The sequence below is a fragment of the Sphingomonas taxi genome (assembly GCF_000764535.1).
Taxonomy (GTDB): Bacteria; Pseudomonadota; Alphaproteobacteria; order Sphingomonadales; family Sphingomonadaceae; genus Sphingomonas; species Sphingomonas taxi.
In genome coordinates, this window is sequence record NZ_CP009571.1 from 1,911,915 (window position 1) to 2,139,502 (window position 227,588).

Genomic DNA, 227,588 nt, shown 5'->3' on the forward strand with positions numbered 1-227,588 from the left:
ACCGACGTCATCGCAAGCCGAAACTGATGCTGCTTGGCCGAGAAGAAGCGATAGCCTACGCCGAGATGTATCTTGTAGATGCCGGCGTCGAAGTAACAATACTGAACGTCGGATATTTCGACGAGTCTGGCGCCAAGGAACTTGTCCACGCGTACGCGACTGCATCCGCTAAGCAAGATTCGCAGTATACAATTCATAAGAAACCTGCAGACGATCTGGTCGAAACTTATTTTCGAAAAATAGCGGACGCGCTCAGCATACCGCACGACCAACTTTGGGATAACCCATCCGGGAAAAGCTTTGCAGGATACGCTCCGGTGCTTGCAGCGATCGGAGCGCTGCTGCCCGAAGTCGAAAATTTTGCGGAAGCACAGAACAAACTAGAAGATGTGCGCCTCAATAGTGCTTGGAGCGTAATCGAGAACGTCCTCGATTCGATAATTAATCGGGAACAGGGCAAGGTTTCGACGCAACTTTCCAACGCGGGCGTCATCGACCCCCAAGGTTTGCTGTACTCTCCCCAAGAACAAGCCGCGCTGTTACTTCAACATGTACAAGGCCTCGCGCTGACCGGCACCTCGAAAATCAGGCTAAACGCATCCGATACGGTAAAGTATTCGGATCAGGTGAAGCGATTTCTGCCGGAACATCCGTTTGTTAAAGATGGCCGCTTTAGTAACGAGGTTATCGCCTCTTACGTTGTTGCGAGGGCAATAGACGCGGGCTGGAAGATTCAAGACCACAATATCCTTCGGCAGCTTGCACGCCAACCGTTTTTGTGGCGTTCACTTCGGGGGACTTTAGCAGGCGATGCTATCTTAGAAGGGGAGTACTTGGGATACGTCCTGACCTCGTTCTGGAATGACCCCTTGACTAAGGACGAGCGCGTAGAGATCACCGATAAGGAAGATGACGCGGATGCTTTCGTTACGATAGACGTTCTCGAGGATTCGCTAACTTTCAAGGCAACTACGCCCGTTTATTTTTTTGGCCAAATACGGAATGTCACCGTAAACACAGATGAGCCATTTACCATGGTCGGCATCGGTGAAGGCTCTTCCCAAGCCTTTTCATTTAGCGGGAACAATAACGTAACCGGAAGCATGGTAGATTTGCGCGCTACCGAGATCCATTTACGCAATGGACGTACATGGCTCGATGCGGATATCGTTCCTGCGGCTGGCCAATTATCACTGATCATAGCCGACGGTGTCGAGTATGGTTGGAGTGCACAACTATCAAATGTTTACCCGTTCAGCATATTCCCCAGTACGATTAATGCGGACGAAGTAGAGAATCGTGATCGGCTTGCCGGACTTCTTTCCGACCTAGCTGCTCGCTCTCCCGTCGGCACATCGTTAATGCTACACGCCGATTACTCTGTTCCCGAGAACGATTATCTTCGAACTATATTTTCGGAGTATGGCCACGATTTCAAGACTTTGATGACGACTTTGGTCGGGGAAGGTTGGGCCAATAGCGCACCGATGCAAGTAAAAGGACCTCCGAAAGTTAGAGTCCGATTTAAAGCGTCGTTCGGCCAGCTACGCGATGCAGCGCTGAAGCCGGCCCAAGATGGCGAGCTGAACACTTTGATTGCTTTGCTGCGACAAAGGATAGTTTGATTCGGAGCGCCGGGTAGCGTCCGGCGCTCTTACTTAGTATTTGATATTTAGTCAGCCATGTGCGGGGATGACGTACGTGCTCGAGGAGTTGACAGCGGGTAGATAGCCCCCCTCTGCTACACCGCTGACGCTATTTCGCATCGTGACCCGCATCATCACCAAAACGGAAACGATCAGGCCGGATCGTTTCCGTTCAAGTGTCCATCTTGTCCACGTTGCCCCAATCCCGCCACAATTAGATGGCGGCTCCCTCCCCGCTTGCCCCCACCCGCCCTGCGCGCTAACCGGCGCGCTTGATGAACCGTTCGGACCACCGCCCCGCTGCCCTGATCCAGGGTGGCGCCGTCTTCCCGCACCGGCACCTCACCGGCATCGACGGGCTCCAGCCGCATGAGATCGCCTTTCTGCTCGACGAGGCGGAAAGCTGGGTCGCGGCGAACCGCAGCCATGCCGCGCCCGACAAGCGGCTCGCCGGCCTCACCCAGATCAACGCGTTCTTCGAGAACAGCACGCGCACGCTGCTGAGCTTCGAGATCGCCGGCAAGCGGCTCGGCGCCGACGTGGTCAACATGCACGCGGCGCAGTCGAGCGTGAAGAAGGGCGAGACGCTGATCGACACCGCGCAGACGCTCAACGCGATGCGCGCCGACGTCATCGTCATTCGCCATATGGCGAGCGGCGCGGTGCGGCTGATCGCCGACAAGGTCGATTGCCCGGTGCTCAACGCCGGCGACGGCCGCCACGAACATCCGACGCAGGCGTTGCTCGACGCGCTCACCATCCGCCGCCGCAAGGGCTCGATCGCCGGCCAGCGCGTGGTGATCTGCGGCGACGTGCTTCACAGCCGGGTCGCGCGCTCGAACATCCTCGCGCTCACCGCGCTCGCCGCCGAGGTGCGCGTCTGCGCGCCATCGACGCTGATGCCCGCCGGGATCGAGCGGATGGGGGTGACGCCGTTCACCGATTTCGACGCGGCGCTGGTCGGCGCGGACGTGGTGATGATGCTGCGCGTCCAGAACGAGCGGATGGCGGGCGGCTATATCCCGTCGAGCCGCGAATATCGGCTGCGCTACGGGCTGACGCCGGAACGGCTGGCGAAATTGCCCGACGCGCTGGTGATGCATCCGGGGCCGATGAACCGGGGGGTGGAGATCGATTCGGTGGTGGCGGACGGGCCGCAATCGGCGATCACCGAGCAAGTGGAGATGGGCGTGGCGGTACGGATGGCGTGTCTCGACGTGCTCACCCGGCGCGCGCGCGGCGTGGAGGGCTGGGCATGAGCGTGATCGCCTTCCTCGATGCACGGCTCGCCTGCCCCGTCGCCGGCGTCGCGCCGGGCGGGCTGCTGGTCCGCGACGGCGTGATCGTCGCGCGCGGCCCGTTCGAGCTGCCCGGCGATGCGGTGACGGTCGATTGCGGCGGCAAGCTGCTGGCGCCGGGGATCGTCGACCTCGGCGTGTTCAAGGTCGATCGCGACGCCTGCCGCGCCGGCGGCATCGTCCGCGTCGCGCTGATGCCCGACGGCAATCCGGTGCTCGACGATCCCGGCGTCGTCCAGCGCGCGGCGCTGATCGGCAAGCCCGATCTGTGGATCCACCCGATCGCCGCGGCGACGCAGGGCCTCGCCGGCACCGACATGGCGGAGATGGCGATCTGCATCTCGGCCGGCGCGCGCGCGGTGGGGACGGGGCGCGGCTGGATCGCCGACAGCGGCGTGATGCTGCGCGTCCTGTCCTATGCCCGCGACCTCGACATCGCGGTGGTCGCGCATGGCGAGGACGGCGCGCTGACCGCAGGCGCGGTGGCGACCGATGGCGAGACGGCGACGCGGCACGGCCTGCCCGCCGCGCCGGCGGTGGCCGAGGCGCTGGCGGTGGCGCGCGACCTGATGCTCGCTGAGGAAAGCGGCGCGCGTCTCCACATCCGCCAGGCGACGACCGCGGCGGCCTTCGACCTGATCCGCGCCGCCAAGCGCCGCGGCGTGCGCGTCACCTGCGGCATCACGCCCGCGCACCTCCATCTGTCCGACATCGCGATGAGCGACTTCCGCACCTACGCCCATCTCTCGCCGCCGCTGCGCAGCGAGGGCGACCGGCAGGCGGCGCGCGCCGCGGTGGCGGACGGGACGATCGACGTCCTGTCCTCGGGCCACGACCCGCACGGGCCGGAGGCGAAGCGCCTGCCCTTCGTCGATTCGGCGGCGGGCATGGCGGGGGCCGAGACGCTGCTGCCGCTCGGGCTGCTGCTGGTGCGCGACGGCGTGCTGACGCTCGAGCGATTGCTGGCGATGCTGGCGGTCAATCCGGCGCAGGTGCTCGGGCTCGACACGGGGACGCTGGAGGTCGGTAAGCCCGCCGACCTGATGCTGTTCGACCCAGACACGCCGTGGCAGGTCGACGGCGAGGCCTTCGCCTCGGCGGGCAATACGCCCTTCGACGGCCTGCCCGTCCAGGGCCGTGTGCTCAGGCTGTGGAAGGCCGGGCGCGAGGTCTGATCAGCGCGCCGCCACCTGCACCGGCGCGCGCAGCCATTGCGCGATCCGGTCGCCGGCCTCGCGGCGGACGAAGCAGGCGCCGCCCTCGGCGCGATAGCGGCCGCACAGCCGGTCCGCCTCGGCGCGGCTGAACCCGCCCACCGACACGCGGTAGAGCGACCCCTGCGCCGCCGCGACCATCGTCCCGGTCGGCCGCTGCCCGGTCAGCGCGGCGAAGCGTCGCGTCGCCTCGGTCCACCCGGACTTGGCGACCGCGACATTGCTGTACGCGCCGATCTGCACATACCAGTCGCCTGCAACCGCCGCGGGTACCTTCAGCGCCACCGCCTGCCGTACCGGTGCGACGGCGGCGCGCAGCATCGTCGGCAGCGGCTGCGCCACCTCCTGCGGCGGCGCGAACACGACGCGGGTGAACGGCGAGGCCGGCGCCGGCGTCTCGACCGCGGCGGTGCGTACGGGCGCCTCCTGCGTCGGCATCACCGGCACCGGCGCGTTGAGCGCCAGCGCGACCGGTCGCCCGCCGTCGGCGCCGACGGTCACGCCGAGCAGGCTCGCCACCTGATCCGACGCCGCCCGCGGCTGCGCGAACGCCGCCCATTGCTCCAGCCGCGCATCGACATCGGCAGGCGACATATCCGCCGCCGCGGCGACCCGCGCCATCGCCCATTGACCGGCGAGCGCATAGCTCAGCGCCAGATTCTGCCGCAGCTTGGCGTCGGCACCCGGTTCGCGCGCCGCCGCGTTGAGCGTCGCGATCGCCGCGGCCGGATTGCCGGCGAGCGCGGTGGCGAGGCCGAGGTCGCCGACCGGAATGATCGCCGCGTTGCGCGCCAGCGTCGCCTGCGCCGCCGACCAGTCGCCGGTGGCGATCTCCGCCAGCGCGAGGCTCAGCGCCGCCTTGCCGTTGCCCGGCGTCAGTTCCAGCACCTCGGCGAAGGTATCGCGCGCCGACGCGAAGCGCCCCGCCTGCTGATACGCCTGCCCCAGCACCAGCCGATAATCCGCATTGCGCGGCGCCAGCGCCACCGCCGCTTCGGCGCGTTCGATCGCGCTGACGGGATCGCGTTTGGCCAGCGCCCGCGCGGCGCCGTCGGCGTGCCGCTCCGCGGTCCGCGCGACGATCCGGTCGTTGCGATCGCTCGCCGCGGCGATCCGCCCGCTGCCGCCGGTACATCCGACCACCGAGCCGCCGAGCACCAGCGCCGACAGGCCGAAGGTCAGGACCAGCCGCGGGGTGGAAGAGATCACGGCGCTCATGCTCCGACCACCCGGCGGCCGAAGCCGCCCGTCGCCGGGCGCGGCCCGAAGCCGCCGCCATGCACCGTCGGCACGCTGAACACGGTACGGCGGAAATTGGTCTCGAGCCGCCCGGAAATGTAGCTCCACAGCTGCGCGATCTCGGCCGCCGACCGGCCGCCGGGATCGACCTCCATCACCGTACGGCCGTCGGTCATCGCCGTGGCGTAATCGAGGCGCTGGTGGACGATCACCGGCGCGACGCTGCCATGTTGCGCCAGCGCCACCGCGGCGTCGGCGTTGATCGGCGCGTCGGGCGTCGCGGCATTGAGGACGAAGATCAGCGGCTTGCCCGCGCGCTGGCACAGGTCGACGGTCGCGCCCACCGCGCGCAGATCGTGCGGCGACGGCCGCGTCGGCACGACGACCAGCTCGGCGACGGCGATGACGCTCTGGATCGCGAGCATGTTCGCCGGCGGCGTGTCGATCATCACCAGCTTGACCCCCTGCTGGCGCAGCATCTCAAGATCCGCCTGGAGCCGCGCGACGACGGTCTGCGCGAAGGCGGGATAGGCCGTGGTACGATCGCCCCACCAGTCGGCCAGCGTACCGTGCGGATCGATGTCGATGAGGACCACCGGGCCATGCCCGGCGAGCTGTGCCTGCACCGCGAGATGTCCGGACAATGTCGTCTTGCCCGAACCACCCTTTTGCGATGCCATCGCGAGAACGCGCATAGGCCCCCTTCAAACTGTGCCGTCAAATCGTAAGCGAACCTGACAGGACAGCGCTAACAGGCGGTTAATGTAGCGCTTTGCGCGATGTGGCTTTGCCTGCGCGCGCGTCCGGGGCATGATGCGGCCGATATGGTGAAGAGGGTGACGAGGATGCGGAGTACCGGTTGGATGGCGGTTGCGCTGGTGGCTTGCATCGCCGTTGCCGCGCCGGCCGGGGCGCAGGCGGTCAAGGCGGGCGTCGACGCCTGGACCCGCGGTGACTTCGCCGGCGCGGTGGCGCAATGGCGCGGCCCGGCGGTCGCGGGCGACGCCGATGCGCAGTTCAACCTCGGCCAGGCATACAAGCTCGGCCGCGGCGTGCCGCTCGATCCGGCGCTGGCGGAAAGCTGGTTCCGCAAGGCGGCGCTGCAAGGCCATCCGCAGGCCGAGGACAATTACGGCTTCGCGCTGTTCCAGGCCGGTCGCAAGGCGGAGGCCGCGCCGTGGCTGGAGAAGTCGGTGCGGCGCGGCGAGCCGCGCGGCCAGCTGGTGCTCGGCACGATGCTGTTCAACGGCGACGGCGTGCCCCGCGACTATCCCCGCGCCTATGCGCTGATGACGATGGCGTCACAGGCGGGGCTGAAGTCGGCTTCGGAGACGCTGGCGCAGATGGACCAATATATCACGCCCGCCGACCGTCAGCGCGGCACGGCGCTGGCGCAGCGCTACGCGACCGACCTGCGCGCCGGTCCGCCCGCCGCCGACCGCGGCGGCATGATGGCGGCAGAGGCGACCGCCCCGCGTCGCGGCACCGTTCCGATCGCCACCCCGTCGAAGGCACCGCCGCGCCAGAAACCGGCCCCCGCCGATCTGTCGCCCGACCGCCCGGTCGCCGATCGCATCGTGGCGCATGAGAAACGCCCCGCCCCGCCCCGCCCCGCGGCGGCGCCCGCCGGCGGCGCGTGGAAGATCCAGCTCGGTGCATTCAGCACGCAGGCGAACGCGCAGACGCAATGGTCGCGGGTGCGCGGCAAGCTCGCCGGCGCGCAGCCGGTCTATGCCAAGGCCGGCAATGTGATCCGCCTGCAAACCAGCGGCTTCGCATCGAAGGCAGCGGCACAGAAAGCATGCGCGGCGACGGGCGTCGCCTGCGTAATCGTCGCCCCCTGACCCGCCTGCATCCCGCGCGATGCGGCGGGCGCTATCCCTCGACCCAGTCGGCGCGCGCATACCCCTGCGCATAAAGCAATGCCGACAGGTCGCCGTGATCGACGCGCGCGCTGGCTGCCGCGGCGACGATCGGCTTGGCGTGATAGGCGACCCCGAGCCCCGCCCGCTTGATCATCGCAAGGTCGTTGGCGCCGTCGCCCACCGCGAGCGACAGCGCGGGATCGATGCCGCGCTCGGCAATCCAGGCGAGCAGCGTGTCCTCCTTGGTCGCCGATCCGACGATCGGTTTGGCGACCATGCCGGTCAGCCGGCCGCCCTCGATCAGCAGCACGTTGGCGATCGCGCGATCGAAGCCGATTTCGGCGGCGACGGGGTCGGCGAAGCGGGTGAAGCCGCCCGACACCAGCACCGCCACCGCGCCGTTCGCCCGCATCGTCCGCACCAGCGCCTTCGCGCCCGGCATGATCCGCACCCGCTCGGCGAGACATTGCGCGATGACCGCCTCGTCCAGTCCCGCGAGCAGCGCGACGCGCGCGTCGAGCGCCCCCTCGAAATCCAGTTCGCCGCGCATCGCCGCCTCGGTCACCGCGGCGACGTCCGCCTTGATGCCGGCATAATCCGCGAGCTCGTCGATGCACTCGACGGTGATCATCGTCGAATCCATGTCGGCGACGATCAGCGCCTTGCGCCGCGTCGCGGTCGGCTGGACGATGACGTCGGTGCGGGGCAAGGCGCCCTCCAGCGCCGTGCGCGCGGCCGCCGGATCGGCCGAGAAGACCACGTCCGCCGCCACGCCTTCGTCCAGCCATGCGACGTCGCCGGGGGCGCAACCGGCCGCGGCGAGGCGGTCCATCGCCGCCGACAGGTCGCCTGACCCGAGCGTTTCGCCTATGAGCGTCGCGGTGAACATCGCAGCCTCCAACCCCAAACCAAGGGTCGCGCTCATCGCAGGGCCGACCGCCAGCGGCAAGTCCGCCGCCGCGATCGCGCTCGCGCAGTCGCACGACGGCGTCGTCATCAACGCCGATGCGAGCCAGGTCTATGCCGATCTCGCCGTCCTGACCGCACGCCCGAGCGCCGAAGAGGCCGCCGCGGTGCCGCACCGCCTGTTCGGCCATATCGACGCCGCCGACGCCGGCTATTCCGCGGCACGCTGGGCCGCCGAGGCGCGGAGGGAGATCGCCGCGGCGCATGGCGCGGGCAGATTGCCGATCCTCGTCGGCGGCACGGGCCTGTATCTGCGCACCTTGCTCGACGGCATCGCGCCGGTGCCGGAGATCGATCCCGCGATCCGCGCCGCCGTGCGCGCGCTGCCGGTCGCCGACGCGCATCGGCTGCTGACGATAGAGGATGCCGAGGCCGCCGCGCGCCTCGCCCCTGCCGATACGACGCGGGTCGCGCGCGCGCTCGAAGTGGTCCGGTCCACCGGCCGGCCGCTCGCTGCGTGGCAGCGGGAGTGCGTCGGCGGGATCGGCGATGCGATCGACCTCGCCGCGGCCATTCTGCTGCCCGATCGCGAGACGCTGTTCGCCCGGATCGACGCGCGTTGCGTCGCGATGTTCGATCAGGGCGCCATCGACGAGGTCGCCGCGCTGCTTGCCCGCGCGGATCTGCCCGACGATGCGCCGATTTGCCGTGCGATCGGGGTGCCGCCGATATCGGCGCTGCTGGCGGGAACCGCCGACCGCGATACGGCGCTTGCCCGCTTACAGCTCGACACCCGGCGCTATGCCAAGCGGCAATATACCTGGTTCCGTAATCAACCGCCGGACAAGTGGTTACGCGAGACACTTTCTAACGGTTTGATTGATTCGCTAGCAAGTTTGTTGCGCAAAGAGGGTTGACCCCATCCTGCAGCACCGCTAACCGCACCGCAACATTTTCCGTATACCAACATTTGGAGACAGACCGTGGGCGAAAAGAGCGGAGCAGACATCCTGGTCGAGGCGCTGTGCGATCTCGGCGTGGAGGTCGTGTTCGGCTACCCCGGTGGGGCGGTCTTGCCGATCTATGACGCGATGTTCCGCGCCAATGCGAACGGCGCGCGGCTCAAGCACATCCTCGTCCGCCACGAGCAGGCGGCGACGCATGCCGCGGAGGGTTATGCGCGCTCGACGGGCAAGCCCGGCGTCGTGCTCGTCACCTCGGGGCCGGGCGCGACCAATGCGGTCACCGGCATCACCGACGCGTTGCTCGACTCGATCCCGATGGTCGTCATCACCGGGCAGGTGCCGACCGCGCTGATCGGCACCGACGCCTTTCAGGAGGCGGACACGGTCGGCATCACGCGCCACTGTTCCAAGCACAATTATCTGGTGAAGGACCCGGCGACGCTCGGCGCGACGATCCACGAGGCGTTCCATATCGCGACCTCGGGCCGCCCCGGCCCGGTCGTCGTCGACATTCCCAAGGACGTCCAGGTCGCGACTGCGCGCTACAGCAAGCCCGGCCCGATCCAGCACAAGACCTATCGCCCGCAGGTGAAGGCATCGCAGCCGCAGATCGAGCAGCTCGTCGACATGCTGGCCGCGGCAGAGCGGCCGATCCTCTACACCGGCGGCGGGATCATCAATTCGGGTCCGGCGGCGTCGCAATTGCTGCGCGAGCTGGCGCGGATCACCGGTGCGCCGGTGACCTCGACGTTGATGGGCCTCGGCTGCTTCCCCGCCTCGTCCGACCAGTTCCTCGGCATGCTCGGCATGCACGGGACCTATGAGGCGAACATGGCGATGAACCAGGCCGACCTGATCGTCGCGATCGGCAGCCGCTTCGACGATCGCGTCACCGGCCGGCTCGACGCGTTCAGCCCGAACAGCCGCAAGGTCCATATCGATATCGACCGGTCGAGCGTGAACAAGAACGTTCGCGTCGATCTCGCGATCATCGCCGATGCCGGCCATGCGATGGAGGACATGGTCCGCATCTGGAAGGCGCGCCAGCATCCCAAGCCGGACACGCGCGAATGGTGGAACCGGATCGCCGGCTGGCGTGCGGTGAAGAGCCTGAGCTTCCCCGAAACGGGCGAGGCGATCATGCCTCAGCGCGCCGTCCGCGCCTTGTGGGAGGCGACGCATCGCCGCGACCCGATCATCACCACCGAGGTCGGCCAGCACCAGATGTGGGCCGCGCAGCATTTCGGCTTCGAAAAGCCCAACAAATGGCTGACCAGCGGCGGTCTCGGGACGATGGGCTACGGCCTGCCCGCGGCGATCGGCGCGCAGCTCGGCAATCCCAATGCGCTGGTCATCGACATCGCCGGCGAAGCCTCGATCCAGATGAACATCCAGGAGCTCGCCACCGCCTCGCAATACCGGCTTCCGGTCAAGATCTTCATCCTCAACAACGAATATATGGGGATGGTGCGTCAGTGGCAGGAGCTGACCTACGAGAGCCGTTATGCCGAAAGCTATTCGGATTCGCTGCCCGATTTCGTCAGGCTCGGCGAGGCCTATGGCTGGAAGGGCATCCGCATCGAGACGATGGGCGAACTGGACGACGGCATCCAGGCGATGCTCGACCATGACGGGCCGGTGATCGTCGACTGCCGCGTCGCCAAGCTGGCGAACTGCTTTCCGATGATCCCGTCGGGTGCCGCGCATACCGACATGATCCTGCAGGCCAACGAGGTCTCCGGCACCATGGACGACGAGGCCAAGGCGCTGGTCTGACCCGACCAGACCGTCACCCTGGCGAAAGCCGGGGTCTCGCGCTGCAAGCGCGCGCTCATATCATAGGGAGACCCCAGCGGTCGCTGGGGTGACGATGCGGATGCACATCAAGACCGAAGCTGCCGAACGCCACACGCTGGCGGTGATCGTCGACAACGAGCCGGGCATCCTCGCCCGGATCGCCGGCCTGTTCACCGCGCGCGGCTACAATATCGAGAGCCTGACCGTCAGCGAGATCACCGCCGACAAGACGGTCAGCCGCATCACGATCGTCACCAGCGCCTCGCCGGCGACGATGGAGCAGATCATCGCGCAGCTCGACCGGCTGGTGCCCGTCCACAAGGTCACCGACCTCACCGCGCAGGGCGCGCACGTCGAACGCGAGCTGGCGCTGGTCAAGGTCGCCGGCACCGGCGACCACCGGATCGAGGCGCTGCGCCTCGCCGATGTCTATCGCGCCCGCGTGGTCGATGCGACGACGACCAGCTTCGTCTTCGAGGTGACCGGCGCGATCGAGAAGATCGACAAGTTCGTCGAGCTGATGGGCGAGGTCGGCCTGATCGAGGTCGCCCGCACCGGCATCGTCGCCATCGCCCGCGGCCGCGAGGCGGCCTGAGTTTTACCCCCCACCCGTCACCCGCGGTGACGAAAGGAAGAAGCATGAAAGTCTATTACGATCGCGACGCCGATCTGAACCTGATCACCGACAAGAAGATCGCCATCATCGGCTATGGCTCGCAGGGCCATGCGCATGCTCAGAACCTGCGCGACAGCGGCATCAAGGACGTGGCGATCGCACTGCGCGAGGGCTCGGCGACCGCCAAGAAGGCGATCGACGCCGGCTTCGCGGTCAAGTCCAACAAGGAAGCGGCGCAATGGGCGGACATCGTCATGATCCTCGCGCCCGACGAGCATCAGGCGGCGATCTGGGACGCGGACCTCAAGGGCAATATGAAGCCCGGCGCGGCGCTCGCCTTCGCGCACGGCCTCAACGTGCATTTCGGCCTGATCGAGCCGCCCGCGGACATCGACGTCATCATGATCGCGCCCAAGGGGCCGGGCCACACCGTCCGCAGCGAATATGTCCGCGGTGGCGGCGTGCCCTGCCTGATCGCGATCCATCAGGACGCCAGCGGCAACGCGCATGACGTCGCGCTCGCTTATGCCAGCGGCGTCGGCGGCGGCCGTTCGGGCATCATTGAGACCAACTTCCGCGAGGAATGCGAGACCGACTTGTTCGGCGAGCAGGCGGTGCTGTGCGGCGGCATCACCCATCTGATCCAGGCGGGCTTCGAGACGCTCACCGAGGCGGGCTACGCGCCCGAGATGGCCTATTTCGAGTGCCTGCACGAGACCAAGCTGATCGTCGACCTGCTGTATGAGGGCGGCATCGCCAACATGCGCTATTCGATCAGCAACACCGCCGAATACGGCGACATCACCACCGGCCCGCGGATCATCACCGACGAGACCAAGAAGGAGATGAAGCGCGTGCTCGCTGACATCCAGTCGGGCCGCTTCGTCAAGAACTTCGTCCTCGACAACCGCGCCGGCCAGCCCGAGCTGAAGGCGGCGCGCAAGCAGGCCGCGGCGCATCCGATCGAGAAGGTCGGCACCGAGCTGCGCGCGATGATGCCGTGGATCGGCGCCAACAAGCTGGTCGACAAGGACAAGAATTAACCCATGATCGTCATCCCGGCGAAAGCCGGGACCCATGGTTACGGCGCGGTCGAGGTTTCGCACAACCCCGACACCATCGTGACCATGGGTCCCGGCCTTCGCCGGGGTGACGAAAGTTTGCGTCGATCAGATCACCAACGATCCGTTTCGGCTTTGCCTCTTCCGATTGTCACAAACCCATGGTTTAACCTCCGAAACAACCTTCGGAGCTTCCCCCATGCGTCTCATCCTCGCCGCCGTGCTCGCAACGGCCGCCGTCCCCGCCGTCGCCCAGATCATCCCGACCGCGCCGGGCCAGCCCGGCCAGCCGAGCGCGAAGGTCCCCGCCGGTACCTATCAGGTCGATCCCGACCACACGCAGGTGTCGTGGGAGGTCAACCATATGGGCTTCTCGATGCTGCAGGGCATGTTCGGCGCCTCGACCGGTTCGATCACGATCGATCCCGCCAAGCCCGCCGCCGCCAAGGTCGACGTGACCTTCCAGATCGCCGAGCTCGCCGTTACCGCAGCGCCCTTCGCCAAGCACCTCCAGTCGCCCGACTTCTTCGACGCCGCCAAATATCCGACCGCGCGCTTCGTCTCGACCGGCGTGACGCCGCGTGGTGGCAACAAGGCGACGATCACCGGCAATCTGACGATCAAGGACCAGACCAAGCCGGTGACGATCGACGCGACCTTCGTCGGCGCGGGCGCCAACCCGATGAGCAAGAAGCTCAACTTCGGCTTCAACGGCACCGCGACGATCAAGCGCAGCGACTTCGGCGTCGGCGCCTATGCCCCGGTCGTGTCGGACGAGGTCAAGCTCCACATCCACGCCGCCTTCGCCGCGCAATAACCGGTCAGGCCGCGCGCCGCACCTTGGCGAACCCCGCGAACGTCGCCCGCACCGCCGGGTCGGCGTTCGCGGTGAGCCTGCCGATCCGCTCCAGCGGATCGCCGCCGTCCTCGCCCGGCGCCTGATAGGCCATCGCCCATTCGCCGAACTCGCGCTGCTCGATGCTGCGGTTCGACAGCACCACCAGCGCGTGATGCCGGCCGTCCGCCTGGATACGCGCGAACGTGGCGTCGACCGTGGCGTCGTCGCCTTCCAGCGCCTGAAGGAAGCGCTTGCCGTCGAAGAATAGCAGGCCCGTCACCCGCGCCCGCGCATTGTTGCGCCGCGACTGGGCGAGGATCACCGCCGGATCGACCTCCGCCGGTTTCCGCACGCTGCTGATATAGACGAGCTGACGCATTCCAAGCCCTTCAAAACATATGTTAATGTGAGACTTTTCCGCCTCTCTGCCGGCTAGACCGGTGAGGCTTAACGGAGCGTCAACGCCAATTTGGCGCCGCTCGGCGGTGGACAAGTCCTGCCGCCTCGGCCATGACCCGCATCGACATGGACCGCACGACCCTTCTTCTGCGACTTATCCGCCCTTAGGGCGGCGGTTGCTCGTGCACGCCTCCCTAAGGGCCGGATAACGCTTCAGCGCCACCCAGCCGCGTCCGACGATCAGCGTCCGCGGCGCCACAGACGGGACCGATACATGCTCCGCGATCCTTCGACCAAATACCGCCCCTTCCCGACCATCGACCTGCCCGACCGGCAATGGCCGTCGCGCGTCATCACCCAGGCGCCGCGCTGGCTGTCGACCGACCTGCGCGACGGCAATCAGGCGCTGATCGACCCGATGGACGCCGAGAAGAAGACGCGGTTGTTCGACCTGCTCGTCAAGGTCGGTTTGAAGGAGATCGAGGTCGGCTTTCCATCGGCCGGGGCGACCGAATTCGATTTCATCAGCGGGCTGGTGAAGACGGGGCGCATCCCCGACGACGTGTTCGTCCAGGTGCTCACCCAATCGCGCCGCGACCTGATCGAGACGAGTTTCGCCAGCCTCGACGGCGCGAAACAGGCGATCGTCCACCTCTACAATGCGGTGTCGCCGGCGTGGCGCAAGATCGTGTTCGGCATGACGCGCGACGAGGTGAAGCGGATCGCGATCGAGGGCGTCAAGGTGCTGCGCGACGAGGCGGCCAAGCATCCCGATACCGACTGGCGGTTCGAATACAGCCCCGAGACTTTCTCGACCGCCGAGCTCGATTTCTCGCTCGAGGTGTGCGCGGCGGTGATGGACGTGCTCCAGCCGACCGCCGACAAGCCGATCATCTTCAACCTGCCCGCGACGGTCGAGTGCGCGACGCCCAACGTCTATGCCGACCAGATCGAATGGTTCGGCCGCAACATCCCCAATCGCGACGCCGTGGTGATCTCGCTCCACACCCACAACGATCGCGGCACCGGCGTCGCCGCGGCGGAGCTGGGGCTGATGGCGGGCGCCGATCGCGTCGAAGGCTGCCTGCTCGGCAATGGCGAGCGGACCGGCAATTGCGACCTCGTGACCGTCGCGCTCAACATGTACACGCAGGGCGTGTCGCCGGGCCTCGACCTCTCGGACATCGACGGCATCGTCAACACGATCAATTATTGCACCAATATCCCGGTGCATCCGCGCACGCCCTATGCCGGCGATCTGGTGTTCACCGCTTTCTCGGGCAGCCATCAGGACGCGATCAAGAAGGGCTTCGCGGCGCAATCGGCGCGCAACGACGAATTGTGGGAAGTCCCCTATCTGCCGATCGATCCGGCCGACCTCGGCCGCAGCTACGAGGCGGTGATCCGCGTCAATTCGCAGTCGGGCAAGGGCGGCGTCGCCTGGGTGATCGAGCAGGACAAGGGGCTGAAGCTGCCCAAGCGCCTGCAGGCGGATTTCAGCCGTCACGTCCAGGCGCTCGCCGACGAGACGAGCCGCGAACTCGGTGCCGCCGACATCTGGGGCCGGTTCGAGGCGACCTATCTGCCGCGCGACGGTGACCGGTTCGTGTTGCGCGATTACGAGGAAAGCGGCAGCGCGGGCGACCGGCTGTTCGTCGGTCGCGTCGCGGTCGACGGCGAGGAACGGTCGATTTCGGGCCGCGGCAACGGGCTGATCTCGGGGGTGATCGCCGCGCTCGGCGAGACGGGGCCGGACCTCGACGTGGTCGATTACAGCGAACATGCGATCGGCCATGGCGCCGATGCGCAGGCCGCCGCCTATGTCGAATGCCGCACTGCGGACGGGCGCACCGTGTTTGGCGTCGGCATGGACACCGACATCGCGACAGCGAGCGTGCGTGCGGTGCTGAGCGCCGCCAACCGGGCCTGATCGCGACCCCGCCCGCGTGGAGCCAGCGCGGGCGGTGTTGGACGACATGGACAAGATGGACACCTTAACGGAAACGATCCAGCCCGATCGTTTCCGTTTCTGCACCCATCGCATCGCCGAGTCGCAAGTCGATTGCGGCGGAGGATTGCCTGCCGCCGGAAATATATCGTTCGACATCAAGCCGATGAGAAAGAGCCGGGGAGGATATTAGCCGCGGCGCGGCCTGTAGGACAGGCCTTGATTGCTTGTTTCGCACGGTGCGTTAGTCTGGCGCGGGTCCGAAGGTCTTGCTGCTGGAGAAGCACATCATGCCGATGATCGTCGCACTGGCGCTCGCTACGCCGCAGGTCTGTACCGATGTGGCGAAGGCCTGCCGCGCGTGCACCGCCAAGGACGGCAAGACGGTGTGTTCGGACATCGGCATCGCCTGCCAGCCGAAGCTGCGCATTTGCCGGCCGCACAAGGTGCCGGAGACGCGGGCCACGCCCCGGCCCGCGCGTTGAGGGAGAGCGGATATGCGCGCCCTGCCGCTGATCCTCTCCATTCTTCTGCTAGGCGCCGCGCCGGCGGACGTGCCGATCGGCCAGTTCCGCGAGTGGCTGTCTTTCAAGAAGCAGCCGCTCGACTTCGCCTCGGGCGGCGTGACCGTGCACGTCGCGGCCTTGCCCTGCCCTGCGAAGCCCGTCGGCGATACCTCATGTCGATGGGACGGATTCAACAATCAGGGGTCGGTAACGGTGAGTGCGCCGGGGATCCGCCCGCTGACGGTGACGACCGATCGGCAGAGTGAATATGCACGCATCGCAATCGTGCGCTTCGAGCCGCACGACCCGCGCCCCGGCGTGATCGTCGAGAGCCAATACGGCGGCTCCGGGGGCGTGCTGACCGTCCAGTTGTTGCTGCCGGTCGGCGATGGCTATCGCGCCGTGCCGATGGTGCGACGGGGTGGCGGCATTCTGGAAGGGCAGATCGCAGATTACCCGATTGATCGGTCGGGAGATGGCCGGATCGATCTGATCCTGGAAGACGCAGCGTTCGATACGACGTTCGGCTGCAACGCCTGCACGCCGCGGCCGCCGCGGATATTCACGGTGATCGGGGGCGTGTCGACGGACGTGAGCGACGATCCGGCGCTGCGCAGCGTCTTCGCGACGGACATGAAGCGATTGGCACCGAGGTGCTTTTCCGGCGAGCCGGATCGCAACGGTAGCTGCGCCGCCTATGTCGCGGATGCCGCGCGCGCCGGGCAGTTCGCGGCGGCCTGGGCGGCGATGCTGCGTCACTACGAACATGGGAAGGACGTTCGGCAATTCTGCGACTCACACAGCTCGGCGGAACAGCATTACGCCTGCAAGCCCGGGCATGAGACGCGATATCGGGACTTTCCGGAGTCGCTACGGGCGTTCCTGATCCGTGCCGGTTATCTCCAGCGGCGTGGCGCGACGGTCACCGCATCGTGATGACGATGGTGCTGGCTTTGAGGCTCGGCGGATCGCCCCGGACTTGTTGGAGACCTTTGCAAAGACCTCGGTCGCCGGTGAATCAATGCAGTGCTCCTGCGAACGCAGGAGCCCAGAGCCAAGCAAAACAACGCCTCATGGCGTTCGGGACTCCTGGGCTTCTGCTTTCGCAGGAGCACTGCTGATATATCATGGGATATCCAGCAACCGAAAATCTTTCATCCAGCCCTGCTCACCCGTAATTTCCTCTCGCGACAGTCCGGAGCATGACATGACCCGCGCGTTTCTCGTCATCGATATCCAGAACGACTATTTCCCCGGGGGCGTCCTGCCGTTGTGGGAGGCGGAGGCGGTCGAGGCGCGGATCGTCGCGGCGATCGGGCGGGCAAAGGCGCAGGGGGATCGCGTGATCCTGGTCCGGCACGAGTCGCCGGCTGACGCCGGGCCGTTCGTGCGGGGCAGCGCCGGGGCCGAGATCCGTCCTGCGATCCTCGCCGCCGCGGGGGACGCGCCGGTCGTCGTGAAGCGGCATGCCGATGCGTTTCAGGATACCGATCTCGCGGCGCATCTGACGGGGATCGATGAGCTGATCGTCGGCGGCATGATGACGCAGAATTGCGTCGTGTTCACCGCATTGTCGCGGGCGGCCGACGGATGGCGGGTGCAGGTGGTCGGCGACCTCTGCACCGCGCCGATCGAGGTCGTGCACCGGATCGCGCTCAACGCGCTCGGCTCGAAGACCGTCGTCAGCGCGGCGGCGGACGTCTGGCGCTGAGGCTGTCGCGGGAGCGACCCGCGTCTGCCGGGGCGGATCACATCGGCGTTGCTCGAAATACCGCCCCCCTGCCCCCTCCTTCCAAGGGAGATGCAGGGCCTAGCGGGTGCGGACGATCTCGCAGCCGACCGCGGCGTCCGGATAGACGTCGGGCTTGAGCGAGCGGACGCGGACCTGCCGGACGCGCGGGTCGGCGAGGCAGAGCGCGGCGATCGCCTCGACCAGCGTCTCCTGCAAGGCGAAGCCGGGGCCGGCGGCCATCGCGAGGATGCCGTCGCGCAGGAAGTCGTAGTCGAGCACCTCGTCGATCGCGTCGGCGCTCGGCGGGTCGGCATAATCGACCGTCATCCACACCGACAGGCGGACGCGCTGCGGTGCCGCCTCGTGCGGGTGGATGCCGAGCCGCATCGCCACCTCGAGCCCGTCGAGGATCGTGGTGTAATCAGCCATTGCGTCCCTCGAACATCACGTCGCCGTCGCGGCGCAGGAAACGCTGGCCGCAGTCGACGTAGAGCGTCTGGCCGGTGACGCTGCGCGCGCCGAGCAGATAGACCACCGCCTCGGCGACCGCCGCCGCGCCGACCGGGCGGCGCAACAGATTGTCGGCGGCGACCGCGGCGAATTCCGCCTCGCTCTGGTCGCCGCTCGGCAAAGTGATGCCCGGCGCGACGGCATTGACGCGGACCTTCGGGGCCAGCGCCTGCGCGAGCATCTCGGTCGCGCCGGCCAGCGCGTATTTGCTGAGCGAATAACTGAAGAAATCGGGGTTGGGATTGGCGAGCTTCTGGTCGAGCAGGTTGACCACCGCGCCGTCGGCTAGATCGTCCTGCGCGGCAAGCGCGGCGGCGAGCATCGCCGGGGTCACTGCGTTGATCGCATGGAGCCGCGCCGCCAGCGCGGGGTCGAGCGCCTCGGGCCGGTCGTAGGCGAAGAGCGAGGCGCTGTTGACCAGCGCCGCGATCGGCCCGCCGGCGGCGTCGCGGGCGCGGGCGAATAACGCAGCGACGCCAGCGGGATCGGAGAGGTCGCCGTGCACGGCCGCGCCGCCCAGTTCCGCCGCCAACGCCTGCGCTTCGTCGGCGGAGGCACCGTAATGCACCACTACGCGCCAGCCGGCGGCGGCGCAGGCACGCGCGATTGTCGCGCCGAGCCGCTTCGCACCGCCGGTGACGAGGACGGTGCGAGTCAACATCCCATCAGCGCCAGCACTTCCTTGCGGCTGCGGTCGTCCTCGCGGAACACGCCCATCATCCGGCTGGTCACCATCGACACGCCCGGCGTGCGCACGCCGCGCGCGGTCATGCAGGCGTGGCTCGCCTCGATCACCACCGCAACGCCCTGCGGCTTGAGATTGTCCCAGATGCAGTCGGCGACCTCGGCAGTGAGCCGCTCCTGCACCTGCAACCGGCGGGCGAAGCCGTGCAGCACGCGGGCGAGCTTGCTGATCCCGACGACGTGATCGCGCGGCAGATAGGCGATGTGCGCCTTGCCGATGATCGGCGCCATGTGATGCTCGCAATGCGACTGGAAGGGGATGTCCTTGAGCAGCACGATCTCGTCATAGCCGCCGACCTCCTCGAACACGCGCGACAGGTGGCGGGCGGGATCGTCGGCATAGCCGGCGCAATATTCCTTCCACGCCTTGGCGACGCGGCGCGGCGTGTCGATCAGCCCTTCGCGGCCGGGATCGTCGCCGGCCCAGCGGATCAGGGTGCGGATCGCCTCGGCGACCTCAATGGGGACGACCGGCGCGTCGCCGGTTGCGGCGGTGGCGCCCTCGTCCGGCGCGTGGTGCTGATCGGTCATGCTGCGTTCCTTGGTCCTGCCGCCGGTGGCGGTGCCGGCCTGTCATAAGTTCGTTTCGGCAACGCGTCCAACCGCCCCGCCGCACTGCGTGCAACCCTTTGCCGTATCCGCGCTTTGTTGTGGGCGTAACGAACGGAGAGAGACGATGGCGGACCTCAAGAAGGGCGACGAAGTGACCTGGAAGAGCCACGGCGGCACCGCGCACGGCACGGTCGAGAAGAAGCAGACGAGCGACACCGCGATCAAGGGCCATACCGTCCGCGCATCGAAGGACGACCCCCAATATATCGTAGAGAGTGACAATGGTGGAAAGGCAGCGCACAAGGCGACCGCGCTGAAGAAAGCGTAACGTTTAGAGCACCCGGGATCGACCGGGTGCGAGCAGGAAGGAATGCGATGGCTACGACTACCAAGACCGGCGGCATCCACGCGCCCGTGCAGCCCTCCCCGGAGCTCGGCGCGATCGTCGGCAACGAGAAGCTGCCGCGCAGCCAGGTGATCAGCAAGGTGTGGGAATATATCAAGTCCAACAACCTGCAGAACCCGGAAAACAAGCGCGAAATCCTTGCAGACGACAAACTGCAGAAGGTGTTCGGCCGCGACAAGTGCACGATGTTCGAGATGAACAAGTACATTTCGCAGCACGTGAAGGCCTGAACCCTACACGGCTTTCGATCGGGAGCATCGCGCCACTTGCGGCCGGCGATGCTCCCGACGTCAATAGTCTCGATCGATCGGGATGCGCCGCGGTGCGCCGCGGCGCCGGTTCAACGTGAGCGGGCCGGCAGGAACGGCAATGCGATCGCCGAGGCGATGATCATCACCACGCCGACCAGCACATAGAGCCAGAAGGCGAGTGGCTTGATTCGCGATCCGCCGAGGGCGGGCGAATCGGAGTCGACCGGCGCGCTGATCGTCTGGCTGAACATAGTCGCCCCCAAATGGCTGGTCCTGCTGCCCATTTAGCAGCGGATTGTTGCCGGCATTTTGCAGTCCGGCAGACCGCCCCCCGGCGGTCATGAAGGCGCGCTATGCGCGGCGCGACGGAAAGTTGCAAGCCGGACCGATCCGGACCGATGACCCGGCAGGCGACGGGATCGGCGTGAGACCAGTGATGGTGACCCCGGCGCGATTCGAACGCGCGACCTACAGATTAGGAATCTGGCGCTCTATCCGGCTGAGCTACGGGGCCACTGCGCTCCTGATACCGGGCGGCGCCGGGCGGGTCCAGCGGGTCAATTGGTCTTTTCGGGCGGCACCACCGGGCAGAGCAGCGGCGCCACCGGCACGCCGTCGGCGACCAGCGCCTTCGCCTCGGCGAGGCTGGCCTGACCATGGATCGGGCGGACGACCTCGTCGCCGTCGTGCATCGCGCGCGCGCGCGTCGCAAAGTCGCTGCCGACCCACGACGAGGTGGCGAGCGTCCTGGCCTGGTCGGCGGCGATCTCGCGCAGCGCCGCCTTGATCGCCGCGGCGGGCGGCGGATCGGCGCGGCGATTGCTTTTGGCCGGGATGCTCGGCGCCATCAGCGCCTTGGCGATCGCGGTGTCGCCGCACATCGGGCAGGCGAGCAGCCCCGCCGCCGCCTGCGCGTCATAGGCCGCGCTCGACGCGAACCACGCCTCGAAGACGTGATCCAGCCCGCAGCGCAGGTCGAAGACGATCACGCGCGGGTGACCGGCGGGATCGCGCGGGCGTGGTCGAGCACCGGGATGCGGGCGCGGACGTCGGCGACGCGCGCCGGGTCGATCTCGGCGAGCCCCAGCCCGCGCGCCTCGCCCATGTCGAGCAGCACGTCGCCCCACGGATCGATGACCAGCGAATGGCCGTAGGTGGTGCGGCCATCGGCATGCGCGCCGGCCTGCGCGGCGGCGACGACGAAACAGCCGGTCTCGATCGCGCGGGCGCGCATCAGCGCGTGCCAGTGCGCCGCGCCGGTCGGGCGGGTAAAGGCGGCAGGGATCGCGAGCACCTCCGCCCCCGCCACGGCGAGCGCGGCATAGAGCGCGGGAAAGCGCAGATCGTAGCAGATCGACAGACCGAGCGGCCCGACCGGCGCATCGACGACCACCGCCGCGTCGCCGGGGGCATAAGCGGCGGATTCGCGCCAGCTTTCGCCGGTCGGCAGATCGACGTCGAACAGATGGAGCTTGTCGTAGCGCGCGCGGATTGCGCCGGCGGCGTCGATGACGAAACTGCGATTGGCGTAGCGGCCATCGGCACGCCGCACCGCCAGCGAGCCGACATGCACCCACAGGCCGGCGACCGCTGCGGTCTCGCGGACGCTGGCAAGCACCGGATCGTCGGCCTCGGCGTGGATCGATGCGGCGGCGCGGGCGCGGTCGCGATCGATCAGCCCCGCCATCTCGGGCAGGAACACCATGCCGGCGCCGTTGGCGGCCGCGGCGGTGATACCGTGGCGCATGTCCGCGGCATTGACGGCAGGATCGATCCCGCTCGTCATCTGCAGCAGCGCGATCCTCATGCCGCGAGCAGCGGGTCCAATCCTCCGCGCGCGTTGAGCGCGGCGAGATCGTCCGAGCCACCGATATGCGTGCCGTCGATGAATACCTGCGGCACGGTGGTGCGGCCGTTGGCGCGCTGGATCATCTCCTGCCGCTGCGGCCCGCCAAGCGAGATGTCATATTCCTGCGGCGACACGCCCTTGGCTGCCAGCAACGCCATCGCGCGCGTGCAATAGGGACAATATGCCTTGGTGTAGATTTCGACCTTTGCCATAGGCTTGAGGTGTGGGCTGAGGACCGGCTTGTCAATCGCCCGCCGCCCCCGACCCGACCACCCGTGCCCAGCACAGCACCACCACTGCGGCGGCCCCGGCGCGCAGCAACACCTGCGTACAGGCGGCGGCGGTGGCGCCGCTGGTATAGACGTCGTCGACCAGCGCGATCGTCCTGCCCGCCACCCGCGCGGGATCGGGCACCGCGAACGCGCCGGCGACCGCCTGCCGCCGCCGACCGCGGCCAAGCGCGCGCAGCGGCACGGTGGCGCGGCGGCGGACCAAGGCGAACGGATCGTGTGCGATGCCGGTACGACGGCGGACTGCGGCGGCGATCAGCGCCGCCTGGTTGAACCCGCGGCTCCACAGCCGCCAGCGGTGCAGCGGCACCGGCACGAGCAGGTCGATGCCGGGTGGCAGCGTCGGCGCCATCCGCTCCGCCATCGTCGCGGCGATCCCGATCCGGCCGCCATATTTCAGCTTGAGCGCCAGCCGCCGCGCCACCGGTCCGTAGGCGACGGCGGCGCGGATGCCGGCATGGCGCGGCGGATCGGCGAGGCAGGCGGCGCAGCGTGCGTCGGCGCCGCGGTCATGCGCGAACGGCCGGTTGCACGCGGCGCACCACGGCGGGGTCAGCCAGCGCAGCCCGCCCCAGCATGGCGCGCAGAAGCGGTGATCGGCCGCCACCGGCGTCCCGCAGCCGGGGCAGCGCGGCGGCAGCGCCGCGGCGGCGATCGGGCCGAATAGCGACGCCAGCGCACGGCGACCGTGCGCCGCGATCGCTGCCAGCCCGCCCACGCCGATCGTCCGCATGGCCGCTTGTCGCGCACCGCCGCAACAGGCACAAGCCTGGCGGTGAACGCCAACGCCATCTTCGACCGCCCTGCCCGCCGCCTGCGCCGCGACCGCGCCGCCGACGGCTATTCCGACCACGCTTTCCTGCGCGACGTCATGGTCGAGGGGCTGCTCGAACGGCTCGACGCGGTGAAGCGCACGTTCACCGACGTGCTCGACATCGGCGTGCCCGATCGCAGCCTCGTCGTGCCCGGCGCCCGGATCGCACGGGTGGATCCCGGCTTCCGCTTCGCGCAGGCCGCGGGCGGCGTACAGGGCGACGAGGAGCGGCTGCCGTTCGCCGACGGCAGTTTCGATGCGGTGCTGAGCGCCGGCGTGCTCGATCAGGTCAACGACCTGCCCGGTGCGCTGACGCTGATCCGGCGGGTGCTGCGACCCGACGGGCTGTTCCTCGGCGCGTTCCTCGGCGGCGGCAGCCTGCCCGCGCTGCGCGCGGCGCTGCGCGTCGCCGAGGGTGAACGGCCGGCGGCGCGGCTGCACCCGCAGATCGACGTACGATCGGCGGGCGACCTGCTGATGCGCGCCGGCTTCGCGCTGCCGGTCGCCGACATCGAGACGTTCGATGTCCGCTATGCGAGCTTCGGGCGGCTGCTCGACGATCTGCGCGGCATGGCGGCGAGCAACATCCTGATCGGCCGCTCGGCGATGACGCGCGGCACGCTGGCCCGGACCGCCGCGGCGTTCGCCGCGGCGGCGGGGCCGGACGGCCGGACCACGGAGCGCTTCTCGATCGTGTTCCTCACCGGCTGGGCGCCCGACGCCTCGCAACCAAAACCGGCGCGGCGCGGCAGCGCCACCTCGTCGCTCGCCGCCGCGCTGCGCGTACCGTCTTCGCCGCCGCCGAAAGCAGATTAGGAAGAGTAGTGTTCACGCGGAGGCGCGGAGGCGCGGAGATGTTACGCTTGCCGCGCCAGCGGCTCTTCCCATCGGCGATGCGATGACAAGGCCACGCAGCCCCACGCGATCCATCTCCGCGCCTCCGCGCGAACATCATCCTTTCTTCTACATTCGTTTAGCTGGCGGGCGTCATCGACCTTTTGGTGTCAACGTCGTCGAAGCACCGTGAGAGTCGACAGGCTCAGGGCGAACGCTGGGGAAGCTAACGATCTTGTTCGCAGGCAGTCTCTACGGCCTGTACCGACATGCCGCTTGTCAGACCCTTCCCGCCTCGCGGGCGTGGATCAGCCCGGCTTCGAGACCGCGTAGCTCGGCGAGGCCGCGCAGGCGGCCGATCAGCGAATAGCCGGGGTTGGTGCGCTTATGCAGGTCGTCGACCATCTGGTGACCGTGGTCGGGGCGCATCGGCAGCGCGCGCCCGGTCCGCCGTTGCAGATCGACCACCGCCGCGACGATTGCCGCCATGTCGGCGTCGCCGCGCAGATGCTCGGCCTCGTGGAACGCGCCGTCCGCCTCGCGCTGCACCGAGCGGAGATGGAGGAAGCCGATCCGCTCGCCGAGGCGACGGACCATGCCGGGCAAATCGTTGTCGGCGCGCACGCCCAGCGAGCCGCTGCAGAAGCACAGGCCGTTGGCGGGCGACGGCACCGCGGCGAACAGCGCCGCAACCTCCGCCTCGGTGCTGACGACGCGGGGCAGGCCGAAGATCGGGAAAGGCGGATCGTCCGGGTGGACGACGAGCCGGATCCCCTCGGCCTCGGCGATCGGACAGACTGCGGCGAGAAAGGCGATATGGTTGGCGCGCAGCTGGTCGGCGTCGATCGCGGCATAGCTGCCGATCCGGCGCAGCAGTTCGGCCGAGGTGAAACTCTCCTCGCTGCCCGGCAGACCGGCGATGATCGTCCGCTCCAGCCGGTGACGGCCCGCCTCGTCGAGCGCGGCGAAGCGCTGCGCCGCCGCAGCGACGACGGCGGGGGAATAGTCCGCCGCCGCATCGGGCCGGCGGAGGAGATGGATGTCGTAGGCGGCGAGCGCATGCAGCTCGAAGCGCAACGCGCGGGCGCCATCGGGCAATTCCCAAGCAAGGTCGGTCCGCGTCCAGTCGAGCAGCGGCATGAAATTGTAGGTCACGACGGTGATGCCGTGCGCGGCGAGGCGGCGAAGGCTGACCGCATAGGCCTCGATCAGGCGATCCCAGTCCGCGGAGCGGGTCTTGATCCCCTCGGCGACGGGCAGGCTCTCGACCACCGTCCAGGCGAGGCCGGCATTCTCGATCAGCCGCTTGCGGGCGGCGATCGCATCGTCGGGCCAGGCGTCGCCGTTCGGGATCTCATGCAGTGCGGTCACCACTTCGGTCGCGCCGGCCTGCCGGATCGCGGCGAGCGGCACCGGATCGCTCGGGCCAAACCACCGCATGGTCTGGGTCATCATCATCTCGCCGCCATCCCCCTCCTGGTAGGGCGTGACTAGCAGCGCAATGATTGGTCTGACAACCTAGAAGCGTGCGGTATGCCGCTTTGCGTCAGGCGACGGGCGATACGCCATAGCGCTGACGGGTGCTGGCGAGCGAACGACGCACCTCCTCGACCGCGAGTTCCTCGGTACGGAACAGCAGATGATCCATCACTGCCGACAGATGCGCGCGCATCGCAGCGCGGGCGGCATTGGCGTCGCGCGCGCGGAGCGCGTCGATGATCGCGGCATGTTCCTCGACCACCGGCCGGACCTTGGCATTGCGCGCCTTGGCGTGGAGCAACGCACATTCGGGCGAGGTCGAGCGCAGATGCCACAGATCCTCGATCGTGCGCAGCACGCCGGCGTTGCGGGTGGCGGCGGCGATGGTCAGGTGGAAATCGCGATCGGCCTCCTCGGTCACCTCGGGCAGCAGGTTCTCGGTCGCCATCGCGGCGACCAGCGCGTCGAGCCGGTCGATCTGGTCGTCGGTGACGTGCAGTGCCGCCAGCGCCGCCGCCTCGCCTTCGAACATCAGCCGCACCTCGGTGAGTTCGAAGGCGGTGATCGCGAAGCCGGGCTCCTCGCCCTGCCCCGGCAGGCGGCAGACATAGGCCCCGGAGCCGACGCGGACCTCGATGAACCCCTGCACCTCAAGCGCGATCAACGCCTCGCGCACCGCCGGGCGGCTGGCGCCATATTCGATCGCGAGCTCGCGTTCGGCGGGCAGGCGGTCACCGATCGCGAACGCACCCGAGGCGAGCTGGTCGAACAGCTTGCGGGCGAGGCGCTGGTACAGGCGATCGCTGGTAGCGCTCTCTTTGCCGAGATCGACCTTCGAAGGGCGGCGGATGGTCGGCTTGGGCATCGGACTTACCAATTAAAGCGGGCGGGACGAGATCGATACTACGAGAGGCACGGGCATGGGAAGGCCGCGTCGTGCGAGATCGCAACCGGTATCGGTCAGACGAGCATCCCGCCATCGGCATCGCGCGCGAGGATACGGCCCATCGCCTCGAACAGGGCGTCCATCGCGACCGGCTTGAACAACACCTCGTCCGCCCCCGCGGCGATGCACCGCTCGCGCAGGTCGAGCGCGGTGTCGGCGGTGATGACGATGATCGGTACCGCCGCCTTGCCGTCGGCGCGCGCGCGGACGTGGCCGATCGCGGTGATGCCGTCCATGCCGGGCATGCGCAGGTCGATCAGCAGCATGTCGAAATCCTGCGCGTCGATCGCCTGTAACCCGTCTTCCGCGCTCTCCGCCTCCATCATCGTGACCCCGGCGACATCGAGCATGTCCCTGACGACGCGGCGGTTCATCCGATCGTCTTCGATGAACAGGACGTTCATCGGGAGGGCTGCGGGGTCGGTGGGATTGGCGATGGCATGCTATTGCGTCTACGCTTCATGCCGCCTGCGACACAAGCGCCACATGGCGCGCAGGATAGAGTATTGCGACCAATGTCGAACCACTGACCGGTTTGATAACGCTACGGAACGATCCGTCCGTTGCGGATGCGATACGATCGGCGTCGGCGGCGCTCGGCAGCAGGATCGTCACGTCCGCCGCAGCCGCGACGGCGGCCAACTTTCGCAGCGCGTCAGCGGCGTCCTCGACCGCGCCCAACGCGGCCGCATCGATCAGCAGGCGGTCGAATCGCGTGGTGGCGAGCGCGGCGACGGCTTCGTCCAGTGTCGCGGTGGCCACTACCACGCCGGCGTGCGGCGTCATCAGCGTCCGCAGCATGCTGCGCGTGATCGGGTTGCGATCGAGTACCAGCATCCCCGCAGTGCCGGGCGTGGCCTCGGCCGGCGCCGTCGCGGCCTCGGCGCGCACCAGCGGCAGGTCGACGATGAACCGCGACCCCTCCCCCACGACGCTGGTCACGGTCACGTCGCCACCCATCGCCCGCGCGAGGTTGCGGCAGATCGACAGGCCGAGTCCGGTGCCGCCGAACCGGCGGGTGGTGCTGGTGTCGGCCTGACGGAAGGATTCGAAGATCGCGTCGCACGTCTCGGGCAGGATGCCGATGCCGGTATCGGCGACGACGATGCGGAGCCGGTCGTCGCCATAAGCAGCGGCGTGCAACGTCACGCTGCCCTCGGCGGTGAATTTGAGCGCGTTCGACATGAGATTGAACACGATCTGCCGTACCCGCGCGGCATCGCCCAGGATCATCGCCGGGCACTCCGCGATGTCGCGATGGAACGCGATACCCTTCGCCTCGGCCTGGTCCTGCCACAACCGGGTCGATTCGGTGATCATCGCGCGCAGGTCGAACGGCGCCTCCTCGACGGTGAGATTGCCGGTCTCCATCTTGGCGACGTCGAGGATATCGTCGACCAAGGTGCGCATCGTCACGCCCGCGCTATACACGACGCTGAGCCGGTCGCGCGTGCTGCCGCCAATCCGCGCGTCGGCAAGCATCACCTGCGTCATGCCGAGGATGCCGTTGAGCGGCGTGCGGATCTCATGGCTGGTGGTGGCGAGGAATTCCGTCTTGGCAGCCAGTGCCTTGCCGAGCGCGGTATTGGTGACGGCGAGGTCGTCGTTGGCGGCACGGACTTCGTTGCGGCTCCGACGTAGCGTGATCAGCCCCATACCGAGCAGGCCGATCGCGAGGATCGTCGAGGCGACGACGCCGAGGAAGATGTTGCGCTGCGTGCGGGTGCGTGCCTGTTCATAAGCGACGTTGCGGCGGGCTTCGTCGCGCTGGAGGCTGGCGATCTTGAGTTCCTGATTGGCGAAGTCGAACCGCGCCGCCATCAGCGCCGCGCTAGTCGAACGGGCGAGCGCGGTCGATTCGTCATCAAGCCGCTTCAACGCGACGAGGTGCCGCAAGGCCAATTCGGGGCGGCCGGCGGCGCGATAGATGGTATAAGCGGTGCGATGCGCCTCGCGATCGATCAGCGTGGTGTGATCGATATCCTCGCCGTCGAACCGTTCGGCGATCAGCGTCAGCGCCGTGGCGATGTTGCCGCGCTGATAGGCGGCCTGCGCGTCGAGGCCGATCAACGTCTTGCGAAACCCCGCCGCCTCGCCACGCGTCGATAGCCGTAGCCCCTGATCGATCGCACGCTGCGCCCCGACGACATCCTTGTCCATCAGCCGCGCTTCGGCGATGTTGCCGAGGATCAGCACGCGCAGCAACGGGCTGTTGATCCGTTCGGTGAGCGCAAGACCATTGCGGAACTGCTGCGACGCCTCGCGGTAACGACCGAGATTTTTCAGCGAGATGCCACGATTGTTGTAGAGCGCGAGCGCGAGCATCGGGTCCGCGCGGTATAGCGACAACGCCTGATCGTAATAGCGTAACGCATTGGTGTGGTCGTTCGCTTCGCCGTAGAGCGAGCCGATCGATTGCAGCGCCTTGGCCTGACTGCGTGTGTTGCCGAGCGACCGGAAGATGTTGTGCGCCCGCTGATAGTCGCTCAACGCCCGGGCCACGTCGGCGTGAACGGCGGCGATCCAGCCACTGGCGAGCAGCGCGTCGCCCTGCAATTCCGAGCCCGGCGCCAGTCGTGACGACAGCGTCACCGCCTTGTTGATCAACGGTTCGGCCGCGCCGACATCGTTGAGCCGCATCAACGCCTCGCCGCGCAGCCAGTTGGCAGTTGCCTGCCGAATAGCACGCTGACGCGACGGCGGCTGTCGGTCGGCCACGCGTTCCGCAGCGAGCGCGCGGTCGGCGGTACGGTGTGGATCGCTGAGCATCGCGGTCTTGGCGTCAGCGACGAGCCTGTCGAAGACATCCGCCGTTGCCGAAACCGGGGCCAGCGCGAGAAGGCTGGCCGCCAGCCACGACCGCCAGGGCCAGCGGCGCATCGTCAGACGACGCGTCGGGTCGCGGCGAAGCCACCGAAGCCCGCGAGCGGATTGGGTGCGGGCGCGCGGTGGCGTCCTTCGTCGAGATATTGGATCAACGATTCGAGCACGACGGGGCGGCTGATCAGGAAACCCTGGACCATGTCGCAGCCCATGACGGTGAGCAGCGCCAGTGCGGCATGCGTCTCCACCCCCTCGGCGACCACTTCCATCTCCAGGGCGTGCGCGAGATCGATCGTCGAACGAACGATCAGCGGATCGCGGTTGGAGCTAGTGAGCTGGGTGACGAACAGCTTGTCGATCTTAAGCTCGCGAGCCGGCAATTGCTTGAGATAGGCGAGCGAGGAAAGGCCGGCGCCATAATCGTCGATCGCGATGGTGATGCCGAAGTCCGCGAAGATCTGCAGATTGGCGATCGCGCTGGCGGGATCGCGGATCACCGAGGTTTCGGTGATCTCGAACCCGAGCTTGGCGTCGCTGCCGCCGACGAGGTCGCATGCGGCGCGGACGAAAGCGCTGTCGGCGAGCAACTGGCCGGCGATGTTGATGAATAGGCGGAGATCATGGCCGCGGGCGGCGAGGTTGCGCTGGTCCTCTATGGCGCGGCGGATCGTCCACAAGGTCATGCGGTCGATCAGCATGCATTCTTCGGCGACCGAGATAAAATCGTTGGGCATCACCAGCCCGCGTTCGGGATGATGCCAGCGCACCAGCGCTTCGGCGCTGCGGATCTCCTGATGACGGACGTGCACCTTGGGCTGATAGTGCAGCACCAGCTCTTCGCGATCGATCGCCTGGTCGAGCTCGCGCGCCACCTGCAGCACGTCGAGCGTCGCACGCGGCGCGACCGCGTGGGTCACGGTGTGATAGGCGGTGCGAGCCTCGGCAAGGGCATTTTCCGCCTCCTCGACCAATGCCACCTCATCGAGATTGGCGGTGGCCGCCGCGGCGGCACCGAAGGTCAGGCGGATGGTGACTTGCTGATCGTCGAGGGTGAACGCCTGTTCGAACGCTTTCTCGATCGCGACGATGGCGCGATCGACGGCGGCGCGATCGGCGTCGCGGAACCCGCTGGCGATCTGGGTCCGGCCCAGCACGGCGACGCTGGCGGTCGGCAGCACGCGCGCGACTCGGTCGGCGACGAGGCCGACGAGCAGCTCGGCGCGGGCACAGCCGAGACGTCGGCGCAATTCGGTGAAATTGGCGATTTCCGCGATCAGCTGAAAGCGGAACGCCGGGTCGGTCGTCCGCTGCGCCCCCGTCATGACGCGGGAAGCCAGCATTTCCACGGTTTCCGAGCGATGCGCGACGGTCATGGGCTCGGCGTAGAGCATCAGGTTTGAAGATAAGATTAATCGCACATGAGCCATCTAAGCCGCTGCGAGACGGATTGTTAAATGCTTAACATGAGGTTAAGGATGTCGGGCATCCTGGAGATGCCACGATAAGGGAGATTAGCATGTCGGTAGTTTTCGCACTCGTCCTCGCGGTCGTTTCGGTTTACATCAAGCCCTGGTAACCGCCGTCGCGGCTCGGGCCGTGACGATCTTCGCCGCTGGTCGGTAAGGTCGAACAGGTCCGGGCCGCATTCCGTTTGGAGGGCATTACCCTCCCCTCGAATGCCGCCGTCGAACGATCAGGCGGCGTCGCGCCGGCCCGGGACCGGATTGTCGAAGACCATGTCGTCATCGACCGACCCGAACCGCAGCGCGACCACATCCAGCACATAATTCTGGTTGAGCTTCCACGGCTTGCGCGCGCCCTGTTGTGGCAGAAGATGCGACGCGCGCTGGATATAGCCCGAGGTGAAATCGACGAAGGGCTCGGTCGCCATCGCCGGATCGCGTAGCCGCGGCGTCGACTGGCGCAGGCCGCGCTGGCGCATCGTATTGAGCAACCGGCAGACGTAGGTCGCCACCAGCTCCGCCTTCAGCGTCCACGACGCATTGGTATAGCCGAAGGTGTATGCCAGATTGGGCACATCCGAGAACATCATCCCCTTATATTGAAGGGCTGCGTTGAACGCGATCGGCGCACCGTCGCGGCTGAAGCGGATGTCGCTCAGCCATTGCAGCCGCAAGCCAGTCGCGGTGACGATCACGTCGGCGGGAAGGTCCTCGCCGGAATCCAGGCGGATGCCGGTCTCGGTAAAACGGTCGATCGTCCCGGTTACCACCGAAGCGTCGCCACGTTTGAGGCTGGCGAACAGATCGGCGTCGGGTACGAGGCAGAGCCGCTGGTCCCACGGATCGTACCGCGGCGTGAAATGCCGCTCGATATCGTAATCGGGGCCGAGATGGTCGCGGACCATCGCCAGCAGACGGCTGCGGAATTGGGCCGGACGCGATTTGGCGAGCCGGTAATAGACCATGCTGGTCAGCACGTTCTTCCACCGGGTGAGGCGATAGGCGGCCCTGCCGGGCAGCCGCGCGCGCAGCCAGTTGGCGAGGCGATCCTCCGCCGGCCGCGACACCACATAGGTCGGCGAGCGCTGCAGCATGGTGACGTGCGCCGCCTGCCGGGCGAGTGCGGGCACCAGCGTCATCGCGGTCGCGCCGCTGCCGATCACCACGATCCGCTTGCCCGCGTAATGGAGATCCTCCGGCCAGAATTGCGGGTGGACGATCGTCCCGCCGAACCGTTCGGCATCGACGAACTCGGGCGTGAAGCCGCGGGCGTAATCATAATAGCCCGAACACATGCATAGAAAATTGCACGTGAAGACCAGCGGCGCGCCGTCGGGGCCGGTCGCCTCGATCGTCCAGCGTGCCTCATCTGTCGACCAGGCGGCGGTGGTGACGCGGTGGCCGAAGCGGATGTGGCGGTCGATACCATGGGTGCGCGCCGCCTCCTCGACATAGCCGCGGATCGTCGCGCCGCCAGCGATCGACCGGTCGTCCGTCCAGGGATGGAAGGAGAAGCCGAGCGTGTGCATGTCGCTGTCCGAGCGGATGCCGGGATAGCGGAACAGGTCCCAGGTGCCGCCGAGCGTCGGCCGGGCTTCGAGGATCAGATAGCTACGGTCGGGGCAACGGCGTTGCAGGTGATAGCCCTGGCCGATGCCAGATATTCCGGCACCGACCAAAAGGACATCGACATGCTCGGCCATCGCCCCCTCAATAATCCTTCGAATATTTGAGGCGGGCGTCCGAGCCGCCGGCCGAGCCGGTCGAGGTGAGCAGGCTCAACGCCTTGGTGAGCGCGATCTCGAGCTGCGTCGCGGTATAGCCGCGCGCGTCGGTGACGATCTCGACGTAGATGTTGTCGGTCAGGTATTTGCCCGCCGCCAGGCTGGTACCGCGACCGCTCGCCTCGTCGGCACCGAGCACGCGCAGCCGGTCGAATCCGGTCGCCGAGCGCAGCTTGCCGAGCGGGTTGAGCCCGCCGCCACCCGAGCCGCGCAACGAGTTGAGCGCGCTGGCCAATTGCAGTGCCTCGGTCGCCGAGAGGTTCTCGGGGTTGGTGCCGAACAGCAGGCGGCTGAGCACTTCGTCCTGCGGCAGCGCCGGGGTCGAGGTGAAGGCGATCTGCGGCCGCTGGCCGGTGCCGGTGATCGCGATCACCGCGGTGATGCCGTTGACCGTGGTCGACGCCTGGATGTTGATGTCCGGATCGGTGAGCTGGCCGCCACGGAAGCGGATCGTGCCGCGCGTGACGTCGAAGCGCTTGCCGGCGAAGGAATAGGTGCCGCGCACCAGATCCAGCCCGCCGGTGATGACCGGCGCCACCGAGGTCCCGCCGACCTTCAGGTTCATCTCCCACTCGGATTCGAGACCCATGCCCGACACGAACAGCTGGTTGGCGGCGCGGACGGTGAGGTCGAGCTTGATCAGGCTGACCGGCGCCGGCTTGGGCCGGTCGGTCGGCCGCGGCGTCACGATCTGGCTCTTGCGGCGGATGCCGGTGAGTTCGGGAACCTCGGCCGAGCCCTGACGGATGATCTCGTAGCGCGCCTCGGGGATGTTGAGGTTGCCCTGCAACAGGCCACCGTCACGACCGTAAGTGAAGCGGATGTCGCCCGAGGTGGTCGCCGACAGGGCATCGCTCTTGGCGAGCTGCGCATTGTCAAGCTTGGCACGCAGGTCGATCGGGAAGCCGCTCGCCGCGGCGAGGCCGACGCTGCCTTGGGCCTGGACGGTGCCGTTGCCGGCTCGCGCCGACATGCTGGTCAGTTCGAGGCGATCGTTGGTGAAGCGGGCGGCGATCTTCATCTGCGACAGGCGGGTCCCATAGGTCTCGTTGTCATAGGTGAGATTGTCGGCGCGGATCAGGCCGTTGAGCTGCGGCGCGGCGACCCGGCCGGAGAAGTCGGCGGCGACCGCGATCGGCCCGCTGAGCTGCTGGTTGGGCAGCGCGGCGAGGCTGAACAGCACGCCCGACGGGCCGTTGTAGCGGATGCCGCCGGACAGCGGCGCCTGCATCAGCCGCGTCATCCACGAGCCCGCCCCTGGCGGCAGCGGCCGCAGCGTGGCGAGCAAGCGGCCGACGGTGGTCGGTCCCCGCTTGACCAGCGCGCGCGCCTCGCCGCCGTCGGGTACGAGCCGGCCGACGAACTGGACGTCGACGGGCTCGGATACCGCGGCGAGGCCGGTGCGCTGGAAACCGGCGATGGTGACGCGGGCGTCCGCCTGCGGAATCGACGCGCCCTGCTGGCGATAGTCGAGGCTGCCGGTGACCGCGCCGGACACGCCGAGATTGGGGACGAACGCCGACAGCATCGACAGATTGAGCCGGTCGAGCCGTGCCTGCGCCGCGGTGACGCCGCCGCCGAACGACCCGGCGATGCGCGTCGAGCCGGCGGTCGCGCCCTGGCCGAAGTCGATCCGCGTTGCGGCGAGGCGATAGCTGCCGCCCGCCTTGGTGACGTGCGCCGGATTGACGGTGCGGAACGGGATGTTGTTCGCCTGCCCCTGTGCGGCGATCAGATAATCGTCGGGCGACAGGCGGGCGTTGAGCGCGACACGGAGCGGCACGCCGCTGGAACCGGTGAGCAGTGCCTGCGCGGTGCCGCGACCGCCGACATAGTTCACCTTGGCGCGCATCGCCTGGATGACGAAGGCATTGTAGCGCGTGTCGGCGACCTGGACGTCGGCGACCACCTGCGGCGCCTTCGGCGTCATCACGACGCTGGCGTTGACGATCGCGCGGCCGATGGTGAAGTCGGCATAGCCGGGAATGGTGGCGTTATAGGCGCGCGCGGCGACGTCGGCACGCTGATTGCCGCCCTGATCGGCGAGACGGACGTTGCCGGTGATGCCGCGGCCGGCGAATTGCAGCGCGCCGGCGAACGGACCAGCCGGGGTGGCAGCGACACGGCCGCTGCCGACGATGCCGGCGAAGACGAGGCGATTGACGTCGACGGTAAGGCGCGGGCTCGGCCGGACCAGCACGTCGGCGGTGAACGGCCCGTAATTGGTGCCGCCGCTCGCGGTGACCGCATAGGCGCCGCCGCGGCCGACGACGCGGGCGTTGAGATCGACGAGACCGACGCCGACGCCCGGCTTCGACGCGCGCAGCACGACGACGGGTGCATCGGCGCTGCCGGTGACACGCGCGGTGAGCGGACCATATTGCGTCGAATAGGCATCGGCGGATACCGCCACCGCACCGCTTGCCGGATCGAACCGGCCCTCGCCGCGGGTGATGCGGAATTGCGGCGCGTTCATCCGCAGATTGGCGAAGGTGACGATGCCTTCGGGGCTGTAGCCGATGTCGCTGCGCACCACCGCATTGCCGCCGAGGAAGTCGCGCACGCCGCTGTTGAACAGCTGTCTGGTCTGCGCGACGACGCGGCCGGTGATGCCGAAGCCGCCGCGCGCGCCGGGGACGAGCTTGGCGTCGGTCGACAGATCGAGGATGCCGATGCTCTCGAGCCGGTAATTGTTGACGCGGCCCTTGAGCGCGCCGGTGTAGCGGCCGGTCGCGGTATTGGCGACGACGATCGCGGTGGCGTCGATATTGTCTGAGCGGATGCGCAGATTGTCGGACAGGATATTGGGCATCGAAATGGCGAAATCGCCCTGGATGCGGACGTTGTTCGTCAACCCGCCGACCGCGGCATTGAGCCCGGTGACGCGGCGCGCGCGGGCATTGACCGGCACGAGGATGCGGTCGCTGTTCACCCGCGCCAGCCCCTCGGCATAGACGTTCTCGACCGTCGTCGTGCCGAAGCCCAGAGCGGCGGCGTTGATCTTGTAGTTCACCGTCGGCGTCGCGAAGGCGCCGTCGAGCACGACGCGCGCCATCACGTCGCGGCCGCGGACGTTGGGGGCAATCGCGCCTGGGGTGAGCAGTCGCGCATCGACCGCGAAATTGCCGAACCTGCTGTTGGCGAGGTCGATCAAGCCGCCGGCGTCGACCGCCAGCGCGGCCGACTTCAGCCGCAGCCGGGTATCGGCCTTGCGATCGTTGAGCGTGGTGTCGATCGCCAGATCGAGCCGCGGGGCGGTCAGTCGCTCGACCGGGCCCTGCATGTAGAGACCGGGGGTGGCGAAGCCGCGCAGCTCGATATGGCCGTTGCGCGCGTTGACGTTGATATCGGCGAGTTGCCCGCCACCAAGCGTGGCGAGCGCACGGCCCTGCCACGCCTTCCAGCTGCCACGGCCATCGACCGTCGCGGTGAGCGGCGCCTTGAGCGAGCCCATCGTCGCGACGACGCCGCCGACCGGCGCGTCGAGCTTCAGGTTGACGTCGAGCTTGTTCTGGTCGGGAACGGCGTCGAGCTTGAGGTGCAGCGTGTCGCCGCCGGCGACCCCTGCCCCCTTGAGCGCGGCGGCGTCGGTGACGAGCTGCGCGCGGCGGTCGGCGATGTGCACCGCGCCGTCGAGGCGGACGATATGCGTCTGACCGGTCACCGGCTTGGCGATCACCAGCCGGCCGACGTGCAGCCGGTTGACGTCGATGTCGAGATCGGGGAGGAGCGGCGCGTTGGGGTCGCTCGGCGTCTGCTTGAGTTCGGGCTTGCGCGCGAGGGTGACGAGGTCGGTCGAGAGACTGCGCACGTCGACATGGTTGCTGGCGAAGGCGAACGGCCGCCAGTCGACGCTGAGCTTCGGGCTGGTCAGGAAGACGCCCTTGGGGTCTGCGACGCGGACGTCGGACAGCACCATCTGGCCATAGAGCGAACCGTCGATCCGCCCGACCTTGATGTTGAGGCCCGAGGCGGTGGTGTAGCCGCCGATCCGGTTGGCGACGAAGCGGCGGCCCGGATCGGTGTTGATGCCGAGCACCACCACGCCGACGAGCACGACGAGGCCGAGCACGGCGATCAGCAGCCATTTCAGGATGCTCTGCCACAGCGGACGCTTGGTCACGGCCGGAGCGTCGGTCGTTTCGTAATCGGGCTGCGCCATCAGAATGCCTGCCCGATTGAGATGTAGAGCGCGACCTTGCCGTCGCCCGGCCGTGGATTGAGCGGTGTCGCCACGTCGATCCGCATCGGCCCGAAATTGGTGTAGAAGCGGCCGCCGATACCGGCGCCGAACTTCAGATCCGAGCCTTTGGGCAGGCTCGATTCATAGCTGTTGCCGGCATCGAGGAACGGCACGATGCCGAAATTGCCGAAGCGATAGCGCGCTTCCAGTGCGAATTCGTTGAGGCTGCGTCCGCCGACCGGATTGCCCTGCGGATCGAGCGGCCCGAGCCGCTGATAGCCGTAACCGCGCACCGAACCGCCGCCGCCGCCATAATAGCGGCGCGACGGCGCCAGATCGTCGCGATCGATGCCCTGGATCGAACCGACCTTGGCGCGGCCGGCGATCACGAGGCTGGACGAGATCGGATAATAGACCGTGCCTTCGATCATCGTGCGCACGTACGGCCGCACCCCGCCGTTGACCGAGCCCTCCGGGCTGAGGTTGAGGCGCAGGCGATAGCCGCGCGTCGGGTTGAGCAGGCTGTCCGACGTGTCCCATTCGACCTGGCCGGGCAGAGCGACGATGCCGTAGGTCCGGCGGACGGTGTCGCCGCGTGCGAAGTCGTAGACGCTCTCGTTCGTGCCGACGAGCTCGCCGCCGTAATAATAAGTGAAGCGCTTCTGCCAGATCGGCGTCGAGACGCGGCTCCAGCGCGCCGACAGCGTGCCGGTGAAGGCATCGAATGCGTCGTAGCTCTGGTGGACCGCACTGGCGATGGCGGTGAAGGTCTTGTCGCGCTGGCCCGCGTTGGAGCGGCGGAAGGTGCCCGACAGGCCCTGTTCCTGCGTACCGGCGACGACGGTGCCGATCAGCGCGCCCTCCGGCGGGAACAGGTTGCGGTGCGTCCAGCTGCCCTCGGCCTTGAAGCCCTGCCCGGTCGAATAACCGGCGCTGCCGGCGAGGCTGCGCGGCGGCCCTTCGGTCTGGCGGACGAGCAGGTCGATCGCCTCGGTGCCGTCGGCATTGGTGCGGCCGGTGCGCTGCGGCTCGACCGCGACGCTGCGGAACAGGCCGGTGGCGACCAGCGCGTCGCGCAGATCGTCGGTCTTGCGGCTGTCGTAGAGGTCGCCGCTCTTGAAGCGCGGGAAGACGTTGAGATGATCGACGCCGAACACCGGATCGCCGGTGGTGACGAGCTGGCCGAAACTGGATCGCGGACCGGTATCGACCGGCAGCGTATAGGCACCGGTCGCCTGTTCGGCCTGGTCGTCGAGCAGGATGTCGCGCTCGCCGACCTTGACGAAGGGATAGCCCTGTTGCGGCAGGACGAGACTGACGTTCGCCTCGGCGCCCTGGATGCGCGCCGCCTCGATCGGATCGCCGACGCGCAACGGCAGGTTGCGGGTGACGAGGTCCGCCGGGACGACCGGCTGCGTGTCGACCTTGACCGACGACAGGCGATAGAGGCGACCGGGCGTGCCGGTGACCGTCGCCTTCAGACGGCCGGGCTTGTTCGGGTCGGTGCTGGCCGGCGTCTCGATCAGCGAGATCGCGGTCGCGTCATAATAGCCGAGCGACTTCATCAGCCGCACCGCGAGCGCCTCGTCCTCGCGGGCGCGGGCGGCCACCTGCGTCGCGTTGGCGGCCTTGCCCTTGCCTTCCTTGAGGGCGGACAGGCTATTGAACTGGCCGGCGAGATCGAGCTTTTCGAGCCCCTTGAGTTCCGTATCGTACCGGATCTCGGGCGCGTCCTTGTCCTTGATGTCGGCGGCGGTCTGCAACGGCGCGGTATCGAAGGTGTTGAGCGGCTGGAGCGGCTGCGCGAGTTCGGGGTTCTCGGCGGCGGCGGGGGGCAACGTGCCGTCGGCGGCGACGAGCGGTTGCGTCGTCGCGGGGACCGCCGGCGTGCTCGCGGTCGGCGTGCCGGCCTGCTGCGCCGGCATCGGTTCAAGCGGGGCGTTGATGTCGCCGGTCAGTGGCGGCAGGCTGGCGTTGAATTCGCTGTCGGGGACGATCGGCGCATTGGCGTCGGTCGGGGAACCGACGGTCTGCGGATCGGTCTTCGGGGCATCGGGACCGCGCGCAGGAGCGGTGCCTTGCTGCTGGTTGAGTTGCGCCGCCGTCGGCGCCGCAGCGACCAAGGCGATGGCCAGCCAATACTGTCGTCCGGTCAGAACTCGCACGCGTTTCCCGTTCCCCTTTGCGAGAGCGTTCGCGTTCGAATCCACCCCCAAGCTTACCGACAACGTTCCGTAATCGCGTCGGTTGCACCGCAACAGGAAAATAGGTGGCGACGGATCGGGCTTCGACTTCCGTTACAGGGGGTTGGCGTCTGCCGCGTGCCCCCCGCCCCGTCACCCCAGCCTTGCGCCGGGGTGACGATCGCTCCGCCTCAGTCGCGCAGCAGGTCGTTGATGCTGGTCTTGCTGCGGGTCTGCGCGTCGACGCGCTTGACGATCACCGCACAATAGAGGCCGGGCTTGCCGTCGCTGCCGCCGGTCGTGCCGGGGACGACGACCGCATAAGGCGGCACTTCGCCCTTGAAGATTTCGCCGGTGGCGCGGTCGATGATCTTGGTCGAGGCGCCGAGATAGACGCCCATCGACAGGACCGCGCCCTCGCCGACGCGGACCCCTTCCGCCACTTCGGAGCGGGCGCCGATGAACGCGCCGTCGCCGATGATGACGGGGTCGGCCTGCAACGGCTCGAGCACGCCGCCGATGCCGGCGCCGCCCGAAAGGTGGACGTTCCTGCCGATCTGCGCGCAGCTGCCGACGGTCGCCCAGGTGTCGACCATCGTCCCCTCGCCGACGTGCGCGCCGATGTTGACGAAGCTTGGCATCAGGATCGCGCCGGGGGCGACATAGGCGCCGCGGCGTACGACGCTGCCCGGCACCGCGCGGAAGCCGGCAGCACGGAATTCGGCCTCGCTCCAGCCGCTGAACTTGGACGGCACCTTGTCGAACCAATGGCCGGCGCCCGGACCGTTGTCGATCAGCGTGTTGTCGTTGAGGCGGAAGCTGAGCAGTACCGCCTTCTTGAGCCACTGATTGACGCGCCAGCCACCGGCACCGTCGGGCTCGGCGACGCGCGCCTCACCCGCATCGAGCAGCGCCAGCGCGCGATCGACCGCAAGCCGGACCTCGCCGGTGGTGGCGAAGCCGAGCGACGCGCGATCCTCCCACGCGGAATCAATGACGGTGGACAGGTCCTGGCTCATGATGCCTCCATGATATGCTGCAGCCACGACGCGAGATCGTGGACGGTGAAGTCGATGAAATCGCGGCCCTGCTCGGGTCCCTGCTCGGAGCCGTTGTCGATCCAGACGGTGGTCATGCCGATCGCCTTGGCGGGCGCGAGGTTGCGCGCCATGTCCTCGAAGAACACCGCGCGGGTCGGCTCGATCGCCAGTCGCGCACACAGGTTCGCATAGGCCGAGGGATGCGGCTTGGGGACGAGGTCCATCGCGTGGATGTCGTGGATCGCCTCGAACGCCTCGCCGAGGCCGAGCCGGTCGAGCACCTTCAACGCATAGGGTTTGTCGCCGTTGGTGAAGACGAGCTTGCGCCCCGGCAGGCTGGCGATCGCCGCGGCGAGCGGCGCATCCCGTTCGAGCACGTCCATCTCGATATCGTGGACCTCGGCGAGGAAGTCGTGCGGATCGACGTCGTGATCCGCCATCAGCCCGGTCAGCGTCGTGCCGTGGCGGTGGAAATAGTCCTTCTGCACCACCCGCGCCGCATCCCACGGCAGATCGAGCAGCCGCGCGACATAGTCGGTCATGCGTTGATCGATCCGCGCGAACAGGTTGGCGCGCGCCGGATACAGCGTGTTGTCGAGATCGAAGATCCACGTGTCGATCGGGGCGAGCCGGGGGTGCATGGCCGCGGCGTCTAGGCGGCGGCGGCAACGGGTACAAGCAAGCCAAACATTTTCGTTTAACTTTCGCCGCTTATGTCCGTTATAGACACAAAGCGAATCAGGGCGGGCAGGTAATGACGACAAAGACTTGGTTGACGGGCGGCGCCGCCGTGGCGGCGCCGCTGTTTCTCGCTGCCTGCGGTGGCGGCGGTGGCGGCGGGGTGAACAGCGTTCCGGCACCGCCGACCGCGCAGACGCCGGCGCCGACACCGACGCCGATCGTGACGCCGACTCCCGCGCCAGCCCCGACGCCGTCGCCGACCCCGGCACCGACCCCGGCGCCCACGTCGTCCCCGCCGTCCGCCTCCGCGATGACCAGCAACGACACGCCCGAATATCGTGCCGCGGTCGGCGCGGTGTCGATGAACGCGCTGGCCGCCTACAACAAGGGCGCGACCGGGGCCGGCATCAACCTTGCGGTAATCGACAGCGGCATCGACCTGCAAAGCCAGGAATTCAGCGGGCGGCTGTCGAGCGCGTCGCAGGATGTCGCCGGCAATGCGTCGATCGCCGACGAAGGCGGCCATGGGACCGCGGTCGCCTTCGCCGCGGCGGGCCGGCGCAACGGCACGGGATCGCAGGGCGTCGCCTTCGATGCGACGCTCACCGTGCTACGCGCCGACCGTCCGGGCTCTTGCGCGTCGAGCGGCGACGCCGGCGGCGATACCGGCTGCAAGTTCGGCACCGATGCGATCACCAAGGGCGTCGACGCGGCACGGGCCGCCGGCGCGCGCGTCATCAACTTGTCGCTCGGCGGCACGACGATGCCGCAATCGCTGATCGACGCGATCGGCCGCGCCACCGCACGCGGCATCATCGTCGTCATCGCCGCGGGCAACGACGGCAGCGACAATCCCGACGCCTTCACCTCGGTCGCCAGCAGTGCCGCGGCACGCAATCTGGTGATCGTCGCCGGCTCGGTCGGCACCAACGACGTCATCTCCTCCTTCAGCGACAAGGCCGGGACGGGCGCCGCGCATTATCTGACCGCCGTCGGCGAAAAGGTCCGCGCGCCCAACCAGAGCGGCGCGGCCTATCTCTGGTCGGGCACCTCCTTCGCCGCGCCGCAGATCTCCGGCGCGATCGCGCTACTCGCGCAGGCGTTTCCGAACCTCAGCGGCGCGCAGATCGTCGACCTGCTGTTCCGCACCGCGCGCGACGTCGGCGCGGCGGGGGTCGACAGCGTCTACGGCAATGGCGTGCTCGACCTCACCAAGGCGTTCCAGCCGGTCGGCACCACCAGCGTCGCCGGTTCGCACATCGGCGTATCGCTCGCCAGCAACGCGACGCTGTCGGCGCCGATGGGCGATGCGACCGTCGGATCGCTCGGCGCCGTCATCCTCGACAGCTACAACCGCGCCTTCGCGATCGATCTCGCCGGTACGATCGACCGCGCCGGGCCGCAGCCGGTGCTTGCCGGCGTATTGCAGAACCGCCAGCGCAACCTCGCGATGGCGACCGGCGACATGACCGTCTCGCTGACGCTGGCGCCGCGGGCGAACGGCGATATCGCGCTCCAGCGCAGCATGATGACCGACACGCAGGCGACGACGGCGCGCGCCATCGCTGGCGCGGTGACGCAGCGGCTCGGCGAGAAGACGCGCTTCGGCTTCGCCTTTTCACAGGCCAGCGGCATGATCGGCGCGCAGATCGCCGGGCAGACGCAGCCCGCCTTCCTCGTCGCGGGACAGACCGGCCTCGGCTTCGACGGCATTGCCCGCTCCGCCGGCGCGCTGCGCCAGGAGGTCGGCGGCGTCGGCCTGACCGCCACGATCGAGACCGGCGACGTCACCGCGCGACGCGACGCGCTGCTCGCCGGGCTGAGCCCGTATCGCCGCTCCGGCTACGACCGGGTAACGGTGATGGCGGACAAACGCTGGGGCGGGCTGGCGACGACACTGTCGCTGAGCAACCTGCGCGAGGCGGACACGTTACTTGGCGCCCGGTTCGACGGCGGGCTCGGCGCGGCACGGGCGCGGAGCTGGTTCGTCGATATGGATGCCCGCTGGACGATGGGTGCGGGCTGGACGCTGGGCGGATCGTGGCGGCACGGCTGGACCGATGCGGCGCTGCGCGGCGGCATGGCCGGCAGCGGGCGGCTGACCACCGCCGCCTTCGCCGCGGATGTCGGCAAGAACGGCGTGTTCGGCCGCGACAGTTTCGGCCTGCGGATCGCGCAGCCGCTGCGCGTCGCACGCGGCGGCATCGATTATCGCCTGCCGACCAATTACGATTATGCGACGCTGACCGTCACCGACTGGACGATGCAGCGGCTCAACCTGGCACCGCAGGGCCGCGAGATCGACGTCGAGGCGCGCTATCGCGTGCTGCTCGGCCGCGGCGATCTCCAGACAAATCTATTCTGGCGGCGCGACCCGGGCAATTACGCCGCCCTGCCCGCGGACGTCGGCGGAGCGCTGCGCTACACGATCGGCTTCTAATTGCAGCAACGGGGGCGCGTCCCCATCTGCTGTGGCATGACACGCTTCTCCCTGCTCGATCTGGTGCCCGTCGTCGAAGGCGGCACCGTGGCGCAATCGCTGGCCAATGCCGCCGACCTCGCGCGGCACGCCGAGACGCTGGGCTACCAGCGCTATTGGGTGGCCGAGCATCATGGCATGCGGGGCATCGCCAGCGCCGCCACCGCGGTGGTGATCGGCTATATCGCCGCCGCGACCAGCCGCATCCGCGTCGGTGCCGGCGGCATCATGCTGCCCAACCACGCCCCGCTGGTGATAGCCGAGCAGTTCGGCACGCTCGACGCGCTGTTCCCCGGCCGGATCGACCTCGGGCTCGGCCGGGCGCCGGGATCGGACCAGCGCGTCGCGCGCGCGATGCGGCGGACGCTGGAGACCGATCCCAACGCCTTCCCGCAGGACGTGATGGAGCTGCAGAGCTATTTCGCCGACGACGGCCGGACGGGCATCGCCGCGACGCCGGGCGCGGGCGCGAACGTGCCGCTGTGGATCCTGGGATCGAGCACCTTCGGCGCGCAGCTCGCCGCGGCGCTGGGCCTGCCCTATGCCTTCGCGTCGCATTTCGCGCCGGATGCGCTCGATGCGGCGCTGGCGATCTACCGCCGCGACTTCCGCCCCTCGGCGCAGCTCGCCAAGCCGCATGCGATGGCGGGCTTCAACGTCTTCGCCGCCGAGACCGACGAGGAGGCCGAATTGCTCGCGAGTTCGCAGCAGCAGTCGTTCGTCGCGCTGCGCACCGGCAACCCGCGCCAGCTGCCGCCGCCGGTCGCCGGCTATCGTGCCGGGCTCGGCGCGCAGGGAGCGTCGATCCTCGACCATGTGCTGCAATGTTCCGCGGTGGGCTCGCCCGCAACGGTGGCACGGCAGACCGCGGCGTTCATCGAGCGGACCGGGGTGGACGAGGTGATGGTCGCCAGCGCGATCTACGACCACGAGGCGCGCAAGCGCAGTCTGGCGATCACCGCCGAGGTGATGAGCGGGCTGACCGTTCCCGCCTGAGCGCGGCGTGGCGCGCCGCCGCGTCGAGCAGCGCGTCGAGGTCTTCGCGCGCGATGTCGAAGCTCTCGTGCATGTCGGCGAGCGCGGCGTCGATGTCCGCCGCCGCGAACGGCGAGGGTGTCGGCACCGGCGCGGCGGGTCGATGCGGATAGACATGACGCGACAGGCGATGGAAGAGCATGCCGGCGAGGACGAGCAGCGCCGAGTCCAGCCCGACCGGCAGCCAGGGGTACAGCCAGCCGTCGGGCAGATGGCCGGCGGCGAGCACGACACCGAGTGCGACCGCGCCGCCCGGCGGATGCAGGCAGCGCAGCAGCGACATCACCACGATCGCGCCGCCGACCGCGAGGGCCGCCGCGGCGACGGGCGTGGCCACGCATTGCGCGACCAGCAGGCCCCATAGCGCCGACAGCAGATTGCCGCCGATCACCGGCCAGGGCTGCGCGAGTGGGCTCGCCGGTACGGCGAAGACCAGCACGGCACTCGCTCCGATCGGCGCCACCAGCAGCGGCAACGATCCCTCTCCGGCGAGGACGGCGGCAAGGACGCCGGTCAGCGCGATGCCGAACGTCGCCCCGACGCCGGCGAGCAGCCGGTCGCGCAGCACCGCGCCGGCGAGGATCGGACGGAAGATCATGCGCCGCGCGGTAGCGACTGCGGCGACCGTGGCAAGACCGCCGCTTTATCCTGTTGAGGAAGAACGAACCCGGATCGGCTCGGACTGGCTTCGGCGTGTTTCAGGCCGTTCTCCTCGCCGCGGCGTGGACCTTGGAACCAGTCGAGCCCTCTGTGAAAACCGGTTCGTGACCTACCAAGCGTGCACCCCGGCGAAGGCCGGGGCCCAGTTGGGAAGCCGTCGTAAGTTATAACAGACCTTCACCCAGCTGGACCCCGGCCTTCGCCGGGGTACATTAAGTGTTTTGCAGAGGTCACGCCCCAGTCCGGGGGGGGGACGAACCAACCGCGTCCTCTCAACCCGCCGCGGGCAGGCGCAGCCGGACCATCAGGCCGCCGAGATCCTCGCTCTCCTCGAGACTGACCGTGCCGCCGTAGATCTCCGCGACGTCGCGGACGATCGCGAGGCCGAGCCCGGTCCCCGGCTTGCCGGTGTCCAGCCGCACGCCGCGGTCGAAGATGCGCACCCGGTCTTCCTCGGGGATGCCCAAGCCGTCGTCCTCGATCAGCAGTTCGACGAAACCGGCCTCGGCGCCAACGGTGACGAAGACGCTGCCGCCGCCGTATTTGGCGGCATTCTCGATCAGATTGCCGAGCATCTCGTCTAGGTCCTGGCGCTCGACATGGACCTGCAGGTCGCGGGGTCCGGCGACGTCGATGCGGACGTGCCGATAGAGACGGCCGACCGCACGCTCGACCGATTCGAGGCTCGGCCACACCTCGGCGCGGCTGTGCGCGGAGCCGCGGCGGCCGACGGCGCGGGCGCGGGCGAGGTGATGGTCGACCTGCCGCCGCATCGTCCGCGCCTCGCGGATCACCGTATCGGCGAGATCGTCCGATTGCGCGGTGGCGGCGTTCATGATGACGGTGAGCGGCGTCTTGAGCGCGTGAGCGAGGTTGCCGGCGTGGCGCCGCGCCTCCTCCGCCTGCCGTTCGTTATGCTCGATCAGCGCGTTCAATTCCTCGACCATCGGCGCGACCTCGTCGGGCATCGCGGTGGAGATGCGGTTCGACTGGCCGGCGCGCATCCGCGCGATCTCATCGCGCACCCGGCGCAGCGGCCAGAGGCCGTAGAAGGTCTGCAGCCAGACGAGCACGATTAGCCCGAGCCCGAGCAGCGCGAAGCTGCGGATCAGCGTCCGGCGCAGAACGGCGATCTGGGCATCCAGCGCGCGTCGGTCCTGAGCGACCTGAAACCGCCAGTGGATCCTCGACTTGGGCAGCTGCGCGTCCCGCTCGACGATCCGCAAGGTGCCATCGGCGAATTGATCGCTGTCATAGATGTGAACGCCGCGATCGACGTGTCCGCTGCCGAACTTCAGCCGTCTGTCCCAAAGCGATCTCGAGCTGAAGAACGTATCCTTGCCGGCGCTGCCCGGTGCCGACACCTGCCAGTACAATCCGGAATAGGGCTCCAGAAAACGGGGATCGGCTGCCGCCTCCCGGCTGAAGATCACCTCGCCTTCGGGGCCGATCTCGGATGAGGCGATCAGCGACCGGAGCACATATTGCATCTGGTCATCGAAGTTCTTCGTCACCGCATTGGCGAGCACGCGGTCGAGCGCGAAGCCGCCGCCGAAAAGCAGGAGGCCGATCCATGCCGCGGCGATCAGGATGATCCGCCGCGACAGCGATCCCGTCGTCGCCGCACGTTGGCGCGGCGGAGCTTCGGCGAGCGGCGGAGTGTCCATCGGTCGGGCGATCAGGCGTCGGGATCTTCGAGGCTGTAGCCGAGACCGCGGATCGTGGTGATGACGTCCTGTCCAAGCTTCTTGCGGATGCGCGTCACGAACACCTCGATCGTGTTCGAATCGCGATCGAAATCCTGATCGTAGATATGTTCGATCAGCTCGGTGCGGCTGACCACCTTGCCCTTGTGGTGGAGCAGGTAGCTGAGCAGCTTGTATTCCTGCGCGGTGAGCTTGACCGGCTCGCCGGCCTTGGTGACCTTGCCCGAGCGGGTGTCGAGGCGGACGTCGCCCGCGGTCAGTTCCGACGAGGCATTGCCCGAGGCGCGGCGGATCAGCGCGCGCAGACGGGCGATCAGCTCCTCGGTCTGGAACGGCTTGGCGACGTAATCATCGGCGCCGGCGTCGAGCCCCGCCACTTTGTCCGACCAACTGTCGCGCGCGGTGAGGACGAGGACGGGCATTGTCTTGCCCTCCTTGCGCCAGCGGTCGAGCACGGTCAGCCCGTCGATCTCCGGCAGGCCGAGGTCGAGCACGATCGCGTCGTAATTCTCGGTCGAGCCGAGGAAATGCCCTTCCTCGCCGTCGGTGGCGAGATCGATGGCATAGCCCGCGCCTTCGAGGGTGTTCTTGAGCTGCTGGCCGAGATTCGGCTCGTCCTCGACGATCAGAACGCGCATGTGATCCCCTTAATTTCCGGTGCGGCCGATGATCTGGCCCGAGCGGCCATCGACATCGACCCAGACGACGACGCCATCGCGCATGAATTTCAGCGTGTAAACCGCGGTGCTGAAATCGAGGTCGAAGCCGAGATATTCATAGCCTTTCATCGTCGGGATGACGCGGGCCTCGATCGCGCGCGGCGAGAGCACCTCGCCCTTGCGGCGGGCGTCATAGGCGCGCGCCTGATCGCTGCGACGCTGGTCCGGTGCCTGCGCGACGGCGGGAGACATTGCGGCGACCATCGCGAATAACATGAGGGGCACGACCATCTTCATGAGGACTGGCATAGGCGGAAGGCATTGAACAGCCTGTGAATGGAGCAGTCGCAAAGCATTGGGAGCGATGCTGGTTCCCGGTGACGGGCGCGGGCGCGCTTGCCGCGGGCGCTCCGGCCCCCTACCTGCGCCGGCCATGGCTGCCCCAATCCTTGCGTACGAAGACCTTGGCGTGATCCAGGGCCATGGCTGGCTGTTCCGCCACCTCGACATCCACATCGGCGCGCGCGACCGGCTGGCGCTGATCGGGCGCAACGGCGCGGGCAAGACGACCCTGCTCAAACTGATCGGCGGGCTGATCGACAGCGACGAAGGCCGGCGCGTCATCGTGCCCGGCACCCGCGTCGTGCTGCTCGAACAGGAGCCGAGCCTCGCCGGCTGCGCAACGCTCGCCGATTACGTGCTCGGCGGCACCGATGCGCCCGAGCGGCACGAGGCCGATGCGATCGCCGACCAGCTCGGCATCGACCTGTCACGCGAATCCACCTCGGCTTCGGGCGGCGAGCGGCGGCGCGCGGCGATCGTCCGCGCGCTGGCGCAGGACCCCGACGTGCTGCTGCTCGACGAGCCGACCAACCATCTCGACATCGCCGCGATCGACTGGCTGGAGGACTGGCTGGGCCGCTTCCGCGGCGCGTTCGTCGTCATCAGCCACGATCGTACCTTCCTCACCCGGCTGACCAAGCAGACCCTGTGGATGGACCGCGGCTCGATCCGCCGCGCCGAGATCGGTTTCGGCGGCTTCGAGGCATGGACCGAACAGGTCTATGCCGAGGAGGAGCGCAACGCGCAGCGGCTCGACGCCAAGCTCAAGATCGAGGAGCATTGGTTGCAGCGCGGCGTCACCGGCCGGCGGCGGCGCAATCAGGGGCGGCTCGCCAAGCTCAAGGACATGCGCGCCGAGCGCGCCGCGATGATGGGGCCGCAGGGCTCGGCGAACCTCGTCACGGCGTCCGACGACAGCAAGACCAAGGTGGTCATCGACGTCAAGCACGCCACCAAGAGCTATGGTGACCGCACCATCATCCGCGACCTCAACCTGCGCGTGACGCGCGGCGACCGGATCGGCATCGTCGGGCGCAACGGCGCGGGCAAGACGACGCTGCTCAAGCTGCTGACCGGCGAGTTGCAGCCCGACCAGGGCGAGGTGAAGCTCGCCAAGACGCTGGACGGCGTCATCATCGACCAGCAGCGCAGCCTGATGGCACCGACCAAGACGGTGCGCGAGGTGCTGGCGGACGGCGGCGACTGGATCGACGTGCTGGGCGTGCGCAAGCATATCCACGGCTATCTCAAGGAGTTCCTGTTCGATCCCAGCCTTGCGGAGGCGAAGGTTGGCACGCTGTCGGGCGGCGAGCGCTCGCGGCTGCTGCTGGCGCGCGAGTTCGCACGCGAATCGAACCTGCTGGTGCTCGACGAGCCGACCAACGACCTCGATCTCGAGACGCTCGACCTGTTGCAGGAGGTGATCGCCGATTACGGCGGCACGGTGCTGATCGTCAGCCACGATCGCGACTTCCTCGACCGGACGGTGACGGTGACGTTGGGGCTCGACGGTTCCGGGACGGTCGATGTCGTCGCCGGCGGCTATGAGGATTGGGAGCGGCAGCGCAAGAAGCCCGCCGAGGCGAGGAAAGCCGCCGCACCCAAGGCCGCCCCCCCTCCCCCGGCGCAGCCGAAGACCAAGCTGACCTACAAGGACCAGCGCGACTACGACCAACTGCCGGCGCGGATCGAGGCGATCGATGCGGCGATCGCGCGCGACGAGGCGCTGCTCGCCGATCCCGCGCTATACGTGCGCGATCCCAAGCGCTTCGCCGCGCTGACCGCGGCGATCGATGCGGCGCGGGAGGAGAAGGACGCCGCCGAGATGCGCTGGCTGGAACTCGCCGAACAGGTCGAGGGGCTCGGCTAGGCCGGCAGGTCCATCGTCACCGTGGTGCCGTCCGGGCCACTCTCGGTGGCGAGCGTGCCGCCCGCCTGGCGCGCGAACGCGGGGATGAGGCGCGAGCCCAGGCCGTGGTCGATGCCGGTCGGCGCGGCGGCGGCGGGCATGCCGACGCCGTCGTCGCTGACGATCAGCGTGCAGCCGCCGGGCCGCTGCCGGAAGCCGACGGTGATCGTGCCGCCGGCCCGGCCGCCGAAGGCATGTTTGGCGGCGTTGGTGACCAGCTCGTTGACGACGAGGCCGATCGACACCGCGCGGTCGCGCGGCACTTCGACCTCGTCGCTCGAACAGACCAGCGAGATGCCGCCGCGCAGCAGCAGCGCGTCCGACAGCGCCGAGCAGAGATCGCCGAGATAGCCGCGCATCTGCACCGCATCGCCCTGCCCGGCGCCGCGGTACAGGTGGCGGTGGGCCCGTGCGATGCTCTCGACGCGGTTGAGCGCGGCGCCGAGCGCCTCCGCCGCATCGCCGTCGGACCGGCGACGCTGGATGTCGAGGATCGACGTGACGATCGCGAAATTGTTCTTCATGCGATGGTCGATCTCCTGCAGCAGCAGGTCGCGATCGGCGATCTCCTGATCCCGCTCCATCGTCGCGCGCCGAACCGCACGGCGGAACAGTTCGGCGGTGGCGACCGTGATCACCGCCGCGACGACGATGAAGCCGAGCGTCACCGCGGCATTGCGATCTGGGATGCGGAACCCCGCGGTGGCGGGAAACGCATAGGCCCAGGCGTAGAAGATGCCGACCAATCCGGAGAGCGCGCCGGCTGGCCAGCGCGCGAACAAGGTCGCGAGCATCATCGCCGGAAAGCACAAGGCGAAGGGCGCGCCATCCCCGACGGTCAATCGATCGAGCGCGGTGTAGAACAAGATCGCGGTCGCCGCGGTGAACAGCCCGACCGACACCTGCGTCACGGCCCGCGGCACCGCAGGCGCGAGGCGTATAGTCAGATCGAGTTCACTCAGCCGCGACACACGCGGACTGAGCCGTTACGGCTCTATGCTGTCAAGCACTTTGCCCCATGATTGACAAAGCTTTTACCTGATCTCGCGCAAGCTTCGCCCTGCCCGGCCGGCAAGCTCGGTAACATATTGCCACGCGACCCGGCCCGACCGGCTGCCGCGACGCGTCGCCCAGTTGATCGCTTCCGCCGCGTCGAACGGCAATTCGTATCGCGCCGCATAAGCCGCGACGATCGCGCAATAATCGTCCTGATCGAGCGCGTGGAAGCCGAGGCTGAGGCCGAACCGGTCGGCAAGGGCGAGCTGGTCGTCGATACTGTCGCGCGGGTTGATCGCACCATCTTGTTCCGCGATGTCACGCACCACGAGATGGCGGCGGTTGGCGGTGACCAGCAGCCGCACGTTGTCCGGACGCGCCTCCGCACCGCCTTCCAGCAGGGAGCGCAACATGCGCGCCTCGGCGGGCAAATCGATGCCGAGGTCGTCGAGGAACAAGGCGAACGCACGCGGGATCGGCGCGAGCAGCGTGAACAGCTGCGGCAGCGTGTCGAGCGCGGCGACCTCGACCAGCGCGATCCCGCCGCCCTCGCCCTGCACCGCGCCGATCGCGGCCTTGACCAGCGCCGACTTGCCGGTGCCGCGCGCGCCCCACAGCAGCACGTCCTGCGCCGCGGCACCGGCGGCGAGGCGGCGCAGATTCTCGACCAAAGCGTCGCGCTGGCGGTCGACGCGGATCAGCAGGTCGAGCGGCAGCGGCGTGAAGGCACGCGCGGCGACCAGCGCGCCGTCGCGCCAGACGTAAGCGGGGTGCGCCTGCGGATCGTCGCTGGCGGGCGGCGGCGGAGCGAGGCGGTCGAGCGCCGCGGCGATACGGTCCAGGGGATCGGTCATGCCGCGGTGATGACCGCGCCACTCCGTCGGCGCAAGCGATCAAGGGACCGATCAGGCGGCGATCCGGCGGGCATGCGTGGCGATCACCGGGTCGCCGGGGGCGAGCGCGACCGCCTTGGCGGCGAGCTGCCGTGCCTCCGCCAGATCGCCCGCCGCGGCGAGCGCCACCGCATAAGCGTCGCATACGCCGGCGTTCATCGGCGCGAGCCGATAGGCGGCACGGCCATAGCTGCGCGCCACCGCCGCGTCCGCATCCGCGCCGCCGCCGGCATAGGCCAAAGCAAGATCGGCGAGCAGCATGGCGTCGCGATTGCCGGCCATGCGGCGGACGCTCTCCAGCGTCTCGATCGCCGCGTCCGTCTCGCCGTTGCGGACCTGCCAATGGCCGAGGATGCGGCGGCCGGACAGGCTCTGCGGGTTTTGTCCAAGGTAGAGCGACAGCGCCGCCGCCGCCTCGCGCGGGCGACCGGCCCGACCCCAGGCATCGACCAGCCGCAGCATCGTCGGTTCGTCGAAGGCGAGGCTGGCGGCGCGCGCATAGACCTGCGCCGCCTCGGCGAAGCGGCCGCCGATCGCGAGCGCGTCGCCCAGGACGGTCTGCGCGGCGGGCGCGCCCGGGCTGGCGGCGGCGAGGCCGCGCGCGCGCGCGATCGCACCGGCGGTATCGCCGCGACCGAGCTGCGCGCGGATGACGCCGAGCAGGTAATTGGGATCGGTCGGGTCCTCGCGCGCATCGGCGAGCAGCGCGGCGGGGTCGTCGTCGCTGGCGAAGGCAACGGGGCCGCCATGCGCACCGGCCGCGGCACGATCGAGATAACGCGCCGCGGCGACGCGGTCCCCGGTCGCCTCGAAGGCGCGGGCGACGAGGGTCAGCGTATAGCCGTCGGCATCGTCGCGCAGCGCGATCGGCTGCAACTGGTCGAGGGCACCCTGCGCATCGCCCGACCGTAGCAGCGCCGCACCGAGCAGCCGACGGGCCGCGACGTTCATCGGTTGATCCGCCGCGAGCTGGCGCCAGGTGCCGATCGCGCGTTCGGTCTGGCCGCGCGCGAAATCGAGACCGCCACCGAGCAGTGCCGCACCGGGCAAAGCGCCGATGCCGTCGCCGGCGCGCTGGAGCAGATCGCGCGCCAGCTCGCCGCGCCCGGCACGCGCGGCAAGCACCGCCTGAAGGTAGAAGGCCTGCGGACTGCCCGGCCGCGCGGCGAGCGCGCGGCGGGTGGCATCGAGCATATCGGCGTTGCGCCCGACCTCGCCGAGCGTCGCGGCATATTCGATCAGCGCCGGGTGATAATAAGCGTCGCGCTCCAGCGCGGCCTCGAACCAGGGCAGCGCGGCGATCGGGCCATAGCGGGTGCGAACGATCTCGGCCTGCAAGGCGAGCGCGACCGGATCGCCCGGGGCAAGCCGCTGCGCTCGCGTCGCGGCATCGGCGGCCGCGGCGATCTCGCCGGCGTCGAGGCGGATGCGACCGAGATCGGTCCAGGCGGCGGCGTCGCGCGGCGTACGTTGGAGCAGACCGGCGAGCGCCTGTGCGGCGGTGCCGCTGTCGCCCTGCATCGCCAGCGCGCGGGCGCGGGCGCGGATCGCCTCGCCGTCGCCGGCCGGCGCGCGCGCGGCGGTGTCGATCGCCCCTTGCCAGTCGGACTGGAGGAAGCGGGCCTGCGCGCGCAGGCCGGCGATGTCGGCGGGCGCGATGCGCAGCGCGCGGGCACGGCTCAACGCCCCCTCCGCCGCGACGCCATCGCCGAGCCGTAGATAGGTGCGGGCGAGCAGCAGCATCGCCGGTCGCGATCCGGGCGCGCCCGCGAGCGCGGCGAGCGCATGGTTGCGGGCGGCGCTGTAATTGCCGATGCGATAGGCGGTGCCGGCGTCACGCAGCGCCACGGCGGGGTCGATCCGCGGCGCGGGACGCAGCACCAGTAGCGCGACAAGCGCCGCGACCAGTGCGAGCACGACGAGCGCGATCACCTGCCGACGGCGCGGGCGCGGCCAGACGATCCGCCGGCGGCGCTTGCCGGGCAGCAGGGGATAGCGGCGGTCAGCCATGCAGATCGTAGCTCTTGAGCAGATCGTACAGCGTCGGCCGACTGACCCCGAGCAGCCGCGACGCGCCGGAGATATTGCCGTCGGCCTGCGCCAGCGCCTGCCGGATCGCCTTGCGGTCCGCCGTCTCGCGCGCGCTGCGCAGGTTGAGCGGCAGCGCATCGGCCGCGGTCGCGTCGAGATCGAGATCGGCGGCGGTCACCGATTTGCCGTCGGCCATGATGACCGCGCGCTTGATCCGGTTCTCCAGTTCGCGGACGTTGCCCGGCCAGCCCCAGGCGTCGATCGCCGCCAGCGCATCGGGCGCGAGGCCGGTGACGGCGGGGTTCATCGCCGCGGCGTGGCGCCGGACGAAGGCGCGGGCGAGCAGGCTGGCGTCGCCCGGCCGCTCGGCGAGGCCGGGGATACGCACGACGATCTCGGCGAGGCGGTAATACAAATCGTCGCGGAAGCGTCCGTCGGCGACCATCGTGCCGAGGTCCTGATGCGTCGCGCAGACAATGCGGGTGTCGACCGGGATCGGCTTGCGCCCGCCGATCCGCTCGATGACGCGCTCCTGCAGGAAGCGCAGCAGCTTGACCTGCAACGGCAGCGGCACGTCGCCGATCTCGTCGAGGAACAGGGTGCCGCCCGCCGCCTGTTCGATCTTGCCCGGCGTCGTCTTGACCGCGCCGGTGAACGCGCCCTTTTCGTGGCCGAACAATTCGCTTTCGAGCAACGTCTCGGGAATGGCGGCGCAGTTGATCGCGACGAATTCGCCACGGCGGCGCGGCGAATGATCGTGGATGCCGCGGGCGAGCAGTTCCTTGCCCGTGCCGCTCGCACCGAGCAGCATCACCGAGACATCGGCGGGCGCGACGCGCTCGATCGTGCGCACTACCTTCGCCATCTCGTCCGAGGCGTAGATCAATCCGCCGAATCCGGCCGCGGCCGTCTCGCGCGCGGCGAGGCGGCGGTTCTCCGCCTCCAGCGCATGGACGTGGAAGGCGCGGGCGACGATCAGGCCCAGCGCGTCGATGTCGATCGGCTTGGCGTAGAAATCCCAGGCGCCGAGTGCGATCGCGCGCAACGCGCTGTCGCGGGCGCCGTGGCCCGAGGCGACGATGATCTTGGTCGCGGGCTTGAGCGCCAGCATCTCGGCGAGCGTCGCGAACCCTTCGCTGGTACCGTCCGGATCGGGCGGCAGGCCGAGGTCGAGCGTCACGACCGCGGGCTCGCGGCTGCGCAGTGCCTCGATCGCTTCGGCGCGGGTGGCGGCGCCGACGATCTCATAGCCCTCATAGGCCCAGCGGAGCTGGCGCTGGAGCGCGAGATCGTCCTCGACGATCAGCAGGACGGGCTTGTCGGTCATGCCGCATGCTCCAGCGCGGGCGCGGCGGGGAGGGTCAGGCGGAAGCGGCTCCCCTCGCCTTCGCGGCTGGTCACGTCGAGCCGGCCGCCCATCTCCTCGGCGAGCTGCCGCGCCTCATAGGCACCGATGCCGAAGCCGGCGGGCTTGGACGAGGCGAAGGGCCGGAACAATTGGTCGCGGACGAAGGCGGCGCTCATCCCGCAGCCGGCGTCGATCACGTCGATAAACGCGCCGTCGCCGGTCGTGCCGGCGACAAGGTCGATGGTTGCGGTGGCCGGGCTCGCCTCGATCGCATTCTGAAGCAGGTGGCCGAGCAGTTGCTCGAGCCGGCCAGGCTGGGCGAGCGCCGTCCCCTGCCCCGCGACGCGCACCGGATGCTGGGCGCGGCGTCCGGCGGCGAGGCGCAGTGCGAGGCCGGCGAGGTCGACCGGCTGGAGCGGTTCGGGTGTCGCGCGATGGTGTTGCGACAGTCGGGCGAGCAAGGCGTTCATGCGGGCGGCGGAGTCCTTCAACGTCTCGACCATGTCGGCGCGGAATGCGGGATTGTCGGCGTGCCGCTCGGCGTTGCGCGCGACGAGGCTGAGGCCGCTGACCAGATTCTTGATGTCGTGGATGATGAAGGCGAAGCGGCGGTTGAACTCGTCGAAGCGCGCGGCGTCGGCGAGCGCGGCATGCGCGCGATCCTCGGCGAGATAGCTCGCCGCCTGCCGCCCGGCGACGCGGAGCAGGTCGAGGTCCTCCCAGTCGAGCGGCCGTTCGTACGGCGGGCGGGCGAGCAGGATGACGCCGATCAGGCTGGTGCCGTGGATCAGCGGCACCAGCGCCCACGCTTCGGCATGGTCGCCTATCCACTGCGGGATCGCCGCCGCCTCCTCGGCCGGCGCCGCGCCGCGGCGGACCTGATCGAGCTCGACGATGCGCGCGCTGGCGGCGAGATGGTCGCGCAGCGCCGCATCGGTGGTCCCCGCCTCGCGCCAGTGCCATGCGGCGCCGGGGGCGAGGCCGCTACCGTCGGGCTCCAGCAGCACGCCCGCCGGCGAGCCGGTCAGGTCGGCGATCGCGCGGACGATGCGCAGGTCGAGCGGATCGGCGCCCGCCCCCGGTGTGCCCAGCGTTGCGGTGAACCGCTGCCATTCGGCGCGATAATCGTAGCGATGGCGGAAGAAATGCTTGGCGACCTTTACCTTGAGCCAGGCGCGCAGCCACGGCGTCGACAGCAACGTCATCAGCGCGGTGGTCGCGCCGAGCACGATCGCGGTCTGCACGATGCGCACCGTACTGCCGGCATAATGGTCGGCGATCCGGGTCAGCAGGATGGTGAAGGCTGCATAGAGCAGCACCGCCGCCACCGAGACGAAGCGCAGCACGATGCCGTGCGACACCGCGAGGCTGCGCGCGCTGCGGCGGGTGACGAGGACCAGCGCGACACCGGTGACGACGAAGCCGCGCAGGGCGAGCGCGGCGGGCGGCACGGCATCGAAGCCGTAGCCCAGCATCGCGACGAGCAGGTCGACACCCCACATCCCGCCGAGCGCGATGGCGACCGGTATCGCCGGCGCGGTGGCGCGCGACGCGCTGCCGGCGGCGACCTGATGCGCGAGCATCAGACCGGCGACCGCCGCAAGCATCGCCGCGATCAGCCGCAGCGCCTCGATCGCCGCCAGCGCATCGCGGGCGAGCGGCAGCGTGTCGAGGATCGCGAGCAGCCCGGCCGCGGCGGTGATCGTCGCGGCGACCAGATAGACGGCGTAGAGCGCGACGCTGCCGCTCCGCCCCCGCCGCACGAGTGCGAGCAGCACCGCCAGCCAGACGAGGTTGCGCAGCGTTTCGCCGAGCCGCGCGGCGACATCGTCCGCACCGATCCCCGCCACCGCCAGCGCCCATAGAGCAGTCAGGATGCAGGCGAGCGTCAGCCCGTTGCGCGCCGCCCCCACGCCAGCCCCCAGGCCCTGCCGGCGCAGCGCGCCGAGCGCGAGCAGGCCGAATGCCAGTGCCGCCAGCGCATGGCCCCAGAGGATCAGTGCCGCCATCGGCTCAGCGCGCCCCCGCCGGCCACAGCACCACCCGCAGCGTCTGCAGCAGGATCAACATGTCGAGGAACGGCGAATAGTTCTTCGCGTAATACAGGTCGTATTCCAGCTTGTGGCGGGCATCCTCGATCGACGCGCCGTAAGGATAATTGATCTGCGCCCAGCCGGTGATCCCCGGCTTCACCATGTGCCGTTCGGCGTAGAAGGGCAGCTGCTGTTCGAGCTGGTCGACGAACTGCGGCCGTTCGGGCCGCGGCCCGACGAAACTCATCTCGCCCTTCAGCACCGCCCAGGTCTGCGGCAGCTCGTCGATCCGGACGAGGCGGATGATGCGGCCGATGCGGGTGATGCGCGGGTCGTCCTTCTCCGCCCACACCGCCTTGCCGGCGACCTCAGCATCCTGCCGCATCGAGCGCAGCTTCACGATGTCGAACCCCTGATTGTAGAGGCCGATGCGGCGCTGGCGATAGAAAGCCGGCCCACGCGATTCGAGCTTGATCGCCAGCGCGGTGAGCAGGATCAGCGGCAGCGTCAGGATCAGCAGCAGCAGGCTGGCGACGATGTCGAAGGCGCGCTTGAACACGCTCGACAGCATCCGACCCGAGGCGAAGCCGTCGGAGAAGATCAGCCACGACGGATTGACCGAATTGAGGTCGATCCGCCCGGTCTCGCGTTCGAGGAAGGTCGAGATCTCGCTGACCGCGACGCCGGTGGTGCGGACGCGCAGCAGGTCCTTGAGCGGCAAGGCGTTGCGGCGTTCCTCCAGCGCCAGCACCACCTCCCCGGCGCCATGGTCGACGACATGCGCGGCGAGGTTGGGGATGGTGTCGCGCGGCACGGCACCCGCGACCACCGGATCGGCCTCGCCCATCGCGACATAGCCCGCGACGATGACGTTGGCGCCGGGCTGGTCCGCCAGCGCGCCGATCCGCGCCGCGCGATGGCCGGCGCCGAGCACGATGATCCGCCGCTTGAACGTATCGCCGCCGAGCGTGCGGTTGAGCATCGCGCGGACCACGACCAGCAGCACCGCGGCGATCAGCGTCGCATAGGCGAGATTGGAGCGCCACAGCGCCACCGGCGGGATCAGGAAGAACAGGATCGACAGGAAGACGACGCCGATCAGGATCGCCACCGCCAGCCGCGCTGCGGCGAAACGCAGCGACAGGAACGAGCCGACGCCATAGGCCCCCACCGCGATCAACGCGATCTGCAACGCCGCGGCGAAGGCGAACAATTGCGGCAGCCGGGTGGTCACCGGCAGGACCAGCATGCCGATCTGATGCGCGCGGATCACCCAGCCAAGCTCCGCCGCAGTCATCAGCAACAGCGCATCGACCACGCCGAGCAGCAGCACGGCATAGGGCACATAATGCTTGAACAGGCGGATCATGCGGGCACCCTCCCATGCCGGTCTGTAAGCTTTTCCGACAGCTATCCCGCAGGTCGCAGAAAAAAGAAAAGAAAACTTGAAGAAGGCGCCCTTAAGGATCGTTTCGCGCGCGCTTCATTTCGGCTAGGGGTGCGCGTCCCAAGGAGTTTATCACGCATCATGACGATCGTTCCTGTGATCCTTTCCGGAGGGTCCGGCACCCGCTTGTGGCCGATGTCGCGTCCCGAGATGCCCAAGCAGCTGCTGGCGCTGACCGCCGAGGAAACCATGCTGCAGCTGACCGCCAAGCGCGCGCACGGCGAAGCCTTCGCGGCGCCGATCGTGGTCGCCAATGCGCGGCATGCCGATCACATCGACGAGCAGCTCCATGCGGTCGGCGCGGCGCCGCAGGCGGTGATCCTCGAACCGGTGGCGCGCAACACCGCGCCCGCGATCGCGCTCGCGGCGCTCGCCGCCAAGGGTGAAGAGGCGTTGCTGGTGATGCCGTCCGATCACGTCATCGCCGACGTCGCCGCCTTCCACGCCGCGATCGAGGCGGCGATGCCGCTGGTCGCCGACGGCTGGCTGGTCACCTTCGGCATCACCCCCGATGCGCCCGAGACCGGTTATGGCTGGATCAAGGTCGGCGAGCCGCTCGCCAACGGCGTCCACCGCGTCGCGCGCTTCGTCGAGAAGCCGATCCGCGAGCGCGCCGAAGAGATGCTGGCCTCCGGCGATCACGCCTGGAACGGCGGCATCTTCCTGTTCCGCGCCGACATCTTCCTCGGCGCCCTCGCTGCACATGCCCCCGGCATGCTCACCGCGACGCAGGAGGCGATGACCAAGGCACGGCGTGACGGCGTGCGCATCTACCCCGATGCCGAGGCGTTCGGCGCATCGCCCGACGATTCGATCGATTATGCGGTGATGGAGCGCGCCGAGCGGGTCGCGGTGGTGCCGGTCGCGATGGGCTGGAGCGACGTCGGCAGCTGGGACGCGTTGCACGCGATCAGCGAGCGTGACGAGAGCGGCAACGCGCATCGTGGCGAGGTCCTGGCGATCGACACGCAGGACTGCCTGATCCGCTCGGACGGGATCCGCATCTCGGCGGTCGGGATCAGCGACCTGATCGTGGTGGCGAGCGGCAACGACGTGATGATCCTGCCGCGCGGCCGCAGCCAGGAGGTCAAGAAGCTGATCGCGGCGATGAAGAACGACTGATGCGGGACCGGACGGTCGCGCTCAGGCGGCGACCGTCCACGCCCACAATCCGGCGAGCCCCGCGGCGCCGATCAGCAACTGGCGGGGCCGCAACGTCGCGAAATAGGCGGGCGCATTGCCGGCGAGCGCCGCCCGGCGATCGAGCAACGCGGCGAGCACATAGCCGACGATCAGCGGCAGCAGCGCACCCGACGGGCGACCGATCACCAGCGCGAGACCGGCGAGCGTGAAATAGGCGATGCTGGTCGCGATCTCGACCGGCTTCGACGCGCGCGGATAGCCGAAACCGAATCCGCGGCGCACACCGGCGATGAAGGCGAGCACGAGTGCGCCCCAGATGATGCCGAGCTGCACCGCCCAGAACGGCCACGGCGTCGGCAGCAACCATGCCCCCAAGGCAGCGGCAACCAGCGGCACCATCGGCCCATAGCCGAGCAGCACACCATCGGCGGGAACGTCGGGACGATCGGCATCATGGTTCATGCCGCGAGCAACGAGCGGAACGCCGCCGGGTTGCCTGGCGACTTTCGTTGTGGTGCCACGACGCCCGCCTCGTCGCGCATGTGCGGCATGCAAAAAGGGACCGGCGGTGGCCCGCGCGGTCCCTTTTCGTGTTCGGTACTTGGAGCAGACGTTCCGGCATGACGCCGTGACGTCGATCGGGGCAGGCCGCGCCTGCCCCGATGCCGGATCAGAAGTCCATGCCGCCCATGCCGCCCATGCCGCCACCGCCGGGCATGGCCGGAGCCTTGTCCTCGGGCAGTTCGGACACGGTCGCTTCCGTGGTGATGAGCAGGCCGGCCACCGAAGCGGCGTTCTGCAACGCGGTGCGGACGACCTTGGTCGGGTCGATCACGCCGGCGGTCACCAGGTTCTCATACGTGTCGGTCGACGCGTTGAAGCCGAACGACGTGTCGTTCTGGTCGAGCAGCTTGCCCGACACGACGGCACCGTCGTGACCGGCATTCTGCGCGATCTGGCGGACCAGAGCCGTCAGCGACTTGCGGACGATGTCGATACCGCGGGTCTGGTCCTCGTTGACGCCCTTCAGGCCATCGAGCGACTTGGTGGCGTACAGCAGCGCCGTGCCGCCGCCGGGGACGATGCCTTCTTCAACGGCCGCGCGGGTCGCGTGCAGCGCGTCGTCGACGCGGTCCTTGCGCTCCTTGACCTCGACCTCGGTCGAACCACCGACCTTGATCACGGCAACGCCGCCGGCGAGCTTGGCGAGACGCTCCTGGAGCTTCTCACGGTCGTAGTCGCTGGTGGTGTTCTCGATCTGCGCACGGATCGCCTCGGTGCGGCCCTTGATCGCATCGGCTTCACCCGCACCGTCGATGATGGTGGTGTTGTCCTTGTCGATCGTGACGCGCTTGGCGGTGCCGAGCATGCCGACGGTGACGTTCTCGAGCTTGATGCCAAGGTCTTCCGAGATCATCTCGCCCTTGGTCAGGATCGCGATGTCCTCGAGCATCGCCTTGCGGCGATCGCCGAAGCCCGGTGCCTTGACCGCTGCGACCTTGAGGCCGCCACGCAGCTTGTTGACGACGAGCGTGGCGAGCGCCTCGCCCTCGATGTCCTCGGCGATGATGAGCAGCGGGCGACCCGACTGGACGACGGCTTCCAGGATCGGGAGCATCGCCTGCAGGTTGCTGAGCTTCTTCTCGTGGATCAGGATGTACGGATCGTTGAGTTCGACCGTCATCTTCTCCGGGTTGGTGATGAAGTAGGGCGACAGATAGCCGCGGTCGAACTGCATGCCCTCGACGACGTCGAGCTCGAAATCGAGACCCTTCGCTTCCTCGACGGTGATCACGCCTTCCTTGCCGACCTTCTCCATCGCTTCCGCGATCTTCTCGCCGACTTCACGGTCGCCGTTGGCCGAGATGATGCCGACCTGAGCGACTTCCGACGAACCCGAGACGGGCTTCGAGCGCGCCTTGATGTCCTCGACGACCTTCAGGACGGCGATGTCGATGCCGCGCTTGAGGTCCATCGGGTTCATGCCGGCGGCCACCGACTTCATGCCCTCGCGGACGATCGCCTGCGCCAGGACGGTCGCGGTGGTCGTGCCGTCGCCGGCGATGTCGTTGGTCTTCGAGGCCACTTCGCGCACCATCTGCGCGCCCATGTTCTCGAACTTGTCCTTGAGCTCGATCTCCTTGGCGACGGTGACGCCGTCCTTGGTGATGCGCGGTGCGCCGAAGCTCTTGTCGATCACGACGTTGCGGCCCTTCGGCCCAAGCGTCACCTTCACCGCATCGGCGAGGATGTCGACGCCGCGGAGGATGCGCTCACGCGCGTCGCGGCCGAATTTTACGTCCTTGGCTGCCATGGTGGCTACCCTTTCAGTTGGTCTGGAAATTCACAAAAGTCACACCAAGGAAGGTGTGACGCGAAGTCAGCCGACGATCCCGAGGATGTCGCTTTCCTTCATGATAAGAAGGTCTTCGCCGTCGACCTTGACCTCGGTGCCCGACCATTTGCCGAACAGGATCTTGTCGCCGGCCTTGACGTCGAGCGGGGTGATCGTGCCGTTCTCGGCGCGCGTACCAGTGCCGACGGCGACGACCTCGCCCTCCTGGGGCTTTTCCTTGGCGGTGTCGGGGATGATGATCCCGCCAGCCGTCTTTTCCTCGGCCTCGACGCGCTTCACGAGGACGCGGTCATGCAACGGACGAAAAGTCATTGCGAAGTCCCTCTTTCAGTCAGTGTTACAGATTTCTGGCACTCACGAAACGCGAGTGCCAACGGGGCGGATATGTGCCGGCTGCACGGGATCGTCAAGGCTCCCGCCGCGCAGAAAATCGCGATGCGGCGGCAGACGGTGCGCTGCGCGGGATGGCGGGCGGGGCGTCCACCATGATCCGTTGGTGCTGAGCCTGTCGAAGCACCGTGAGACTCACCTGCCCTTCGACAGGCTCAGGGCGAACGGGTGGGTGTGGGCCGACCTTTCTAATTGAATCAGCGCGCGATCACCACGTCGCGGTAGCGTGGGTTGAGGAGGTGGAAGGCGAGCAGCGCGACGAGATAGGCGAGGCCGCAGGCGACGAAGAACGGGCCGTAGCTGCCCACCGTATCGAGCAGCAGGCCGAGCGACTTGGAGGCGATGAAGCCCCCCGCCGCGCCGGCGAACCCGCCGAGCCCGATCAGGGTGCCCTGCGCATAGCGGGGAAACTGGTCGCCGGGCAGCGCGAACAAATTGGTCGAGAAGCCCTGATGCGCCGCGCAGGCGAGCCCGATCATGCCGACCGCGACCCAGATGCTGCTCGCCTGCGCGGCGAACATCACCGGCAGCGCGAACAGGGCGCAGACGAACATCGCACGCTTGCGGGCACGGCCCACCGCAACGCCGCGCTTGAGCAGCCGCGACGAATACCAGCCGCCGGCAATCGCGCCGAAATCGGCGAGGATGTAGATGGCGACCAGCGGCGGGCCGAAGTTCTTGAGATCGTAGCCGTAGCGGGTGTGGAAGAAATCGGGCAGCCAGAACAGGAAGGTCCACCAGACCGGATCGATCAGGAAACGACCGGTCATATAGGCCCAGGCCTCGCGATGGCGCAGCACGGCGAGGAAACCCGCGCGGCCGGCATCGTCGGCAGGCTCGGTCTCGATCCACGCGCGCTCCTCGGCGGTGACGCGGGGATGCGCGTGGGGCGGATGGTAGAGCCGCCACCAAGCGGCGAGCCAGACGAGGTTGAACAAGCCGGTGATGATGAACGCCCAGCGCCAGTCGAGCACCAGATTGACGACGATGAAGCCGATCAGCAGCGGCGTCACCACCGCGCCGACGTTGGCGCCGGCGTTGAAGATGCCGATCGCGAGCGCGCGCTCCTTGCGCGGAAACCATTGCGACGCCGCGGCGAGCGCCGAGGGATAGGTGCCCGCCTCGCCGAAGGCGAGCGGGATGCGCGCGATCGCGAAGCCGGTGGTCGAGGTGACGAGCGTCTGCGCGAAATGGCCGATCGTCCAGCTGCCCATCGCGAGCAGATAGCCGTTGCGCGCACCGATCCGGTCGATCAGCCAGCCGAACAGCAGGAAGCCGAAGCCATAGGCGACCTGGAAATAACCGGTGATGTCGCCATAACCCGCATTGCTCCAGCCATAGAGCGCGGTGAGCTGCGGCTTGAGCACGCCGAGCACCAGCCGGTCGATATAGCTCAACACCACCGCCGCGAAGAGCAGGCCGCAGATCAGCCAGCGGATGCGGCCGCGCGGCGGCGTCACCGCATGGACGGCGGTTTCGGGTGCGCTGGCCGCGGCGTCGCCGATCTCGCTCACCTTACCAGCTCCACAAGGTGCCGTCTTCGAGACGGTTCACGGGCAGATAGGCGCGCTTATAGGCGTGCGTGGCGGCGAGGTCCGTGTCGATCGACACGCCGAGGCCGGGCGCGTCGCCCGGATGCATCGTGCCGTCGGTGAAGCGATAGGCGTGCGGGAAGACCGCGTCGGTCTCGGCGCTGTGCGGCATATGCTCCTGGATGCCGAAATTGGGCACCGACAGGCCGAAGTGCAGCGCTGCCGCCATAGCGACCGGCGACAGATCGGTCGCGCCATGGCAGCCGGTGCGGACCTGATAGAGATCGGCGAGCGCGGCGATGCGGCGCAGATGGGTGATGCCGCCGGCGTGGACGACGGTGGCACGGATATAGTCGATGAGCTGGTTCTCGATCAGATGCTTGGCATCCCAGATCGAGTTGAACACCTCGCCGACCGCGAGCGGCGTCGTGGTGTGCTGGCGGATCAGGCGGAAGGCGTCCTGGTTTTCCGCCGGGGTCGCATCCTCGATCCAGAACAAGCGATAGGGTTCGAGATCCTTGCCGAGCCGCGCCGCCTCGATCGGGGTCAGCCGGTGATGGACGTCGTGGAGCAGATGCACGTCCCAGCCGAGCGCCTCGCGCGCCGCGGCGAACAATTCGGGGACGATGCGCAGATATTTCTCGGTCGACCAGACCGCCTCGTTCGGCAGGTCGCCGTCGGCGGGTTCGTAGCGCTGGCCCTGTTTGGCGACGCCATAAGTGGAGGCGAGCCCGGGCACGCCGCATTGCAGCCGGATCGCGCGATAGCCCTCGTCGCGGTGGCGCAATGCGGTTTCGATCGTGTCGGCGATCGTGGTGCCGTTGGCGTGGCAATAGACGAGGCAGGAGTCGCGGGCGGCGCCGCCGAGCAACTGGTAGACCGGCAGGCCCGCGACCTTCCCCTTGATGTCCCACAGCGCCATGTCGACCGCGGCGATCGCGGTCATCGTCACCGGCCCGCGCCGCCAATAGGCGCCCTTGTAGAGATATTGCCAGACATCCTCGATCCGGTGCGCGTCGCGACCGATCAGGCAGGGGACGACGTGATCCTCGAGATAGCTGGCGACGCTAAGTTCGCGGCCGTTCAGCGTCGCGTCGCCAAGGCCGGTGGTGCCGTCGTCGCAGGTGATCTGCAACGTGACGAAATTGCGTCCGGGCGAGGTGACGATGACGCGGGCGTCGGTGATCGTGGGCATCGGATGATCCTTCAGGCGATGTCGAGCGCGACGGTCTGCACGTCGCGGCTGTTGGGGCCGGTCATGATGTCGAAGCGGCCGGGCTCGACCAGTTCGCGCATGTCGCGGTTCCACAGGCGGAAGGCGTCGGGGCCGAGCGTCAGCCGGACGGTGCGGCTCTCGCCGGGCTTGAGCGTCACCCGCGCGAAGCCCTTGAGCGCCTTCACCGGGCGGGCGACCGACGACACCTGGTCGCGGACGTAGAGCTGGACGACCTCGTCGCCGGTGCGGTCGCCGATATTGGCGACGTCGACCTCGACGTCGACCGATCCGGCCACGCCGATCCGCGCCGCCGACAGCCGCGGCGGCGACAGGCGGAAGCGCGTGTAGCTGAGCCCGAAGCCGAACGGGAACAGCGGCGCGTCGTCGTCGAACAGATAGCCGCGCCGCGCCGACGGCTGGTGATCGTAATAGAAAGGCAATTGGCCGACGTCGCGGACCACCGTCACCGGCAGCTTCGCGCCGGGATTGACGTCCCCCCACAATGCATCCGCCATCGCGTGCCCGCCCTGCTGGCCCATATACCAGCATTCTAGCATCGCATTGGCGTTGGCGACCACGGTCGGCCAGCTCGGCGGCCGGCCGTTGATCGCCACCACCACCACCGGCTTGCCGGTCGCCTTCAATGCGGTGAACAGCGCAGTCTGCTCGCTGAGCAGGTCGAGCGAGGTGCGGTCGCCGAGATGCGTCTTGGCATAGCCTTCGCGGCTGGTCTGCTCGGTGTCGCCGATCGCGAGGATCACGACGTCGGCGGACGCGGCCACCGTCACCGCCTCGGCGATCAGCGCGCGGTTGCGGGCGGGATCGGCGAGCAGCACCTCGTTGGCGGACCGATCCTCGCTCTGCGTGATGAACACGCCCTGCGCGTGGACCACCTCGGCCCTGCCCTTCAGCTTGGCGCGGATGCCGTCGAGCAGCGAGACGGGATCGGTCGGGATCGACGAATAGCCGCCGAGCCGCGCGACCGCGGCATTGGGGCCGATCACCGCGACGCGGCGATGACGGTCGACCGAGAGAGGCAGCGTGCCGTCGTTCTTGAGCAAGGCGATCGAGCGCGCCGCGGCCTCGCGGGCGAGCGCCAGCGCCTCGGCATTGGCGGTGAGGCGGGCGGCGGCGCGGGGATCGACGCGCGGCTCCTCGAACAGGCCGGCGCGCATCTTGAGCGTCAGCATGCGCGCGCAGGCGGCATCGATCGCGGCGACACTCACCTTGCCGGCGCGGACCTGATCGGCGAGTGTGCGATAGGCGACGCCGTCGGGCAGGTCGCTGTCCACCCCGGCGGCGAGCGCCAGCCGCGCCGCCTCGCCGACGTCGCCGGCGATATGGTGGAAATAGTCGAGCTCGGGGATCGCCGCGTAATCGCTGACGATCGCACCGTCGAACCCCCATTCGCCGCGCAGCACGTCGCCGAGCAGCCAGCCATTGGCGTGGCTGGGGACGCCGTCGATCTCATTGTACGAGGGCATCACCGCCCCTACCCCGGTCCGCTCGACCACCGCGCGGAACGGCGGGAAATAGCTTTCGCGCAACTCGCGCTCGCCGATCTGCGCGGGCGCGACGTTGTTGCCCGCCTGCGGCTGGCCGTGACCGGTCATGTGCTTGAGCGTCGCGAACACCTTGCCCGGCGCCAGCTCCCGCCCCTCGCCCTGCAGGCCGTGGACGGCGGCGACGCCCATCTCGCCGCACAGATAGGGGTCCTCGCCGAACGTCTCCTCGATCCGCCCCCAGCGCGGGTCGCGGGCGATGTCGACCACCGGCGAGAGCGCGAGCACGGTGCCGTGCGCGCGCACCTCGCGACCGATCACCGACTGGACGCGGGTCATCAGATCGGGATCGAAGCTGCCGGCGAGCGCGATCGCCTGCGGGAAGCTGGTCGCCTCGGGGGCCATATAGCCGTGCAGCGATTCCTCGTGGAACAGCACGGGAATGCCGAGCCGTGTTTTGGTGCGCGACCAGTCCTGCGCGGCGTTGACGAAGGCGATCGTGTCGGCGGGCTTGCGCCAGCGGCCGGTGACGTCGGTCCCGGTGTTAGTCGCGGTCGCCGCGCCGCCGCGATCCGACGGCCGCGCGATCTGGCCGATGCCGTTTGGATAAGCGGCGCTGGCGCGGGCCGGATCGAAGCCGCGCGCCTCGTCCATCACGTCGCGCTTGGTGGTCGACAGCGTGATGAGCTGCGACACCTTCTCGTCGAGCGTCATCCGGCCGAGGAGGTCGCGGACCCGCAGGTCGACAGGCGCGCGCGCGTCCTTGTACAGCGGCGACGCCGGTCGCGCGGCGGCGGGGAGCAACGCCATCAGCGACACCCCCGCACTCCAGCGCAACACCTCACGACGGGACGAAACGGCAGGACGCGACGTCAAGACAGGCTCTCCAGGATTGGCAAACCAATACGATGCGGCTTGCCTGTTATGTTGATAGCGATAACATGAAAGCTGGACCGCGGGCTTGTCAATCGTTCGCGACGGGAGAGTGAGATGAAAGGGTATCGTGCGCTGATCGGAGCGCTGGGCGCAAGCTGGCTCGCGCTGGCCAGTCCGGCATTCGCCGACGACGGCTATTCCTTGTGGCTGCGGACCAGTGCCCCGGCGACCGGTCAGGCCGCCGTGACGCGGCTGGGCGACAGCGCGACACTGCGGCTTGCCGAAAGCGAACTGCGTCGCGCGCTGCCCGCGGGGACGCCGCCGGTGGTAGTCGCGACCGCCGCCGCACCGGGGATCGCCGCGCTGGGCCTCCCCTTCGTCGGATTGGGCGACGAGGGCTATCTGGTACGCCGCGTGACGCTTGCGGGCCGAAGCGTGCTGCTGGTCGCGGGCAACGGCGATCGCGGCACGCTGTACGGCGCCTTCGCGCTGCTGCGCGCGCTCGGCACCGGCGATCGTGCCGAGACGGTGGCGTTGCGCTCGGCGCCGAAGGTCAAGCTGCGCGTGCTCAACCATTGGGACAATCTCGATGGCACCGTTGAGCGCGGCTATGCCGGGCAGTCTTTGTGGGACTGGTGGACGCTCCCCGATTTCGACGATCCCCGCTACACCGATTATGCCCGCGCCAATGCCTCGATCGGCATCAACGGCACCGTACTCAACAACGTCAACGCCAAAACGGACAGCCTGACCGCGCCTTATATCGCCAAGGCGGCGAAGCTCGCCGCGGTGTTCCGGCCATGGGGGATCAAGGTCTATCTGTCGGCGCGCTTCTCGGCGCCGATCGAGCTGGGCGGGCTCAAGACCGCCGATCCGCGCGATCCCGCCGTCGCCGCCTGGTGGCGTGCCAAGTCGGACGAGATCTATCGCGCGATCCCCGATTTCGGCGGCTTCCTCGTCAAGGCGAACAGCGAGGGCCAGCCCGGCCCGCGCGACTATGGCGCGAGCCACGCCGATGGCGCCAACATGCTCGCGGCGGCGGTGGCGCCGCATGGCGGGATCGTGATGTGGCGCGCCTTCGTCTATGCCGAGACCGACCCGACCGATCGCGCCAAACAGGCCTATAGCGAGTTCAAGCCGCTCGACGGCCGCTTCGCGGACAACGTGCTGGTGCAGGTGAAGAACGGCGCGATCGACTTCCAGCCGCGCGAGCCCTTCCATCCGCTGTTCGGCGCGATGCCGAAGACGCCGCTGATGATCGAATTCCAGATCACCAAGGAATATCTCGGCTTCGCCACCCACCTCGCCTATCTCGGCCCGCTGTTCGCCGAGACGCTGCATGCGAAGACCGGTCGCCGCCGCGACGAGACCGTCGCCGACGTCGTCGACGGATCGGCGGAGGGCCATAAGCTGACCGGCATGGCCGGCGTCGCCAATATCGGCCGCGACCGCGACTGGAGCGGATCGACCTTCAACCAGGCCAATTGGTATGCCTTCGGCCGGCTCGCCTGGGATCCGGACCTGACGTCCGAGGGAATCGCGCGCGAATGGGCGGCGCAGACCTTCGGCACCGATCCGCAGGTCGTCGCCACCACGACCGCGATGATGGCCGGATCGCGCGAGGCGGTGGTCGATTACACCGGCGCGTTCGGGCTCGCGCATCTGATGGCGACCGGCCATCATTACGGACCGGGTCCGTGGGTCGCCGATCTGGCGCGGCCCGAGTGGAACCCGACCTATTATCATCGCGCCGACCCGGACGGCATCGGCTTCGAGCGCGGCCGTGGCGGCAGCGACGCCGTCGACCAATATGCCCCCTCGGTCGCGCGCCAGCTCGCCCGGCCGGAGACGACGCCGGAACGGGAATTGCTGTGGTTCCACCATGTCCGCTGGGATCGCCGCATGGCCGACGGGAAGACCCTGTGGGAGGATCTGGTCGCGCATTACGACACAGGCGTCGGCTATGTCGCCGGCATGCAGCGGCAATGGGACACGCTGCGCGACAAGATCGACGCCGAACGCTGGCAGAAGACGGCGACCTATCTGGCGATCCAGCAGCGCGAGGCGCGCTGGTGGCGCGATGCCAGCCTTGCCTATTGGATGTCGGTCAACCACCGCCCGCTGCCCGCCGGCGTGGCTGCACCCGAACACGACCTCGCCTGGTACAAGGCGCAGAGCTACCCCCATGCGCCGGGACATACGTCGTGACGCGGTCGCGGTAACGCTGCTTCTCCCCGTCTCAATCTCCGGTTGGCCTAACCGAAACCGATTGACTTGCTGACCAATACGGAGAAGATAGCGCTATCAAGGCCGCGACAGACGGGCATGACGAGGGACGGGGATGGCTGGAGCATCGCTGACATTGCTGACGGGCGTTCGCCCCGCGCCGACGATGCCTCAGACGGCATCGCGCCGGGGTGATGCGTCGTTCGTCGCCTTCATCATGACCGAAACCTGATCTGCATCCGACGTCTCCGCCGGTGGCCGTCGGCCGCCGGCGACAATCCATGCTGCGCATGCCGCGACGACGGCAGCGCGTCACCAGAGAGGAACCTGAAGTTGAGCACCGTCCGCACCCTTCGCCTGCGCCGCATCGCGCTCCTGTGCGCCACCACGCTCGGCACGCTGGGCGCGTCGATGGCCGCGGCGCAGGCCGTGCCGCCGCCGCAGGAACAGACCCCGGCCGACGGCCAGGACAACGGTCCCGCCGTCGCGCCCGTGCCGCAGACCGACCAGAGCCAGGGCGCGCCGGGTGAGGACATCGTCGTCACCGGCTATCGCTCGAGCCTCGCCAAATCGACCGAGTCCAAGCGCGCCTCGACCGGCTTTACCGATTCGATCTTCGCCGAGGACATCGGCAAGTTTCCCGACACCAACATCGCCGAATCGTTCAACCGCATCCCCGGCGTGACGATCACCCGCGACGTCACCGGCGAGGGCACCAACGTCGCGATCCGCGGCCTCGGCTCCAACTTCACCAACGTGACGCTGAACGGCGCGACGATCGCCGTCGCCTCGTCGGGCGCGACCGATGCGCAGGGCACCGACCGTTCGGTCGACCTCAGCTTCTTCCCGACCGACCTGTTCACCAAGCTGACCGTCAACAAGAGCTATACCGCCGACCTGCTCGAAGGCGGCGCGGCGGGCAATATCGACCTGCGCTCGGCCCGCCCGTTCGACCGTAATACCTCCTTCCTCGCCTATAACATCCAGGGCACCAAGCAGACTCCCGAGGACCGGATCGGCGCGCGCGGCTCGCTGATCGGCAGCTGGCGCAACGATACGTTCGGCATCCTCGCCGGCGTGTCGGCGCAGCGCCTGTTCACCGAGACGCGCGGGTTCGAGACGATCGGTTATACCAACCCGGCGCTCACCGCGGCACAATGCGGCGCGACCTCGGGCTGCAACAGCACCGGCGGCGGCAATTGGACGATTCCCGCGACGGTGCCGGTCGGCGCCGGTGCCGGCCTCGTCGCCGGTACGCCGATCAACAGCGCCTTCCTGCTCGCCAACAATCCCGGTGCCTCGATCCAGCAGATCGACAACGGCCTGCTGCCGCGCCTCGGCCGCATCGCCAACATCCGTGGGCCGCGCGACCGCCTGAACGCGATTCTGAGCGCCGAATGGCAGCCGACCGACACGCTGCATTTCTATATCGACGGCCTGTACGGCTATAAGAAGAACGACCTGATCCGTGAGGACATGGCGTGGATCGTGCGCAACGGCGCGTCGATCCCGACCAACCTCACGTTCGACAAGGCCGATTGCAGCGCCGGCTGCACCGTCACCGGCGGCACCTTCGCCAATGCGCAATTCTTCGACGAATTCCGTCCGTATATCGAGACCACCAAGCTGTTCAGCGTCAATCCCGGCGGCGAATGGGAGATCGACGACAAGCTCAAGCTGACGCTGCAAGGCAATTACGCGCGCTCGACCTTCCACCGCGAGAGCCCGACCGTGGGCTTCACCACCCCGCTCGGCGTCGGCAACACCGTCACTTATTCGAACGACGGCGGCATCCCGAGCATCAAGAGCAATCTCGACCTCAACGATCCCGCCAATTTCGGCTGGTACGCCGGCAGCCGCGTCAACATCCAGGACGAGCGCCGGCTCAACGTCAACAAGGGCTTCCGCGGCGATCTGACCTGGGGCGACAAGGCGCTCAACCTGAAGGTCGGCGGCGCGTTCGACGACGTGTCGCGGCGCATCCGCGGTTACGACAACAGCCAGGCGTGGCAGAATGCGGTCTGCGGCAACAACCCCAACGTGTCGCTGCAATCGCCCAATTCGCAGCCGCCCTGCGAGGGCCTGAACGCGCCGGGTGTGATCCCCGCGGGCTATCCGACCTATCCGGGCCTCGGCACCGGGGCGACCGCCGGAACCAGCGGACCGGTCAGCTATGGCGGATCGCTGATCCCCAACAGCGCCGTTCCGACCTATCTGAGGCCCGGCCCCGCCGGTTTCGTGACGGTCGATTTCCCCGCCTTCGCGGCGGCGAGCAACTATGACTTCTATCACGACAATGCGCCCGAGAGCGGCGGTGCCAACACCGGCGCCAGCGGCGGCTCGATCCGCGAGGTGGTGAAGTCCGCCTTCGCCACGGTGAACGGTGCACAAGAGCTGGGCGGCAACACGCTGCGCTTCAACGTCGGCCTGCGCTACGTCAACACGATCCAGACGATCGCGGGACGCGTCTCGCTGCCCGATCCGCGCAACACGACGGCGACGGGGGCCACCCTGCCCGACGGCAGCCGCTATCCGAACATCGTCAACGTCGTGTCGACCCGCAACGAATATGCCAAATGGCTGCCCGCCGCGACCTTCGCCTACGACCTGAGCGAGCATGCGGTGGTGCGCGTCGCCGGATCGCGGACGATGACCCGGCCCGATCCGTCGGCGCAATTGCCCGGCGTCAGCTTCGGCGCGCCGTCCGCCGACCAGGCGAACATCGGCAATCCGGCGCTGTCGCCGTACATGTCGACCAACCTCGACCTCGGTTTCGAATATTATACCGGGCGCGAGGGCGTGATCAGCTTCAACGCGTTCCGCAAGGCGATCACCGGCTTCACCAACACCTCGATCACCACGGTGCCGTTCACCGCGCTGGCGCAATATGGCATCACCTACGATACGCTGAATTCGACGCAGCAGATCGCGATCAACTCGCGCGGCGGGCCCAATACCGCGCAGGTGCAGGTGACCTCGCAGGTCAACGTGCCCAACAAGCTGACGATCAACGGCCTCGAATTCCAGTGGGTGCAGCCGCTCGACTTCCTGACCCGGCATATCGGCGTGACCGGCTTCGGCTTCAACGCCAACGCCACGATCGTCGACCAGACCAGCAGCGGCCCCGCCACCGCATTCGGCGTCGCACCGTTCACCTACAACATCACCGGTTATTACGAGAAGAACGGCATCATGCTGCGCGTCTCGACGACCTCGCGCGAGGGTTCGCAGAACAGCGGCACCGCGCAGAACGGCATCCCGGCGGCGGCGCTGTACGGCACCGATTACACCACCTACGACTTCTCGTCGTCGTTCGACCTCGACAAGATCTTCGGTTTCGCCGGGGCGCCGCAGCTCACCGTCAACGTCGCCAATTTCACCAACGCGACGCTGCGCTCCTACTTCCAGTTCGAGAATGCGACCTTCACCCAGTACAAGCCCGGTCGCCAGTTCCTCGTCGGCCTGCGCGGCACCTTCTAGGCCGGAGCGACATTCAGGGTTCTTGCGACAGCCCTCCCCCGCCAGGGGCAGGGCTATCGCAAATGGCCAATTTGGTGTCCCAACGGCACCCATATCCCCGTCATGCCGGACTCAATCCGGGGTCCCGCTCCTTCGCACCGTCCTAAGAAGCGGGACCCCGGCGCAAGGCCGGGGTGACGGGGTGGGCTTGGCAGACGACGGGCTCGCACCAGAGCCCTTATGCGATGGCCCTCCCGGACTTCGCGCGCATGCCGATTTCGCCTGAGTCGATCGCCGACGGCGCGGACGGGGTTGTCCTGCGGTGACGGAGCCAGATAGGGGAAGACCATCTGACCCGGGAGTGCCGTTTGGAAGCCGTATCGATCGTCCTGTTCCTGTTGCTCGCCGTCGTCATGAGCGGCGCGGTGTCGCGCATGCTGCCGGTGTCGGTGCCGACGCCATTGGTCCAGATCCTGCTCGGCGCGGTGATCGGCCTGTCGACCTCCTATCGCGTCGAGCTCGATCCCGAGCTGTTCCTGCTGCTGTTCCTGCCGCCGCTGCTGTTCCTCGACGGCTGGCGCATCCCCAAGGACGAATTGCTCAAGGATCTGTCGACGGTGGTCGAGCTGGCACTCGGCCTCGTGCTGCTGACGGTGATCGGCATGGGCTTCTTCATCCACTGGATGATCCCGGCGATGCCGCTCGCGGTCGCCTTCGCGCTCGCCGCCGTGGTGTCGCCGACCGACCCGATCGCGGTCTCGGCGATCGCCGCGCGGGTGCCGATCCCGAAGCGGATGATGCATATCCTCGAAGGGGAATCGCTGCTCAACGACGCCTCGGGCCTCGTCTGCCTGCGCTTCGCGATCGCCGCGGCGCTGACGGGCACCTTCTCCGCCGCCTCCGCCGCGACCAGCTTCCTGTGGGTCGCCGGTATCGGCCTCGCGGTCGGCATCGTCGTGACGCTGGTCGTCACCCGCATCAAGGCGTGGGTGTCGCGGCGGTTCGGCGAGGAGCCGGGCTCGCAGATCCTCGTCAGCCTGCTGATCCCGTTCGGATCGTATCTGCTCGCCGAGCATATCCATGCCTCGGGCATCCTCGCCGCGGTGTCCGCGGGGGTCACGATGACCTTCGCCGAGATCTCGCGCCAGGCGCTGGCGACGACGCGGATGCGCCGCAATTCGGTGTGGGACACGATCCAGTTCGCGCTCAACGGCATCATCTTCGTGCTGCTCGGCGAGCAGCTTCCCGCGATCCTCGCCGGCGCCAAGTCGACCGTGCTGCTGACCGGCCATCACGGGCCGGAATGGCTCGGCCTCTACGTGCTGGCGATCGTCGCCGGTCTCGCGCTGCTGCGCTTCGGCTGGGTGTGGGTGTCGCTGCGGCTGACCCTGCTGCGGCGGCGGCTGAACAGCGAGGCGACGCTGCACAGCCCCGACTGGCGGCTGGTCGCGGCCATGTCGCTGGCCGGGGTGCGCGGCGCGATCACGCTGGCGGGCGTGCTCACCATCCCGCTGACGATGAACGACGGCAGCCCCTTCCCTGCCCGCGACCTCGCGATCTTCCTCGCCGCCGGGGTCATCATCGTGTCGCTGGTGCTGGCGAGCATCGCATTGCCGATCCTGCTCAACGGCCTGACGATGCCGGCCGAGCCGTCGAAACAGGCCGAGGAGGATGCCGCACGCGTCGCCGCCGCGGAGGCGGCGATCTCGGCGATCGAACGCTCGCAGCACGACCTCGCCGAGCGTGACGGCAACGCCGATTTCTACGCCGCCGCCGGCACGCGGGTGATGGACCTGTACCGCGAGCGGATCGAGAGCCGCAGCGGTTCGGCCAAGGCGTCGGCGGAGGCGCGGTTGCAGGACCGGCTGGAGCGCACCTTCCGCCTCGCCGGGATCAAGGCTGAGCGCGCCGCGGTCGTCGAGCAGGTGCGCGAACGTGCGATCGGCAGCGCCACCGCGCAGAAGCTGATCCGCGAACTCGACCTGCTCGAGGCGCGCTACCGGATCTGACGGTCAGCGCGCGGCGAGCGTCGCGCGACCGATGCCGCCGCCGCTCTGCTTGGCCTGGTAGAGCGCGGCATCGGCGAGCGCGACCAACTCGTCGAGATCGCTCTCGTCGCCGCCGGCGGTCACGAAGCCGAGGCTGACGCCGATCTCGATCTGATGCGTGTCGATCTCGTAAGGCGCCATGATCCGCCGCACGAGGGTGCGCGCGAAAAGGTCCGCCTCGCTCTGGCTGCGCACCCCCGACTGGATGATGACGAACTCGTCGCCGCCGACCCGCGCCGCCGTGTCGTGCGGCTGGAGCACCGAGCGGACGCGATCGCTGACCGCCGTCAGCAGCGCGTCGCCGGTCGGATGGCCGTAGCGGTCGTTGACCGGCTTGAACGCGTCGAGATCGAGGCAATGGATCGCGATATCATATTCCTCGCGCATCTGGCTGGTGAACGCCTCGCGCAGGCCGAGCCGGTTGGGCAGCTTGGTGAGCGGGTCGACCCGTGCCAGCGCCGCCATCGCCTGACGCGTGATGATATGCTGGCGCGTCGCCTGATAGAGATGGCGGATGCTCTGGAATGCGGCGAGCATGAAGCAGATCAGGCTGGCACCGAGCAATTGGTGTGGACTGTCGGCCCGCAGCATCGCGCTGATCGCGATCGGCATCGCGCTGAGCACGAGGCAGGCGGTCGCCAGCCACGGCCGGATCGAAGTGTGCGCGACCAGTCCCGAGCAATAGCCGAACAGCAGGCCGGTCGCGAGCATCTGCAACAACACCGCGTCATGGACGAAGGCGCGCGCGCCGAGCATCCCCAGCGAGAATGCCAGGCCGAGGCTGAACGCCGCGAACGCCTGCGCCCAGCGGTCCTGCCGGCGCACGGCCAGATCGGCCCGCCGCTGATACGCGGCGATCAGCGCCAGCTTGAGCGTCGCGCAGACGACGCCGGACACCAGCGCCCCCCAGGCGATGGGATCGTGCAGGTCGCTGGCGATCTTCAGTCCCAGCGCCGTGAAGATCGCCGTCATCACCGCATTCGGCAGCGCCGTCGCGAACAGCGCGTTGCGCAGCTCGACTCGCACCGGCTCGGCGGTCGTGCGGCGAGAGGAAGGCGACGTCATGGTCATCGGTTACCGCGATACAACGAATTAGGGGTTAATTTCACGCCAAATTGGCTGTTCCCGCAAGTAAAGTGCGCAATGCCTTTAATGTCTGATTTGGACTTAACGGGAGGGCTGCTGGTTTTTCGGGTCGCGGTGGCGGTCGAGCATTTGTCACGCGGGCAAGAGACAAATCTACCAGCGATCGGGCATTGGCTGCACCTTCGTTGCCGTCGGCCGACATCTACCTGCACGACTGCGCATCCCGTCGACACCGCATGGGCATGGCGTTGCAGATGCCGGTACCGTCACGCACGACGATGCGTTTGCACGCCACTCCGATAGTCGTCGCAAGACCCCGCCCCGCCCCCTCCCACCGGCAAGCTCCTGGATTTCCTGCATTCGTCCGCGCGATTATGCGACGGGCCGAGGGCCGCCGACGGCATTCGTTTGTTTCTTCTACACTTCTGTTGCGCATGGTAACCATATGACCGGTCTCATTTCCCGCCTCAGACGGCTGCGCCATTCCGATCAGGCGATCGCCGCCTCGGTGCGCGAGACGCTGGTCGAATCGCTCTATGCCTCGCCGCAGTCGCTGGTGATCGGCGCGCTGACCAGCAGCGCGATCGTCGCGATCGTCGCGCTGGTCAGCGGTACGCCGTCGATGCGCGCCTGCGCGGTGGCGATCGCGGTCGTCGCCAGCATCCGTGTCGGCGACGCCGTCCGGCTTCACCGCCGCACCCCGACCCACGCGCTGCCGACCGGCGCCTGGGCCCGGCGGCAGGAGTTCATCTATCGCGCCGGTGCGGTCTGCTATTCGGCGTTGCTAGGCACGTTCGGCATGCTGACGCTGATCAACAGCAGCGATGGCGTCCTCCAGTTGCTCGCGGTGACGACGACGATCGGCTATGCCGCGGGCATCGCCGGGCGCAACGCCGGCCGGCCGTGGATCGCACTGGCGCAATTGTGCTTCGCCTCGCTGCCGCTCGCCGCCGGGCTGATCGTCTCGCTCGAACCGCTCAAGATGGCGCTCGCGGTGGTCATCCTGCTGTTCGTCGTCGCGATGATGGACATCACGCTGCAGACCTATGGGGTCATCCTCAAGGCCACCGTCGTCTCGCGCGAGAAAGCGGCGCTGGCCGAGCATCATGCCGCGATGGCGCGCCGCGACGACCTGACCGGCGTCGCCAACCGCACCGCCTTCCGCGAACAGTTCGAGGCGCGGTTGCAGGCGCTGACCGGGGCCGACCGTCGCCTGGCGATCCACTGGATCGACCTCGACCGCTTCAAGGAGATCAACGATTCCTTCGGTCATCTCGCCGGCAATGCGTTGCTCGCCGGCGTCGCGCGCCGCCTCGATGAGGCGTTCGCGGGCCACGGCATCGTCGCGCGGCTGGGCGGCGACGAATTCGCCGTCGTCTGCGAGATCGCGGGATCGGAGGACGCGCTCGCCACCGGTCGTCGGATCATCGATCTGGTCGCGCTGCCGGTGCATCACAACGGCCGCATGCTGCACGTCGGCGCCTCGCTCGGCATCGCCATCGCCCCCGCCGACGGCACCGACGCCGACACGTTGCTCAAGAATGCCGACCTCGCGCTGTATCGCGCCAAGGACAGCGGCCGCGGCCAGATGTGCCTCTACGAACCGCTGATGGACGAGAAGATCGAACGCAGCCGCACGCTCGCCGCCGATATGCAGGGGGCGCTGGAACGCGGCGAATTCCACCTGATGTTCCAGCCGATCTACGATCTGGCCGGCGAACGCATCCTGTCGTGCGAGGCGCTGCTGCGCTGGACCAGCCGCAACCACGGCGCGATCTCGCCCGCCGAATTCATCCCGATCGCCGAGGACAACGGCCTGATCGTCGCGATCGGCAGCTGGGTGATCCGCGAGGCGTGCCGCGTCGCCAGCGACTGGCCCGCCGAGGTCAAGATCGCGGTCAATCTGTCGCCGATCCAGTTGCGCTCCGCCAATCTGCCGACGGTCATCATGGGCGCACTGGCGAGCAGCGGCTTCGCCGCCGACCGGCTCGAGCTGGAGGTGACCGAATCGGTGTTGCTCGAGGATATCGAGGCGTCGCTCGCCGCGCTCGACGCGATCAACCGGCTCCACGTCCGCACCACGCTCGACGATTTCGGCACCGGCTATTCGTCGCTGAGCTATCTCACCAAATTCCCCTTCCAGACGCTCAAGATCGACCGGTCGTTCATCACCGACCTCGAACAGAGCCATGCGTCGGTGGCGATCGTCCAGACGGTGATCGACCTCGCCGCCAAGCTCGGCATGCGCACCGTCGCCGAGGGCGTCGAGACGCAGGCGCAGCTCGACCAGTTGCGCCGGACGCGCTGCGACGCGGTCCAGGGGTATCTGCTGGCGCGGCCGATGCCGGCGAACATGGTCGGTGCCATGTTCGCCGGCGGAGCAGCGGGGAGCGAGGCCAGGGCGCACGGGCGCGCCTGACCCCGCATGGCTCAGGCCACCGCTTTGTCGAGCAGGCGCGATTGCGCGCCGACCAGACGGCGCATCAGCTTGAGGTCGGTCTCGTTGAGCCGCAGCGCCGCATCGGCCCACAGGTCGACCACCGCCTCCAGCTCGGCGAGCGGCAGCGGATTGACCGAGCGCGACGCCTCGTAGATCGCGCAATGGCCGCTGTGCCGCCGCCGGTTCTGGCGGATGTAGGTCTCCACCTCGGCACGCCCCCGCCCCGGATCGGCGAGCGCGTGGATGATGCCGAGGTCGTAGAGTTCCTCCGCGCTGTACGAGCGGCCGCTGAGGATCATCTGCTCGGCCCGCGCCGAACCGAGTCGCCGCGACAGGAAACAATGCGCCCCCATCCCGGGAAACAGCCCGAAATTGGTTTCGGGCAGGCCGAAACTGGTGCCTCGCTCGGCGATGACGACGTTGAACGACAGCAAGGCCTCGAAGCCGCCGCCCAACGCGTCGCCCTCGACCAGCCCGATCGTGATGATCGGCCGTTCGAGGCTGAGCATGTTGCGATGGAGGATGCGGACGCATGCCCGGCCGTAGCGGACCAAGGCGTCGCGATCGCCGTGCCGGATGTGCGTGGCGAACAGGTCGAGATCGCCGCCCAGCGAGAAGACGCCGGGAAAGCGCGAGCCGAGTACCAGATAGCGGATCGGCATCGCGCCCGAGCCATGCGCCGCGACGATATCGTCCTGCCATTGGTCGAACGCGGCGAGCAGACCGGGATTGAAGCTCGGCCGGCTGCGCTGGCGCATATAGGTCCACAACGTGCCGAGGTCGGGATCGAACTCGGTCTCCAGATCGGTCAGGTCGAACGGCGCGCGCCGGATCGGCTGATGGGGAAGCTCGGCCGCGACCGGACCGGATTGCGTCCTCCGCTGAACGGGTACGACGGGGGGATATTCGAGGGTCATGACGACGTCCTTCTGCACGTACAGCAAGGTGCTGCGGCCGGAGTCTACGTCGAATCGCCGCGCTAAGCGGCTGATGGATAAGGGGTCGTGGCGCATGCCATACGGCGTTGGCCGCAGCGCCGGCACCTTACCCCGCTTCGCCGCTTACGATCTGGTTACCCTTCGCGATTACGATCCGTCGCGAGGGAGAACACCAATGACCTGCTACATCGTGCTCGGTGCGTTCATTGCCAGCAACGTGGCCCTGATCGCAGGGGTGATGCTCAACCAGCGGGGGTGAGCGCTCTGCGCGCCCTCCCCACCGGTGGGGCTATGAAAAGTGCCCGCCCCTTTTGACGGAGGCGGGCAGAGGCTGCATGCCCGATGAGAGGTTCCGACTCAGTCGGCCATGCTGAAGCCTACGCTCACCATGGCGAGTCGTCTTGAGCAAAATCGCTGCTTGGCTCGCCGCCACCGGCTCTCTCCATCCGATACCGCGCCGATCTTGAGTCACGGCACGACGGCTCCAAGAATCTGGACGCTCGATCGGGCCACATCTCGTGAGCGCGAGGAGGAGCAAGTCCGTCGCAGGCGGACGCCACGCATGCCGTGATCGTCCGACGTTGCATGTCGCCGTACAGAGTATAGGTCGAGGGGAGCGACCGGATGCAGCGTATCTGGACGATAAGGCGCCGGCGACGACCGCACGCCATCAGAGAGGATTATGATGCGATCACTGCCGCTTATCGCCACCCTGCTGCTCGGGGCCGTCCTGCCCTTGCCGCTCGCCGCACAGGTCCCTGCGGCCGGCACCGCGGGCGTCATCGCCAACGCCGGTCCCTACAACGTCGCTATCCTGGCCGGGGGCATCGGGGTCGAGCGCCCCCTCGACAAGGCCGGCGACGCGGTCGCGTCGGGCGCGTCATGGACGTTCTCCACATGGGTGCGCCCCGATGCGAGCGCGGCCAACGGCATCCTGATCGCCGTCGGCGACCCGCTCGGCGCCTGCCGTTGCCTCGGCCTGATCGACGGCCGGTTGAACGTCACGGACGGCACGGTGCGGATGACCGGCGGCGGCAGGCTTGCCGCCGGCCGCTGGACGCAGGTCGCGGCGGTCGCGGACGGACGGATGCTCACGCTCTATGTCGACGGTCGCGCCGTCGCGACGCGGGCGAGCCGCCCGTCCGGGGTCGCGCCGCGGCTGGCGATCGCCCCGGTCGTCGGCGCGGGCGATGCGCTGCGGCATTTCGGCGGTTCGCTCGCCGATGCGCGTTTCATCCCCGCCGCGCGCGGCGCGAGCGAGATCGCCGCCGCGGCGCGCGATCGGCCGGATTTCGCCTCGGTGCAATTCTGGCAGGTCGGCGTCGGCTGGCCCTTCCAGAAGCAGGCGAACATCGGCCTCACCCAGCAGCAGGATGCCTGGACGCTGCCACGGGCGCGGGGCGTCGCGACGACGCCGCCGGCGGTGCGCCTGCCGTTGCCGCCCACCGGCCTGGCGCGGGCCAGCGACGGACGCTGGCGGGTCAATGGCTGGCAACTCGCCGCCGCGCCCGAGGTTCGCGAGGACGGCGCGGCGCTGTCCCGGCCCGGGCGTGCGACCGGTACCTGGCGTCCCGCGACCGTGCCCGGCACGGTGCTGACCACGCTGGTCGACCGCGGCGTCTATCCCGACCCCTATTACGGCCTTAACAACCTCAGGATCCCCGAAAGCCTCGCGCGCCAGGATTATTGGTACCGCACCAGCTTCACGGTGCCGGCGGAGGCGGCCGGCAAGCGGCTGACCCTGGTGTTCGGCGGCATCAACTACGCCGCCGACATATGGGCCAACGGCCGCAAGCTCGGCGATACGCGCGGGGCGTTCATCCGCGGCCAGTTCGACCTGACCCCCGTTGCCGGCGAAAACGTGCTGGCGGTCCGCGTTTCGCCACCGCCGCACCCCGGCATCCCACACGAACAATCGATCAGCGGCGGCGTCGGGGAAAATGGTGGTCAACTAGCGATCGACGGGCCGACGTTCGTCGCGACGGAGGGCTGGGACTGGATTCCGGGTATCCGCGACCGCGACACCGGGCTGTGGCGCCCCGTCGATCTGCTCGCGCACGGCGACATACGGCTGCTCGATCCGCATGTCGTGACCGACCTGCCGTTGCCGCGCACCGATCGTGCCGAGGTTTATGTCACCGTACCGATCCGCAACGATGGCGCGACACCACGCCAGGTGACCGTACGCGCCGCCTTCGGCGACGTCCGCGTCGAGAAGACGGTGACCGCGGCGCCCGGCGAAAGCCAGGTGGCGTTCACGCCGGGCGACTTCGCCCAGCTGCACGTCGCCAACCCCAGATTGTGGTGGCCGAATGGCTATGGCGAGCAGGCGCTGTACCAACTCTCGCTCGAGGCGCTGGCCGATGGCCGGATCTCCGATACCCGCACCGATCGCTTCGGGATGCGCGAGGTGAGTTATGATCTGTCGCTGTTCGACACCGCGGGGGCCTTGCGCCGGGTCAACGTGCAATTCACCGATGGCAGCCTGCGTGGCGAGCGGTTGCTCGACATCCGTCATGAGGCGATCAAGCAATCCCCCAACGGCTGGGCGGAATCGCTGACCGTAGCCGGCGAGCGATCACCCGCGGTGACGTCGGTCGCGACGACCATGCCGGAACCGCATCTGACGATCCGCGTCAACGGCGTGCCGATCGCCGCACGCGGCGGCAATTGGGGGATGGACGACGCCATGAAGCGCGTCAGCCGCGACCGGCTGGCGCCATATTTCCGGTTGCAGAAGGAGGCGCATATGAATGTGATCCGCAACTGGATGGGCAACAACACCGAAGAGGAATTCTACGATCTCGCCGACGAGAACGGCATGATGATCCTCAACGACTTCTGGCAGTCGACCCAGAATGCGCAGGTCGAGCCGCAGGACCCGCAACTGTTCCTCAGCAATGCCGACGACGTGGTGCGACGCTACCGTAACCATCCGTCGATCATCCTGTGGTTCGGCCGCAACGAAGGCGTGCCCTATCCAGCGCTCAACGAAGGTCTGGACGACGTCATCGCGCGCGAGGACGGCACCCGCTGGTTCACCGGCAGCTCCAACGTCATCAACCTGCAGGGGTCCGGCCCCTATAATTACCGCCCGCCCGTGGGCTATTTCACCGGACTAGCCACCGGCTTTTCGGTGGAGACGGGAACGCCGTCGCTGTCGACGCTGGAATCGGTCCGAGCCACGATGCCCGACAGCGAGACCTGGCCGCTCAGCGACACGCTCGCCTACCACGACTGGCATGTCAGCGGGAACGGCGACACCAAGACGTTCATGGTGGCACTCGACACGATGTTCGGTCCCGCGACGAGCTTCGCCGATTTCGAGCGCAAGGCGCAGATGATGAATCTGGAAACGCACAAGGCGATGTACGAGGGGTTCCTCGGTCATCTCTGGACCAAGAATTCCGGGCGGCTGCTGTGGATGACCCATCCCGCCTGGCCATCGAACACCTGGCAGATCTACAGCTCCGACTACGACACCCACGCCGCTTACTATGGCGCGAAGAAGGCGGCGGAGCCGCTGCACGTCCAGCTCAACCTGCCGGGCAACGAACTGGTCGTGCTCAACACCACGCGCGAGGCACGCGCCGGCCTGCGCGTCCGCACCCGCGTCGTCGGCCTCGACAATGCCGAATTGTTCTCGCGCGAGGATCGGGTGAACGCCGCCGCCAACGCCGCCACCCCCCTCGCTGCCATTCCGCTGGATCGGCTGTTCGCCGCGCACCCCATGCTGCTCGTCAGGATCGAAATGTCCGACGCCTCGGGACGGATGGTGGCCGAAAACTTCTACTGGCGCGGCAAGGACGAGGCCGCCTATCGCGCGCTGAACGACCTACAGGCCGTAGCGCTGACCGCATCGGCCGCGGCGACGCGGGACGACGGCGACGATCGGGTGGTGACGGTGACCCTCGCCAATAAAACGGCCGTCCCCGCGCTCAGCGCCAAGCTCACCTTGGTCGACGCGCACGGCACGCGGGTTCTCCCGGCCTTCTACAGCGACAATTACGTCGCGCTGCTGCCCGGAGAGGAACGTCGTCTCGAGGTGCGTTATCCCAGGACCGGCGGCCAGGCGACCGGGCTGACCCTGCGGGGCTGGAACGTCGCGGCAGGAGACGTCGCGATCCGGTGACCCGAACCGTGCGGCGACCCGCTGCCGGGACGCGCTCGCCAGGGTCGTTGCGAACCGCCGGTCGATACGGCGTTTCGCAATCCTACTAGCCCGTTGCCCGCATGCTGATAGGCTGCGCCGATATCCGGCGCGACCGTCAGGCCGGGACGCCCGGAGAGACCTATGATGATACGCCTGCTCGCCACCGCCGTGCTCGCCGCCGTCACGGCGTCGCCAGCCGCCGCGCAGCTCAGGCTGCCGCATCTGTTCAGCGACCATGCCGTGCTGCAACGCGATCGGCCGCTGCATATCTGGGGTTGGGCCACGGCGGGGGCGACCATCGCCGTCGCCTTGCACGACCAGCGCGCGACGGCGGTCGCAGACCGGCTCGGCCGGTGGGAGGTGTGGCTGAAGCCCGCTGCGGCGGGCGGACCGTATGTCCTCTCCGTCGACGGCGGCGCGAACGAGGGCGCGGTGCGGGTCCAGGACATCATGCTGGGGGACGTCTGGTTCGCCTCGGGCCAGTCGAACATGGAGTTCCCGCTCAAGGGCTTCGACGGGGCGCCGTTGAAGAACGCCGCGGCCGAGATCGCCGCCGCGACGAACCCGCGCGTCCGGCTCCTCCACGTCGCGCACAAGGCCAGCACCGTCCCGCTGCGCGACATCGACGCGACGTGGACGGCCACCACGCCGGCGACGGCGACCGACTTTTCGGCGATCGGCTATTTCTTCGCGCGCGAGATCGCGGCACGCGAGCACGTGACGGTCGGCGTGATCGATTCGACTTGGGGCGGAACGCCCGCCGACAGCTGGGTATCGACCGACGCCTTCGCCACCAACGCGGCGCTCGCCCCCGCGATCGATGCGCGCGCGCGTTTCCAGCAGGACCAGACCGATGCCGACCTCGCCCTCGCCGCCGAAGCGCGGGAGGACGCCGCCATCCGCGCCACCGGCGGCACGCCGCCGACCCATCCCTGGCACCCGCCGGAGGAGGCATACCGGCCGTCGGCGCTCTACAACGCGATGGTCGCGCCGTTCACCGGCTACGGCATCAAGGGCGTGATCTGGTATCAGGGCGAGACCAACAGCAACGTTGCGCGCGCGCCTTATTACGCCGACCTGTTCCGCGGCCTGATCAGCGACTGGCGACACAATTTCGCGCAAGGCTCGTTCCCCTTCCTCTACGCACAGATTTCGTCGTTCGATTCGCCCGCCGAGGAATGGGGCCTGGTGCGCGACGCGCAACGCCGTGCGCTGGAACTGGTCGACACCGCGATGGCGGTGACTACCGATGTCGGCGATCCCGGCAACGTGCACCCGGGCGACAAGCAGACCGTCGCCGCCCGGCTCGCGCTCGCCGCACGCAACGTCGCTTACGGGGAACGCGTCGCCTATGAGGGCCCGTTGTTCCGCCAGGCGACCGGCGAGCCGGGCGGGATGCGCATCTGGTTCGACCATGGCGCAGGATTGACCAGCCGCGGCGCACCGGTGAGCGGTTTCGAGATCGCCGGCGCGAACCGCACCTTCGTCGCGGCGACCGCGCGGATCGAAGGCGACACGGTGATGGTCACCGGGCCGGTCCAGCAGCCCCGCTACGTGCGCTACAATTGGGCCAATGTCGTGCCCGTCAACCTCTACAATGCGGCAGGCCTGCCGATGTCGACCTTCACGTCCGAGGAGCGCATCCAGGGGCATGTCGCCTATCCCTGAGCGTATCACCGCGCGATCCCCTCGTCACATCGGCGCCCGGCCGAGGCGCCGCGGGGCGGCGACCGGCGCTGCGCGGACCGACGACGCACATGCAATCACACGAGAATGGAAGGTCAGCCGTGCTCAGAAAGACGTTGTTCCAGGTCATGGCTGCCGTGCTGGTGCAGGCCGCCACCCCGTCGTCGGCGCAAGAGGTGCTGGATCTCGACCCGAACACATTGGCGCCCTCGAAGGACCCGAAGCGGGTCGCGAACGGCCTCGCACCGACGCCGCCGATGGGCTGGAACAGCTGGAACAAGTTCGCCTGCAAGGTCGACGAAGCGACCATCCGCGTCACCGCCGACGCGATCGCGTCCAACGGCATGAAGGCGGCGGGATATAGCTACGTCGTCATCGACGATTGCTGGCACGGCACGCGCGATGCGAACGGCTTCATCACCGAGGACAAGGCGCGCTTCCCGAGCGGGATGAAGGCGCTGTCGGATTACGTTCATGCCAAAGGGCTGAAGTTTGGCATCTACTCGGATGCCGGCACGAAGACGTGCGGTGGCCGCCCCGGCAGCCAGGGGCACGAATATCAGGACGCGCTGCAATATGCGCGCTGGGGCGTCGACTATCTCAAATACGACTGGTGCTCGACGGGCGTTCGCAACGCAGAGGAAGCCTATGCCCTGATGGCGGACGCGCTCCGCGCTTCGGGTCGCGACATCCTGTTCTCGATCTGCGAATGGGGCAATTCCAGGCCGTGGCTGTGGGCGTCCAAGATCGGCAACATGTGGCGGACGACCGGCGACATCACGGACAAATGGACCGGGCATCACGGCTATAGCTGGGGCGTGGCGTCGATCGCCGACATGAATGAGCCGCTGTGGCCGTATGCCGGGCCAGGCCATTGGAACGACCCCGACATGCTGGAGGTCGGCAACGGCGGCATGACCGACATCGAATATCGCGCGCATTTCGCGCTCTGGGCGATGATGGCCGCGCCGCTGATCGCGGGCAACGACGTCGTCCACATGGACCAGCCGACACGCGCAATCCTGCTCAACGCCGACGTCATCGCGGTCGATCAGGACGCAGCGGGTGTTCAGGGCCACCGCGTGTGGAAAGACGGTGACCGCGAAGTGTGGTCCAAGCCCATGGCGGACGGGGGCCGGGCGATCTTGCTGTTCAACCGCGGCGAAACGCCCGCGACGATCGCCGCCGACTGGACGATGCTGGGATTGCCCGCATCGGTGCGGATGCAGGTATGCGATCTCTGGATGCAAAAGGACGTTGGCAGGCACACGAACCGTTACGCCGCGCAAGTCGCCCCTCACGGCGTCGTCATGCTCAGGCTAAAACACTAATTCTGAAGCCCTAATCGCTATCGCCACACAGCCGTCAGGGCACAGCGGCACATGTGGTCGAAGTGGGACCGGATGTGAGTCAGATAGGATGAGTTCACTACGGACTTAATAGATGTTTGTTGCGCGCACTTGCTGCGGCGGCATCCTCGGCGCGCGGTGTGAGGCTGGGAACCTTGCACCATGCTGGGGGACATTATGATAGCGAGATACCTTTCCGCCACTGCGCTGGCGTCCTTGACGCTGCTCGCCACGCCGGCAGCAGCACAATCCACACCACCGGCCGGGGCCCGTACCACGCCGCCCGCAGCCGAACCGGGCGAAGGTGCCGATGGTACCGAAGCGCGCGACGGCGAGATCGTCGTGACCGGTTCACGGATCGCGCGGCCGGAGACGAGCGGCGTGCTGCCTGGCGCGCAGCTTTCCGGTCAGCAGATCCAGAACCGCGGCTTCACCAACGCGCTGGAGGCGCTCAACGATAATCCGCTGATCGGTCCGGGCGCCAGCCCGCTAGACGGCAACAACGGCGGCCAGACCGCCAGCCTCGGCGCGGCGTTCGTCGACCTGCTCGATCTCGGCACCGCGCGCACCCTGACGCTCGTCAACGGCCGCCGCTTCGTTTCGGGCAACGCCGCATCCCTGTTCGTCGCCAACAATGCAACCGGCAGCCAAGTCGACGTCAACGTCATCCCGTCGACGCTGATCGACCGGGTGGACATACTGACCGTCGGCGGCGCCGCGGTCTATGGCACGGATGCCATCGCCGGCGTGGTCAACTACGTCCTCAAGGACAAATATGAGGGGTTCGAGGTACGCGGCCTGACCGGCATCACCGACCGCGGCGATGCCGGTCAATATCAGGCAAGCGCCATCGTCGGCAGGAACATCGCCGGCGGACGCGGAAACGTCGTTTTCTCGGCCGAATATACCCGCAACGACGGTTTGCAGGCGACGGCGCGCGATTTCCGCCTTGCCCGCCCCGGTTCATATACCAATCCGTTTAATGGCGGCGTCCGCAACCCCGCCTTCACGCCGACTGCCTTCGTCGACGTCGCCAACCTCAACAACGGCGCCTTCCTCCGCTCGACCGATGACGGTCAACCGAGCTCGCGCTTCGGGCTGGGGTTCGTCAACCAGACCTACAGCAACCCCGGTACGGTGCTGAGCACCGCCAGCAGCAATTTCTATGCACCGTATACGCCGATCACGAGCGGCAACGGGGCAGCGCGGCGGACCAGCAATTTCATCACCTTCGCCAACGGCATCGCGCCGGTTGGTTTCGCGATCGCAGCCACCGACGCGTCCGGGCGGCGCACGACGATATCAACGCTCAACGACGGCTATTTCGCAACCACGGGCGCCCAGATTATCAAGGGCGGTCCGGGGGCCGACGCGATCTCTGGCAACGGTTTGAACGGTCGCACGACGCAGGCCGCCAACGTCCCGTTCACCACCTTCGCGCCCACGGCGCTGCCTTCCAACGTCACGGCGGCACAAGTGTTCGCGGCCTATGGCATCGTGCCGCCGGCACAGACCGGCGGGCAGACCGCAAGCCAATATGGCTCTGCCCTCAACCTCCTCGCGATCAACACGCTTCAGGCGAACCGCTTCACCGCGCGCGAATTCTTTGCGGCCAATCCCGGCGTCAACGTCAATTACTATATCGGCACCTTCGACCCCCTCGTGCCGCGCGTCGCCAACACGGACACAACGCTGGTCAACGTCAAGGTCAATGGCGGCACGGTCCAGGTCCCCGTCAACCAAGTGCTGCCGTTCCGCGCGGTGCCGCTCGAGTTCAACCCCGATGGATCGCTGCGCGAGATCCGCTTCACGGGGCCGGTCGGTCCGAACACGCCGCTGACGGTCAGCTCGTCGATTGGCGGCAATGGCGGTCTGCGCCGCGCATTGGAAAATACCGTGCTGCGCACGCAGCAGGACCGCTACATCCTCAATTTTCTGGGCCATTTCGATTTCAACGACGAGATCACCTTCTTCACCGAGAACAATTACGCGAACGTGCTAAACCGTTCGCTCGGCAATATCGGCGGATCACAAAACTACATCGCCTCGTCTCCCGAATATGCGCCGCTGCTGGTCAATTATAACAACCCGTATCTGACGGCGCAGAATCGCGCGGTGCTGGCGTCGGTCGGGATTTCGCCGACGGCGGCGAATGGTGGTAATTTTCTCCTTACCCGACCGAACCAGGATATTCTCGGTGCGAACGAAATCACCAATCATCAGGAGACCTATCGTCTCGTCGGTGGATTGCGGTCGCGGTTCGAGTTGCTCGGCAAGGCCTGGAATGCCGAGGTATCCGGCACCTTCGGGCGATCGGTGCAGACGACGCGCATGCGATCGATCGCCGACCTCGAATATCAGCTCGCACTCGATGCGGTCGATCAGGGGCAGGCGACGACCGGCATCGCCAACGGCAACATCATCTGCCGGGCGCAGCTCTATCCCGGCCAGTATCTCGGCCGCACCCCAATCGGTACCGCAGAGAATCTGACACGGGTTCGCGGGGCCGACGGCATACCGACGCAGACGCTCGTCACGCCGGTCATCACGCAAAGCCTGATCGACGCGTGCCGCCCGCTCAATCCGTTCGGGGACAACAATATGTCGGCGGAGTCGAAAGCCTATGTCACCTCGCCGACGATCTTCCGCAACGTCTCGCAACAGACGTTTTTGCAGGCGACGTTCGGTGGCGGGCTGTTCGACCTGCCCGCCGGCGCATTGCTGTTCAATGCCGCCGGAGAATATCGGCGCGACGAGGCGGATTTCTCCTCCAACGAGCTGAACATCCTCGGTCGCAGCCGGCTTGCACCGTCAGCCAATACCCGCGGCCATACGACGACCTATGAAGTTGGCGGCGAACTGGTCGCCCCGATCGCTGGTCCCGACTTCCTGCCGTTCCTCGGCCACCTCGATTTCAAGCCGGCGGTGCGAGTGACACAGCAGAGCGGGGCGTCCGACACGTACCGGACGCTGGCCGGCGCATTGGTGTCACCCAAGGCGCACGGCAAACCGCAGACGATCTATTCGCTGGCCGGCGAATGGCAGCCGATCCGCGACATCACGTTCCGCGGCAACTATACGCGCTCTGTTCGCCAGCCTTCAATCGTCGAACTGTTCCTTAGTGGCCAACCGACTTTCACCTCGACGCCAGACCTGTGCGGTCCCGCGAATATTGGCGCGGGCCAGGTGCCGACGATCCGGGCTGCCAACTGCCGCGCGGCGGTGATCGCGGCAGGCTTTGCCAGCGATCAAAACAGCGCCGCCACCTTCCTCGCCAATTTCACCCCCTCGGGCAGCAGCCTGTTGGGCACCTATTCGGGGACGCCCGATCTGAAGCCCGAGCGCGGCAAGAGCTGGACGGTGGGCGCGATCGTAACGCCACGGTTCATTCCGGGGTTGAGTCTGACAGCAGATTATATCGATCTGCTGTTGCAGGATACGATCACGCCGACCAATCTCTCGAAGGTCGTGCAGACCTGTTACGACAGCCCGACCTATCCCAATTCGGCGCCGCAGGTCGGCATCAATACCTGCGGACTGTTCTCGCGCGATGCGCAGTTCCAGTTCGCCAACGGGTTCAACGTCGGCTTCCTCAACCTCGGCGCGATCAAAATCCATGCGCTCAACCTGACCGGGCGTTATCCGATCGAACTGGGCCAAGGGCGGCTGACGCTGAGCGGGAGCGCCTACCATCTCATCACCTATCGCACCTCGTCAGCCGGCCAGTTCGCAACCGGCGACGATGACGAATCAGCCGGTTCGCTCGATCGTCCGAAGTGGAAGACGCAACTGTCCGCGCTCTACTCCCAGGGTGGGTTCTTTGGACAATTGACGTGGAACGTGCAAAGCGCGACGCAGATTTTCGTCAGCGGATTGCCGGCTACGGCAGAGCAATATTCGCTGACGCGCTATCCGGCGCTGCAAAATGTCGATCTGTCCTTCGGCGCGAACTTGAACGACCGGTTTCGCATCCAGTTCAACGTGAAAAACCTGCTCGATCAAACGACGGCCGGTTCTCTCGGCTACGTCTACGCAGATTATTACGACCAGATCGGCCGTCGCTATACGCTCGGCGTAACGACGAAACTATGATGAAGGATCACGGGCTGCAACCGCTTTGGCGATGCGTAGGCGCTGATCGTCGCACTGGGTTCGATCCGGCGGTGTGCGACTGAGAACGCGTGCCTCATTGATCCCTGCGCTCTTGTCTCACCTCCGCATCGGTTAGAGCGCAGGGGTCGGTAAGGAATATGGCTTTCGCCCCGTGCTTTACTTCCTTCGATCGGAGGGCCGTCAATGCGCTTTGAGCCTCGCTTATGCACCTCTCGCAGTCGAAGCGCTCGAAACTCGTGGGCGTAAAGCCATGCACCGAGGTCTCCTTGCCCAAGTAGACGATCCTCGGCTCGCGGGAACCCCCGACGATCACCTCACAGGGTGCCGGACAAGTGATCGTTTACAAAAGAGAGGAAGTGGTGCCGCTTACAGGACTCGAACCTGTGACCCCCGCATTACGAATGCGATGCTCTACCAGCTGAGCTAAAGCGGCACGGGGTGATACGGGTGTAACGCCGTTCGGGGGTGCGCCTAACAGGTCGGATTGCCGCTGACAAGCGCCCAAGCACGCCGCATCTTCGCTTTGCCGGCTTTACGACCCGTTTACCACGGAGCGTGCACAAGCGGTCCGGACCAGGGTCGTGCGGCCCGGTGGATGAAGGGTTTGGGCATGGGTATCGCGCGCGGCTTCGAGGACGAGCGGCTGGACATCGACGGGGCGATCGGCGGAGCCATCGACGGGGCCGGCGAGCCGGACGTCGATGAGGGCGGCGTCGGGGATGCGATGTTCGAGCTTGGCGGCGACGAGCGGCGCATGCACGTACGCGCCTATAATCATTGGGTTTCCCTGTTGAGGGGACGCCCCTATCCGGAGATCGGCGATCTCGATCCGGCGCATATCGACTTCGGGCCGCACAGCGTCCTCATCGACTTCACCGGCGGGATCGACGACCCCACGATCGCCTTCCTCGGCGAGCGGCTGCGTCGGGAATGCGGGCTGGAGAGCGACATCGTCCGCATCGCCGACGTGCCGGGCCGTTCGCTGCTGTCGCGGCTGACCGACCATTATCTGCAGATCATCGCGAATCGCGCGCCGATCGGCTTCGAGGCTGAGTTCGTCGGCATCCGCGGCCGCACGACGCTGTATCGCGGCATTCTAATGCCGTTCTCGTCCGACGGCGAGGCGATCGATTTCATCTACGGCGTGATAAACTGGAAGGAGATGGTCGACGACGCGACGCAGGCGACGCTCGACGCCGAACTCGACGCCGCGGTCCGCGCCGCACCGCGCGTGCCGGTCGCCACGCCGATCTGGGCGGACGGTCCGAGCAGCGGGCTGGAGATGGTGCACCTGCCCCCCGCCCCCTTCGCCCCCTTCCCCGACGATGCCACCACGGCCCGCGCCGGCGCGATGGCGGCATGGCGCACGTGGCCGGCGATCGGCACCGTCGCCATCGGTGCGGAGGCGGACGAATTCGTCGTGCTGCTCGCCCGCGCCCGCGCCGACGGCACGCTCGACGTCATCAAGCGCGTCGCGGGCAATGACGCGATCGACGGCATCGCCCGCCTGCCCGACGCCTAGTCGCCCGCTTCGGGCGGCAGCAACGTCTTGACGAAATGGCCGCGCGGGCCGGCATCGCCTTCCTGCCGGATCATCACCTGCGTGCGCTTGGCGAACCACATCCGCGTCAGTCCGTGCTCGGGCGCGTTATAGTCGGTGGTCATCAGCCAGCAGTCGACCGGCTTGCCGTCGGGGCCGGCGATCCGCGCCGCACCGGCGATGGTGAAGCGATAGCGATCGGGCTTGCCCGATCCGGGATCGTAGAGGCTGGCGACGAAGCTGATCCCCGCCGCCATCGGCAGTTGTTGGAACCATTCGCTGTCGGGCACGAAATTGAACAGCGGCTCGCTGCCCGCGATCGCGAAGTCCCTGGCGTCGTTGCCGGCGCGATCGGCGATGCCCGTCACGCGCGCGCCGTCGAAGCGATAGGCGGCGGTCTTCGTCACGCCGTCACGCACAATGGTGCGGACCTGTTCGATCGGGCGCATCGTCCCCGCCTCCATCAGACTGTCCTCGCGGCGCACGCTGCCGTTCGGCCCCGCCCCGTCCCAGAGCTGCGCGACGCGGACAAGCCGGCGCCCGTCGCGTGTCTCGAAGCTGACCGTCCGCGACCAGATGTCGATCGCGGTGCGATGGCCGTCCTTGACGAGATAGCGCAGGTAACGCTGCGTCCCCGGCTTGAGCAACGCCGCGCGCGCGAGTGGCGCACCGACCCGTACCTCGACGTCCCTGCCAGTTTCCTTCGCGATCGCGGGCGCAGCGAGGATCGCGGCCACATAGCACAGCATCGTCGGCGTTCTCATCAAGCATCCCCCCTCCACCTATGTGGTGCTCTATAAAGCTACCACACATAAAGTTGCTCGCACGCGTTATTTTCGCACTGCGGCAAGCCTTGAGGTCCTTGGATTGCAGGAGCATAGGCGACGCATGGCCGACCAGAACCAGAGCATGGCCGAGGCGCTCGCCGCCCGGCTGACCAAGGGCGCGCTACCGGGAGAGCTGACGGGCTTCGGCGACGCCGAACGCGCCGCCGCCGCCGCGTTCGTCGCGCAGACCGCCGCCAAGCGCGAATCGGGCAAGCCCGCCGTCGCGCTCGAACCGATCGCCTCCGACGACGTCCGGCGACGAATGCGGCTCGCGATCGTCAACGACGACATGCCCTTTCTGGTCGATTCGATCGCCGCCGCGATCGGCGAGCTGGACCTCGACATCGATCGCGTCATCCACCCCGTCGTCCGCGTGACGCGCGACGCCGACGGCACGATGACCGACATCGGCGGTGCCGGCGCGCCCGAATCGATGATCTATATCGAGCTGGAACGTGCCGATGCGCGCGACCGGCGCGGGCTGATCGAGGAACTCACCGCGGTGCTCGCCGACGTGCGTGCGGCCGTGACCGACTGGCCGCTGCTCCAGCGGGCGATGGCGCGCGACGAGGCGGCGCTGCCGCAGGGCGAGGGCGCGGCGCTGCTGCAATGGTTCCTCGACGGCCAGTTCACCCTGCTCGGCCATCAGATCTGGCGGCGCGACGGCAGCGCCGGCGAGGCGCTCGGCCTCGCCCGCAATCCGCACCAGACGCCGGTGCTCGCCGAGGCGAGCCGCAGCCTCGCGATCCAATGGTTCGAGGAGGGCAATGAGGCGCCGCTGCTGCTCAAGTCGAGCCTGATCTCGACCGTGCATCGCGCCGTGCCGCTCGATCTCGTCATCGTGCCGATCATGCAGGACGGCGCGGTCGCCGGCTTGTCGATCCACGCCGGCCTGTGGACCAGCGCCGCGCTCAGCGTCCGCCCGCGCGACGTGCCGGTGCTGCGCGCGCGCCTGTCGGCGCTCGAGGCGAAGTTCGGCTTCGATCCAAAGGGCCATGCCGGCAAGGCGCTGACCCACGCGCTGACCGCTTTGCCCCACGATCTCGTCGTCGCCTTTCCCGCGCCGGCGCTCGAGGAGGTGGTGCTGACCGCGATGAGCCTCGCCGACCGGCCGCGGCCGGCGCTGGTGCTGGTACGTTCGGCGCTCGGGCGGCATCTGTTCGCCTTCGCCTGGCTGCCGCGCGACGACCTCACCACCGCGCGCCGCGTGCAGATCGCACAGATGCTGACCGAGGCGTCGAACGGCAGCGTGCTCAACTGGTCGATCAGCCTCGACGACGGCGTCGTCGCCTTGCTGCGCTATACGATCGACCTGCGCGGCGACGGCCGCATGCCCGACACCGAACCGCTCGCCGAACGGCTGCGCCGGATGGTGCGCGGCTGGGTGTCGGACGTCGAGGCGGCGCTCGCCGAGCGCGTGCCGGCGGCGCGCGCGGCGCGGCTCGCGCTGCGCTGGGCCAACGCCTTCCCGCCCAATTACCGCAACGTCAGCAGCCCCGCCGAAGCCGCCGCCGACATCCTGCGCGTCGCGACGCTCGACGATCCCGATGCGCGGTCGGTGCGCATCTTCCCGACGGTGCCGGGCGAGGATCGCCAGCTCAAGATCTACAAGCTCGGCGGCGCGCTGGCGCTGTCGGACGCGGTGCCGGTGCTGGAGAATTTCGGCTTCCGCGTGATCGGCGAGCTGCCGACGCGGCTGCGCGAGGATGCCAATACCTTCGTCCACGATTTCGTCGTCGAGACCGACGCCAATGACGATGCGGACGACGCGGCGGTGCTGGAAGGCGCGATCGCCGCGGCGCTGGAAGGCGCGGCGGAGAATGACGCGTTCAACCGGCTGATCGTTGACGTCGGCCTGTCGCCGCGATCGGTGGTGCTGCTGCGCGCCTGGTTCCGCTATCTGCGTCAGGCGGGCCTGCCCTATGGCCTGACCACGGTGGTCGACGCGCTGCGTCGCGCGCCGAAGCTGACCAAGGCGCTGATCGCGCGCTTCAAGGCCGCGCACGATCCCGCGCGACCGGGCGACGTGGAAGCCTGCGACGCGGCGATCGAGCGCGGCCTCGACGCGGTGTCGGCGATCGACGACGATCGCATCCTGCGCGCCTATCGCAACCTGATCGCCGCCTGCCTGCGCACCAACGCCTTCGCCCCCGCCGCGGCGGAAGCGCTGGCGTTCAAGCTCGACAGCCATCTCATCCCCGGCCTGCCGGCACCGGTGCCGTGGCGCGAGGTCTGGGTCTACTCGCCGCGCGTCGAGGGCATCCATCTGCGCGCCGGCCCGGTCGCACGCGGCGGCCTGCGCTGGTCGGACCGGCGCGACGACTTCCGCACCGAGATCCTCGGGCTGATGAAGGCGCAGCGCGTCAAGAATGCGGTGATCGTGCCGACCGGCGCCAAGGGCGGCTTCTACCCCAAGCAGCTCCCCTCGCCCGCGGTCGATCGCGACGCCTGGCTGGCGGAGGGGACCGAGAGCTACCGGATCTTCATCCGCTCCTTGCTGTCGATCACAGACAATATCGTCGAGGGCCGCGTCGTCCATCCCGAGGGTGTGCAGGTGCTCGACGGCGAGGACCCCTATTTCGTCGTCGCCGCCGACAAGGGCACCGCGACGTTCAGCGACGTCGCCAATGCGCTGGCGCTGGAGCGCGACTTCTGGCTGGGCGACGCCTTCGCCAGCGGCGGCAGCGTTGGTTACGACCACAAGGCGATGGGCATCACCGCCAAGGGCGCTTGGGTGTCGGTACAGCGCCATTTCGCCGAGCGCGGGCTGGACGTGCAGACGCAGCCGATTACCGTCGTCGGCTGCGGCGACATGTCGGGCGACGTCTTCGGCAACGGCATGCTGCTGTCCAAGACGCTCAAGATCGTCGCGGCGTTCGATCACCGCCATATCTTCATCGATCCCGATCCCGACCCGGCGGCGAGCTGGGACGAGCGCGCGCGCATGTTCGCGCTGCCGCGGTCGAGCTGGGCGGATTATGACGCCGGCCTCATCAGCGAGGGCGGCGGCGTCTGGGCGCGCAGCGAGAAGGTCATCAAGCTGTCGCCGCAGGCGCAGGCCGCGCTCGGCATCACTGCGACGCAGCTCGATCCCGCCGCGCTGATCTCGGCGATCCTCAAGGCGCCCGCCGACCTGCTCTGGTTCGGCGGCATCGGCACCTATGTGAAGGCGGCGGCGGAGAATAACGTCGCGGTCGGCGATCCCGCCAACGACCGTCTGCGCGTCAATGCCGAGGAATTGCGCGTCACCGCGATCGGCGAAGGCGCCAATCTCGGCGTGACGCAGGCGGCGCGCATCGCCTTCTCGACGCGCGGCGGGCGGATCAACACCGACTTCATCGACAATTCGGCAGGCGTCGATTGTTCGGATAACGAGGTCAACATCAAGATCGCGCTCAACCGCGAGATGAACGAGGGCCGGCTCGGCTTCGAGGAGCGCAACGCGCTGCTCGCCAGCATGACCGACGACGTCGCGCATCTGGTGCTCGAGGACAACCGCCTGCAGACGCTGGCGCTGTCGATCGCCGAGGCGGACGGGGCGGCGGCGATCCCCAGCTATGTCCGCGTCATCGAGATCTTCGAGGGCAGCGGGCGGCTCGACCGCGCGGTCGAGGGGCTGGCGGGCAACGAGGATCTGCTGCGTCGCGGGCAGGAAGGCCATGGCCTGACCCGTCCCGAACTGGCGGTGCTGCTCGCCACCGCCAAGCTGGCGTTGCAGGACGGCATCGAACATGCGCCGCTGGCGATGGCCGACGAGCTCAGGCCCGATCTCCACGCCGCCTTCCCGGCGGCGATGCGGCGCGATTATGCGCAGGCGATCGACGACCACCGGCTGCGCGCGCAGATCGTCGCGACCAAGCTCGCCAACCGCATCGTCAACCGGCTGGGCATCCTGTTTCCGTTCGAGCTTGCCGAGGAGGAAGGCGCCACGGTCGCCGATATCGCGGCGATGTTCGTCGTCGCCGAGCGGCTGTTCGGCCTCGACGCGCTATGGGCGGAGATCGAGCACGCCGACATTTCGGAAGGCGCACGTATAGCGCTGTTCAACGAGGTGGCGGTGGCGACGCGCTCGCATATCGCCGACCTCTTGCGCGCCGCGGCGCCGGGGACGTTGCCGGGGGCGGTGCTCGACCGGCTCGGCACCGGCATCGCCCAGCTCGAACGCCAGACCGCCTCGCTGCTGCTCGAAGAGGCGAGCGCGCAGAGCGCGCGCATTGCCGCGCAGCTCGAGGCGGCGGGCGCGCCCGCCGATCTGGCGCGGCGCGTCGTGCGGCTGTTCGACCTCGACGGCGCGGTTGGGCTGGCGGCGCTCGGCGAGCGGCTCGGCCTCGACGAGATCGAGCTGACGCGGGCGTTCACGCATCTCGGCCAAGCACTTGGGCTCGACTGGGCGCAGGCGAGCGCGGCACGGATCGTGTCGAGCGACCCGTGGGAGCGGCTGCTGCTCGCCGGCCTGTCGCGCGAGTTCCAGCAGCAGCGGCTGGAATTCCTCGCGCGCAGCGGCGGCGCGGACCCGCGCGGCGCGGTGAACGACTGGCTCGCGGCGAATGCGGCGCGCGTCGGCCAGTTCAAGGCGGTGATCGACCGCGCCCGCCACGCGGCGCAACCCAATGCGGCGATGCTCGCGCAGATCGCCGGTCAGGCACGGGTACTGCTGGGGCGGTAAACCACCGAATTCCTCCCCCGCCAGGGGGAGGGGGACCGCTCGGCGTCAGCCGAGTGGTGGAGGGGGAGGACACGGGCGCTCTTAATAGAACTCCCCCCTGTCCTCCCCCTCCGTCACCGCTTTGCGGCGCCACCTCCCCCTTGCGGGGGAGGACTTCAGGGACGCCGCACCTTCGCCCGCCATTCGCGCGCGCGCCACCACATGATCACGCCCGTCACCGCGAGCACCGCCGGCGCGATGCCGCCTAGGAAGATCACGACCTGCCAGACGATCCCCATCCCCTCGCCGTCGTGGATGCGGCGCATCGTCAGCGCCAAGCCGCCCGGCCGCCGCGCCGGCGCCGCCACCGCGACGCCATTGTCGTCCGCCACCTTGACGACATGGCCGCCGGCATAGGTCACCGTCCAGTCCGCGGTCGCGCTGGTCGGCCAGGCGATGCTGCGGAGCGCGCCGCGCCGCACGCTCGCCGCGCGCGCGACGACCAGATCGAGCGGCTGCCCCGGCTCGGCGAGCGGCACCGCCCGCTGCGCGCCGCGATCCGGCGCGCGCTGGCCGCCGAACACCGCCGGGAAGCTGATCCACGCGCCGGTCAGCGACAGCACGAACAGCGGCAAGGCGATCCAGAAGCCTGCCATATGATGGATATTGGTGTCGGTGTTGCGATGCCGCCGCCAGCGCAGCCCCTTGGTAAAGGCGCCCACCGTCGGCCACCACAGCCACAGCCCGGTGAAACTCGACACCATCATCGCCACGCCGATCCAGCCGACGATCGTCCGCCCGATCCCCGGCACCTGCAAACTGCCGTGCAGCACGTGCAGGAAGCGCACCAGCCCGGCGTTGCGCTCGGCGACGTCGAGCACGCGCGCGGTCGGCGGATCGAGGTAGATCATCATACGCGGCGGCGGCCCGCGGCGGTCGGGATCGACGGTGGCGGGCGCGGCGGCGACCGTGACCGGTCCCTTGCCCTCCGGCATGGTGATCTGCGCGATCCGCTCGCCGGGCTTGAGCACCGCCTGCGCCGCAGCGGCATAGGTCTCGGGCGTCCGCAGCGTGGCGCCGCTGATCTGATAGCGCGCGGGATGGACGATCCGGTCGAGCGCGTCGTGCCAGACGAGCGCCGCACCGGACAGCGACAGCGGGATGATGAGGATCGCCAGCAACAGGCCGATCCATTTGTGGATCTGGAACCACGTCCTGCGCCACGCCAGTTTCGTCATCGCTCGCTCCAACCCATTGGCGCGGCGTCGCATGCGTGCCGGGGGGAGGTCAATCTGCCCGACGCCCTACAATGAACGATGTCATCCCCGCGAAGGCGGGGATCCATACACGCCGACGTTGCGGCTCAAGCGGGATCTGCGCGTCTGGATCCCCGCCTCCGCGGGGCTGACGGACTGGGGGGCGCGCGCCCCTACACCTCCGCCCAGCGGCGGAGCAGGTTGTGGTACACGCCGGTCAGCTTGACCACGGCCGGCGCATCCGCGCCCATCGCCGCGGTCGCCGCCTGCACGCCCTCGTCAAGCTCGAACAACATCCGCCGCGCGCCGTCGTCGCGGACCATCGACTGGATCCAGAAGAAGGACGCGACGCGCACCCCGCGCGTCACCGGCGTCACGCGATGCAGGCTGGACGCGGGATAGAGGACCATATGGCCCGCGGGCAGCTTGACGGTCTGCGTGCCGAACTGGTCCTCGATCACCAGTTCGCCACCATCGTAATCGGCGGGGTCGCTGAGGAAGAGCGTCGCCGACAAATCGGAGCGGATACGAAAGTCGCTGCCGCGGCGGATACGGATCGCACTGTCGACATGCGTGCCGAAGGTCGCGCCCGGCCCGTAGCGGTTGAACAGCGGCGGAAACACCTTGAGCGGCAGCGCCGCCGCGACGAACAGCGGCGACGCGGCGAGCGCGTCGAGCACCATCGCGCCCCCTGCCCGCGCCGCCGCGCTATCCTCGGGCAGTTGCTCGTTGCGCTTGGCCAGCGCGGACTGGTGGCCCGAGGTGGCATTGCCATCGGTCCAGTCCGCCGCGTCGATCGTCGCGCGCAGCGTCGCCACCGCCGCCGCATCGAGCAGGTCGGGGATCGCGATCAGCATGCGCGCGCCCCCGCCAGCGCCGCCGGACCGCGACTGCGCAACGCGGCATGCGGGCAGGCGGCGAGCCAGTCGCGCACCTGCGCGACGAAGCGCGCATTGCCGAGCGCGCCGGCGCGGCCGATCCAGTGTAAGGCTTCGTCCATCCGCCCGGTGTCTGCCAGCATTCGCGCATGGTTGAAACAGCCGCGGAAATCGCCGCCCGCCGCGGCGCGTTCGTAGCAGCGCGCCGCCTTCGCCATGTCCCGCGGGGCGACCCAGCCGTCCTCGGCGAAGCTGCCGACGAAATTGACCGCCTTCACATTGCCCAGCGCCGCCGCCCGTTCGAGCCAGTCGAGCGCCGCCGCCTTGTCCTCCGCAACGCCCTCGCCGAGCGCGAGCAGCGTCGCATAATTATACATCGCCCAGTCGAGCCCGCGTTCCGCGGCGACGCGATAGCATTCCGCCGCGCGCGCCTTGTCGACCGTAGCGCCCCAGCCAAGGTCGTAGCAGCGCCCGACCATGTTGAGCGCCATCAGATGCTGTTGCGCCGCCGCCTTGACGAACCAGCCGAGCGCCGCGGCGGGGTCCGCCGCGACGCCATTGCCGTCGAGCAGCATCTGCCCGAACATCGCCTGCGCGTCGGGCAGCCCCGCCTCGGCCGCACGCCGCACCAGCGCGGCCTCGTCCGCGGCGAGCGCCACCGCTGCCATCAGAAGCGCACGGCGACCGTGCCGAACACCGTCCGCCCCGCCGCGACCTGCGCGAAATGGGTGGTGTAGAGCTGGCTGTAATACACCTTGTCGGTCAGGTTCTGCGCATTGACGCTGAGATCGACGTTGGGCGTCAGCTTGACGCTCGCGCGCGCATCGAAGCGCCAATAGGCCGGCGCCTGACGGACGAGCAGCTTGGTCGCGACGAGCTGCGTCGCGCTGCGGTCGTCCGAATAGCCGGCGATCTGCTTGCCCATATAGATGGCGGTGCCGCCGACCTCGAGCCGGTCCCACAAGGTGACGTTGGTCGTCGCGGTGAAGCTGTCGCGCGTCGTCTGCGGCATCTGCCGGCCGGTATTGACCGAGGGGACCGCTACGCCGCCGAGGATCGTCGAGCCGCCGTCGATCACCTTGGGGTCGAGGTGCGTATAGCCGCCGAACACCGTCCAGCCCGGCAGGATCGTCCCCGTCGCGCCCAGTTCGATGCCGCGGATGCGCGATTCACCGATGAACTCGACGGTATTGTTCGGCCCGGTGACGCGGGCATTGTCGATCTGCGTCTGGAACGCCGCCGCGGTCAGCAACAGTTTGTCGCCGAGCAGGGTCGCCTTGGCACCGACCTCGTAGGATTTGGTCTTCTGCGGCTTGAGCAGATCGACGATCGCGGCGGTCTGCGCCGTGGTGGGCAGCGCATTGTCCTCGCGCCCCTCGCCGAGCAGGCTGTTGGGCGGCGTCGCCGCGGTGGCGTAGCTCGCATAGAGGCTGGTGTCCGGCGTCGGCTTGAAGACGAGCCCCGCCTGCCAGTTGAAGAGTTCGTCGGTGCGCTTGATCTGGAATTGCGTCGCCCCCGGCAGCCGCGTCGTCGACGAGAAGCGGTCGTAGCGCAGGCCGAGGTTGAGGATGAGCTGCGGCACCAAAGTGATCGAATCGAACGCATAAGCAGCGCGCGTATTGGCGTCGTTCTGCGTCTGCGCCGCGAGCGCACCGCGGACGATCGGCGTCCGCACCGTCGACGTATCGTTGACGTAATTCACCCAGGGATCGTTGGGGTTCGGCGCGAAGATACTGGTGCAATTGTAGCGCGCGACGGTCGCGGTCGTGCACCGCGGCACTGCGGTCGAGCCGTTGGCGAGCGCATAGGTGCCGCGCCGCGCCTTCTCCCAGGCGAATTCGGTCCCGGCGGCGAAGCTGTGCTCGACGCTGCCGGTCTTGAACGTGCCGTACAGATCGGTCTGGTTGATGATCGATTCCGTATAGCCGAAGCGCGTGTTCGACCGCCGCCAGGTATAGCCACCCGCCGCCGCCAATGTCCCCGCCGTCGCGGCGGGATTGCCATAGACGTTGCCCTGGCTGTCGTCGGGCATCGACATGATGTAATTCTGGTCGGTGTGGGTGAAGCGCGCGGTGTTGCGCAGCGTGATGCCACCGAAATCATGCTCGGCGCGCAGCGTCGCCTGATGCGTCTTGGTGTCGCGGAAATCGCGGTCGGTCAGGCCGTAGAACACCGAACGGTCGACATAGCCGGTCTGGCCGCCGCGCGTCGTGATCGTGCCGAGCGCCGGCCGCGACGCGATCGTGCCCGTCCCCGGCGCATTGCCGATCGTATAGAGATAGGGGATGCCCGCATCGGGCAGCTCGTGGCTTTCGAGATAATAATAGCTCGCGGTCAGCCGCGTCGCCGTGCCGAGGCCCAGCGTCACCGACGGCGCGACGCCCCAGCGACGTGCGTAGAGCGCATCGCGACCGGCGATGTCCTGATCGTGCCACAGCCCCTCGATGCGGAACGCCGCCATCTCGCCGAGCTTGAGGTTGAGGTCGGCGGTGACGCGCTTGAAGTCGGCGTTGCCGTAGCTGCCGGTGACGCTGCCGAAATCGTCGAGCTGCGGCAGCTTGGAGATGATGTTGATCGTGCCGCCCGCCGAGCCGCGTCCGCCGAGCGTCGAATCCGAGCCGCGGACGATCTGGATCGTCTCGGTGGCGAACACTTCGCGGCTCTGCGCGCCGAGGTCGCGGACGCCGTCGACATAGATGCTGCCCTGCGTATCGAAGCCGCGGATGAACGGCCGGTCGCCGAGCGGATTGCCGCCCTCCGCCGCGCCGAAGGTGATTCCCGGCACGGTGCGCAGCGCGTCCTGCAGGCTGATCGATCCGGTCTGCTGGATCACTTCCTTGGGGATCAGCACGATCGAGCGCGGCGTGTCGATCAGCGGCGCGACCGCCTTGGGATCGTCGCTGCGCCGGACACGCTCGCCATTGACGAGGATGTCGTCGGGATCGCGGCGCTGGTCGGGGTCGGAGACCGGGGTCGGCGTCGGTTTCGTCGCGTCCTCGGCATAAGCGGGCAGCGTGTGGAACGCGCCGACGCACGACAAGGCCAGGAACGAAACGGACGATTTGGACATTGAGACCCCCTGCTTTTCTTGGGGGGCTCGCTATTGAGAGTCGTTCGCACTGTCAACGGTATTGCGTAGCATTCTCACTGCTCGTGATCGCCCGTCTCGATCTGTGCCCGAGCAAACAGCCAGCTGCGGATTGCGCTCGCCAGATTGGGCGGCTCGTCGGCGGCGATGCGCAATACGTCGATCTGCGCGACCAGCGCCGACAGCGGCAGCGCCTGCGCGACCGCCGCCGTTTCCAGCGCCTGCCAGAACGCCGGTTCCAGACTGATCGAGGTCTGATGGCCGGCGATCGTCATCGAACGTTTCACCGGACCTTCGAACCCGAACCGCGGCGGCTGGATGGCGGACGACATGAGCAGGTGGATTCCGATATCGTGGAACGCCCGTCATCGCGGCGAACCGCCGCCGCGGCAAGCCGCCGCCCGCCCGCTCAGGCGGTCTGCGTGATCGCCCCCCAGATCTTCTCGAGCAGCGCCCTGGTCTCGCGCACCTCCGCCTCGATGCCGTCGAGCCGCGTGTTGAGATGATGCTGGTTGCCCGACAGTTCGCGATGAGAGGCGATCTGCACCGCCTCGATCTGCTGGCGCGCCAGTTCGCCGTTCTTGAGCAATGCGGCGACCAGCCCGATCCGCGCCGGGTCCTTGTCGAGATAGGCCCGCAACAGGCTGTTGCGGTACAGCGTGTTGTAACGCAGGTGCGTCGGCAGCCCGTCGGTGATCGTATTGGCGTAGTCGCCGGCGTCCGCCGACACGCGGACGTGATAATTGGCGAGCGGCTCGGGCAGCAGGGCGATGTCGGCGAGTTGCAGCGCGCGCAGGTTGAAGTCCCAATCGTCGAGCACGGGCAGATGCGAATTCAGGAAACCTGCCCTCGCCGCGACGTTGCGCCGCCACAGCAGCGCGATCGGCGGGACCTGCGGCGTGCGCAGGACGTCGAGGAAGTCGACGACCGCGCCGTCATAGCCCTGTACCGCGGCGGCGGTGATCTCGACCGTGGTCCCGTCGAACCGCTCCTCGACCCGGTTCCACCTGGTGAGCACCGCGCCGAACCGGCGCTGCTCCGGCGCGAGCAGGAAGGCGGTGCCGGTGGCGAGGAACGCCGGGTCCCAGGAATCGTCGTCGTCATGCGTCGCGACGAACGCCGACGTTCCGCGCGACAGACCGAGATTGGCCGCCGCGCTCATCCCCAGGCTGGCGGGATTGTGGATGACGGTGATCCGCCCGGCGAGCGGCTCGGCGAAGACCTGCACCAGCGCGTCGACGGGCGCGGCCTCGCCGCCGTCGTTGATCAGATAGAGGTGCCAGTTCGCATGCCACTGATTCACCACGCTCGCCAGCGCCCGCCCGAGCAGCGCCGGCCGGTCCTTCGTCCGCATGACGACGTCGACGCCGTCCCCGGTCCCGTCGTCGCGCAGCTTCGCCATGCTGTTGGGAAAGATGGTGCTCATGGATACGGCAGATCCCTCTAGGAAGTCCTCGTATCATAGGCGCGGCCCGGAGACCGGAGACGCGGCACGGGCATTTAGATGGCATCCCCCCCGCTGGAGGAAGGCTATCGCCAATCGTTCGTGCGAGTCCGCCGAACACCAAGCCCACCCCGTCACCCCGGACTTGTTCCGGGGTCCACCCCGCGGCGAGGAGAGAGGCTTAATTTGACCATTCTCTCGCGGCTCGGTGGACCCCGGAACGAGTCCGGGGTGACGAATCTGATGATCGAACGGATCGAACCTCATCAGCGTAGCCATTTGCGATAGCCCTGCCCCTCGCGGGGGAGGCATTGCGCTAGGACGACAAATATCGATCCAACCCAGCGCGCATGATGCGACGGCTGCCGCCCCCTGTATTGTCGCCCTAATACGGACCGTTGCGCGGCACGCGCCGCTGCTCTAGCGCTGCACGGGAATAGAAGGAGCGACGCGTGAAGCTGGTACGGGGCGCATGGAAGCTGCTGGTGGCGATCAAGGACGGTCTGGTCCTGATCGCGATGCTGTTGTTCTTCGGTCTGCTGTTCGCGGCGCTCAATGCGCGGCCGGGGTCGAAGGCGATCGTCCCCGGCGCGCTGGTGCTCGACCTCGACGGCACGATCGTCGAACAGCCCGAGGAACAGGCGCCGTTCGCCGCGCTCTCCGGCCAGGCGATGCCGCGCCAGTATCGCGCCCGCGACGTGCTCCGCGCGATCGATGCCGCGCGCACCGACGACCGGGTCAAGGCGCTCGTCCTCGACCTCGACCGTTTCGGCGGCGGCTATCCGGCGACGCTCAACGAGGTCGCCGAGGCGATCCGCCGCTTCCGCGACACCAAAAAGCCGGTGCTCGCCTACGCCACCGCTTACACCGACGCCGGCTATCGCCTCGCCGCCAATGCGAGCGAGATCTGGGTCAACCCGCTCGGCGGCACGATCTTCACCGGCCCCGGCGGCAGCCAGCTCTATTACAAGGGCCTCATCGACAAGCTCGGGGTCAACACCCACGTCTATCGCGTCGGCAAGTTTAAGAGCTTCGTCGAACCCTATACCCGCGCCGACCAGAGCCCGGAGGCGCGCGAGGCGAGCCAGCAGCTGCTCGGCGCGCTGTTCGGCCAGTGGCGCGAGGCGATCGCCAAGGCGCGGCCCAAGGCGCAGGTCGGCGCGTTCCTCGCCAGCCCCGACCGGATGATCGTCGCCGCCAACGGCGATATCGCCAAGGCCAATCTCGCATCGAACCTCGTCGACACGCTCGGCGACCGCGTCGCCTTCGGCCGCCGCGTCGCCGCGCTGGTCGGCAGCGACGCCAGCAAGCCGGCCGGCACCTTCAACACGATCAAATACGACGCCTGGGTCGGCGCCAATCCGCTGTCGAAGACGGGCGACAATATCGGCGTGATCACCGTCGCCGGCGACATCGTCGACGGCGAGGGCGGACCGGGCAGCGCGCATGGCGATACGATCGCCAAGCTGATCCTCAACGGCCTCGCCAAGAAGAACCTCAAGGCACTGGTCGTGCGCGTCGATTCGCCGGGCGGCTCGGTGCTCGCCTCCGAACGGATCCGGCTCGCCATCCTCGAGGCGAAGAAGAAGGGGCTGCCGGTCGTCGTGTCGATGGGCGGGCTCGCCGCGTCGGGCGGCTATTGGGTATCGACGCCGGGCGACGTGATCTTCGCCGAGCCGGGGACGATCACCGGCTCGATCGGCATCTTCGGCATCATCCCGACCTTCGAGAAGACGCTCGCCAAGATCGGCGTCACCGCCGACGGCGTGAAGTCGACGCCGCTGTCGGGCCAGCCCGACGTCTATGCCGGCACCACGCCGCAGCTCGACACCATCCTGCAGGCGGGTATCGAGAACGGCTATCGCCAGTTCCTCGCCCGCGTCGCGCAGTCGCGCGGGATGACGCCACAGCGCGTCGACGAGATCGCGCAGGGCCGCGTCTGGGACGGCGGCACCGCGCGCCAGCTCAAGCTGGTCGATCGCTTCGGCGGCTTGCAGGACGCGGTGGCGGAGGCGGCGAAGCGCGCCAAGCTCGATCCCGCCAAGGTCCATGCCGAATATCTGGAGAAGGCGCCCGGCTTCGCCGCGCAGATCGCCGCCAGCTTCGCCGACAAGGACGACGACGACGCAAGCGAGACGGCGCAGGGCGGCGACGTCTTCGCGCGGATCGCGGCGGAGCGGCGCGGGCTGCTCGCGCAGGCGCTCGGCGACGTCAAGCGGCTCGCCACCGCGGGGTCGGTGCAGGCGCGCTGCCTCGAATGCGGCGGCCTAGGGCCGAGCGACACCGCCGGGTCGGACGCGCGGCTGCTCGACCTGATCCTCGCACGCGTCGGGCTGTGAGATGATCGCGCTTCGCCCCGCGACGCCGGACGACGCCGCGGCGGTCGCGGCGATCTATGCGCCGCACGTGCTCGCCGGCACGGTGTCGTTCGAGACCGAGGTGCCCGATACGCGCGCGATGCGGACGCGGATGGCGTCGTCCGCCGGCCTCTATCCGTGGATCGTCGCGACGACCGGCGAGGCGACCGGCGGCGTGCTCGGCTATGCCTATGCGACGCGCTTCTCGGAGCGCGAGGCCTATCGCTGGGCGGTGGAAACGACGATCTACGTCGCCGACGTCGCGCAGCGCCAGGGTGTCGGCCGGCTGCTGTACGAAGGATTGATCGACACGCTGCGCGCGCAGGGCTTCACCCAGGCGATCGGCCGCATCGCGCTGCCCAACAGCGCCTCGATCACGCTGCACGAGCAGGTCGGCTTCCGCCGTGCCGGCGTGTTCCGCGCGATCGGCCACAAGCACGGCCAGTGGATCGACGTCGGCTATTGGCAATGCGCGCTGGCCGAACCTACCGCGCCGCCGGCCGAACCGAAGCGCTTCGCCGATACCGGCGTGGTGCGCGGCTAGGCGGGTCTAAGCGGCACGCCGTCTCCTGACGAAGCAAGGCATCCAAGAAAGTCCGCATCGCTGGTGGAGCAACCCAGTGCTCCTGCGAAAGCAGGAGCCCAGGGCCAAGCAAGACAACGCCTTACACCGATCGGTACTCCTAGGCTCCTGCCTTCGCAGGAGCACTGGGGCCGTTTTGCGGAGGTCTCACCCCTGTCCTATTCGCCGCCTCGCTGATACCGATCCGACTCGCGCTCTTTGCCATCGTCGAGATCACAGCAAAAACGGAAACGATAAACCCGGATCGTTTCCGTTAAGGTGTCCATCTTGTCCATGTCGTCCAACACGGGCGCGATCAGGCGCCCTCACGCCCATCGCCGTCGCGGCGGCGATACGCCGGCAGCGCCAGCCGGAAGCGGATCGCGAAGGCACGCAGGCCGAACCCCGCCGCCGCGGCGATGATCGCCGCCGGCGCGCCGGCCAGTCCGATCAGCCCCAGCGCCACGTACAGCGCCGACGCCAGCGCCGCCGCGGTGACGTACAATTCCGGCCGCATCAGGATCGACGGCTCGCCCGCGAGGACGTCGCGGATGATGCCGCCGACGCAGGCGGTCACCACCCCCATCAACGCCGCCGGCACCGGCGGCACGCCGTAGCCGATCGCCTTGGCCGCGCCATAGACCGCATAAGCGGCAAGGCCGACCGCATCGAACCAGGCGAGCGCGCCGTCCTTCCACCACCGCTCCGGCGTCACCCAGACCAGTGCCGCCATCAGCAGGCAAACCGTCGCCGCGCGGGGATCATGGACCCAGAACACCGGCGCATCGATCAGCAGGTCGCGCACCGTGCCGCCGCCGACCCCGGTGATCAGCGCGAAGAAGGCGAGCGTCACCGCCGTCTGCCCGCGCTTCGCCGCCGCGAGGGCGCCCGAGACGGCGAACACCGCCAGCCCGGCGACGTCGAACCACGGCGCGAACGCGGGAAGCAGATCGGCGGCAGGCAAAGGCGGCAACATCACCGCCGCCTACCGTGTTCGCGACCGCCGAGAAAGGCTGCGTCGCTCATCCCCGCCGTGTTCATGCCGAAGCGCGAGCTTCGCGGATGACGGCGCCGCGTCAGAACCGCCGCCCCACCACCAGATGCACTATCGGATTGACCGGATTGCCCGCGCCGCGCTCGCCGCGCAGCCGACGCGTCGCGTCGGTCGCGCTGGCATAGGCGCTGCCCTTCATCGCGCCGATCTCGACGCTGATCCGGGTGCGATCGGCAAGCGCGCCGGTATAGCCGAAGGTCAGCGTCGGCGTCCGACGCAGACCGGCACGGCTGCCGGGCACGTTAAGCGGACGCGGCGCACTGACGACCAGCGCGCGATTGGTCCATTGCTCGCCGGCGCGCGGATCGTACATCCGCGTCCCCGCCGACAGGTGAAAGCCGCTCGCCTCGACCGGGTAGAATTCGAGCATCGAACTGCCGAGCCGTTGATGCCGCTTCTCGCGCGGACCGGGTGCCGTGACGATGGTGGTGACGCGCAGCCGCAGGTTGCCGGTAAGCCGGGCGTCGTGCCCGACCTCGCTACCGAGCGCCAGCGGCTGGAGCGCCCATCGCGCCTCCCCGCCCGTCGCCGCATTAGGCAGCGACTGGGCCGCGCCGGACGACGCCAGCCATGACGCCGCCAGCGTTCCGATCACCCCGATGACCCGCGTCGCAATGCCTCCCGCGTCGCGCGTCCGCCGCCAGCCTGCCGCCCGTTTCGATCCACCATCCTGCATTCATTCAAGATACATGTTCAAAATGGTCTATTTCTTAATGCGCGCCGAAGTGAGTTAATCGAGCGACGAACTGCCGCGCCCACCCGCCATCTGGTCAAACCGGGCGGCGGACGGTAAGGCGCGCGCTTTCCCCCCATCAGAATAGAGCGCATCATGGGTTTCCGCTGCGGCATCGTCGGCCTGCCCAACGTCGGCAAGTCCACCCTCTTCAACGCCTTGACCGAAACGGCAGCGGCGCAGGCGGCCAATTATCCGTTCTGCACGATCGAGCCGAACGTCGGCAACGTCGCCGTTCCCGATCCGCGGCTCGACCAGCTCGCCAAGATCGCCGGCTCGGCCAAGATCATCGAGACGCAGCTCGCCTTCGTCGACATCGCCGGGCTGGTCCGCGGCGCGTCGAAGGGCGAAGGGCTCGGCAACCAGTTCCTCGGCAACATCCGCGAGGTCGACGCGATCGTCCACGTGCTGCGCTGCTTCACCGACGGCGACGTCACCCACGTCGAGGGCAAGGTCGATCCGATCGCCGACGCCGAGACGGTCGAGACCGAGCTGATGCTCTCCGACCTCGAAAGCCTCGAAAAGCGCGTGCCCAACCTCGTCAAGAAGGGCCAGCAGGGCGACAAGGAGGCCAAGATCGGCGCCGCGGTGCTCGGCCAGGCGCTCGAGTTGCTGCGCGAAGGCAAGCCGGCGCGGCTGACCCAGCCCAAGGATGCCGAGGAAGCGCGCGTCTTCGCGCAGGCGCAGCTCATCACCGCCAAGCCGGTGCTCTACGTCTGCAACGTCGACGAAAGCGACGCGGCAAACGGCAACGATCTGTCGGCCAAGGTGTTCGAGAAGGCCAAGGCCGAGGGCGCCGAGGCGGTGGTCGTCTCCGCCGCGATCGAGGCCGAGATCGCGACGATGCCGGTCGAGGATCGCGCCGAATTCCTCGCCGAGCTGGGCTTGCAGGAGACCGGCCTCGCCCGCGTCATCACCGCCGGCTACAAGCTCCTCAACCTGCTGACTTTCTTCACCGTTGGGCCGAAGGAGGCGCGCGCCTGGACCGTCCATGCCGGCGCCAAGGCACCGCAGGCGGCGGGCGAGATCCACACCGACTTCGAACGCGGCTTCATCCGCGCCGAGACGATCGCCTTCGCCGACTACATCGCCTGCAAGGGCGAGGCCGGCGCCCGCGACACCGGCAAGCTGCGCCAGGAAGGCAAGGAATATGTCGTCCACGACGGCGACGTACTGCTGTTCCGCTTCAACGTCTGATCCCGATCCGCCCCGACGGGCAGGACAAGATTGAGCTGGCATAACGGCTCACACTTCCCCGTCATGCCGGACCTGATCCGGCATCCCGCTTCTGCCCGCCGCCCGAAGAAGCGGGACCCCGGCGCAAGGCCGGGGTGACGGGGCGGGTTTCAAAACACGCCCCCTCCATACGACCGCTTATAGGCGACATCCCTCCGCAGTTTCGGTTGTGGCAGCACCCCTGTCCCGCGTAGAGGACGCGCGCCCTCCACGTCCGGGACGATCCGCCTGTGAGACTGATTCCCCTCGCCGCCGCCGCGCTATCGCTTGCCGGCTGTGCCTTGCCCTACCCGCCCCCCGCTTTGTCGCCCGTGACGCAGCCGGCGCCGTCGCCAGCATCCGCCAGCCTCCCGCCCGCGCCGCTGCCGCGGATGCAGACCGCGCCGGTGACGATCCTCGTCTCGATCGACGGCTTCCGCCCCGATTACCTTGACCGCGGGGTGACGCCCAATCTGTCGGCGCTGGCAGCAGGCGGCGTCAGCGCGGCGATGCGCCCGTCCTTCCCGTCGGTCACCTTCCCCAATCACTGGACGTTGGTGACGGGTAAGGTCCCCGACCATCACGGCATCGTCGGCAACCGGATGGAGGACCCGGCCCGCCCCGGTGAGACCTTCACCATGGCGAGCGACGATCCCTTCTGGTGGAACGCCGCCGAGCCGATCTGGGTCACCGCCGAAAAGGCGGGGGTGCGAACCGCGACGATGTTCTGGCCGGGCGCCAACGTCGGCTGGGGCGGCACGATCGTCCCCAACAGCCATGGCGCGGTCGCCAACGCCACCCGCCCCGAGGACTGGCAACAGTTCAACCAGGCGGTGACCGGCGCGCAGCGCGTCGACGCGGTGATCGACTGGCTGCGCCGGCCCGCCGCGACGCGGCCACGCTTCCTCACGCTCTATTTCGACACGGTCGACAGCGCCGGCCACGCCAACGGTCCGCAGGCCGCGGCGACGACGCAGGCGGTTGCCGACGTCGACGTCCAGATCGGCCGGCTGGTCCAGGGGCTGCGCGACCTGCGACAGCCCGCCAATCTCGTCATTGTCGCCGATCACGGCATGGCGGCGACCGACAGCGCGCGCACCATCGCGCTCGACCGCATCGCCGATCCTGCGGACTATCGACTGCTGTCCGAAAGCGGCCCCTATGCGACCTTCTATCCCGTCCCCGGCCGCGAAGGGGCGCTGGAAGCCGCGCTGCTCAAGCCGCACCCGCATATGACCTGCTGGCGCAAAGGCGCGGTGCCGGCGCGCTTCCGCTACGGCACCAATCCGCGCATCCCGCCTTACGTCTGCCTCGCCGAGACGGGCTGGCTGATCCTCAAGTCCGCGCCGGCCACCGCCTTCCGCGGCGGCGCGCACGGCTATGACAATCGCGCCCCCGACATGGCGGCGCTGTTCCTCGCCAACGGTCCGGCATTCGTCGGCGGCAAGCGTCTGGCGAGCTTCGACAATACCGACGTCGCCCCGCTGCTGCGCGACCTGATCGGCCTGCCTGCCGGCGTGGGTCTGGACGGCGACGACGCACCGTTTAGACCGGTGCTCAAACGATAGGAGGATGCGGTGCAATATTTCGAGGATATCGAGGTCGGCGCGACGGCGCGCTTCGGCGATTATCCGGTAACGCGCGAGGAGGTCATCGCCTTCGCCGAGAAATATGATCCGCAGCCCTTCCACCTCTCCGACGAGGCCGCCGCCGCGACGCACTTCGGCCGATTGTCGGCGAGCGGCTGGCATACCTGCGCGATGACGATGGCGATGCTGGTCGCGCATCTCAAGGCCAACGAACAGGCGGGGCTGGGCTCGCCGGGGATCGACGAATTGCGCTGGCGGACGCCGGTCTATCCCGGCGACCGGCTACGCTGCGAGACCGAGGTGCTGGAGAAACGCCGCTCGGCGAGCCGCCCGGAGATGGGCATCTACAAGAGCCGGATGACGGTTCTCAATCAGGACGACGTGGTGGTCATGACCTTCGTATCGAACGGGTTGATCGAGACGCGCGCACGCTGACGGTCGCCGGAGCGGCCGCCAGCGCCGGGATCACCGCCGCCCGCGCCAGCCGCCGCCGCCACGCGGACCACCGCCGCGCGGGCCGCCGCCGCGATTGCCGCCGCCCCAGCCACGCGGCTGGCCACCGCCCGCCGGTGCGACCGCCTGCGGCGTGGCGGCTTGCGGCGTGCCGGAGACATTCGGACGATTGCCGCGCCAATTGCCCCGGTCGCCGCGGAAGCCGTCCCCGCGAACGCCGGGCGTCCGGTCGCCACGGAAGCCCGGACCGCGATCACCGCGGAAGCCGTCCCCACGGTTGCGATCGAAGCCGTTCCAGTCGTTGCGGAAGTTGCGGTCGCCGCGCCAGCCGTTGCGGCGCTGCTCCCAATAGCGGCGCTGGCCGTCGTTCCAGCGATACGGCCGGCGATACTGATCGTAGACGTAGATGCCGGTGCCCGGATAATAATAATCGCCGTACCAGCCGAAGTAGCTGGGATAGCCGCCGTAGCCGTAGCCACCGCCATATCCGCCGTATCCACCATAGCCGCCGTCGTAATAGCCGCCGCTGCCATAGCCGACGTTGACGCCGCTATAGCCGTAGCCATCCGTACAAGCAGAGGTCGCGACCCCGGCACCGAAGAGGAGGCCGATCAGGGCCAGACGCTTGAGCAACATGCTGCTCTCCCAAAAAACGGGCGCGAGCATAGGGCAAAGACGCGCCGACTCGTCGCTCAACGAGGGCAGGTCATCGCAGGTTCCGGCTGAACGGTTAATGACCGGCGAACGTAACCAGCGAATCTACCTGGATATTCTCCGCGCGCAGCGCGTCGGCGCCACCGAGATCGGGCAGGTCGACGACGAACTGCGCCTGCGTCAGTTGCGCCCCCGCCTTGCGCAGCAGCCGCACCGCGGCGCGCGCGGTGCCGCCGGTGGCGATGAGATCGTCGACGAGCAGCACGCGCTGGCCGGGCACCAGCGCATCCTCGTGCATGACGATCCGATCCTCGCCATATTCCAGCGCATAATCCTCGGCGATCGTCGCACCCGGCAATTTGCCGTCCTTGCGGATCAGCAACACGCCGGCGTTCAGCGGCATTGCCAGCGCCGCTGCGAACAGGAAGCCGCGCGCCTCTATTCCCGCGACGAGATCGACCGGCCCCACCGTCGCCGCGACCATCCGCTCGATCGTCGTCGCGAAGCCGGCGGGGTCGAGCAGAAGCGTGGTGATGTCGCGGAACTGGATGCCGGGCTTGGGGAAGTCCGGGATGGTGCGGATCAGGGCCTTGAGGTCGTCGTTCATCCGCGTGCTGTGCGGGGATGCACGGGCGGGGTCAATGCGCGGCTATCATTCCGTCCCGGCACACCGACGGATGCGAGCGAGGACCCGTAAAACGAAAGGGGAGCGCCTCGCGGCACTCCCCCCTTCCAACCGCCCGTGGCGGGCCGGATCAATGCTTCACGTCGCGCCAGACGTTCTGATACGCGCCCCAGGCGAGGAAGCAGAAGATCAGCAGGAAGATCCCCGCGGCCACACCCGCCGCATGGCGCGCGTTGAGGTTCGGCTCCGCAGTCCAGGTCAGGAAGGCGGCGACGTCGCGGGCCATCTGGTCCTTGGTCGCCTTGGTGCCGTCCGAATAGGTCACCTGACCGTCGGAGGTCAGCGGCGGCGGCATCGCGATGTTGAGGTTCGCGAAATACGGATTGTAATGCAGCCCCTGCGGCGTCTTCGACCCCGGGAACTCCTTGACCAGCGCCGCCGGCTGCGCGCGATAGCCGGTGAGCAGCGCATGGATGTAGTTGGAACCGTCCTCGCGTGCCTTGGTCATCAGCGACAGATCGGGCGGCAGCGCATTGTTGTTCGCCGCGCGCGCCGCGATCTCATTGGCGAAGGGCGACGGGAAATGGTCCGACGGCACGTTCTTGCGCGTCGCCGGCTCGCCCGTCTCCGGGTTGATGTTCGGCTGTTCGATCACCCATTGGTTGGCGATCGCCTTCACCTCGGGCTCGGAATAGCCGATCTTGGTCAGGTCGCGGAAGGCGACGTACTTCAGGCTGTGGCAGGCCGAGCATACTTCCTTGTAGACCTGGAAGCCGCGCTGCAGCTGCTGGTTGTCGAACTTCCCGAAGAAGCCGTTCGACGGCAGGTGAATGTTCTCCGGATGGAGGTGGAAGACGTGCTCGGCGCTTTCCGGCGCCGGGTCCTGGATCGCGGTCTTGGCGGTGCCGAAGAGCGCGATCGCGAGCACGAAGACGAAGGCGGCGCCGACCAGCGAGGCGATGATGCGAGGCATGATGTTCTGTTGTCCCCCAGTCGGTTCAGGCGTGCGCCGCGGTTTTGACCGGGCTGGTGCCGCCCTGCTTCGCCAGCACCGCCTCGGTGATCGAGTTCGGCAGCGGGCGCGGGCGCTCGGAGCGCGCGACCCACGGCAGGATGATCAGGAAGTGGGCGAAATAATAGGCCGAGGCGAGCTGGCCGAGGATGACGTTGCGCGCATTGGCCTCCGCGCCGCCGACATAGCCGAGCACCAGCACGTCGACGAGCAGGATGGCGAGGAAGGCACGATATTTCGGCCGGTAATTGGCCGAGCGCACCGGCGAACTGTCCAGCCACGGCAGGAAGAACAGCAGCAGGATCGAGCCGAACATCGCCAGCACGCCCCACAGCTTGGCCGGCAGGATGAAGTCCGCGGTAAAGCTCTTGAGGATCGCGTAGAAGGGCAGGAAATACCATTCCGGTACGATGTGCGCGGGCGTCGAGAGCGGGTTCGCCTCGATATAATTGTCCGGATGGCCGAGCATGTTGGGGCTGAAGAAGATCAGCGCCGCGAAGATCAGCAGGAACACGCCCAGCCCGACCGCATCCTTGGCGGTGTAATAGGGATGGAACGGGACGGTATCCTGCTCGCCCTTCACCTCGACGCCGGTCGGGTTGTTCGATCCCGGAATGTGCAGCGCCCAGATGTGCAGGATGATAACGCCCGCAGTGACGAACGGCAGCAGATAGTGGAGCGAGAAGAAGCGGTTGAGCGCGGCATTGTCCGGTGCGAAACCGCCGAGCAGCCAGATGCGGATCGTCTCGCCGACCAACGGTATCGCCGAGAAGAAGCCGGTGATGACCTGCGCACCCCAGAAGCTCATCTGCCCCCAGGGGAGCACATAGCCCATGAACGCGGTCGCCATCATCAGCAGGAAGATGACGACGCCGAGCAGCCACACCATCTCGCGCGGCGCCTTGTACGAGCCGTAATAGAGGCCGCGGCCGATATGGATGTAGACGACGAGCAGGAACATCGACGCGCCGTTGGCATGCGCATAGCGCAGGAACCAGCCGGCGTTGACGTCGCGCATGATGCTCTCGACCGAGCCGAAGGCGACGCCGGCATTGGCGGCATAATGCATCGCCAGCACGACGCCGGTGATGATCTGGATCGCCAATGCGGCGCCAGCGAGCACGCCGAAGTTCCAGAAGTAATTGAGGTTGCGCGGCACCGGATAGCCCGCACCGACGGCATTGTAGACGAGGCGCGGCAGCGGCAGCTTCTCGTCCAGCCAGCGCATCAACGGCTGCTTCGGTTCGTAATGTTTGGCCCAGGGAAAGCTCATGATCCGGATCTCCCTCAGCCGACCGTTACGGCGGTATCGGAATTGAACGTATAGTCGGGGACGGCGAGGTTCTTGGGTGCCGGTCCCTGTCTGATACGCGCCGCGGTGTCATAGGCCGAGCCGTGACACGGGCAGAAATAGCCGCCGAACGGCCCCTTGTTCTCGCCCTCGCCCGCCCCGAGCGGCACGCAGCCGAGATGGGTGCAGACGCCCAGCGTGATGAGCCAGTTTTCCTTGCCGGGCTTGGTCCGCTCGGCGAGCGTCTGCGGATCGCGCAGGCTCGCGACGTCGACCTTGTTGGCCTCGGCGATTTCGGCGGGGGTGAGGTTGCGGACAAACAAAGGCTGCTTGCGGAACTGCGACTTGATCGCCTGTCCCGGCGCGATCTTCGACAGATCGACCTCGGTGGTCGACTGGGCGAGCACGTCGGCGGAGGGGTTCATCTGGTTGATCAGCGGCAGCACGATCGCCAGCGCGCCGACCCCGGCGAAGGAGACGGCGGCGATATTGATGAAATCGCGACGGCGGGGATCGTGGACTTCCTCGTGGAACGGTTCCGGCGATTCACCGGGTGGTACCATGCTGTCAGTCGCCATTCGTCTCTGCCCTCGTCCATCATTATTGCGGAGGAACCGGTCGTGCCGCGCCACCGAACCCTACCGTCCCCACGGCGAGCCGGGGAACTGATAGACGGCGGGCCGACGCTTTGCCAACAGCATTTTACCGCAGCCGCGTGCGCCGCTAAGACGCCGGGCCATGACGACCGGCCTGCGCATCGCTTTGTATCAGCCCGACATCGCCGGCAATGTCGGCGCGGTGATGCGCACCTGCGCCTGCTTTGGCATCGGCCTCGACCTGATCGAACCGATGGGCTTCCAATGGGACGACAAGCGCGTCGCGCGCGCGGCGATGGACTATATCGACCACGTCTCGATCACCCGCCACGCCGACTGGACCGCGTTCCTCGCGCAGTTCGGCGGCCGGCTGGTGCTGTCGACGACGCGCGGCGCGACGCCCCTGCCCGCCTTCGCCTTCGCGGCCGGCGACGTGCTGCTGTTCGGCCGCGAGAGCGCCGGCGTGCCGGAGGACGTGCACGCACGGGCCGACGCGCGGGTGGTCATCCCGATGGCGCCGCCGCTGCGCTCGCTCAATCTGTCGGTATCGGCGGGGATCGTCGCCGCCGAAGCGCTGCGGCAGACAGGTGGCTTTCCTTCGGTTTGATTCACGCGAAGACGCGAAGACGCGAAGATAAGAAGAAGGTTGGTTCGCGCAGAGGCGCAGAGGCGCAGAGAGGTGGCGGTCGGGGGTCCCGTGCCGGCATACGCGGTCCGATCATCCGTTTCGTCGGGGGTAAAAGGCTGCGCCGCACGGGCCATCTCTGCGCCTCCGCGCCTCTGCGCGAACCAACCTTCTTCGCGCCTTCGCGTGAACTAAAACTAGGGCGCCACCGCCCGCACCGCCCGCACCGCCCCCAACACGTGGCGCAGCAGCCCGGCCTCGTCGTGATGGATGTTGTGCCCGCCCGGCATGCCGATCACCCGTGCGTCCGGCACGCGCAGCAGCGGGCACAGGCTGTCGTCTTCCTCGACGCCATAGATGCAGGTGAGCGGCGCCCAGGTCAGCGTGTTGGCGGTGGTCACGCCGACGCTGTCGGGCGAATCGCCGTACGACCAGCCGGTCGGGTCGGCGCGGAAATAGACCGAATCGCCCGGCAGGACGAGGACGATCGCCGCCACCTTCGGGCGCAGATCGGCCGGCAAACGGGCAAGCCCGGTCTGGACGATGTCGGCGCCATAGGATTGCCCCATCACCACCACCCGCGCGACGTCGGTACGGGCGAGCGCGGTACGGACGACGCCGGCCATGAACGCGTCGACCTCGGCGCGGGTACGGCGCCGGCGGAACACCGCAGGGGTGGAGATGCCGACCACCGGGACATGATGTTCGGTCAGCCCGCGCGAGGTCGAGGCGCCGAGCAGGAAGCGCAGCCCCATGTCCCCCGAGACGTTGACCACCGCGATCCGCGCCGCGGGTGGCACCGCTGGATAGACGTGGACCGGATCGCGATCGAAGTAACCCGCCGCCCAGACGAACGCGCAGACGAAGGCGGAGCTGACCGCGGTCACGCGCAGCCCGCGAAACAAGGATTTGCGCATCGATCGGTTCATGGCAGCGGCTTGCCAGCGATGTGCGGCGATGACCAGCGCTCGACTTCGCGACCGGCGCTTGCCACAAGCCCGCCATGCTGACCCTCGACGCCGAACAGACCGCCGCCCGCACTTGGTTCGAAACCTTGCGCACCCGCATCTGCGCCGCCTTCGAGGCGATCGAGCGCGAGGCTGGCTCGGACGCGGCGTTCGACTATATCGCGTGGGACCGCACCGATCCCTCCGGCGCGCCCGGCGGCGGCGGCGTGCGCGGCGTCATGAAGGGCAAGGTGTTCGAGAAGGTCGGCGTCAACGTCTCGACCGTCGGCGGGCTGCTCGACGGCGAGTTCGGCAAGTCGATCCACGGCGCCGGCGACGATCCGCGCTTCTTCGCCACCGGGATCAGCCTCGTCGCGCACATGGCCAATCCGCACGTGCCCGCGGTGCATATGAACACGCGCTTCCTCGTCACCACCAAACGCTGGTTCGGCGGCGGTGCGGACCTCAACCCGCCGCTGCCGGTCGCGCAGGACACCGACGACTTCCACGCGACGTTCCGCGCCGCCTGCGACGCGCACGACCCGGCCTATTACCCGCGCTTCAAGGCATGGGCGGACGACTATTTCTACATCCCGCACCGGCAGGTCCACCGCGGCGTCGGCGGCATCTTCTACGACCACCTCGAAGGCGATTTCGCCGCGAACCTCGCCTTCACCCAGGCGGTGGGCGAGGCGTTCCTCGACGTCTACCCGCGCCTCGTCCGGCGGCGGATGGCCGAGCCGTTCGGCGCGGCGGAGCTGGCGCAGCAGCGCGCGTGGCGCGGCCGCTATGCCGAATTCAACCTCGTCTACGACCGCGGCACGCTGTTCGGCCTCAAGACCGGCGGCAATATCGACGCGATCCTGATGAGCCTGCCGCCGGTGGCGACATGGGACTGACGCCCGTCGCGCCCGGCGAGCTGGCGACGATCGTCACCACGCTGGAGATGACGCGCCGGCCGCCGCTGCGTCCGCTGCCCGCCTCGCCGCTGCGGCTAGTGCGCTGGGAGCGGCCCGACCCCGACAAATACCGGCTGCTGTTCCGCCGCGTCGGCGGGCCGTGGCTGTGGTATTCGCGGCTCGCGATGGACGATGCGGCGCTGACCGCGATCGTCCACGATCCGCAAGTGCAGGTCTATGCCGCGGTCGATCCGGCGGGGGTCGAGATCGGCTTCGTCGAACTCGACGTCCGCCATGCCGGCGCCTGCGAGCTATCGTATTTCGGGCTGGTGCCCGAACTCGCCGGCAAGGGCCATGGCCGCTGGCTGATGGCCGAGGCGATGGCACGCGCCTGGGCGCCGGGCGTCACTCGCGTCTGGGTACATACCTGCACGCTCGACCATCCCTCGGCGCTCAACTTCTACCGGGCGCAGGGCTTCGTCGCGGTACGGCGGACGATCGAGACCTTCCCCGATCCGCGCGCGCTCGGCCTGCTGCCGATCGATGCCGGCGCGCACATACCGTATCTCGCGTAGCGCGGATCGACGTTCGGGGTGTGGGGCATTCCTCCCCCGCCGGGGCAGGGCTATCGCATATGGTCGCTTGTGCGACCCTGTCGCCTTCCTAACCCACCCCGTCACCCCGGACTTGTTCCGGGGTCCACCCTGCGGCGAGGAGAAAGGCTTGATTCGACACCGTTCCCTCGCGGCCCGGTGGACCCCGGAACAAGTCCGGGGTGACGGATGGGATGAGGAAACCGATCGAGCCTCATCACCGCAGCGATATGCGATAATCCTGCCCGCCAGGAGGAGGAGTTACGGAATGTCGGTCGTAGCTGCCTACGCCGCGGGTATCGCCGACAGCCGGCGATAGGCGACGATCGCCACCAGTCCGCCGGCGAGCTGCGTCAGCATCGCGACGCCGGCGGCACAGGCATCTGCGATCGCGATGCCGAGCGGATTGCCGCCGCCCTCGCCGCCAAGATAATGCGACAGCAGCATGAACGGCTGCCCCGCCAGGATCGCGGCGAGATAGATGGTGACGATCGCGCCGAGCAGCCCCAATTGCCCGCGCCGCGTCATCCGCCACGACGCGCCGACCGCCTGCATCGCGCCGGTCTGCGGCTCGGCGAACAGCACCGGGCCGGCCAGCATGAAGCGGCTCATCAGCCACAGGCCTGGCAGGAGCAGCACGTACATCCCCGCCCCCGCCGGAATCGACACCACCACCATCGCGAGGATGAAGCGCGGGAAGCGCCGCGCCGCGCGCTGGATCGCCATGCCGAGCGTCGGCCGCTCGGCATCGAGGAACAGGCAGAAGAGGACCGCGAGGCCCAGATAGGTGATCGCATAGGCGCCAACCGAGCCGAGCCCGTAATCGCCGACCCAGCCGTCGAGCGCGGTCATCCACGCCTGTGCCCGCGCCTGCGTGTCGACGATCGTGTCGTCGGGCATCGGCAGCGGCGCGGTGAGCAGCAGCAAGGCATAGGTCGGCACGAAGAAGAACAGGCCGGCGATCCGCAACAGCAGGTCGGCATCCCGCCGGAACATCGCCCAGGCATCGCTCAGCAAGGCGGCGAGCGTCAGCCTCACGCCTGGACCTCGCCGCGCGCGGCCTTGTCGCGCAGCATCCGCTCGCGGGCGACCAGCGCGACGTAGAGCTGCGCGGAGAAGACGATCGCTACCAACGTCAGTGCCGCCGACACTGCCTGCGCCACCGCGGCGGCGAGCAGCGCGACCGTCGCCTGCGCGTTGGCGCCGAGAATCAGGCGAAAGATCAGCCCGCTGACCGATTGCGCCGCCCAGGTCGCGATCATCAGCACGACGACGAACAACAGCACCGTGCCGACCAGCCGCCAGGTGTGGCGACGGGTCAGCCGCCAGCATCGGGCGATCGCGGCGACCGCCAGCCGCTCCTCCAGCACCACTGCATAGAGCGGCAGCAGCCGCGCGCCGACGAACAGCAACGCCAGCCCCATCGCCAGCGCATAGAGGCCGGCGAGCCCCGCGGCGCCCGGATCGGTCGGCGCCGTCGCGGTGCCCGCGGCAAGCGACCGATAGTCGAAGCCGGCGCGCAGCAGCAAAGCGATCGACGGCAGGAACGCCACGATCATCACCACCGCCAACACCAAAGCGACGAGCAATGCGGCAGGCAGGCGCGCACTGGCCTGTCGCATCGCCGCCGTCCGGTCGGTCGCGGGATCGGTCGAGGCGGCGATCATCGCGAGCTGCCCCCACACTGCGACGATCGCCGTCGCGATGACGAGCAGCAGGCCGATCACTGCGGTGGCGGTCGAAGGAGCGGCGAAGCCGGTCCACGCCGCGTTGATCACCGCCGGCAGGAACAGGGTGAGCGCCGCGATGCCGGCGAGCATGCCGCCGCGTCCGTTCAGCACCTCGACGCTGCGGTCCCACACATTGCCCATCTTGACCATCCGGCACCCCTTCGCCCGCGTTTGCGATCGGTTAGCCCAAGCGCCCCGGCTTGGCCACTCGCCAACTTGCAAGCGCCCGGTCTCTGGCACACATGCACCGGCATGACCGAGATCGATGGTATCGAATGGCGGGTATCGCCGGGCCTGACGCCTTATGACGAGGCACTGGCGACGATGGAGGCACGCGCCGAGGCGGTGCTGGCGGGCGAGGCGCGCGAGCTGATCTGGCTGCTCGAGCATCCGCCGATCTACACCGCCGGCACCAGCGCCTCTTCCGGCGACCTGATCGATGCGCGCTTTCCGGTGGTCGCGACCGGACGCGGCGGCAAATACACCTATCACGGCCCCGGCCAGCGGATCGTCTATCTGGTGCTCGATCTCGGCAAGCGCGGCCGCGACGTGCGCTGCTTCGTCCATGGCGTCGAAGGCTGGGTGATCGCGGCGCTCGCCGAACTCGGCGTCACCGCCTTCCGCGCCGAGGGGCGGGTCGGCATCTGGACGCGCGACGGTGGCGCGGAGGCGAAGATCGGCGCGATCGGCGTTCGCGTGCGGCGCTGGATCACGCTGCATGGCCTCGCGGTCAACGTCGCACCCGACCTCAGCCATTTCAACGGCATCATACCGTGCGGACTGCCCGATTTCGCCGTGACCAGCCTCGTCGATCTGGGCCGTGACGATCGTCTGGCAACCTTCGACGATGCTCTTGCGTTGAGCGCTCCGGCATTCCTCCGGTCCCTGTCTTGTCCGGCATAAACGCGCCGGACAGAATTCGAGGCTTGAGGGCTGGGCGTTATGCGATTAATGTCCACTGCGATTTGGGTATTAAAGGGCCAGCAAGCCGTCCAAATCCTATTCTAGGGAGCTTCCAATGCGTGCACTCATCTCCAAGGTCCTGACCGGCTCGCTGATCGCCGGCGCCGCTCTTGCGGTTTCGGCCTGTGGCCCGAAGACCGAAACGGCCACCGACAACACGATGGTCACCGACATGAACACCACCGACGACATGGGCACCATGAGCGACAACATGACCGCCGTCGACGGCGCGTCGAACGGTGGCATGATGGCGAACGACACGATGATGTCGAACGACACCATGATGTCGAACGACACGATGACCACCAACGCAATGTAATCTCCCGTCAGGGATATTACGGTGGTGAAACGGCCGTCCGGGCAACCGGGCGGCCTTTTCTTTTGGTTCCAACGTTCTGGCGCATTTCATCCGATTTTATCGTGGATTGGCGCGATCGGGGATTGGGTCGGCCCGCGAAACCGTCTAGAATCGCCCGATAATAGCTTTCCGTGGGGATGACGAAAGATGACCGTGTTGCGTATCGCGCTGGCGCTTGGCGGCGCCGCGATCGGCCTGGCGGCGGCGGCGCCGGCTTCGGCACAATTCTACCTGCGCTCGCACGATTTCCGCGGCGAGGCGGTCAAGGGGCATGAGGACGGCCTCGGCCAGCCGCTACCCGGCGCGACCGAGGCGGAACTGCGCGCGGCGATGGCGTGGAGCGTCCGAGCCGCGCTCAACGTCGCCGCGCTGCAATGCCAGTTCGAACCGACGCTGCTCACCGTGCCCAATTACAATGCGGTGCTGAAGGACCATGAGGCCGAGCTGAAGAATTCGTTCGACACGCTCACCAAATATTTCATGCGCGTCAACAAGGCGCCCAAGGCGGGCCAGGCGGCGCTCGACCAGTTCGGCACGCGCACCTATTCCGGCTATGCGACCGTCGCGGCGCAGTTCGGCTTCTGCCAGACGGCGAGCGGCATCGGCCGCGACGCGACCTTCGTGCCGCGCGGCGGCTTCGGATCGTTCGCGATGGATCGCGTCCGTGAGCTGCGCAACAGCCTGACGCCCTATGGCGAACAGCATTTCCAGCGCTATCTCGGCCGCGACTATGCTTCGCAGCCGCGGCTCGACACGATCTGCTGGAACAAGAAGGGCGAATGGGTAGCCAAGAAGTGCGGCGTCTTCGCCTGGCCGCCGGCGAGCCCGACGGGAACGGCAGCGGTGCCTGCCGCCGCAACGGCCGCGACGGTGCCCACCGTGACGGCAGCCGCGGAAACCGCGCAGCGCTGACGGCAAATCCCCCCGGATCCGCTCCGGGGGGATTTGTTGCTTTTGGAAGTCCCTAGCGCAGTCCCAGCAGCTTGTGCGTCTGCAACGACAGCCGCCATTGCGGGCGCTCCATCACCACCGCGATCGCCGCCTCGATGTTCGCGACACCGCGGGCATCGTCCATCGGCTGCAACAGGCGGTTGGCGAAATCCCAGCTCTCGACCTCGGCGATATCGGTCCCCGCCTGCGGCCAGACCAGCTTCAGCTCGTCGCCCGAGCGTTGCACCACGACGCTGCCCGCCTTGGGACTGACGCACACCCAGTCGATCCCCGGATGCACCGGCAGCGTACCGTTGGTTTCGATCGCGATGCGGAAACCGGCGTCGTGCAGCGCCTCGACCAGCGCATCGTCGATCTGCAACATCGGCTCGCCCCCGGTGAGGACGACGAAGCGCGCTTCCCGTCCCTCACCCCAGAAGCCCGCGACCGCCGCGACCAGGCTCGCGGCATCGGCAAACTTGCCGCCGCCCAGCCCGTCGACCCCGACGAAATCGGTGTCGCAGAACCGGCAGACCGCCGTGGCCCGATCCTGCTCGCGCCCGCTCCACAGATTGCACCCAGCGAAGCGCACGAACACCGCCCGGCGCCCCGCGTTCACCCCCTCACCCTGCAGGGTCAGGAACATCTCTTTGACGGCATAGCTCATGCGATCAGGGCCGGACGGCGTAGACCGTCGGATCGGCTATGCCCGCTTCCTCGAATCCCTTGGAGCGCAGCCGGCAGCTGTCGCAGGTACCGCAATGGACCCCGCCCGGTGCCGGATCGTAGCACGACCAGCTGATCCCCATGTCGACGCCCAGCCGCTGGCCCTCGCGGACGATGTCGGCCTTGGTCATATGCTGCAGCGGCGCGTGGATCTTGAACGGTTCGCCCTCGACGCCCGCTTTTGTGGCGATCTCTGCCAGCCCTTCGAAGGCCTGGATGAATTCGGGGCGGCAATCGGGATAGCCGGAATAATCGAGCGCGTTGACGCCGATGAACAGGTCGCGCGATCCCGCCGCCTCCGCCCAGCCGAGCGCGAGGCTGAGGAAGATCGTGTTGCGCGCCGGCACATAGGTGACCGGAATCCCCTCGCCGACGCCGTCCTTGGGCACGTCGATGTCGGCGGTAAGCGCCGAGCCGCCGAATGCCGACAGGTCGAGCGGCAACACGATATGCCGCTCCGCCCCCAGCGTGGTTGCGACGCGCCGCGCCGCGGCCAGTTCGACGCGATGGCGCTGGTTATAGTCGATCGACAGCGCAAGCAGGCGATAGCCCGCTTCGCGCGCACTGGCGGCGGAGATCATCGAATCGAGCCCGCCGGAGACGAGCACGACGGCCAGAGGCCCTACGTTTTGCATGGTCATGATCCCCCCGGCGCTAGGCCAAAGCGGCGCAAAAGAAAAGGGCCGCGGGTAAGGCGGCCCTTGAAGGAGAGAGAAGCGATCGCTCCTCTGGGAGAAAAGCGTGCCGGTCATGAACAGGCACACCCCATGGCTAAGCGCCGGGTATTAAAAGGAGATTAAGATGCCCCGCGGATATCCCTCCCGCCCTTGCGCTCAGGCGACCGGATCGGCCTCGGCCGGAACCGGGAATTTGGTTGCGCAGAAGGCACAATCGACCTGGATGAACCCGCGTTCGTCCGCCATCTCGCGCCGTTCCTCCAGCGAGAATTTGGCCAGCACGCTCGCGATATAATCGCCGGTGCAGCGGCAGCCGCGCGACAGCGGGGTCGAGGCGAGCACGCGTACGTCGGGCTCCTCGTTGAACAGCCGCCAGACCAAAGTCTCCAGCGACAATGCGGGATCGGCGAGTTCGTCGACCCCCATCGTCTGGCCGAGCGCCGCGACATGCTCCCATTCGGGATGGTCGAGCCGGGTGTGCAGCCGCTCGCGACCGACCTCGCCTTCGGGCAGATGCTGGAGGAACAGGCCACCGGCGACAATGCGCTCGCCGTCGCGGGCGATGCCGACCCGAACGAGGCTGGGGATCTGCTCGGACTGGACGAAATAGCTTTGCGCCGCCTCCGCCAGCGTCTCGCCGTCGAGCGGGACGATGCCCTGATAGCGCTCGCCGGTCGCCGCGAGGTCGAAGGTGATGGCGAGATAGCCCTGACCGAACAGCGCGAACAGCGTCGGCTGCTCCGGCGCCGCGGCGAGCTTCTCGGCGTCGAAATCGATATACCCGCGCACTTCCCCGCCCCGATAGTCGCAGACGAGCAGCTGGACGACGCCGTTCTCGGTCCGCGTCTGCATCGTGAGTTGCGCGGTCGGGTCCTTGAGCGTCGAGCCGATCAACGCCGCCAGGGTCAGCGCCTCGGCGAGCAAGGCCTCGATCGCGGGGGGATAGGCGTGCGCCGCGAGCACCGCGTCGAGCGCCGGACCAAGCCGCACGACCCGTCCGCGCGCCGAGCGGGAGGGAATCGCGAACCCGAGCGCGCGATCGATATCGATGGGGGATTGTTGCATCGGCAGGAAATGGGATGGCGCGGTGGATGGGTCAAGTTACCCACCGCCCCCCGTTCGACACGCCCCCGGATCAGCCGATCTGGCCGAAGACCCAGCGCAGCACCGCTTTCTGCGCGTGGAGGCGGTTCTCCGCTTCCTGCCAGATCAGCGACTGCGGCCCGTCGATCACCGCATCGACCACCTCTTCGCCACGATGCGCGGGCAGGCAGTGGAGGAAGCGCGCATCGGGCTTGGCGCGCGCCATCAGGGCCTCGTCGACCTGATAGGGCATCATCGCGGCGAGCTTGGTCTCGGCATGCGCCTGGCCCATCGAGATCCACGTGTCGGTGACGATGACGTCGGCACCCTCGACCGCTTCCTGCGGCGAGGCGACGACGCGGGCACGGCCCTGCCCGCGCGCGACATCGGCCTCGGCCGGCATGAAGCCCTGCGGACAGGCGGCGGTGACGTCGAACTGCATCAGCCCGGCTGCCTCGATCAGCGAGGCGAGCACGTTGTTGCCGTCGCCGAGCCACGCCAGCTTGAGACCGGGCAACGCCTTGCCGTCCTCGAGGATCGTCTGGAGATCGGCCATGATCTGGCAGGGATGCGACTGGTCGGTCAGGCCGTTGATGACGGGCACGCTGGCGTAGCGGGCCATGTCCTCGACCTTGGCGTGATCGTCGGTGCGGATCATGATCGCGTCGACATAGCCCGACAGCACGCGCGCGGTATCGGCGATGCTCTCGCCGCGACCGAGCTGCATCGAGCCGGCATCCATGACGATCGAGGTCCCGCCCAGTTGCCGGATCGCCATGTCGAAGCTGACGCGGGTACGCGTCGAATTCTTCTCGAAGATCATCGCCAGCACATGGCCGGCGAGCGGCGCGTCGGCATCGGCGCGTCCCTTGGGGAAGCCGGCACGCGCCGCCTTGCGGTCGATCGCATCGGCCAGCATCGCGGCGACGCCATCGGCGCCGGCATCGGACAGGTTCAGAAAATGGCGCATTATAGTCCTCCCTCGCGCAGCGGAGAGAGGGACCGCGGCCGTCGGGCCGTGGTGGAGGGGGCGCTTCCCCAACGAGCCGCCCGCCATCCTCCCCCTCCACCGGCTGCGCCGGTCCCCTCCCCCTGGCGGGGGAGGACTAGATCAATCGTCGCTGGCCGGTACGAAGACCCGCGCAGCGGCGCTCAGCTTGTCGATACATTCGGCGACATGGGCGTCCTCGATCACCAGCGGCGGCAGGATGCGGACGACGTTCTCGCCGGCCGCGACCAGCAGGAGGCCGTGGTTGTCGCGGGCGTGCGCGACGAACTCGCGCGGCTCGACGCCGGCCTTGAGCTTGAGGCCGAGCATCAGCCCCTTGCCGCGCACGCTCTCGAAGACGTGATCGTGGTTGGGGATGAGCTGTTCGAGCGCGCTGCGCAGCCGCTCGCCCATCGCCTCGACGTTGGCGAGGAAACCCTCCTCCAGCATCACGTCGAGCACCGCCTGCCCCGCCGCCATCGCGAGCGGATTGCCGCCATAGGTCGAACCGTGCGTGCCGATCACCATGCCGCTCGCCGCACGCTCGGTGGCGAGGCAGGCACCGAGCGGGAAGCCCGCGCCGATCCCCTTGGCGACCGCCATGATATCGGGCTCGATGCCGTAATGCTCATACGCCCACATTTTGCCGGTCCGGCCATAGCCGCACTGGACCTCGTCGAGGATCAGCAACAGGCCGTGCTCGTCGCACGCCTTGCGCAGACCGGTGATGAATTCGGGCGTGCCGACCGACACGCCGCCCTCGCCCTGGATCGTCTCGACCATGAAGCCCGCGGTGGTGTCGTCGATCAGCGCCAGCGCGGCGTCGAGATCGTTGAACGGCGCATAAGCGAAACCGGGCAGCAGGGGCTCGAAGCCGTCGCGCATCTTGGGCTGGTTGGTCGCCGAGATCGCGCCCATCGTCCGCCCGTGGAAGGCGTTGTTGAAGGTGATGATCTTGCTGCGCTCGGGATTGCCGGCGGCATAATGGAAGCGGCGCGCGGTCTTGATCGCGCATTCCACCGCCTCGGTGCCCGAGTTGGTGAAGAACACCGTGTCGGCGAAGCTGTTGGCGACGATCCGCTCGGCCAGCGCCTCGCCCTGCGGCGAACCGTAGAGGTTGCTGACGTGCATCAGCGTCGCCGCCTGTTCGGCGATCGTCTTGACGAGATGCGGATGGCCGTGGCCGAGCGCGTTGACCGCGATGCCCGCCGCCATGTCAAGATAGCGGCTGCCGTCCTCACTGATGAGATAACAGCCCTCGCCTCGGACCGGACGCACCCCGCACCGCGGATAGACGGGCATCAGGGCGGTAATGGTCACGGGGCATCTCCTCATCTCGAAACGAGAAAGGGCGGCCCTGCACGGACCGCCCGTTCCCTCTTTACCTGTCGGCGTGGTGCCGGGTCAACACCGCGGCAACTACCCTCCGTCGATCAATGACCGCGGCTGAGTTCGTCGACTTCGCCCATGATCGTGTCGAGCGCGGTCTTGTTGACGTCGGTCTCATGCTCGCGACGCGACGGCAGCGAGCCTTCGGTGAGGATCGTCTCCAGCGCGACGCGGCCGCGCGCGACGCGGCTCTTGATCGTACCGACCGCCACCTGACAGATTTCCGCCGCCTCTTCATAAGCGAAGCCGCCGGCGCCGACGAGGATCAGCGCCTCGCGCTGCGGCTGCGGCAGATGCAGCAGCGCGCGCTGCATGTCGCCCAGTTCGACGTGGCGGTCCTGGCTCGCGGGTGCGGCGAGGATACGATCGGCGACGAGATCGTCCCACTCGCCCTTGAACCGCGCGCGGCGCATCTGCGACAGATAGAGGTTGCGCAGAATGATGAAGGTCCAGGCACGCATGTTGGTGCCGGCCTGGAAACGCTGGCGCGCCGCCCATGCCTTGAGCAACGTCTCCTGGACGAGGTCGTCGGCGAGGTCGCGGCTGCCGGACAGCGAGCGACCGAAGGCGCGCAGATGCGGGATGACCTGCGCCAGCTGTTTCTTGAATTCGGGGTCGGACAGAGCAACGTGCTCGACCGGCGCTACGGGAGCGTCGTCGTCTTCGTAATCGTCGTCACGCGTAGCAGGCTGGGTCATGCAATTCCGTTCAAAGCCGGGGACATCATTGCCGCCTCGGGCAGCAAGATAAGGGTCCGCGCCGGCAAATGCCAGTGAGACGGGCTCGGTCGAATTATCGCAGGATCAGAAAGGCGAAGATCGCGATGACCAGCACGAGTGACACACCCAGAACGTATCGGGTGACGCCCGGGGTCGCGCCCGCCCGCGCCTCGGTGGTGGTGACATGGACGGGTTCGTTCGGATCAGCCATGGACGTCAAACACACGACATCCGTTTTGGGTCCGTAACTTTATTCGACTTTGCCGCAGTCCGGCGATGATCTGGCGATGCCGACGCGCCGTTCCGGATCGAAACGACGCGTCGGCGTGTCGTCACGCGAGAGCGTTGGGGATGGTCGCCTGATCGAAGAACAGCGCCTGACTGATCGCGGCCTTCACCGTCGAACGCTGGAACGGCTTGGTGATCAGGAAGGTCGGCTCGGGACGCTCGCCGGTGAGCAGGCGCTCCGGGAAGGCGGTGATGAAGATCACCGGCACTTCGAACTCCGCGAGGATGTCCTTGACCGCATCGATGCCCGAGCTGTCGTCGGCGAGCTGGATATCGGCGAGCACCAGACCGGGGCGATCCTCCATCGCCAGCGCGACCGCCTCGTCGCGGGTCACGGCGACGCCGGTCACCTCATGACCGAGGTCGCGGACGATCGTCTCGATGTCCATGGCGATGATCGGCTCGTCCTCGATGATCAGCACGCGCGCGCGGGTCTGCTTCTCGATCTCGGCCAGCGCCTCGGCGACCAGAGTCTCGACCTCGCTGGTGTCGACCTCGATCAGATAGGCGGCATCCTCGGGGGTGAAGCCCTCCATCGCGGTCAGCAACAGCGCCTGACGCGACAGCGGCGTCATGCGGGCGAGACGGGCCCGGGCGACCGCCTCGGTCCCCTCGGCGTCGCTCTGCGAGGTCTGCTCCTCGCCATCGGCATTGGCCGAGGCCCAGATGCCCTGGAACATACGGTACAGGCCGAGGCGCGGATCGACGTCGCGCGGGAATTGATCCGGCGCCGCGACGATCGCCTCCAGCGTGGCGCGGACGTATTTGTCGCCCTGCTGCTGGCTGCCGGTCAGGGCCCGGCCGTAGCGCCGCAGGAAGGGAAGATGCGGTGCGAGTTGCTGTCCAAGCGACATGGGTGGTGATCACTCCCTGAAGAACTGCCCGGATGTCCGGGATCTGAAATATCGAACGGGTGCCTGATCTGTGCGGGCGCCCGCCGCTTTGCAACGATGTTTGTCGAAGAACCCGACCGACCCGTGGGCCCGCGGAAATTTCGCGCGACGATGGAACCATCGAAGGCTAATTTGGTTTCATCGCCGATCGAATGGGTCAGCCGCTCCTGATTTGCGGCTATCATTCATTGTGCGTCGATTGCCCGGTAGGACCGGGCCACCCAGGGGGACATGTTGGAACTGCCCAGCGACAAGGACACGAAAACGTCTTCCAAAAAGTCTCCTGCCAAGGTTCAGAGCAAGGATCGCGACATGGGCGCGGCACTTCGCTCCGCGTACCAGCGGACGATTGATGAAAGCGTTCCCGACGAAATGCTCGACCTGCTGAACAAGCTCGCCTAGCAGAGGGCATGGCCACACCCTTCGCCGCGGCATCCTCCACCCGACGCGCGGCAATGGCCCCGGTGTCGGCGCTTTCGCGTTTGCCGACGGGCGCCAAGCTGTTCATCACGCTCAGCATCGCATTGCTGTTACTGGCGCTGATCGCGATCGGGGCGACGCTGCAGACCGGACGGACCGCGGATGCCGAGGCGCGGGCGCGGCTGCGTATCGCTGCCAACGAGAGTGCGCGCAGCATCGCGATCGAGCTGATCGGCGACATGACCGCTTTGCGCGTCGCGGTGAATGCGCTCCAGGCCGATGCCGGCGATGCGCCGAGTTGCGCGCGGGCGCAGGGCGTATTTGCGCAACAGGCGACGACGGGTACGCGCTTCTCGATCGTCGATCGCAATGGCCGGCTGCTGTGCGGCGAACCGCTCGACAGCAACGTCTCGATCGATACCAGCACCGCGGTCGGCGCGGCGATCGTTCCCGACAAGGGCCTGATCCTGTCGGTTGCCGGCCCGCGCCGCGGGCCGAGCGCGCGCGTCTTCTTCCCCCGCCCCTTTCTCGCACGGCTCGCCACGCCGACCAGCCGCGCCGTGCCGCTCGCCAGCGCGCTGGTGCACGACGACACCTCGCTCGACCTCGCCAGCATTCCCGACCTCGGCCCGCTCGATCGCGTCGAGACCGTCGAGACCGACCTCGGCCTCGGCGGCCTGACGCTGCGGACGAGCACGCGCAGCGCGCCGATCACCTCGTCCTTCCTCGTCGCGCTGATGCTGCCGCTGTTGATGTGGGCGGCCGCGGCGGGATTGGCATGGTTCATCGTCGACCGGCTGCTGATCCGCCCGCTGCGCCTGCTGCGCGCCAGCGTCGCCTCCTACACGCCGGGTGAAGTGATCGACCCGGGCCAGCTCGGACCGTTGCCGGCGCAGGAGATCCGCGAGCTCGGCGACACCTTCCGCGCGATCAGCCGCACCGTCGCGCTGCACGAGGCCGGCTTGGCCGAGGCGGTGGTGCGGCAGACCAAATTGACGCGCGAGGTCCACCATCGCGTCAAGAACAACCTCCAGGTCATCTCCAGCCTGATCAATTTCCATGCGCGCGGTGCGCCGAGCCCCGATGCGACCGCGGCCTATGCGTCGATCCAGCGTCGCGTCGACGCGCTCGCGGTCGTCCACCGCAACCATTTCGCCGAGATGGAGGACAATCGCGGGCTCAACCTGCGTGCGGTGATCGGCGAACTGGCATCGAACATCCGCGCCACGGCGCCCGAAGGCGCGACCAGCCTGTCGATCGCGCTCGACGTCGACCCCTATCTCGTCAATCAGGACGTCGCGGTGGCGGTCGCCTTTCTCGTCACCGAGACGATCGAGCTAGCGATGAATTGCGACCGTGCCGCGCAGATCCGCGTCGCGGTAAAACCCGGCGACGACGACGCCAAGGCGAAGCTCCGCGTCGTCTCGCGCGCCTTCGTCGCGAGCGAGACGCTGGAGACCTTGCTGTCGACCCGCTACGGCCGGGTGATCGAGGGTCTGTCGCGCCAATTGCGGGCGCCGCTGCACCACGATCCGATGACCGGCGCCTATGAAATCGCCATCGCCGTGCTGGGCCGCGACTGAACGAAAATAATTTCAAACCCGGTCGCTTTTGCACGGAACCAACGATCCGAGGCCGGGTTATGCAATACGGATCGCGACCTTATGCCCCCCCGCTCTCGCGGTCCACGACATAGGCCCGGAAACACTCACCCTCCCCCCCCCGGTGAATGTTTCCGGGCCTTATCGATTCAATCCTACCGTATCATGGCAGGTCGAGAGTTCCGGGTCCGGAACGAATACGCCGCCCGATCATTCCCCTAGCGCTATTCAAGCCCAGGAGGTTCTATGCGTAAGGTTCTCGGATTGGTCGTCGTCGCGGGTGCGCTCATGGTCAGCGCGTGCAACACGGTCGAAGGCGTCGGCAAGGACGTAAAGTCGGCCGGCAGCACGGTCGCCAAGACCGCCGACGACGCCAAGTAAGCTTCCACCTCACGTGGTCGGAAAAGCCTCCGCTCCAGCGAGCGGAGGCTTTTTTGTGTCAGGTATACGTCGGGCATCGGCGACCACGTCGTCCCCAGTGGAGAAGTGGGTTACGCCTCGACGATGTCGGTGCCCGCGACCTTCAACCGCTTGCGTTCGGTGAACCAGATGCCGATGATCGCGACCTCGTAAAGCAGGATCAACGGCACGGCGAGCAGCACCTGGCTCATCAGGTCTGGCGGCGTCAGCACCGCGGCGATCGCCGTCGCGCCGACGATCGCATAGCGCCGTGCGCCGATCAGCTGCTTGCGCGTGATGATCCCGGCCCGTTCGAGCAGCATCAGCAACACCGGCAGCAGGAACGCAATGCCGAAGGCGAAGAGGAACTGCATCACGAACGACAGATAGTTGCCGATCGCCGGCAGCGCTTCCTGATGGACGCCGCCGACGTTGCCCTGGAAGCTCAGCAGGAAATGCAGCGCCATCGGGATCGCCATATAATAAGCGAGTGCGGCGCCGCCGATGAAGAGGATCGGGGTCGCGAGGATGAAGGGCAGTAACGCGCGCTTCTCCTTGCGGTACAGGCCGGGCGCGACGAACTGCCAGAGCTGGTTGGCGATCACCGGAAAGGCGATCATCATCGCGGCGAAGAAGGCGACCTTCACCTTGACGAAGAACGCCTCGAAGATCTGCGTGTAGATCACCGTCTTCTGCCCGGCCGACAGCAGCGGCTGGACGAGGAAGGCGAAGATATCCTCCGCGAACCAATAGCTCAGGCCGAAGGCGACGACGAGCGCGGCGATGCAATAGAGCAGGCGCCGGCGCAATTCGATGAGATGGTCGAGCAACGGCGCGCGGCTGGCGTCGACCTCGTCCTCGATGTCCATGCCGCTCATGATGGCGTGGTATCCGGATGCGGCGCCGGCTTGTGCTCGGGTGCCGGCGTGACGACCGGCTTTTCGACCATCACGGGCGCATCAGGCTCGGCCTGCCCCGCCGGATCGGCCGCCGCGACCGGTTCGGCGGCGGCAACCGATTCCGCCTCCGACGACACCGGATGCTCGGCCATGATCCGGGCATTCTCCGCGGCCCAGCGCTTCTCCATTTCTTCCAGCTCCGCCTCGCGGACCATATTGTCGAAACCCTGGCGGAAGGAGCGCGCGACACCGCGCGCCTTGCCGACCCAATAGCCGACGACCCGCATCGCCTTCGGCAGGTCCTTGGGTCCGATCACCACCAGCGCCACGAAAGCGACCAGCAGGAATTCGGACGGCGCGATATCGAACATGTAACGCTGTCAGCGGATCGAGGGCGGCTTAACGGTCGTCGCGGACGCGCTCGCCGTCGCGATCGAACGCGGGCTCGGCGGCCTTCTGTGCTTCGATGCGCGGTGCCGGCTTGGCGGGGACGTCGTCGTCGTGTTCGGCCATGCCCTTCTTGAAGTTCTTCACACCCTTGGCGACATCGCCCATCAGGTTGGAGAATCGGCCGCCGCCGAGCAGCAGAATCGCGACGACGGCAAGAACGAGCAGATGGATCGGGCTGAAGCTGCCCATGGCGTATCTCCTAGAATGTCTTCTTATCTAATCGCTATCGGAGTCCTTTGCCACCTCCAAAGCTTCCTCGAGCGCAAGGTCGACGGGATCGAGCAGGCCGGCGGCGCGCAGGTCGTCGATCCCCGGCAGGTCACGACGGCTTTCGAGGCCGAAATGGTCGAGGAAGCCCGGCGTCGTCGCATAGAGCAACGGTCGACCCGGCAGCTCGCGCCGCCCCGCCGGGCGCACCCACCCCGCCTCCATCAGCACGTCCAGCGTCCCCTTGGCGGTGGCGACGCCGCGGATCGCCTCGATCTCGGCGCGGGTGACGGGTTCGTGATAGGCGATGATCGCCAGCGTCTCGATGCCGGCGCGGCTCAGCCGGCGCACCTCCTCGCGATCGCGACGGAGCAGATGCGCGAGATCGGGCGCGGTCTCGAAATGCCAGCGGTCGCCGCGGCGGACCAGAGCGATGCCGCGGCCGGCATAATCGCGTTCGAGCCGGGCGAGCACGGCGCGCACATCGACGTTGCCGACATAGGCGCGGATCGAATCGACGCCGAGCGGCTCGGCCGCGGCGAACAGCAGCGCCTCCACCGCGCGCATCGCGTCGTCGGGGGGCGTCATTGCAGCGCCCTGAGATACAGCGGCGCGAACGGCGCCGACTGGCGCAATTCCACCCTGCCCTGTTTGGCGAGTTCGAGTGCGGCGAGGAAGGACGAGGCGAGCGCCGACTTGCGCAGCCGCCCCGATCCGTCGGGCAGGAAGCTCTCCAGCGTCGTCCAGTCGAGGTGCACGCCGATCAGACGCGACACGCGCTCCAGCGCCGCTTCCAGTGTCATCACCTCGCGATCGGCGACGACGTGCATCACCGGGCGGGTGCGTGCGCTGACCCGGCCATAGGCCGCGATGAGGTCGTAGATCTCCGCCTGCCAGCGGGCGTGGCGGATCGTCCGCAGCCCCTCCGGCGCGCGCCGCAGGAAGACGTCGCGGCCCAGCCGGTCGCGCGCCATCAGCCGCGCACCCGCCTCGCGCATCGCGGCGAGCCGTTCGAGCCGCAATTGCAGGCGCAGCGCGAGTTCCTCGGGGTCGGGCTCCTGCTCCGGGTCGCGCGGCAGCAGCAGCGCCGACTTCAGATAGGCAAGCCACGCCGCCATCACGAGATAATCGGCGGCGACCTCCAGTTGCAGCGTCTGGCGTTGCTGGATGTAGCGGAGATATTGCTCGACCAGCGCGAGGATCGACAGTTTGCGCAGATCGACCTTCTGCGCGCGCGCCAGAGTCAGCAGCAGGTCGAGCGGCCCCTCCCACCCTTCCAGATCGAGCGTGAGCTGTTCGGGTTCGGCCATCAGACCAAAGCGAGAAACGCGTCGCGTTGCGCGATCAGCGCGTCGAAATCGCCCGTCGGTGCGCCGACGCTCGCCATCGCGCGGTCGAGGCGTGCGCGCGCGGCATCGCCGATCGCACCGAGCCTGCCGGCGATCTCGACCATCTCGTCCATCCGCGCCCAGCAATCGAGGACGAGGTCGCACCCGGCGGCGATCGCACCAGCGGCTTTCTCGCCCGCGGTGCCGGACAGCGCCTTCATGTCGATGTCGTCGGTCATCAGCAGCCCGTCGAAACCGATCGCGCCGCGGATCACCTGTTCGATCACGATCGGCGAGAGGGTCGCGGGGCGCTCGCGATCCCAGGCCTCGAAGACGATGTGCGAGGTCATCCCCATCGGCGCCTGCGCCAGCGTGCGGAAGGGTTCGAGATCGACCTCCAGGGCCGCGGCGTCGGCGGTGACGGTGGGGAGGAGATGATGGCTGTCGACCTGCGCGCGGCCGTGGCCGGGCATATGCTTGACGACGCCGACGACGCCGCCGGCCCCCAGCCCCTCCAGCATCGCGCGGCCGAGCGCGGCAACCTGCATCGGCCCGGCACCATAGGTGCGGCAGCTGATCGCCTCGGTGGTGTCGGGCTGCGCGACGTCGATGATCGGGGCGCAATCGACGGTGATGCCGATCTCGGCGAGCATCAGGCCGAGCGCCTGGCCGTTGGCGCGCATCGCCTGGATCGCCGACATCGGCGCGGTGTCGTAGAGTGCGGCGAAGGCGGGGCCGGCGGGAAAGGCGGGCCATTCGGGCGGCCCCATGCGGGCGACGCGGCCGCCCTCCTGATCGATCAGGATCGGCAGGTCGGCGCGGCCGGAGAGGTCGCGCAGCGCGTCGGTGAGCGCGCGAACCTGTTCCCGATCGCGGATGTTGCGCTTGAAGAGGATGTAGCCGGCGGGGTCCGCCTCGGCGAAGAAGGCACGTTCGTCGGGGGTGAGGGCGAGGCCGGCGATGCCGAAGATGACGGGCTTCATGCGGCACGGTTAGCGCGGGTGCGCGCAAGATGCGAGAGCGGGGCGCTTATGTCCTCCCCGGCGGGGCGAGACCGTTACCGAAGGGGGCCGTGATGAGGTTCCTTCGGTTCGCCCGACAGATTCGTCACCCCGGACTTGTTCCGGGGTCCACCGGGCCGCAGGGGTATCGCTTCCGCCCCGAGCCGTTCCCCTCGCCGCGGAGTGGACCCCGGAACCAGTCCGGGGTGACGGCGTGGATGGGCGAAGAGCACCCCGCCTCAGCTCGCGACGAAGCAGCTTTCGCCGGCGACGCGCAGGCGGCCGCAGATGTCGGCGGCCTGATTGGCGCTGCCGGCGTTGACGCGCAGGCGGTAGAGCGTGCGGCCACCGGTGGCGACCGATTGCACCGACTTGCCGAGCGGCGCCAAATAGCTGAACCGCTTGGAGAAACCGTCCCATGCGCTGTTCGCCAGCGCCTCGCTGGGATAGGCACCGAGCTGGACCAGCGAACCGCTGGCGCCGGTCGCCGCCGGCTTGCGCTGGACGCTGACCGGCTCCGCGGCGACGAGCTTGCCGCTCGATGCCGGCACCTGCGCGACGGCGTTGCTGCCGCCGGGGCCGGCGGCCTTGGCGGTCGGCGCGACGCGATGACCGTCGATCGGCTTTTCCGGCACCGCGTTGAGATCGATCGAGCCATTGCCCGCCTTGCCCGCGCTGGTCGCGATCGCGGCATCGCCCTCGCCCTTGACCTTGAGGCCACCGGGCTCGTCGGGCTTGACCTTATAGTCGCCGTCCTGCGCGGCGATGAGCTGGCCATCGGCGGTCGCGCGGGTCTGCAGCTTGTAGATGCCGAAGATGATCAGCGCGAGCACGGCGAGGCCGACGACGACCAGCGCGATCGTCTTGCCGATCGGCGCGCCCTGTTCCTCATCGGGCTCGACGGTTTCGAGCCACGGCAGGCGGTCCTCGTCGCGCAGATCCAGTCCGTCCCCCATCACTTCATCTCCGAAACCGCGACCACACCCATGATGCTCAGCCCGTTACGGATAATCTGTGCGACCGCCGTCGCCAAGAACAGACGCGCCGCGGTGGCATCATGATCGTCGACCACCAGGAAGCGGCGGTCGGGCCGGTCGTTGCCGACATTCCACAGAGCGTGAAAGGCGGCAGCTAAGTCATACAGATAGAACGCAATTCTATGCGGTTCACGCGCCGTCGCAGCGGTCTCGACGATGCGCGGGAATTGCGCGGCGAGCTTCACCAGCGCCAGCTCTTCCGTATCAAGCCGGGACAGATCGGCGGCGCGGGCCGCGATCCCCGCTTCCTCGGCGCGGCGGTGCAGCGAGGCGACGCGGGCGTGGGCGTATTGGACGTAGAAGACCGGATTGTCCTTCGACGCCTCGACCACCTTGGCGAAGTCGAAATCCATCTGCGCATCGGAGCGGCGGGTCAGCATCGTGAAGCGGACGACGTCCTTGCCGACCTCGCGCACCACGTCGGCGAGCGTGACGAAATTGCCGGCGCGCTTCGACATCTTGACCGGCTCGCCGCCGCGCAGCAGCCGCACCATCTGGACGAGCTTGACGTCGAAGCGCGTCTTGCCGCCGGTCAGCGCGGCGACCGCCGCCTGGATGCGCTTGACGGTACCGGCATGGTCAGCGCCCCAGATATCGATGAGCTGGTCGGCCGACTGGCTCTTCTGGAAATGATAGGCGAGGTCGGCGCCGAAATAGGTCCACTGGCCGTTCGACTTCTTGATCGGCCGGTCCTGATCGTCGCCGAACTGCGTCGAGCGGAACAGCGGCAGCTCGACCGGCTCCCAATCCTCGGCCGTTTCGCCCTTCGGGGCTTCGAGCACGCCGTCGTAGACGAGGCCACGCGACCGCAGCTCCGCCTCGGCCGCCTCGGGCTTGCCCGCGGCCTGCAACTCGGCTTCCGACGAAAACAGGTCGTGGTGGATGCCGAGCAGCGCCAGATCCGCGCGGATCATCACCAGCATCGCCGCGACCGCGCGGGTGCGGAACAGCGCCAGCCATTCGCCTTCCGGCGCGCCGACGTAGCGGTCACCGAATTCCGCGGCGAGGTCCTTGCCGACGGGGACGAGATAATCGCCCGGGTACAGGCCCTCGGGGATCGCGATCGTCTCGCCGAGCGCCTCGCGGTAGCGCAGGTGCGCCGAGCGGGCGAGCACGTCGACCTGACCGCCCGCATCGTTGACGTAATATTCGCGGATGACCTTGTGGCCGGCGAATTCGAGCAAGGCGGCGAGCGCATCGCCGACCACCGCGCCGCGGCAATGGCCCATATGCATCGGACCGGTCGGATTGGCGGAAACGTATTCGACGTTGACGCTGATCCCCTGCCCCTGCGTCGAACGGCCGTAATCGTCGCCGGCCGCCTGGATCTGCGCGAGTTCGTCGCGCCATGCGGCGTCGGTAAGGCGCAGGTTGATGAAGCCGGGGCCGGCGACGCTCGCCTCGGCGATCTCGTCCAGCTTCGCCAGTTCGGCGGCGAGCGCCTCACCGAGCGCGCGCGGGTTGAGCTTGGCCGGCTTGGCGAGGACCATCGCGGCATTGGTGGCGAGGTCGCCGTGACTGGCGTCGCGCGGCGGCTCGACCGTCACGTTCTTGCGATCGAGATCGGCCGGCAACGTGCCGGCGGCGACGAGGGTATCGAGAGCCGCGGCGACATGCGCGGCGAAGCGGGTGTAAAGCGTCATGAGCGTCCGTTCGGCGAAAGTCCCCTGCTCTAGCTTACAAGCGGGGTGGGTTCAAATAGCTGCACTGCACCATGGCGTGTTGGACGACATGGACAAGATGGACACCTTAATGGAAACGATCGAGGGGTCATCGTTTCCGTTTCTGCTCTGATCGATCAGCGCGCCACGTTCGATGACGGGTCTAGCAGAGGAGGTGTCTGTAGGACAGCCGGCCCCTCACACCCGCAGCAGTCCCTCGATCGCCGCCGTCTTCGCGCTCGCAGGGAAGAGCGCGGCCATCGCGCGGGGCGGTTCGACCGCGAAATGGTCGGCGACCGCGCCGCCGATGAAGGCGTCGAGCGGCGTCGTCGGCTTGAGGTCGCGTGCCTCGTAGAGGCTGGCGGAGGCAAGGCCGGGCCAGTCGGCGAGGACGCGGCCGCCGCGGACCGCGCCGCCGAACAGCATCGCCGCGGTGCCGGTGCCGTGGTCGGTGCCGCCGGTGCCGTTGATCGCGACGGTGCGGCCGAACTCGGTGGCGACGAGCACCAACGTATCATCCCATACCGGGCCTAGCCCCGTCTGAAGCGCGCCAAGCATCGCGTCGAGCCCCTTGAGCTGCGTCGCGAGGCGGCCGCGCTGGCCGGCGTGGGTGTCCCAGCCGCCGGTCTCGATCGTCGCGATCCGCGCGCCGTTCGCCGGCGCGAGCAGCCGCGCCGCCAGCGCACCGGTCGCCGCGGCGTTGCGGCCGTTGTCGCGGGTGAGGTCGCCGGTCAGCTGGCGGGTCTGCATCGCCTCGTTCCACAGCCCGTGCAGTTGCGCATCGCCTTGATAAAGTTGCGTTACCCGAGCGAGCAGGTCATCCGAGGCATCGGGCAGCGACGAGGGCGCGTAGCTCGCCACCTCGCGGCGGCCGCGCAACGCCATCGGCACGGTGGCGGCGATCGCGATCGCCTTGGCGTCGTCGGTGGGGACGACGCCGAGCAGGCGGTTCATCCAGCCGTCCTTGAGCTGATAGGCGCCGGTGCCGCCGGTCTCGAGCACGTTCTGGCCGTCGAAATGCGAGCGGTCGCGATAGGGCGAGGCGATCGCATGCGCGAACAGCGCCTGCCCCTTGCCGTAGAGCGCGGCGGCGTTGGCCATCGCCGGGTGGAGCGCGAACATCGCATCCAGCTTCGTGCCCGCGGTGAGATCGGCGGCGAGGTCGCCGCGCGCACCGACGAAGGCGGGATCGCCGGTCGCGCCGATCGTGCCGAGCCCGTCGGCGGCGCCACGCTGGATGATGAAGACGAAGCGTTTGGGCGTCGCCGCCCTGGCGAAGGCCATGCGCGGCGCGAAGCTGCCGAGCAGGCCGAGGCCGCCGGCGGCGAGGAAGGAGCGACGATCCATGATCTTACCTCCGCATCATTTCGGGCGAGACGAGCAGCAACGCGAGCGCCTGCCCGGGGCTTTCGGCGCGGGCGAGCGCCTGCGTGGTGGCGGGCGAGACCGCGTCAGGGAACAGCCGCGGCGCGAGCGCGCGCGCGTCGATCGTCGCGCCCGAGCGGGCGGCGAACCGCTCCGCCGCCTCGACGCGGCGCATCACCGCATCGGGACCGGCCCAGCTCGGCGCGGTGTCGTCGTAACCGATGGGCTGGCCGGGCTTCCACAGCGGCTGGCCCAATTGGTTGAGCAGCCCCTGCACCGCCTGCGGCTTGACGTCGGCGAGGCTGAGCGCGCGATAGGTGGAGACGGTCCATTCCGACGGCGTCTTGAACTTGGCGGGCGCTGGCCGCCACGCCTCGGGCGAGGCGATCAGCGCGCGATAGACGGTGGGCAGGTCGCCGTTCGAGCGGCGGAACGCCGTCTCCAGCCGCGCGACCATCGCGGGCGGCGGCGCGTCGCCGGCGAAATGGCGGGCGAGCTTGGTGGCGACATGGCGCGCGGTCGCGGGGTGGACGGCGAAATCGGCGAGCGCGGCGCGAGCCTGATCCTCCTCGCCCGGCGGATAGGTCTTGCCGAGGATCGTGCGCGCGCCGGGCTGATGGATGTCGGGGACGAAGGCGAAGCTGCCAGGCGGCCGGTCGGCGACGAAGCGCGCGGCCGGGCCGCCGCCGATCACACCGACCGTCCAGCCGGTCATCGCGCGGGCGAATTCGGTGACGTCGGCCTGGGTATAGCCGGTGCGGACGCCCAGCGTGTGCAGCTCCATGATCTCGCGCGCCAGATTCTCGTTGAGCCCGATTCGGCGCTGGCCGCGCGCGGCGGCTTTGGCGCCGACCGGACTGTCGGGGCCGACCGACACCGCCTGATCGAGATACAGCAGCATCGCCGGATGGCGCTCGACCGCGAATAGCATGTCGGCGAAGCGGCCCATCACATGCGGGCGGATCGCCTCCATCTCCAGCGTGCCCGACAGGCCGGTGAGTTCGAGCTTGTCGGCGGAGACGGCGAAGTGATTCGACCAGAACCAGACGAGCCGCTCGGCGAAGGGCGTCGGCGTGGCGATCGCGACGGCGGTGCGCGCGCCGACGAGGTTGATGTAATCCTGCTGCGCAGCGCGCTGGGCGGTGTCGCGTGCCTGCTGCCTGGCGTCGCGTTGCGGGACGGGCGGCGCGGCGGGCGGCACGATCGGCGGCGGGGGCGGCGCGAGGGCCGGAGTCGGCGCCGGCATCTGGCGGATCTGGCGTTGCGCCGCCTGATAGGCGGCAAGGTCGGCAGCGACCTTGGCGCTGGTCGGCGCGGCGGCGATCGGGGCCGGGTTCGCTTGGTAGGCGGCGAGCTGCGCCGTCAGCCAGTTGCGTGGATCGGCCGGCGGCGACTCGTCCGCACGAGCCCCTAAACCGAACCTGTTCAATGCGATGGCAGCTTCCGACATCCGACGCTCCTCGCTCCCGGACGCACAGGATAGGTCCAAAATGTCGCAGAACTATGCCGGCCGCAGCGGCGCGATTGCACGCATGACAATCGGTCCGATATGGATTTGCATTCGGCAATGATGCTGCATCGCAATATAAAGATTGCGATACGGGCGGGAGGGGACCTGATCGGGCTCGATGCACTTTGCGGGAGGCGATCATGCGCAAGACTGTTGCTATTCTGGCCGTCACGGCGGCTGCCCTCATCCCGACCAGCGCGATGGCGCGCGACGGCGAACGGACGTTCCAGCACGAGGGATCGACTTATGTCTATACGACGACCGACGCGTCGGCGGACCGCCACGTCATCCGCGGCCGCCGCTTTCCGGGCGGCGACAGCTTCCGCTTCGTCGTGCACGGCAGCCGCGTGACCGGCGCCGCCAACGGCGTGCCGGTGTCGTTCCGCACCGCCGATGCGCGCGGCGCGGTGAACCCGACGCGGCTGGCGTCGCGGTGAGGTCTTGTCGGGGTTGCCCTGCCGGCAACCCCGGATCGCTGCACAACCTTCGCGAAGGTTCGTCGCGCCAAGCAACCCGCGCAGTGTTCCTGCGAACGCAGGAACCCAGGGCCAAGCAGAGCAACGGCTGACGGCGTTCGGAACCCTGGGCTCCTGCGTTCGCAGGAGCAATGGTGGAGCGTTTCAGTGGTGTCGACTTGTTCCGGGAGGGACCGCATTTCCGTGACCCGGTGGGCCACGGGATGTCGTGAGCGCTCGATGTCTGGCCCCCATCCCGTCCGGCGCGCCCTTCCCTAGAACCCCTCGGGCAGCTCGATGGCGCCGACCAGTTCGCGATAGCGGGCGATGGCATAGCGGTCGGTCATGCCGGCGATGAAATCGGCGATGTGGCGACTGCGGCCGGGTTCGTCGTGCGGCACGTCCTCGGCCCATTCGGCGGTCATCGCGGCGGGGTCGGCGCGATAGGCCGCGAACAGGCCGGTGACGATGCCGTGCGCGGTGTCGGCCGCTTCGAGCTGGCGCGGATGGTGGTAGAGATTGGCGTACATGAAGCGCTTGAGGTCGCGCTCCTCCTCGCGCATCGCCGGCGAGAAGCCGCAGAGCGCCTCCCCCGCCGCGCGCACGTCGTCGGCGCTGGTCACGCCCGACGCGGCGATGCGACGGCGCGTCTCCTCGATCAGGTCATTGACCATCGTGCCGATCTGGCTGCGCACCAACTCGCTCGCCAGCCGCTTGGGCGCGACGTCGGGGAAACGCGCGCAGGCCCCCTGCCAGCCGCGCGCGACGATCGGCACCGCGAGCAACTGGTCGAGCGTCAGCAGCCCGGCACGCAGCCCGTCGTCGATATCGTGATTGTCATAGGCGATGTCGTCGGCGATCGCCGCGACCTGCGCTTCGAGGCTGGCGTGGCTGGTCAGATCGAGCGGGAATTGCGCGTCCGCCTCGCGCAGCGCCCAGCCGGGGTGGCGGACCGGGCCGTTGTGCTTGGCGAGCCCCTCCAGCGTCTCCCAGGTCAGGTTGAGCCCGTTCCAGCGCGGATAGGGCCGCTCGATCAGCGTCAGCGCGCGCAACGTATGGCCGTTGTGATCGAAGCCGCCGGCATCGGCGAGGGCGATCTTGAGCGCATCCTCGCCGGCGTGGCCGAACGGCGGGTGGCCAATGTCGTGCGCGAGGCACAGCGCCTCGGTGAGATCCTCGTTGAGGCCGAGCACGCGCGCAATGGTGCGGCCGATCTGCGCGACTTCGAGGCTGTGGGTCAGGCGGACGCGGAAATGGTCGCCATCGGGCGCCATGAACACCTGCGTCTTGTGGCGCAGGCGGCGGAAGCTGATCGAATGGATGATGCGGTCGCGGTCGCGCTGAAAATCGTCGCGCGGGCCGCGCGTGGTCCCGGTCTGTTCCTCGTGACGGCGACCTTTGCTGCGCGCCGGGTCGGATGCCCAGGGCGCGCGTGCGCTCACTTGCCCTTGCCGGCCGACAGCCTGGTGACCGCCTGGCCGGCGTCGCTGGTGAAGGTGAAGGTCGACACGCCTTCCTTCTTGAGCTGGTTGACGAAGCTGCGTGCCTCGGCGTCGGTCTTGAACGGGCCGACGAGCACGCGGTTGGTGGCGCGCAGCGGCGTCGACCACGCGCTGCGGCTGCCGAACACCGTCGGCGCCTTCGCCTTTACCGCGGCATAGGCCTTGGGCAGATCGTTCTCGTTCGCGCCGCCGGCGACCTGCACCCAGATGCGTTCCGGATTGGCGCGGGCGAGGCGCTTCTCCTCGGCGGCGGCCTTCTTCTCTTCGGCGGCCTCCTTGGCGTCGGCGAGCTTCTTCGCATCGGCAAGCTTCTTGGCGGCGAGCGCCTTCTTGTCGGTCGCGGCCTTGCGGTCGGCGGCGCGCTTCTCGGCGGCGGCCTGGATCGCCAGCGCCTTCTCCGCGGCGGCGTCGCGCGCTTCCTTGGCCTTCGCCTCGGCGATGACGCGCGCGGCGGTATCGGCGGGCGGGATCGCGGCGAGCGGCGCGGGTTTGACCGGCTCGGTCACGCCGAGTTCGGACGCCGGGATCGACAGGCCGGCGACGATGCGTGCGAGCACGCTGTCCGCCTCGGCGCGCGACGGCGGCGCGCTGTAATTGGCCGGCGGGGTGGCGGTCGCGGTAACCGCGGGCTGACTCGGCGTCACCGTGGCGGGCGGATTGACCGGCGACGGCGCGACGGCGGTGAAGCCGGGCGTCGGCGCAACGGTGGCGGGCGCCGAAGCGACGGGTTGCGCCGGTGCGGCGGTGAAGCCGGGTGCGGGCGCCGGGGTCGCGGCAGGCCGCGTCGATCCCGTCGCGCCGAAGGTGGGCGTCGGCGTTGGCGTCGGGACGCTCGTGACGGGCACCGACGGGCGCGGCTGCACCGATGCGAGTTGTACGGGTGCGGCTTGCGTCACCGTCGGCGTTGTCGTCCGCACCGGCGGCAATGCGGATGCGGTCACCGGGGCGGGTGTCGGCGCCGGGGTCGGGCTCGGCGTGGGCACCGACGTCGGCGTGCTGGCCAGCGTCACCGGCGCGCCCTGCGGCTGCGACGGCAGCGGCTGGACGCGAGCGAGCGCCGCGGTCGCCTGCTGATAGGTCGGCGCGGGCGTCGGCGTCCGGGTGGCGGCGGACGGCTGCGCCGCCACGCTTCGCGTGGTCGACGCGAGCGCGACGCCATCGCGGTTGCCGCGCCGGCGCCGGTCCTTCTTGCCGGGCTGTTCGACGGGCTGCACCGCGGCGAGCGCGACCGGCGCCGGCTCGGGCGCGAGCTGCGGCAGGATCGGCGCGAGGCGCGAATCGGCGAGCCGTTCCGGCGTGGTGTGGACCTCGCCGAAATGCACCGCGAACGCCCGGTCGGCGGCGGGCAGCGCCGGCAACCGGCGGAAGAACGGGATCAGGCCCTGCGCCATGCCGGGTGGCAGCATGGTGGTCGCGATCTTCTCGGCGCCGGCCTGATCGCCCCCCATCGCGAGGATGAAGGCACGGATGCGCCAGGCGCTACGGTCGGTCTTGCGAAGCAGCGGGTCGAGCTGTTCGAGCGCCTGTTCACGCTTGCCCGAAATGCCGAGCGACAGCGCGTAGCGGCGGACGATCTCGTCGTCGGGATCGGTCTTGAGCGCGAGGCGATAGTCGCGCTGGGCGCGCTCCTGCTGGCCGATCAGGTCATAGGCGAGCCCGCGATCGCCGGCGAAGCGACGCACGTCGGCGCCGGCGGCCTCGGCCTGCGAGAAATAGCGCAATGCCTCGCCGGGGCGCTCGGAGCGGACCAGAATGGCGCCCTCGCCCGCCTTGATGCGCGGATCGCCCGCCGATACCTTTTCGGCACGCGCGTAGAGCGAGGCGGCACCGCTAAGATCACCGAGCGACAGCGACAGGTCGGCGGCGGCGATCAGCGCGTTGAGATCGCGCGGATTGGACGCGAGCGCGCGCATCTGTTCGGCGAGCCGGTCGGCGTCGGTGGTGCCGGGCAGCGCCTGCACCACCTCCTGCGCGAACAAAGCGGCAGGCGCGGTCGCCAACAGGAGCGCGGCGGGCGCCAGAAAGGGGGATAACGAAAATCGCATGAGATCGCGGCGACTAGAGCCGAGCGCTCCTGAACCGGCAATGTCCGATGACGGGCCGCGCGGCGAACGGAGGCTGAACGGCGACGAACATCGGTGGGGCAAGCTCGGATGGGAGAAAACTATATTCCTCCCCCGCCAGGGGGAGGTGGCAGTGCGAAGCACTGACGGAGGGGGAGGATACGGCGAGCCGCGTCGTATGCGGGCACGCCCCCTCCACCACCCGGCTGCGCCGGGCGGTCCCCCTCCCCCGCTGACGCGAGGGAGGAAATTAGCGTTACTGGTTGTTCTGGCGGTGGAGGAAGCGCGGGATGTCGATCGGGTCCTTGCCGTCTTCGGGCGCCTCGTCGCGCGCCGGGCCGCGCGCGGCGTTGGACATGCGCTCGAACAACGTGCCGCCGAGCTTGACGCGCGGCTGCGGTGCGGCGTCGGGCGCGGCGGCCTCGCTGCCCGGTGCGATCCACGGGCGGCGACCGGCCGCAGCGTCCGGCGCCGGCGTGCGCGCCGGTGCGGCATAGGATTCCTCGCCATACGCGCGCGGCTGCGGTTGCGGCTGCGGCGCGGCGGGAACGATCGTCTCGGCGCCGAGCACCAGTTCGTCGTCGCTCTCGGCGGGTCGCGTGTCCGGCTTCACCGCATCGGTGGGCTGGAGATCGAGCGGCGCGGCCGGCGCGGCGGGTGCAGGCGCTGCGGCCGGCGCAGGCGCGGGCTCCGACGTCGTCGCGCCGGTCGGGCGGAACGAGGTGCTGTCGTCGGTCTTGCGGCCCATGCCGAAGCTGAACGACTTGGCGGCCTCGGGCGCCGGCGCGGCGGCGCCGGGCTTGGCGTCCGAATCGATGCCGGTGGCGACCACCGACACGCGGATGCGACCTTCCAGCTCGGGATTGAACGCCGAGCCCCAGATGATGTTGGCATCGGGATCGACCAGGTCGCGAATATGATTCGCGGCTTCGTCGACCTCGAGCAGGCGCATGTCGTCGCCGCCGGTGATCGAGATGATGACGCCCTTGGCGCCCTGCATCGACACGCCGTCGAGCAGCGGGTTGGCGATCGCCTTCTGCGCCGCCTCGAGCGCGCGATTGTCGCCCGACGCCTCGCCGGTGCCCATCATCGCCTTGCCCATCTCCTGCATCACCGAGCGGACGTCGGCGAAGTCGAGGTTGATGAGGCCGGGCATGACCATCAGGTCGGTGATGCCGCGCACGCCCTGCTGGAGGACCTCGTCCGCCATCTCGAACGCTTCCTTGAACGTCGTATTGGCGTTGGCGATCAGAAACAGGTTCTGGTTGGGGATGACGATCAGCGTATCGACATACTTCTGCAGCTCCTCGATGCCGCCGTCGGCGCTCTTGGCGCGACGGTTGCCCTCGAAGCTGAACGGCTTGGTCACCACGCCGACGGTGAGGATCCCCATGTCGCGCGCCGCCTTGGCGATCACCGGCGCCGCACCGGTGCCGGTGCCGCCGCCCATCCCCGCGGCGATGAAGCACATGTGCGCCCCCTCGAGCCGCTTGGCGAGATCGTCGATCGTCTCTTCCGCCGCGGCGCGGCCGATCTCGGGACGCGAACCGGCGCCGAGGCCCTGGGTGATCTTCGCGCCGAGCTGGATGCGATGCGGCGCGATCGACGACTTGAGCGCCTGCGCATCGGTATTGGCGACGAGGAAGTCGACGCCCTGCACGTCGGCGCGCATCATGTTGGCGATGGCGTTGCCGCCGGCACCGCCGACACCGATCACGGCGATGCGGGGGGTCAGTTCGTCGACCTCGGGAGTGATGAATTCGATGCTCATGACGTAACTTTCTCCGCCCCATCCGGGTAAACGCGCCGGGACACTGATTTAACCTTTTGCCTCAACGACTCATGCGGTGCCACAGAAAACGCGCAATCGTCGTCATCGGCCCTCAATAATTCGCGCGCGCCGCCTGGATGAGCTTGCGCATCATGCCCATGCCACGCTGCCGATGAACCGTGGTTTGCTGCGGCGCCACCCCGCGCAGGTCGATCGGATCGGCTGCGGCGTAGAACGCGAGCCCCGCCAGCGTCGCGAACGCCGGACCGCCATGCGCCTCCGGCAGAGCGGTCAGGCCGCGCGGCCGGCCGATGCGTACCGAGCGGCCGAGCGCCTGCTGCGCGTAATCGGCGATGCCCTTCAATTCCGCGCCGCCGCCGGTGAGCACCACCTGCCGCCCGACCGGCCCCTCGAACTTGAGCTGGGCGAGCGACTTGCGGATCTCGTCCATCTGATGCTCGAGCCGCTGGCGGACGATGCCGATGAGCTGCGCCTTGGTGATCTGCATCCCGCCATGGACGTCGTCCTCGGCGGCGATCGGCATCACCGGGATCATCTCGTGATTGTCGCGCGGGGAGGCATTGGCCGAACCGTGGAAGCATTTCATCCGCTCCGCCTGCGCGCGCCGGGTGCCGAAGGCGCTGGCGATATCGTCGGTGATGTCCTGCCCGCCCATCGGGATCGAGCACAGGCCGACGAGCATGCCGCCCGCGAACAGCGAGACGTTGGTGATCCCCGCCCCCAGCTCGACCAGCGCGACACCCAATTCGCGCTCCTCGTCGGACAGGCAGGCGAGCCCGGTCGCGACCGGCGCGGCGATGATCGACTTTACTTCGAGATGCGCCGAGCGGACGCACAGATCGAGGTTGCGGACCGGCGAGCCGTCGGCGGCGACGACGTGGATATGCACGCCGAGCCGGTCGGCATGCAGCCCGAGCGGCTTCTTGACGCCGGTCAGCCCGTCGAGCGTGTAGAGCGCGGGCTGGGCGTGGAGCACCATCCGCCCCTGCGGATCGATCGAATTGCGCCCCGCGGCGAGCAGGGCGTCGATATCCTGCTGTTCGACGCGATGGCCACCCAGCTCGAACTCGACCTCGGCGACGTCGCTGACCAGGCCGCCGGCGGAGAAGCCGACCCAGACGTTCTCGATGTTGATGCCGGCGATCCGCTCCGCCTGTTCGACCGCCTCGCGCACCGCCGCCTCGGTCGCGGCCATGTCGGCGATATAGCCGCGCTTGACGCCGCGGCTCTCGCGCTGGCCGGTGCCGAGCACGATCAGCTCGCCGCCGTCGCCCTTCTGCGCGATCATCGCCGAGACCTTCGACGACCCGATATCGAGCGCCGTGATCAATCCTTCCGGTGCAACCTTCGCCATCAGCCCTCAGCCCCCGCTCGCATGTTGGTCGTATCGGTCGACGGTGTCGCCACCTCGCTCGGGTCCGGCACGTTGTGCGCCATGCTCGCCCCCGGCTTCCGCGCCACCAATTTGCTCGGATCGCGCATGTCGAAACGGATCCAGCCGCGCCCGAGCAGCGGCCGTGCGCCATCGAGTTCGGCGAACTTGAGCAAGGCCGCGGGCGCGCCGTCCTCGGGCAGCGCCAGCGTCTCACCGCTGTCGAAGGTGAGGTCCCAGCGGCGGTTGCCGATCCAGGTCGCCGCCTTGACGCGCGGTTTCAGCGCGGGCGCGGCGGCCAGCAACGCCTGATAGCCCGCCTCCTGCCGGTCGGCGCCGGGGCCGATGATCAAAGGCAGATCGGGGATCGCATCGGGCCGGACGGGTTCGAGCAGCACGCCGTCCTTGTCGATCAGCGTGAGCTGGCCATTGTCCTGCCACACCGCCGCCGGGCTGCGCTCGACGATGTCGACCAACAACGTGTCGGGCAGCCGGCGCGAGACGTGGGCGTCGGCGATCCAGCCGTAGCGGAGCAGTTTCTGGCGCACCGCCTCCAGATCGACGAGCGGCATCGCGCGGCTCTGCTGGTCGAGCGCGACCGCATAGACGCTCATCCGGTCCATCCGCTTGAGCCCGGTCACCTCGATCTGCTCGACGCGAAAGCCCGCCTGCCCCGCCCCTTCGGCGATGGCGGCGCCGATCATGCCGGGGATGCCGATCCACGTCACCGCGGCGAGCGCCAGCGCGATACCGCCGCCGGTGATCGTCCAGGTCGCCGCCTTGCGGATCGTGTCCTCGCTGACCGGCACGGCGGAGACCGCGCGCTCGAACAGCGACACCTTGCGCACCGGCTGCCGGCGCCGCCCGGTCGGCCGCTTGGGCGGCGGCCCGCGCTTGATCGTCCGGCTCATCCCCGATGGTCCTTCGCAGGCCGGCCGTTGAACGCCGGGTCGCGCAGCGCCTCGTCGACGATCGCCTGGACCAGCTCGGCATAGCTCATGCCGATATGGCGCGCCTGTTCGGGAACGAGGCTCAAAGGCGTCATGCCGGGCTGGGTGTTGACCTCGAGCAGGAACAGGCCGTCGACGCCACGCTCGTCGTCCCAGCGGAAGTCGGAGCGCGACGCGCCCTTGCAGCCGAGCAGACGATGCGCCTCGAGCGCGAGGCTCTTGCAGGCGTCGGCGATCTGATCGGGGATGTCCGCCGGGCAGACGTGTTCGGTGAGGCCGTCGGTATATTTGGCGTCGAAATCGTACCAGCCGTTCTTGGGCTTCAGCTCGGTGACGCCGAGCGCGCGCTCTCCGAGCACCGCGGTGGTCAGCTCGCGGCCGCGGACATAGGGCTCGGCGAGCAGTTCCTCGAACTTCTGCCACGGCCCCTCGACGTCGCGGCCGATCGGATTGCCGTAATTGCCGTCGTCGGTGACGATCGCCACGCCGACCGACGAGCCTTCGTTGATCGGCTTCAGCACATAGGGGCGCTGGAGCGGGTCGCGCTCGTGGATCTCGGCGGATTTGACGATGCGGCCGCCGGGCATCGGCACGCCGGCGGGGACGAGCACCTGTTTGGTCAGCACCTTGTCGATCGCGATCACCGAGGTGGCGAGGCCCGAATGGGTATAGGGGATGCCCATCAGGTCGAGCATGCCCTGCACGCTGCCGTCTTCGCCCGGCGAGCCGTGCAGCGCGTTGAAGACGAGATCGGGCCTGGCCTCCGCAAGGCGCGCGGCGACGTCGTGGTCCATGTCGATCCGGGTGACGCGATGACCGAGCGATTCGAGCGCGTCGGCGCAGCCGTTGCCGGATTGCAGCGATACCGGGCGTTCGGCGGACCAGCCGCCCATGAGAACCGCGATGTGCATCACTTGGCCACCCCGACCCGCTGGATTTCCCATTCCAATGTCACGCCAGACTGCGCCTTCACCTTGTCGCGTACCTCTTCGCCCAGCGCCTCGATCTCCGCCGATGTGGCAGACCCAAGGTTGAGCAGGAAATTGCAATGTTTCTCCGACACCTGCGCATCACCGCGGGTCAGGCCGCGGCAGCCGGCGGCGTCGATCAGCGCCCACGCCTTGTGGCCGGCGGGGTTCTTGAAGGTCGAGCCGCCGGTTTTCGAACGCAGCGGCTGCGACGCCTCGCGCTCGGCGGCGATCCGGTCCATCTCCGCGCCGATCGCGGCGGGCTCGGCGGCATGGCCGCGGAAGGTCGCCGCGATCACCACCGCGCCCGTGGGCAGCGCGCTGTGCCGATAGGTATAGCCGAGGTCCGCGACGGCGAGCGTTCGGCGCTCGCCCGAGCGCAGCACGACGTCGCAATCGACCAGCACGTCCTTGACCTCGCGGCCATAGGCGCCGCCGTTCATCCGCACGAAACCGCCGACCGTGCCGGGGATCGAGCGCAGGAATTCGACGCCGCCGATCCCCGCGTCGCGCGCGGTCGAGGATACGAGGATGCCGCTCGCCCCGCCGCCGCAGCGCAGACTCGTGTCGTCCAGCCGCTCGACCTGCGCGAACGCCTTGCCGAGACGCACGACCACGCCGGGCACGCCGCCGTCGCGGACGATCATGTTCGAGCCGAGGCCGAGCGCCATCACCGGCACCGCCGGGTCGAGATCGCGGAGGAAGTCGGCGAGATCGTCGGCGTCCCTGGGCTCGAACAGCCATTGCGCGGTGCCGCCCGACTTGAACCAGACGAGCGGCGCCAGCGGCGCGCCCTGGGTCAGGCGCCCGCGCACGGCCGGAAGTACGATGGCGTCCGCAGTCACCAAGGGCCGACACCCCATAGTCGCGTCCACGCCTGGATCGCGGCGAGATTCGCCTCGGCGGCCTTGCGCGTCGCCTCCTGCGCCTGGACCATCGCCTCGCCGGCACCGACGGCATGGCCGCCCGCCTCGAGCGACTTGCGCTGCGCATCGAGCATCTGCTTCTGCAGCTTCAGTCCCGCATCGAACCAGTCGTTCATCGCCGTTCTCCGATCGCCGTGGCCAGCCCCGCCGCCCATTTGGTGATGTCGCCCGCGCCGAGGCAGACGATCATGTCGTCCGGCTGGATCGTCGCCGCCAGTTCGTCCGCCAACGCATCGGCATCGGCGATCGTCGCCGCCGAGCGATGGCCGCGACGCTTGAGTCCGTCGACCAGCGCCTGCGCGTCGACGCCCTCGACCGGCGCCTCGCCCGCGGCGTAGACCGGGGTGACGAGCACGCGATCGGCGTCGTTGAACGCGGTCTGGAAATCCTCCATCAGATTGCCGAGCCGCGAATAGCGGTGCGGCTGGACGACCGCGATCACCCGGCCGCGCGCGCCCTCACGTGCGGCGGCGAGCACGGCGCGGATCTCGACGGGATGATGACCGTAATCGTCGATGATCGTGACGAAGCCGCCGTCGACCGCGACCTCGCCGACCTTGGTGAAGCGCCGCTTGACGCCGCCGAAGGCGGAGAACCCCTGCTGGATCGTCGCATCGGGAATGCCGAGTTCGAGCGCGACGCCGATCGCGGCAAGCGCATTCTGGACGTTGTGGCGACCGGGCATCGGCAGTTCGATCCCCTCGATCGCGCGGGTGGTGCCGTCGCGCTCGCGGACGACACAGTCAAAGCGGTTGCCGCCCGGCACCGGCGTGACGTCGACGCCGCGGATATCCGCCTGCGCCGAGAAGCCATAGGTGACGACGCGACGGTCGCGGACGCGCGGCAGCACGTTCTGCACCTCGGGGTGATCGAGGCACAGCAGCGCCGCGCCGTAGAAAGGCACGTTCTCGACGAACTCGACGAAGGCGTCCTTGACCGCGTCGAACGAGCCATAATGGTCGAGATGCTCGGGATCGATGTTGGTGACCACCGCGATCGTGCCGTCGAGGCGCAGGAAGCTGCCGTCGCTCTCGTCCGCCTCGACCACCATCCAGTCGCTCGCGCCGAGGCGCGCGTTCGAGCCGTAGCTGTTGATAATGCCGCCGTTGATGACGGTCGGATCGATCCCGCCCGCGTCGAGCAGCGCTGCGACCATCGAGGTCGTCGTCGTCTTGCCGTGCGTGCCGGCAACCGCGACGGTGGATTTGAGCCGCATCAGCTCGGCGAGCATCTCGGCGCGGCGGACGACGGGAATGCGCCGTTCCAGCGCCGCCTCGACCTCCGGATTGGTGCGCGTGATCGCGGTCGAGGTGACCACCACCGCCGCGTCGGCGACGTTGGCGGCGGCATGGCCGATCGTCACCGCGATGCCCTTGTCGCGCAGCCCCTGCACGACATAGCCCTCGGCGACGTCGGAGCCCTGTACGGTATAGCCGAGGTTCTTCATCACCTCGGCAATGCCCGACATGCCGATGCCGCCGATGCCGACGAAATGGATCGGGCCGATATCGGTCGCGACGCCGCGGATCATGCGAACGCCTCCTTGTGCGGGGCGGCCTTGCCGACCGGCAGGCGCGAGACGGGGGAATCGAGGCTTTCGACCAGATCGGCGAGGTCGCGCACCGCATGCGGGCGGCCGACGCTCTGGGCGCGGGTCGCGGCATTTTCGAGCGCGACCGGATCGAGGCCGAGCTTCTGCATCTGCTTGGCCAGTTCCACCGCGGTGAATTCGGGCTGCGGGATGGTGCGCGCGCCGCCCGCCTTGGTGATCTCGCGGGCATTGGCGGTCTGATGGTCGTCGGTCGCGCCGGGCAGCGGCACGAGGATCGCCGGGCGGCCCGCCGCGGTCAGCTCGGCGATCGTCGAGGCGCCGGCGCGCGCGATGACCAGATGCGCCCAGGCGAGCTGTTCGGGCATGTCGGGCAGATAGGTGGCAAGTTCGGCCGGGATCTGATGTTCGGCATATTGCGCGCGCACCGCGTCGATATCCTCGATCCGCGCCTGATGCGTCACCTGCAGCCGGCGGCGGAAGGTGATCGGCAGCATCGCGAGCCCGTCGGGCACCACCTGGCTGAGGATGCTCGCGCCCTGGCTGCCGCCGGTGACGAGGACGCGGAAGATGCCGTCCTCCTCGAGCAACGGATAGGGCCGCGTACGCAGCGCCAAGACCGCGTCGCGCACCGGATTGCCGACGAGATGGACCTTGCCCTCATGCTTCACCGCCAGCCGCTCGGTCGTCGCATAAGAGGTGGCGATCGCATCGACGCGGCCGGCGACGAGCCGGTTGACGCGGCCGAGCACCGCATTCTGCTCGTGCACCGCGGTCGGGATCTTGTCGGCGAAGGCGGCGAGCAGCGCCGGCATCGCCGGATAGCCGCCGAAGCCGATCACCGCGGCGGGCTTGAACGTGCGGTACAATTCGCGCGCCATCGCCCGGCCGCGCAGCATCTCGCGCACCGCCGAAGGCCAGCCCTGCGGGCGTTTCGCCTGGAAGCGGCCGGCGGGCAGGACGTGCGTCTGGATGCCGTCGAAAAGGCCGGGGAAGCGGACGCCGCGCTGGTCGCTGATGAGGGCGACGCGATGGCCGCGCCGGGTCAATTCCTCGGCCAGCGCCGCGGCGGGGACCATATGCCCCCCCGTACCACCGGCGGCGAGGACGTAATGCTTGCTCAATTCGATCCCCATCTCACCACATACGGGCTGCGCGTCAGGAACGGGTTGCGCCGCGTGAACGCGAGCAGCAGCCCCATGCCGATCGACAGCGCGATCATCGACGAACCGCCATAGCTGATGAACGGCAGCGTCATCCCCTTCGACGGTGCGAGGCCGGTGTTGACCGCCATCGACACCAGGGCCTGTGCGCCGAATTGCACCGCAAGCCCCGAAGCGGCAAGCAATTTGAACTCGTCCTGCTCGTCGAGCAGCTTGACGAAGACGCGCACGACGATCGCCAGGAAGACGATCGCGATGATCGCGCAGGCGATCAGGCCGAATTCCTCACCGATCACCGAATAGATATAATCGGTATGCGCCTCGGGCAGGCCGAACTTGACGGTGCCGCCGCCGGGGCCGGTGCCGGTCCAGCCGCCGCTGGTGATCGTGGCATGCGCGGCGTTGGTCTGGAAATGGTCGCTCGCCCCCTCGCCCTCGACGCTCGGGAACAGGAAGGCGTCGATGCGATTGCGCGCGGTGCCGTAGAACATGTACGCCGCGACCAGCCCGACCGGCACCATCGCGATGATCCCGCCGAGGATGCGCATCGGCGTACCGGCGATCATCAGCAGCGCCATCCAGACGGTGCAGAAGATCACCGTCTGCCCGAAATCGGGCTGGAGCATCAGCAGCACCGCGATCAGCCCGGTCATCGCGCCGGTGATGAGCACGGTCGGCAGCTCGGGGTCCTTGGCCTTGAGCGACAGCAGCCACGCCACCGTCACGATGAACAGAGGTTTCAGGAATTCGGACGGCTGGAATTGCGCGAAGCCATAGCCGATCCAGCGCCGCGCGCCGTTGATGCTGTTGCCGACGAACGGGGTCAGCGCGAGACAGACGACGAGCACCGCCGCGCCGCCGAGCGCCAGCCGTCGTGCGAGCGGCACCGGCAGCATCGACACGCCGAACAGCACCGGCAGCGAGATGCCGACCCAGATGAGCTGCCGCCAGAAATAATAGAGCGGCGTGAATTTGTGATGCTCGCCCGAATAGCGCACCGCCGTCGCCGGACTCGCCGCCGCGACCGCGATCAGGCCGATCGCGATCAGGAACAGCGTCAGCAGCAGCAGCATCCGGTCGATGTCCCAGAACCAGGTGCCGAGCGGCGAACGATCGCCGCGCCCGCCGCGCCGCTTGACCTTGGCGATCAGCGTGTCGCGGTCGGCGTCGGTCATACCGGCACTGGTCATGCGAGGGCCTCCACCGCCGCGCGGAACGCGGCACCGCGCTCCTCGTAATCGCGGAACTGATCGAAGCTAGCACAGGCCGGCGACAAGAGCACGGTGTCTCCGGGCCGTGCCGCGACGGCGGCCTGCGCGACCGCCGTGGCGAGGTCGCCGCTTTGCGTCACCGACGGGATGCGGTCCGCGAGCAGGTCAGCGAACAAGGGGCCGGCCTCACCGATGGTATAGGCGGCGGCGACCCGGTCGAAATAGGGCGCGCAGGCGTCGAGGTCGTCACCCTTGCGCTTGCCGCCGACGATCCAGTGGATGCGGCCGAACGCGCCGAGCGCGGGGGCGGTGCTTTCCGGATTGGTCGCCTTGCTGTCGTCGACGAAGGTGACGCCGTCGCGGACCGCCACCGTCTCCATCCGGTGAGGCAGGCCGGTGAAGCTGGCAAGGCCGCGGTCGATATCCGCTTCCGACACGCCGAGCGCCTTGACCGCGGCGATCGCGGCGAGCGCGTTCTGGGCGTTGTGCGGGCCTTGCAGCGCCGGCCAGCGCGACTGGTCCATGCAGACGCCCGGCGCGATCTTGGTCAGATGCTCGCCCCGCGCCGACAGGCCGCGCGCGATCTGCGCCGAGGGGGCATCGCCGATGCCGATGATCGCGTCATGCTGCGGCGACTGCATCGCGAACAGCCGCGCCTTGGAGGCAGCATAGGCCTCGAAGCCGTCGTAGCGGTCGAGATGGTCGGGGGTGACGTTGAGCAGCACCGCGACGTCGCAATCGAGGCTCTGCGTCAGGTCGAGCTGGTAGCTCGACAGTTCGAGCACATAGACGCCGCCTGCCGGCAGCGGCGGCTGTTCGAGGATAGGCAGGCCGATGTTTCCGCCCATCAGTGTCGGGACGCCCGCGGTCTTGAGGATATGGTGGATGAGCGCGGTGGTGGTCGATTTGCCGTTGGTGCCGGTGATGCCGACGACGCGATGGGGCGGCAGTTCGGTGCGCGCCTGTGCGAACAATTCGATGTCGCCGATCACCGGCACCTGCGCGGCGCGGGCATGATCGACCAATGGATGCGCGTTAAGCGGCACGCCTGGCGACACGATCAGCCCGGCCGCGCCGTCGAGCGCCAGTTGCAGCGGATCATGGACGATGACGCCGTCGATCCGCGTCACCCGTTCGCGCGCCGCGGCGTTCATGTCCCAAGCGACGACATGGGCGCCGCTGGCGGCAAGCGCCTGCACCGTCGCGAGGCCCGAGCGGGCGAGCCCGAGCACCGCATAGCGTTTCCCGGCAAAGGCCTTGGCGGTAATCACCGCAGCTTCAACGTCGACAGGCCGGCGAGCGCCAGCACGAGGCTGATGATCCAGAAGCGGATGACGACGGTCGGTTCGCTCCAGCCAAGCTGTTCGAAATGATGGTGAATCGGGGCCATGCGGAAGACGCGCTTGCCGGTGCGCTTGTAGAAGAACACCTGGATGATCACCGACATCGCCTCGACGACGAACAGGCCGCCGACGATGCCGAGCACGATCTCGTGATGCGCGACCACCGCGATCGTGCCGAGCGCGCCGCCGAGCGCGAGGCTGCCGGTATCGCCCATGAACACCGCCGCGGGGGGCGCGTTGAACCACAGGAAGGCAAGCCCCGCGCCGATCACCGCGCCGCAGAAGATCGCGAGTTCGCCCGCCCCCGGCACGTGCGGGATGCCGAGATAGGTGGCGAACTTCACGTTGCCCGCCAGATAGACGATCAGCATGAAGGCGACGCTGGCGATGATGACCGGCATCGTCGCCAGCCCGTCGAGCCCGTCGGTGAGGTTCACCGCATTGCCGAAGGCGACGATGGTAAAGGCGGCGAACAGCGGGAAGGCATAGCCGAGGTCAAGATACAGCCGGTCGGTGAACGGCAGATAGAGGTGCGGCCCGTTCTGCCCCATGATGATCCACGACGCGATGCCGGCGATGGCGAATTCGAGCAGGAGACGCGTGCGACCCGAGACGCCCGCGGTGCTCGCCTTACGCACCTTGTCGTAATCGTCCATGAACCCGATCGCGCCGAAGCCGAGTGTCACGAACAGGCACGACCAGACATAGGGGTTGCTGAGGTCCATCCAGATCAGGATGGCGAGGCTCATCGCGGTGAGGATCATCAGCCCGCCCATCGTCGGCGTGCCGCGCTTGGCGAGATGGGTCTGCGGCCCGTCGGCGCGGATCGGCTGGCCCTTGCCCTGGCGGACGCGCAGCCAGCCGATGAAGCGCGGTCCGATGATGAGGCCGATGAAGAGCGCCGTCGCGACCGCCGCACCGGTCCGGAAGGACTGGTAGCGGATGAGGTTCAGCAATCCGGTGAAGCCCAGATGCTCGGCGATCCAATATAGCATTACGTTCCGCCCCCCAGGCCCGCGACCACGCGCGACAACCCGACACCGTTAGACCCTTTGACGAGCACCGCATCCCCGGCGCTGGCCAGGGCCTTCACCCGGCCGAGCGCGGCGGCGGCGTCGGCCACATGCATGACTTGGGTGCGTCCCTCAAGGGCCTTGGCGAGCGGCGCCATCGCTTCGCCGACCAGCACGGCCGCTTCGACCCGCGCGGCGAGTACCGGTCCGGCGAGATCGGCGTGATAGGCGTCGGAGGCGTCGCCCAGCTCGCGCATCTCGCCGAGCACGGCGAGGTGACGGCCCGGCTCCTCGGCAAGCACCGCAAGCGTCGCGCGCATCGAGGCGGGATTGGCGTTGTAGCTTTCGTCGATCACCAGCACGTCGCCCGGCGCGACGAAGCGCGCGCCGCGGCCGGCGAGGCCGCCCATCTCGGCAAGCGCGAGGCCGGCGCGGGCGAGATCGGCACCGGCGGCATCGACTGCGGCGAGCACCGCGAGCGCGTTCGACACCCAGTGCATCCCCGGCTGCGACAGAGTGAACGACAGTTCGCGTTCGCCGATCTGCGCGGTGACGAACGAGCCGCCGGTCGGCAGGCGCATCGCCTCGATCGCGCGGACGTCGGCGCCCTTGGTCAGGCCGAACGTGACGGTGCGCGCGGCATAAGGCGCCGCCGCGGCCATCAGGCGGTCGCGATGCGGGCTGTCATAGGGGACGATCGCGACGCCGCCGGGTTCGAGCCCGCGGAAGATCTCGCCCTTGGCATCGGCGATCGCGCTTTCATCGGGAAAGAAGGCGGTGTGCGCCGGTGCGATCGCGGTGACGATCGCGATATGCGGCCGCACCAATTTGGTCAGTTCGGCGAGCTCGCCGGCATGGTTCATGCCCATCTCGAACACGCCGATCCTCGTGTCGCGCGGCATGCGGGCGAGGCTCAGGGGCACGCCGGTATGATTGTTGTAGCTCTTCACGGAGCGGTGGACCGCGCCGGGCAGCGACCGGTCGAGCGCGGCGAACAGCGCCTCCTTGGCGCTGGTCTTGCCGACCGAGCCGGTGACGCCGATCACCGTTCCCGCCATGCGCGCGCGGGCGGCACGGCCGAGGTCGTTGAGCGCGGCGAAGGTGTCGGCGACGCGGACGTGCGGATGATCGGTCGCGTCCGAGACGATCGCGCCCGCCGCGCCCTGAACGAACGCCTGCGGCAGGAAGCGATGGCCGTCGGTGCTCTCGCCGGTCAGCGCGACGAACAGATCGCTGGGGCCGACCTCGCGGCTGTCGAAGGCGACACCGGTGGCGGCGAAATCGGTCGCGGCGGTGCCTGCGGTGGCGGCGGCGATTTCGGCTGCGGTCCAGAGGGGCGCCGTCATGGCTGCACTGCCCCGTCACCCCGGACTTGTTCCGGGGTCCACTTTGCGGCGAGGAAAACGGTTGTTTGTCCGAGTGCTGTCCGCGCGGACGGGTGGACCTCGGAACAGGTCAAGACCTCTGCAAAAAGCCCTTCTGTGCTCCTGCGAAAGCAGGAGCCCAGGGTCGCTAACGCCATAAGACGTTGTTTTGCTTGGCTCTGGGCTCCTGCTTTCGCAGGAGCACTACGCTGATCTACCCGCGATGCGGCTTTTCGTAGAGGCCTCGAACACGTCCGGGGTGACGGGAGGGTTGGGCGGATGTCCCACCTCACGCCGCATACTCCCGCGCGACGCTGACGTCGTCGAAGGGCAGTTCCATGTCGCCGACGATCTGGCCCTGTTCGTGGCCCTTGCCGGCGATCAGCACGATATCCTGCGGCCCCGCCTCGGCGATCGCCTCGGCGATCGCCGCGCGGCGGTCGCCGATCTCGCGGGCGTTGGTCGCGCCCTTGAGGATCGCGGCGCGGATCGTCGCGGGATCCTCGGTGCGCGGATTGTCGTCAGTGACGATGGCGAGGTCGGCCTGCATCTGCGCGACCTGGCCCATCGTCTCGCGCTTGCCGGGATCGCGGTCGCCGCCGGCGCCGAACACGACGATCAGCCGGCCACCGGCATGCGGCTTGAGCGCGGCGATCGCCGCCTCGAGCGCATCGGGGGTATGCGCGTAATCGACATAGACCGGCGCGCCGCTGCGCGCGATCGCCGCCCGCTCCAGTCGGCCGCGCACCGGCTGCAGCCGCGCGAGATCTGCGATCGTCCGCGCCACGTCGCCGCCGGTCGCGATGACGAGGCCCGCGGCGACGAGCGCATTCGCCGCCTGATAGCCGCCGATCAGCGGCAGCGTGACGCGATGCGTCTCCCCCTCCGCCTCGATCGCCAGCCCCTGCCCCAGCAAGGTCGGGTCGCGTCCGACCAGCCGCAGCGTCGATCCGCGCTCGCCGACCGTCACCAACCGGTTGCCGCGCGCCTGCGCGAGGTCGATCACTCGCGCCGCATGCACGTCGTCGGCCCAGACCACCGCGGTGCCTTCGGGGCTGAGCACCTCGGAGAACAGGCGCAGCTTGGCGGTCAGATAGGCGCCCATGTCGCCGTGATAATCGAGATGGTCGCGGCTGAGGTTGGTGAAGGCCGCCGCGGCGACGCTCAGCCCCTCGGTGCGATACTGGACGAGGCCGTGGCTCGACGCCTCGAAGGCGACGTGCGTGATCCCCTCGCGCGCGAGGCCGGCGACGTTGGACAGGAAGGTGACGACGTCGGGCGTGGTCAACCCGGTCGTCACGCGCTCGTCGGCGGTGGTGACGCCAAGCGTGCCGATCGAGGCGGCATGCGCGCCCGCCATCCGCCAGAGCTGCCGCGTCATCTCGACGGTCGAGGTCTTGCCGTTGGTGCCGGTGACCGCGACCGCGACCTCCGGGAAGGGCGCGAAGAAGGTCGCCGCGGCGCGCGCGAACCGCTCGCGCGGATTGTCGTCGACGATCCCCACCGCGCCCTCGACCGGCACGCCGGGCCGCGTCACCACCGCGATCGCGCCCGAGCGGACGGCATCGGCGATATACTCCTCGCCGTTGACGCGCGCACCCTGGAAGGCGCCGAAGACGGTGCCGGGGGCGACCTTGCGATGATCGATCGCGAAGCCGGTGACGATCGCCTCTTCGCCGCCGCCGGTGAGTGCGCCCAGTCTCATTACACCCCCTTTAGTTGCCGCTGGCCAGCTTGCGCGTCGGGTCCTGCCAGATCAACGGCATCAGGTCCGACACGTCGATGTCCTGCCGCTCGTCGGGAACGACGCCGAGCATCGCGCCGACGCGCGAGATCGTCCGCCCGACGACGGGCGCAGCGTTCCACGCGGCGGTCTTCCAGCCGCCGGTTTCCTTCGTACCCTTGGGCGAATCGAGCATGGCGAGCACCACATAGCGCGGTGCGTCCATCGGGAAAGCCGCCGCGAACGTCGCGACGTTGCGCGAATGGTCGTAGCCGCCCGCCACCGCCGCCTCGGCGGTGCCGGTCTTGCCGCCGACGCGATAGCCCGGCGCCTCGCCCTTGCGGCCAGTACCCCGCAGCACGATCAGCCGCAGCATCTGCCGCATCCGCGCGCTGGTCTGTTCGCTGATGACGCGGCGGCCGACCGGCGCCTGCCCCGGCGCGACCTTCATCAGCGTCGCCGGCCGCCAGATGCCGCCGTTGACCAGTGCGGCATAGGCGCTGGCGAGATGCAGCGGCGTCACCGCGATGCCATGGCCGTAGGCGGTGGTCATCGTCGTGGTGCGCGCCCAATAGGTCGGCATCAGCGGCCGCCCCTTCTCGCGCAGTTCGATGTCGGGCTTGGTGTCGAAACCCAGTTTGCGGAACATCGCCTGCATCTTCTGCGGCCCGATCTCGTCGGCGATGCGCGCGGTGGCGATGTTGGACGAATAGATCAGCGTCTCCGGCATCGACAGCCAGCGCTGCGGATCGCCGCGCTCGTCATGGATGGTGAAGCCGCCGACCTTCAATGGGTGTGTCGCGTCGAACTTGCGGTTGAGCGTCACCGTGCCGGTGTCGATCGCGGTGGCGACGGTGATCGGCTTGAAGGTCGAGCCGAGCTCGAACACGCTCTGCGTGGTGATATTGCGCAGCTCTTCCGAGCCCGCCATACCGACGCGATTGGGATTGAACGTCGGCAGCGACACCATCGAGATCACCTCGCCGGTGGCGACGTCGAGGACGATGCCGCCCGCGCCGCGCGCGGAGAAGGTGTTCATCGCGCGGCTGAGTTCGCTCTCCAGCGCCGCCTGCACGCGCACGTCGATCGACAGCGCGACCGGCTGGCCCGCCTTGGTCGGGTCGAGCAGCCGCTCGTCGAGCACGCGCTCCATGCCGCTCATGCCGTGGCCGTCGGTCGACAGGAAGCCGAGCGCATGGCTCGCCATCGTCGATTGCGGATAGAGGCGCTGCGTCTCGCGCGCGAAGACCAGCGCGGGCTCGCCGATCGCATTGACCTGTTCGACCAGCGCCGGGCTGGCGCGGCGCTGCAGATAGACGAAGCTGACCGGGCGGGTGAGCTGGCCGTAGAACCACGCCTGATCGCCGCGATCGGGCATCAGCGCGGCGAGGCGGCTGGCGATCTCCATCTTGTCGCCGATGATCTGCTTGGGGTGGACCGCGATCGTCCAGGCGTCGATCGTCCGCGCCATCGGCGCACCGTTGCGATCGACGATATCGCCGCGCGCGGCAAGCGCGGCGACGCGCGCCTCCGCCTCGCCGCCCGACATCACGCCGAGCATCACCAGCCGGCCGATGACCAGCGTCACCGCCGCGGCGAAGAGCATCAGCAACATCATCAGCCGCATATGCGACGTCGCCACCAGCGCATGGCGCTGGGTGGCGTTGCGCCGTTGCTGTGCGGGCCGGGCGACGATGACGGTCAACGCTTGCGGGCCTCCGCGCGCGCGCTGCTGAGGATATCGCCGAGCGTCGTGTCGGACAGCAGCTTCCTGTCGAGCATCGCCACCGCCTGCGGCCGGACCTTGGCGACCGCGACCTTGGCGCGTGCCGCCTCGTTGAGCTTGGCGAGCATCGGCGCGCTCTTCTCGATCGCGGCGACCTTGATGACGGCGCGCTTGGCGGTCGGCAGCGCGGCGGCGACCTGGACGACGGCGGGCGCGGGCGTGGCGGCGGGGGCGGCGACGTTGACGGTGGCGAGCGACGGCACGACGAGCGCGGCCAGCTTGGTCCCCGGCGCGGTCACGCCGACCTGGTTGACGTCGAGGCTGGCGAGCGCGCCCTCGTCGGTGACGAACTGTCCGGCGACCGGCGCGGCAAGCGCCAGCGTCTCGCCGTTCCACTTTTCGAGCTGGGCGAGATTGGCGCGCGTCTCGAACTCGGTCTCCAGCGCGCGGATGTCGCGCTGCGCCGAATCGATCTTGCGGTCCATCGTCTCGAGCTTCTTGCGCTCCGCCGCGACCTGCAGCGACACCAGGTAGAAGCCGAGGACGATGGCGACGCAGCCACCGAACCACCCGATCCCCTTCAACCGATACGCCGCCGTCATGATGTCACCTCCGCCAGATTGCCATTGCCCCAAGCGGGCGCCGCCGTTCGCCGGGCGGTCCGCAACGTCGCCGAGCGCGCGCGGGGATTGCGCGCGACCTCGGCCTCGCCGGCGCGCACCGCGCGGCCGACGGCCTCGAAACTCGGGGCGATGCCCGCCGCCGCCTGCGGCAGGTGCCGCGAGCCGCCCGGCGCATTGCCCGACCGGTCGCGCAGGAAGCGCTTGACCAGCCGATCCTCCAGACTGTGGAAGGTGACGATCGCCAAGCGACCGCCCGGCTTCAAAACGCGCTCGGCCGCGGCGAGGCCGTCGGCGAGCTCGCCCAGTTCGCGGTTCACATGGATGCGAATCGCCTGGAAGGTGCGCGTCGCCGGGTCCTTCTTGTCGTGCGGGCGATGGCCGAGCGCCTTGCGCACGACATTGGCCAGTTCCGACGTGCGGGTCAGCGGGCGCGCGGCGACGATCGCGCGTGCGACGCGGCGCGACTTTGGCTCGTCGCCATAATGATAGAGGATGTCGGCGATCGCCTCTTCCTCGGCGGTGTTGAGGAAGTCGGCGGCGCTCGCCCCCTCCTGGCTCATCCGCATGTCGAGCGGGCCGTCCGACTGGAAGGAGAAGCCGCGCTCGGCCTGGTCGAGCTGCATCGACGACACGCCGATATCCATCGTCAGCCCGTCGACCGGCGCGTCGAGCGCCGCCTCCAGTGCCGAAAAGTCGCTATGGACGAGCGTCAGGCCGGGGATGTTCGCGGCGCGGCCCGCGGCGATCGCATCGGGGTCGCGGTCGAAGGCGACGACCTGCGCGCCGGTGGCGAGGATGGCGCGCGTATAGCCGCCGGCGCCGAAGGTCGCGTCGACGATCCGCTCGCCCGGGGCGGGGGCGAGCGCGGCGACGACCTCGTCGAGCAGCACGGGAATGTGCGGGGCGTCGCTCATAGCGCGATGCCCTTGTCCTGGCAGTAATAGCGGCAGGCGGCGACCATCTGCGGCGCGATGTTCGGCGTCGACAGCAAGGTCTTGGGGTCCCAGATCTCGATATAGTCGAGCGTGCCCCAGAAGAAGGCATGCGCCCCGATACCGGCATAGAAACGGGGAAAACCCGGCATGATGAAGCGCCCCGATCCGTCGAACGGCACGGCTTCGCCATTGGCTCCGCCGCGCTTGATATTGTGGTCGATCTTGCCGTCGGGACCGCGCGACAGCGCGACCCGCTCGTTCAGCTCGCGCTTGAGTTCGGCGAGATAGGCAGGATCGTAGGCGATCAGGCAGGGCTGGTCCTCGTGCGCGGCGATGATGACCGTGCCGCCGTCCTTGCCGTCGGGTCGCGGTGCATTCTCGGCCAAGGTCGAGCGGAGCGCATTGGGGATGGCGACGCGACCCTTGTCATCGACAAGAGCAAGTCCGCTTCCCTGATAATCGCCCCTTTCCGACACTGCCGTCTCGCACCCTGACGCGCACGGCTCACCGTTCCGAAAAACGACCCGTCGTCGCCGTTCGGCCTGTTGCGATGGACGCAACCGGTGATGCCTGCCCCGTTGACGCTGTTGGTATCAACAGCACCTCGGGGACGCAACGGGATTTTTGGGGAAAAGCGGGGAAACGGCCCCGTCGTCGCCTAGCCGGGTGGGCGCGCGCCCCACGACCGAGGCGACACGGCCTTGCTCGAAGGCAATAAAATGCATCTAATCAGATGGTTAGGCACAATCCCCGGATTTCCCCGGCGGCGCATCAGCGCGGCGCTTGACTGTTGCTGGTGGAGGGGGCGACGCCCAGTTCGGCGAGCGGCTCGCCCGATGCGCCCGCCGCGGCCGCAGCCGCGCCGGCGTTGGTCATGGCGATGTTGGCGACCACGTCGGCCTGCGCCGATCCGGCGGCGGCGATCGGCCGCTCGCGGGTGGCCGAGCCGAGGATGGCGCTGGCAACGGCGATCAGCAGCACCACGGCAACCAGGCCGATCACGCCGACCTTGATCCGTTGCATCGTCTGCTGGGTGTCTCGCACGGCTCTCATCTTGCCGCGCCTCTGTAACGGTTCGTCACCGGTTTGTCGAATAAGCGGTTGGCGGGGAGCCGCCAGGTGGTCCCAGCCTCACCCGCCAACCCGCCGTCACCCCGGACTCGTTCCGGGGTCCACTCTGCGGCGAGGAGAGCCGCAAGAGGCTCAAGGCGCACGCCTGCGGACGAGTGGACCCCGGAACGAGTCCGGGGTGACGGTTGGATGGTGACGGCTTCCGCTCCTATGCCAACCCCTTGGCGGCACGCCATTCGGGATCGTAGAGCGACGACAGATAGCGGAAGCCCGTATCGCACAGGATCGTCGCGATCCGCTTGCCCGGCCCGAGCCGCTCGGCGAGCCGCACCGCACCGGCGACGTTGATCCCCGACGACAGGCCGAGGCACAGCCCCTCCTCGTCGAGCAGCCGCCGTACCCAGCGATAGCCCTCCTGATCGGAGATGCGGAACTGGGTGTCGATCGGCGCGCCGTCGAGATTGGCGGTGATCCGCCCCTGCCCGATGCCCTCGGCGACCGACGAGCCCTCGGCGCGCAATTCGCCATGCGCGTAATATTCGTACAGCGCCGCGCCATGCGGATCGCTGAGCGCGATGCAGATGCTCTCGTCCTTGGCCTTCAACCCCAGCCCGACGCCGGCGATCGTCCCGCCGGTACCCGCCGCGCAGGTGAAGCCATCGATCCGCCCCTCCATCTGCTGCCAGATCTCCTCGGCGGTGCCGACGATATGCGCGCGGCGGTTGGCGACATTGTCGAACTGGTTCGCCCACAAGGCATTGTCGCGCTCCTCCGCGATCCGGCGCGAGGTGTGCACGAAATGATAGGGGCTGGCATAAGGCGCCGCCGGCACCAGCACCAGCTCGGCACCCAGCGCACGCAGCGTGTCCATCTTCTCGCGGCTCTGCGTCTCGGGCATGACGATGATTGTCCGATAGCCCTTGGCGTTGGCGACCAGCGCGAGGCCGATGCCGGTGTTGCCCGCCGTCCCCTCGACGATCGTGCCGCCGGGATGGAGCACGCCGCGCGCTTCCGCATCCTCGACGATGCCGAGCGCGGCGCGGTCCTTCACCGAGGCGCCGGGGTTGGCGAATTCGCACTTGCCGAAGATGTCGCATCCGGTCGCCTCGCTCGGCCCCTTCAGTCGGACGAGGGGGGTGTTGCCGATCAGGGCGAGGGTGTCGGGCGTGGTATGCATCGTCGCTAGATGGCGCGTGGCAGAGCCAGCGGCAAGCGAAGCTAAGCTTGGCGGCGGCCAAGCGGGGCGGCGTCCGTCGCATTTTCCCGAGCCAGCTCACATACGTCAGTCATCCTGCTTGACGCTCCTTGCTGCATGCGCGAAGCGTCGCGCCGCTATGAAGAGCCCCCTCCTCCTCTCCGCCACCGCCGCGCTGCTCGCGCTGGCGGCCTGCAACTCCAAGCCCAACTCGGCCGAGGTGCTCGACTCCAACCCCGATCCGATGGCCAACGCCCTCGCCAACCGCGGCCCGGTCGAGCTGCCGCCCGCGATCAAGGCGGAAAAGACCTTCCGCTGCAAGGACAACAGCTTGCTCTACGTCACCCTGTTCGAGGGCGACAAGCTGGCACTCGTCAAGACGTCGCAGACTGGTACCGCTACCCGCCTGACCGCCGAGAAGACGGGCGATCCGCTCGTCGCCGAGGGCGGCTGGAAGCTGACCGGCGATCCCAAGACGATCACCGTCACCCAGCCGGGCAAGCCGTCGCAAAGCTGCAAGTCGTAAGCTGCGGCACCGCACAACGTTTCCGGGCCGGTGGAGCGATCCGCCGGCCCTTTTGCGTGGGCGTCGGCGATCGACCGTTGCCGGAATAGGTCCATTCCGGTACGTCGCTGGCATGGCGACGATCGCGATCTACAGTTCGAAGGGCGGCGTGGGCAAGACCACGCTGTCGGTCAACCTCTCCTACAGCAGCGCCGCCTTGTCGAAGCGGCGCACCATCCTGTGGGATCTCGATCCGCAGGCGGCGAGCAGCTGGGTGCTCGGCCGGACGCCCGTCGGCGACCAGGCGCGTGCGCTGTTCACCAAGGATGCCAAGCCCGCGGCGCACACCCGCCCCACCGACATTCCGCTGCTCGACCTGATCGCCGCCGACGATTCGCTGCGCACGCTCGACCTCGTGCTGCACGATATCGGCAAGCGCCGGCGGCTCGACCGGCTGATCGAGCAGATCGGCGATTACGACCATGTCCTGCTCGATTGCCCGCCCGGCCTGACGGAGACCAGCGAACAGGTGATCCGCGCCGCCGACCTCATCGTCCTGCCGGTGATCCCCTCGCCCTTCGCGCAGCGGGCGCATGACGAGGTGATCCGTCACCTCGGCGGCAAGGTGCCGGTGTTGCCGGTCCATATGATGGTCGACCGCCGCCGCCGGCTCCACGCCGATGCGCTCGCCGCCCACCCCGACTGGCCGGCGATCCCGATGGCGAGCGCGGTCGAGGCGATGGCCGAGCATCGCGCCCCGGTCGCGACCTATGCGCCGCGGTCGGCCGCGGCGGCGGCGTTCGCCCGATTGTGGACGACGATCGAAAGCCGGCTGACCAAATAGCGTCCCATATCATCCGCTCGTTCGAAGGACTGCCCATGCGCCTGATCGGCATGCTTGATTCACCCTATGTCCGCCGGGTGGCGATCTCGATGACGGCGATGGGCCTGACGTTCGATCACGAGCCTTTATCGGTGTTCCGCGACGTCGCGGCGTTCGGCGCGATCAACCCCACCGTCAAGGCGCCGACGCTGGTCACCGACGACGGCGTCGTGCTGATCGAATCGACGCTGATCCTCGACTGGCTCGAACGGATCGTGCCGGCGGAGCGCCGCCTGCTGCCGGACGATCCCGCCGCCTTTCTCGCGTCGCAGCGCGTGATCGGGCTGGCGCTCGCCGCCTGCGAGAAGACGGTGCAGATCGTCTACGAGACCAACCTGCGGCCGGCGGAGAAGCAGCACCAGCCCTGGCTCGACCGGGTGCAAGAGCAATTGCTGGCGGCGTACGATTTGCTCGAGGCGGCCTATGCCGGGGTCGACGACTGGCTCGTCGCGGGCCGATGGACGCAGGCGGACATCACCACGGCGGTCGCCTGGCGCTTCACCGGCAGCAAGCTGGGCGACGTCGTGCCCCCGGCGCGCCATCCGGCCCTCGCCGCCCTCTCCGCGCGCGCGGAAGCGACGGCGGAATTCGCGGCGCTGCCGCTGGAATAGGGCGTGATCGATATTCATCGATGCCGCGACCGCGACACCGTCTCTCCGTCACCCCGGACTTGATCGAGCTCCCTGCAAAAGCCGCCATCACCGATACATGGGTGCAGTGCTCCTGCGAAAGCAGGAGCCCAGAGCCAAGCAAAACAACGCCTTTATGGCGTTCGGGACTCCTGGGCTCCTGCTTTCGCAGGAGCATTGTGTGGCTTCCGTCGAGGGCTCGACCGGGGTCCCGCTACGTGCCGGTCGGGAAGAAGCGGGACCCCGGGTCGAGCCCGGGGTGACGCGAAGTACGAAGCTTGGACAGCTGACATGGGCGGGAAACCGCCAGAAGGCCGAGCCGCGACTCGCCCCCACTTGCACCGCCGCATCGGCTGCGCCACCTCAGCGGTGATGGAGACACTCGATCCGCACCTCGTGCTCGGCGCCTATGCGGTCGGCGTCTTCCCGATGGCGGACGATCGCAAGGCCGCCAGCGTCTATTGGGTCGAGCCGCGCAGCCGCGCGATCCTGCCGATCGACGGCTTCCGCGTGTCGCGCTCGCTGCGCAAGACGATCGCGCGCGACCGGTTCCGCGTCACCGCCGACACCGCCTTCGAACGGATGATCCAGCTCTGCGCGGAAAGCGCCGAGGATCGCCCGGAGACGTGGATCAACACCGGCATCGAACGGGCCTTCGTCGCGCTGCACCGCATGGGCTTCGCGCATGCGATCGAATGCTGGGAGGGCGACGAGCTGGTCGGCGGCCTCTACGGCCTCGCGCTCGGTCGCGCCTTCTTCGGCGAATCGATGGTCAGCCGCCGTACGGATGCGTCCAAGGTCGCGCTCGCCTGGCTGGTCGCGCGGCTCAAGGTCGGCGGCTTCACCTTGCTCGACTGCCAGTTCCAGACCTCGCACCTCGCCTCGCTGGGCGCGGTGGAGATCGACCGGAAGGATTATTGCGCGTTGCTTGCCGGTGCGCTGGAGGGGACGATCGGCTCGTCGGGGGTGGTATCGGCATCGTCCGCCGCCGGCGACTTCTTCGCGCTCGACCGGTTGCCCGTCGCCTCGCCACCGGACAGCGAGGTCGTGTCCGGACCGGTTGCCGGCCACGACATCGTGCAGCTCTTGGTCCAGACGTCGTAGACCGGGTGCTGGACGACGTTGAGCGACGGCCGTTCCTTGAACAGCCAGCCCGAAAACGCCCGCCGCCAATGCCGGTCGCTGCCGCGGACGTCGAGCTGCACGAACGCACCGGTGAGCTGATCCTGCTCCCAGGGTGCGGTATGTTCGCAGGCCCGCAGCCGGACGATCGCATCGCCGACGCGGACCGCCTGCCCGGGCCGCAGCGTCAGGTCGCGACTGACGCCGTTGCGCTTGTTGAGCAGGCCGACCACGGCCACCCGCTGTGCCATCGGCGTGCCACCGGTCGGCAAAGCGACGTCGGTGGTCGCGACGGTCTCGATGCCCTCGCTCTGGTTCGCCTCGCTCGGCGCGAAATCCTGTACGGCGACGGCGCGGTCGGCTTCGTCCGACCGCTGCCACGCGCGATAGCCGAACACCGCGGCCAGCCCCAGCACCACCAGCAGGACGCCGGCGGCGAGCCAGCGTCGCATCACCCTTCGGGCGTCCAGGCTTCGTAGTCGCCGGTCGCGGCGGCGCGCTTGCCGCCCTTCTCGAGCGCGCCCGAGGGGCGATAGGCGAGCGGCGTACCGGTCATGTTGGGCACCGCCGGCTTCTGCCACGGCCGCGGCGCGGGCATCGCGCGAGCGGGCACGTCGTCGATCTGATGATGCAGCCAGCTGAACCATTCGGGCGGCACGCGGCTGGCGTCGTTGGCGCCCTCGTAGATCACCCAGCGGCGCACGCGGCCGCTGCCGTCCTTGCCCCCCTGATAATAGACGTTGCCGAGCGAATCGGTGCCGACCTGCGCCATGCCGCGCAAGCCGTAGAGCATCGTGCCCCAGGATGCGCCGTTCCACCAGGTGAAGGGATTGAGGTTGATGCCCATGATGCGCCTGCGCTTACCCGCTGCGGCGGCGGCCTTCAACCGGGATCGTCGTCCGCTCGCCAGCCAGCTCGTTTCGTCGCTGGGCCGGGACCGCCGGATGATGCCCGTTGGTCGGCGTAGCGGCTCCCTGTCGAGACCCCGTTCGCCCATTTCCGTCATGCTGGACGGGTCTTTGGCGATCGTTCGAACGCCAAAGACCCTCACCGGCGCTCACTTCGCCCAGGTCACCCTGTCGCCTTCGGCGATGCCGAGGTCCGCGGCGCGGCCGCCGACCAGTTCGAGCACGGCGGCGACCGGCTCGCGCGAGGGCACCGGCGTCTCCGAAAAGGGCACGGTGTTCTCCGCGATGATCGCGATCGTGCCGTCGGCGCGGATGAACAGGATGTCGAGCGGGGTCGGCGTGTTCTTCATCCAGAAGTTCGCCTCGCGCGGGCCGCCGCCTTCGGCCGGATAGGGCGCGAAGAGCATGCCGCCGTCGGGCTTAAGATCCGTGCGGTACATCAGCCCGCGCGCCTGCTCGGCCGCCGTCGTCGCCCGCTCGACCTGAAAGACGTGCGCGCCGTTGGCGCTGGTGATCGTCACCGGCAGCAGCGCCTTCGCCGTCGCGTCGGTCGGCGGCGTGCGGGTGAACACCCCTTGCTGGATCGCCACGCCGCCCGCGCCTAGCCCCAGCACCGCGACGATCGCCAGCATCGCCTTCGATCCGATCACGCGTTCAGCCCTCCTCGACGGTGACCGCGAGCGGTCCCTTGCGGCCGGCGACGATGCGCGCACGCAGCCGCTGCTCGGGCTCGACCGCGGCGATGCCGGCGCGGCGCAGCGTCTCCATATGGACGAACACGTCGCTGCCGTCGCTGTCGCGGACCAGGAAGCCATAGCCCTTCAGCCGGTTGAACCATTTGACCGCAGCGCCTTCGAACGGCCCGGCCTCGTCGATCAGCGCGACCGGATCGACCCGGTCGGCGGCGCGCGGCGCCCGCGGCGCATCCTCGACGGCGTTCGACAGATCGATCGCGATCACCTCGCGTGCCTGATAGCCGCGGCCGCGCTGCACCGCGAGCGTCTCGACCCGTGCGCCCTCGGGCAGGCTGCGGCGGCCGTACGGCTGCAAAACGGAGAAGTGGATCAGCACGTCGCCCAGCGACCGGTCGTCGGCGACCGCGAAGCCGAAGCCGCGCGTGACGTCGAACCATTTGATTACGCCGGCGATGGCGATCGGCCCCTCGCCCTCATTCGTCGCGGCTTGCAGACCAGCACGCGCGCCGGGCATCCCCCCGTCGTCGCGCTCGTCGCCCTCCCGTTGCGGCTCGCTACGCATCACTGCACCCCTATGGACGCTACGCTAGCACGGTTCATCGCTGCTGCAATTGCGAAAGGGACGTTTACCCGATTTCTCCGAACTCGCTTTCGTCCCGCGCTGCGACAATCCGGCGCGACAAATCCATTGCATGTCCGGCCCGGAGCATCGCCGCGAGTTGCTTGTCGCGGACCGCGCGATCGTCGTTCGGCGGCCCGAACGGCCCGATCCGCTTGCGCCGTGCGAAGGTGAGCGCCGCCGCCTCGGCCTGTTCGTGGATCTGCGGCGCCAGATCCTCCGTATCCGCCTCGCCGATATGGGCGTGGCGCAGCGCCATCGTCACCCGCCGCGCGCCGAGCCCGCGCCGGGTCAGCGCCGCCGCCTTGCTCTCCGCGTACAGCCGGTCGTCGACATAGCCGAGATCCGCCATCCGCTGCGCCAGCGCCTGCGGGTCGGCGGCATCGCCGTCCCAGCCGCGTTCGCGGATCTTGCGGTGGAGATAGTCGGCCAATTTGCCGCGCGTCGTCGCGAAGCGTTCGACGTAGCGCAGCGCCATCCGCTCCAAAGCGGCGGCATCGAGCGGGGGAAGAGTACGCCGTTCCTGCCTCATGGCCATGTTGTTGCCACAGTGGCGCTCGATTTAGAACGATGATCGCGCGTTATAGCGCACAGTGAAGATGGTTTCGCCCCGTGGCGAGTGAACAGGATTTTGTATGACCGAGCAGTCCGCGCCCTCGCCGACGCCCCAGATGGCGGCCACGCCGACGCTGGACGACCTGCCCCGTCGCTATGCCGATTTCGCCACGCTCGGCGAGGCGCTGGATTATGCCGCCACGGGCGTGCGCGGCCTCAACTTCCACGATGCCCGCGGTGCGCTCGCCCGTGCCTATCCGTTCGCCGAGCTGCGCCGCGACGCGATCGCGATGGCGCATCGCCTGATCGCCGCCGGCGTGCAGCCCGAGGACCGGATCGCGCTGGTCGCCGAAACCGGACCGGAATTCGCCGCCCTGTTCTTCGGTGCGGTCTATGCCGGCGCCTGGCCGGTGCCGCTGCCGCTGCCGACCTCGTTCGGCGGGCGCGATTCCTATATCGAACAGCTCCGCGTCCAGCTCGCGAGCTGCGAGCCGAAGATGCTGATCTTCCCGCCTGAGCTTGCCGCGATGGCGGCCGAGGCGGCACGGCTCGCGGGGACCGAGGGGATCGACTGGTCCGACTTCGCCGCACGTCCGGCGGTCGCGGCGCCGCTGCCGCAGGCGGACGGAGAGGCGATCGCCTATCTGCAATATTCCAGCGGCTCGACGCGCTTCCCGCACGGCGTCGCGATCACGCACCATGCGCTGCTCAACAATCTCGCTGCGCACAGCCACGGCATGGAGATCGCCGCCGACGGCACCGATCGCTGCGTCAGCTGGCTGCCCTGGTATCACGACATGGGGCTCGTCGGCTGTTTCCTGTCGCCGATCGCCAACCAGGTCTCGACCGATTATCTCAAGACCGAGGATTTCGCGCGCCGCCCGCTCGCCTGGCTCGACCTCATCAGCCGCCACGACGGCACGACGCTGAGCTATTCGCCGACCTTCGGCTATGACATCTGCGCGCGCCGCATGTCGTCGCAGACCAAGGCGTCGCAGCGGTTCGACCTGTCGCGCTGGCGCGTCGCCGGCAATGGCGCCGACATGATCCGCCCCGACGTGATGCAGGCGTTCGTCGACGCCTTCGCCGATGCCGGCTTCAAGGCGAGCGCCTTCCTGCCGAGCTACGGCCTCGCCGAGGCGACGCTGGCGGTGTCGTTGATGCCGCCGGGCGAGGGCATCCGCGTCGAGCTGGTCGAGGAGACGCAATTGTCGGGCGGCGGCGATTCGCTCGCCGCCAACGACGGTCCGCGCCCGCAACGCTTCCGCGCGATCGTCAATTGCGGCAAGCCGGTGCGCGACATGACCGTCGAGATCCGCGAGGAAGACGGCACCCCCCTGCCCGACGGCGCGATCGGCAAGCTCTGGTGCAAGGGACCGAGCGTGATGGTCGGCTATTTCCGCGACGCCGCGGCGACCGACGCCTGCATGAGCGACGGCTGGCTCGATACCGGCGACATGGCCTATATGTCGAACGGCTACATCTACATCGTCGGCCGCGCCAAGGACATGATCATCGTCAACGGCAAGAACCACTGGCCGCAGGACATCGAATGGGCGGTCGAGCAGCTGCCCGGCTTCAAGGCGGGCGACATCGCCGCCTTCGCGATCACCACGCCCGGCGGCGAGGAGACGCCCGCGGTGCTCGTCCAGTGCCGCAGCAGCGACGAGGCCGAGCGCCAGCGGCTGCGCGAGGAGATTCGCGAGCGCGTCCGCTCGGTGACGGGCATGAATTGCGTGATCGAGCTGATCCCGCCGCGCACGCTGCCGCGCACCAGCTCGGGCAAGCTGTCGCGCGCCAAGGCCCGCAACCTGTATCTGAGCGGCGACATCAAGCCTTACGCGATCGCGGCCTGACGGCGGGCGGACGGGGTTTCCAAAACGGGGCTACCGCCCTGTCCTCCCCCTCCGTCAGCGCTTCGCGCTGCCACCTCCCCCTGGCGGGGGAGGACTTCTCAAATCCTCCCCCGCCAGGGGGAGGTGGCACGGCGCAGCCGTGACGGAGGGGGAGGATACGGCCAAGCCTTTTCATGCATCCGCCGCGTCCCACAATCGAATGTCCCCCGACGATCCTCCAATTCGGTGAAGTAACTGGCATTTCGGATGAAATCTCAATCCGGTTCTAACACTCCGTCAACCTTGACCGGGTAACCCCCCGCGGGTGAATCAAGAAACCGCGCCTGCCTCGGATCCCAGCGCGATCCGCTTCTCTCAGCTGCTGGGGTTTCGCGACGGCGACGACGCCGCGCATTGGGCGCGTATCCGCTCGACGCAACTGGACGCCGGCCGCCAGCTCGCCTTGCTGCTGCTCTGCGCGAATCTGATCGGCGCGGCGACCACCGTGTCGCTGTTCGCGACGCAGGTGTCGGCATGGTGGCTGGGCGGCTGGGCGATGCTCGTCGCGGCGGTGTCGGTCACCGTCGCGATGCGCCGGCTCAGCACGCGGCATCGCGACGGCGGCTATGCCACCCAGGCCGACCTGCGCGCCACCGCGATCGAGGGCGTCGCGCTCGCCGTCGCCTGGTCAATCCCCTGCCTGATCTTCAACACCCATCCCGGGTCCAACAGCGCCTATGTGCTGTGGATGATCCTTTCGGTGCTGATGACCGCCGGTGCGGTCGCGATGGCACCGCTGGCGCTCGCCACGATCGCCTTCGTCGGCGGGCTCGGCCTGTCGGTGACGGTGAAGCTGGTGACAATCGGCAGCTATGCCGCGGCCTGCGCGACGTCGATCTTCACCGTGATGCTGATCGTCGTCTGCCTCAACCGCGCCCGCTCGCTGGTGGTGATCCGCGCCAGCCAGATCGCGCTGGCGGAACGCGACGAGACGGTCAGCCTGCTGCTGCGCGAGTTCGAGGAGACCAGCGCCGACTGGCTGTGGGAAACCGACGCCGCCCGCCGCGTCGTCAAGGCTTCGCCCCGCTTCGCTTATGCCTGCCGGCTCGATCCGGTCACCATCGAAGGCATGCCCTTCCTCCAGGTGCTCGCCGGACCGACCTGGGACACCGGCGAATTCACCCCCGGCCTGCGCGCCCTCGCCGACAAACTGAAGACGCGCGACAGCTTCCGCGACCTGCGGCTGTCGCTCACCGTCGACGGCGAGGAGCGCTGGTGGGAACTCGCTGCCAGCCCGCGGTTCGACGAAAACGGGTCCTTCTGCGGCTTCCGCGGCGTCGGCTCGGACGTCACCGAACAGCGCGCTTCGGCCGACAAGATCAACCGGATGGCCCGCTTCGACACGCTCACCGGCCTGCCCAACCGCTTGATGGTCAACGAGACGCTGGCGCGGGCGATGGCGGAGGCGGACAAATGGGGCGGCCGCTGCGCATTCATGATGATCGATCTCGACCGGTTCAAGGCGGTCAACGACACGCTCGGCCATCCGATCGGCGATCGCCTGCTCAGTCGCGTCGCCGAACGGTTGGCGCAGTTGATGGGCGACAACGAGACCTGCGGCCGGCTCGGCGGCGACGAATTCGCGGTGGTGATGCGCGATGCGACCAACAGCAGCGCGGTCGAGGCGCTGGCGCAGCGGATCATCGAGACGCTGTCGCGCCCCTATGAGGTCGATGCCAACACGCTCTACATCGGCGCGTCGGTGGGCCTCGCGATCGGCCCGCGCGATGGCCGCACCGCGGAGATGCTGATCCGCTCCGCCGATCTCGCGCTCTATCGCGCCAAGGATGCCGGCCGCGGCGTCTACCACGCCTACGAGCCCGAGCTTCACGTCCAGGCGGAGGAGCGCCGCGTCCTCGAAATGGCGCTGCGCCAGGCGCTCGAACGCGGCGAGATGCACCTCCACTACCAGCCGGTGGTCGATGCCGCGACCGGCAGCCTCACCGGGTTCGAGGCGCTGCTGCGCTGGCATAGCCCGCAATTCGGCGACGTCTCGCCCGCCAAGTTCATCCCGCTCTCCGAAGAGGCGCGGCTGATCCAGCCGATCGGCGAATGGGTGTTGCGCACCGCCTGCGCCGAGGCGGCGCGCTGGCCGTCGCACGTCCGCGTCGCGGTCAACGTCTCCGCCGACCAGTTGCAGAACCCCGGCTTCGTCACCGTCGTCACCTCGGCGCTGGCCGACAGCGGCCTGTCGGTCGAGCGGCTCGAACTCGAGGTGACCGAGAGCGTCTTCATGCACGAAGGGCTCGGCGCGACCAAGGTGCTCGAACGCATCCTCGACCTCGGCGTGCGGCTCAGCCTCGACGATTTCGGCACCGGCTATTCGTCGCTCGGCTATCTCTCGCGCACCCGCTTCTCGTCGATCAAGATCGACCGCAGCTTCGTCCAGAGCGCCTCGCGCGGCGTCAAGGAAGCGATCGCGATCATCCGTGCCGTCGTCGCGCTGGCGCAGAGTCTCGGCATGGCGACCACCGCGGAAGGCGTCGAGACCGAGGCCGAACACCGGATGGTGCAGGATCTGGGCTGCACCAAGGTCCAGGGCTTCTATTTCGGCCGCCCCCTCCCCGTCGAGGAAGCCCGCGCCGTCGCCGGCCGCCGCTGGGACAGCGACGTCGCCGCTTAGGGAAATCCGGCCCCCACTGCCGTCCGACCCCCCATCGCCGTTCGCCCTGAGCCTGTCGAAGGGCAGATGGGACTCACGGTGCTTCGACAAGCTCAGCACCAACGGGGTTGTTGATCGTGAAGGATCGTGGCCCAGCCCCGCCGCCTCAAACGGGTTGGTGATCCGGAGGCGGGATGGCGCCCCAAGCTGCCCGGTTGCCCGCCTACTTCAGCGGATCATGCCCCCAGTTCATCAGCGAGTAGCGCCAGTCGCTCTGCGCCTTGTCCTTGTCCGGGCCGCCCTGGGCGAGATGGCGGTGCACGTAGCCGACCACCTTCTTCATGTGCGCGTAATCGGCGTCGGTCCGGTCGGCCTTCTTCTTGCGCTTGATCGCGACGATGTGGCGGCCGGAGGCATGGCCGACGCTCTCGCCCTTGCCGTCGCCGTCCTCGCCCTTCCAGCCGACGCGCTTGCTGTCGTCGCTGTCGAGGAAGCGCTCCAGCTCGGCCGGCGCCATGTTGACCGCCTCGTCGAACGCCTGTTCGATCGCCGCGTGATCGTCCGCCATGTCTCGCTCTCCTTTTGCCCCTCCAACGTCGTGGTGCGGTCAAGGGTTGCGGACGGGTCAGCCGAGCATCCCGGCATAGGTTTGTGGCGCCTCCGGCAGCACCACGCGCGCGACGACGCCGACCAGCAGCACCGCGACCAGCAGCAGCGTGACCGCGCGCGGCCAGCGCCGCGGCCCGAGCAACAGCCAGCCAATCGCCGTCGCGGTCAGCGTCCACAGATGGTAGCGCAGGTCCGAGGCGATGCTGATCACCGCGAAACTCGCCTCCATCGTCAGCGCCGAGGTGAATAAGGCGCACGCCAGCGTGTCGTCGCCGCGTCCACGCAGCGCGCAGCACAGGCCGGCGATCGCCACCACCACCCAGACGATCGGCCAGCCCAGCGGCGTTTCCATCAGCCACGCGCCGAGCGACTGCCAGAGCTTGGCGAGCGCACCGGGCTCGCCGAAGCCGAGCGTATTGGGCTCGCTCGCGCGCAGCGGCGCGCTGCCGAGCCAGTGACGCGGCACCCACAATCGCTCGGTCGAGTTGAGATGCGCCAGCCGGTGTTCCGTATAAGCGATGGGGTGGCGCAGGATCATGCCGGCGAGACGGACGTAGAGCGTTCCGGCCGGCTCGGCGCGCAACGGCGCGACGAGCGTCTCGCAACGCCGCGGCTCGCCGAGCGGGTCCCAGAAATAGGGGCGGACGCAGTGTCTGGCACGGATCGCGGCGAGCGTCGCGGCGGGCAGGCCGACGGTGGTGTCGCCCGTCGCCACGCCGATGCCGGTGAGATCGTAGAGCGCCTGCGTCTGCTCGACGCCGCTGCGCTGCGCGCCCAGCAGTCCGTGGTTGATCGGCGAGGACAGACCGATCGCTGCGGCGATGCCGAGCAGCGCCACGCCGGCCCGCGCGATCCCGCGCGGCCAGGGCGACAGCATCACGATCAGCGGCACCACCGCGAAGGGCGCGTTGGCGCGCACCAGCATCGCATAACCGCACAGCAACGCCGCCACCGCGAGGGCCGGGCCGGGCAGCGGCCGGTTGCGCAGCCGCCACCAGCCGAGGATCCCGGTCGCCGCCAGCAGCGCCGCCGACATCTGCAGATCCTTGAGCACGACGCCTTGCCAGCCGAGCAGCGGCGGCCAGCAACCGACCGCCAGCACCGCCCACGCCGCGCCGCGCCGCCCGCGCGCGGCGAGCGCCGCGGCGAACGATCCCAGACCCAGCCAGTAAGCGGCGAGTTGCAGCGCGAGCATCGGCGCCGGGCCGTGATCGCCGAACAGCGACCAGAGCCGCGCCATGATCGGCGGGTGCCAGTCGTCATACCGCCCGCTCGTCGCCTGCGCATATTGGGCGAGGCTGTCATAGGCGACATAGCCCGGCCAGAAGAGCGCGAGCGAGGCGGCGAACAGCAAAGCCGCCGCGACGCCGATCGTGCGGGCGGCGCGGCGGTCGGCGGGTATGATCCTAGAAGTGAAGCGCGCGACCATAAGCGCCGAGCACGCTTTCGTGCATCATCTCGCTAAGCGTCGGATGCGCGAACACCGTTTCCATCAGCTCGTGCTCGGTCGTCTCGAGCTGACGCGCGATGACATAGCCCTGGATCAGCTCGGTCACTTCCGCGCCGATCATGTGCGCGCCGAGCAGTTCGCCGGTCTTGGCGTCGAACACCGTCTTGACGAAGCCCTCCGCCTCGCCGAGCGCGATCGCCTTGCCGTTGCCGATGAACGGGAATTTGCCGACCTTCACTTCATGGCCGGCTTCCTTGGCCTTGGCTTCGGTGAAGCCGACGCTGGCGACCTGCGGACGCGAATAGGTGCAGCCGGGGATGTTCCACGTCTCGAACGGATGCGGGTCCTGCCCGGCGATCTTCTCGATGCAGACGATGCCCTCGTGGCTCGCCTTGTGCGCCAGCCACGGTGCGCCGGTGACGTCGCCGATCGCGTAGATGCCCTCGACGTTGGTGCGGCCGAAGCCGTCGACCTTGATATGGCCGCGCTCGGTCTCGACGCCCAATGCTTCCAGCCCAATGTTCTCGGTGTTCGGCACGATGCCGATCGCGACGATCGCATGGCTGAACTCGGTCTCGGTGACCTTGCCGTCGGCGCCCTTGATCGCCGCGGTGACGCCGTTGGCGCCGCTTTCGAGCTTTTCGAGCCCCGATTTGGTGAGGATCTTGATCCCCTGCTTGGTCAGCGCCTTGGTCATGAACTCGCTGACCTCGGCATCCTCGACCGGCAGGATCCGGTCGAGCATCTCGACGATCGTCACGTCGGCGCCCATGTCGTTGTAGAAGCTGGCGAACTCGACGCCGATCGCGCCCGAGCCGATGACCAGCAGCTTGGTCGGCATCACCTCGGGCACCATCGCATGGCGATAGGTCCAGATGCGCTTGCCGTCGGCCTTGGCGAACGGCAGGTCGCGCGCGCGCGCGCCGGTTGCGACCATGATGTGCTTGGCTTCGAGGTCGAGCGTCTTGTCGCCCTGCTTGACCTGCAACTTACCCTTGCCGGTCAGCGCGCCGACGCCCTCAAACACCTGGACCTTGTTCTTCTTCATCAGGCCCTTGACGCCGGCGTTGAGCTGGCCGGCGACCTTGCGGCTGCGATCGACGATCTTGCCGAGGTCGAAGCCGACATTGTCCGCCTTGAGGCCGTAGGAATCGGCATGGGTCATGTAATGATAGACTTCCGACGTGCGCAGCAGCGCCTTGGTCGGGATACAGCCCCAGTTGAGGCAGATGCCGCCCAGCCGCTCGCGCTCGACGATGCCGACCTTGAGGCCGAGCTGGCTCGCCCGGATCGCCGCGACATAGCCGCCCGGACCCGAACCGAGGATGAGGAGGTCGAAGGTATCAGCCACGTTGGAAGTCCTTACCGGGGAGGTTCATGGATGTGATCGGGGATATGATCGGGCAGCGGCGCGACGCGGCGCGGTGCCCGGTTCTCGTCGGTGGCGACGAAGACGAAGCGTGCCTGCGTCACCTTGGTGGAATCCTCAAGGTGGCGGGCGCGACGCCACGCCTCGACCTCGATCGTCATCGACGTGTTGCCGACCGCGACCAGCCTCGCATAGACCGACACCTCATCGCCGACGAGCACCGGCGCATGGAATTTCATCGCGTCGCAGGCGATCGTCACCGCGCGGCCACCGGCGTGACGCGACGCCACCGAGCCGGCGGCAAGATCCATCTGGCCCATCAGCCAGCCGCCGAAGATGTCGCCATAGGGATTGGCGTCGCCCGGCATCGCCGTGACGCGGATCGTCGGGGAACCCTGGGGCAAGGTCACACACGCCTCCTGTCGATCGCGCGGGCGCGACGCAGCGGACCGATGCTCATCAGCACCGCCGCCGCCATCGCCCCCGCGCCACACCACCAGATCGTCTCATAGCCGAGCGGATAGGCCCAGGCCGCCGCCCACGTCATCGCCGCGGCGGCGACCAGTCCGGCGGCGAGATGGAGCAGCTCGATCGCCGTGCGGGAGGTGGGCGTCCGCGCCACGATCGCCTCAGGCAAGCATGCCGAGCGGACGCTCGACCAGCTCCTTGAACGCCTTCATCAGCTCGGCACCGTCGGCACCGTCGATCGCGCGATGGTCGAAGCTGCCGGTCGCCGACATCACCGTCGCCACCGCCAGCTCGCCGTCGACGATATAGGGCCGCTTCTCGCCCGCACCGATCGCCATGATCATGCCCTGCGGCGGATTGATCACCGCCTCGAACTGCTTGATCCCGAACATGCCCATGTTGCTGATCGACGCGGTGCCGCCCTGGAATTCCTCGGGCTTCAGCTTGTTGTCCTTGGCGCGTGCGGCAAGGTCCTTCACCTCGGTCGAGATCGCCGACAGGCTCTTGGTGTCGGCGCCGACGACGATCGGCGTGATCAGGCCCGACGGCGTCGACACCGCGACCGAAATGTCGGCACGCTTGAAGCTGATGAGCTGGTCGGGCGTGAACATCACGTTGCACTTGGGCACCGCGATCAACGCGGCGGCGAGCGCCTTGATCAGCAGGTCGTTGACCGACAGTTTGACGCCGCGGCTCTCCAGCGAGGCGTTGAGCTCGCCGCGCAGCTTGAGCAGCGCGTCGAGCTGAATATCCACCGTCAGATAGATGTGCGGCACGGTCTGCTTCGACTCGGTGAGGCGCCGCGCGATCGTCTTGCGGATGTTGCTGAGCTTGGTCGCCTCGTGCGGGATATCCGGCACGGCCGCGGGCTTCGCTGCGGGCGCAGGTGCGGCGGCAGCGGCGGGCGCCGCGTCGCGCGTCGCGGCGGCGGGCGCTGCGGCACCGGGCTTGGCGCTCTCGACGTCGGCCTTGACGATGCGACCGTTGGGGCCGGAGCCGGTCACGCCCGACAATTCGATGCCCTTCTCGGCGGCGATACGGCGTGCGAGCGGGCTCGCCTTGACGCGTTCGCCCGATGCGGGGGCAGCGGCCTTGGGCGCCTCGCCGGTATCGGCGGGCTTGCCGTGATCCTCGGCCTGCGTGATCGTGCGGTCGGCGGGCTCGGCCTCACTGCCAGTCTTGTTGGGGTCGGCCGGGTTCGGCTTGGCTTCCGATTCCTTCGCCGCGGGGGCGGGCGTGTCGCTCTTGGTCGGGGCGGACACCGATGCGGCATCCTCGCCCTCTTCGGCGAGGATCGCGATCACCGCGCCGACCTTCACATTGTCCGTACCCTCGGCGATCAGGATCGTGGCGATCACGCCTTCGTCCACCGCCTCGAATTCCATCGTCGCCTTGTCGGTTTCGATTTCGGCCATGATGTCGCCGGACTTGACGCTATCGCCTTCCTTGACGAGCCACTTGGCGAGCGTGCCCTCTTCCATCGTCGGCGACAGCGCGGGCATCTTGATCTCGATCGACATGCAGGTCCTCTTGCCTGGGGAGCAGGTGGCTCCCTTCGCGCTCCTGACGCGGGGGGTCAAGTCTTGCGCGCCGCTCGCCCACGCGGCACGAAGCGGAAAAGGGGCGAAATGATGCGTATCTATCTCGTGGTGGTCGATGACAGCCCGGAAGCGGAGATCGCGCTGCGCTTCGCCGCGCGCCGCGCGGTGAAGACCGGTGGCGGGGTCGAGATCCTCACCCTGCTGCCGCCGCAGGAGTTCATCGCCTTCGGCGGCGTCCAGGCGACGATCGAGGAAGAGGCGATGCAGCACGCCGAAGGACTGGTCGCGGCCGCCGCGGGCACGTTGGTCGAGGAATCGGGGCTGCGCCCGGCGATCACCGTCCGCCAGGGCGACGGCCCGAAGATCATCCGCGAGATGATCGCCGCCAATCCCGACATCGCCGCGCTGGTGCTCGGTGCCGCGCCGGCGGGGGCGCCGGGCAAGCTGGTCAGCCATTTCGCCGGGTCCGATGCCGGCGCGCTGCCGGTGCCGGTGATGATCATCCCGGGCTCGCTCAGCCGCGAGGCGATCGACCGGCTGAGTTGATCGTCGTCGCAAGGGCTTGAGGGGGTTGAGCGCCACGTCGCGGCGCGTCACACTGCCTGATGATCATCGCCCCGCTCCTCGCCGCCGCCGCGGTCGCCGCCGCGCCTCTGCCCTCCCCCAGCCCCGCGCGGCTCAAGGCCAGCGTCAGCGCGCTCGTCGGCTTCGGCACCCGCCACACCTTGTCCACCACCACCGATCCCAAGCGCGGCATCGGCGCGGCGCGCAACTGGGCGGCGCAGCAGTTCGAAGCGATCGGCCGCGACTGCGGCGGCTGCATCAAGGTCGAGCGGATCAGCCGGCGCTTCACCGGCCCTCGCGCACCGGACGGCGTGATCGTCGAGGACGTGCTCGGCATCCAGCCGGGCCGCGATCCCAACCGGGTGGTGATCATCGGCGGCCATATCGACAGCCGCGTCACCGACGTGATGGACGCGACCAGCGACGCGCCCGGCGCCAACGACGACGCCTCGGGCGTCGCGCTCGTGCTCGAGACCGCCCGCCTGCTGTCGAAGCGCAAATTCGACGCGACGATCGTCTACGTCGCCTTCTCCGCCGAGGAACAGGGATTGTGGGGCGCCGAGCTGCTCGCCGACACCGCCGCGACGCGCGGCTGGCAGGTCAGCGCGATGCTCAACAACGATATCGTCGGCAACAGCATCGGCCAAAGCGGCGTCCGCGACGCGAACCGCGTGCGCGTCTTCTCGGAAGGCATACGCGCGTCCGAAGACCTGCCGCAGCAGCAGCGCCGCCGCGGCGAAGGCGGCGAGGACGACGGCCCCAGCCGCGCGCTCGCCAAGACGATCGACGGCATCGCCGATGCGATCCCCGGCGGCTTCGACGTGGTGATCGACCGCCGCCCGGACCGATTCGGCCGCGGCGGTGACCACGAGCCCTTCCTCAAGCGCGGCTATCCGGCGGTGCGCTTCTCCGTCGGCGCGGAGAATTGGGACGCACAGCATCAGGACCTGCGTACAGAAAAGGGCATCGTCTACGGCGACACGATCGACCGGATGGATTTCGCCTATCTGGCGAAGGTCACCGCGATCAACGCCGCGACCCTCGCGCGCCTCGCCGCCGCCCCCGCCGCGCCGGCGAGCGTCGGGCTGGTCGGCGACCTCTCTCGCGACACGCAGGTGAGCTGGGCGCCGGTGCCGGGCGCGGTCGGCTACCGCATCCGCTGGCGCGCGAACGACACCGCCGCCTGGGCGAAGTCGAAGGACGTAACCGGGACGAACGCGACGATGCCGCAACTGCCCGTGGACGACACGTTCTTCGCAGTGTCGTCGCTCGGCGCGGACGGCAGCGAGAGCCTGCCGACCTTCGGCGGCCGCGCACCGCGGCGGTAAGGCCCCTCTCTCGTCATCTCCGGCAAAAGCCGGGATGACGAGAGAGGGCTATCGCATCGGGACGTTCGTGCGGGCCTGCCGTCTTCCAAGACCACCCCGTCACCCCGGACTTGTTCCGGGGTCCACCCGGCGGCGAGGAGAAAGGCTTGATTCGACACCATTCCCTCGCGGACCGGTGGACCCCGGAACAAGTCCGGGGTGACGGATTCCATGAGGAAACCGATCGGCCATCATAATCGCAGCCATATGCGATCGTCTTGAGTGACGGAGGGGACGATGCCGCCCTTACCGACCCTTGCTCAGCCATTCCTCCAGCGTATCCGGCCGCTCGCCGCGCTCCGGCGCGCGCTCCGGTTCGGCGAACCCTTCGGTCAGCATCTGCGCAACGCGGCGGTCGCGCAGCGCCACCGAGCGCTCGCCGATCACCACCGCGATCAGCCGCCGGCCGCCGCGCTTGGCCGAGGCCGCCAGCGCGAATCCCGCTTCGGCGGTATAGCCGGTCTTGATCCCGTCGGCGCCGGGATAGGCGCCGAGCAGGTGATTGTGGTTCTGCACGCGCCGCCCCGCCCAGCTGAACGATCGCGTGCCGAAGGCGGCATAGCGGCCGGGATGGTCGCGCAGCAGCGCCATCGACAGCCGCGCGATGTCCTGCGCCGTCGTCAGATTGGCGCCGGGCAGCCCGGTCGCATTGGTGAACGACGTATCCTGCAGTCCCAGCGCCCGCGCCTTCTGGGTCATCATCCGCGCGAACCGGTCCTCGGTACCGCCGATCCGCTCGGCGAGCGCCACCGCGACATCGTTGGCGGAGATCACCGCGACCGCGCGGATCGCCTCCTCGACCGTCATCGACGCGCCCGGCCGCATGCCGACCTTTGACGGCTGCATCGCCGCGGCATAGCGCGAGAAGCGCACCGCATCGCCCGGCCGCAGCGTCCCCGCATCGAGCGCGTCGAAGGTCAGGAACAAGGTCATCATCTTGGTCAGCGACGCCGGCCGGCGGACGATGCCGGCATTCTCCGCGAACAGCACGGTGCCGTCGCGCGCATCGACGAGGATCGCCGACACCGGCCGCGTCACCGCCGCCGCCGGCACCGCCGCGGCGAGGCCACCCAATAAGACCAGGGCGCCGCACCAGCCATGGACCGTGCGGCGCGTCACCGTCGTCATGCCGCGTCCCTTATTGCGGAGCCTGGTCGTTCGGGACTGCGGTCTCGTCGCGGGCCGGCACCTCGTCGCGCGTCACCCGCGCGGTCATGCCGGTCGCATCGGCGTCGTCGAGCACCTGCGCGTCGGGCTTGATCGGCGCCTCGGGCGGCGGCTCGATCGCCGCGGCGGCATTGGCGTCCGGCGTCGGCTCTGGGATCGCGCTCGGCGTCTCGACCGGCGCGATATCGTCGGTCGCATTGGTCATCGGCTGATCGAGCCCGAGCGCATTGTCGTCCATCGGCCCCTCGGGCTCGGAGCGCGAGCAGGCGCTCACCGCCAGCAGCCCGGCGGCCAGCACCGCCACCGTCATCGTCCTGGTGCGAAAGCTCATCGTTTTCCTCGTCATCGTGCCACAAGTGCCTGACGCGCCGAGCGCGCCTCGATCTTCGCCGCCAGCGTCCCGTCCCAGCCATAGGGATCGTCGCGGAAGTTCATCTGGCCACTGCCGCTGGCGAATGCGGTCCAGTAGAGCAGATAGACCGATACGGGCTTGGTCAGCCGCGCGCGGACCGTATCGCCCTTCGCCACCGCCGCGTCGATCGCCTCGGGCGTCCACGCCGGATCGCCCTTCAGCAGCAGTTGCGCGAGGTCGGCGGGCTTCTCCAGCCGCACGCAGCCGTGGCTGGCGAGCCGGCTGAAGCTGGCGAACTTGGCGCGCGACGGCGTGTCGTGGAGATAGACCGAAAAGGCGTTGTCGAAGTCGAACTTGAACCGCCCCAGCGCGCTCTGGTCACCGGCCACCTGTTGCAGGCGGGTGCCGTCGATCACGCGGAAGCCGTTGCGCTTGAAATAACCCGGATCGCGCTTCTGCTTGGGCCACAATTCCTTGGTGGCGATCGAGGTCGGCACGTTCCACGGCGGGTTGATGACGATGCTGTGGATCGTCGAGGACAGCATCGGCGTCTCGTCGCCCGGCCGGCCGGTGACCGCGCGCATCGACATCACCGGCGCGTCGCCGTCGAATACTGTCAGCACCGCAGCGGCGATATTCACCTGGATGCGATCCTTGGGCAGGTCCTGCGGCAGCCAGCGCCAGCGCTCCATATTGGCCATGATCTGCCGCACCCGCGCCGCGGTCGGCACGTTCAGCGCGGCGAGCGTCTGCGTCGAGACGGTGCCGGTCGGGTTGAGGCCGTAGCGGCGCTGCGCCCGGCGCACCGCCTCGACCAGTTCGGCATCGAACGTCGATCCGCTGGTCGCGACGTCCTTGTCTTCGACCGCGAGCCGCTGGCGCAGCGCGACGACGCGCGCACCGGTGGCGCCGAAGCCGAGATCGGGGCCGCCCGCCAGCGTCGGCCAGCCGCCCGCCGCGGCAATGCCGCGATAACGGTCGAGGCCGAGCTTCAGCCCGTCATAGCCGGCGTAAGGCGGTGGCAGCGCCGCGAACCAGGCGGCGATCCGGTCGCGCTTCACCGCATCGGCGAAGCCGGGCAGCGGATCGAACACCGGCGGGCGCAGCCCCCAGTCGCGCTGGAAATCCGTTTCGGCGAGCCGCCCGGCATGGACCGCACGGGCATGATCCAGCGCCTCGCGGACCAGCGCATCGCGCGCCTCGGCGGTTGCCGTCGGCGGCGGCACCAGCGCCAGCCCCTGCGCCATCGTATCCTTGCCGAGCAGCTTGGCGAGCTGCGTCGCCTGCGCCTCGGTCAGTTGCGGCAGCGGCACCGTCGGCATCACCACCGGCGGCACGACCTGGACCGCCGGCACCGGCACGGGCACCACCGGCGCCGGCGGCGTCACCTGTGCGGAAACCGGCACCACCGGCAGGAGCATCGCGGCCATCATCACCGCCGCAGTCGTTCGTCTCATCATATTCCCCCGGGCAAACGCCCTCGTGGAGTCCGTGGCACCGTGCACCTCGCTCTAGGCTGAACGGGATGGCGCTGACTACGGCAACCGCCTGATTATTTACGATATGGTTGTCGGGATCGTAACCGTCCGCGTCGACGCAGCGCGCCAGCGCCGAGCCCACAAAACCCGTCACCCCGGACTTGTTCCGGGGTCCACCCGTCCGCCAGAGCAGCGTTCGAGCCTCAAGCCGTTCTCCTCGCCGCACGGTGGACCCCGGAACAAGTCCGGGGTGACGGGGAGAATGGGGCCAGTATACGCCCGATCAATAGCCCGCGTAGTCGCTGAACTTGGTGATCGTCGGGTCGAATTTCAGCACCACCTTGCCGGTCGAGCCGTGACGCTGCTTGGCGACGATCAGCTCGGCGAGGCCATAGACGCGCTCCATGTCGCTCGCCCATTTGGCGTGATCCTCGAACACCTTGGCCTCGTCTCCCTCCATCGGTCGCTTCGGCTCGCGCTGCCCCGTGTAATAATCCTCGCGGAACACGAACCAGACCATGTCGGCGTCCTGCTCGATCGACCCCGATTCGCGAAGATCGGAGAGCATCGGCCGCTTGTCCTCGCGGCTTTCGACCGCACGGCTGAGCTGCGACAGCGCCAGCACCGGCACGTTCATGTCCTTGGCCAGCGTCTTCAACCCGCGCGAGATCTCGGAGATCTCCTGCACGCGATTCTCCTTGCCGCCCTTGCCGCCGCTGGTCAGCAGCTGGAGATAGTCGACCACGACGAGGCCGATCTCGTTGTTGTGACGCCGCTGGAGACGCCGCACGCGCGTGTGCAGCGCGCTGATGCTGAGGCCGCCGGTATCGTCGATGAACAGCGGCAGCGTCTCCAGCTCCGCCGCGGCGGCGGCGAGCTGGCCGAATTCGGCCTTGCTGATCTTGCCCATGCGCAGCGATTCGGAGCTGATCCCCGATTGCTCGGCGAGGATACGCGTTGCGAGCTGGTCGGCGCTCATTTCGAGGCTGAAGAAGACGACCTTGGCGCCGACCGATTCGCTCGGCGGGATGCCGTCGGCCATGTCGCGCATCCAGCGCCGCGCCGCGTTGAACGCGATATTGGTGGCGAGCGAGGTCTTGCCCATGCCCGGACGGCCGGCGAGGATCATCAAGTCGGAATGGTGCATGCCGCCGATCTTCGCGTTGACGCTGTCGAGCCCGGTGGTGACGCCCGACAGGTGACCGCCCGAATTGAGCGCGCGCTCGGCCATCTTGACCGCCATCGTCGTCGCCTGCGCGAAGGTCTTGGTGGCATTCTCCGCGCCGCCGTCGCCGGCGACCTTGTACAGCTCCTCTTCGGCCAATTCGATCTGCGCGCGCGGATTGACCTCTTCGGACGTATCCATCGCCCGCTCGACGAGCGTGCGGCCGACGCTGACCAAAGCGCGCAGCATGGCGAGATCGTAGATCTGCGTCGCGAACTGGCGCGCGCCGATCAGGCCGGCGCCCGAGCCGGTCAGGCTGGCGAGATAGGACGGCCCGCCCAGCTCGCGCATCCCCTCGTCCGCCTCGAACATCGGCCGCAGCGTCACCGGCGTCGCGAGCATGTCGTTGACGCGCAGCGTCTTGATCGCCGCGAAGATGCGGCCGTGGACGGGTTCGTAGAAATGCGCCGGTTCGAGCCGGTCGAGCAGGTCGTCGGCGAGCCGGTTGTCGATCATCATCGCGCCGAGCATCGCGGCTTCGGCTTCGACGTTGCGGGGCAGCTGGAGCGGTTCGGCGGGAGTCGCCGGAATCGGGAATGCGAGTGTGGCCATGACGCCGATCATACCCCCGCGCGGCCCCGACGGACAAACTCGTAATTGTCGTAATCGGCATCGCCCACTATCGGACGACGATGGCCGACCCGCGGATCATCGACGTGACGCTCGACGAGCACAGCATCGGCTGGCGCTCGGCCGACGTCGAGCAAGAGCGGCGGATCGCGATCTTCGACCTGCTGGAGGGCAATCATTTCGCGCCCCAGCGCGTCCATGCGGACGGCTATGCCGGCCCCTATCGCATCACGCTCGAATCGGCAGAGGGGCGGCTCGGCATCCACATCCACCGCGAGGATCGCAGCCATCTCGAGACGCTGGTGCTGGCGCTCGGCCGCTTCCGCCGGTCGATCAAGGACTATTTCGCGATTTGCGATAGCTATTACCAGGCGATACGGGCCTCCACCCCGCAACAGATCGAGACCGTCGATATGGCCCGCCGCGCCGTCCACAACGAAGCCGCCGAAACTTTGCGCGAGCGGCTCGCCGGCAAGATCGACGTCGATTTCGACACCGCCCGCCGCCTGTTCACGCTGATCTGCGTGCTGCACCTGCGCGGCTGATGGCATCCTTCCTTCTCAAGGCAGCCGGCGTCCTCGTCGCGGCCGGGGCGATCGGCATCGGCGGCTGGAGCTTCGCGACCGGCTGGCATCCGGCCGCCAGCCAATATCCGCTGCAGGGCCTCGACCTGCCCGAGAATCCCGGCGCGATCGAATGGGGCACTGTGCGCGCGCGCGGCGCCGACTTCGCCTATCTGGTCGCCACCTCCGGCAAGGACCGCCGCGATCCGGGGTTCGAGGCGAACTGGTCCGCGGTGCCCGAGGCGGGGCTGCGCCGCGGTGCGGTCCACCTCTATTCGCTGTGCCAGCCGGGCGCCGACCAGGCGAATGCGTTCAACGCCTTTGTGCCGCGCACCGCCGACGCCTTGCCCGCCGCGGTCGACGTCGACTATCGCGCCGATTGTACCGCCCGGCCCGAACGCGCCGACCTCGTCCGCGAGCTGCGCACCTTCATCACGATGGTCGAGACGCACACCCGCAAGCCGGTGCTGCTGCGCCTCAGCAAGCCCGTCGAGTCGGACTATACGATTTCGGCGGCGATCGAGCGCCCGGTCTGGGCGACCGCCAATCTCTTCCCCCCCGCTTATGCCGCGCGTGCGTGGCGGATGTGGCGCGCGAGCGACATCCGCCGCATCGACGGCATCGAAGGCCCCGTGAACTGGGACGTCGTCGCACCATGACCCAAGACCCCATCGAAACCCCTGCCCGCCTCATCGCCGCCGCGCGCGAGGCGGCGCGTCACGCTCACGCGCCCTATTCGCGCTTCGCGGTCGGCGCGGCGCTCCTGATGACCGACGGCAGCCTGATTACCGGCGCCAATGTCGAGAATGCCAGCTACGGCCTGTCGCTCTGCGCCGAGACGGTGGCGATCGCCACCGCCAGCGCCGCCGGCCGGCTGCGCGAGGTCGTCGCGGTCGGGGTGATCGGCGGCGCGATGGATGCGGACGGCCGCGCCACCGGCACCGCCCCGGTTAGTCCGTGCGGGCGGTGCCGCCAGGTGCTCAACGAGGCGGCGCAACTCGGCGGCCGCGATCTCGCGGTCCATTGCGGCGGGGCCGAAGGCGACGCGATCGCCAGCTACCGATTGTCGGAGTTGCTCCCGCACGCCTTCGGCCCGGCGGATCTTGGGATCGGCTAAGGCTCGACGAAGGCTGGGTTTCGTTGGGGGGAGGTTACGTGACGACGTACAACCACCTTCCCGACACGACCCTGACTTCGTGCAACGTCCGCAAAAAGACTATTAGTGCTCCCGCGCAGGCGGGAGCCCAGGAGTCACGCGCAAACATTCGGTGTCTTGCCTGACCCTGGGTTCCCGCCTTCGCGGGAACACTGGAGGGGGGACGCCCTTCGCCGGGGTAAATCGGGAGGCTCACGAAGGCCCAAGTATCCCGTCCGGTCAGCCGGCAGCCCGCACCATCACCGGCAGTTGCATTTCGGCGCCGGCCGCCACACCCGCCGCGTCTTGGTCCGCACCGCCGGATGCCGCGTATAGGTCACCGCATCCTCATAGGTCTCGGTGGTCGTCGTCGTCACCACCGGTGCGCTCTGCACCACGACGGTGGTCGAGGATGCGCCCGGATAATAATAGCCGCCGCGATAATAGCCGCCGCTGCCGCTCGACGTCGTCACCGTCGTCGTCCCGTCGGCCGAACGCCAGGCCTCTCCGCCCGGCGCGTAACCGACCGGCGGGGGCGGTGGCGCGCGATCCGGCGCGACCGGCACGTCATAGTCACGGCGATAGGCCGGCGGCGGCGGCTCGCGCCGATCCTCGGCACGATCGATCGCATAGCCCGCGGCGGCGCCCACGCCGGCACCGATCACCGTCCCGCCGAGGCGGTTGCCGCGGCCGGCGATCACATTGCCCGCGACCCCGCCAGCGGCCGCGCCGACCACGGCGCCACCCAGACCATCGTCGCGCCGCGCATAGCTGCGCGGCTCGTAGCTCCGGTCGTCATAGCCGCGATCGTCGTAGCCGCGATCGTCCGTCGCATAGCCGTCGCCGCCATAACCGTCCCAATCGATGCCATCACGCGTGTCGAACACCGATCCGCGCGCGTCGATCAGCACCGCATCGTCGTAATAGCGCACCCAATTGTAACCCGGCATCGGCCGGCTCAGGCCATAGCCCTGCCAGTCGGTGACGTAGAAGCGCGGGGCGACCCAGTAGCGCGGCAAGGCATAGCCGCGGTACGGCCGGCGATAGGCGCTCCAGCCGCCGGGCGCGTTGGCGCCGCCCCACCAGCGACCACCGACCTTGCTGCCCCAGCGCGATTGACCCGCGGGGGCGGCGACCGGCCGACGGTAGCCGCCGCGCGGCGCCTGCCAGGACTGGATCGTCTTCGGCGGCGCCACGCCCACGGCCGGCGCGGGATAGCCGGCCCCCGCGCGCGGGCCATCGGGACCATGTGCGATCACCCGCTGCGCATCCGCACCGCCGGCGGCACCCAGCACCAGGCCGGCCGTCGCAATCCACCACGTCCGCATCGTCTTCTCCCTGTTGCCCGTACGCCGCCCCCGACGCCGACGGTTAACGTCACATTAGCAATCAGCCTATCATTTCACCCCCGGAGTCGCCAGACCGCCGGCAGTCCCGTTTCGGATCAAAGGGTTCGGCTCGCCAACAATGCCGCGAGCGCCTCGCAGCCGGCGGCATCCTCGGCATCGAAGCGCGCGGCTTCCGGACTGTCGAGATCGAGCACGCCGACCAGCATTCCGTCTCGGACGATCGGCACCACCAGCTCCGACCGGCTCGCCGCGTCGCAGGCGATATGGCCGGGAAAGGCATGGACGTCCTCGACCAATTGCGTCGTCCGCGTCGCCGCCGCGGTGCCGCACACGCCCTTGCCGAGCGCGATGCGGATGCACGCCGCCTTGCCCTGGAACGGCCCGAGCACGAGCTCGTCGCCGACCAGCCGATAGAAGCCCGCCCAGTTGAGGTCCGGCAGATATTGCCAGATCAGCGCCGAGGCATTGGCCATATTGGCGATGGCATCGGGCTCGTCCGCGGTCAGCGCATCGAGCGCGGACAGCAGATCGCGATACAGATCGGCCTTCGAGCCGGCGGAAATGTCGAACTGATACATGCCGCGCGATGTAGGGGCGATACGGTGCAACGCATATAGTGCAGACCCAATTCCTCCCCGGCCACTGGAAGCCCTTGCATACGGGCGGTTCTTCTCAAGCTTTCTCCTTCACCCCGGACTTGTTCCGGGGTCCACCGGGCGGCAGGGGAGCGGTCCCCCCTCAAGCCTTCTCCTCGCCGCAGAGTGGACCCCGGAACAAGTCCGGGGTGACGGAAGGATCAAAAAACCACATTGCATACCGTCCGCCCCCTCATCGCCGCAACGAAGAGGGCATCGCCCCTACTCCACCCGCACCCGCCCGCGCCCGGCCTTCACGGAGCTGCGCCCCTTCTTCTCGTCGACCCGCCGCGCCTTCGCCGATTTGCTCGGCTTGGTCGGCCGGCGCTTCTTCGGCACGATCGTCGCTTCCTGGATCAACGCGACCAGTCGCTCGCGCACCTCGCGCCGGTTCATTTCCTGCGAGCGGTTGCTCTCGCCGCGCAGCGTCAGCACGCCGTCCTTGCTCAGCCGCGATCCCGCCAGCACGCTCATCCGCTGCTTGACCAGATCCGGCAGATTGGGCGAGCCCCAGACGTCGAAGCGCAGCAGCACCGCGCTGTCGGTGGTATTGACGTGCTGCCCGCCCGGTCCCGACGAACGCGTGAAGCTCTCCTCCACCTCGCGCTCGTCGATCGCGATCGATCGCGTCACCTGGATCAGCGGCACGGCGGGTCGCCTAGTCCGCCGGCGCCGCCGACACGATCCCCGGCCAGACGCCGAACCGCTCGGGCAGCGGCGCCTCGGCGACGATCGGGTCCTTGTTGGCGCGTGGCACGGTCAGCGCCGCCGCATGCAGCATCATGCCGCCCGGCTCGCCGGCGCCATAGACGGGATCGCCGACCACCGGCAGGCCGAGCCCGCTCGCGGCATGGACGCGGATCTGGTGCGTCCGCCCGGTCGTCGGCCGGAACTCGACCAGCGCGCGGCCGTCACGCGTGGCGAGCAGCCGCCAGGCGGTGCGCGATGCCTTGCCCTTGGGGTCCTCGACGATCCGCCAGCCCTCCTCGCGCGTGCTGACCTTGCCGAGCGGCATCTCGATCACGCCCTCGCTTGCCTCCGGCACGCCAGCGAGGATCGCGAGATAGCGTTTCTCCACCTCGCCGCGCTCGAACGCCTGCTGGAAGCGCGCCTGCGCCTTGGGATTGCGCGACAGCAGCAGGCAGCCGCTGGTGTCGCGGTCGAGCCGGTGCACCGCGGTGGGCCAGCGCTGGAAGCCGAACTTCAGCGAATCGAGGTGATTCTCCAGACTGAGGGAGCCGTCGCGCGGTTTGTCGACCGGCAAGCCCGCGGGCTTGTCGATGACCAGAGCCTCGCCGTCGATGAACAATACGCGGTCGCCATGCATGAGAAACGCCTTGCCACTCCCTGCCCGTCCGCGCCAGAGGCGCGCGATGCGTCGCGCCGCTCTTCTGCTCGCCACCATGGCCCTCGCCACCCCCGCGACCGCGCAGGTCTGCGCCGGCGCTTCGGCGAGCATGGCGCGCGACGGCCGCGTCTACGGCCACCTTCCCTATGGCGACGCGCCACCCGACGAACTGGTGGCCGCGCCGGCGGGCTTCGCGCTCAACGGCTGCATGGTCCGCCGCGACATGATCCCCGATCTCGAGCGGCTGCTCGCCGCGGCGCAGGGCGATCCGACGGTGATGGGCCAGCTTCGCGCGCTCTCCTGCCACCGCTCGATCATCCGTCAGGCGAGCGTCTTCTGCCGCGAACATCCCGATGCGGGCGGCGATCCCGACGCGACCCGCGCGATCTCGGTCGCGCCGCCCGGCCACAGCGAACATTCGACCGGCTATGCGCTCGATTTCGCGGTCCGCCCGGCGAACGGCTGCCCCGATGCCGAGGCGTGCATGGCGGCGACGCCGGCGGCGCGCTGGCTGGTCGCAAATGCGCCGCGCTTCGGCTTCGAAATGTCCTTCCCCGGCGGCAACAAGCAGAATGTGAAGTGGGAGCCGTGGCATTGGCGCTGGGTCGGGACCAGCGCGACCGCGCCGGGCGCCGCCCGCGCGCGCTTCATCTTCGCCAAGGCACGTGCGCAATTTCCCGCCAACCCCGCGGTCGACGGCGTACGGACCATCGCCAGGGTGCTCCCGATCGTGTATGTCGCGCTACCGGCCTGGCCCGCGCCCGAGCCGAAGAAGAAGCGTCGCCGCTGACGCACGAGGAGGGTCCATGTTCGTCGACTTCCGCGACCAACCACCCCCACCCCGTTGGGAACCCAAGCCGCCGCCGCGCCGCCTGACCCCGCGGCAACGCAAGACGATGGAGGTCGTCGTCGGCGTCAACATCGTGCTGCTGCTGATCGCGCCGCTCGGCGGTGCCACCATCCTGCAAGCGATCGGCGCGCTGCTGCGCTGACCGCGCTATGGACTAGTGCCCACCCCTTTCGAACGGGAGGCAAGGCTTGATGCCCAGACGGCGATGCCGATCGCCGAGACTTCCCAAAGCCATATTGCCTCCATGACCGATCCCACCATCTAATCCTCCGGGTGGCCGATCACGCGACCTTAACCACGCCCGGATTACCCCGGATCGTCATGCGCCGGATAAGTCTCATTGCGGCAGACGCAGGTTCGGGCGCGGCGTCGAAGATATGGCGGCGGCCAGCGAACCCGGTGATCGCGGGGTTTGCAGGCGTCGTGCTGATGATGGTGGTCGGCTGGCTGTCGGGGCAGGACTATAATTGGGACCTGCTGAATTATCACTTCGCATCGCCGGCATTGCTGTTGAGTGGGCGCTACGACGTCAATGTCGCGCCGTCGGGGCTGCAATCATGGTTCAACCCGATCGGCTATATCCCTGCCTTTCTGGCGATAACGTCCTTGCCCCCGTGGCTGGCGTCAGCCGCGCTGGCGGCGGCGAGCGGGCTGAACGCGCCGTTGATCTATCTCATTGCCGACGCCGTCGCTGGAGATCTGCCGCGCGAGGCTCGGGTGCGCGCGAGCTATGCCTGCGTCGCGATCGGGATGAGCGGCGCCATCATGTTCGGCGAGGCGGGAACGACCTTCCTCGATTCGACGCTCAGCATCGCCGTTCTAGGCGCGATCTACGCGGTGATCGTCGCCATGCGGTCCTCTGATCCCGCCAGAGCCCAGCGTTGCGTCGCCGTTGCCGGAATCTTGATGGGCGCGGCGTGTGGGTTGAAGCTGACGAACGTGCCGTTGGTGATCGGCCTCGCTGGGGCCGTGACAGCCTGCGTGCTCGTTCGCAGGCTGTCACCGGCGGCGGTCGTCGCTTTGACGATCGGGGGCGCAGCCGGGTTTGCGCTGACCGGGGGATGGTGGGCGTGGCGGATGTGGACGATGTTCGGCAATCCGGTGTTCCCGATCTTCAATCAATTGTTCCGGTCCCCGTTCGCGCCTGCCTCGCCGGTGATCGACACGACGTTCCTGCCGCGGGATTGGTCCGGGATCGTCAGCTATCCCTGGCATTGGCTGATCGGCGACAGGACGCCGGGGACCGAAGTGCCGCTGGTCGATCGACGTTACCCCATCGGCCTGTCCGCTGCCGTATTGGTGGCAATTGGCTGCATCGTGCGCCGCGATAATCGGGACGGGCGATCCAGCGCAGCGCTGCTGGTCGCAACGTTTGCCTTGGCCACCTATCTCGTGTGGCTATTCGCCTTCGCCATCCTGCGCTATCTCGTGACGATCGAGTTGCTGAGCGGCGTGCTGGTCCTCGCAGCGCTCCGAATGTTGCCGCCGGTGCGTGATCGCTGGACGCCGCGCGTGATGATCGTTGCGGCGGTCCTGCTGTCGATGACGACGCATCACGCGGGATGGGGGCGAGCACCGTTCACCGCGGACTGGTTCGGCGCGCGGGGAATGACGGCGCTTCATCGCACGGGAACGGTCTATGTTCTGCCGGGTGATACGCCGCTCGGATTCCTGATCCATGCCTTTCCCGACGACGCGCGCTTCGTGCGGGTGGGCGGGACGTTTCCGCTGACACGTGGTGATTTGCTGGGCGCGCGGGCGCAGAGCATGATCCGGGCAGCCCCTTTCGTGCGATCGCTGGCGGAAGCACCGACCGACGCAGCGGGGATCGCAACGCTCAGCAGGTTCGGGTTGGCGATCCGACCGGGCACATGCCGCCCCATCCAAACAAAGACGGGACGCGTGGAAAGTTGCGAGCTTGCGCTTTCTGGCCCGGCAGGACGGTTAAATTAAAAGCACGCCTCGGCTCAGAACTCGGCTGGCTCATGCTCCGTGTCCGGCCACACTATCTGCGTCGGACCGGGTAGCGGCCGCTATTGCAACGCCAGTGGCGGCAACGAGCGATATGGGGCCTGATCAAAGATAGAAGACGCCCCGCCGTCCGTAGTGACACAAGCTGGCGGGGCGCCGGGCCGAATTGCCTTGGCGATCGCAATACCGTTATATGGTTAAGACCCGCCTAACGCATGTTTGGCGCCCTGCACGGAGCCCGCGTGAGCAGGAACCCCGCTGACAATCGCTGCATCGGGATCAGCGGGAACAAGGCCCCTGCCCTACAGGCGTGAACGGCTCACGAACCCCGCAGCCTATTGCCGGATATACCGGAAATACCACACCTCATGGCCCTGCCGCCGCGCCTTACGTTCGTAGCGCGTCTCGGGCCAGTCGTCGGGCCGGGTCAGGAAGTCCGCCGGCGTCCGTGCCGTCCAGATGAAGTCGCGGCGCTGGTTCATGATCATCATCGCCCAGCGGCAATAGGTCGGATCGTCCGTCCCCAGCCGGAACTCGGCACCCGGCTTCAGCTTGGCGGCGATCGCGTCGAGCGGGCCGTGATTGATCATCCGCCGCTTGGCGTGGCGCGCCTTGGGCCAGGGGTCGGGGTGGAGGAGATAGACCCGGCTGAGGCTCGCATCGGGCAGCCGCTCGACCACCTCCAGCGCATCGCCCATATGCAGCCGCACGTTGGCGAGGCCACCGTCGCGGATATGGCCGAGCGCGCCGACCACGCCGTTGAGGAACGGCTCGCAGCCGATGAACCCGGTCTCGGGCCGCATCGTCGCCTGACCCGCGAGATGCTCGCCGGCACCGAAGCCGATCTCGAGCTCCAGCGGGCGGTCATCGCCGAACAGCACCCGCGCATCGAGCGCACCCGTCTCCGGCACGCTCAACGGCGCCAGCGTGTCCTCGACCAGCGCGGCCTGGCCGATGCGCAGCTTATGGCCCTGACGACGGCCGTAGAGGCGGCGGATGGTGGCGGGATCGTTCATGGTGGCGCGCCCTAGAACACAACGCGCCACAGGGAAACGCCGCATTCGCCCGCACCGCGCGGAGCAAAGCGGGGCGGCGGTCCGTTGCACCGTCACATGACCGACGACGCCCCCGATGGCGACGGCCTCAAGGCCGCCGATGCCAAGACGCTCCACCGTACGGTGCGCGAATCGGGGGAGGACGAGTTGCGCCGTCCCGCGATGCAATTGTTCTGGTCGGCGCTCGCCGCCGGCATCGCGATCAGCGTCTCGCTGCTGACCGAGGCGGCGTTGCACGCGGCCCTGCCCGATGCGCCGTGGCGCGAGCTGGTCAGCGGCCTGGGCTATCCGGTCGGCTTCATGGCGGTGATCCTCGGCCGGATGCAATTGTTTACCGAGAGTACGATCACCGCGATGCTGCCGCTGGTGACGCGGCCGTCGCGCTGGGCGCTGGCCCGCACGCTGCGGCTGTGGAGCATCGTCCTCGTCGCCAATCTGCTCGGCACCGCGCTCGCCGGGCTGGCGATCGCCACCGGCGCGATGGGCAGCGACGCGATCCGTCACGCCGCGCTCGCCATCTCGGCGGGGATCACGGAACTGTCCGCCGGCCGCACCTTCGTCAACGCGATCCCTGCCGGCTTCATGATCGCGATCCTCGCCTGGGCGCTGCCCAATGCGCGCAGCCAGAGCGTGGCCGTGATCTTCATCTTCACATACATCCTGACGATCGCCGGCTTCAGCCATTCGATCGTCGGTTCCAGCGAAGCCTTCCTGCTGCTGTTCGCCGGCCAGACCGGCGTCGTCCAGACGCTGGCGGGGCTGATCGCGCCGGCGGTGCTCGGCAATCTCGTCGGTGGCGCCGGCATTTTCGCGGTGCTCGCGCACGCACAGGTACGCGGCGAACCGCCGCAGGGAGAAGAGCAGTGAGCAAGGCGAAGACGGCCGCGAAGACGGTCGAACGGGTGGATCGTCATCTGACCCGGGATGCGGCGGCGAATCGCGATACGCTGCCGGTGCGCTTCGCCAGCTTCCTTGGCGAGGTGGCCGACCAGCCGCAGCTCATCACCGCCTCGATCGCGACGATCGCGGCGGGACTGGTCGGGCGGCGGCCCGATATGATCCGCGGCGGCACGCGGATGCTCGCGGCGCATCTCGTCGCCACCGGTATGAAAAGCGCGATCAAACATTCGATCGACCGCACCCGCCCCGCCAAGGCGATCGACGAGGGCGATCACCGGTTCGAACCGGGCGATAGCGACGACCACGATCTCAATTCCTTTCCATCGGGCCACACCGCCGGCGCGGTCGCGGTCGCACGGGCCGTTTCGCGCGAGATCGACGGCGCCGCCACCCCCGCCGCACTCGGCGTCGCGGCCGTCGCCGCGATCCAGCCGGTCGCCGGCAACCATTACCTTTCCGACGTGCTGGTCGGTGGCGCGATCGGCTGGGCGTCGGAAGCGCTGGTCGACGCCGTGTTCAACCATTTCGCGCCGCCGCCGGCCGAGAAAGTCCAACCAGTTTGAGCCAAGTTGTTCTGGGTTTGCCGTCCACCGCGTGCTAGGCCCACCGATACGGAAGCGTTATGAACATCCCTCCCGAACCTCTGCGCGAGAAGCGCAACAGCGTCATCGTCCGCGCCGCGGTCCGTCTTCCCGGCGGCGGCCAGAGTGAGCGGCGTGTGCGCAACCTGTCGCGCTCAGGGGCGTGCATCGACAATGACGGCGATCTCGCCGCGGGCATGATGCTCGCTATCGAAATGGGCCATATCACCGAACTGACCGGGGAGGTCATGTGGGTGAAGGACCGGCTCGCCGGCATTCGCTTCGCCGAGCCGATCGATCTCGACGAAGCCCGTAAGCCACGCGGCGTCACCGCGGCGCCCAAGGCCGGCTGGATGACCGATATCAACGACGCCTACCGCCGATAAGGCGACGGTTCGCCCGACGCGACCGCGAAACGCGCCCTGCCCCACCGGCAAAAGAAAACACCCTCCCGCGTCCGGCGACGCGAGAGGGTGTCGTTCACACAACCCTGATCGAACCGATCAGGCGACCGCGGCCTTGAGCTGCTCGACCAGATCGGTCTTTTCCCAGGTGAACAGGTCGCCCTCGGGCTCGCGACCGAAATGGCCATAGGCCGCCGACTTGACGTAGATCGGCGCGTTCAGCTTGAGATGCTGGCGGATGCCCTTCGGCGTCAGGCGCACGAGCTGCGGCAGCACCTGCTCCAGCTTCGCTTCTTCGACCGTGCCGGTGCCGTGCGTGTCGACATAGACCGACAGCGGCTCGGCAATGCCGATCGCATAGCTGAGCTGGATCGTGCAGCGCTTGGCGAGGCCCGCGGCGACGACGTTCTTGGCGAGATAGCGCGCGACATAGGCGGCCGAACGATCGACCTTGGTCGGATCCTTGCCGCTGAATGCGCCGCCGCCGTGCGGCGCCGCACCGCCGTAGGTGTCGACGATGATCTTGCGGCCGGTGACGCCCGCGTCGCCGTCCGGCCCGCCGATCTCGAACGCGCCGGTCGGATTGATATAGACCTTGGTCTCGTCGGTGACGAAGCCCTCGGGCAACGTGCTCGTCAGCACGCCGGTGACGTAATCCTTGAGCACGTCATATTTGGCGGCGTCGGCATTGTCGCCCTGCAGGCAATAGCCCGCCTTGTGCTGCGTCGAGACGACGAGCGCCACCGCCCGCGTCGGCACGCCATTCTCATATTGCAGCGTCACCTGGCTCTTGGCGTCGGGCTCGAGGAACGGCGCCTTGCCCGAATGGCGGTCGGCCGCCATCGTCTCGAGGATCTTGTGGCTGTAATAGAGCGTCGCCGGCATCAGGCCCGGCGTCTCGTCGGTCGCGTAACCGAACATGATGCCCTGGTCGCCCGCGCCCTCGTCCTTGTTCGAACCCTCGTCGACGCCCATCGCGATTTCCGCCGACTGGCCGTGCAGGTTGTTCTCGAAGGTGAAGCTTTCCCAGTGGAAGCCCGACTGTTCGTAGCCGATGCGCCTGACGGTCGCACGGACGGCGGCCTCGATCTCGGCGAGCGCGCCGTCGGCCCAGGCACCATTCTCATAGACGCCCTTGCAGCGGATTTCGCCCGCCAGCACGACGAGGTTGGTGGTGGTCAGCGTCTCGCAGGCGATACGCGCCTCCGGGTCCTTGGACAGGAACAGATCGACGATCGTGTCGCTGATCTGGTCGGCGACCTTGTCGGGATGGCCTTCGGAAACGGACTCGGACGTGAAGATATAGCTGCTGCGCATCACTGCCTCATAACGATATAAAGATGCCTTTATATGTCCGCTCCTAACGCGCACGGCGGCGGATGGCAATCGCCGCCGCCGCGAAGCCGAGCGCGACGATCAGCGCCGCAAAATTCCCCAGCCGGCTGAACAACGTGGGCGGCAGCGCCGGCGGCATCGGCAGCTCGATCGCCCCCGCCGTCTCGTGCGGCACGGTGGCGAGCAGCCGTCCGTCGGCGGCGATCACCGCCGAAATGCCGGTCGGAGTCGAGCGGACGATCGGCAGCCCTTCCTCGATCGCCCGCATCCGCGCCTGCGCGAGATGCTGCGGCGGCCCCCAGCGCCCGAACCAGGCATCGGTCGAGGGGTTGAAGAGGATTGCGGGGCGATGCGCCTCGTCGACCGTATGGCCGGAGAAGATGATCTCGTAGCAGATCTGGAAGCCGATCGCGCCGAAGCCCGGGATCGTCAGCGTGCGTGGACCGGGGCCGTCGTCGAAGTCGAAATCACCCGGCACCAGCCGCGCGAGGCCAAGCGGCTTGAGCAGCCACGGCACCGGCAGATACTCGCCGAACGGCACCAGATGCGCCTTGTCGTAGCGGCCGATGATGCGCGCGCGGGCATCGAGCGCGAACACCGAATTGGACGCCCCCGCGACATCGCCCTTGGCGTCGAAGCGCAGCGGCGTATGGCCGGTCATCAGCACGTCGCGCGGGCCGAGCAGCCGCGCCAGCCGCCAGCGGTTGAACAGCGGGCTCTGGCCGAAATAGATCCAGCGCGGATAGCCGCTTTCCAGATAGTCGCGGATCACCCCCTCTGGCCACAGCACCAGCCGCGGCCGCGGTCCGGGCGTTCCCGACTGGCGGATCAGCGCGGCGAGCATCACCTCCTGATCGCCCTCGCCGCGCGCGTCCTGCCCGACATTGGGCTGCACGACGCGCAGCAGCGGCGCATCGGGCCGGGCGGCCGGCGCCTGCGTCCACAAAGCGGAGACCGCCGCGACGACCAACAGCGCCAAGAGCCCCGCCGGCAACCGCCACCGCCGCTGCGGCAGGAGCAGCAACGACACCGCGGCGAGCACCGTGACGCCCGACAGTGCATAGGTGCCGATCCACGCCGACAGCCGCGCGACGCCGATCACCGGCAACCAGATCACCCCGATCGGGTCCCAGGCATAGCCGCTGAACAGCACGCTGCGCAGATATTCGCTGGCGATCCACGCCGCCGCGAAGACGAGCGCATAACCGGCATCGGGCCGCGCGCCGCGGCCGAAGCGCCAGCCGATGCCCGCAGCGGCCATCGGGAAGATCGCCAGATACAGCGCCAGCCCGACCGCGGCGAAATAGCCGAGCACCGGCGGCATCTTGTCCTGAAAGTCGAAGGCGTGCTGGAACCAGTTGTTGTTGATCGTGAAATGCCCGACGCCCCAGCACCAGCCGAGCCACAGCGCCCGCCGGCCGGTATCGGCGCGCTGGACGAGCGCGGCGAGCCCGGCGAGCCCGACCAGCGTCAACGGCCAGAGCTGCAACGGCGCGAACCCGGTCGCGGCGATCGCCCCGAGGATCAGCGCGACGAGGGCGGGACGGCGGGAGAGCAAGGCGGGCATGCGGCGCCGTGTAGCGTGCGGCAAACGCGATGTCCTCCCCCGCCGGCTTGGGGGATCGCATATGAACGCGCATTGTCGGCCCGCCGCTTTCCCAACCCGCCCCGTCACCCCGGACTTGTTCCGGGGTCCACCGGGCCGCAAGGGAACGGTGCCGCCTCAAGCCTTTCTCCTCGCCGCAGAGTGGACCCCGGAACGAGTCCGGGGTGACGGACCTGATGAGGACGCCGATCGAACCTCCCGCCGCCGGCATTTAGTAGCCCTCCCCGTCAACGAAGGAATTGCGGTGGCGCCAGCCACCACCCTCCCCTACCTTCGCCACATGTCCCTACGCCCCTTCCATCTCGCCTTCCCGGTCCACGATCTCGCCGCGGCGCGCGCCTTCTACGGCGGTGTGCTCGGCTGCCCCGAGGGCCGTTCCAGCGAGCAATGGATCGACTTCGACCTGTTCGGCCATCAGATCGTCGCGCATCTCGACCCCGCCGCCCGCGCCGTGCAGGTCGCCAACGAAGTCGACGGCCACCACGTCCCCGTCCCCCATTTCGGCGTCGTCCTCACCATGGCCGACTGGCAGGCGCTGAGCGAGCGCGTCGCCGCCGCGGGCGTACGCTTCGGGATCGAGCCGCACGTCCGCTTCCGCGGCGAGGCGGGCGAGCAGGCGACGATGTTCTTCTCCGACCCGTCGGGCAACGCGCTCGAGTTCAAGGCGTTCGGGAACGATGCGATGCTGTTCGCCACGACGAAGGATCAGATATGAGCGCCCCGATCGAACTCGACATTCCCCATCAGCTCGGCAAGACCGCGGTACGCGAACGCCTCGACGGCGGCATCGGCAAGATCGGCCGGCTGATCCCCGGCGGCGCGCAGGTCGAGCATCGCTGGGAGGGCGACACGATGCATTTCACCGTCGGCGCGATGGGCCAGACGATCGGCTGCCGCGCGACGGTGTCGGACAGCAACGTCCATGCGATCGTCGACCTGCCCGGCTTCCTCGGCCTGTTCGCCGGCAAGATCCGCGACGTAATCCAGCAGGAAGCACCCAAGCTGCTGAAGTAAATTCCTCCCCGGCACGGGGAGGTGGCGCGCCCGCAGGGCGTGACGGAGGGGGGCTTCCTCAAACGCCATGCCCGGTGGAAGCCCCCCTCCACCACCGCGCTGGCGCACGGCGGTCCCCCTCCCCGTGCCGGGGAGGAATAGGCTTATCCCATGTGCCGCTTGTCGAGCTTCCGCGCCAGCGTCCGCCGGTGCATCCCCAGCCGCCGCGCCGCCTCGGAGATGTTGAAGTCGACGTCCGCCAGCGTCTGGTGGATATGCTCCCATTCCAGCGTCTTGATCGACGTCGGCGGCGCCGCGGCGATTGTCGCGCCGGCATCGCCGTCGATCCGCGCGAACGCCGCCTCGATATCGTCGGTATTGGCGGGCTTGGTCAGGTAGTTGGTCGCGCCGAGCTTGATCGCCTCGACCGCGGTCGCGATGCTGGCGAAGCCGGTCAGCACGACGATCTTGATGCCCGGATCGATGCCATGGATCGTCGCCACGCAGGCCAGCCCCGACGCGCCGCCCAGCCGCAGGTCGACCACCGCATGATCGGGCCTGAAGTCGGCCACCGCCGCCTCCAGCCCGTCCGGCCCGGGCAGCATCGTCACCGCATAGCCGCGCCGCTCGAACGAGCGCCCCAGCGTCCGCGCGAAATTGGCGTCGTCCTCGACGATCAGCAGCCGCCGCTCGCTCATGCCCCGTCCTCCAACGCCAGCGCCGCCACCGGCAGCCGCAGCACCATCTCCGCGCCGCCCGCGATATTGCGCGCCGCCAGCGTCCCGCCGAGCGTGCGCAGCACGTTGGTGGCGAGAAACAGCCCCAGCCCCGCGCCGCGCCGCTCCTTGCTGGTGTTATAGGGCTTGCCGATCCCGGCGAGCACCGCTGGCGGAAAGCCGCTGCCATCGTCGCGCACGGTCAGCACGATCACCGCCCCCTCCACCGCCGCGGTCAGCGTGATCGCCGATGCCCCCGCCTCCGCGGCATTGTCGAGCAAATTGGTCAGCGCCTGCCCCAGCGCGCGGTCGGATACGATCGGCCGGTCGTCGCCGATCCGGTCCTCGAACGTCACCGCCCCCGGCCAGACCGCGACGATCCCCGACAGGAACCGGCGCAGCGTCGTGCGTTCGGGCGCCTCGCCGGTCACCTCGCCCGCGGCGAACAGGATGCCCGACACGATCGTCTTGCAGCGCATCACCTCCGCCTGCATCTCGTCGACCTCCGCGGCGAGGCGCGGTTCGGCACGGATCGCCGCCTCGCTCTTCCAGTCGCCGAGCAACACGAGGATCGACGACAATGGCGTGCCGAGTTCGTGCGCCGCGCCGCTGGCAAGCAGGCCCATGCGGACGATATGGTCCTCCTCGGCGGCGCGCTGGCGCATCGCGGCGAGATGCGCATCGCGGCTGCGGAGGTTGGCGGCGATCCGCGTCACGAACAGCACGAGCAGCACCGCGGCGAGCACGAAATTGGCCCATAATCCCATGACATAGACCGGCGAAAGCCGCGTCGCGAACCACGGCGGCAGCGCCAGCGGCGGGCTAAGCAGCGCGACCAGCCCGAACGCCACCGTCGTCAGCGCGACCAGCGCCCAGCTCGACCAGGCGTGGAGCAGCACCGCGCCCATCACCACCTGCAACAGGTAGAGCGAGACGAACGGATTGGACGCCCCGCCGCTGAGATAGAGCTGCACCGACAGCGCGACGACGTCGCAGGCCAGCGAGCCGAACAACTGGAAATTGGTCACCGGCCAATGCGGATGGCCGAGCCACGTCATCGCATTGAGCATGACGAGCGCGGCGAGCACCACCCCCATCGCGACGACCGGCAGGTGGATGCCGAGCCCGTAATGGACGATCAGGATCGCCGCCGCCTGTCCGCCGACCGCCATCCAGCGCAGCAGCACAAGCAACCGCATGTTGCGTGCCGCGGCATCCTCGGGCGCGGGCGGCGGCAGGCGGGGCGGCTGGGTCGGCATCGTCAGGGATGTAGGCGCGTTTGCGGCGGAGCGCCACGCGCGGGGCAGTGAGGCGCGTACAGTCATCCAGACAGCCCGGTGCTCCTGCGAAAGCAGGAGCCCAGGGCCAAGCCAAACAACGTCCTATTGCGCTCGGAACCCTGGGCTCCTGCGTTCGCAGGAGCACTGGCGGAGTTGTTGGGGCACGTACGAAGGCGGCCCGCTCACGCGCAGGCCGCCCCTTGCCTCACTTCAGCTTGGCGGCCGTCTCGGCGATCCGCTTGCCCTGATAGCGCGCGCCGGCGAGTTCTTCCTCATGCGGCTGGCGCGAGCCATCACCGGCGGCGATCGTCGTCGCGCCATAAGGCGAGCCGCCGCGGACCTCGTCAACGCCCATCTGGCCCTGGAAACCATAGTCCAGACCGACGATCGTCATGCCGTGATGCAGCAGATTGGTGATGATCGAGAACAGCGTCGTCTCCTGCCCGCCATGCTGGCTGGCGGTCGAGGTGAACGCGCCGCCGACCTTTCCGACCAGCGCACCCTTCGCCCACAGGCCACCGGTCGTGTCCCAATAGGCCGCCATCTGCGCCGGCATCCGGCCATAGCGGGTCGGCGCGCCGACGATGATCGCGTCATACTGGGCGAGCGCGTCCGGGCCTTCGATCTCGGGGTGCGCGGTGTCGGTCTTGAAATGCGCGGCCTTGACCACCTCGGCGGGCGCCGTCTCGGCGACGCGGCGGATATCGACCTCCGCCCCGCCGGCGCGCGCGCCCTCGGCGACGGCGTCGGCCATCTGTTCGATATGGCCGTAGGACGAATAATAGAGCACCAGAACCTTGGTCATCCGAACGTCTCCAATGTGCGTGTCGCACCCTAAATGGTCCCGTCGGGACGGTGCGTAAACGGAAACGCTGGAAACCGACCGTTTCCACGCTAGGTTCCCCGGCCTGCCGAAGGGACCATGATGCGCCTACCCGATCTCGAAGCCTGGGCGATCTTCGCCGCCGTCGCCGAGCACAATTCGTTCAGCGCCGCCGCCGATGCGATCGGCCTCAGCAAGGCGACCGTGTCGAAGGCGATCACCCGGCTCGAAGAGCAGATCGGCCAGTCGCTGTTCCACCGCACCTCGCGCCGGCTCGCGCTGACCGAGGCGGGCAAGCCGCTCGCCGCGCACGCCGCGCGCATCCTCGCCGAGGCGCAGGCTGCCGAGGAAGCCGCGCGCGACGCACTGAGCGCACCGACCGGCCGCGTCCGCCTCGCCGCGCCGATGAGCTTCGGCGTGCGCAACGTCGCGCCGCTGCTCGCCGAATTCCTCGCCGCCCATCCCGGCATCGAGATCGACCTGCATCTGTCCGACGCGCGCGTCGATATCGTCGCCGAAGGCTTCGACGTCGCGCTGCGCATCGGCGACCTGCCCGACAGCAGCCTGCGCGGTCGCCGCCTGTGCGACATCCGCACGCATCTGGTCGCGGCCCCCGCCTACCTCGCCGCGCACGGCACGCCTACTCACCCGTCCGAGCTCGCCCGCCATCGCGTGCTCGGCTATTCCAACGTGCTCGCGCCGTGGCGCTTCCAGCACGCCGACGGCAGCGACGTCGCGATCCGTCCGCAGGGGCCGCTGATCGCCAATAGCGGCGAGGCGCTGATCCCGACGCTGATCGCCGGGCTCGGCATCGCCCGCCTGCCCGGCTTCATCGTCGGACCGCATATTGGCAGCGGCGCGGTGGTGACGATCCTGCCCGACTGGTCCGCCGCGGCGATCGGCCTGCATCTGCTCACCCCGCCGAGCGCGCTGCGCCCGGCGCGGGTCGAGGCGCTGATCGCCTTTCTGTCGGGCCGGCTGCGCGACCCCTGCGCCGAAGCGGATCAGCCCGCGCGCGCGACCTGAAAGCCGGCGAACGACTGGCTGACCGGCATCAGCTCCAGCCGGTTGATGTTGAGATGCGGCGGCAGCGTCGCCACCCACAGCATAGTCGCGGCGATATCCTCCGCGGTCATCGGATCGGCGCCTTTGTAGAGCGCGTCGGACGCCGCCTGATCGCCGCCGGTGCGCACCGTGGTGAATTCGGTCTCGACCATGCCCGGTTCGATCGAGGTGACGCGCACCCCCTTGCCGTGCAGGTCGGAGCGCAGGCCGAGCGAGAATTGCTCGACGAACGCCTTGGTGCCGCCATAGACGTTGCCGCCGCTATACGGATAAGTCGCCGCCACCGACGACAGATTGATGATCGCCCCACGCCGCGCGATCAGTCCCGGCAGCAGCCGGTGGGTCAGCGACACCAGAGCGGTGACGTTGGTCGCGATCATCGTCCGCCAGTCGTCGAGGTTCGCCTCCTGCGCCGGCTTCGTACCGAGCGCCAGCCCGGCGTTGTTGATCAGCAGATCGACGTCGCGCCAGTCCTCGGGCAATCCGGCGATTGCCTTGCCCGCCGCCGCTTCGTCGGCGACGTCGAAGGCGAGCGTATGCACCGCCTCGCCGAGCCGCGCGCGCAACGCGTCGAGCCGCTCGACCCGCCGCCCGGTGGCGATCACGCGCCACCCCGCACCCACGAACGCCGTCGCCGCCGCCGCGCCGATGCCGGCGGTCGCGCCGGTGATGAAAGCCGTCTTGGTCATATCGTCTCCGCTGATCCTGTCGCGCTGCGTCAAAGCGCGACCGCCTTACAACGATCCCGCGTAGCGCCGCCAGCGATCGGGATGGGGCGGTGCCCGCGGTCACACCCGACCCTGCTCGAAGCTATCCCAGTGCTCCTGCGAAAGCAGGAGCCCAGGAGTCCCAAGCGTCACGAGGCGTTAGCTCGCTCGACCCTAGGCTCCTGCTTTCGCAGGAGCACCGTGCGGCTCCATGGCGAGAGGTCTCGACCCGTTTCGACATAACGCGGAAGCGGCCGAGCGCCGCGACCCCGAAGACCACAGGAACCCGCACCATCGCAAGACGTTACGCCACATCAACGATTCAGGAGAGATGCGGGTGTCGAGACCGGACCAGCCGGCGGTTCGATCGGCGGACGCCGAGCTGCGGCATCTCCTCGCCCTGTTGCGTGACCGCGACCATCGGTTCGTCACCCCGACCCCGGCGACCCACGCCCGCGTTCTCGCCCGCGCCGACCGGCAGGCGGCGCGCTGCGTCGAGGACATGCTCGGCTGGAGCCTGCCCTATCGCCCCGGCGACTGCGACGCGGCGATCGAAGCGCTGCTCGACCGTGCCGGCGTCACCGTACCGGCCGGCGATCGCCGCCGCGCGACGATCCGCGTCTCGCGGCTCCACGATCATCTCTTCGTCCATTCCGCTTATCCCACCGACGCGGCGGATGCGGTCTTCTTCGGCCCGGACAGCTATCGGTTCGCCGATTTGATCCGCGACGAACTGCGCGACTGCCCGGCACGCGCCGGCGCGCAGATGGTCGACATCGGTACCGGCTCGGGCGTCGGCGGCATCGTCGCCGCGACCGCTTGCCCGGGGCTGCGCATCCACATGACCGACGTCAATCCGGCGGCGCTCCGCTTTGCGCGCATCAACGCCGCCGCGGCCGGCATCGCCGCCGACTTCCACGAGAGCGACAGCCTCGCCACCATCCCGGGTCCCATCGACGTCGCCACCGCCAACCCGCCCTACGTCATCGACAGCGGCAAGCGGCTCTACCGTCACGGCGGCGCGATGCACGGCGGTCAGGTATCGCTCGACATGGCGGTGATGGCGATGGACCGGCTTGCCCCCGCCGGCCGGCTGATCCTCTACACCGGCAGTGCGATCGTCCGCGGCCACGACCAGCTCGCCGCCGCACTCGCCGAGGCGGCGGCCGCGCGCGGCTGCACGATGCGCTATCGCGAGATCGACCCCGACGTGTTCGGCGAGGAACTGGAGAATGCCCTATACCGCGACGTCGACCGCATCGCGCTGGTCGCCGCGGTCGTCACCCGCGCCGGCTAGCCGCATCACCGCCATGTCGGCGGTGACGTTGCCGACCGTGCGGAACAGATCGGGGATCGTCTCGACCGCGAGCAGCAACGGCAACAGCTCCACCGGCACGCCGAGCGCGAGGCACACCGGCCCGATCGTCGCGAAGAACGACACCTGCGCCGGCAGTCCGACCGCGGCGAGGCTGACCGCCGCCGCGACGAGCGCGCCCGTTACCACCAGGCCGATCCCCGGCGACATGCCGTAGACCGCCGCCAGATACAGCGCGACCGCGATGTTGGCGGCAGCGCTCGCAGCGCGGAAGATCGACACGGCGAGCGGCAGAACGATCCCCGCCGCATTGCGCGCGACGCCCAATGCGGGCGCCGCCTCGACCATCGCCGGCAGCGTCGCCAGCGAGGATTGCGTCGAGAGCGCGACGACCTGCGCCGGCAGCGCCGCCTTCGCGAAGCGCAGCGGCGACAGCCCGCCAAAGACGAGCACGACGACATAGGCGAGCACGCCGATCAGCAGGCACGCGCAGGCGACGATCACGACATAGTGCGCGAGCACCGCCACCGCGCCGCTCCCCGCCCGCGCACCGAGTCCGAAGGCGAGCGCGAATACGCCGATCGGCGCGACCAGCAGCACCCATTGCACGATCACCAGCATCGTCTCTGCGATCGCCCGGAACATCGTCTGCAACGCGCGCTGCAGCTCGGGCGCGACGCGCGTCGCGGCGAAGCCGAAGAACAAAGCGAAGACGACGAGCGGCACCATCGCCGTCTCCGCCGCCGCCTTGATCGGATTGGCCGGGATGATGTTGCCGAGCCAGTCCCCCGCCCCGCCGATCGCCGGCACCGCACCCACCGGCCGCAACGCCGCCGCATCGCCGACCGGCCACAGATGCAGCAGCAACGTCGTGCTCGCCGCCGCCGCCAGACACCCGCCGCACAGCAACGCCGCGAACCAGAGCAAGGCGCGCAACGCCACCCGATCCTGCCGCGCGTCCTGCGCCGCGCCGAGAATACCGGTGACGAGCAGGGAGAAGACGAGCGGCACCACCGTCATCGTCAACGCATCGAGCCACAACCGCCCGACCGGCCCGGTCACCGCGAGCATCGGCGCGGCCAACGCCCGCCCGCTGACCATCGCCCCGCCGATCAACCCGAGCGCCAGCCCGGCGAGGATCCGAAGCGCGGACCGGTTCAACCCCCCAGCTCCCGGCCGTGCGGGCGCAAGGCCCGGTCCTGCGCAACGTCCACACCCATCCCCTCGCCCACCAGCCGCATACCGAAGCAGGTAGGGAAAACTTTTACCAGCTATTCCGCGCCTTACGTCACGGCGTGTCGAACAGCGCCGCCAATTGCTCGATGATCGTCCCGCCCAGTTGCTCGGCGTCCATGATCGTCACCGCGCGTGCGTAATAGCGCGTCACGTCGTGGCCGATGCCGATCGCGACCAGCTCGACCGGCGACTTGCTCTCGATCCAGCCGATCACCTGACGCAAATGCCGCTCCAGATAGCTGCCAGAATTGACCGACAGCGTCGAATCGTCGACCGGCGCGCCGTCGCTGATCACCATCAGGATGCGCCGCTCCTCGGGTCGCGCGAGCAGCCGGCTGTGCGCCCAGAGCAGCGCCTCGCCGTCGATATTCTCCTTGAGCAGCCCCTCGCGCATCATCAGGCCGAGGTTGGTGCGCGCGCGCCGCCACGGCTCGTCCGCCTTCTTGTAGACGATGTGGCGGATGTCGTTGAGCCGCCCCGGCTGCGGCGGCCGCCCCGCGGCCAGCCACGTCTCGCGCGCCTGCCCGCCCTTCCACGCCCGCGTCGTGAAGCCCAGGATCTCGGTCTTGACGCCGCAGCGCTCCAGCGTGCGCGCAAGGATATCGGCGCTGATCGCGGCGATGCCAATCGGCCGGCCGCGCATCGACCCCGAATTGTCGATCAGCAGCGTCACCACCGTGTCGCGGAAATCGGTCTCGCGCTCGATCTTGTAGCTCAGCGACTGGCCCGGCGTGACGACGACGCGCGCCAGCCGCGCCGCATCGAGCATGCCCTCGTCCTGATCGAAATCCCACGACCGCGACTGTTGTGCCATCAGTCGCCGCTGCAACCGGTTGGCGAGCTTCGACACCGCCGATTGCAAATGCGCGAGCTGCTGGTCGAGATAGCCGCGCAGCCGTGCCAGTTCCTCGGCGTCGCACAAATCGGTGGCGGCGACGACCTCGTCGAACTGCGTCGTCCACGGCTTATATTCGAACTGCGGCATGAAGTCGCTGTTCGGGCGGTTGGGGCGCACCGGCTGCATCCCCTCGTCACCGTCGTCGCCGGGTTCGCCGTCGAGGTCGTCCATCGACTGGTCGCCGAATTCCTCGCCCTCGCCGTCGTCGCTGTCCGATTCCTGCGCCTCGCCGCGCGCGTCGACCTCGCCTTCGCCCTGGCCGCCCTCCTGCTCCTGATCCTCCTCGCCTTCGTCCTGCTGATGCTCGTCGGTGCCTTCGTCCTCCGAGCCGCCCTCGTCGGCGTTTTCGGGCAAGACCTCGCCCTCGACCAGCTCGAGTTCCTCGAGCATCTTCATCGCGAGGCTCTGGAACGCGCGCTGGTCGTCGAGCGCGAGCGCGAGGCTCGACAGGTCGGTGCGCGCATCAATCCATTCGCGCACCAATGCGAGGCCGGGCGCGGCGGCGGCCGGCGCTTCCAGCCCGGTCAGCCGCTCGCGCACCAGCAGCGACAGGGCGCTGGCGAGCGGCACCTCCTCACGCGTCCGCGCCCGCGTGATCGGGTCGCTGCGCATCCGCACGTCGAGCGCATGCGCCAGATTGTCGGCGATGCCCGCATAACCGCGGCTGCCGAGCGCCTCGACCCGCGCGCTCTCGACCGCGTCGAACACCGATCGCGCCACCGCCTCGGCGGGCGCGTGACGCATATGGAGCGCATCGTCGTGATGGCGCAGCCGCAACGCGAAGCCATCGGAAAAGCCGCGCGCCTCCGCCACCTGTTCGGCGGGGAGCGTGCGCGCCGGCATCGGCACCTTGATATGTTTGCCCGATTGCGCCGGCGCGTCGGCGGTGAAACCGAGTTCGACCTCCGGCTCCTCCGCGATCGCGCGCGCCGTCCCGGCGAGCACCGCCTTGAACCGGTCGAGGGGGGTATCGTTTGCCATCAGTTTTCCAGTGCGCGCTGCGCGGCGTCTCGCAGCGCGGGGATGTCGGTGCGCGCCGTATCGTAGATGACCTGCGCATCGATCCGGCTGTACTCGTGGCGCAGGCGATTACCGAGACTGCGCACATCGTTGAACGGTACCGGGAGAGCGAGCGCCGCGACGGCTTGCGCACCGATCTGCACGACCGCCTCCGATATCCGTTCGATACACCGTTCGACCGCATCCGCGACCAGCTGGTCCGCCCGGAAGCGATCGTAGTCGTAGCCGTCGAGATAGACCGAGATCCGGTCCGCATTGTCGACGATATGGTGAAGACGGCTTTCGATACGATCAAAAGACATGGACACGATCCCGATCGACCTGCGCCTGCAACCTCGGCTCCAGCGACGCCTCGGTCATGAAGTCGACCTTGACGCCGAGCATGTCCTCGATCCGGCCTTCGATCCCGAAGAAGCCGAACGGGCCGAGCGCACGGACCGCATCATAATCCACCGTCGCGACCAGATCGACGTCCGAATCCGGCCGCGCCTCATCGCGCGCCGTCGACCCGAAGATCGACAGGCGCATGATCCCGAGCTGGCGCAATTCGGGCTCACGCGCACGCAACCGTTCGAGAGCCTCGGCCTTCGTCATCCGATCCTTACGCTTTCCCCACCACGCTCTCCGGCAGGTCCTTGCCGAACACGCGCTGAAAATATTCCGCCACCAGCGGCCGCTCGTTCTCGTCGCACTTGTTGAGGAAGCTCAACCGGAACGCGAAGCCGACGTCGCCGAAGATCAGCGTGTTCTGCGCCCAGGTGATCACCGTGCGCGGGCTCATCACCGTCGAGATATCGCCGTTGACGAAGCCCTTGCGCGTCATGTCGGCGACGCGGACCATCTGTTCGACGGTCTTCTTGCCCTCGGGCTTGTCATATTCGCCCGACTTGGCGAGCACGATCTGCGATTCGACCGCCGCCGGCAGATAGTTGAGCGTGACGACGATGTTCCAGCGGTCCATCTGGCCCTGGTTGATCTGCTGCGTGCCGTGATACAGCCCGCTGGTGTCGCCGAGACCGACCGTATTGGCGGTCGCGAACAGCCGGAACCACGGGTTCGGGCGGATCACGCGATTCTGGTCGAGCAAGGTCAGCTTGCCCTCGGTCTCCAGCACGCGCTGGATCACGAACATCACGTCGGGCCGCCCCGCGTCATATTCGTCGAACACCAGAGCGGTCGGCGTCTGCAACGCCCATGGCAACAGGCCCTCGCGGAATTCGGTCACCTGCTGGCCATCGCGCAGCACGATCGCGTCGCGGCCGATCAGGTCGATCCGGCTGATATGCGCGTCGAGGTTGATGCGGATGCACGGCCAGTTGAGCCGTGCCGCGACCTGCTCGATATGGCTCGACTTGCCGGTGCCGTGATAGCCCTGCACCATCACGCGCCGGTTGTGCGCGAAGCCCGCCAGCACCGCCAGCGTCGTGTCCGGATCGAAGACATAGGCGGGGTCGAGATCGGGGACGCGCTCGTCCGCCTCGCTGAACGCGGGCACCTGCATGTCGCTGTCGATGCCGAACAGCTCGCGGATGCCGACCATCTTGTCGGGGGCATCGAGGATCGTCGTCTCGCGGCTGTCGGGCTGGGTATTGGGGATATCGGTCATCGGGTCGGGGCACCGTTTCGAAGCTGGGCAAATCAGAGGCGGCCCTCCCCAACGCGCGAAGCGAGCGAATGGCGCATCGCCTATCCAGTGGAAACGGATTGCCCCGCCGTCAAGCCGCCGCGACCGCGATCGTACGCGCGGGGCTTGACGCAGGACCGGAAAAGGCAGGTAATCCCTTGAAAAAAGGAGAGCGAGCCGATGCGCTATATCGACGGCTTCGTCACCGCCGTGCCGAGTGCACGACGCGATGCCTATCGTCGCCATGCGGCACAAGGCTGGACGGTCTTGCAGGCGGCGGGTGCCGGGCGGCAGGGCGAAGCCTGGGGCGACGATGTCCCCCATGGCACGCACACCGATTTCCATCGCGCCGTGCAGGCGACGCCGGACGAGACGGTGGTGTTCAGCTGGATCGAATATGCCGACAAGGCGACGCGCGACGCCGCCGCTGCACAGGTGATGGCCGCTCCCGAGATGGCGGCGCTGATCGAGACGATGCCGTTCGACGGCGCACGGATGATCTATGGCGGCTTCGAGGTCGTCGTCGATCAGGGCGCGCCCTCGCCCGCCACCGGTTATGTCGACGGCTTCCTGCTCGCCGCGCGCGACCGCGACGCCTATGTCGCGCTTGCCACCCGATCGGCACCGATCTTCCTCGATCACGGCGCGACTCGCGTCGTCGAGGCATGGGGTGACGACGTCCCGCCCGGCACACGCACCAGCTTCCCGCTGGCGACGCAGCGCGAGGACGGCGAAAGCGTCGTCTTCTCATGGATCGAATGGCCGTCGAAGGCGGTCCGCGACGCCGGCATGGCCGCGGCGATGGCCGATCCCCGGATGGAGACCGCGCCCGAAGCGCTGCCCTTCGATGGCAAGCGCATGATCTACGGCGGCTTTACCTTGCTGTTCCAATCCTGACGGAGGCTTTGCGATGCCACTGACCGACGGCTTGCCGATCTGGTTCGAACTGACGGCGCCCGATCCGGCCCGCGCCGCGCGCTTCTACGACCGCGTCCTCGGCTGGACGACGCAGCCGTCGCCGACGCCCGAACATGGCGGCTATTTGCTCGCCGCAGCCCCAGACGGCGTCAGCGTCGCCGGGATGATGGCGCCCCCGCCGGGTGCGCCGCCGAACGGCGGGTGGGGCATCTATTTCGCGACGCGCGATATCGCGGCGACGCTCGCCCTCGCACAGCAGCGCGGCGCGACGATCCTGCTCGCGCCGATGGCCATCCCGCACGTCGGCACGATCGCGATCCTGCGCGATCCGCAGGGGGTCGACCTCCGGCTCATGCAGCCCGTGGCGCAGGATGAGGCCGCCCCCTTCTCGCAGGCCCCCGATGCCGTCGGCCACGCGGTCTGGATCGAGCTCGCGACGCCCGATCCCGACGAAGCGCTCGCCTTCTACGGGGCGCTGTTCGGCTGGACGGCGGCGGGCGCGATGCCGATGGGGCAGATGGGCGACTATACCTTCCTCGCCGCCGGCGACGCGCGACCCGGGGCCGTCATGTCGAGCGTCAGCACGCAGGCACCGGCACGCTGGAACAGCTATGTCCTCGTCGCCGAGATCGATACGGCGATCGTGGCGGCGCAGGCGGCGGGCGGCACGTTGATCCAGGGCCCGGACGAGATCCCCGGCGGCGACTATTCCGCCAATATCCTCGATCCCGACGGCAGCCAGATCGGCCTCGTCGGTCCGCGCCGGAGCGCCACCGCATGACGGCCGCGCACGAACTGTCGATCACCCGCCTGATCGACGCGCCGGTCGCCGCCGTATGGCGGGCATGGACCGAGGATACCGGCGCGTGGTTCTGCCCCAAGCCCTGGACCGCCGAATTCGTAACGCAGGAGCTCGTCGCCGGCGGCCGTTCGCAGATCGTCATGCGCGGCCCCGGCGGCGAGGAAAACCGGCTCGAGGGCGTGTATCTCGAGGTGGTGCCGCAGGTGCGGATCGTCGCGACCGACGCCTTCACCGCGGGCTGGCACCCCGCCGGCCCGTTCATGGTGCGGATCGATTCGTTCGCCGAAGAGGCCGGTGGCACGCGCTACACGGCGACCGCGCGGCACTGGACGGCGGAGGCGAAGGCCAGCCACGCCGCAATGGGGTTCGAGGCGGGGTGGAACGCCGCCGCCGACCAGTTGGAGGCGATCGCACGGCGCCTGGCGAGCGAATAGACTACGCCCCCGATCAGACGAAGGCCGGCGCCTGTCGCAATTGCTGATACGCCGCGATCACCGATTGCAGCCGCGCCTCGTGGCTGCGGTCGCCGCCGTTGCGGTCGGGGTGATATTGCCGCACCAGCTCCGAATAGCGTTTGCGCAGCGCCTGCCGGTCGGCATCCGCCGCCAGCCCCAGCACCTTGAGGCTCGCGCGATCCTGCCCCGACAGCGGCTTGCCGTCGTTCCGCTCGGGCGCGACCTCGCGACGGAAGCGCGCGCCGATCGCATCGAGCGGATCGTTGAAATCCGCCCAGCGCGGCCCCTGGTCGCCATAGCCCGCCCGCGCGAAGGCACGCGTCTCATTCTCCCAGCCCGCCATCGGCCGTTGCGCCTGATGGATCTCGTCGGCGGTCATGCCGTCGAAATAATTGTAGCGGCTGTTGAACGCGCGCACATGGTCGAGGCACATCCATCGGAATGCACCCGGCCCGTTGCCCGTCGCCGCGCCTTCCAGCGGCGGCGCGCGGAACTCGCCCGGCTCCTCGCATCCCGGTTCGGCGCAGACGCGGCCCTGGGCTTCCATCCGACCGTGGAACCGCGTCTGCGGCCGGTCCTTCTTCTCACTCGCGCGCGTCACGAACGCTCCCTAATTGGCGCAATGCCGATATATAGGCGCGATGACCGACACCGCTACCGGCCCGCTCGCCGACATCATCGCCGCCCGTCTCACCGCCGCGCTCGCCCCCACCCATCTCGAGGTCAGCAATGACAGCCACCTCCACGCCGGCCATATGGGCGACGACGGCACCGGCGAATCGCACTTCACCGTCCTCGTCGAAAGCCCTGCCTTCGCCGGCGCCAGCCGCGTCGCGCGCCAGCGTGCGGTGAACCATGCGCTCGCCGATCTGTTGTCGACGCGCATCCACGCGCTCGCCATCAAGGCGCGCGCCCCCGGGGAGTAAGCGCATGGTCTATCGCTTGTGGTATTGGCCGACGATCCAGGGCCGCGGCGAGTTCGTCCGCCTCGCGCTCGAAGCCGCCGGCATTCCTTACGAGGATTGCGCCCGCACCCAGGGCGCCGAGGCGATGATGCAGGATCTCGCGGCGCGGGCGAAGACCGGCCGCGGCCCCTATGCTCCGCCCTATCTGGCGCTCGACGGCCATGCGATCGCGCAGGTCGCCAACATCCTCCACTATCTCGGCCAGCAGCACGATCTCGCGCCGTCCGGCCTCGCCGACCGCTACTGGCTCGACCAGCTGCAACTGACGATCGCCGACATCGTCGCCGAGGTGCACAACGTCCATCACCCGGTCGCGATGATGGACTATTACGACGACCAGAAGCCCGAGGCCGCCCGCGCCGCCGCGCAGTTCCGCGACGAGCGCCTGCCCAAATATCTCGACCATTTCGAGGCCGCCGCCGCGCAAGGGGCCGGCGACTGGCTGTTCGCCGATCGTTGGACCTATGGCGACACCTCGCTGTTCCAGCTCGTCGAGGGACTGCGCTACATGTTCCCCCAGCGGATGAAGACGCTGGCGCCGCGCTACCCCGCCCTCCTGCGCCTGCACGCCGCGGTCGCCGACCTGCCCGGCATCCGCGCCTATCTGGCGAGCGAGCGCCGCCTGCCGTTCAACACCGACGGCATCTTCCGCCACTATCCCGAGCTCGACGCGGCGTAGCGCCCAAGACGCCCTTCTCCGACCAACCGTTCGTGCTGAGCCCGTCGAAGCACAGGTGAGTCTCAACGCCCTTCGACAGGCTCAGGGCGAACGGGGGGGGCCGGACAAGCCCTTGGCAAGCGCGGAACATCACCGTTTCACCATTGCCGCCTTCGCGCCGCCGCCGCGACCGGTTAGGGTCCGCCTATGGCCCGCATCCCCCGCCCCGCCGCACGCATCCTCCTCGTCGACGGCGAGGACCGCGTCCTGCTGATGCGCTTCACCCCGGACGATCGCCCGCCGCTCTGGTGCACCCCCGGCGGCGCGGTCGATCCCGGCGAGAGCTACGCGCAGGCCGCCCGCCGCGAATTGTGGGAGGAGGTCGGCCTCGACCTCGACTGCGGACCGGAGGTGGCGCAGCGCACCTGCGAATTCCTCACCTTCGAGCGCGTCGAAGTGATCGCCGACGAACGCTATTTCCGCGTCGACATCGACCAGCACGAGGTGAAGGCCGGCGCGCTCACCGAATTGGAGCAGCGCGTCCTCACCGGCTCGCGCTGGTTTGCGCGGGCCGAACTGGCCGATTGGCCCGAAACCATCTATCCTGCTGATCTCGAACAGCTTCTCAGCGAAACGGAGCCTGCCCGTGCTCGATGACTTCGTGCTCCAGACGATCACCCCGGTCACCCACGACCTCGGCGGCTTCAAGGTTCACCGCACCCTCCCCAACAAGGAGCGGACGATGGTCGGCCCGTTCCTGTTCTTCGACCAGATGGGGCCGGCGCATCTCGAGATCGGCAACGGCATCGACGTGCGGCCGCACCCGCATATCAACCTCGCGACCGTGACCTATCTGTTCGACGGGGCGATCGACCATCGCGATTCGCTCGGCACCCGCCAGCGGATCGAACCCGGCGCGGTCAATCTGATGACCGCGGGCCATGGCATCGTCCATTCGGAACGCTCGCCCGGCGACGAGCGGGAGGCCGGCCCGGCGCTGTCCGGCATCCAGACCTGGCTCGCGCTGCCCGAGGCGCAGGAGGAGATGGCGCCCGGCTTCGAACATGTCGCCAAGGCGGGATTGCCGACGATCGCCGCGCACGGCGCCCGCGCGCGCATCATCATGGGCGATCTGTGGGGCCAGCGCGCGCCGACCACCACCTATGCCGGCACGATCTACGCCGACATCGCGCTCGACCCCGGCGCGAGCGTGCCGATCGACGCCGCCGCCGAGGAACGCGCGGTCTATCTCGCGATGGGCGAGGCGACGCTGGAGGGCGTGCCGCTCGAACCGATGAAGCTCTACGTGCTGCGTCCGGGCATCGCCGCGACGCTGCGCTCGGGCAGCGGCGGTCGCGCGATGCTGGCGGGCGGCGACGCCTTCCGCACCCCGCGCCACGTCTGGTGGAATTTCGTCTCGTCGAGCCGCGAGCGGATCAACGAAGCCAAACGCGCATGGAGGGCGGGCGAATTTCCCGTCGTCCCCGGCGACGACAAGGAATGGATCCCCATCCCCGAAGTGCCGAATACGGTGAGCTATCCCTGACCTCCTCTGTCCTCCCCGCCGCCGCGGGGATGACGAAACAGGGACGGCGCAGCAACAGGAGAGCCTCATGACCCCAGCGGTACAGCGCATCGCCCTTCCCACCGGCGTCGAACTCGACGTCGCCATCGCCGGCGCGCCCGACCGGCCACCGGTGATCCTGCTCCACGGCTTTCCCGAATCGCACCGGACGTGGCGCGGCATCCTGCCCGACCTCGCCCGCGACCGTTATGTGATCGCCCCCGACCAGCGCGGCTTCGCCCGATCCTCGAAGCCCGAGGGCGTCGAGGCCTATGCCGCCGACAGGATCCTCGCCGACCTCATCGCGCTCGCCGATCACCTGAACATCGACCGGTTCACGCTGGTCGGCCACGACTGGGGCGGCGCGATCGCGTGGATGGCGGCGCTCGCCCGCCCCGACCGCGTCGCGCGGCTGGTGATCGTCAACGCGCCGCACCCCTATCTCTTCCAGCGCGCGCTGTTCGACGAACCCGAACAGCGCAAGGCGAGCCAATATATCACCCGCTTCCGCGACACGACGATCGACCGCGGCCTGACCGGCGCCGGCCTCGAGAAGTTCCTCGGCTCGACCTTCGCGCATCACGTCACCCACGCCATCGCCGGCGCCGACAAGGCCGCCTATCTCGACGAATGGTCGCAGCCGGGCGCGATGACCGCGATGCTCAACTGGTATCGCGCCTCCACCGTCATCGTCCCCACGATGGACGAGGCGCCGCCCCGCCCCGCTTTCCTCGATCGTCCCTTCCCGCCGGTAACGCAGGACACTTTGGTGATCTGGGGGATGCGCGATTCGGCGCTGCTGCCGGTGCTGGTCGACGATCTCGGCCCCTATGTGCCGAAGCTGACGGTCGAGAAGATCGACGCCGGCCATTTCGTGCCATGGGAAAAGCCTGAAGCGGTCGTCGCGGCGATGCGGCGTTGGCATATTTAAGGGCGCGTGCGAACCGCCAGCTTTCGTTTTGCTGACCAAAACATTCCTCGTGCGTTCAGCCGCCTAGGCGGAAAAGGCCGCCATGCTCTTCGCCGTCCCGACGGCCGAAGCGCGCCATAGAGGAGAGTTACGATGCGTAAGATCATCATCGCCGCCATCGCCGCCGCGACCGTCCTGCCCGCCGCCGCGGCGAGCGCGCAGAGCGCCCGTGAGGTCCGTCAGAGCGAACGCGAAGTCCGCCAGAGCGAGCGCGATCTCGCCCGCGCCCGCGCCTATGGCGACCGCGGCGACATCCGCGAGGCGCGCCGCGAGGTCCGCGAGGATCGCCGCGAACTGCGCGAGGACTGGCGCGACTATCGCCGCACGCACGGCGACGTCTATCGCCGCGGCGTCTATGCCGGTCCGCGAGGCTATCGCTACCGTCCGGTGAACGTCGGCTATCGCTTCGCGCCGGAATATTACGGCCAGCGCTACTGGATCAACGATTACGGCACCTATCGCCTGCCGCGTCCGGGCTTCGGCTATCAGCGCTGGGTCCGCTACGGCAACGACGTCGTGCTGGTCGACACCCGCTCGGGCCGCGCGGTGCAGGTCTACAACCGCTTCTTCTATTGATGATCGGGGCGGGAAGGGTTCGCGCCCTTCCCGCCGACGATCACTATCCCCTGTTCGTCATCCCGGCGAACGCCGGGACCCATGGTTTCGGTGTCGTCGGCGAGGCGCGATGCGGCAGCGATGCGCATCCATGGGTCCCGGCTTTCGCCGGGATGACGGAAACAGGGAATCTTATCCCTTTCAATCCGCCTCATACGCCCCGCGCCGCATCACATAGTCGCGCGTCTCATACGGCGCCGCCAACCCTTCGACCCACGCGCCATGCGCATGGGTCAGCGCCACCAGCTCCATCGCCGTCTTGCCCGGCCAGCCGCGCACGCGCACCTCGTGGCGGTGGAGATCGCGGTTCGGCTCCATCATCACCCAGCCGAGCGGCCGGTCCGCGCTCGCCCGAGCCCCCGCCGCCGCCATCGCCGCGACGATCCGCGCCCGCCCCGCGGCCGGAAGATACTGCCACACCACCGAATGCATCAGCACCCGCGTCACCCCCGCCGCCTGCGGCTCGGCGAGCCGCGCCTCGACCCAGTCGGCCGCATCGCCCTGCACCAGATCGACGCCGACACGCCGCACCTCGCCGATCGCCGCGGCGAGCCGCGCGAGTCGCTCCTGCGCATCGACCCAGACATAGGCCTCGAGCCGCGCCGCCTGCGCCGGATCGCCGACATCGACCGGCGCGATGTCGACGCCGCGCGCACCCACCACGTCGACCGTCGCCACGGGCGGCGCCACGCCACGCCATTCCGGCACGATCCGCACCGCCGCATCCTCCGGCCCGACCGTCACGCCCCCGAGATCGAAGCGGTAGCGCCCGAGCATCAGGTTGAGCCCCGCGCTCGACCCGATCTCCAGCACCTCGACGCGCGGCCCGAACCGCGTCGCGAGATGCAGCAGCCCGGTCATCAGCCCGGCCGACCGCGCCGCCTCGTTGGTCTGCGGCGGCCCGTCGAGCCACGGCAGCAGCGCCGCGTCGTGGTCGCGGACCACGCGCCCGAGCGTTGCCGCGACCGCCGCCTCATCGGTCACGACGCCGTCGAACACGCGCGACAGGTCGGCATCCGCGCCCGCACGATGCAATGCATGCAGCCCGCCGACCAGCCGCAGCACCACCGCATCCGCCACCGGCTCGCCCGGCCAGTCGAGCACCCGCCGCCCGGTCTCCGTCGACCGATCGAGCGCCTGCCCCAGCGCCACGCAGACGCGCGCCGTCACCGGCGCCGCCATCGCCGCGCAATAGCCCGCCTGCACCGCAAATGCCGCCCGATTCTCCGCTTCGCCCGCCATCGACTCGCCTCCTCGTCGCGCTCTGTTGCGCCCACCCCTGCCCGCCAGTAAAGCCCGGGCCGTGTCGACACCCCCCTTAGTCATCGCCGTGCCGAAAGGCCGTATCCTCGCCGAGGCGCTGCCGCTGCTCGCGCGCGCCGGCATCCACCCCGAAGCCGCGTTCGGCGACGAGAACAGTCGCGCGCTGCGCTTCGCCACCGACGTGCCGCATATCGAGCTGATCCGCGTCCGCGCCTTCGACGTCGCGACCTTCGTCGCGCACGGCGCCGCGCAGCTCGGCATCGTCGGGTCGGACGTGCTCGCCGAATTCGCTTATTCGGAACTCTATGCGCCGGTCGACCTCGGCATCGGCCATTGCCGCATCTCGGTCGCCGAGCCCGCCGCGATGGCCGCGACCGACGATCCGCGCGGCTGGAGCCACGTTCGCGTCGCCACCAAATATCCGCACACCACCGCCGCGCATTTCGCCGCGCGCGGCGTCCAGGCCGAATGCGTCAAGCTCAACGGCGCGATGGAGCTGGCGCCGACGCTCGGCCTCGCGCCGCGCATCGTCGACCTCGTCTCCTCGGGCAAGACGCTCAAGGAGAACGGCCTCGTCGAGGTCGAGGTGATCGCCGAGGTCACCAGCCGCCTGATCGTCAACCGCGCCGCGATGAAGACCCGGCCCGAGGTCGTGCCGCTGGTCGAGGCGTTCCGCCGCGCCGTCGCGCAGGAACAGGCGGCATGATCCGCCTCGACACCCGCGACGCCGGCTTCGCCGACGCCTTCACCGCCTTGGTCGAGGGCCGCCGCGAAGCCTCCGCCGACGTCACCCGCGACGTCGCCGCGATCATCCGCGCCGTCCGCGACGACGGCGAGGCCGCGGTCGAAGCCTTCACCCGCAAGCTCGACCGCCACGATCTCGCCGAAACCGGCTGGCGCATCGAACCCGCCACCTGCGCCGCCGCCTATGCCGCGCTCGACCCATCGTTGCGCGACGCGCTCGACCTCGCCGCCGCACGCATCCGCGCCTATCACGAGCGCCAGAAGCCCACCGACAGCGATTATGTCGACGAGGCCGGCGTCCGCCTCGGCGCGCGCTGGCGCGGCGTCGACGCGGCGGGCCTCTACGTTCCCGGCGGCCGCGCCGCCTACCCGTCGTCGCTGCTGATGAACGCCATCCCCGCCAAGGTCGCGGGCGTCGGCCGGCTGGTGATGGTCACGCCGACGCCCGACGGCCAGATCAACGATCTCGTCCTCGCCGCCGCGCATCTCGCCGGGGTGGACGAGGTGTGGCGGATCGGCGGTGCGCAGGCGATCGCCGCGCTCGCCTACGGCGCCGGCCGCATCCTGCCGGTCGACGTCGTCACCGGCCCGGGCAATGCCTGGGTCGCCGAGGCCAAGCGCCAGGTCTATGGCGTCGTCGGAATCGACATGGTCGCCGGCCCCAGCGAGATCGTCGTCGTCGCCGATGCGCTGAACGACCCGCAATGGACCGCCGCCGACCTGCTCAGCCAGGCCGAGCACGACGTCACCACGCAGTCGATCCTGTTCACCGACGACGCCGCTTATGCCGACCGCGTCGCGGCGGCGGTCGACGAGGAACTGGCGATCCTGCCCACCGCCGCGGTCGCCCGCGCCGCTTGGGACGCCAATGGCGCGATCATCGTCGTCGAATCGCTCGATGCCGCCTGCCCGCTGGTCGACCGCCTCGCGCCGGAGCATCTCCAGCTCGCCGTCGACGACCCGCAAGCGCTGTTCGACCGCGTCCGCCATGCCGGCAGCGTCTTCCTCGGCCGCCACACGCCGGAAGCGATCGGGGACTATGTTGCCGGCCCCAACCACGTCCTCCCGACGGGCCGCCGCGCCCGCTTCGCCAGCGGCCTGTCGGTGCTCGACTTCATGAAGCGCACCAGCTTCCTCGGGCTGGACGAGGCCGCGCTGGCGAAGCTCGGCCCCGCGACGGTCGCCCTCGCCCACGCCGAAGGCCTGCCCGCGCATGCGCGTTCGGTGGCGTTGCGGTTGCGGCTCAATCGGTAGAAGATTTTGTTCGCGCAGAGGCGCAGAGACGCAGAGATGATGTGGGTGGGAAGCCCGGCTGCCCCGATCACGGCCCACTAACCCGGCGCCGCCGGGAGCAGGCGCTACGCTCCTTCCAAGCGATCGGCGACTATGTCGCCGGCCCTAACCACGTCCTGCCAACGGGCCGCCGCGCCCGCTTCGCCAGTGGCCTGTCGGTGCTCGACTTCATGAAGCGCACCAGCTTACTCGGGCTCGACGAGGCCGCGCTGGCGAAACTCGGCCCCGCCACCGTCCCCCTCGCCCACGCCAAGGGCCTACCCGCGCATGCCCGCTCGGTGGCGTTGCGGTTACGGCTCAATCGGTAGAAGATTTTGTTCGCGCAGAGACACAGAGACGCGGAGATGATGTAGGTGGGAAGCCCGGCTGCCCCGATCACGGCCCGCTAACCCGGCGCCGCCCGGGGCAGGCGCTACGCTCCTTCCAAGTGAAACCTCTCCGCGCCTCTGCGCCTCTGCGCGAACAAAATCCTTCTTCGCGCCTTCGCGTGAATCAATTCAGCGTCAAAGCATCCCCGGCCACGTCGCCGACGTACCTCTCATCAGCAACCCGCAAAGGGTGCGCCAAGAGAAGGATGCTCCCATGACCAAGACCCATTTCCGCGCCGGGCTCGCTGCCGTCGCACTGCTCGCCGCCGGCCCTGCCATGTCGGCCGCCAAGAACCCGATGGTCGGCGGCGCCGCGATGTACCCGACCAGGACGATCGTCGAGAATGCGGTCAATTCGAAGGATCACACCACGCTCGTCGCCGCGGTCAAGGCGGCGGGTCTCGTCGACACGCTCTCCGGCCCCGGCCCGTTCACCGTCTTCGCGCCGACCAACGCCGCCTTCGCCAAGCTCCCCGCCGGCACCGTCGACACGCTGGTCAAGCCCGAGAACAAGGCGACGCTGACCAACATCCTGACCTATCACGTCGTTGCCGGCACGATGACGTCGAAGCAGATCGCCGCCGCGATCAAGGCCGGCGGCGGCAAGGCGACGCTGACCACGGTGCAGGGCGAGCCGCTCACCGCCGCGATGATGGGCAACACGCTGATGCTCACCGATGCCAAGGGCGGCACCAGCCACGTCACGATCAAGGACGTCATGCAGTCGAACGGCGTCATCCACGTCGTCGACACCGTGCTGATGCCCTGATCCCGCTTCGGGCCGCGGCGCGCACGGCGTCGCGGCCCGGCAGAGGGGTGACGGATCGCGTCAATCCGATTACAGGCCCGCCGGATGTCCCGAAGCTCCAACCGCACCCAGGCGCGCGCCGCCGCCCGCCTCGCCGCCGTCCAGGCGCTCTACCAGCACGAGATGGAAGGCACCGCGGTGCCGTCGCTGCTCCACGAATTCCACAACCACCGTCTCGGCGCGACGATCGAGGACGCGGAATATGCCGACGCCGACGTCGATTTCTTCGACGACCTCGTCAAGGGCACGACCGCGCGCGCCGGCGAGATCGACCTCGCGATCGAGAAGAAGCTCGCCAAGGGCTGGACGCTCGCCCGCCTCGACAAGCCGATGAAGGCGATCCTGCGCGCCGGTACCTACGAGCTGATGGCGCGCGCCGACGTGCCCGTCGGTGCGACGATCAGCGAATATGTCGACGTCGCCCACGCCTTCTACGAGCGCCGCGAGGCCGGCTTCGTCAACGGCCTGCTCGACGGCATCGCCAAGGACGTACGCACGGCGTAGCTCAAATTCCTTCCCCGCCGGGGCAGGGCAATCGCATATCGACACTCGTGCGAGCCTGTCGTCTTCCAAGCCCACCCGTCACCCCGGACTTGTTCCGGGGTCCACTCTGCGGCGAGGAGAAAGGCCTGATTCGACACCGTTCTCTCGCGGCCCGGTGGACCCCGGAACAAGTCCGGGGTGACGAATCTGATGAGGAAACCGATCGAGCCTCGTCACTGCAGCCATATGCGATAGCCCTGCCCGCCGGGGGGAGGGCTTGGAAGGACAGGCCGAGCATCATGACCGAAACCGACTTCCTCACCGCGTTGCGCGCCCTG

Annotated in this window: 211 protein-coding genes, 2 tRNA genes and 1 pseudogene (2 of these 214 cut by a window edge); 83 read left to right on the forward strand and 131 right to left on the reverse strand. The window is 68.5% G+C overall.

The window, feature by feature from the left end:
- The 3 genes from MC45_RS19280 to MC45_RS08605 all read left to right on the forward strand — a co-directional run.
- On the forward strand, positions 1–1,625 hold the 3' portion of the coding sequence (locus tag MC45_RS19280) for a hypothetical protein (protein WP_156143807.1). 385 nt of this gene lie to the left of the window's left edge; 1,625 of the gene's 2,010 nt are visible here — the last part of the coding sequence; the start codon falls outside the window, past its left edge; the stop codon is at positions 1,623–1,625.
- 296 nt (positions 1,626–1,921) lie between these two features.
- Positions 1,922–2,905, forward strand: a complete 984-nt coding sequence (locus MC45_RS08600; protein ID WP_038661866.1) for an aspartate carbamoyltransferase catalytic subunit — start codon at positions 1,922–1,924, stop codon at positions 2,903–2,905.
- Complete coding sequence (locus MC45_RS08605; RefSeq protein ID WP_038661869.1) at positions 2,902–4,119, forward strand: dihydroorotase; 1,218 nt, start codon at positions 2,902–2,904, stop codon at positions 4,117–4,119. The genes MC45_RS08600 and MC45_RS08605 overlap by 4 nt, the downstream gene beginning before the upstream one ends.
- Here MC45_RS08605 and MC45_RS08610 read toward each other — a convergent pair whose 3' ends face one another.
- Both MC45_RS08610 and MC45_RS08615 read right to left on the reverse strand, forming a co-directional pair.
- Complete coding sequence (locus MC45_RS08610; RefSeq protein WP_245640888.1) at positions 4,120–5,367, reverse strand: SPOR domain-containing protein; 1,248 nt, start codon at positions 5,365–5,367, stop codon at positions 4,120–4,122.
- Between the two features lie 5 nt (positions 5,368–5,372).
- Complete coding sequence (locus MC45_RS08615) at positions 5,373–6,092, reverse strand: ParA family protein (RefSeq protein ID WP_038661875.1); 720 nt, start codon at positions 6,090–6,092, stop codon at positions 5,373–5,375.
- Between the two features lie 150 nt (positions 6,093–6,242).
- On the opposite strand from MC45_RS08615, the gene MC45_RS08620 reads away from it, so the two are divergent.
- On the forward strand, positions 6,243–7,241 hold the full coding sequence (locus MC45_RS08620) for an SPOR domain-containing protein (RefSeq protein WP_038661879.1): 999 nt from the start codon (positions 6,243–6,245) through the stop codon (positions 7,239–7,241).
- A 31-nt stretch (positions 7,242–7,272) separates the two neighbouring features.
- Here the strand turns inward: MC45_RS08620 and serB are convergent, their stop codons facing one another.
- Complete coding sequence (gene serB, locus MC45_RS08625) at positions 7,273–8,151, reverse strand: phosphoserine phosphatase SerB (RefSeq protein ID WP_038661881.1); 879 nt, start codon at positions 8,149–8,151, stop codon at positions 7,273–7,275.
- Here serB and miaA point away from each other — a divergent pair.
- The 5 genes from miaA (at position 8,132) to MC45_RS08650 (ending at position 13,424) form a co-directional block, all read left to right on the forward strand.
- Entirely contained in the window at positions 8,132–9,085 is a 954-nt protein-coding gene (gene miaA / locus MC45_RS08630; protein ID WP_052075583.1) for a tRNA (adenosine(37)-N6)-dimethylallyltransferase MiaA, read from the forward strand. The genes serB and miaA overlap by 20 nt on opposite strands.
- Positions 9,086–9,151: 66 nt before the next feature.
- Positions 9,152–10,909, forward strand: coding sequence for a biosynthetic-type acetolactate synthase large subunit (ilvB, locus tag MC45_RS08635; RefSeq protein WP_038661884.1), 1,758 nt, complete (start codon positions 9,152–9,154; stop codon positions 10,907–10,909).
- Positions 10,910–11,009: 100 nt separating this feature from the next.
- Entirely contained in the window at positions 11,010–11,525 is a 516-nt protein-coding gene (ilvN, locus tag MC45_RS08640; RefSeq protein ID WP_038666951.1) for an acetolactate synthase small subunit, read from the forward strand.
- A 44-nt stretch (positions 11,526–11,569) separates the two neighbouring features.
- Positions 11,570–12,589 carry a ketol-acid reductoisomerase gene (gene ilvC / locus MC45_RS08645; protein ID WP_038661888.1) on the forward strand — a complete coding sequence of 340 codons (1,020 nt, stop codon included), beginning with the start codon at positions 11,570–11,572 and terminating at the stop codon, positions 12,587–12,589.
- 217 nt (positions 12,590–12,806) lie between these two features.
- Positions 12,807–13,424: a YceI family protein gene (locus tag MC45_RS08650; RefSeq protein WP_038661891.1), complete on the forward strand. Its 618-nt coding sequence runs from the start codon at positions 12,807–12,809 to the stop codon at positions 13,422–13,424.
- A 4-nt stretch (positions 13,425–13,428) separates the two neighbouring features.
- Here MC45_RS08650 and MC45_RS08655 read toward each other — a convergent pair whose 3' ends face one another.
- Positions 13,429–13,824, reverse strand: a complete 396-nt coding sequence (locus MC45_RS08655) for a BLUF domain-containing protein (RefSeq protein WP_038661894.1) — start codon at positions 13,822–13,824, stop codon at positions 13,429–13,431.
- A 294-nt stretch (positions 13,825–14,118) separates the two neighbouring features.
- Between MC45_RS08655 and leuA the strand changes: the two genes are divergently transcribed.
- From leuA to MC45_RS08675, 5 genes are all read left to right on the forward strand, one after another.
- Positions 14,119–15,774: a 2-isopropylmalate synthase gene (gene leuA, locus MC45_RS08660; protein WP_038661897.1), complete on the forward strand. Its 1,656-nt coding sequence runs from the start codon at positions 14,119–14,121 to the stop codon at positions 15,772–15,774.
- Positions 15,775–15,820: 46 nt separating this feature from the next.
- Positions 15,821–15,985: a hypothetical protein gene (locus MC45_RS19285; protein WP_156143808.1), complete on the forward strand. Its 165-nt coding sequence runs from the start codon at positions 15,821–15,823 to the stop codon at positions 15,983–15,985.
- 97 nt (positions 15,986–16,082) lie between these two features.
- On the forward strand, positions 16,083–16,277 hold the full coding sequence (locus tag MC45_RS08665; protein WP_137897665.1) for a hypothetical protein: 195 nt from the start codon (positions 16,083–16,085) through the stop codon (positions 16,275–16,277).
- A 12-nt stretch (positions 16,278–16,289) separates the two neighbouring features.
- On the forward strand, positions 16,290–17,234 hold the full coding sequence (locus MC45_RS08670) for a hypothetical protein (RefSeq protein WP_038661903.1): 945 nt from the start codon (positions 16,290–16,292) through the stop codon (positions 17,232–17,234).
- A gap of 271 nt (positions 17,235–17,505) precedes the next feature.
- Positions 17,506–18,009 (forward strand): cysteine hydrolase family protein, encoded by a 504-nt coding sequence (locus MC45_RS08675; protein ID WP_038661906.1) that lies wholly within the window; start codon positions 17,506–17,508, stop codon positions 18,007–18,009.
- A 99-nt stretch (positions 18,010–18,108) separates the two neighbouring features.
- On the opposite strand, the gene MC45_RS08680 is transcribed toward MC45_RS08675, so the two are convergent.
- Genes MC45_RS08680 through folE form a run of 3 tightly spaced genes read right to left on the reverse strand, consistent with a single transcriptional unit; the run spans position 18,109 to position 19,815 of the window.
- Entirely contained in the window at positions 18,109–18,459 is a 351-nt protein-coding gene (locus MC45_RS08680; protein WP_038661911.1) for a dihydroneopterin aldolase, read from the reverse strand.
- Positions 18,452–19,201 carry an SDR family oxidoreductase gene (locus tag MC45_RS08685; protein ID WP_038661914.1) on the reverse strand — a complete coding sequence of 250 codons (750 nt, stop codon included), beginning with the start codon at positions 19,199–19,201 and terminating at the stop codon, positions 18,452–18,454. Before MC45_RS08685 ends, MC45_RS08680 begins: the two co-directional genes overlap by 8 nt.
- Entirely contained in the window at positions 19,195–19,815 is a 621-nt protein-coding gene (gene folE / locus MC45_RS08690; protein ID WP_038661917.1) for a GTP cyclohydrolase I FolE, read from the reverse strand. The genes MC45_RS08685 and folE overlap by 7 nt, the downstream gene beginning before the upstream one ends.
- A 145-nt stretch (positions 19,816–19,960) precedes the next feature.
- Here folE and MC45_RS08695 point away from each other — a divergent pair, with 145 nt between their 5' ends.
- Both MC45_RS08695 and MC45_RS08700 read left to right on the forward strand, forming a co-directional pair.
- Entirely contained in the window at positions 19,961–20,164 is a 204-nt protein-coding gene (locus MC45_RS08695) for a hypervirulence associated TUDOR domain-containing protein (protein WP_038661918.1), read from the forward strand.
- A 47-nt stretch (positions 20,165–20,211) separates the two neighbouring features.
- The gene (locus MC45_RS08700) at positions 20,212–20,472 is read left to right on the forward strand and encodes an SWIB/MDM2 domain-containing protein (protein WP_038661921.1); all 261 of its coding nucleotides are present in this window, start codon (positions 20,212–20,214) and stop codon (positions 20,470–20,472) included.
- A 110-nt stretch (positions 20,473–20,582) separates the two neighbouring features.
- On the opposite strand, the gene MC45_RS19290 is transcribed toward MC45_RS08700, so the two are convergent.
- The 6 genes from MC45_RS19290 to MC45_RS08725 all read right to left on the reverse strand — a co-directional run bounded on the left by MC45_RS19290 (position 20,583) and on the right by MC45_RS08725 (position 23,365).
- Positions 20,583–20,756 carry a hypothetical protein gene (locus MC45_RS19290; RefSeq protein WP_156143809.1) on the reverse strand — a complete coding sequence of 58 codons (174 nt, stop codon included), beginning with the start codon at positions 20,754–20,756 and terminating at the stop codon, positions 20,583–20,585.
- 174 nt (positions 20,757–20,930) lie between these two features.
- Positions 20,931–21,007: transfer RNA gene (locus tag MC45_RS08705), tRNA-Arg, on the reverse strand.
- Positions 21,008–21,050: 43 nt separating this feature from the next.
- Positions 21,051–21,482 (reverse strand): DUF1178 family protein, encoded by a 432-nt coding sequence (locus tag MC45_RS08710; RefSeq protein WP_038661924.1) that lies wholly within the window; start codon positions 21,480–21,482, stop codon positions 21,051–21,053.
- Entirely contained in the window at positions 21,479–22,300 is an 822-nt protein-coding gene (locus tag MC45_RS08715; RefSeq protein ID WP_038661927.1) for a carbon-nitrogen hydrolase family protein, read from the reverse strand. The genes MC45_RS08710 and MC45_RS08715 overlap by 4 nt, the downstream gene beginning before the upstream one ends.
- The gene (gene grxC, locus MC45_RS08720) at positions 22,297–22,554 is read right to left on the reverse strand and encodes a glutaredoxin 3 (RefSeq protein WP_038661930.1); all 258 of its coding nucleotides are present in this window, start codon (positions 22,552–22,554) and stop codon (positions 22,297–22,299) included. The genes MC45_RS08715 and grxC overlap by 4 nt, the downstream gene beginning before the upstream one ends.
- Before the next feature lie 31 nt (positions 22,555–22,585).
- Positions 22,586–23,365 carry a ComF family protein gene (locus tag MC45_RS08725; RefSeq protein WP_038661933.1) on the reverse strand — a complete coding sequence of 260 codons (780 nt, stop codon included), beginning with the start codon at positions 23,363–23,365 and terminating at the stop codon, positions 22,586–22,588.
- Positions 23,366–23,407: 42 nt separating this feature from the next.
- On the opposite strand from MC45_RS08725, the gene MC45_RS08730 reads away from it, so the two are divergent.
- The gene (locus MC45_RS08730; RefSeq protein WP_179944527.1) at positions 23,408–24,262 is read left to right on the forward strand and encodes a class I SAM-dependent methyltransferase; all 855 of its coding nucleotides are present in this window, start codon (positions 23,408–23,410) and stop codon (positions 24,260–24,262) included.
- A 297-nt stretch (positions 24,263–24,559) separates the two neighbouring features.
- Here the strand turns inward: MC45_RS08730 and uxuA are convergent, their stop codons facing one another.
- From uxuA to MC45_RS08780, 10 genes are all read right to left on the reverse strand, one after another.
- On the reverse strand, positions 24,560–25,720 hold the full coding sequence (uxuA, locus tag MC45_RS08735) for a mannonate dehydratase (protein WP_245640687.1): 1,161 nt from the start codon (positions 25,718–25,720) through the stop codon (positions 24,560–24,562).
- Between the two features lie 106 nt (positions 25,721–25,826).
- Positions 25,827–26,624, reverse strand: coding sequence for a FadR/GntR family transcriptional regulator (locus MC45_RS08740; RefSeq protein ID WP_052075584.1), 798 nt, complete (start codon positions 26,622–26,624; stop codon positions 25,827–25,829).
- A 95-nt stretch (positions 26,625–26,719) separates the two neighbouring features.
- Positions 26,720–27,109: a response regulator gene (locus MC45_RS08745; RefSeq protein ID WP_038661941.1), complete on the reverse strand. Its 390-nt coding sequence runs from the start codon at positions 27,107–27,109 to the stop codon at positions 26,720–26,722.
- 55 nt (positions 27,110–27,164) lie between these two features.
- Positions 27,165–29,585 carry an ATP-binding protein gene (locus MC45_RS08750; RefSeq protein ID WP_038661944.1) on the reverse strand — a complete coding sequence of 807 codons (2,421 nt, stop codon included), beginning with the start codon at positions 29,583–29,585 and terminating at the stop codon, positions 27,165–27,167.
- 2 nt (positions 29,586–29,587) lie between these two features.
- The gene (locus MC45_RS08755; protein ID WP_245640688.1) at positions 29,588–30,955 is read right to left on the reverse strand and encodes an EAL domain-containing protein; all 1,368 of its coding nucleotides are present in this window, start codon (positions 30,953–30,955) and stop codon (positions 29,588–29,590) included.
- Between the two features lie 266 nt (positions 30,956–31,221).
- Entirely contained in the window at positions 31,222–32,694 is a 1,473-nt protein-coding gene (locus MC45_RS08760; protein ID WP_081974390.1) for a flavin-containing monooxygenase, read from the reverse strand.
- A gap of 7 nt (positions 32,695–32,701) precedes the next feature.
- A complete protein-coding gene (locus MC45_RS08765) occupies positions 32,702–36,937 on the reverse strand; it encodes a translocation/assembly module TamB domain-containing protein (protein ID WP_038661947.1) in 4,236 nt (1,411 codons plus the stop codon).
- On the reverse strand, positions 36,937–39,114 hold the full coding sequence (locus MC45_RS08770) for a BamA/TamA family outer membrane protein (RefSeq protein WP_038666964.1): 2,178 nt from the start codon (positions 39,112–39,114) through the stop codon (positions 36,937–36,939). The genes MC45_RS08765 and MC45_RS08770 overlap by 1 nt, the downstream gene beginning before the upstream one ends.
- 218 nt (positions 39,115–39,332) lie before the next feature.
- Positions 39,333–40,160 (reverse strand): 2,3,4,5-tetrahydropyridine-2,6-dicarboxylate N-succinyltransferase, encoded by an 828-nt coding sequence (dapD, locus tag MC45_RS08775; protein WP_038661950.1) that lies wholly within the window; start codon positions 40,158–40,160, stop codon positions 39,333–39,335.
- Complete coding sequence (locus tag MC45_RS08780) at positions 40,157–40,822, reverse strand: pyrimidine 5'-nucleotidase (RefSeq protein WP_038661953.1); 666 nt, start codon at positions 40,820–40,822, stop codon at positions 40,157–40,159. The genes dapD and MC45_RS08780 overlap by 4 nt, the downstream gene beginning before the upstream one ends.
- Positions 40,823–40,935: 113 nt before the next feature.
- On the opposite strand from MC45_RS08780, the gene MC45_RS08790 reads away from it, so the two are divergent.
- Together MC45_RS08790 and MC45_RS08795 are read left to right on the forward strand one after the other, a co-directional pair.
- Positions 40,936–43,302 carry a S8 family peptidase gene (locus tag MC45_RS08790; RefSeq protein ID WP_081974391.1) on the forward strand — a complete coding sequence of 789 codons (2,367 nt, stop codon included), beginning with the start codon at positions 40,936–40,938 and terminating at the stop codon, positions 43,300–43,302.
- 36 nt (positions 43,303–43,338) lie between these two features.
- The gene (locus MC45_RS08795; RefSeq protein WP_038661960.1) at positions 43,339–44,337 is read left to right on the forward strand and encodes an LLM class flavin-dependent oxidoreductase; all 999 of its coding nucleotides are present in this window, start codon (positions 43,339–43,341) and stop codon (positions 44,335–44,337) included.
- On the opposite strand, the gene MC45_RS08800 is transcribed toward MC45_RS08795, so the two are convergent.
- The 4 genes from MC45_RS08800 to MC45_RS08815 all read right to left on the reverse strand — a co-directional run bounded on the left by MC45_RS08800 (position 44,297) and on the right by MC45_RS08815 (position 47,698).
- A complete protein-coding gene (locus tag MC45_RS08800) occupies positions 44,297–44,974 on the reverse strand; it encodes an HPP family protein (protein ID WP_038661963.1) in 678 nt (225 codons plus the stop codon). The two genes, MC45_RS08795 and MC45_RS08800, sit on opposite strands and share 41 nt — an antisense overlap.
- Positions 44,975–45,308: 334 nt before the next feature.
- The gene (locus MC45_RS08805; protein WP_081974392.1) at positions 45,309–46,703 is read right to left on the reverse strand and encodes a sensor histidine kinase; all 1,395 of its coding nucleotides are present in this window, start codon (positions 46,701–46,703) and stop codon (positions 45,309–45,311) included.
- Between the two features lie 11 nt (positions 46,704–46,714).
- Positions 46,715–47,380: a response regulator transcription factor gene (locus tag MC45_RS08810; protein ID WP_037533025.1), complete on the reverse strand. Its 666-nt coding sequence runs from the start codon at positions 47,378–47,380 to the stop codon at positions 46,715–46,717.
- A 9-nt stretch (positions 47,381–47,389) separates the two neighbouring features.
- Entirely contained in the window at positions 47,390–47,698 is a 309-nt protein-coding gene (locus MC45_RS08815) for a hypothetical protein (RefSeq protein ID WP_425423965.1), read from the reverse strand.
- 136 nt (positions 47,699–47,834) lie between these two features.
- Here MC45_RS08815 and MC45_RS08820 point away from each other — a divergent pair, with 136 nt between their 5' ends.
- Entirely contained in the window at positions 47,835–49,613 is a 1,779-nt protein-coding gene (locus MC45_RS08820; protein WP_038661968.1) for an ABC-F family ATP-binding cassette domain-containing protein, read from the forward strand.
- On the opposite strand, the gene MC45_RS18600 is transcribed toward MC45_RS08820, so the two are convergent.
- The 6 genes from MC45_RS18600 to MC45_RS08850 all read right to left on the reverse strand — a co-directional run bounded on the left by MC45_RS18600 (position 49,610) and on the right by MC45_RS08850 (position 58,322).
- Positions 49,610–50,623: a sensor histidine kinase gene (locus MC45_RS18600; protein ID WP_156143810.1), complete on the reverse strand. Its 1,014-nt coding sequence runs from the start codon at positions 50,621–50,623 to the stop codon at positions 49,610–49,612. The genes MC45_RS08820 and MC45_RS18600 overlap by 4 nt on opposite strands.
- A gap of 63 nt (positions 50,624–50,686) precedes the next feature.
- The gene (locus MC45_RS08830; RefSeq protein ID WP_038661971.1) at positions 50,687–51,502 is read right to left on the reverse strand and encodes a DUF815 domain-containing protein; all 816 of its coding nucleotides are present in this window, start codon (positions 51,500–51,502) and stop codon (positions 50,687–50,689) included.
- 51 nt (positions 51,503–51,553) lie between these two features.
- Positions 51,554–53,551: a tetratricopeptide repeat protein gene (locus MC45_RS08835; RefSeq protein ID WP_038661973.1), complete on the reverse strand. Its 1,998-nt coding sequence runs from the start codon at positions 53,549–53,551 to the stop codon at positions 51,554–51,556.
- Positions 53,544–54,899: a PEP-CTERM-box response regulator transcription factor gene (gene prsR, locus MC45_RS08840; RefSeq protein WP_038661976.1), complete on the reverse strand. Its 1,356-nt coding sequence runs from the start codon at positions 54,897–54,899 to the stop codon at positions 53,544–53,546. Before prsR ends, MC45_RS08835 begins: the two co-directional genes overlap by 8 nt.
- Positions 54,896–56,929: an XrtA/PEP-CTERM system histidine kinase PrsK gene (gene prsK, locus MC45_RS08845; RefSeq protein WP_038661979.1), complete on the reverse strand. Its 2,034-nt coding sequence runs from the start codon at positions 56,927–56,929 to the stop codon at positions 54,896–54,898. The genes prsR and prsK overlap by 4 nt, the downstream gene beginning before the upstream one ends.
- 4 nt (positions 56,930–56,933) lie before the next feature.
- A complete protein-coding gene (locus MC45_RS08850) occupies positions 56,934–58,322 on the reverse strand; it encodes a TIGR03013 family XrtA/PEP-CTERM system glycosyltransferase (RefSeq protein ID WP_038661982.1) in 1,389 nt (462 codons plus the stop codon).
- A gap of 159 nt (positions 58,323–58,481) precedes the next feature.
- Between MC45_RS08850 and MC45_RS08855 the strand changes: the two genes are divergently transcribed.
- Positions 58,482–59,522, forward strand: coding sequence for a mannose-1-phosphate guanylyltransferase/mannose-6-phosphate isomerase (locus MC45_RS08855; protein ID WP_081974393.1), 1,041 nt, complete (start codon positions 58,482–58,484; stop codon positions 59,520–59,522).
- Positions 59,523–59,543: 21 nt separating this feature from the next.
- On the opposite strand, the gene MC45_RS08860 is transcribed toward MC45_RS08855, so the two are convergent.
- The 6 genes from MC45_RS08860 to MC45_RS08885 form a co-directional block, all read right to left on the reverse strand.
- Positions 59,544–60,005: a DUF3429 domain-containing protein gene (locus tag MC45_RS08860; protein WP_038661987.1), complete on the reverse strand. Its 462-nt coding sequence runs from the start codon at positions 60,003–60,005 to the stop codon at positions 59,544–59,546.
- 208 nt (positions 60,006–60,213) lie between these two features.
- A complete protein-coding gene (gene groL / locus MC45_RS08865) occupies positions 60,214–61,857 on the reverse strand; it encodes a chaperonin GroEL (RefSeq protein ID WP_038661989.1) in 1,644 nt (547 codons plus the stop codon).
- 66 nt (positions 61,858–61,923) lie between these two features.
- Positions 61,924–62,211: a co-chaperone GroES gene (gene groES, locus MC45_RS08870; protein ID WP_038661992.1), complete on the reverse strand. Its 288-nt coding sequence runs from the start codon at positions 62,209–62,211 to the stop codon at positions 61,924–61,926.
- A 275-nt stretch (positions 62,212–62,486) separates the two neighbouring features.
- Complete coding sequence (locus MC45_RS08875; protein ID WP_052075802.1) at positions 62,487–63,794, reverse strand: MFS transporter; 1,308 nt, start codon at positions 63,792–63,794, stop codon at positions 62,487–62,489.
- A 10-nt stretch (positions 63,795–63,804) separates the two neighbouring features.
- The gene (gene manD / locus MC45_RS08880; protein ID WP_038661995.1) at positions 63,805–65,016 is read right to left on the reverse strand and encodes a D-mannonate dehydratase ManD; all 1,212 of its coding nucleotides are present in this window, start codon (positions 65,014–65,016) and stop codon (positions 63,805–63,807) included.
- An 11-nt stretch (positions 65,017–65,027) separates the two neighbouring features.
- Entirely contained in the window at positions 65,028–67,349 is a 2,322-nt protein-coding gene (locus tag MC45_RS08885) for a glycoside hydrolase family 3 N-terminal domain-containing protein (RefSeq protein ID WP_052075803.1), read from the reverse strand.
- A 180-nt stretch (positions 67,350–67,529) separates the two neighbouring features.
- Here MC45_RS08885 and MC45_RS08890 point away from each other — a divergent pair, with 180 nt between their 5' ends.
- From MC45_RS08890 to MC45_RS08900, 3 genes are all read left to right on the forward strand, one after another.
- Positions 67,530–69,623, forward strand: coding sequence for an alpha-glucuronidase family glycosyl hydrolase (locus tag MC45_RS08890; RefSeq protein ID WP_038662001.1), 2,094 nt, complete (start codon positions 67,530–67,532; stop codon positions 69,621–69,623).
- A gap of 429 nt (positions 69,624–70,052) precedes the next feature.
- Entirely contained in the window at positions 70,053–73,121 is a 3,069-nt protein-coding gene (locus MC45_RS08895) for a TonB-dependent receptor (RefSeq protein ID WP_081974543.1), read from the forward strand.
- Positions 73,122–73,468: 347 nt separating this feature from the next.
- A complete protein-coding gene (locus MC45_RS08900) occupies positions 73,469–75,109 on the forward strand; it encodes a Na+/H+ antiporter (RefSeq protein WP_171009356.1) in 1,641 nt (546 codons plus the stop codon).
- 3 nt (positions 75,110–75,112) lie between these two features.
- On the opposite strand, the gene MC45_RS08905 is transcribed toward MC45_RS08900, so the two are convergent.
- Entirely contained in the window at positions 75,113–76,213 is a 1,101-nt protein-coding gene (locus MC45_RS08905) for a GGDEF domain-containing protein (RefSeq protein ID WP_169742537.1), read from the reverse strand.
- 466 nt (positions 76,214–76,679) lie between these two features.
- On the opposite strand from MC45_RS08905, the gene MC45_RS08910 reads away from it, so the two are divergent.
- The gene (locus MC45_RS08910; protein ID WP_052075586.1) at positions 76,680–78,653 is read left to right on the forward strand and encodes a putative bifunctional diguanylate cyclase/phosphodiesterase; all 1,974 of its coding nucleotides are present in this window, start codon (positions 76,680–76,682) and stop codon (positions 78,651–78,653) included.
- A gap of 11 nt (positions 78,654–78,664) precedes the next feature.
- Here MC45_RS08910 and MC45_RS08915 read toward each other — a convergent pair whose 3' ends face one another.
- Entirely contained in the window at positions 78,665–79,591 is a 927-nt protein-coding gene (locus MC45_RS08915) for a crotonase/enoyl-CoA hydratase family protein (RefSeq protein ID WP_081974544.1), read from the reverse strand.
- Here MC45_RS08915 and MC45_RS19295 point away from each other — a divergent pair.
- The 5 genes from MC45_RS19295 (at position 79,590) to MC45_RS08935 (ending at position 90,892) form a co-directional block, all read left to right on the forward strand.
- Positions 79,590–79,871: a hypothetical protein gene (locus MC45_RS19295; protein ID WP_156143811.1), complete on the forward strand. Its 282-nt coding sequence runs from the start codon at positions 79,590–79,592 to the stop codon at positions 79,869–79,871. The two genes, MC45_RS08915 and MC45_RS19295, sit on opposite strands and share 2 nt — an antisense overlap.
- A gap of 423 nt (positions 79,872–80,294) precedes the next feature.
- A complete protein-coding gene (locus tag MC45_RS08920) occupies positions 80,295–83,744 on the forward strand; it encodes a glycoside hydrolase family 2 (protein ID WP_038662010.1) in 3,450 nt (1,149 codons plus the stop codon).
- A gap of 162 nt (positions 83,745–83,906) precedes the next feature.
- On the forward strand, positions 83,907–85,433 hold the full coding sequence (locus MC45_RS08925; RefSeq protein WP_038662013.1) for a sialate O-acetylesterase: 1,527 nt from the start codon (positions 83,907–83,909) through the stop codon (positions 85,431–85,433).
- Positions 85,434–85,522: 89 nt separating this feature from the next.
- Positions 85,523–86,782: a glycoside hydrolase family 27 protein gene (locus MC45_RS08930; RefSeq protein WP_052075587.1), complete on the forward strand. Its 1,260-nt coding sequence runs from the start codon at positions 85,523–85,525 to the stop codon at positions 86,780–86,782.
- A 360-nt stretch (positions 86,783–87,142) separates the two neighbouring features.
- Complete coding sequence (locus MC45_RS08935) at positions 87,143–90,892, forward strand: TonB-dependent receptor domain-containing protein (protein ID WP_169742538.1); 3,750 nt, start codon at positions 87,143–87,145, stop codon at positions 90,890–90,892.
- Between the two features lie 378 nt (positions 90,893–91,270).
- Here the strand turns inward: MC45_RS08935 and MC45_RS08945 are convergent.
- Positions 91,271–91,346 (reverse strand) — tRNA-Thr (locus tag MC45_RS08945).
- Positions 91,347–91,523: 177 nt separating this feature from the next.
- Between MC45_RS08945 and MC45_RS08950 the strand changes: the two genes are divergently transcribed.
- The gene (locus tag MC45_RS08950; RefSeq protein WP_425423966.1) at positions 91,524–92,435 is read left to right on the forward strand and encodes a PAS domain-containing protein; all 912 of its coding nucleotides are present in this window, start codon (positions 91,524–91,526) and stop codon (positions 92,433–92,435) included.
- On the opposite strand, the gene MC45_RS08955 is transcribed toward MC45_RS08950, so the two are convergent.
- A complete protein-coding gene (locus MC45_RS08955; protein ID WP_156143812.1) occupies positions 92,432–93,217 on the reverse strand; it encodes a DUF3108 domain-containing protein in 786 nt (261 codons plus the stop codon). The genes MC45_RS08950 and MC45_RS08955 overlap by 4 nt on opposite strands.
- Positions 93,218–93,341: 124 nt before the next feature.
- On the opposite strand from MC45_RS08955, the gene MC45_RS08960 reads away from it, so the two are divergent.
- Positions 93,342–97,946 carry an NAD-glutamate dehydrogenase gene (locus MC45_RS08960; RefSeq protein ID WP_038662028.1) on the forward strand — a complete coding sequence of 1,535 codons (4,605 nt, stop codon included), beginning with the start codon at positions 93,342–93,344 and terminating at the stop codon, positions 97,944–97,946.
- A gap of 155 nt (positions 97,947–98,101) precedes the next feature.
- Here MC45_RS08960 and MC45_RS08965 read toward each other — a convergent pair whose 3' ends face one another.
- From MC45_RS08965 to MC45_RS08990, 6 genes are all read right to left on the reverse strand, one after another.
- Positions 98,102–99,163 (reverse strand): PepSY-associated TM helix domain-containing protein, encoded by a 1,062-nt coding sequence (locus tag MC45_RS08965; RefSeq protein ID WP_038662030.1) that lies wholly within the window; start codon positions 99,161–99,163, stop codon positions 98,102–98,104.
- 191 nt (positions 99,164–99,354) lie between these two features.
- Entirely contained in the window at positions 99,355–100,038 is a 684-nt protein-coding gene (locus MC45_RS08970) for a Fe2+-dependent dioxygenase (RefSeq protein WP_038662033.1), read from the reverse strand.
- The gene (locus MC45_RS08975; RefSeq protein ID WP_038662035.1) at positions 100,032–100,727 is read right to left on the reverse strand and encodes a tetratricopeptide repeat protein; all 696 of its coding nucleotides are present in this window, start codon (positions 100,725–100,727) and stop codon (positions 100,032–100,034) included. The genes MC45_RS08970 and MC45_RS08975 overlap by 7 nt, the downstream gene beginning before the upstream one ends.
- Entirely contained in the window at positions 100,727–103,129 is a 2,403-nt protein-coding gene (locus MC45_RS08980) for a TonB-dependent receptor (protein WP_038662038.1), read from the reverse strand. Before MC45_RS08980 ends, MC45_RS08975 begins: the two co-directional genes overlap by 1 nt.
- Positions 103,130–103,203: 74 nt before the next feature.
- Complete coding sequence (locus MC45_RS08985) at positions 103,204–103,479, reverse strand: ribbon-helix-helix domain-containing protein (protein ID WP_052075588.1); 276 nt, start codon at positions 103,477–103,479, stop codon at positions 103,204–103,206.
- Between the two features lie 77 nt (positions 103,480–103,556).
- Positions 103,557–104,573, reverse strand: a complete 1,017-nt coding sequence (locus MC45_RS08990; RefSeq protein ID WP_052075589.1) for a glycosyltransferase family 2 protein — start codon at positions 104,571–104,573, stop codon at positions 103,557–103,559.
- A gap of 470 nt (positions 104,574–105,043) precedes the next feature.
- Between MC45_RS08990 and sppA the strand changes: the two genes are divergently transcribed.
- Both sppA and MC45_RS09000 read left to right on the forward strand, forming a co-directional pair.
- Complete coding sequence (sppA, locus tag MC45_RS08995) at positions 105,044–106,930, forward strand: signal peptide peptidase SppA (protein WP_038662041.1); 1,887 nt, start codon at positions 105,044–105,046, stop codon at positions 106,928–106,930.
- 1 nt (position 106,931) lies between these two features.
- On the forward strand, positions 106,932–107,492 hold the full coding sequence (locus MC45_RS09000) for a GNAT family N-acetyltransferase (protein WP_038662043.1): 561 nt from the start codon (positions 106,932–106,934) through the stop codon (positions 107,490–107,492).
- Between the two features lie 334 nt (positions 107,493–107,826).
- Here the strand turns inward: MC45_RS09000 and MC45_RS09005 are convergent, their stop codons facing one another.
- Positions 107,827–108,486: a trimeric intracellular cation channel family protein gene (locus MC45_RS09005; protein ID WP_038662046.1), complete on the reverse strand. Its 660-nt coding sequence runs from the start codon at positions 108,484–108,486 to the stop codon at positions 107,827–107,829.
- A gap of 100 nt (positions 108,487–108,586) precedes the next feature.
- Complete coding sequence (locus MC45_RS09010; RefSeq protein ID WP_052075590.1) at positions 108,587–109,240, reverse strand: hypothetical protein; 654 nt, start codon at positions 109,238–109,240, stop codon at positions 108,587–108,589.
- Positions 109,241–109,393: 153 nt separating this feature from the next.
- On the opposite strand from MC45_RS09010, the gene ychF reads away from it, so the two are divergent.
- The 3 genes from ychF to MC45_RS09025 all read left to right on the forward strand — a co-directional run bounded on the left by ychF (position 109,394) and on the right by MC45_RS09025 (position 112,536).
- Positions 109,394–110,494 (forward strand): redox-regulated ATPase YchF, encoded by a 1,101-nt coding sequence (gene ychF / locus MC45_RS09015; protein ID WP_038662048.1) that lies wholly within the window; start codon positions 109,394–109,396, stop codon positions 110,492–110,494.
- 269 nt (positions 110,495–110,763) lie between these two features.
- Positions 110,764–112,080, forward strand: coding sequence for an alkaline phosphatase family protein (locus tag MC45_RS09020; protein WP_038662050.1), 1,317 nt, complete (start codon positions 110,764–110,766; stop codon positions 112,078–112,080).
- 9 nt (positions 112,081–112,089) lie between these two features.
- The gene (locus tag MC45_RS09025) at positions 112,090–112,536 is read left to right on the forward strand and encodes a MaoC family dehydratase (protein ID WP_038662051.1); all 447 of its coding nucleotides are present in this window, start codon (positions 112,090–112,092) and stop codon (positions 112,534–112,536) included.
- A 30-nt stretch (positions 112,537–112,566) separates the two neighbouring features.
- On the opposite strand, the gene MC45_RS09030 is transcribed toward MC45_RS09025, so the two are convergent.
- The 5 genes from MC45_RS09030 to petA form a co-directional block, all read right to left on the reverse strand.
- Positions 112,567–113,190, reverse strand: a complete 624-nt coding sequence (locus MC45_RS09030) for a hypothetical protein (protein WP_038662054.1) — start codon at positions 113,188–113,190, stop codon at positions 112,567–112,569.
- 94 nt (positions 113,191–113,284) lie between these two features.
- Positions 113,285–113,815: an adenine phosphoribosyltransferase gene (locus MC45_RS09035; RefSeq protein WP_038662057.1), complete on the reverse strand. Its 531-nt coding sequence runs from the start codon at positions 113,813–113,815 to the stop codon at positions 113,285–113,287.
- A gap of 148 nt (positions 113,816–113,963) precedes the next feature.
- Positions 113,964–114,806: a cytochrome c1 gene (locus tag MC45_RS09040; RefSeq protein ID WP_038662060.1), complete on the reverse strand. Its 843-nt coding sequence runs from the start codon at positions 114,804–114,806 to the stop codon at positions 113,964–113,966.
- Between the two features lie 25 nt (positions 114,807–114,831).
- A complete protein-coding gene (locus MC45_RS09045; RefSeq protein WP_038662063.1) occupies positions 114,832–116,118 on the reverse strand; it encodes a cytochrome b in 1,287 nt (428 codons plus the stop codon).
- A gap of 14 nt (positions 116,119–116,132) precedes the next feature.
- The gene (gene petA / locus MC45_RS09050; RefSeq protein ID WP_052075804.1) at positions 116,133–116,699 is read right to left on the reverse strand and encodes a ubiquinol-cytochrome c reductase iron-sulfur subunit; all 567 of its coding nucleotides are present in this window, start codon (positions 116,697–116,699) and stop codon (positions 116,133–116,135) included.
- A 175-nt stretch (positions 116,700–116,874) separates the two neighbouring features.
- Between petA and MC45_RS09055 the strand changes: the two genes are divergently transcribed.
- Positions 116,875–117,339: a tRNA (cytidine(34)-2'-O)-methyltransferase gene (locus tag MC45_RS09055; protein WP_038662070.1), complete on the forward strand. Its 465-nt coding sequence runs from the start codon at positions 116,875–116,877 to the stop codon at positions 117,337–117,339.
- Between the two features lie 215 nt (positions 117,340–117,554).
- Here MC45_RS09055 and MC45_RS09060 read toward each other — a convergent pair whose 3' ends face one another.
- Entirely contained in the window at positions 117,555–118,274 is a 720-nt protein-coding gene (locus tag MC45_RS09060) for an AcvB/VirJ family lysyl-phosphatidylglycerol hydrolase (RefSeq protein ID WP_038667001.1), read from the reverse strand.
- Positions 118,275–118,360: 86 nt separating this feature from the next.
- Here MC45_RS09060 and hemF point away from each other — a divergent pair, with 86 nt between their 5' ends.
- Together hemF and MC45_RS09070 are read left to right on the forward strand one after the other, a co-directional pair.
- A complete protein-coding gene (gene hemF, locus MC45_RS09065) occupies positions 118,361–119,203 on the forward strand; it encodes an oxygen-dependent coproporphyrinogen oxidase (RefSeq protein WP_038662073.1) in 843 nt (280 codons plus the stop codon).
- Complete coding sequence (locus MC45_RS09070) at positions 119,194–119,778, forward strand: GNAT family N-acetyltransferase (protein ID WP_038662076.1); 585 nt, start codon at positions 119,194–119,196, stop codon at positions 119,776–119,778. Before hemF ends, MC45_RS09070 begins: the two co-directional genes overlap by 10 nt.
- Before the next feature lie 303 nt (positions 119,779–120,081).
- Here the strand turns inward: MC45_RS09070 and MC45_RS09075 are convergent, their stop codons facing one another.
- Positions 120,082–120,834 carry a hypothetical protein gene (locus MC45_RS09075; protein ID WP_052075592.1) on the reverse strand — a complete coding sequence of 251 codons (753 nt, stop codon included), beginning with the start codon at positions 120,832–120,834 and terminating at the stop codon, positions 120,082–120,084.
- Positions 120,831–121,676 (reverse strand): DUF7847 domain-containing protein, encoded by an 846-nt coding sequence (locus tag MC45_RS09080; protein ID WP_038662079.1) that lies wholly within the window; start codon positions 121,674–121,676, stop codon positions 120,831–120,833. Before MC45_RS09080 ends, MC45_RS09075 begins: the two co-directional genes overlap by 4 nt.
- 102 nt (positions 121,677–121,778) lie before the next feature.
- Here MC45_RS09080 and lipB point away from each other — a divergent pair, with 102 nt between their 5' ends.
- The 3 genes from lipB (at position 121,779) to MC45_RS09095 (ending at position 123,759) form a co-directional block, all read left to right on the forward strand.
- The gene (gene lipB / locus MC45_RS09085; protein WP_038662083.1) at positions 121,779–122,429 is read left to right on the forward strand and encodes a lipoyl(octanoyl) transferase LipB; all 651 of its coding nucleotides are present in this window, start codon (positions 121,779–121,781) and stop codon (positions 122,427–122,429) included.
- Positions 122,430–122,544: 115 nt separating this feature from the next.
- On the forward strand, positions 122,545–122,808 hold the full coding sequence (locus tag MC45_RS09090; RefSeq protein WP_038662086.1) for a hypothetical protein: 264 nt from the start codon (positions 122,545–122,547) through the stop codon (positions 122,806–122,808).
- Between the two features lie 186 nt (positions 122,809–122,994).
- On the forward strand, positions 122,995–123,759 hold the full coding sequence (locus tag MC45_RS09095; RefSeq protein ID WP_052075593.1) for a hypothetical protein: 765 nt from the start codon (positions 122,995–122,997) through the stop codon (positions 123,757–123,759).
- 52 nt (positions 123,760–123,811) lie between these two features.
- Here the strand turns inward: MC45_RS09095 and queE are convergent, their stop codons facing one another.
- From queE to MC45_RS09135, 8 genes are all read right to left on the reverse strand, one after another.
- On the reverse strand, positions 123,812–124,444 hold the full coding sequence (gene queE / locus MC45_RS09100) for a 7-carboxy-7-deazaguanine synthase (RefSeq protein WP_038662089.1): 633 nt from the start codon (positions 124,442–124,444) through the stop codon (positions 123,812–123,814).
- A gap of 4 nt (positions 124,445–124,448) precedes the next feature.
- Positions 124,449–125,144, reverse strand: coding sequence for a 7-cyano-7-deazaguanine synthase QueC (gene queC / locus MC45_RS09105; RefSeq protein WP_038662092.1), 696 nt, complete (start codon positions 125,142–125,144; stop codon positions 124,449–124,451).
- 192 nt (positions 125,145–125,336) lie between these two features.
- Positions 125,337–126,245 carry an Hsp33 family molecular chaperone HslO gene (gene hslO / locus MC45_RS09110; protein WP_038662095.1) on the reverse strand — a complete coding sequence of 303 codons (909 nt, stop codon included), beginning with the start codon at positions 126,243–126,245 and terminating at the stop codon, positions 125,337–125,339.
- A gap of 70 nt (positions 126,246–126,315) precedes the next feature.
- Positions 126,316–127,233, reverse strand: coding sequence for an ornithine carbamoyltransferase (gene argF, locus MC45_RS09115; protein ID WP_038662099.1), 918 nt, complete (start codon positions 127,231–127,233; stop codon positions 126,316–126,318).
- Between the two features lie 141 nt (positions 127,234–127,374).
- A complete protein-coding gene (locus MC45_RS09120) occupies positions 127,375–128,571 on the reverse strand; it encodes an aspartate aminotransferase family protein (RefSeq protein ID WP_038662102.1) in 1,197 nt (398 codons plus the stop codon).
- Positions 128,572–128,684: 113 nt separating this feature from the next.
- Complete coding sequence (locus MC45_RS09125; protein WP_038662104.1) at positions 128,685–129,338, reverse strand: sigma-70 family RNA polymerase sigma factor; 654 nt, start codon at positions 129,336–129,338, stop codon at positions 128,685–128,687.
- Positions 129,339–129,432: 94 nt separating this feature from the next.
- The gene (locus MC45_RS19545; protein WP_038662107.1) at positions 129,433–129,570 is read right to left on the reverse strand and encodes a hypothetical protein; all 138 of its coding nucleotides are present in this window, start codon (positions 129,568–129,570) and stop codon (positions 129,433–129,435) included.
- Positions 129,571–129,691: 121 nt separating this feature from the next.
- Complete coding sequence (locus MC45_RS09135) at positions 129,692–130,501, reverse strand: response regulator (RefSeq protein ID WP_038662110.1); 810 nt, start codon at positions 130,499–130,501, stop codon at positions 129,692–129,694.
- 270 nt (positions 130,502–130,771) lie between these two features.
- Here MC45_RS09135 and MC45_RS19550 point away from each other — a divergent pair, with 270 nt between their 5' ends.
- The 3 genes from MC45_RS19550 to MC45_RS09145 all read left to right on the forward strand — a co-directional run bounded on the left by MC45_RS19550 (position 130,772) and on the right by MC45_RS09145 (position 132,942).
- A complete protein-coding gene (locus MC45_RS19550; protein WP_169742539.1) occupies positions 130,772–130,942 on the forward strand; it encodes a NepR family anti-sigma factor in 171 nt (56 codons plus the stop codon).
- 8 nt (positions 130,943–130,950) lie between these two features.
- The gene (locus tag MC45_RS09140) at positions 130,951–132,543 is read left to right on the forward strand and encodes a sensor histidine kinase (protein ID WP_425423967.1); all 1,593 of its coding nucleotides are present in this window, start codon (positions 130,951–130,953) and stop codon (positions 132,541–132,543) included.
- 264 nt (positions 132,544–132,807) lie between these two features.
- The gene (locus MC45_RS09145; RefSeq protein ID WP_038662115.1) at positions 132,808–132,942 is read left to right on the forward strand and encodes an entericidin A/B family lipoprotein; all 135 of its coding nucleotides are present in this window, start codon (positions 132,808–132,810) and stop codon (positions 132,940–132,942) included.
- Between the two features lie 110 nt (positions 132,943–133,052).
- Here MC45_RS09145 and tatC read toward each other — a convergent pair whose 3' ends face one another.
- The 10 genes from tatC to MC45_RS09195 all read right to left on the reverse strand — a co-directional run bounded on the left by tatC (position 133,053) and on the right by MC45_RS09195 (position 142,358).
- Positions 133,053–133,829, reverse strand: a complete 777-nt coding sequence (gene tatC / locus MC45_RS09150; protein WP_038662118.1) for a twin-arginine translocase subunit TatC — start codon at positions 133,827–133,829, stop codon at positions 133,053–133,055.
- Positions 133,830–133,834: 5 nt separating this feature from the next.
- Positions 133,835–134,230: a Sec-independent protein translocase protein TatB gene (tatB, locus tag MC45_RS09155; protein ID WP_038662121.1), complete on the reverse strand. Its 396-nt coding sequence runs from the start codon at positions 134,228–134,230 to the stop codon at positions 133,835–133,837.
- A gap of 28 nt (positions 134,231–134,258) precedes the next feature.
- Positions 134,259–134,498, reverse strand: a complete 240-nt coding sequence (locus MC45_RS09160) for a twin-arginine translocase TatA/TatE family subunit (RefSeq protein ID WP_038662123.1) — start codon at positions 134,496–134,498, stop codon at positions 134,259–134,261.
- 27 nt (positions 134,499–134,525) lie between these two features.
- Complete coding sequence (gene scpB / locus MC45_RS09165; protein WP_038662125.1) at positions 134,526–135,104, reverse strand: SMC-Scp complex subunit ScpB; 579 nt, start codon at positions 135,102–135,104, stop codon at positions 134,526–134,528.
- Entirely contained in the window at positions 135,101–135,826 is a 726-nt protein-coding gene (locus MC45_RS09170; protein WP_038662128.1) for a segregation and condensation protein A, read from the reverse strand. Before MC45_RS09170 ends, scpB begins: the two co-directional genes overlap by 4 nt.
- A complete protein-coding gene (locus tag MC45_RS09175; RefSeq protein ID WP_038662131.1) occupies positions 135,826–136,827 on the reverse strand; it encodes a glycoside hydrolase family 3 N-terminal domain-containing protein in 1,002 nt (333 codons plus the stop codon). The genes MC45_RS09170 and MC45_RS09175 overlap by 1 nt, the downstream gene beginning before the upstream one ends.
- A gap of 257 nt (positions 136,828–137,084) precedes the next feature.
- Positions 137,085–137,801, reverse strand: coding sequence for an SPOR domain-containing protein (locus MC45_RS09180; protein WP_038662134.1), 717 nt, complete (start codon positions 137,799–137,801; stop codon positions 137,085–137,087).
- Positions 137,801–139,525, reverse strand: coding sequence for an arginine--tRNA ligase (gene argS / locus MC45_RS09185; RefSeq protein WP_038662137.1), 1,725 nt, complete (start codon positions 139,523–139,525; stop codon positions 137,801–137,803). The genes MC45_RS09180 and argS overlap by 1 nt, the downstream gene beginning before the upstream one ends.
- A gap of 216 nt (positions 139,526–139,741) precedes the next feature.
- Positions 139,742–140,890 carry a DUF1501 domain-containing protein gene (locus tag MC45_RS09190; protein ID WP_038662140.1) on the reverse strand — a complete coding sequence of 383 codons (1,149 nt, stop codon included), beginning with the start codon at positions 140,888–140,890 and terminating at the stop codon, positions 139,742–139,744.
- Positions 140,891–140,894: 4 nt separating this feature from the next.
- Positions 140,895–142,358, reverse strand: a complete 1,464-nt coding sequence (locus MC45_RS09195) for a DUF1800 domain-containing protein (protein WP_179944529.1) — start codon at positions 142,356–142,358, stop codon at positions 140,895–140,897.
- Positions 142,359–142,558: 200 nt separating this feature from the next.
- On the opposite strand from MC45_RS09195, the gene MC45_RS09200 reads away from it, so the two are divergent.
- Complete coding sequence (locus MC45_RS09200; RefSeq protein WP_038667011.1) at positions 142,559–142,855, forward strand: hypothetical protein; 297 nt, start codon at positions 142,559–142,561, stop codon at positions 142,853–142,855.
- Positions 142,856–143,148: 293 nt separating this feature from the next.
- Here the strand turns inward: MC45_RS09200 and MC45_RS09205 are convergent, their stop codons facing one another.
- The 21 genes from MC45_RS09205 to MC45_RS09305 all read right to left on the reverse strand — a co-directional run bounded on the left by MC45_RS09205 (position 143,149) and on the right by MC45_RS09305 (position 167,344).
- On the reverse strand, positions 143,149–144,315 hold the full coding sequence (locus tag MC45_RS09205) for a deoxyguanosinetriphosphate triphosphohydrolase (protein WP_038662143.1): 1,167 nt from the start codon (positions 144,313–144,315) through the stop codon (positions 143,149–143,151).
- Positions 144,312–146,375: a tetratricopeptide repeat protein gene (locus tag MC45_RS09210; protein ID WP_245640689.1), complete on the reverse strand. Its 2,064-nt coding sequence runs from the start codon at positions 146,373–146,375 to the stop codon at positions 144,312–144,314. The genes MC45_RS09205 and MC45_RS09210 overlap by 4 nt, the downstream gene beginning before the upstream one ends.
- Before the next feature lie 319 nt (positions 146,376–146,694).
- The gene (gene ftsZ, locus MC45_RS09215; RefSeq protein ID WP_038662148.1) at positions 146,695–148,209 is read right to left on the reverse strand and encodes a cell division protein FtsZ; all 1,515 of its coding nucleotides are present in this window, start codon (positions 148,207–148,209) and stop codon (positions 146,695–146,697) included.
- A gap of 112 nt (positions 148,210–148,321) precedes the next feature.
- Positions 148,322–149,584, reverse strand: a complete 1,263-nt coding sequence (ftsA, locus tag MC45_RS09220; protein ID WP_038662151.1) for a cell division protein FtsA — start codon at positions 149,582–149,584, stop codon at positions 148,322–148,324.
- Complete coding sequence (locus MC45_RS09225; protein WP_038662153.1) at positions 149,584–150,513, reverse strand: cell division protein FtsQ/DivIB; 930 nt, start codon at positions 150,511–150,513, stop codon at positions 149,584–149,586. The genes ftsA and MC45_RS09225 overlap by 1 nt, the downstream gene beginning before the upstream one ends.
- On the reverse strand, positions 150,510–151,463 hold the full coding sequence (locus tag MC45_RS09230; protein WP_052075595.1) for a D-alanine--D-alanine ligase: 954 nt from the start codon (positions 151,461–151,463) through the stop codon (positions 150,510–150,512). The genes MC45_RS09225 and MC45_RS09230 overlap by 4 nt, the downstream gene beginning before the upstream one ends.
- A complete protein-coding gene (murB, locus tag MC45_RS09235; RefSeq protein ID WP_052075596.1) occupies positions 151,463–152,383 on the reverse strand; it encodes a UDP-N-acetylmuramate dehydrogenase in 921 nt (306 codons plus the stop codon). The genes MC45_RS09230 and murB overlap by 1 nt, the downstream gene beginning before the upstream one ends.
- Complete coding sequence (locus MC45_RS09240; RefSeq protein ID WP_038662156.1) at positions 152,362–152,562, reverse strand: hypothetical protein; 201 nt, start codon at positions 152,560–152,562, stop codon at positions 152,362–152,364. Before MC45_RS09240 ends, murB begins: the two co-directional genes overlap by 22 nt.
- A complete protein-coding gene (gene murC / locus MC45_RS09245) occupies positions 152,559–153,974 on the reverse strand; it encodes a UDP-N-acetylmuramate--L-alanine ligase (protein ID WP_171009508.1) in 1,416 nt (471 codons plus the stop codon). Before murC ends, MC45_RS09240 begins: the two co-directional genes overlap by 4 nt.
- The gene (gene murG, locus MC45_RS09250) at positions 153,974–155,131 is read right to left on the reverse strand and encodes an undecaprenyldiphospho-muramoylpentapeptide beta-N-acetylglucosaminyltransferase (RefSeq protein WP_038662162.1); all 1,158 of its coding nucleotides are present in this window, start codon (positions 155,129–155,131) and stop codon (positions 153,974–153,976) included. Before murG ends, murC begins: the two co-directional genes overlap by 1 nt.
- A complete protein-coding gene (locus MC45_RS09255) occupies positions 155,116–156,348 on the reverse strand; it encodes an FtsW/RodA/SpoVE family cell cycle protein (protein ID WP_245640690.1) in 1,233 nt (410 codons plus the stop codon). The genes murG and MC45_RS09255 overlap by 16 nt, the downstream gene beginning before the upstream one ends.
- Positions 156,345–157,640 (reverse strand): UDP-N-acetylmuramoyl-L-alanine--D-glutamate ligase, encoded by a 1,296-nt coding sequence (murD, locus tag MC45_RS09260; protein WP_038662168.1) that lies wholly within the window; start codon positions 157,638–157,640, stop codon positions 156,345–156,347. The genes MC45_RS09255 and murD overlap by 4 nt, the downstream gene beginning before the upstream one ends.
- Positions 157,637–158,707: a phospho-N-acetylmuramoyl-pentapeptide-transferase gene (gene mraY, locus MC45_RS09265; RefSeq protein WP_038662171.1), complete on the reverse strand. Its 1,071-nt coding sequence runs from the start codon at positions 158,705–158,707 to the stop codon at positions 157,637–157,639. Before mraY ends, murD begins: the two co-directional genes overlap by 4 nt.
- The gene (locus tag MC45_RS09270) at positions 158,707–160,071 is read right to left on the reverse strand and encodes a UDP-N-acetylmuramoyl-tripeptide--D-alanyl-D-alanine ligase (protein WP_038662174.1); all 1,365 of its coding nucleotides are present in this window, start codon (positions 160,069–160,071) and stop codon (positions 158,707–158,709) included. Before MC45_RS09270 ends, mraY begins: the two co-directional genes overlap by 1 nt.
- A 307-nt stretch (positions 160,072–160,378) precedes the next feature.
- Complete coding sequence (locus MC45_RS09275) at positions 160,379–161,794, reverse strand: UDP-N-acetylmuramoyl-L-alanyl-D-glutamate--2,6-diaminopimelate ligase (protein ID WP_038662177.1); 1,416 nt, start codon at positions 161,792–161,794, stop codon at positions 160,379–160,381.
- 10 nt (positions 161,795–161,804) lie between these two features.
- A complete protein-coding gene (locus MC45_RS09280; protein ID WP_038662181.1) occupies positions 161,805–163,517 on the reverse strand; it encodes a peptidoglycan D,D-transpeptidase FtsI family protein in 1,713 nt (570 codons plus the stop codon).
- On the reverse strand, positions 163,514–164,140 hold the full coding sequence (locus tag MC45_RS09285; protein WP_038662184.1) for a hypothetical protein: 627 nt from the start codon (positions 164,138–164,140) through the stop codon (positions 163,514–163,516). The genes MC45_RS09280 and MC45_RS09285 overlap by 4 nt, the downstream gene beginning before the upstream one ends.
- On the reverse strand, positions 164,137–165,075 hold the full coding sequence (gene rsmH / locus MC45_RS09290) for a 16S rRNA (cytosine(1402)-N(4))-methyltransferase RsmH (RefSeq protein WP_038662186.1): 939 nt from the start codon (positions 165,073–165,075) through the stop codon (positions 164,137–164,139). Before rsmH ends, MC45_RS09285 begins: the two co-directional genes overlap by 4 nt.
- Positions 165,072–165,572: a division/cell wall cluster transcriptional repressor MraZ gene (locus MC45_RS09295; RefSeq protein ID WP_038662189.1), complete on the reverse strand. Its 501-nt coding sequence runs from the start codon at positions 165,570–165,572 to the stop codon at positions 165,072–165,074. Before MC45_RS09295 ends, rsmH begins: the two co-directional genes overlap by 4 nt.
- Positions 165,573–165,867: 295 nt before the next feature.
- Complete coding sequence (locus MC45_RS09300; RefSeq protein ID WP_245640691.1) at positions 165,868–166,149, reverse strand: hypothetical protein; 282 nt, start codon at positions 166,147–166,149, stop codon at positions 165,868–165,870.
- Positions 166,150–166,375: 226 nt separating this feature from the next.
- Positions 166,376–167,344 (reverse strand): cysteine synthase A, encoded by a 969-nt coding sequence (locus MC45_RS09305; protein ID WP_038662194.1) that lies wholly within the window; start codon positions 167,342–167,344, stop codon positions 166,376–166,378.
- Between the two features lie 157 nt (positions 167,345–167,501).
- Between MC45_RS09305 and MC45_RS09310 the strand changes: the two genes are divergently transcribed.
- The 4 genes from MC45_RS09310 (at position 167,502) to aat (ending at position 170,483) form a co-directional block, all read left to right on the forward strand.
- Entirely contained in the window at positions 167,502–167,888 is a 387-nt protein-coding gene (locus tag MC45_RS09310) for a hypothetical protein (RefSeq protein WP_038662197.1), read from the forward strand.
- Between the two features lie 112 nt (positions 167,889–168,000).
- Entirely contained in the window at positions 168,001–168,711 is a 711-nt protein-coding gene (locus MC45_RS09315) for a ParA family protein (protein WP_038662201.1), read from the forward strand.
- Between the two features lie 35 nt (positions 168,712–168,746).
- Positions 168,747–169,361 (forward strand): glutathione S-transferase, encoded by a 615-nt coding sequence (locus MC45_RS09320; protein WP_038662208.1) that lies wholly within the window; start codon positions 168,747–168,749, stop codon positions 169,359–169,361.
- A gap of 390 nt (positions 169,362–169,751) precedes the next feature.
- Entirely contained in the window at positions 169,752–170,483 is a 732-nt protein-coding gene (gene aat, locus MC45_RS09325; protein ID WP_038662212.1) for a leucyl/phenylalanyl-tRNA--protein transferase, read from the forward strand.
- Between the two features lie 35 nt (positions 170,484–170,518).
- Here the strand turns inward: aat and MC45_RS20055 are convergent.
- The 5 genes and pseudogenes from MC45_RS20055 to MC45_RS09350 all read right to left on the reverse strand — a co-directional run.
- Positions 170,519–170,953: pseudogene (locus MC45_RS20055) on the reverse strand (DUF2155 domain-containing protein); the annotation flags it as partial.
- Positions 170,953–171,348, reverse strand: coding sequence for an NADH:ubiquinone oxidoreductase subunit NDUFA12 (locus tag MC45_RS09335; protein WP_038662218.1), 396 nt, complete (start codon positions 171,346–171,348; stop codon positions 170,953–170,955). The gene MC45_RS09335 and the pseudogene MC45_RS20055, both read right to left, overlap by 1 nt.
- Before the next feature lie 210 nt (positions 171,349–171,558).
- On the reverse strand, positions 171,559–172,059 hold the full coding sequence (locus tag MC45_RS09340; protein WP_245640692.1) for a DUF192 domain-containing protein: 501 nt from the start codon (positions 172,057–172,059) through the stop codon (positions 171,559–171,561).
- A 4-nt stretch (positions 172,060–172,063) separates the two neighbouring features.
- On the reverse strand, positions 172,064–172,666 hold the full coding sequence (locus tag MC45_RS09345; RefSeq protein WP_038662221.1) for a cold-shock protein: 603 nt from the start codon (positions 172,664–172,666) through the stop codon (positions 172,064–172,066).
- A gap of 64 nt (positions 172,667–172,730) precedes the next feature.
- Positions 172,731–173,261 carry a regulatory protein RecX gene (locus MC45_RS09350; RefSeq protein WP_038662224.1) on the reverse strand — a complete coding sequence of 177 codons (531 nt, stop codon included), beginning with the start codon at positions 173,259–173,261 and terminating at the stop codon, positions 172,731–172,733.
- Between the two features lie 97 nt (positions 173,262–173,358).
- Here MC45_RS09350 and MC45_RS09355 point away from each other — a divergent pair, with 97 nt between their 5' ends.
- On the forward strand, positions 173,359–175,134 hold the full coding sequence (locus MC45_RS09355; RefSeq protein WP_038662227.1) for a fatty acyl-AMP ligase: 1,776 nt from the start codon (positions 173,359–173,361) through the stop codon (positions 175,132–175,134).
- Positions 175,135–175,438: 304 nt separating this feature from the next.
- On the forward strand, positions 175,439–177,796 hold the full coding sequence (locus MC45_RS09360; RefSeq protein WP_038662230.1) for a putative bifunctional diguanylate cyclase/phosphodiesterase: 2,358 nt from the start codon (positions 175,439–175,441) through the stop codon (positions 177,794–177,796).
- Positions 177,797–177,998: 202 nt separating this feature from the next.
- On the opposite strand, the gene MC45_RS09365 is transcribed toward MC45_RS09360, so the two are convergent.
- From MC45_RS09365 to MC45_RS09390, 6 genes are read right to left on the reverse strand one after another with little or no spacing between them, the layout of a single operon-like run.
- Positions 177,999–178,343, reverse strand: coding sequence for a DUF3140 domain-containing protein (locus MC45_RS09365; protein ID WP_038662233.1), 345 nt, complete (start codon positions 178,341–178,343; stop codon positions 177,999–178,001).
- 57 nt (positions 178,344–178,400) lie between these two features.
- Positions 178,401–179,813 carry a hypothetical protein gene (locus MC45_RS09370; protein WP_081974397.1) on the reverse strand — a complete coding sequence of 471 codons (1,413 nt, stop codon included), beginning with the start codon at positions 179,811–179,813 and terminating at the stop codon, positions 178,401–178,403.
- Complete coding sequence (gene lpdA / locus MC45_RS09375) at positions 179,791–181,185, reverse strand: dihydrolipoyl dehydrogenase (RefSeq protein WP_038662236.1); 1,395 nt, start codon at positions 181,183–181,185, stop codon at positions 179,791–179,793. Before lpdA ends, MC45_RS09370 begins: the two co-directional genes overlap by 23 nt.
- An 11-nt stretch (positions 181,186–181,196) precedes the next feature.
- The gene (locus MC45_RS09380) at positions 181,197–181,571 is read right to left on the reverse strand and encodes an acyl-CoA thioesterase (protein WP_052075807.1); all 375 of its coding nucleotides are present in this window, start codon (positions 181,569–181,571) and stop codon (positions 181,197–181,199) included.
- A gap of 38 nt (positions 181,572–181,609) precedes the next feature.
- A complete protein-coding gene (locus MC45_RS09385) occupies positions 181,610–181,825 on the reverse strand; it encodes a hypothetical protein (protein WP_245640693.1) in 216 nt (71 codons plus the stop codon).
- A 7-nt stretch (positions 181,826–181,832) separates the two neighbouring features.
- Complete coding sequence (locus MC45_RS09390) at positions 181,833–183,191, reverse strand: pyruvate dehydrogenase complex dihydrolipoamide acetyltransferase (RefSeq protein ID WP_038662242.1); 1,359 nt, start codon at positions 183,189–183,191, stop codon at positions 181,833–181,835.
- Positions 183,192–183,302: 111 nt separating this feature from the next.
- On the opposite strand from MC45_RS09390, the gene MC45_RS09395 reads away from it, so the two are divergent.
- Entirely contained in the window at positions 183,303–183,758 is a 456-nt protein-coding gene (locus MC45_RS09395) for a universal stress protein (RefSeq protein WP_038667032.1), read from the forward strand.
- A 59-nt stretch (positions 183,759–183,817) separates the two neighbouring features.
- Positions 183,818–185,104 (forward strand): M20/M25/M40 family metallo-hydrolase, encoded by a 1,287-nt coding sequence (locus MC45_RS09400; RefSeq protein WP_038662244.1) that lies wholly within the window; start codon positions 183,818–183,820, stop codon positions 185,102–185,104.
- Positions 185,105–185,389: 285 nt separating this feature from the next.
- On the opposite strand, the gene MC45_RS09405 is transcribed toward MC45_RS09400, so the two are convergent.
- The 4 genes from MC45_RS09405 to MC45_RS09420 form a co-directional block, all read right to left on the reverse strand.
- The gene (locus MC45_RS09405) at positions 185,390–186,271 is read right to left on the reverse strand and encodes a D-alanyl-D-alanine carboxypeptidase family protein (RefSeq protein ID WP_052075598.1); all 882 of its coding nucleotides are present in this window, start codon (positions 186,269–186,271) and stop codon (positions 185,390–185,392) included.
- Positions 186,272–186,281: 10 nt separating this feature from the next.
- Complete coding sequence (locus tag MC45_RS09410) at positions 186,282–186,641, reverse strand: hypothetical protein (RefSeq protein WP_245640694.1); 360 nt, start codon at positions 186,639–186,641, stop codon at positions 186,282–186,284.
- An 11-nt stretch (positions 186,642–186,652) separates the two neighbouring features.
- On the reverse strand, positions 186,653–188,119 hold the full coding sequence (locus MC45_RS09415; protein WP_245640914.1) for a L,D-transpeptidase family protein: 1,467 nt from the start codon (positions 188,117–188,119) through the stop codon (positions 186,653–186,655).
- 304 nt (positions 188,120–188,423) lie between these two features.
- Complete coding sequence (locus MC45_RS09420; RefSeq protein ID WP_052075808.1) at positions 188,424–189,917, reverse strand: replicative DNA helicase; 1,494 nt, start codon at positions 189,915–189,917, stop codon at positions 188,424–188,426.
- An 80-nt stretch (positions 189,918–189,997) separates the two neighbouring features.
- On the opposite strand from MC45_RS09420, the gene MC45_RS09425 reads away from it, so the two are divergent.
- Genes MC45_RS09425 through MC45_RS09435 form a run of 3 tightly spaced genes read left to right on the forward strand, consistent with a single transcriptional unit; the run spans position 189,998 to position 191,615 of the window.
- Positions 189,998–190,480 (forward strand): UPF0262 family protein, encoded by a 483-nt coding sequence (locus MC45_RS09425; protein ID WP_038662250.1) that lies wholly within the window; start codon positions 189,998–190,000, stop codon positions 190,478–190,480.
- On the forward strand, positions 190,480–191,157 hold the full coding sequence (locus MC45_RS09430) for a GH25 family lysozyme (RefSeq protein ID WP_038662254.1): 678 nt from the start codon (positions 190,480–190,482) through the stop codon (positions 191,155–191,157). The genes MC45_RS09425 and MC45_RS09430 overlap by 1 nt, the downstream gene beginning before the upstream one ends.
- Complete coding sequence (locus MC45_RS09435; protein ID WP_038662257.1) at positions 191,154–191,615, forward strand: cytidine deaminase; 462 nt, start codon at positions 191,154–191,156, stop codon at positions 191,613–191,615. The genes MC45_RS09430 and MC45_RS09435 overlap by 4 nt, the downstream gene beginning before the upstream one ends.
- 278 nt (positions 191,616–191,893) lie before the next feature.
- Here the strand turns inward: MC45_RS09435 and MC45_RS09440 are convergent, their stop codons facing one another.
- The 4 genes from MC45_RS09440 to MC45_RS09455 all read right to left on the reverse strand — a co-directional run bounded on the left by MC45_RS09440 (position 191,894) and on the right by MC45_RS09455 (position 194,944).
- A complete protein-coding gene (locus MC45_RS09440) occupies positions 191,894–192,961 on the reverse strand; it encodes an RcnB family protein (protein ID WP_038662260.1) in 1,068 nt (355 codons plus the stop codon).
- Between the two features lie 116 nt (positions 192,962–193,077).
- The gene (locus MC45_RS09445) at positions 193,078–193,560 is read right to left on the reverse strand and encodes a GAF domain-containing protein (RefSeq protein ID WP_038662263.1); all 483 of its coding nucleotides are present in this window, start codon (positions 193,558–193,560) and stop codon (positions 193,078–193,080) included.
- A 279-nt stretch (positions 193,561–193,839) separates the two neighbouring features.
- Positions 193,840–194,265 carry an alternative ribosome rescue aminoacyl-tRNA hydrolase ArfB gene (gene arfB / locus MC45_RS09450; protein WP_038662264.1) on the reverse strand — a complete coding sequence of 142 codons (426 nt, stop codon included), beginning with the start codon at positions 194,263–194,265 and terminating at the stop codon, positions 193,840–193,842.
- Positions 194,266–194,275: 10 nt separating this feature from the next.
- Positions 194,276–194,944: an RluA family pseudouridine synthase gene (locus tag MC45_RS09455; RefSeq protein WP_038662267.1), complete on the reverse strand. Its 669-nt coding sequence runs from the start codon at positions 194,942–194,944 to the stop codon at positions 194,276–194,278.
- 46 nt (positions 194,945–194,990) lie between these two features.
- Here MC45_RS09455 and MC45_RS09460 point away from each other — a divergent pair, with 46 nt between their 5' ends.
- From MC45_RS09460 to MC45_RS09470, 3 genes are all read left to right on the forward strand, one after another.
- On the forward strand, positions 194,991–195,755 hold the full coding sequence (locus tag MC45_RS09460; RefSeq protein WP_038662270.1) for a M15 family metallopeptidase: 765 nt from the start codon (positions 194,991–194,993) through the stop codon (positions 195,753–195,755).
- Positions 195,756–195,771: 16 nt separating this feature from the next.
- On the forward strand, positions 195,772–195,957 hold the full coding sequence (locus MC45_RS09465; protein ID WP_038662272.1) for a hypothetical protein: 186 nt from the start codon (positions 195,772–195,774) through the stop codon (positions 195,955–195,957).
- Positions 195,958–196,088: 131 nt separating this feature from the next.
- Complete coding sequence (locus tag MC45_RS09470; RefSeq protein WP_156143813.1) at positions 196,089–197,768, forward strand: hypothetical protein; 1,680 nt, start codon at positions 196,089–196,091, stop codon at positions 197,766–197,768.
- A 353-nt stretch (positions 197,769–198,121) separates the two neighbouring features.
- Here MC45_RS09470 and trmB read toward each other — a convergent pair whose 3' ends face one another.
- Complete coding sequence (gene trmB / locus MC45_RS09475) at positions 198,122–198,802, reverse strand: tRNA (guanine(46)-N(7))-methyltransferase TrmB (RefSeq protein ID WP_038662278.1); 681 nt, start codon at positions 198,800–198,802, stop codon at positions 198,122–198,124.
- Between the two features lie 96 nt (positions 198,803–198,898).
- Between trmB and MC45_RS09480 the strand changes: the two genes are divergently transcribed.
- Genes MC45_RS09480 through MC45_RS09490 form a run of 3 tightly spaced genes read left to right on the forward strand, consistent with a single transcriptional unit; the run spans position 198,899 to position 200,708 of the window.
- Positions 198,899–199,708 (forward strand): formate/nitrite transporter family protein, encoded by an 810-nt coding sequence (locus MC45_RS09480; protein ID WP_038662281.1) that lies wholly within the window; start codon positions 198,899–198,901, stop codon positions 199,706–199,708.
- Entirely contained in the window at positions 199,705–200,304 is a 600-nt protein-coding gene (locus MC45_RS09485) for a phosphatase PAP2 family protein (RefSeq protein WP_052075599.1), read from the forward strand. Before MC45_RS09480 ends, MC45_RS09485 begins: the two co-directional genes overlap by 4 nt.
- A 59-nt stretch (positions 200,305–200,363) precedes the next feature.
- Positions 200,364–200,708: a PilZ domain-containing protein gene (locus MC45_RS09490; protein WP_038662283.1), complete on the forward strand. Its 345-nt coding sequence runs from the start codon at positions 200,364–200,366 to the stop codon at positions 200,706–200,708.
- Positions 200,709–200,825: 117 nt separating this feature from the next.
- Here the strand turns inward: MC45_RS09490 and metK are convergent, their stop codons facing one another.
- Both metK and lnt read right to left on the reverse strand, forming a co-directional pair.
- Positions 200,826–202,043 (reverse strand): methionine adenosyltransferase, encoded by a 1,218-nt coding sequence (gene metK / locus MC45_RS09495; RefSeq protein ID WP_038662288.1) that lies wholly within the window; start codon positions 202,041–202,043, stop codon positions 200,826–200,828.
- A gap of 43 nt (positions 202,044–202,086) precedes the next feature.
- On the reverse strand, positions 202,087–203,628 hold the full coding sequence (gene lnt, locus MC45_RS09500) for an apolipoprotein N-acyltransferase (RefSeq protein ID WP_038662291.1): 1,542 nt from the start codon (positions 203,626–203,628) through the stop codon (positions 202,087–202,089).
- A 319-nt stretch (positions 203,629–203,947) separates the two neighbouring features.
- Between lnt and MC45_RS09505 the strand changes: the two genes are divergently transcribed.
- On the forward strand, positions 203,948–204,382 hold the full coding sequence (locus MC45_RS09505) for a VOC family protein (RefSeq protein WP_038662294.1): 435 nt from the start codon (positions 203,948–203,950) through the stop codon (positions 204,380–204,382).
- On the forward strand, positions 204,379–204,681 hold the full coding sequence (locus MC45_RS09510; protein WP_038662297.1) for a polyhydroxyalkanoic acid system family protein: 303 nt from the start codon (positions 204,379–204,381) through the stop codon (positions 204,679–204,681). Before MC45_RS09505 ends, MC45_RS09510 begins: the two co-directional genes overlap by 4 nt.
- Positions 204,682–204,824: 143 nt before the next feature.
- Here the strand turns inward: MC45_RS09510 and MC45_RS09515 are convergent, their stop codons facing one another.
- From MC45_RS09515 to wrbA, 3 genes are all read right to left on the reverse strand, one after another.
- Entirely contained in the window at positions 204,825–205,358 is a 534-nt protein-coding gene (locus MC45_RS09515; RefSeq protein ID WP_038662299.1) for a response regulator transcription factor, read from the reverse strand.
- Entirely contained in the window at positions 205,355–206,635 is a 1,281-nt protein-coding gene (locus MC45_RS09520) for an ATP-binding protein (RefSeq protein WP_038662302.1), read from the reverse strand. Before MC45_RS09520 ends, MC45_RS09515 begins: the two co-directional genes overlap by 4 nt.
- Positions 206,636–206,861: 226 nt before the next feature.
- The gene (gene wrbA, locus MC45_RS09525) at positions 206,862–207,461 is read right to left on the reverse strand and encodes an NAD(P)H:quinone oxidoreductase (protein ID WP_038662305.1); all 600 of its coding nucleotides are present in this window, start codon (positions 207,459–207,461) and stop codon (positions 206,862–206,864) included.
- A 120-nt stretch (positions 207,462–207,581) separates the two neighbouring features.
- On the opposite strand from wrbA, the gene MC45_RS09530 reads away from it, so the two are divergent.
- A complete protein-coding gene (locus MC45_RS09530; protein ID WP_038667047.1) occupies positions 207,582–208,505 on the forward strand; it encodes a LysR family transcriptional regulator in 924 nt (307 codons plus the stop codon).
- Here the strand turns inward: MC45_RS09530 and MC45_RS09535 are convergent.
- On the reverse strand, positions 208,484–209,233 hold the full coding sequence (locus MC45_RS09535) for an SDR family NAD(P)-dependent oxidoreductase (protein WP_038667048.1): 750 nt from the start codon (positions 209,231–209,233) through the stop codon (positions 208,484–208,486). The two genes, MC45_RS09530 and MC45_RS09535, sit on opposite strands and share 22 nt — an antisense overlap.
- Positions 209,234–209,582: 349 nt before the next feature.
- Here MC45_RS09535 and MC45_RS09540 point away from each other — a divergent pair, with 349 nt between their 5' ends.
- Positions 209,583–210,548, forward strand: a complete 966-nt coding sequence (locus tag MC45_RS09540) for a methyltransferase (RefSeq protein WP_038662308.1) — start codon at positions 209,583–209,585, stop codon at positions 210,546–210,548.
- Here the strand turns inward: MC45_RS09540 and MC45_RS09545 are convergent.
- From MC45_RS09545 to cobS, 5 genes are all read right to left on the reverse strand, one after another.
- A complete protein-coding gene (locus MC45_RS09545) occupies positions 210,489–211,727 on the reverse strand; it encodes a dicarboxylate/amino acid:cation symporter (RefSeq protein ID WP_038662310.1) in 1,239 nt (412 codons plus the stop codon). The two genes, MC45_RS09540 and MC45_RS09545, sit on opposite strands and share 60 nt — an antisense overlap.
- Positions 211,728–211,854: 127 nt before the next feature.
- Positions 211,855–213,681 carry a cobaltochelatase subunit CobT gene (gene cobT / locus MC45_RS09550; RefSeq protein WP_038662312.1) on the reverse strand — a complete coding sequence of 609 codons (1,827 nt, stop codon included), beginning with the start codon at positions 213,679–213,681 and terminating at the stop codon, positions 211,855–211,857.
- The gene (locus tag MC45_RS09555) at positions 213,681–214,022 is read right to left on the reverse strand and encodes a HepT-like ribonuclease domain-containing protein (protein ID WP_038662314.1); all 342 of its coding nucleotides are present in this window, start codon (positions 214,020–214,022) and stop codon (positions 213,681–213,683) included. The genes cobT and MC45_RS09555 overlap by 1 nt, the downstream gene beginning before the upstream one ends.
- Entirely contained in the window at positions 214,012–214,314 is a 303-nt protein-coding gene (locus MC45_RS09560; RefSeq protein WP_038662317.1) for a nucleotidyltransferase family protein, read from the reverse strand. The genes MC45_RS09555 and MC45_RS09560 overlap by 11 nt, the downstream gene beginning before the upstream one ends.
- 7 nt (positions 214,315–214,321) lie before the next feature.
- Entirely contained in the window at positions 214,322–215,326 is a 1,005-nt protein-coding gene (gene cobS / locus MC45_RS09565; RefSeq protein WP_038662320.1) for a cobaltochelatase subunit CobS, read from the reverse strand.
- Between the two features lie 198 nt (positions 215,327–215,524).
- Here cobS and MC45_RS20060 point away from each other — a divergent pair, with 198 nt between their 5' ends.
- The 3 genes from MC45_RS20060 to MC45_RS09580 are packed head-to-tail and all read left to right on the forward strand — an operon-like array spanning position 215,525 to position 217,498.
- Positions 215,525–216,241, forward strand: a complete 717-nt coding sequence (locus tag MC45_RS20060) for a DUF1428 domain-containing protein (RefSeq protein WP_038662322.1) — start codon at positions 215,525–215,527, stop codon at positions 216,239–216,241.
- A 13-nt stretch (positions 216,242–216,254) separates the two neighbouring features.
- Positions 216,255–217,043, forward strand: a complete 789-nt coding sequence (locus MC45_RS09575) for a VOC family protein (RefSeq protein ID WP_038662325.1) — start codon at positions 216,255–216,257, stop codon at positions 217,041–217,043.
- The gene (locus MC45_RS09580) at positions 217,040–217,498 is read left to right on the forward strand and encodes an SRPBCC family protein (protein WP_038662328.1); all 459 of its coding nucleotides are present in this window, start codon (positions 217,040–217,042) and stop codon (positions 217,496–217,498) included. The genes MC45_RS09575 and MC45_RS09580 overlap by 4 nt, the downstream gene beginning before the upstream one ends.
- Before the next feature lie 13 nt (positions 217,499–217,511).
- Here MC45_RS09580 and MC45_RS09585 read toward each other — a convergent pair whose 3' ends face one another.
- Entirely contained in the window at positions 217,512–218,066 is a 555-nt protein-coding gene (locus tag MC45_RS09585; RefSeq protein ID WP_171009392.1) for a J domain-containing protein, read from the reverse strand.
- Positions 218,067–218,160: 94 nt separating this feature from the next.
- Here MC45_RS09585 and MC45_RS09590 point away from each other — a divergent pair, with 94 nt between their 5' ends.
- From MC45_RS09590 to MC45_RS09615, 6 genes are all read left to right on the forward strand, one after another.
- The gene (locus tag MC45_RS09590) at positions 218,161–218,445 is read left to right on the forward strand and encodes a BolA family protein (RefSeq protein ID WP_038662334.1); all 285 of its coding nucleotides are present in this window, start codon (positions 218,161–218,163) and stop codon (positions 218,443–218,445) included.
- A gap of 4 nt (positions 218,446–218,449) precedes the next feature.
- Complete coding sequence (locus tag MC45_RS09595) at positions 218,450–219,163, forward strand: glutathione S-transferase (RefSeq protein WP_038662337.1); 714 nt, start codon at positions 218,450–218,452, stop codon at positions 219,161–219,163.
- A 186-nt stretch (positions 219,164–219,349) separates the two neighbouring features.
- Positions 219,350–219,799, forward strand: coding sequence for an NUDIX hydrolase (locus MC45_RS09600; protein ID WP_038662339.1), 450 nt, complete (start codon positions 219,350–219,352; stop codon positions 219,797–219,799).
- A complete protein-coding gene (locus tag MC45_RS09605) occupies positions 219,789–220,688 on the forward strand; it encodes a pirin family protein (protein ID WP_038662342.1) in 900 nt (299 codons plus the stop codon). The genes MC45_RS09600 and MC45_RS09605 overlap by 11 nt, the downstream gene beginning before the upstream one ends.
- A gap of 67 nt (positions 220,689–220,755) precedes the next feature.
- Entirely contained in the window at positions 220,756–221,637 is an 882-nt protein-coding gene (locus tag MC45_RS09610; protein WP_038662344.1) for an alpha/beta fold hydrolase, read from the forward strand.
- A gap of 132 nt (positions 221,638–221,769) precedes the next feature.
- Positions 221,770–222,252, forward strand: coding sequence for an RcnB family protein (locus MC45_RS09615; RefSeq protein WP_038662347.1), 483 nt, complete (start codon positions 221,770–221,772; stop codon positions 222,250–222,252).
- Positions 222,253–222,432: 180 nt separating this feature from the next.
- Here MC45_RS09615 and MC45_RS09620 read toward each other — a convergent pair whose 3' ends face one another.
- The gene (locus MC45_RS09620) at positions 222,433–223,533 is read right to left on the reverse strand and encodes a DUF2332 domain-containing protein (RefSeq protein ID WP_038662349.1); all 1,101 of its coding nucleotides are present in this window, start codon (positions 223,531–223,533) and stop codon (positions 222,433–222,435) included.
- A gap of 61 nt (positions 223,534–223,594) precedes the next feature.
- Here MC45_RS09620 and hisG point away from each other — a divergent pair, with 61 nt between their 5' ends.
- The 6 genes from hisG to thiL all read left to right on the forward strand — a co-directional run.
- The gene (hisG, locus tag MC45_RS09625) at positions 223,595–224,260 is read left to right on the forward strand and encodes an ATP phosphoribosyltransferase (protein WP_245640696.1); all 666 of its coding nucleotides are present in this window, start codon (positions 223,595–223,597) and stop codon (positions 224,258–224,260) included.
- Positions 224,257–225,552 (forward strand): histidinol dehydrogenase, encoded by a 1,296-nt coding sequence (hisD, locus tag MC45_RS09630; RefSeq protein ID WP_038662355.1) that lies wholly within the window; start codon positions 224,257–224,259, stop codon positions 225,550–225,552. Before hisG ends, hisD begins: the two co-directional genes overlap by 4 nt.
- Before the next feature lie 41 nt (positions 225,553–225,593).
- On the forward strand, positions 225,594–225,899 hold the full coding sequence (locus tag MC45_RS09635) for a histidinol dehydrogenase (RefSeq protein ID WP_038662358.1): 306 nt from the start codon (positions 225,594–225,596) through the stop codon (positions 225,897–225,899).
- A gap of 274 nt (positions 225,900–226,173) precedes the next feature.
- Positions 226,174–226,728, forward strand: a complete 555-nt coding sequence (locus tag MC45_RS09640; RefSeq protein ID WP_038662360.1) for a fasciclin domain-containing protein — start codon at positions 226,174–226,176, stop codon at positions 226,726–226,728.
- Positions 226,729–226,812: 84 nt separating this feature from the next.
- A complete protein-coding gene (gene nusB, locus MC45_RS09645; RefSeq protein ID WP_038662363.1) occupies positions 226,813–227,271 on the forward strand; it encodes a transcription antitermination factor NusB in 459 nt (152 codons plus the stop codon).
- A gap of 278 nt (positions 227,272–227,549) precedes the next feature.
- On the forward strand, positions 227,550–227,588 hold the 5' end (the start) of the coding sequence (thiL, locus tag MC45_RS09650) for a thiamine-phosphate kinase (RefSeq protein ID WP_038662366.1). 861 nt of this gene lie beyond the right edge of the window; only the first 39 of its 900 coding nucleotides appear in the window; it begins with the start codon at positions 227,550–227,552; the stop codon falls past the right edge of the window.

Coding starts and splice junctions, on each gene's coding strand:
- MC45_RS08600 (WP_038661866.1), top strand. CDS start 1,922: ATGAACCGTTCGGACCACCGCCCCGCTGCCCTGATCCAGGGTGGCGCC.
- MC45_RS08605 (WP_038661869.1), top strand. CDS start 2,902: ATGAGCGTGATCGCCTTCCTCGATGCACGGCTCGCCTGCCCCGTCGCC.
- MC45_RS08615 (WP_038661875.1), bottom strand. CDS start 6,092: ATGCGCGTTCTCGCGATGGCATCGCAAAAGGGTGGTTCGGGCAAGACG.
- MC45_RS08620 (WP_038661879.1), top strand. CDS start 6,243: ATGCGGAGTACCGGTTGGATGGCGGTTGCGCTGGTGGCTTGCATCGCC.
- miaA (WP_052075583.1), top strand. CDS start 8,132: ATGAGCGTCGCGGTGAACATCGCAGCCTCCAACCCCAAACCAAGGGTC.
- serB (WP_038661881.1), bottom strand. CDS start 8,151: ATGTTCACCGCGACGCTCATAGGCGAAACGCTCGGGTCAGGCGACCTG.
- ilvN (WP_038666951.1), top strand. CDS start 11,010: ATGCACATCAAGACCGAAGCTGCCGAACGCCACACGCTGGCGGTGATC.
- ilvC (WP_038661888.1), top strand. CDS start 11,570: ATGAAAGTCTATTACGATCGCGACGCCGATCTGAACCTGATCACCGAC.
- MC45_RS08650 (WP_038661891.1), top strand. CDS start 12,807: ATGCGTCTCATCCTCGCCGCCGTGCTCGCAACGGCCGCCGTCCCCGCC.
- MC45_RS08655 (WP_038661894.1), bottom strand. CDS start 13,824: ATGCGTCAGCTCGTCTATATCAGCAGCGTGCGGAAACCGGCGGAGGTC.
- leuA (WP_038661897.1), top strand. CDS start 14,119: ATGCTCCGCGATCCTTCGACCAAATACCGCCCCTTCCCGACCATCGAC.
- MC45_RS19285 (WP_156143808.1), top strand. CDS start 15,821: ATGGACAAGATGGACACCTTAACGGAAACGATCCAGCCCGATCGTTTC.
- MC45_RS08665 (WP_137897665.1), top strand. CDS start 16,083: ATGCCGATGATCGTCGCACTGGCGCTCGCTACGCCGCAGGTCTGTACC.
- MC45_RS08670 (WP_038661903.1), top strand. CDS start 16,290: ATGCGCGCCCTGCCGCTGATCCTCTCCATTCTTCTGCTAGGCGCCGCG.
- MC45_RS08675 (WP_038661906.1), top strand. CDS start 17,506: ATGACCCGCGCGTTTCTCGTCATCGATATCCAGAACGACTATTTCCCC.
- MC45_RS08680 (WP_038661911.1), bottom strand. CDS start 18,459: ATGGCTGATTACACCACGATCCTCGACGGGCTCGAGGTGGCGATGCGG.
- MC45_RS08685 (WP_038661914.1), bottom strand. CDS start 19,201: ATGTTGACTCGCACCGTCCTCGTCACCGGCGGTGCGAAGCGGCTCGGC.
- folE (WP_038661917.1), bottom strand. CDS start 19,815: ATGACCGATCAGCACCACGCGCCGGACGAGGGCGCCACCGCCGCAACC.
- MC45_RS08695 (WP_038661918.1), top strand. CDS start 19,961: ATGGCGGACCTCAAGAAGGGCGACGAAGTGACCTGGAAGAGCCACGGC.
- MC45_RS08700 (WP_038661921.1), top strand. CDS start 20,212: ATGGCTACGACTACCAAGACCGGCGGCATCCACGCGCCCGTGCAGCCC.
- MC45_RS08715 (WP_038661927.1), bottom strand. CDS start 22,300: ATGAGGATCGCGCTGCTGCAGATGACGAGCGGGATCGATCCTGCCGTC.
- grxC (WP_038661930.1), bottom strand. CDS start 22,554: ATGGCAAAGGTCGAAATCTACACCAAGGCATATTGTCCCTATTGCACG.
- MC45_RS08725 (WP_038661933.1), bottom strand. CDS start 23,365: ATGCGGACGATCGGCGTGGGCGGGCTGGCAGCGATCGCGGCGCACGGT.
- uxuA (WP_245640687.1), bottom strand. CDS start 25,720: ATGCGGTGGTTTGGCCCGAGCGATCCGGTGCCGCTCGCCGCGATCCGG.
- MC45_RS08740 (WP_052075584.1), bottom strand. CDS start 26,624: ATGCCCAAGCCGACCATCCGCCGCCCTTCGAAGGTCGATCTCGGCAAA.
- MC45_RS08745 (WP_038661941.1), bottom strand. CDS start 27,109: ATGAACGTCCTGTTCATCGAAGACGATCGGATGAACCGCCGCGTCGTC.
- MC45_RS08750 (WP_038661944.1), bottom strand. CDS start 29,585: ATGCGCCGCTGGCCCTGGCGGTCGTGGCTGGCGGCCAGCCTTCTCGCG.
- MC45_RS08755 (WP_245640688.1), bottom strand. CDS start 30,955: ATGGCTCATGTGCGATTAATCTTATCTTCAAACCTGATGCTCTACGCC.
- MC45_RS08760 (WP_081974390.1), bottom strand. CDS start 32,694: ATGGCCGAGCATGTCGATGTCCTTTTGGTCGGTGCCGGAATATCTGGC.
- MC45_RS08765 (WP_038661947.1), bottom strand. CDS start 36,937: ATGGCGCAGCCCGATTACGAAACGACCGACGCTCCGGCCGTGACCAAG.
- dapD (WP_038661950.1), bottom strand. CDS start 40,160: ATGAGCCAGGACCTGTCCACCGTCATTGATTCCGCGTGGGAGGATCGC.
- MC45_RS08780 (WP_038661953.1), bottom strand. CDS start 40,822: ATGCACCCCCGGCTCGCCCCGATCGACACGTGGATCTTCGATCTCGAC.
- MC45_RS08790 (WP_081974391.1), top strand. CDS start 40,936: ATGACGACAAAGACTTGGTTGACGGGCGGCGCCGCCGTGGCGGCGCCG.
- MC45_RS08795 (WP_038661960.1), top strand. CDS start 43,339: ATGACACGCTTCTCCCTGCTCGATCTGGTGCCCGTCGTCGAAGGCGGC.
- MC45_RS08800 (WP_038661963.1), bottom strand. CDS start 44,974: ATGATCTTCCGTCCGATCCTCGCCGGCGCGGTGCTGCGCGACCGGCTG.
- MC45_RS08805 (WP_081974392.1), bottom strand. CDS start 46,703: ATGGACACTCCGCCGCTCGCCGAAGCTCCGCCGCGCCAACGTGCGGCG.
- MC45_RS08810 (WP_037533025.1), bottom strand. CDS start 47,380: ATGCGCGTTCTGATCGTCGAGGACGAGCCGAATCTCGGCCAGCAGCTC.
- MC45_RS08815 (WP_425423965.1), bottom strand. CDS start 47,698: ATGAAGATGGTCGTGCCCCTCATGTTATTCGCGATGGTCGCCGCAATG.
- MC45_RS08820 (WP_038661968.1), top strand. CDS start 47,835: ATGGCTGCCCCAATCCTTGCGTACGAAGACCTTGGCGTGATCCAGGGC.
- MC45_RS08830 (WP_038661971.1), bottom strand. CDS start 51,502: ATGACCGATCCCCTGGACCGTATCGCCGCGGCGCTCGACCGCCTCGCT.
- MC45_RS08835 (WP_038661973.1), bottom strand. CDS start 53,551: ATGGCTGACCGCCGCTATCCCCTGCTGCCCGGCAAGCGCCGCCGGCGG.
- prsR (WP_038661976.1), bottom strand. CDS start 54,899: ATGACCGACAAGCCCGTCCTGCTGATCGTCGAGGACGATCTCGCGCTC.
- prsK (WP_038661979.1), bottom strand. CDS start 56,929: ATGGCGGCACTGATCCTCTGGGGCCATGCGCTGGCGGCACTGGCATTC.
- MC45_RS08850 (WP_038661982.1), bottom strand. CDS start 58,322: ATGATCCGCCTGTTCAAGCATTATGTGCCCTATGCCGTGCTGCTGCTC.
- MC45_RS08855 (WP_081974393.1), top strand. CDS start 58,482: ATGACGATCGTTCCTGTGATCCTTTCCGGAGGGTCCGGCACCCGCTTG.
- MC45_RS08860 (WP_038661987.1), bottom strand. CDS start 60,005: ATGAACCATGATGCCGATCGTCCCGACGTTCCCGCCGATGGTGTGCTG.
- groL (WP_038661989.1), bottom strand. CDS start 61,857: ATGGCAGCCAAGGACGTAAAATTCGGCCGCGACGCGCGTGAGCGCATC.
- groES (WP_038661992.1), bottom strand. CDS start 62,211: ATGACTTTTCGTCCGTTGCATGACCGCGTCCTCGTGAAGCGCGTCGAG.
- manD (WP_038661995.1), bottom strand. CDS start 65,016: ATGCCCACGATCACCGACGCCCGCGTCATCGTCACCTCGCCCGGACGC.
- MC45_RS08885 (WP_052075803.1), bottom strand. CDS start 67,349: ATGGCGTTGCTCCCCGCCGCCGCGCGACCGGCGTCGCCGCTGTACAAG.
- MC45_RS08890 (WP_038662001.1), top strand. CDS start 67,530: ATGAAAGGGTATCGTGCGCTGATCGGAGCGCTGGGCGCAAGCTGGCTC.
- MC45_RS08895 (WP_081974543.1), top strand. CDS start 70,053: ATGGCCGCGGCGCAGGCCGTGCCGCCGCCGCAGGAACAGACCCCGGCC.
- MC45_RS08905 (WP_169742537.1), bottom strand. CDS start 76,213: ATGACGTCGCCTTCCTCTCGCCGCACGACCGCCGAGCCGGTGCGAGTC.
- MC45_RS08910 (WP_052075586.1), top strand. CDS start 76,680: ATGACCGGTCTCATTTCCCGCCTCAGACGGCTGCGCCATTCCGATCAG.
- MC45_RS19295 (WP_156143811.1), top strand. CDS start 79,590: ATGACGACGTCCTTCTGCACGTACAGCAAGGTGCTGCGGCCGGAGTCT.
- MC45_RS08915 (WP_081974544.1), bottom strand. CDS start 79,591: ATGACCCTCGAATATCCCCCCGTCGTACCCGTTCAGCGGAGGACGCAA.
- MC45_RS08920 (WP_038662010.1), top strand. CDS start 80,295: ATGATGCGATCACTGCCGCTTATCGCCACCCTGCTGCTCGGGGCCGTC.
- MC45_RS08925 (WP_038662013.1), top strand. CDS start 83,907: ATGATGATACGCCTGCTCGCCACCGCCGTGCTCGCCGCCGTCACGGCG.
- MC45_RS08930 (WP_052075587.1), top strand. CDS start 85,523: ATGCAATCACACGAGAATGGAAGGTCAGCCGTGCTCAGAAAGACGTTG.
- MC45_RS08950 (WP_425423966.1), top strand. CDS start 91,524: ATGGGTATCGCGCGCGGCTTCGAGGACGAGCGGCTGGACATCGACGGG.
- MC45_RS08955 (WP_156143812.1), bottom strand. CDS start 93,217: ATGAGAACGCCGACGATGCTGTGCTATGTGGCCGCGATCCTCGCTGCG.
- MC45_RS08960 (WP_038662028.1), top strand. CDS start 93,342: ATGGCCGACCAGAACCAGAGCATGGCCGAGGCGCTCGCCGCCCGGCTG.
- MC45_RS08965 (WP_038662030.1), bottom strand. CDS start 99,163: ATGACGAAACTGGCGTGGCGCAGGACGTGGTTCCAGATCCACAAATGG.
- MC45_RS08970 (WP_038662033.1), bottom strand. CDS start 100,038: ATGCTGATCGCGATCCCCGACCTGCTCGATGCGGCGGCGGTGGCGACG.
- MC45_RS08975 (WP_038662035.1), bottom strand. CDS start 100,727: ATGGCAGCGGTGGCGCTCGCCGCGGACGAGGCCGCGCTGGTGCGGCGT.
- MC45_RS08980 (WP_038662038.1), bottom strand. CDS start 103,129: ATGTCCAAATCGTCCGTTTCGTTCCTGGCCTTGTCGTGCGTCGGCGCG.
- MC45_RS08985 (WP_052075588.1), bottom strand. CDS start 103,479: ATGTCGTCCGCCATCCAGCCGCCGCGGTTCGGGTTCGAAGGTCCGGTG.
- MC45_RS08990 (WP_052075589.1), bottom strand. CDS start 104,573: ATGAGCACCATCTTTCCCAACAGCATGGCGAAGCTGCGCGACGACGGG.
- MC45_RS09000 (WP_038662043.1), top strand. CDS start 106,932: ATGATCGCGCTTCGCCCCGCGACGCCGGACGACGCCGCGGCGGTCGCG.
- MC45_RS09005 (WP_038662046.1), bottom strand. CDS start 108,486: ATGTTGCCGCCTTTGCCTGCCGCCGATCTGCTTCCCGCGTTCGCGCCG.
- MC45_RS09010 (WP_052075590.1), bottom strand. CDS start 109,240: ATGCAGGATGGTGGATCGAAACGGGCGGCAGGCTGGCGGCGGACGCGC.
- ychF (WP_038662048.1), top strand. CDS start 109,394: ATGGGTTTCCGCTGCGGCATCGTCGGCCTGCCCAACGTCGGCAAGTCC.
- MC45_RS09030 (WP_038662054.1), bottom strand. CDS start 113,190: ATGTTGCTCAAGCGTCTGGCCCTGATCGGCCTCCTCTTCGGTGCCGGG.
- MC45_RS09035 (WP_038662057.1), bottom strand. CDS start 113,815: ATGAACGACGACCTCAAGGCCCTGATCCGCACCATCCCGGACTTCCCC.
- MC45_RS09040 (WP_038662060.1), bottom strand. CDS start 114,806: ATGCCTCGCATCATCGCCTCGCTGGTCGGCGCCGCCTTCGTCTTCGTG.
- MC45_RS09045 (WP_038662063.1), bottom strand. CDS start 116,118: ATGAGCTTTCCCTGGGCCAAACATTACGAACCGAAGCAGCCGTTGATG.
- petA (WP_052075804.1), bottom strand. CDS start 116,699: ATGGTACCACCCGGTGAATCGCCGGAACCGTTCCACGAGGAAGTCCAC.
- MC45_RS09055 (WP_038662070.1), top strand. CDS start 116,875: ATGACGACCGGCCTGCGCATCGCTTTGTATCAGCCCGACATCGCCGGC.
- MC45_RS09060 (WP_038667001.1), bottom strand. CDS start 118,274: ATGCGCAAATCCTTGTTTCGCGGGCTGCGCGTGACCGCGGTCAGCTCC.
- hemF (WP_038662073.1), top strand. CDS start 118,361: ATGCTGACCCTCGACGCCGAACAGACCGCCGCCCGCACTTGGTTCGAA.
- MC45_RS09070 (WP_038662076.1), top strand. CDS start 119,194: ATGGGACTGACGCCCGTCGCGCCCGGCGAGCTGGCGACGATCGTCACC.
- MC45_RS09080 (WP_038662079.1), bottom strand. CDS start 121,676: ATGGTCAAGATGGGCAATGTGTGGGACCGCAGCGTCGAGGTGCTGAAC.
- lipB (WP_038662083.1), top strand. CDS start 121,779: ATGACCGAGATCGATGGTATCGAATGGCGGGTATCGCCGGGCCTGACG.
- MC45_RS09090 (WP_038662086.1), top strand. CDS start 122,545: ATGCGTGCACTCATCTCCAAGGTCCTGACCGGCTCGCTGATCGCCGGC.
- MC45_RS09095 (WP_052075593.1), top strand. CDS start 122,995: ATGACCGTGTTGCGTATCGCGCTGGCGCTTGGCGGCGCCGCGATCGGC.
- queE (WP_038662089.1), bottom strand. CDS start 124,444: ATGAGCTATGCCGTCAAAGAGATGTTCCTGACCCTGCAGGGTGAGGGG.
- queC (WP_038662092.1), bottom strand. CDS start 125,144: ATGACCATGCAAAACGTAGGGCCTCTGGCCGTCGTGCTCGTCTCCGGC.
- hslO (WP_038662095.1), bottom strand. CDS start 126,245: ATGCAACAATCCCCCATCGATATCGATCGCGCGCTCGGGTTCGCGATT.
- argF (WP_038662099.1), bottom strand. CDS start 127,233: ATGCGCCATTTTCTGAACCTGTCCGATGCCGGCGCCGATGGCGTCGCC.
- MC45_RS09125 (WP_038662104.1), bottom strand. CDS start 129,338: ATGACCCAGCCTGCTACGCGTGACGACGATTACGAAGACGACGACGCT.
- MC45_RS19545 (WP_038662107.1), bottom strand. CDS start 129,570: ATGGCTGATCCGAACGAACCCGTCCATGTCACCACCACCGAGGCGCGG.
- MC45_RS09135 (WP_038662110.1), bottom strand. CDS start 130,501: ATGTCGCTTGGACAGCAACTCGCACCGCATCTTCCCTTCCTGCGGCGC.
- MC45_RS19550 (WP_169742539.1), top strand. CDS start 130,772: ATGTTGGAACTGCCCAGCGACAAGGACACGAAAACGTCTTCCAAAAAG.
- MC45_RS09140 (WP_425423967.1), top strand. CDS start 130,951: ATGGCCACACCCTTCGCCGCGGCATCCTCCACCCGACGCGCGGCAATG.
- MC45_RS09145 (WP_038662115.1), top strand. CDS start 132,808: ATGCGTAAGGTTCTCGGATTGGTCGTCGTCGCGGGTGCGCTCATGGTC.
- tatC (WP_038662118.1), bottom strand. CDS start 133,829: ATGGACATCGAGGACGAGGTCGACGCCAGCCGCGCGCCGTTGCTCGAC.
- tatB (WP_038662121.1), bottom strand. CDS start 134,230: ATGTTCGATATCGCGCCGTCCGAATTCCTGCTGGTCGCTTTCGTGGCG.
- MC45_RS09160 (WP_038662123.1), bottom strand. CDS start 134,498: ATGGGCAGCTTCAGCCCGATCCATCTGCTCGTTCTTGCCGTCGTCGCG.
- scpB (WP_038662125.1), bottom strand. CDS start 135,104: ATGACGCCCCCCGACGACGCGATGCGCGCGGTGGAGGCGCTGCTGTTC.
- MC45_RS09170 (WP_038662128.1), bottom strand. CDS start 135,826: ATGGCCGAACCCGAACAGCTCACGCTCGATCTGGAAGGGTGGGAGGGG.
- MC45_RS09175 (WP_038662131.1), bottom strand. CDS start 136,827: ATGAAGCCCGTCATCTTCGGCATCGCCGGCCTCGCCCTCACCCCCGAC.
- MC45_RS09180 (WP_038662134.1), bottom strand. CDS start 137,801: ATGGGGGACGGACTGGATCTGCGCGACGAGGACCGCCTGCCGTGGCTC.
- argS (WP_038662137.1), bottom strand. CDS start 139,525: ATGACGCTTTACACCCGCTTCGCCGCGCATGTCGCCGCGGCTCTCGAT.
- MC45_RS09190 (WP_038662140.1), bottom strand. CDS start 140,890: ATGGATCGTCGCTCCTTCCTCGCCGCCGGCGGCCTCGGCCTGCTCGGC.
- MC45_RS09195 (WP_179944529.1), bottom strand. CDS start 142,358: ATGTCGGAAGCTGCCATCGCATTGAACAGGTTCGGTTTAGGGGCTCGT.
- MC45_RS09200 (WP_038667011.1), top strand. CDS start 142,559: ATGCGCAAGACTGTTGCTATTCTGGCCGTCACGGCGGCTGCCCTCATC.
- ftsZ (WP_038662148.1), bottom strand. CDS start 148,209: ATGAGCATCGAATTCATCACTCCCGAGGTCGACGAACTGACCCCCCGC.
- ftsA (WP_038662151.1), bottom strand. CDS start 149,584: ATGGCGAAGGTTGCACCGGAAGGATTGATCACGGCGCTCGATATCGGG.
- MC45_RS09225 (WP_038662153.1), bottom strand. CDS start 150,513: ATGAGCCGGACGATCAAGCGCGGGCCGCCGCCCAAGCGGCCGACCGGG.
- MC45_RS09230 (WP_052075595.1), bottom strand. CDS start 151,463: ATGCACATCGCGGTTCTCATGGGCGGCTGGTCCGCCGAACGCCCGGTA.
- murB (WP_052075596.1), bottom strand. CDS start 152,383: ATGGGGTGTCGGCCCTTGGTGACTGCGGACGCCATCGTACTTCCGGCC.
- MC45_RS09240 (WP_038662156.1), bottom strand. CDS start 152,562: ATGAACGACTGGTTCGATGCGGGACTGAAGCTGCAGAAGCAGATGCTC.
- murG (WP_038662162.1), bottom strand. CDS start 155,131: ATGGGGATCGAATTGAGCAAGCATTACGTCCTCGCCGCCGGTGGTACG.
- MC45_RS09255 (WP_245640690.1), bottom strand. CDS start 156,348: ATGACCAGTGCCGGTATGACCGACGCCGACCGCGACACGCTGATCGCC.
- mraY (WP_038662171.1), bottom strand. CDS start 158,707: ATGCTATATTGGATCGCCGAGCATCTGGGCTTCACCGGATTGCTGAAC.
- MC45_RS09270 (WP_038662174.1), bottom strand. CDS start 160,071: ATGACGGCGCCCCTCTGGACCGCAGCCGAAATCGCCGCCGCCACCGCA.
- MC45_RS09275 (WP_038662177.1), bottom strand. CDS start 161,794: ATGAGACTGGGCGCACTCACCGGCGGCGGCGAAGAGGCGATCGTCACC.
- MC45_RS09285 (WP_038662184.1), bottom strand. CDS start 164,140: ATGACGGCGGCGTATCGGTTGAAGGGGATCGGGTGGTTCGGTGGCTGC.
- rsmH (WP_038662186.1), bottom strand. CDS start 165,075: ATGAGCGACGCCCCGCACATTCCCGTGCTGCTCGACGAGGTCGTCGCC.
- MC45_RS09300 (WP_245640691.1), bottom strand. CDS start 166,149: ATGAGAGCCGTGCGAGACACCCAGCAGACGATGCAACGGATCAAGGTC.
- MC45_RS09305 (WP_038662194.1), bottom strand. CDS start 167,344: ATGCATACCACGCCCGACACCCTCGCCCTGATCGGCAACACCCCCCTC.
- MC45_RS09310 (WP_038662197.1), top strand. CDS start 167,502: ATGAAGAGCCCCCTCCTCCTCTCCGCCACCGCCGCGCTGCTCGCGCTG.
- MC45_RS09315 (WP_038662201.1), top strand. CDS start 168,001: ATGGCGACGATCGCGATCTACAGTTCGAAGGGCGGCGTGGGCAAGACC.
- MC45_RS09320 (WP_038662208.1), top strand. CDS start 168,747: ATGCGCCTGATCGGCATGCTTGATTCACCCTATGTCCGCCGGGTGGCG.
- aat (WP_038662212.1), top strand. CDS start 169,752: ATGGAGACACTCGATCCGCACCTCGTGCTCGGCGCCTATGCGGTCGGC.
- MC45_RS09335 (WP_038662218.1), bottom strand. CDS start 171,348: ATGGGCATCAACCTCAATCCCTTCACCTGGTGGAACGGCGCATCCTGG.
- MC45_RS09345 (WP_038662221.1), bottom strand. CDS start 172,666: ATGCGTAGCGAGCCGCAACGGGAGGGCGACGAGCGCGACGACGGGGGG.
- MC45_RS09350 (WP_038662224.1), bottom strand. CDS start 173,261: ATGGCCATGAGGCAGGAACGGCGTACTCTTCCCCCGCTCGATGCCGCC.
- MC45_RS09355 (WP_038662227.1), top strand. CDS start 173,359: ATGACCGAGCAGTCCGCGCCCTCGCCGACGCCCCAGATGGCGGCCACG.
- MC45_RS09365 (WP_038662233.1), bottom strand. CDS start 178,343: ATGGCGGACGATCACGCGGCGATCGAACAGGCGTTCGACGAGGCGGTC.
- MC45_RS09370 (WP_081974397.1), bottom strand. CDS start 179,813: ATGGTCGCGCGCTTCACTTCTAGGATCATACCCGCCGACCGCCGCGCC.
- MC45_RS09380 (WP_052075807.1), bottom strand. CDS start 181,571: ATGCCGGGCGACGCCAATCCCTATGGCGACATCTTCGGCGGCTGGCTG.
- MC45_RS09390 (WP_038662242.1), bottom strand. CDS start 183,191: ATGTCGATCGAGATCAAGATGCCCGCGCTGTCGCCGACGATGGAAGAG.
- MC45_RS09395 (WP_038667032.1), top strand. CDS start 183,303: ATGCGTATCTATCTCGTGGTGGTCGATGACAGCCCGGAAGCGGAGATC.
- MC45_RS09400 (WP_038662244.1), top strand. CDS start 183,818: ATGATCATCGCCCCGCTCCTCGCCGCCGCCGCGGTCGCCGCCGCGCCT.
- MC45_RS09405 (WP_052075598.1), bottom strand. CDS start 186,271: ATGACGACGGTGACGCGCCGCACGGTCCATGGCTGGTGCGGCGCCCTG.
- MC45_RS09410 (WP_245640694.1), bottom strand. CDS start 186,641: ATGAGCTTTCGCACCAGGACGATGACGGTGGCGGTGCTGGCCGCCGGG.
- MC45_RS09415 (WP_245640914.1), bottom strand. CDS start 188,119: ATGAGACGAACGACTGCGGCGGTGATGATGGCCGCGATGCTCCTGCCG.
- MC45_RS09420 (WP_052075808.1), bottom strand. CDS start 189,917: ATGGCCACACTCGCATTCCCGATTCCGGCGACTCCCGCCGAACCGCTC.
- MC45_RS09425 (WP_038662250.1), top strand. CDS start 189,998: ATGGCCGACCCGCGGATCATCGACGTGACGCTCGACGAGCACAGCATC.
- MC45_RS09430 (WP_038662254.1), top strand. CDS start 190,480: ATGGCATCCTTCCTTCTCAAGGCAGCCGGCGTCCTCGTCGCGGCCGGG.
- MC45_RS09435 (WP_038662257.1), top strand. CDS start 191,154: ATGACCCAAGACCCCATCGAAACCCCTGCCCGCCTCATCGCCGCCGCG.
- MC45_RS09440 (WP_038662260.1), bottom strand. CDS start 192,961: ATGCGGACGTGGTGGATTGCGACGGCCGGCCTGGTGCTGGGTGCCGCC.
- MC45_RS09445 (WP_038662263.1), bottom strand. CDS start 193,560: ATGTATCAGTTCGACATTTCCGCCGGCTCGAAGGCCGATCTGTATCGC.
- MC45_RS09455 (WP_038662267.1), bottom strand. CDS start 194,944: ATGCATGGCGACCGCGTATTGTTCATCGACGGCGAGGCTCTGGTCATC.
- MC45_RS09460 (WP_038662270.1), top strand. CDS start 194,991: ATGCGTCGCGCCGCTCTTCTGCTCGCCACCATGGCCCTCGCCACCCCC.
- MC45_RS09465 (WP_038662272.1), top strand. CDS start 195,772: ATGTTCGTCGACTTCCGCGACCAACCACCCCCACCCCGTTGGGAACCC.
- trmB (WP_038662278.1), bottom strand. CDS start 198,802: ATGAACGATCCCGCCACCATCCGCCGCCTCTACGGCCGTCGTCAGGGC.
- MC45_RS09480 (WP_038662281.1), top strand. CDS start 198,899: ATGACCGACGACGCCCCCGATGGCGACGGCCTCAAGGCCGCCGATGCC.
- MC45_RS09490 (WP_038662283.1), top strand. CDS start 200,364: ATGAACATCCCTCCCGAACCTCTGCGCGAGAAGCGCAACAGCGTCATC.
- metK (WP_038662288.1), bottom strand. CDS start 202,043: ATGCGCAGCAGCTATATCTTCACGTCCGAGTCCGTTTCCGAAGGCCAT.
- lnt (WP_038662291.1), bottom strand. CDS start 203,628: ATGCCCGCCTTGCTCTCCCGCCGTCCCGCCCTCGTCGCGCTGATCCTC.
- MC45_RS09505 (WP_038662294.1), top strand. CDS start 203,948: ATGTCCCTACGCCCCTTCCATCTCGCCTTCCCGGTCCACGATCTCGCC.
- MC45_RS09510 (WP_038662297.1), top strand. CDS start 204,379: ATGAGCGCCCCGATCGAACTCGACATTCCCCATCAGCTCGGCAAGACC.
- MC45_RS09515 (WP_038662299.1), bottom strand. CDS start 205,358: ATGAGCGAGCGGCGGCTGCTGATCGTCGAGGACGACGCCAATTTCGCG.
- MC45_RS09520 (WP_038662302.1), bottom strand. CDS start 206,635: ATGCCGACCCAGCCGCCCCGCCTGCCGCCGCCCGCGCCCGAGGATGCC.
- wrbA (WP_038662305.1), bottom strand. CDS start 207,461: ATGACCAAGGTTCTGGTGCTCTATTATTCGTCCTACGGCCATATCGAA.
- MC45_RS09530 (WP_038667047.1), top strand. CDS start 207,582: ATGCGCCTACCCGATCTCGAAGCCTGGGCGATCTTCGCCGCCGTCGCC.
- MC45_RS09535 (WP_038667048.1), bottom strand. CDS start 209,233: ATGACCAAGACGGCTTTCATCACCGGCGCGACCGCCGGCATCGGCGCG.
- MC45_RS09540 (WP_038662308.1), top strand. CDS start 209,583: ATGCGGGTGTCGAGACCGGACCAGCCGGCGGTTCGATCGGCGGACGCC.
- cobT (WP_038662312.1), bottom strand. CDS start 213,681: ATGGCAAACGATACCCCCCTCGACCGGTTCAAGGCGGTGCTCGCCGGG.
- MC45_RS09555 (WP_038662314.1), bottom strand. CDS start 214,022: ATGTCTTTTGATCGTATCGAAAGCCGTCTTCACCATATCGTCGACAAT.
- MC45_RS09560 (WP_038662317.1), bottom strand. CDS start 214,314: ATGACGAAGGCCGAGGCTCTCGAACGGTTGCGTGCGCGTGAGCCCGAA.
- cobS (WP_038662320.1), bottom strand. CDS start 215,326: ATGACCGATATCCCCAATACCCAGCCCGACAGCCGCGAGACGACGATC.
- MC45_RS20060 (WP_038662322.1), top strand. CDS start 215,525: ATGCGCTATATCGACGGCTTCGTCACCGCCGTGCCGAGTGCACGACGC.
- MC45_RS09575 (WP_038662325.1), top strand. CDS start 216,255: ATGCCACTGACCGACGGCTTGCCGATCTGGTTCGAACTGACGGCGCCC.
- MC45_RS09580 (WP_038662328.1), top strand. CDS start 217,040: ATGACGGCCGCGCACGAACTGTCGATCACCCGCCTGATCGACGCGCCG.
- MC45_RS09585 (WP_171009392.1), bottom strand. CDS start 218,066: ATGGAAGCCCAGGGCCGCGTCTGCGCCGAACCGGGATGCGAGGAGCCG.
- MC45_RS09590 (WP_038662334.1), top strand. CDS start 218,161: ATGACCGACACCGCTACCGGCCCGCTCGCCGACATCATCGCCGCCCGT.
- MC45_RS09595 (WP_038662337.1), top strand. CDS start 218,450: ATGGTCTATCGCTTGTGGTATTGGCCGACGATCCAGGGCCGCGGCGAG.
- MC45_RS09600 (WP_038662339.1), top strand. CDS start 219,350: ATGGCCCGCATCCCCCGCCCCGCCGCACGCATCCTCCTCGTCGACGGC.
- MC45_RS09610 (WP_038662344.1), top strand. CDS start 220,756: ATGACCCCAGCGGTACAGCGCATCGCCCTTCCCACCGGCGTCGAACTC.
- MC45_RS09615 (WP_038662347.1), top strand. CDS start 221,770: ATGCGTAAGATCATCATCGCCGCCATCGCCGCCGCGACCGTCCTGCCC.
- MC45_RS09620 (WP_038662349.1), bottom strand. CDS start 223,533: ATGGCGGGCGAAGCGGAGAATCGGGCGGCATTTGCGGTGCAGGCGGGC.
- hisD (WP_038662355.1), top strand. CDS start 224,257: ATGATCCGCCTCGACACCCGCGACGCCGGCTTCGCCGACGCCTTCACC.
- MC45_RS09640 (WP_038662360.1), top strand. CDS start 226,174: ATGACCAAGACCCATTTCCGCGCCGGGCTCGCTGCCGTCGCACTGCTC.
- nusB (WP_038662363.1), top strand. CDS start 226,813: ATGTCCCGAAGCTCCAACCGCACCCAGGCGCGCGCCGCCGCCCGCCTC.